This window comes from Pseudarthrobacter sp. GA104 (assembly GCF_009741265.1).
Lineage (GTDB): Bacteria > Actinomycetota > Actinomycetes > Actinomycetales > Micrococcaceae > Arthrobacter.
On record NZ_WOWL01000001.1, the window covers coordinates 1,942,526 to 2,173,211 of the forward strand.

Here is a 230,686-nt window from a genome sequence, read left to right on the forward strand (position 1 = left end):
CCGCGGGACAGTGCACCAAGGTGGACCCCGAGGTTGATGCTGCCGCCGTTGGGCTGCTGGGGTGCGGAGTGATGGCAGGCATCGGCGCCGCCATCAACACCGGCGAGGTAAAGCGGGGCGAGTCCGTAGCGGTGATCGGCTGCGGCGGCGTGGGCATCGCCGCGATCGCCGGCGCCAAGCTGGCCGGCGCTACCACAATCATCGCCGTGGACATTGACGCGAACAAGGTGGACATGGCCAAGTCGCTGGGCGCCACGCACGGCATCGACTCCAGCAAGGAGGACCCCATCGAGGCCATCCGCGCCCTCACGGGAGGCAACGGAGCCGACGTGGTGATTGACGCCGTCGGCCGTCCCGAAACCTACAAGCAGGCGTTCTACGCCCGCGACCTCGCCGGCCGCGTGGTGCTGGTGGGCGTCCCGACGCCGGACATGAAGCTGGAACTGCCGCTGCTGGACGTCTTTGGCCGGGGCGGATCGCTGAAGTCCTCCTGGTACGGCGACTGCCTTCCCTCCCGCGACTTCCCGATGCTCGTCTCCCACTACAAGCAGGGCAACCTGGACCTGGACGCCTTCGTTTCCGAGCGCATCAGCATCGACCAGGTGGAGGAAGCGTTCGAGAAAATGCACGAAGGCAAGGTCCTCCGCTCCGTCGTCGAACTGCCGGTGGCGGGTTCCTGATGGGCGTCCGGATCGAGAACCTGGTCACCTCGGGCACGTTTTCGCTCGACGGCGGCACCTGGGACGTCGACAACAACGTCTGGATCGTGGGCAACGACGAAGAATGCGTGATCATCGATTCCCCGCATGACGCGTCCGCGATCATCAACCAGGTCCGGGGCCGGAAGGTCCTTGCCATCCTGCAGACCCATGCCCACAACGACCACATCGGCGCCGCCCGCGAGGTCGCTGACGCCGTCGACGCCCCGATCTACCTCAACCCCGAGGACCTGGTCCTTTGGGAACAGGTGTACCCGGACACGAAGCCGGACCGGGAACTGAACGACGGCGACCTCTTCCAGGTGGGCGGGGCAACCCTCCGGGCGATCCACACCCCCGGGCACTCCCCCGGCTCCACCTGCTTCTACCTGGAGAGCGAAGGGACCGTCTTCACCGGCGACACGCTGTTCAACGGCGGCCCCGGCGCCACCGGGCGGTCCTACAGCGACTACCCCACCATCCTGGCCTCCATCCGCGAACGGCTGCTCACCCTCCCGCCGGAGACGGTGGTCCGCACCGGACACGGCGACAACACCACCATCGCGGCGGAGCAGGAAACCCTGGCGGGGATCGCGCAGTAGCCGTCGAAATCAACTAAGGTGCCAACAGGCGCGCCGGGAAAGCCTGGCGCGCCTTCATGGCGCCACGAGCACCTGCAGTCAGCAAGCACGAGCACGGCAGCAAGAGCAGGACGAATGCCGGCAAGGAAGTTGGGACAATGAAGTTCGGGAAACAGCCCGCCCCCGTCGCGGACATCAATGAGGACGACCTGGAGGTCCGCAAACCCAAGGTTGAGGCGGCGGGAGTCAAAGCCGTGATGGTGGCGCTGGAGCGCGCCGTGGCCCAGGCCGGGGTCGCGCGTACGGCACACTCCCTGCTGCGGCTGAACCAGCGCGGCGGTTTCGACTGCCCCGGTTGTGCGTGGCCCGAATCGGACAAGAAGCGCAAGGCGGCCGAGTTCTGCGAGAACGGTGCCAAGGCCGTGGCCGAGGAAAACACCCTCCGCACCGTTGGTGCCGAGTTCTGGGCAAAGCACTCCATCGCCGAGCTCTCCACCAAGACCGAATACTGGCTGGGCAACCAGGGCCGGCTGAGTGAGCCAATGGTGATCCGCGCCGGCGAGACCCACTACTCGCCGATCTCCTGGGCCGAGGCATTCGAGCTGATCGGGGAACACGTCCGGGCTTCAACTCCGGACCGCTGCGTCTTCTACACCTCCGGGCGCACCGCGAACGAGACCGCGTTCATGTACCAGCTCTACGCCCGGGCCATCGGCACGAACAACCTGCCGGACTGCTCCAACATGTGCCACGAGTCCTCCGGGTCCGCACTGAACCCGACCATCGGGATCGGCAAGGGCACCGTTTCGTTGGACGACATCCACGATTCCGAGCTGATCTTCGTCGTTGGGCAGAATCCCGGAACCAACCATCCCCGCATGCTGTCCGCGCTGAAGGAATGCAAGGACAAGGGCGGCAAGGTAGTGGCGGTCAATCCGCTGCCCGAGGCCGGCCTGTTCAACTTCAAGGATCCGCAGACCGTCTCCGGCGTGGTGGGCGGCGGCACGCCCCTGGCCGATGAGTACCTGCAGATCAAGGTGGGCGGCGACCTCGCCCTGTTCCAGGCCCTCGGCCACCTCCTCCTGGCAGAGGAAGAACGCAACCCGGGGACCGTCGTCGACCATTCCTTTGTGGAGGCGCAGACGGACGGGTTCGACGCCTACCGCCAGGCCCGCCGGGAGCTGGACTGGGCGGAGACCGAGAAGGCCACCGGCCTGTCCCGCCAACAGATCGAAACCGTGGCCGGGATGCTCATCAAGTCCAAGGCCACCATCTTTTGCTGGGCCCTGGGCGTGACGCAGCAGCCGCACTCGGTGGACACCATCAAGGAAATGGTCAACGTCCTGCTCCTCCAGGGCAACTTCGGCAAGCCCGGCGCCGGCGCCTGCCCCGTCCGCGGGCACTCCAACGTCCAGGGCGACCGGACCATGGGCATCTGGGAGAAACCCAAGGAATGGCTCCTGCAAGCGCTGGATACGGAGTTCGGGATCACGTCTCCGCGGCACCATGGCTATGACGCCGTCGAAGCCATGGAAGCCTTTGAACGCGACGAGGTGGACGTGTTTGTGTCCATGGGCGGCAACTTTTCGCTGGCCTGCTCGGACACCGAAACGCTGGAAGCCGGGATGCAGCGGATTGGCCTCACCGTGCACATCTCCACCAAGCCCAACCGCTCCCACATCGTCCACGGCCGCACCTCGCTGATCCTGCCCACGCTGGGCCGCACGGACAAGGACGACAAGCACCCGAACGGCGCCCAGTTCCTGTCCGTGGAGGACTCCATGTCCGTGGTCCACTCCACCCAGGGCAGGCTCCAGCCTGTCTCAGAGCACCTGCTCTCCGAGCCGGTCATCGTGGCCCGCATGGCCGAAGCAACCTTCGGCCCGGACCATTCGGTGGACTGGAAGGCCATGGCCGAGGACTACGACGTGATCCGCGACCACATTGCCCGCGTCCTGCCCGGCTTCGAGGACTTCAACACCCGCATCCGGACCAAGAACGGGTTCGTGCTGCCCAACCCGCCGCGCGACACCCGATCCTTCAAGACCGACATTGGCCGCGGCCGGTTCACCGTCAGCCCGCTCGAATACCTCACGCCGCCGGACGGGCACCTTGTGCTTCAGACCATCCGCAGCCACGACCAGTACAACACCACCTACTACGGCCTGGACGACCGCTACCGCGGCATCTCGGGCGGCCGCCGCGTCATCCTGGTGCATCCCGAGGACCTGGTGGAACTGGGCTTCAAGGACCGGGACCTGGTGGACGTGGTCAGCACCTTCCGCGGCCACGACCGCAAGGCGGACAAGTTCCGCCTGGTGGCCTACCCCACCGCCAAGGGCTGCGCCGCCGCGTACTTCCCCGAAGCCAACGCCCTGGTCCACAAGGACAACGTTGCCCGCGTCTCCAACACCCCCGGGTTCAAGGCCATGTTCGTCCGCTTCGTCCCGCATGTGGCTGAAGAGGCCGGGCAGGTTTCGTCAGAGGAGCTGGAGCCTGCCGCAGCGGTGTAGTTCCACGGCTGCGTTTACAGGCATTGACGACGACGGCGATATTCGGCACGTGCCGGATGTCGCCGTCGCTTTTCTGTTCCTGCCGCTTTTCTGTCCCTTGGACCGCCGCCTACACGGGGTTGGTGCCGTCAGTCTCTGCCTCGGCATCCAGGTCCTTGCCGTGGCCGCTGGCCGATGCCAGCCCAAGCATCTGCTGCCCGGCGTTGGTTTGCCCCGGCGTGAAACGGCTGTCCGCTTTCTCCGGGTGCGCTGCATCCTGGAGTTCTCCCCCGGCCTCGGGTGCGACATCCTTCCGCAGGTGCCCGTCGGAAGGAACGTTCTTGGAAACCTCCTCATCAGCCATCCCAACAGCCAAACACTGGCATGAAGCCAGGGCATGAAGCCAGGGCAAGAAGGCAGGTTACGGTGAGGGCTCAGGGGCAGGGCAGAGAGCGCTGCAGCGTCACCAGCGGTGCAGATGAGCGCACCACACCCGGGCACGGGTGGGCCCGGGTTGGTCCGGCTTTGAAGATTCAGCCACCATCCGTATCCCTTCAGGCGGGCGGGGCGTGCAGGAGCCGCTCCAGGGCTTCTTCTCCCGGGGAGAGGCCGATGTAGGCAAAGTCCGGCGGCCCGCCGGCCACGGACCCTGCCCCGCCTGAGACGGACTTTACTTGGTGGGGCCACCGTGGTGGTTCCCAGTCCTGGTGTTCGCTTGTGTAGTGGCGGCCGGTGGGTGAGGTCCAGCCGGGTGGTGCGGTTGTGGTGGCGGGGGTGGGTTTCCAGCCGCTGGTGTGGCGGAGTTTGTGGTGTTTCGGGCACGGCTGTCCCAGGTTCGATACACCTGTGGTGCCGCCGTTGTGCCAGGCGAGGAGGTGGTCGGCTTCGTTGTCGAGGGAGTGGTTGCTGCAGCCGGGGAAGGGGCATCTGCCGTCCCGCAGCCTGAGCCAGTTCCGCATGGCCTTGGTGACCCGGTAGCTGGTGCGGCCGATTTCCAGCGGCGCCCCGTCCCGCGGATCGACCAGGACGCGGTGGAACGAATCCGCCCCGGCCGCGACGAGGTCCCGGGCCATGGAGGGCGGGATGGGTCCGTACCCGTCCAGCAACGCCGGCTCGTCCGTCAAGCCCAGCAGGGCGAACACTGGCACGGTGACCAGCACCTCGGCCCGGACTGGCGCTTGGTTTGGACCGGTTCCCTCGCCGCCGTCGCCGGCACCGGCTGCACCGGTAACGCCGGTAGTGTTGCCGCTGTTGAGGAGCCCTGCGGCGAAACTATCCGCCCGGAGTTGGGTGAGGGTGCGGTGCTCGTTCGGTCCCTGCATGGTCCGGGAGAGGGCGGTGAGCTTGTTCCAGAGGGCCGTGGCCTGGTGGGCGGGCAGGTAGGCGGAGAGCCAGGCCATCCCGTCCTGGTCGGGCCGGTATTCGACCCGCCGGTCCGAAACCCCTTGGGCGTGGCGTTGTTCGATGGAGTCGGCGTGGTGGCGTTCGCGCCAGGTGCGCGCCTTGGCCCGGAACCTGTACGCGGGGATCTCCCCGATCGGGGCGGCCGTGGCGGGTTTTGGTGTGTCCGGGTCCAGGAAGTGGGCTTCCAGGGCGGCGGCGCCGGCGGGGTCAAGGGTGGCGGTCTCGTCCACCATGACGGTGGCGTGCTGCCAGGAGATGGTGCCGTTGTGCAGGGCTGCGAGGGTCCGGGGCAGGGAGGTGGTCAGGGCGTGGGAGCGGGCCAGCAGGGCTCCGGCGGCCCGGTCACCGATGGCCATGACACAGCTGATCTCGGCGGCGATAGCCCTTTCAAGCGCCTGCACGGGCGGGTCCGGCGGGGCGGCCGCCCGTGCGGTGGCGGCGTAAGTCCCTGCAGCGCTGACCACCAATCCAGCAATTCTGGCCTGGACCCCGGCGGCCCCGGCAAGGATGTCCAGGCACCCGTCGGCCAGCCCGGCCAGCGGATCAGCAGCGGAAAAAGGTTCAGACCCGCACCCGTCCGCCTCGGCAATGAGCACGGCAAGAGCGGCATTCATGTCCGCAAACGCCTTCGCCACCGCCGCTTTCCCCATACCAAAATCATCGCGGGAGGGTACGACATTTAACCGCGGGCCTCGACCTGAGGACGGGAGCCCGGGGGCAAATGTCGTACCCTCCCGCGAACGGTTAGCCGCGGAGGCGCTCCATGCCCGGGTCGAAGAGCGGTTCGGGGGTGACGGTGGCTGCGATGCGCTTGCCGAAGTACTCAATCTCCACCGAGTCGCCCTCGGATACCGACGCCGGCAGCCAAGCGTAGGCGATCGGCCTGCGGACGGTGTAGCCGTAGGCGGCGCTCGTGACGTAACCAACCGCAGCACCGTCCGCGTACACCGGTTCCTTGCCCAGCACGATGGACGTGCCGTCGTCGACCGTCAGGCAGCGCAGCGCCCGCGTGGCGGGCTGCTCCTTGCGGGCGGCGAGAGCCTCACAACCCACGAAACCGGTCTTGTCCTTGGCCACCGAGAAGCCCAGGCCGGACTCGTACGGGTGGTGCTCGGACGTCATGTCCGTGCCCCACAGCCGGTACCCCTTCTCCAGCCGCATGCTGTTGAAGGCGCCGCGGCCGGCGGCAATGATGCCGTGCTCCCGGCCCGCCTCGAACAGCAGGTCCCAGAGCTTCAGCCCGTACTCGGCGGTGGTGTAGAGCTCCCAGCCGAGTTCGCCCACGTAGGAGAGCCGCATGGCTGTCACCGGGATGCCGCCCACGGAGATTTCCTTGGTGCGGAAGTACTTCAGGCCGTCGTTGGTGAGGTCGTCCGAGCTGACCTTGCCGATCACTTCGCGCGCCAGCGGGCCCCACAGCCCGATGCAGCAGGTGCTGCCGGTGATGTCGGAGACATGCACCCACTGGCTTGGATCGGCAACGGACTGCTTCCGGGCCTCCACCCGGAGGTAGTCGAAGTCCACGTTGCTGTTCACGCCCAGCTGGAAATCCTCCTCCGCCAGCCGCGCGACCGTCACGTCACTGCGGATGCCGCCGTCGTGCTCCAGCAGCAGGCAGTACGTGACTGCGCCCGGCTTCTTCGCGATGTTACCGGTGCTGAGCCGGTGCAGCAGCGCCTGCGCGCCCGGGCCCACCACGGACAGCCGCTTCAGCGGCGTCATGTCGAAAAGTGCGACGGCGGTACGCGTCTTCCACGCCTCAGCCGCCGAGATGGGGGACGAGAACATGGCGGACCAGGAGTCCCGCTCCGGCGCCTGCCACTCGGCCGGCAGCTCCTCGAGCAGGCCGCGGTTGGCCTCGAACCAGTGCGGCCGCTCCCAGCCGGCGGACTCCAGGAAGAACGCTCCCAGTTCCTTCTGGCGGACGTTGAACGGGCTCACGCGCAGGTCCCGCGGAGATTCCCTGGGCTGCAGCGGGTGCATCACGTCGTAGATCTCCACGAAGTTCTGCTGGGATGTCTCGCTGACGTACGCATCGGAGGTCTGGACCTTCTCGAAGCGGGTGAGCTCGCAGCCGTGCAGGTCCGTGCGGGACCGGCCTTCCACCAGCAGCTCCGCCATTGCCTTGGCCACGCCGGCCGAGTGCGTGACCCAGACGGCTTCGGCCACGAAGAAGCCGGAGAGCTCGGGCGCCTCGCCCATGAGCGGTCCGCCGTCCGGGGTGAAGGAGAAGATACCGTTGAAGCCGTCCTGGATCGCTGAGCTGCGCAGCGCCGGCAGCAGGTCCTGGCTGTCCTCCCAGGCGGGCAGGAAGTCTTCCAGGGTGAACTCCAGGCGGGAGGGCATGCGGTGGTCCGACATTTCCTCTGCGGCGACCTTCGGCAGGGCGGACATGTCCACCGGCATGGGGCGGTGGGCGTAGCTGCCGATGCCGATGCGATCGCCCCATTCCCGGTAGTACAGGTCCTTGTCCTGGTAGCGCAGGATGGGCTTGCCGGCGCCCTTGGGAAGCTCGTTGACGCCCTCGAGTTCGGGCAGCGGGGTGCTGATGGCGTACTGGTGGGCCAGCGGCAGCAGCGGGACTTCCAGGCCCACCATCTTGCCGAGTTCACGGCCCCAGAAACCTGCGCAGGACACCACGATGTCCGCCGGGATCAGTCCGTTGCCGGTTTCGACGCCGGTCACCTTGCCGCCCTCCCGGGCGATGCCGGTCACCGTAGTGGAGCCGAGGAAGGTCACGCCACGCTCGCTGGAGCGTTCGATCAGCAACTGCACCGCACGGGCGGCCAGGGCCAGGCCGTCGGTGGGGATGAGCAGGCCGCCCAGGACTTCGCGGCCGCCGGTGAGCTTGCCCGTGTTCAGGAGGGGGTAGATCTTTTCGCATTCGTCGGCGTCGACGATCCTGCTTTCGACGCCCCAGGAGGTCATCACGCCCATCTTGCGCTTGAGGTCGGCCAGGCGCTCGGGGGTGGTTGCCAGTTCCAGGCCGCCCACCTGGTTAAAGCAGGACTGGCCGTCCTTGCTCAGGGCCAGCAGCTTGTTCACCGTGTAGGTGGCGAATTCGGTCATGGTCCGTGACGGGTTGTTCTGGAACACCAGGCCCGGCGCGTGCGACGTGGAGCCGCCGGCAAGTTCCAGCGGGCCCTGTTCCACCACCGTAATGTTGGTCCAGCCGCGGGTGGCGAGTTCGTCGGCAAGGTTGGTTCCGACAATGCCGGCGCCGATGATGACAACGCGTGGTGATGCGCTCATGGGTCTTGTTTCTCCTGTTAGCTTGGCGGGCGTTGGCGTTAGCGGAAGACGACGGTGCGGGTGTTGTTGAGCAGGACCCGGTGCTGGCAGTGCCATTTGACGGCCCGGGCCAGCGCCTGTGTTTCGGCGTCGCGGCCCACGGTCACCAGGGCGTCCGCGTCGAGGCTGTGGTCCACCCGGAACACCTCCTGCTCGATGATGGGTCCCTCATCAAGGTCTGCCGTCACGTAGTGGGCGGTGGCTCCGACGAGCTTCACGCCGCGGTCATAGGCCTGGTGGTACGGCTTGGCGCCCTTGAAGCCGGGCAGGAAGGAGTGGTGGATGTTGATGGCGCGGCCACGGAGGCTTTCGCACAGATCGTTGGAAAGGACCTGCATGTAGCGGGCCAGGACCACCAGGTCCGCGTTGTACTCGGCCACCAGTTCCAGGAGCCGGGCCTCGGCCTCGGGTTTGGTGGCCGACGTCACCGGGACGTGGATGAAGGGCAGTCCGGCGGCTTCCGCCATGGGACGCAGGTCCTCATGGTTGGAAACCACGACGGCGATCTCCGCGCCAAGGCTCCCGGCCTGCCACCGGAAGATGAGGTCGTTAAGGCAGTGGCCGAACTTCGAGACCATCACCAGGAGCCGCTGCGGCCTTCCGTCGTTGATGGTGAAGTCCATGGCGAACTCAGCGGCGATGGGCGCAAAGGCCGAGCTGAGGCCTTCCACGTCCTGGTGGTTGAGCCCGTTCTCCTGGTGGATGTCGGAGCCAAGGGTGAAGGCCGTGCGGAGGTAGAGCTTGCCGCTGACATGGTCGTCGAACTGCTGGTGCTCCACGATGTCGAAGCCGCGGTCCGCCAGGAAGGCCGTGACTGCCCGGACGATGCCGGGCTGCTCCGGGCAGGACAGGGTAAGGACGAACTGGGCCTGGCGCGTGGTGGGGCCCGCCGTGGCTGCGGCGGCTGCGGCGGTGCTGCTGGCAGGGGCGCCGACAGCGGCGGTGCCTGACGGGATGTTCTCGATAACGATGGTCATGGTGTGCTCCTAAAGTGTGGGTGCCGGTTTGATGGCGTCAGCGGGTACACCGTTGGTGGTGCCCGCTTTCGGGGAATCGCTGCTGGCTGCATCACTGCCTGGACTGTCTCCCCGGCAGGTGCCGTCCGGGCAGCGTTCGCCGCATTCATGCTTGGTGACGAGGTCGAACTGGACGCCGCCATGCTGGTCAACGCCCGTACGGATGGCGCGCTCAACTACGGAGTCAGCCAGCCGCCGCCGCAGGGACAGCGGGTCCCGCCGCAGGTCCTTGACCAGGGCGACACAGAGCAGCAGCATGACCAGCACGAACGGCAGGGCGGCCACGATGGTGATGCGTTGCAGGCCGGACAGCGCCTCGGAGGGCTCATCACCGCCGGCCAGCATCATCACGGCGGCGACTGCGCCGGTGAGCAGGCCCCAGAAGATGACGAGCCCGCGCTTCGGGTCGGAGGATCCGTTGGAGCTCAGGGACGCCATGATGATCGACGCCGAGTCGGCACCGGTGATGAAGAAGATGGCCACCAGGACCATGGCGAGGACAATAACGGCTGCGGTCAGCCAGGCAGGCATGGACATGTTCCGGACCAGGTCGAAGAGGGCTCCGTCGAAGTCGATGGACGGTGAACCGCTGGCCATGGACACCAGGCCCGGGGTGCCGGCCTTGTCCGCGTCTTCCTGGACCTTGAAGGCCGTGCCGCCAAAGATCCCGAACCAGATGACGCTCACGATGCTGGGAACCAGCAGGACACCGGTGACGAACTGCCGGATGGTGCGTCCGCGGCTGATCCTGGCGATGAACATGCCCACGAACGGCGTCCAGGAAACCCACCAGGCCCAGTAGAAGATGGTCCAGCCGGACATCCAGGTGCGCAGCGCCTCGTCCCCCACTGCTTCGGTCCGCGAGGACATTTCGGCCAGGTCCCTGGCGTAGTCGCCTACTGCGGCCGGAATGAGGTTGAGGATGAACAGGGTGGGTCCGGCCACGAAGACGATCAGCGCCAGGATCACGGCGAGGACCATGTTGATGTTGGACAGCCACTGGATGCCGCGGCTGATGCCGGACACTGCCGAGGCGACGAAGCAGGCGGTCAGGATGGCAACGATGGCCACCAGTACAGGTGTGCCGATCTCGCCGATCCACCCGTTGGATGTCAGTCCGCTGCCGATCTGGAGTGCGCCGAGGCCCAGGGACGCGGCCGTGCCAAACAGCGTGGCAAAGATCGCCAGGATGTTGATGAACTTGCCCACCGGGCCTTCTACCGTCCTGATGCCGAACAGCGACGTGAACGCTGCCGAGATCAGCTGCCGGCGGCCCAGGCGGTATGTGCCGTAGGCCATGGCGATGCCGACGACGGCATACATCGCCCACGGGTGCAGCGTCCAGTGGAAGATGGAGGTGGCCATGGCCGTCTGGATGGCTGCGGGGGTCCGTCCGTCCACGGTGCCGGGTGGCGGCGCAATGTAGTGGTAGAGCGGTTCGGCAACGCCGTAGAACATCAGGCCGATACCCATGCCGGCAGCGAACATCATGGCGATCCATGAAACGGTGCGGAACTCGGGCTTTTCGCCGTCCTTGCCGAGGGGAATGTTGCCCCACTTGCCCAGGGCCAGCCAGAGGACGAACACAACGAACAACGAGGCCAGGACCATAAAGAGCCAGCCGGTGTACTCCATGACCCAGCCCAGGGCGAGTGTTGAGGTGGCGGCCAGGCTGTCCCGGCCCAGGAAGCCCCAGGCCACAAAGGCCAGGGCGAGGACACCGGTGATGCCGAAGGTGGCCTTGTCGAGGGTGAGCTTACGGTTCCGCCGTTCTGCCACAGCCTGTTCGGCCCTGGTCTGGCGGAGTTCCTGCATGATTTGTTCGGTGTCCTCCGCGTCGTGTGAGTCGTGGGCGGAAGGAGCGTGCTCCGGTGCGGGCACGGGTTTGGGCTCTTCCATCTCGAGAGGGGGTTGGGCATCCGGGCGGATGTCGCTGCTCAAAGCCATGTCAAGTCCTTTGGTTTGAATTCTCGGTTTTGACGCTGTACTCCGGCGTCCCCAAGCCGGGCGGAAGACCGGGGTCTTCCTGGCATTCGGTCATCAAGGTCAGCTTTGCTTCCATCGCGGCAGTTGTTCCGTAAAGATCAACACGTCTCGCGATAAGCAACAGAGTGGCCTGCGTAGCGGCCGCGTGTCAAGGTTTTTCTGAAGTCTTAAGCCCTATTTCAGGGGTTCCGGCCACGCCTTGACAGCGGGCCGGAACAGGGGGTCAGGCATCGATCACCAGGTCCGTCTGCGCGGTGGAGCAGCAGGGCAGGAACTTGCCCGCAGAGATTTCCCGCGCCCGGATCCCGCCCTGGTGGTTCATCTCGATCTCCCCTGAAAGCTTGACGACCTTGCAGGAGCCGCACATGCCTTCCTTGCAGTTCGCGCCGATCCTGACGCCCGCACGCTGGGCCACCTCGAGGATGCGCTCGGTGGGGTCGATCCGCACATTGATGCCGGTACGCATGAAGGACATGGTGAGGCTGCCTGTTCCCACCGTGTCGAAGCTCGAGGCATCAGGGGAACCGGCTTCCGGCTCACCGCCCGGGCTGACGGCGGAGAGGTCGGAGCCGGGCGTGTCCGGGTCCGCGATTTCCAGCGGCAGGCCCGAGGCCTGCAGAGTCCCGTCAGCGTCGTAGCCAGGCTCGTAAAGCCCGAACGCCGCGGGCTGGCTTTCAAAGTAGTCCTCGGCGGAATCGGCGATCTCCTCGGCGATTTCCTCCGCGACGTCGGCTGCAAGTGCTACCTCCGCCTGGTATTCAAGGAGCGTCTGGCGGTCTCCCGAGAAGAACTCCATGTAAATGGAAGTGTCGTCGACGCCGACCTTCTTGAGCAGCTCGGTGGCCGTGTTCAGGTAACCCTCGGGACCACATGCGTACACCTGGCGGCCGTTGGCGTCGGGGGCCACCTCCTCGAGCGTGGCCGCCGTCAGCCTTCCACTGAGCCCTTCCCACCCCTCCGGCACGCTGCGGTCACCCAGGGAGTAGTAGACCTTGACGCGCGAGTCCACGGAGGCGATATAGGCCAATTCCCGGTGGAAGGCAAAGCCTCCAGGATCCGAGCCGTGGTAGAGCACCACAACATCGGCGTGTCCGGGCAGGGAATGGATGGTCCGCACCATGGACATGATGGGCGTGATGCCTGCGCCGGCGGCAAGCAGGAGATACCGTGCACGTCGGTCGGCATCTGGGAGGTGGAATGCTCCCACCGGTCCCAGCATCTCAAGAACGGTGCCGGGTTTGACGTTCTCGTGCACCCAGGGCGAGACCAGTCCCGTGGGGTCGCACTTGACGGTGATGCTGAAGGTCCACGGCTCGGTGGGCGAGCTGGACAGCGAGTAGCTGCGGTCCACCGGCTCCTGGTCCTCGCCATTCACGGGAAATGCGACGTTCACGTACTGGCCGGCACGGAACGCCAAAGGCGCGCCGTCGCATCGGCGGAACACGAAGGTCATCATGGCGCCGGCCTCGGGAACGGTCTCGACGCATTCGGCCATGAACTCCTGCGGATGCCATGGACCCAGTGCACGGGCTGCCCGGGCGGGTGTCTCGGTGTTTCCCATCACCCTGTTCCACGGCATCTCAAGACCGCGAATACGCTGTGGTTCCTGGATTGCCGTTTCAGTGAGGAGTTCAATCACGCCAAGTGCTCCTGCACGCGCTGCACGTACCAGTTGATGAATGCCTCGACCTGGTATTCGCTCTTCATGTAGGGCCCGGGCTCGTAGGCGGGACTGCCGGCGCCCTGCTGGCACAGCTCCACGAACGCCTTGTCCTGCAGGTTCGTCTGCTTCCAGGTGTGGGTGAGCTTCTCCAGGTCGTAGTCGACGCCTTCCACTGCGTCGTCGGCCACCAGCCAGGTGGTGCGTACGAGGCTCTGGTGTTCGTTGATGGGGAAGACAGCGAACGTGATGACGTGGTCGCCGAGGAAATGGAACCAGCTGTTGGGCTGCAGGTGCATCGAGCAGCGGCCAAGGCGGAAGTCGGGCAAGTCACCCAGCAGCTTCTTGGAAAGCCTCCGACCGTCCGCGGAGAACGATTCGCCCTCTCCATCGAGCGATTCCCGTGAGATGCGGATTCCCGCGATGCGCGTGTCAAGCTGCTCGACCACCTCGTAGGGAAGGCCGTAGCGGCGGCAACGCTCCTCAAGGGAGGACTGGGCCTCCTTGTTCCGGTCCCACACTTCCTCAAGATGGGGCGGGATCAGGCCTTCCGTCAGGCCCCAGGTGGGGAAGAGGGAGCAGGCGAGCTCAGGGTGGCCGTCGCAGTGGTAGCACTCACGGTTGTTCTCCATGACGAGCTTCCAGTTGCCCTCTTCAATGATGTTCTGCTGGTAGGCGATTTTTGTCTTCGAGAGATCGTGGGGCGCCAGGTAGGGCTCAAAGATCTTTGAGGTCTCGTCAAAGTCCGCCGGCGGTTCATCCGCAATGCAGACGAAAATGAGTCCGGCGACCTCGCGTCCGTGGGCGCGCTTGAGGCCGAAGCAGCTCTTGTCGAACTTCGTTTCCCCCGGGGCGGAGGCATGGATCAAATTGCCCTCCGGCGAGTAGGTCCAGGAGTGGTAGCCGCAGACCAGGTTTCCGGTTGAACCGGCAGCCTCGGTGAGAACGCGGGCGCCGCGGTGCCGGCATACGTTATGCAGGACGTTCACGGCACCGTCGTCGTTGCGCAGCACAATCAGGGAGTAGGGCCCATAGTCGACCGTGACGTAGTCGCCCGGCTCCGGCAGTTCGGCGGTGCTGGCGGCAAAGATCCAGTGCTGGCCGAAGATGGCCTCCATGTCGATTTTGAAGATCGAGGGATCGGTGTAGAAGGGGGCATCGAGGGAGTATCCAGTGCGCCGGAACTCAAACAACGCGGTAATTTCCGCCAGCTGCTCGGCAGGCAATGATGCAGCGAGTCTTCCGCGTGAATTGAGGGGCACGTTCACTGAAGCAGTCATGGGTTTCCTCCCGGGAGGCATGGGTAGTGGGTGTTGCGGGGTGACCACGGGTGCGCGGGTGCTAACGGCCTGGTCGAAGAACTTGTAATGATGAGATTAGGGACACATCAGCTGCAACAAAAGCGCAAGATTTTGAAGATAACCATGCAGAATAGATGCATGATCGATCCGAGGCTCATCACACTTCGCGTGTTCGCCCGGTGCGGCACAATAGGCGGGACCGCGGAGCTCACGGGCTATTCTCCATCTGCCGTCTCCGCGCAATTGCGGGAACTGCAGCGCGTGCTGGGAATGCAGCTGCTGGCGAAGGACGGCCGGGGCGTGCGGCTTACCGCCACGGGACGCTTTCTCGTGGCGGGCTCGGATCCCCTCATTGCCCAATGGGAGAGCCTGCGCGCCGCAGCCATGGAGGCCGGCGACCAGGTGCAGAGCCACTTTGGCCTCGGCGGATTCTCCTCTGCAGCCGCCCAGTTGCTCGCACCGCTGGCCGCCACGCTGCGCTCAACACACCCCCTGCTGGAGGTGCAGGTCCTTGAGGCTGATCCGGCCCGCTGCTTCGACTTGTTGATTGCGGAACGAATCGACCTTGCAGTTATCGTCGCCATGCAGTCCGACAGTTACGGTGAGGACGATCCGCGCTTCGAGCAGAGAGTCCTGCTCGACGATCCGCTGGACGTGATCATTCCCGGTGACCATCCGCTGGCATCACGCCAAACAGCGACGCTTGAAGAGCTGGCATCGGAACCCTGGATCACGGAGTCCGCCGGTTCCACCTATCATTCCCTCTTCACCGCGGCGTTCACGGCAGTCGGGGTGACACCGCGGATTGCCCATGAAGCCGTTGAATGGGAAACCCACATCGCATTCGTGGGTGCGGGGCTGGGCGTCGGCCTGCTGCCCCGGCTGGCGCCTTTGCATGGTGCCGAAAACGTGGTCCGGCTACGCATCACCGGTCAAACGAAGCCCACGCGCCGCATTGTCGCGGCCGTGCGCAGGGGCAGCATCGCCTCACCCCTGATCCAAGAGTCGCTCGGCATCCTGCAGGTCAACGCCAATCGGATCCTCACCGCCCGGCCCGAAGAGAATCTCTGAGCGCTGCGAAAGCACAGCCGCCGGTTGGCCCCACGGTTCCGCGTTTGTTTCCCGGTTAACCCGCGATCGTCGCCAGGACTGCCCCGGCACTCACTACGCCGCCTGCTTTCGCCCGGATCTCCGTGACGGTGCCGCCGCGGTGGGCGGCGACCTGGGTTTCCATCTTCATGGCTTCAAGGACGACGACGGGGTCCCCCGCCGCCACTTCGGCACCCGGTTCCACGAGCCACTTCACCACGGTCCCCGCCATGTCCGCCCGCAGCTCACCGGGGTCCGCAGCGGGAGCCGCGGCGCCGCCGTCGCGCTCCCCCTCCGAAGAATGCCCGGCCGGCGAAACGCCTGCAGGCAGGCCGGCGCCGGAACGTGCCCAGCCGTCCAGCAGGGCCGCGGGAAGGCCGACGGCGAGGCGCCGGCCGTCGACATCGACGGTGATGGTGCGCCGGGCACCGTCCGGAGCGGTTGTGCTGAACCCGGGATCCGCCGGGATGGATCCCGCGAAGTCCGTTTCGATCCACCGGGTGTGGATGCGGAGCGCGGTTTCCGAGGTGAAGTCCGGCGCCTGGACGACGGCCCGGTGGAACGGCAGCACGGTTGCCACGCCGGTGATTTCCATTTCCGCCAGCGCACGGCGGGCCCGGCGGAGCGCCTGCTGCCTGTCGGCGCCGGTGACGATCAGCTTGGCCAGCAGCGAATCGAACTGCGGCGCAACGATGGATCCGGCCCGGACTCCCGAATCCAGCCGGATGCCTGGACCCGTTGGGCCGCTGAACGTGGCGATGGTTCCGGGCGAGGGCAGGAACCCCCGCCCCACATCCTCGGCGTTGAGCCGGAATTCGAACGAATGCCCGCGGGGTTCGGGATCGGCCGCGAGGCGCAGGGGCTCACCGGCAGCGATCCGCAACTGCTCCTGGACCAGGTCCACCCCGGTGGTCTCCTCGGTGATGGGGTGTTCCACCTGCAGGCGCGTGTTCACCTCGAGGAACGCCACCGTGCCGTCGGCGGCCACCAGGAACTCCACCGTCCCCGCCCCCGTATAGGCGGCTTCGCGGCAGACTGCCTTGGCGGCGGCGTAAATCCGGCGGGTCTGCTGTTCGGTGAGGAAGGGCGCGGGCGCCTCCTCCACCAGCTTCTGGTGCCGGCGCTGGAGGGAGCAGTCGCGCGTTCCCACCACCACCACGTTGCCGTGCCGGTCCGCCAGGACCTGCGCTTCCACGTGCCGGGGCCGGTCCAGGTACCGCTCCACGAAGCACTCGCCGCGGCCGAAGGCCACCACCGCTTCCCGGACCGCCGAGTCGAAGGCTTCCTCGATCTGGTCCATTTCACGGACCACTTTGAGCCCGCGTCCGCCGCCGCCGAAGGCTGCCTTGATGGCGATGGGCAGGCCGTGTTCTTCCGCGAAGGCACGTGCCTCGCCGGCCGAGGCCACCGGCCCGTCGCTGCCGGCCACCAGGGGCGCGCCTGCCCGGACGGCGATTTCGCGGGCCGTGATCTTGTTGCCCAGCAGCCTTATGGCCTCCGGTGCCGGCCCGATCCAGGTCAGGCCGGAGTCCAGCACGGCCTGGGCGAAGTCGGCGTTCTCTGACAGGAACCCGTATCCCGGGTGCACCGCGTCCGCTCCGGACTCCTTGGCGACAGCAAGCAGCTTGGGGATATCCAGGTAGGTTTCCGACGGCGCGTTGCCGCCCAGGCTGTAGGCCTCCGTGGCGGCGCCGACGTGCATGGCGTCCGCGTCGACGTCCGCGTACACGGCGACGGACTCCAGGCCGGCGTCCTCGCAGGCGCGGGCGATGCGGACGGCGATTTCTCCGCGGTTGGCAATCAGGACCTTGCGCATGTGCTGCTCACTTTTTCTGGGAAACGTTGAGGGAAGTGCTGGACGGTTCAAGGGGCAGGCCGTAGCCGGGGGCCCAACGGAACCTGATGCGGCCGCCAATGGGCACCTGGGCGGCGAGGTCCAGCTGGTGGTCCACCACCACGCCAATCACGGGGTAGCCTCCCGTGATGGGGTGGTCCGCCAGGAACAACACGGGCTGCCCTTCCGGCGGGACCTGGATGGCGCCGGCAACGGTCCCCTCGCTGGCCAGTTCCCCGTCCCGGCTCCGTTGGAGCGGCTCACCGTCCAGGCGCATGCCCACCCGGTTGGAGCGCGGCGTGACGCTCCAGTCCTGGGTGCAGAGCGATTCCAGTGCGGCGGCGCCGAACCAGTCATCCCGAGGACCGGGCACGACGTCCAGGACAGTCACCCCGGTGTCCGGGAAGTCCGGCTGCACCTCAGGATTTCCCACCACGTTGGAGGACGTGGCGGCTCCGGCGGCAAGCAGTTGCCCCGGGGCCAGCGGCGCAGGCCCGATCCCGGACATGGTGTCCGTGGACCGGCTGCCGAGCACGGCTTCGGCGTCCACGCCGCCCCGGATGGCAAGGTAGGTGCGGAAGCCCCGTTCCGGGGCGCCAAGGGTCAGGGTTTCGCCGTCCAGCAGGGCGAATGCCGTGGCCATGGGCACCTCGCGCACCCGCTCCGGCAGGCCGGCGTCGTCCGCATCCGCAGCTTCGGGGCCGGCGGGAACGTCCGACGGCGTGGCAACAGTCAGTGCCGCCGGCGCGCCGGTGACAGCCAGCACCTGGTCTCCCACGGCCTGCACGCGCAGGCCGCCGGCAACGGTTTCGACGACGGCGGCAGCTGGCTCGTTGCCCACGATGCGGTTGGCGCGGCGCAGGGAGGAACGGTCCAGCGCACCGGCTGCGGAAACACCGAGGCCGCCGTAGCCGGGCCGGCCAAGGTCCTGGACCAGGCTTTGGAGCCCGGGCGACAGGATCCGCAGTCCGGAACGGCCGGCCTGTTCCCGGGCTGCCGGTGCTTCGGAATTCTGGGCATCAGCCTCCGGGGCGGAAAGTTCCACGAGTTCCCGCACCGCCCGGAACTGCACCCGGTCCCCGGGGGCAGCCAAGGCGGGCTGCTCGCGGACCAGGTCCCACATCCGGGCGGCGGTGCGGCCGATCAGCTGCCAGCCGCCCGGGGACTGCCGGGGGTAGACGGCGGAATAGTTGCCTGCAAGGGCCACGGATCCGGCCGGGACGGCAGTCCGCGGGGAGCTCCGGCGCGGGACTTCCAGCAGCTGGTTCTCCCCCACCATGTATCCAAAGCCCGGGGCAAAGCCGCCGAAGGCCACGGTCCAGACCTGCCCCGTGTGGGCCGCCACCACTCCCTCGGCACCGAGGCCGGTGAGCCTGCCCACGTCAGCGAGGTCCTCGCCGTCGTACACGGCCTCGATGACCACGAGCCTGCCTTCCGGCTGCGCGTGCACCGCCAGGTCCAGCTCCAGCAGCCGGGCCGCCATCCGCCGTGCGGCCCGGGGCGAATCCGCCTTGACCATCACGGTTTCGGCGGCCGCGAGGACCTCCACCTGGCCGGGCAGCGGATGCTCCAGCAGGAGGGCCTGCAGCGCCAGCACGTCGTGGAGCCCGGAGAGTTCGGCGAGCACCGCCGTCGTGCCTACCGGCCGTACGGCCAAAACACGGGCGGCGAGGACGCGCGCAGTGGCGGGGTTGGTGACTGTTTCCATGGCAATCCGCGCCGGTCAGGCGTGGCTCTCCTGGGCGTGGCCGTCGTGGAGCAGGCGGAGGTCGGCCTCGGGCTGCGGGTCGCGGCCCAGGCGCATGCCCACAATGGTGATGATGGCCGTCAGGAGGATGTACCCGGCGATCAGGTGCCAGCCGCCGGATGCTGCGCCGTACAGGGCGGTGAAGATCAGCGGGGCCACGGCGCCGCCGATGACGCCGGCCAGGGTGTAGGCCAGCGAGCTGCCGGCGTACCGGAGGCGGGCCGGGAACTGTTCGGTGATGAAGGCGGCCTGCGGGCCGTACATGAAGGCGTGCAGGGCCAGGCCGATCACCACGCCGATGGTCAGCATTACCACCGATTTGCCCTGGATCATCAGGAAGAACAGCGGAATGTAGGCGGCGGTTGCGGCAGCGGCAACGCCGTACACCCAGCGGCGGTTGAGGCGGTCGGTGAGGGCGCCGGCGGCCGGGATCAGGAAGAGCTGGAAAGCGGATCCGACGAGGATTGCCGCCAGCACGTTGCCCGTGGTCATGCCCAGTTCCTTGGTGGCGTAGACGGCCACGAACACGGTGAACAGAGCGTAGAGGACGTCGGGGCAGAGCCGCGAGAGGGCGGCCGAGACCAGGGCCCGGGGTTCGGTGGTGAAGACTTCCTTGATGGGCGCCTTGGGGCGGTCGCCTTTGGCCTGGATGGCCTTGAAGACCGGGGTTTCCTCCAGCTTGAGGCGGATCACGAGGCCGAAGACCACCAGGATGGCCGAGGCGAGGAAGGCTACGCGCCAGCCCCAGGAGAGGAAGGCCTCGGTGCTGAGCGTGGCCGCCAGGATCGCCAGGGCGCCGTTGGCCATCAGGTTGCCGGCCGGCGGGCCGATCTGCGCAGCCGAGGACCAGAAACCGCGCTTGTTGGGATCGCCGAATTCGCTGGACAGCAGGACCGCACCGCCCCATTCACCGCCGACGCCGATGCCCTGGGCCAGGCGCAGGAGCACCAGGATGGTGGGGGCTGCGACGCCGATGACCGAGTAGTCAGGCAGGGCGCCGATGAGGACGGTGGCGACGCCGATCAGCACCAGGGTGAACACGAGGACGTACTTGCGGCCGATCTTGTCGCCGAGGCGGCCGAAGATCACGCCGCCGATGGGACGGGCCAGGTACCCCACCGCGAAGGCCGAGAAGGAGAGCAGCAGCCCGACGAACTCGTCATTTGAGGGAAAGAAGATCTTGGGGAACACCAGCGCAGAGGCGACGGAGTAGATGGCAAAGTCGTAGTACTCAAGCGAGGTGCCGGTGAGGCTGGCAATGTAGGCCTTGAGCGCGCCGGGCGGCGGCTTCCTTGCCGCGGTCCTTGCTGCCTTGTTGGTGCTGGTCATGTTTTTCCTCCGGGGGTGAGGGGATGGTGCGGGGCCGGTGAGCGGCCGGGAACAGGTTTAGAGGAACGAGCCGATGCTGACACCGGCGTCCCCGAGAGCGGACTTCACTGCAGCGGCCATGGCTACGGCCCCCGGCGAGTCACCGTGCACGCAGATGCTTTCCGCGCGGATCTTCAAGATGGAACCGTCGATGGTCCTGACGGACCCCTCGGTGGCCATCCGTAATACATGCTCCGCCACTTCGGCGGGGTCGGAAAGGACCGCTTCCGGTTCAGACCGGGAGACGAGCGTTCCGTCCGGGTTGTACGCGCGGTCCGCGAACGCTTCGGGAACCGCACGCAGGCCCGCTTCCCCTGCAAGCCGCAGGACTTCGGAACCGGGAAGGCCCATGATCGGCAGGCCCGGGTCAACCGATTTCACGGCGTCGACGACGGCCTGCGCCTGGGCGGTGTGGTGGATGATCGCGTTGTAAAGGCCGCCGTGCGGCTTCACGTAACGGACCTTTGCTCCCTCGGTGGCGGCCAGCGCCTGCAGGGCACCGATCTGGTACACCACGTCATCGGCCAGTTCATTGGGCTGGATGTCGAGGAAGCGGCGGCCGAAACCGGCGAGGTCCCGGTAGCCGACGTGTGCACCGATGGCAACGCCGGCGGCCGTGGCCTCGCGGCAGGTGCGGCGGATCACGCTGGGATCGCCGGCGTGGAAACCGCAGGCCACGTTGGCGCTGGTGACGGAACGGAACATGGCGGCATCGTCGCCAAGCGTCCAGTGTCCGAACGATTCGCCAACGTCGCTGTTCAGGTCGATGCTTGCCACTTGTGATCTCCATCTCATTGAGCGGTCTTTACTAGGATGCCCTAAATCTACGGATTGTTCAACAATCCTTCGATTCCACGATGTGACGATCGTGTAAATTCTGAAGTATGCCCGCTCAAGAGACCACACTCCGCTCCGCAGGCCGCCTCCGGGTGGCCGTCCCCTCCGTGGCGGAACGGGTGGCTGACGAACTCCGCCTGCAGCTGGCGGAGGGGGCCCTGCTCCCCGGGGCACGCCTTACCGAATCCACCATCGCGGAGGACCTGGGCGTCTCACGCAACACGGTGCGGGAGGCCTTCGCGGAACTGGCCAGCGAGCGGCTGGTGGTCCGGCACCCCAACCGGGGCGTTTTTGTGGCCAGCCTCGAGGCAGCGGATGTCCATGACGTCTACACGGTCCGCCGCGCCATCGAAGTCAGCGCCCTGCGCGCGGGCGGGAGTCCGGAAGACGTCGCCGCCGTCCGGGCCGCCGTCGAGGAAGGAAAACGCGCCGCCGCGGCTGGAGACAATGAAGCCCTGGGCACCGCAAACCAGCATTTCCACGGCGCCATTGTTGCCATGGCCAGGAGCCCCCGGCTGAACAGCATCATGAGCCAGGTCCTGGCGGAAATGCGGCTGTTCTTCCACAAAGCCACAGTGGACGCGCAGTTCTACCAGCACTATTTGGCGGACAACGAGGCCATCTGCGCGGCGCTGGAGTCCGGCGAACTGGACCGCGCCGCGGATCTCCTGCTGGCGTACCTGGACCGCTCCGAGGACAACCTCAGCAACGTGCACGGGGACAACCCGGAGTGACTCAAGCCGCCGCAGCGGCGCCCAGTCACCGGCGCCCGGTGTAACCCATCCTGGCGCTGACCTGGAGCCCGCCCTGCTTCAGTGCTTCGATAAGCCCAGGGGCCGTTTCCGGATCAAAGCGAAACGCCGGCCCGGAAATGCTGATGGCCCCGATCACGGCGCCCAGGTGGTTATAGACCGGAACGGCAACGGCAGTCAGCCCGATCTCGAACTCCTCCCGCACCACGCCGTAGCCCTCGCGGGCGACGTCGATCAATTGGGTTTCGAGTTCCTTCCGGTTGGTGATGGTCCGGGGCGTCCGCGCCGGGAGTCCCGTCTCCTTCAGGATGCGGTCCCGGTCTTCCGCCGGCAGCGCGGCCAGCAGCACCTTGCCGCTCGAGGTGGCGTGCAGCGGTGTCAGGTTTCCCACCCAGTCGTAGGTGGCCAGGGTTGACGGGCCCATCGCCTGGTCCACGTTGACGGCATAGTTGGAGCGGAGGACGGCCAGGTTCACCGTCTCCTTGAATTCCTCCGCCAGGGCCTCGAGGACGGGCCGGGCCTCGCGGACCAGGCTGAGCCGCCCCGGAATGGAGCTGGCCAGCCGCAGGATGCCGAAGCCCAGCTGGTACTTTCCCCGCTCGCTGTTCTGGTGGACCATTTCCCGGCTCACCAGCGAACCCAGGAGCCGCGAGACGGTTGACTTGTGGATGCCCATTTCCTCGGCGATGTCGCTCACCCCGGCGTGGCCGTCCCGCGCCAGGATCTCCAGGACGGCGAGGGCACGGTCCACGGACTGGACGCCGCCGTGCTGGCCCGCCTCGGTATCGGCGTCGGGTTCGCGATCGTTGTTGGAAGCCATGACTAATACTCTCAAGTAGCCTGCGCAGCGGGAAATCACCGCACCGGGACTCCCGCATCAGGACACGGTGCACGGGCAGCCAGCGAACTGGAGGTCAGCGCAGGCCGTTGCTGTGCGCGAGCGCCATGGCTTCGGTGCGGGAGGAGGCGCCGATCTTCCGGTAGAGGTTGCGGAGGTGGAACTTCACGGTGTTCTCGCTGATGTGGAGCTTCGCGGCGATGCCCCGGTTCCGCTGGCCCGCCGCCAGGAGCTGCAGGACCTCCAGCTCACGGTCCCCCAGGTTCCAGCCCGCGATGTCGGCCGGCGGGCGGCTGGGCGGGTCGAGCGGAAGGGTGACGGCCACGTCGGCGCCCCAGCCCGGCATGACGTCCACACCCATGCTGCCGTTGAGCGCCTCCACGCGCTGGACGAGGCGTGCCACGGCGGGTGCGGTGGCGGAAAGCTCGCCGGGACCGTCGTCGCGCACATTGACCAGCAGGTTCACGCCGTCGCAATCCCACTGGGTGCGGATCCGGCGCACTCCCTGCTGGTCCACCATGGCCAGCACCAGGCCGCGGACGATCGCCCTGGCGGCGTGCGCCACCTCGCCGGGAAGTGCCCGGCCGTTAACGGGCGGCTCGACGAACTGGACGTCGATGCCGCTGAAGTTCATCAGCGGGCGCAGGTCCTCGCGCAGGCGCTGGAATGCGGAGGCAACGGGCTCCTCCACGAGGTCCGTGGTGCGGTCGCTGAGCGTACGGAGCCCCACCAGGGCCTTGGCCGCGACGTCGGTTGCCGCCGTCCTGGCGGCGGCGTCGGCCAGCGCCGGCGACCTCAGCGCGGCGAGCAGCGTTTCCAGGGTGGTGGAATGCCGGTCCACCAGCTCGGCGGTCACACGCAGGCGCTCGGCCGAGGCCGCGCGGGACTCGATGAGGTACGACGGCGGCGCATCAGCCACCTTCTCGCGGATCCGCTCGGCTGCCATCGTCCAGAGGTAGTGCAGGACCCACTGCGGGTCCGGCCCGGTCCCGGAGGCCTGGCCGGGCTGCGGGTCGGAGAGGACCAGCAGTGCATTGCTGGGCGAGGAAACCGCGAGGACCGGGCGCAGTTCGCCGCCGAACACGGCTTCACCGCGCCAGGCGGCGCCATCCGCCCCGGACCTGTCACCGGTGAGCGGGGTGCGGAGGGCGTCCAGTTCCGCGATGGACACGCGGCTGATGATGGCCTCGGCACCGCCCTTCTTCTGCGGCCGGCCGGTGCAGTCTTCCGTGAAAATCACCAGGGCGCTTGATTCCCAGTAGGGGCTGAGGGCCGCCCGCAGCCGGTGGGCGATGTCCATAAGGGGAGCCGCAGCCAGCGCGGCGGCGGCTTCAAGCAAGGCAGTGTTGTTGGCGCGTTCCACCTGCCCAGTGTACGGGCCGGGCGCAGGATACCCACCCCTTTGGGTAGCCGGGACCGTCCAATCATGGCGTTGGACCCACCCAACGGACGGGCGAGCATTGAAGGATCACAACGTTCAAGGAGGTACGAGCATGGGCACCATCGCCGCAACAGACCCGGCGGCCCCGGCTGATCCAGCCCTGACCGGCACAGCCCGGGCCTTTGACCGCAACCGGGCCCTGGTTCTGGACGAGGTCAGCAGGGTCTCCCAGCACGTGGACGCCGCAGAGATCGCAGCCCTGGTGACCGAGCTTCGGCTGGCCGACAGGATCTTCGTCACCGGCGCCGGACGCAGCGGCCTGGTCATGAAGATGGCGGCGATGCGGCTGATGCACCTCGGGCTGACGGTGCATGTGGTGGGCGAAACCACGGCACCGGCCATCCGTGCCGGGGACCTGCTGGTCGCAGCCTCAGGTTCCGGCACCACCGCCGGCGTGGTGACAGCGGCGGAAACCGCTGTCGCCCAAGGCGCCCGCGTGGCCGCCTACACCACCAGCACTGGTTCCCCGCTCGCGGCCGCTGCCGCCGCCGTCGTCCTCATTCCGGCTGCACAGAAGGCGGACCACGGCTCGGCGGTGACCCGGCAGTACTCCGGGAGCCTCTTTGAGCAGGTGCTTTTTGCCACCACGGAGGCGGTGTTCCAAAGCCTGTGGGACGAGGACGCCGCCGCCCCGGAGGACCTCTGGCAGCGGCACGCGAACCTCGAATAAGCCCCCTCTCCCCCCGCAAGTCCGTTTCACAACCGAAAGAGATAGAACATGAAACTGCAGGTAGCCATGGATGTCCTCACCGTCGAAGCCGCCCTGGACCTGGCCGGCAAAGTCGCCGAGTCCGTGGACATCATCGAGCTCGGCACCCCGCTGATCAAGAACGCCGGGCTCTCGGCCGTGACCGCCGTTAAGACCGCCCACCCGGACAAGATTGTCTTCGCGGACATGAAGACCATGGACGCCGGCGAGCTCGAGGCCGAAATCGCCTTCACCGCGGGCGCGGACCTGGTGTCCGTCCTGGGCAGCGCCGACGACTCCACCATTGCCGGCGCCGTGAAGGCCGCCACGGCCCACAACAAGGGCATCGTGGTGGACCTGATCGGCGTTGCGGACAAGGTGGCCCGCGCCCAGGAAGCCCGCGCCCTGGGCGCCAAGTTCATCGAGTTCCATGCCGGCCTGGACGAGCAGGCCAAGCCGGGCTACAACCTGGACGTGCTGCTGAGCGCAGGAGAAGAGGCCCGCGTGCCGTTCTCGGTGGCCGGCGGCGTGAACCTGTCCACCATCGAAGCCGTGCAGCGCGCCGGGGCCGACGTGGCCGTCGTCGGCGGTTCCATCTACAGCGCCGACGATCCCGCCGTCGCCGCCAAGGAACTGCGGGCCGCGATCAGCTAGCTTCCAGCCGATCACCCACCTCCCGCAACCCGACGGCGGCCCCCACGGACTCGTGGGGGCCGCCGCTTCGCGTGGCCGGCTACTGGAACGAACGGATGGTGATGCCGGAGAAGGTTGCGGGCCCGCCGTCCGTGTAGAAGGAGATCCCGGTGTCGCCGTCGGCGAAATGCACCTGCTGCGAGAGCACCGTGTGGCCGGCGTTCACAAACACCTCAACGCTTTGGGTATCCACGAAGATGCGCAGGTGCACTGACCGCGCGGCCGCGTCGATGGGCGCTGCTGCGCGCGTGTACGGCACCAGCGAGAAGCCGCCCAGGTCCGACGGCGCGCGGTCCACATAGAGCTCGTTGCCGTACTTTCCGATGTTCGTATGGCGGGCGCCGTCAGCGGAGCGGCCCACGGAGATCCCCACGTTCGTTGCGGCCTCCCAGGAAATATCGAGTTCCAGCTCGTAGGCGCGGCCGTTCCAGGGCACCACGTAGTTGCCGTTCACGGTGCGGCCGGGGAACGTGGTGGCGGAGCTGGCGTAATTCGCGAGCGCCCCGATCGGGCTGCTGAGCAGGGAGTACCAACCGCCCGGCTGGCGTTCGAGGCGCAGTTCGCGCACGATCGAGTTCTGGCCGTTGTAGCCGTCGGTTGCATCCGTGGGAACGTCGCGGGCGGCGTACTTCCAGTTGTTCATCCAGCCGATCGCGTACCGCCGGCGCTCCGGTGCCTCAACGGCCGGCCACGTCACCGCGCCGTACCAGTCCCAGCCCCAGTCCAGCCACTGCGGACTGCTGACGTCGTCAGCCAGGAACTGCGTGCCGTCCCACGTGCCGGTCCAGTAGGCGTAGGTCATGGGCAGTCCGATGCTGTAGGCGTCCATGCTGGCGCCCAGCACCCAATGCCGGGTGCCGTCGTCGGCCGTCATCTCGAACAGATCGGGGCACTCGATGCCACCCAGCGCGGGGTTTGGGAAGTCGAAGTTGCGCTTCAGCTGCCAGTCACGCAGGTTCGGGGACGTATAGAAGGCCGCGTACCGGGCCCGGCCGATCACGCAGACCCACTCGTTGCGCACCGCATCCCAGTGGATCTTCGGGTCCCGGAACCATTCGGCGTTGTCGATTTCCGCCTGCGTGGTGGCGGCCCTTCCGTCCGTGTTCACGATGACCGGGTCCGGCAGCGCGGTGAACGTGTAGCCGCCGTCGGTTGACCAGTAGAGATACTGCTCCTGGTACTTGCGGATGCCGTCCGTGGGCTGGGTGGCAAGGGCCACGATGGCGCCGGCACCGAAGCCTGCGGTGTTGGCAGTGTCCACCACCGCGGATCCGGACCACACGGGGAAGTCCGGCTGCAGCGGCAACGCATCGCCGTGATGGGTGAACGCCACGCCATCTGCCGTGGTGGCGTGGTCCCAGCCGCCCTGGCCGTTGTTCTGCGTGGAGTGCAGGTAGTAGAGGTGGTACTCACCGCCCAGGAACACCGGGCGCTGCGGATCGCACAGCCAGCCCGAGGGCGGCGTCATGTGATAAACCGCCCGCAGTGAGCGCTTGGCCCAGGCCGGCGTGGCAGGGATCGTGCCGCCCATGAGCAGGGCGAGTGCTCCTGCTCCGGTGCCTTGCAGGACACGGCGACGGGAAAAGGCAGATGTCATCGTTGACTTCCTCTCAGGGGGCGGCTGCTCCGCCGGGCGCTTGGGGATGGAACCATCGGTGGTTCGCCGATCAGCCCATGGGCTGATTAAGCGCTTTAGCACAACAAGATACCCAGCCGCGCCGTTATGGTCAAGCGTTTCAGCAAGATTGCCGCCGTCACAACCAGGCCGAAAAATCGCACCGGAACTTTTTTTGCTAAAACGCTTGATCGCCGCTCCATTCCACGCTAGCTTCATGGTGATCAAACGCTTTAGCAGAAATGGACATCAACGCCGATGAGCTATCCAGTCTTTTTCCAGCCCGCCGATGCATGGGTTGGAGACCTTATCCCCTTCCAGAAGGACGGGGAGTTCTGGCTCTTCTACCTTTCCGAGGTCCGCGCCGACCCGAAGCCCGGAACGGCCTGGAACCTGGTGACCACCAAGGACCTCACCCAGTTCCAGGACCACGGGGTGGCCCTTCCCCACGGCACCTCGGACGAGCTCGACTTCAACTGCTACACAGGCAGCATCATTGCCGACGACTCAGGCGTCCACCATCTGTTCTACACGGGACAGAACCCGGGCAACCTCGGGACGGACGGCCTGCCCCTGCAGCTGGTCATGCACGCCACCAGCACGGACGGCATGAACACGTGGGTAAAGCACCCCGAGCTTACGTTCGGTGCGCCGGACCGGTTCGAGTCCGCGGACTGGCGGGACCCCTTCGTCTTCCGCGACGAGGCGGCCGGCCTGTGGCGGATGCTCCTGGCGGCCAGGCACTCCGACGGCCCGGAGCGCCGCCGCGGGGTCATCGCGCAGTGCACGTCCACGGATTTGATGACGTGGGAGCACACGGACCCCTTCTGGGATCCCCGCAGGTACATCACGCATGAATGCCCGGACGTCTTCGAATGGAACGGGTGGTGGTACATGGTCTACTCCGAGTTCTCCGAAACGTTCACCACCCGCTACCGGATGGCCAAGAGCCCCACCGGGCCGTGGACAGTCCCGGACCTGGACAGCATCGACGGGCGTGCGTTCTACGCGTCCAAGACGGCGGAGCGGGACGGCCGGCGGTTCTTCTTCGGCTGGATTGCCAGCAAGGAAGGCAATTGCGACGACGGCGCCTGGCAGTGGGCGGGCACCATGTCCGTCCTGGAGGCACGGCAGAACCCCGACGGGACCCTGGCTTTCGGCCTCGCGGACGAGCTTGTGGACAGCTTTTGGGACGGGGTCCCGCTCGAGCTGGACCAGGAGCTGCCTCTGCAGTTGAACGTCCCGGATGGTTACGCCGCCATCGTGAGCAGCAACGATCTGCCCACGCAGTTCTATGCCAAAGCGGTGCTGGACATCCAGCCCGGCATCACGGAATGCGGGATCCTGCTGCGCTCCAGCCCGGACGGCGACCACTCCTACGCCCTCCGCCTCGAACCGAAGCGTGGACGCCTGGTGTTCGACCGATGGCCCCGGACCATCACCGGAGAAGCCCAATGGCACGTTTCCGGCGACGTTCCCTACGCCATCGAACTGGAACGCCCCTGCCACCTCCCGCCCGGCCGCCACACGCTGGAAGTGGTGGTCGACGGCGACCTGTGCGTCGCCGTCGTGGACCGCCAGGTGGCCCTCAGCACCCGCATCTACGACCTCCCCGCCGGCGGAATAGGCGTGTTCGCCGGCGAAGGATCCGTCACCATCACAGATTTCGAAGTACGCAAGCGCACCGACAACTGAATACCCCCGCAACCCCATCCTCCGTTCCAATCAAGGGAGATTGACCAATGAAGAACCTGTTCCGCGCTGCCGCCTGCGCAGCCGTTACCGCCCTGGCGCTGACCGCCTGTGGCGGCGCAAGCTCCACCGATCCGTCCAACGTCAGCCCCACCGGCGAGATCAAGCCGCGCGAGATCTCGTGGCTGCTCTCCCGGCCCGCCGACGGCGCGGTCATCAACATCATGAAAAAGCTGGCCGACGACTACGCCAAGGACCACCCGGGCTTTGAGCTCAACCTGATCACCACCCCGGACCGTCCCTCCTACATCCAGAAACTCGAGACCCTGGCGGCAGCCAACAAGCTGCCCGAACTGTTCGACACCGACGCCACACCCTTCGCCCAGGAGTTGGCCAAGCAGGGCAAGATGGTGGACGCCGAAAAGCTGCTGAAGTCGCTCAACGTCTACGACGACTACCGTCCGGGCGCGCTGGACTACCAGCGCTTCGACGACGGCTCCCTGTACATGATCCCGTTCCAGTTCGAGCTGGAATTCATCTGGTACAACAAGGCACTGCTCCAGAAGGCCGGCGTCGCAGTACCCACGTCGCTCGACGACATCCCGGCCATGTGCACTGCCCTGCGCAGCGCCGGCGTCACCCCCATCGCCATCGACGGGCAGGACCAGTGGCCGCTGGAACGCTACGTCGCCTACCAGCCCTTCCGGGAGGCCGGCCCGGACTTCGTCCAGAAGCTGAAGAAGGGCGAGGCGAAGTTCAGCGATCCCGCCGGCCAGAAGACCGTGAACTGGATGGCGGAACTGGGCAAGGCCAAGTGCTTCCAGGACGGTTTCTCCGCCCAGGGCTACTCCGACGCGCAAAACCAGTTCACCTCCGGACAGGCCGCCATGTACAACATCGGCACGTGGGAACTGCCCAGCCTGGCCACGGAGAAGCTGGATCCTGCCGTCCGCAACGACATCGACTTCTTTACCCTGCCCACCACGGCCAACTCCGTGACGGCGGCCAACGAATTCGTGTCCCCGTCCGGCATCGGCATGGCGGTGAACGCCAAAACCTACGATCCCCTGGTGAGCGACTTCCTGAAGTTCGCCCTGGAAAAGTACCCGGCCGAATATGCCGCCACCGGCGCGCTGTCCCCCACCACCGACGTCGAAACCGTTGTCCCGGCCAACGCCACCCCGCTGTACCGGAAGGCGCTGGACCAGGCCGACAGCCTCGGTTCCAAGCAGGCCATGCCGTGGGATACGCAGCTGGATCCGACCACCAACGGCCGGCTGCAGCAGGAGCTGGTGCTGCTGGTGCAGGGCAACATCACGCCTGAGCAGTTCACCGAAACCATGGACAAGACCATCGCGCAGAACGCCCCCAAGTTCTTCAAGTAGGCACTGCTTCCTCACGAAACAAACGCGGCGGGGGATCCCAGCGCTCCCCCGCCCGCAAGGCCCCGAAAGGCCCCGCCATGCAACCCAACAGGATGCTGCCCAACAGGTCACGGACCTCGGTCCTGGTCTTCCTGCTCCCGCCGCTGCTCCTCTACAGCGCAGCAGTCCTCTTCCCCATCCTCCAGTCCCTGTTCCTCAGTTTCTTCTCCTGGAACGGCATCAGCGACATGGAGTTCGTGGGCCTGGACAACTACGTCCGGATGTTCGCAGCCGACGATATCTTCTGGCGGGCGTTCCTGAACGCCCTCGTCTACCTGGCCATCTGCCTGGTGCTGCAGCTCGGCGGCGCCCTGGCGGTGGCCAGCCTCCTCACGTCGCTCCGCCGCGGACGTGAGCTGGTCAAGACCCTCTACCTGCTGCCGGCCGTGATCTCCACGGTGGCCATCGCCTTCCTCTTCGTGCGGATCTACTCCCTGGAGCCCGTGGGCCTGCTCAACCAGCTGTTCCACTGGGTGGGCCTCGACAGCCTCGAGCGGCCCTGGCTCTCGGACGTCAACACGGTCCTTGCGGCGGTGTCCGCACCGGAGGGCTGGCGTTTCACCGGGCTGTACATGCTCATCATCTACGCGGCCCTGCTCGCGGTGCCCAAGGAGCTTGAGGAGGCCGCCGTCCTGGATGGCGCGTCCCGGTGGACGCTGTTCACCAAGATCCGCTTCCCGTACATCCGCCCGGTGTGGATCACCACCACCATCATGGCCACCACCTACGGGCTGCGCGGCTTCGACATCCCCTACCTGATGACCAACGGCGGCCCGGGGCAGTCCTCGGAACTGCTCACCACCTACATGTACAAGACGGCGTTCACCAGCACGGACTTCGGCTACGCCAGCACCATCTCCGTGTTCATCGTGGTTGAGTGCCTCGTGGCCGTCGGCCTCATCCTGTTCCTGCTGAAGCGGAAGGCAGACTCATGATCACCCAGGCAGCCCCTCCCACCCCGCCCGCCGCCGTCGTGCCCCAACGGCCGCCCGTGAAGCGCCGCCGGCGCAGGCCCGACCTGTTCCGGACGTTGTCCCGCGTGCTGGTCATGCTGATCGTGATCGTGCAGGTCTACCCGCTGGCGTGGCTCTTCCTGACGAGCCTCCGCACGGAACAGGACTTCGCCACCGGTGACCCCTTTGCCCTGCCCGGCTCCCTGACGTGGGAGAACTATGCCCGGGCTTTCGAAACCGGTGACCTGGGCCGGAACATCCTGAACAGCTTCATCGTCACCATGGGCGCGAACATCCTGATTGTCCTGCTGGGCATGATGGCCGCCTACGCCATCCAGGTCCTCGGTTTCCGGCTCAGCAAACTGGTCCGCGGGCTGTTCCTGATCGGCATCATCGTCCCGGTCCAGATCGCCCTGGTCCCCCTGTTCATCGACTATTCGGCCGTGAACCTGCTGGACACCTACCAGTCGATGATCATCCCGCTGGCCGGTTTCTCGCTGCCCATGTCCATCTACCTTTTCTGCTCGTTCTACGAGTACATCCCCAAGGAAACGTACGAGGCAGCGTCCCTGGACGGCGCCGGCCCCTACCGGATCTTCGGGCTGATCACCCTGCCGCTGTCCCTGAACACCGTGGTGACCGTGGTCCTGGTGAACAGCATCTTCATCTGGAACGACTTCATCTTCGCCAACACGTTCGTCCTGTCCGAGGACCTGAAGACCATTCCGCTGGGCCTGCAGAACTACATCGGCGCCATGGGCAAGGTGGACTGGACGGCAACCTTCGCCGCCGTGTGCGTGACCATCACCCCGCTGCTGCTGGTGTTCCTGGTGCTCAACAAGGCCATGATCCAGGGACTCGAAAGCGGGGCGACGAAAGGATGACGGCAACGGCGGATGGATATACTCCTCAAGGAGGGCAGATGAGTTCAATGGAGAATGGTGCGGAGGTGCCGGCACCTGCGGCCCGGGCGCCAAAAACCCCGGAGCGCGCGCACCCTGTCACCCTCCGCGACGTGGCAGAAGCAGCCGGTGTTTCCACGGCCACGGTGTCCCTGGTGGTCAACAAGAAAAAAGCCGCCCGGATCGCCGAGGAAACCCGCCGGCGGGTGCAGGACGCCATCCGGACCCTGGGCTACCGCCCCAACGCGATGGCCAAAACCCTGGTCAGCGGCACCTCCCGGTTCATCGGGCTGGTGGCGGACGGCGTTGCCACCACGCCCTTCGCCGGCCAGATCATCCACGGCGCACAGGACGAGGCGTGGAAGCACGGGTACGCCCTTCTCATCGCCAACACCGAAGGCAACGGCGAGCTTGAGCAGGACGCCATCCAGATGATGCTCGAATACAAAGTCCGCGGCATCCTCTACTCCACCTGGTTCCACCGCCAGACGGAAATTCCGGCGCCGCTCCGGGAAGCCGACTTCGTCCTGGTCAACTGCTTCTCCCAGGAGCCGGGAACCCGGGCCGTGGTGCCCGACGAGGTGCAGGGCGGCCGCTCAGCCACCGACATCCTGCTGGGACACGGGCACCGGAAGATCGCCTTCATCAACGCCACCATCCCCGCCCCCGCCAAGGACGGACGGCTCCAGGGGTACCGGGAAGCACTGGAGAAGGCCGGTGTTCCGTTCGACCCCGAGCTGGTGCTGGAAGCCTATCCGGACCAGGAAGGCGGCTACGGGGCCACCCCCGAACTCCTCAAGCGCGGCGTGACCGCCGTGTACTGCTACAACGACCGGATGGCAATGGGCCTCTACGACGGCCTCCGCGAGCACGGCCTCTCCATCCCCGAGGACATGGCTGTGGTGGGGTTCGACAACCAGGAAGTCATTGCCGCGCACCTGCGTCCCCCGCTTTCCACCGTCTCGCTCCCCCACTATGAACTGGGCGCGGCGGGCGTGCGGATGCTGCTCGGGCTGGACGACGCACCCGGGACCGCGGCGGACGGGGTTGCGAAAATACTCTGTCCCGCCGTGGAACGGACCTCCGTCCGGGCCCAGGCGCACGCCTGAACCTGAGCTGTTACAGCCCCGGAGGCATCCGCCTTTCCTTAGGTTGAGGCCGGGAAAAGGACATGGAGGGCGGCAATCACCGCAGCGGCGTCCTGGGGATTGGCGGGATCGAAGCTGGTGAGTTGCCCGAACCGGGCAAGGCGGTTCAGCACAGTGTTTCGGTGGCAGTACAGCTCCCCGGCAGTTTCCGACACCGATCCGGTGCGGAGGTACGCCTGGACCGTCTCGATCAGCCGGTCACGTTCATGCGTGGAGATCGTAGCGAGAGGGCCCAGCACGGTGTCCGCCAGGACGGTTCCGTATTCTCCCAGCCGAGTCATGGCAACATGCCCCCATGCCTCACGCACGGTCCGCTGGCCCGGGCGTTGCGGCGTCACCACCGGCAACGACTCCAGGGCGACCCGAAGCATCCGGGGCACGTCGGCCAAGGAGCGGGCGGGGGGCGCCACAAAGCAGTCCACCCTGGACAGCCACGGGCGGGCGCCCTCCGGCTCCCTACCCGTCCGGGCAGGAACGTCCTCAAGAATGAGGATCAGTGCACCGTCGCGCTCGTGGAGGAATTGCTCAGCACCGGCACGAAGCACCTCCGCACGGAATGCCTTCTGGGCGTATTCGGCGGCAACGGCAACGATGAAGTTGCTGTCCGGCGCCACGCCGAGCGCGCGGGCAGCCTGTCCCAGCACCTGCGGATCCTTACCGTCCGAATTGAGCAGCCGCGACAGGAGGAACGCGCGCTGCGTCTCTTTTTCCTGCGCCATGCTGGCGAGCTCATCGAGGTAGCCTGCGTGCACCCGGATAGTGTGGAACTCCACCGCTTCCCACACGCGCACTGCATCCTTGGTCAACTCCGGCAAGGACGAGGGCGGAACCTTCTCCAGCATTGCCGTCCAGAGCACCCGGAAGTCCATGCGCACTGCGCGCAGCAGGGATTCCAGGGGCAGGCCCTGCTGCGCGCGGCGGTGTCCCAGTGCGTCGGACATACCCGCGAGCCGGTCGGGTATCGGAAGGCTTCCCACCAGCCGTAGCAGTAGTTCTATCGAGGCGACAGCTGTCTCCTCCAGATCCTGGACAGCCACCGCAGAGGCCGCATAATCCTCAATCTTCTGCACCTCGAGAAGGTACTGGTGCGCGATCCGGTCGATGTCGGCGAGGCAGTCGGACACCAGGTCAGACACCACCGACCGGGGGGCGGCTCCAGCGGACGCCGGAGTCCTGTCCGCGGACGCTGTATTGGGCATATGCCCATTCTAGAACCGGACTGCACTGTGTTCGTCCATTGTTTCCCCACGTGATCCATCCCACCATTGAAGGAGGTGTTCCGTAAGCTCGCGCTCGTATCCGGAAAGGACAGCCGCCGAGGCCCATGCTCGATTTGAAACTTGTCAAAGCCCGCATCTTCACGATGGCTGATGCCCCTTCAACAGCACACGCCATGGGAGTGCTCCACGGGCGGATCATCGGGTTTGACGACGACGTCCTGGACCTCCCGGCTCGGCGGACGCTCGACTGCGGCGGAGCCGTCGTCGTCCCCGGCTTTGGTGATTCGCACAACCATATGGCTTGGTTTGGGCAATCCCTCGCCGAACTCGATCTGTCCGGCTGCCGGACCCTGGAGGAACTGTACGATGCAGTCTCCCGGTTTGCGCGCGGCCTCCCTGAAGGCGCGTGGGTGGTGGGATCGGGTTATGACGACACGGTCCTGGGGGGTCATCCGCACCGGAGCGGCCTGGACCGGTCCGCTCCCGGCCGTGCGGTCTGGCTCAAGCATCGGTCAGGGCACATGTGCGCCGTAAACTCTGAGGTGCTTGGTCGCACGGGCGTTCTGGACGGCTCGGCGATTGTTCCCGAGGGCGGCACGGTGGTGGAGGATTCCGGGGGGCCTACCGGATTGCTTGAGGAACAGGCTCAGAAACTGGTCACTGCACTGGTTGTGCCGTACCCGGTCACGGACCTCGCGGACGCGATTGGCGCAGCAAGCGGGGTTTACGCTTCCGAGGGCCTGACGCACGTTGTGGAGGCCGGCATCGGGTCGGGCTGGATCGGCCGAAGCCCGGTCGAACTCGCTGCCTACGTTGAAGCACGACGCCGGGGCCTGCTGAAAACCCGGGTCCAGATGATGGCCGTCAGCGATGCCCTGCACCCGCTCCAGTCCAATGCCGCGGACGGGATCAGCTTCGGCTTGGACCTCGGCATCACGTCGGGCTTTGGCGACGACCACCTCCGGCTGGGCGCCATGAAAATATTCATCGACGGTTCCCTGATCGGCCGCACTGCAGCAGTAACCGAGCCGTTTTGCGATCATGATCACGGCAACGGCAGCTTCCAGCTATCGCCCGGGGAACTGGCCCGGCGCATTATCGACGCACACTGCTCCGGCTGGAACGTCGCAGCGCACGCGATCGGGGATTCGGCAGTCGACGTCGCGCTGGACGCTTTTGAGGCAGCGCACCGGAAGTTGGCGCGGCCCGACGCGCGGCACCGCATCGAGCACGCCGGCATGGTCCGTCCGGACCAGCTTCCCCGGTTCGCGGCGCTGGGCGTCACACCCGTTCCGCAGCCGCACTTCCTGTATGAGGTGGGCGATACCATGGTGGACGCAGTCGGCGAGGAGCGGACGCCGTGGCTGTACCGCCACAAGTCCTTCCTGGACTCCGGGGTACGCGTTCCCGGCAGCTCGGACCGCCCGGTAGCGGCCGGGGCGCCGCTGCTGGGCATGCAATCCATGGTGACGCGCGCCAGTTCCGGCGGCGCCACGCTGAGCCCACAGGAACGGGTCGACGCCGAGACCGCCCTGCGCGCCTACACGGTCGACACCGCGTGGATGGCAGGCGAGGAAGACCGCCGGGGAACGCTGGAACCGGGAAAGTTCGCCGATCTCGTGTTCCTCTCCGCACACCCCGCAGACGTGCCGCCCCACGAGATCGGCCAGATCAGCGTGCTGGCGACCCTGCTCGACGGCGCCTGCGTTTTCGGGCACGGCTACATCGAGAAACTCCAGAGCACCGCATCGTCCCACCCCATTCCCACATTGAGAGGCACCGAGCATGCAACCCCATGACGCCACCCAGGAAGAAGCAGCCGTACCAGTTGTCAGCGGAGCCGACGCCGGCAAAATCGCCCGCGCGGCCTTCGTCGGCACCGCCCTCGAATGGTACGACTACTTCCTCTTCGGAACCGCTGCAGCCATCGTTTTCAACCGGCTGTTTTTCACATCGCTGGATCCGACGGCTGCAACGTTGGCGGCCTTCGCCACATTCGGTGTCGGTTTCGCTGCCCGTCCGCTCGGCGCCGTTCTCTTCGGCTACATCGGTGACCGTGTAGGGAGGCGTCCGGCCCTGCTGATCACCATCGTCGCGATTGGCGTGGCCACGGGCCTTATCGGCGTGCTGCCTGATTTCGGCACCATCGGCCTGGCAGCCCCCGTCATGCTGGCCATCCTGCGCCTGGTGCAGGGCCTCGCAGTGGGCGGTGAGTGGGGCGGTGCCATGACCATCGCCGTCGAACACGCCCCCATTGAGAAGCGTGGACGGTATGCCGCCCTGGTGCAGGTCGGTTCACCCGTGGGGACGCTGATGTCCTCCGGCGCGTTCGCCCTGGTACTGCTCATGCCCTCCGCGGTCTTCGATTCCTGGGGCTGGCGCCTGCCGTTCCTGGCGGCCTTCCCGCTGCTGCTGATCGCGCTGTACATCCGGCTGAAGGTTGAGGAATCACCGATCTTCCGTGAACTGGTCAAGCTGGAGGAACGCGCCAAGATTCCGGCAGTCGACGTCTTCCGTCAGGCGTGGGGCCGGCTGATCGTTGCCATCGCTGCCGCTTTCCTCGGCGTCGGCGGTTTCTACATCATGACTACCTTCGTCATCAGCTACGGCACCGCCACCCTCGGCCTGGACCGTGGACTCATGGTCAACGCCACCCTCGTCGCCGCCGTCGTGCAGATCGGCGTCATCCTGGTCATCGGCCGTATCAGTGAAAAGGTCGGCCCGGGACGGATGACCTTCATCGGCGGCCTCGTGACCGCCGCCGCAGCGTTCCCGCTCTTCTGGATGATCGACTCCCGCAATCCGTTTGCCGTCGTCCTCGCCGTCACCCTCGGCATCGGGCTGCTTTCCGTGGCCTACTCGGTCACCGGCGCCCTGCTGACCGAACTGTTCCCGCCGCAGCTCCGCTACAGCGGCGTCGCCCTGGGCTACAACTTGGCCGGCGCCCTGAGCGGGTTCCTGCCGCTGATCGCCGTCGCCCTGCTCGGTGTATCCGGTGGAGCCTCATGGACCGCCTCCCTGCTGCTGATCGTCGTGTCGCTCATTACCGCAGCCGGCGGATTCTTCGGAGAGCGCCTCCGCGTCAAGGACAAAGCGATCGTACGGTAAGGAGCCCCATGCTGAACCCGGAAACAGCCCGCCGTATTACCGAGGCCGTGGATGCAGCCTTTGACCGCCAGCTCGATTTCACCGCGGAGCTGATCCGGCATCCCTCCCTGAGGACAGCCGAGGCCGGGGCGCAGGACCTGATGTTCGCTGAGTTTGAGGCCCGCGGACTTGCCGTGGACCGCTGGACGCTCGACGGCGAAGCCCTCGCTTCGCACGTGGGTTATGGTCCCAGCACGGTCGCCTTCGAGGACCTCACCAACGTCGTGGGCACCTACACTCCCCCGGAGGAAAAGGGCCGTTCGCTCATCCTGAACGGGCATGTCGATGTGGTTCCCACCGGGCCTGAGGAAGTGTGGGAACGCAACCCCTGGAATGCCGTGGTGAAGGACGGCTGGATGTATGGCCGCGGGGCCGGTGACATGAAGGCCGGGCTCGCTGCCAACCTGTTCGCCTTCGACGCCATCCGGGCCGCCGGCTTCGCGCCGGCCTCGACCATCCACTTCCAGTCAGTGGTGGAGGAGGAGTGCACGGGCAACGGATCGCTGGCTGCGCTGCAGCGCGGCTACACCGCGGATGCTGTCATCATCCCCGAGCCGGAAGAGAACATGCTGGTCCGGGCAAATGTGGGGGTGATCTGGTTCCGGGTCCGTGTTTCCGGCAGGCCCACCCATGTACGGGAGATGGCGTCGGGCTTCAACGCAATCGACGCCGCCTACACCGTCATGGGTGCGTTGCGGGAGCTCGAAGCCAAGTGGAACGCAGATAAGGGCAGCCACCCGCACTTCGAGGACACAGACCATCCGATCAACGTCAACATCGGCATGATTTCCGGCGGCGACTGGCCTTCAAGCGTGCCGGCCTGGTGTGAGTTCGATGTCCGGGCGGCCCTGTATCCGGGGGTCCCGGCCGTGGATGCGTGGAATGAGATCCTGGAGTGCCTGCAGACGGCCGGGGCGGGTGCGTCGGTGTCGGCCGAACGGACGGGCTTCTTCTCTGAGGGCTACGTCCTGGAGGAGGGATCGGAAGCGGAAGCGGCGCTTGCCACGGCGCACGAGGCTGTCTTCGGTTCGGCGTTGCAGAGCTTCACGACGCCCGGTTACCTGGACGGCCGGGTCTTCGCCCTTTACGCGGGGATCCCGGCGCTGGTGTACGGGCCCGTGTCAGAGGCGATTCACGGGTTCGACGAGCGTGTGAACATCGAGTCGGTCCGCCAGGTGACCAAGACCATCGCCTTGTTCATCGCCGACTGGTGCGGTGTCACCGAGGCAGCATGATCCTTACGGCACGCAGAAGGCGCCCGGCCAATGGCCGGGCGCCTTCTGCGCGTTGCGGTGCCTACCGGGGGTCGAGTTCCCCGAGGCAGAGGCTGCGGACAACGTCGGTGAGCACGTGCAGGCCGCTGATGATGTCCTGGTCCCTGGTGTACTCATGCTCGTTGTGGGAGATGCCCTCAGCTGACGGCACGAAGAGCATCACGGTGGGAACGACGTCCTTCAGGTTGGTGGAGTCGTGTCCGGCCAGCGTCTTGACCCGCGCATAGGCCAACCCGCGGTTTGCCGCGGTCTTTTCGGCCAGCGCCACTCCTTCCGGCTGGTAAGGAGTAACCGGCCAGCAGTGGGATCCGGTCTTGCTGATCTCCACCCGGGCAGCCCGCTCGATCCGGCCGATGCGGTCGTGGAGCATCCGGTCGGCTTCGGCGAGGAGTTCCTCGTCGGCTGACCTCAGGTCAAGGAGCAAGGAAACCAGCGAGGGCACGACGACGGGCGAGTTGGGATAGACGTCAAGCTGGCCCACCGAGGTATGCACTGCCCCGCCTGGAAAGTGGTCTGCGATTTCCCTCGCGGCGACCACGAGCATCGATGCACCCAGGAGGGCGTCGCGCCGGTCAGCGATGACCGTTGAACCGGTGTGCGCCTGCTCGCCGCGGACCTCAAACTGGTACTTGTTGGCCGCCCAGTTGGAGTCGACGACGCCGATAGTGACGCCGTCGCGTTCCATGCTGCGGCCCTGCTGGATATGGATTTCGGCGGCGTAGGCTGCCGTCGGCCCTGTGCCCTCGCCCAGCGATGCGGTTGCTTCCAAGGCCTGGCGAACGGTTGTGCCGCCATGGTCCGCCGTCGCCAGGGCTTCCTCGGGTGTCATCTTTCCCGTGTAGACGGAACTGCCCATCATGGACGGTTTGAAGCGGGCGCCTTCCTCATTGAACCAGTTCACGACGGCCAGGTTGTACCGGGGAGTTGTTCCTGCGGCACGCCATTCGGTAGCGAGGCTGAATGCTGCATGGGCGGCGGCGAGCACGCCGTAGGCACCGTCATACCGTCCCGCCGTCGGCTGCGAATCAAGGTGGGAGCCGACCAGCACGTATGGCGCACCGGGGTTCACCTCCAGCAGGCCGAACTGGTTTCCGATCCGGTCGAAGGATACGTTGAACCCCTTGTCCCGAAGGATGGCGGACAGCCAGGCACGCTGTTCCCCGTCTGCCGGTGAACCCGCCTGCCGCTCCACACCCCCGCCGGGAGTGGCACCAAAAGCGCTGAGTGTGGCGAAGTCCTGGAGGAACACGGCGTCAGCTCCTGTGAACTTCGTGGGATCGGGTTCGGGCACGGCACCGTTGCTCATGACTGCTTGTCCTTAACGCTTGGATTGATGATGTACACAATCGTCTCAGGACGGCATGCTGCAGGCACTGGGACCGGACAACCAATTCGGCCCGCGGCATTGTGAATCTGCACATCAGCCAAGGCAATGATGGCGACAGCGCGGTTTGTGCTACAGCACCTTGCGGATGGTTTCCTCGAAGCTGGTGACGTGGTGCAGGGCCAGCTCGCCTGCCTTGTCGGCGTCGCCGGCGGCCACCGCCTTGAGCAGGTCCACATGCTCGGTGATGTGGCCGGTCACGGAGGGCACTTTGTCCAGCACCACGCACCAGATGCGCGTGGCCAGGTTGTCGTAGCGGATCAGGGTGCTTTCCAGGTGCGGGTTGGCGGCCGCCTTGTAGATCAGCCGGTGGACCATCAGGTCGTAGCGCATGAGTTCGCGCGACTCGCCCTGGCCCGGCGCCAGCCCGGCAATGGCGTCGGCCACCTGCAGCAGTTCACGGCGCATGCTGTCGCTGGCCCTATTGGCCGCGCGGCGCGCGGCCAGCGGCTCCAGGAGTTCCCGGATTTCCGAGACATCCGCCAGTTCCGTGAAGTCCACGTTCGTGGCAAAGGTTCCGCGGCGCGCGTAGGAAATGACCAAGTGGTCCACTTCCAGCCGCTTGATGGCCTCCCGGACGGGAGTGCGGCCGAACCCGAGCTCAGCCGCCAACTGGCCCTCGTTGATGGGCTCGCCCGGCCGGATTTCCAGCATGATCAGCTTGTCCCGCAGCTGCCGGTACGCGGCCTCCGCCTGGGACGGTGCTTCCTCCTCCGTCTGAGGCAGGGCAAGAAGTGCATTCAAGGCGCCACTCCGTTCTTTGCTGCAGTTACGAGGCTACCGACCGGGAGCTTCGTGCCACTTTCGTCCAGCTATTGACTCAGCTGTGATCCCAATCATACCATTGAGATCACACTGATATATCAGTTAGTTAGCAAGTGGTATTTCAAAGGAGCATCCGTGGTTGAGCAGTTGAACGAGCGACTTTCCGTCGTCGATCCCGAGGTCCAGGAGGCCATTGCCAGTGAGCTGGTCCGCCAGCAGTCAACGCTGGAAATGATCGCCTCCGAAAACTTTGCCCCGTCCGCCGTCATGGAGGCCCAGGGCTCAGTCCTGACCAACAAGTACGCGGAGGGCTACCCCGGCAAGCGTTACTACGGCGGCTGCGAGCACGTTGATGTGGTGGAGCAGCTGGCCATCGACCGGGTCAAGGCCCTTTTCGGCGCCGAGTTCGCCAACGTCCAGCCCCACTCCGGCGCGCAGGCCAACGCCGCCGCCATGTTCGCACTGCTGAACCCGGGTGACACCATCATGGGCCTGAGCCTGGCCCACGGCGGCCACCTGACGCACGGCATGAAGATCAACTTCTCCGGCAAGCTCTACAACGTGGTCCCGTACCACGTGAGTGAGTCAGACCTCCGCATCGATATGGCCGAAGTCGAAGCGCTGGCCCTCGAGCACCGGCCCAGGCTGATCGTGGCCGGCTGGTCCGCCTACTCCCGCCAGCTGGACTTCGCCGAGTTCCGCCGCATTGCGGACCTGGTGGGTGCCTACCTCATGGTGGATATGGCCCACTTCGCCGGGCTGGTGGCCGCCGGCCTGCACCCGAACCCGGTGCCGTACGCCGACGTCGTCACCACCACCACCCACAAGACCCTGGGCGGACCGCGCGGCGGCGTCATCCTCGCCAAGGAGCAGCACGCCAAGAAGATCAACAGCGCCGTCTTCCCCGGCCAGCAGGGCGGCCCGCTGGAGCACGTCATCGCCGCCAAGGCCGTGGCCTTCAAGCTCGCCGGGAGCCCCGAATTCAAGGAACGCCAGGAACGCGTCCTGGAGGGCTCCAAGCTCCTGGCCGAACGGCTCCTCCGCGACGACGTTGCCGCGGCCGGAATCTCCGTGGTCAACGGCGGAACCGACGTGCACCTGGTCCTGGTGGACCTCCGCAACTCCGAGCTGGACGGACAGCAGGCCGAGGACGCCCTGCACCGCATCGGCATCACCGTCAACCGCAACGCCGTCCCCTTCGACCCCCGCCCGCCGATGGTCTCCTCGGGACTGCGCATCGGCACGCCGGCCCTCGCCACCCGCGGCTTCGGCGCCAAGGAATTCGCCGAGGTAGCCGACATCATCGCGACGGCGCTCATCGCATCCGCGGCCAGCGGAACCCTGGGCGACAGCACCGCCGTCGAACTCCGCGCCCGCGTCACCGCCCTGGCGGAGAAGTTCCCCCTCTACCCCCACCTCAGCAACGGCACTGAAGTTGCCGCCCTTGAAGCAGACCTGATTGGAGCAGCCCAGTGAGCGCAGACCTCCTCCCCGAGCACCCGGATTTCCTCTGGCGCAACCCGGAGCCCAAGTCCTCCTACGACGCCGTGATTGTGGGCGGCGGCGGGCACGGCCTGGCAACCGCGTACTTCCTGGCCAAGAACCACGGAATGACCAACATCGCCGTCCTGGAAAAGGGCTGGCTGGCCGGCGGCAACATGGCCCGGAACACCACCATCATCCGGTCCAACTACCTCTGGGACGAGAGCGCCGCCATCTACGAGCACGCGCTCAAGCTCTGGGAAGTCCTGCCCGAGGAGCTGGAATACGACTTCCTCTTCAGCCAGCGCGGCGTCATGAACCTGGCCCACACGCTGGGCGACGTCCGTGAAAGCATGCGGCGCGTGGGCGCCAACAAGCTCAACGGCGTGGACGCCGAGTGGCTGGACCCCAAGCAGGTCAAGGAACTCTGCCCCATCCTGAACATCAGCGACAACATCCGCTACCCCGTCATGGGCGCCACCTACCAGCCCCGCGCCGGCATCGCCAAGCACGACCACGTGGCCTGGGCGTTCGCCCGCAAGTGCGACGAGATGGGCGTGGACATCATCCAGAACTGCGAAGTCACCGGCTTCGTCAAGGACGGCAACCGCGTGGTGGGCGTCAAGACCAACCGCGGCACCATCAACACCGAAAAGGTGGGCCTCGCCGCCGCCGGACACAGCTCGGTCCTGGCCGAAATGGCCGGCTTCCGGCTCCCCATCCAGTCCCACCCGCTGCAGGCGCTGGTCTCCGAACTGCACGAACCCGTCCACCCCACCGTGGTCATGTCCAACCACGTGCACGTCTACGTATCCCAGGCCCACAAGGGCGAACTGGTGATGGGCGCCGGCGTGGACTCCTACAACGGCTACGGCCAGCGCGGCTCCTTCCACGTGATCGAGCACCAGATGGCCGCCGCCGTCGAGCTCTTCCCCATCTTCGCCCGGGCCCACGTACTCAGGACCTGGGGCGGAATCGTGGACACCACGCTGGACGCCTCCCCCATCGTGGGCAACACGCCGGTGGAAAACATGTTCGTGAACTGCGGCTGGGGCACCGGCGGCTTCAAGGCCACCCCCGCGGCCGGGCTTACCTTCGCGCACAACATCGCCACGGGCTCCCCGCACAAGCTGAACAAGCCGTTTGCGCTGGAACGCTTCGAAACCGGCGCGCTGATCGACGAACACGGCGCCGCCGCCGTGGCCCACTAGCCGCCAGCGAACACTGCACTTTAGAAAGAAGACGCACATGCTGCTCATCTCCTGCCCCAACTGCGGCTCCCGTGACGAGACCGAGTTCCACTACGGCGGCCAGGCCCACGTGCCGTACCCGGAAAACCCGAACGAACTCAACGACCGCGAATGGGCCGAGTACCTGTTCTACCGGGACAACACCAAGGGCGCCTTCGCCGAGCGCTGGCTGCACAGCACCGGCTGCCGCCAGTGGTTCAACATGCTCCGCGACACCGTCACCTACGAGATCCAGGCGATCTACCCCATGGGCACGCCCCGGCCGGATGCAGCGGGCCAGGTGACCCGTGAGACCGGCACCGCCAGCCTCGCCCCGGACAGCACCACCACCGGAACCGCGGCACCCAGCACCGCTGCAACCAGCATCGCCCCAAGCACAACCTCCGCCAGCACCACCGCCCCGGAAGGAGCAACCAAGTGACTTCCCAGAACGCCCGCCTCGCCGCCGGCGGACGCATCGACCGCACCATCTCATGGCGTTTCACCGTGGACGGCGAGGAATTCACCGGCCACCCCGGCGATACCCTCGCGTCGGCCCTGATCGCCAACGGCCGGATCAGCGCCGGCAACTCCCTCTACGAGGACCGGCCCCGCGGCATCATGTCCGCCGGTGTGGAGGAATCCAACGCGATGGTGAAGATCGCTGCGCGTTTCCCCGGTGACGTGGCCGAATCCATGCTTCCGGCCACTACCGTCACCCTGGTGGACGGCCTGAAGGCGGAACTGCTCAGCGGCCTTGGCAAGCTCGACCCGGCCGAGGACCGCGCCGAGTACGACAAGAAGTACGTCCACACCGACGTCCTGGTGGTGGGCGGCGGTCCCGCCGGCCTGGCCGCGGCCCGTGAAGCGGTCCGCTCCGGCGCCCGCGTGATGCTCCTGGACGACCAGCCCGAGCTGGGCGGGTCACTCCTCTCCGGGTCCACGGCACCTGGGCTGGCCGAGACCATCGAAGGCAAGCCGGCGCTGGAATGGGTGGCGGATGTCGAAGCCGAGCTCGTCTCCGGCGCCGAGTCCACCGTCCTGAACCGCACCACGGCCTTCGGCGCGTATGACGCCAACTACGTCATCGCCGTGCAGAACCGCACCGACCACCTGTCCTCCCCCGCCGCCCCGGGCGTCTCCCGGCAGCGTATTTGGCACATCCGTGCCAACCAGGTTGTGCTGGCCCCCGGCGCCCACGAGCGCCCCCTTGTGTTCGAGAACAACGACCGCCCGGGCATCATGCTCGCATCGGCCGTCCGCAGCTACCTCAACCGCTACGCCGTCGCCGCCGGCCGGCGCGTGGTCATCAGCACCACGAATGACAGCGCCTACGCCCTGGCCGCGGACCTCCGCGCCGCCGGCGTCAAGGTCGCCGCCGTGGTGGACGCCCGTCCGCAGCTCACCCCAGTGGCCGCTGCCGCGGTAGAGGCCGGCACGCGGGTGCTGATCGGCAGCGCCGTGGCCAACACGTCTTCGCAGTCAGCGGACGGCCGCGTGGACGGCGTCACCGTCCGCAGCATTAACGACGACGGCGAGCTCACCTCGGGCGTCGAACAGATCGCCTGCGACCTCCTGGCCGTCTCCGGCGGCTGGAGCCCGCTGGTCCACCTGCACTCCCAGCGGCAGGGCAAGCTGCGCTGGGACGACGAGCTGGCCGCGTTCGTGCCCAGCACCGTGGTCCCCAACCAGCAGACCATCGGCTCGGGCCGCGGCAGCTTCGAGTTGGGCGACTGCCTCGCCGAGGGCGTCGCCGCCGGCGCTTCCGCAGCCATCGCAGCCGGTTTCAGCTCCTCAGTCGAACCCGCCCCACTCGCCGAGCCCAAGGCCTCCGCCCCCACCCGCCAGCTGTGGCTCGTCCCCGGCGAGACCGGAACCCCGGACGACTGGCACCAGCACTACGTCGACTTCCAGCGCGACCAGTCCGTGGCTGACGTGCTGCGTTCCACCGGAGCCGGCATGCGGTCCGTGGAGCACATCAAGCGGTACACCTCCATCAGCACCGCCAACGACCAGGGCAAGACCTCAGGCGTCAACGCGATCGGCGTCATCGCCGCCGCGCTCCGGACCGCCGGCGAAGCATCCCGCGGCATCGGCGACATCGGCACCACCACCTACCGCGCTCCGTTCACCCCGGTGGCATTCGCGGCACTGGCCGGACGCCAGCGCGGCGGGCTGTTCGATCCCGCCCGCAAGACCTCCATCCACCCCTGGCACGTGGCCAAGGGTGCCCTGTTCGAAGATGTAGGGCAGTGGAAGCGGCCCTGGTACTACCCGCAGGACGGGGAGGACATGGACACGGCCGTGCTGCGCGAGTGCGCTGCCGTCCGCGAATCCGTGGGCTTCATGGACGCCACCACCCTGGGCAAGATCGAAATCCGGGGCAAGGACGCCGGCGAGTTCCTCAACCGGATCTACACCAACGCCTTCAAGAAGCTCGCCCCGGGCTCGGCCCGCTACGGCGTGATGTGCATGGCGGACGGCATGATCTTCGACGACGGCGTGACCCTGCGCCTGGACGAGGAGACCTACTTCATGACCACCACCACCGGCGGCGCCGCCAAGGTGCTGGACTGGCTGGAGGAATGGCTGCAGACCGAGTGGCCGGAACTGGACGTGCACTGCACCTCGGTGACCGAACAGTGGAGCACCATTGCCGTCGTCGGACCCAAATCCCGCGCCGTCCTGGCGAAGGTGGCCCCGGAACTGGCCGCCAACGGCGGACTGGAAGCCGAAGCCTTCCCGTTCATGACCTTCCGCGAAACCACCCTGGCCTCCGGCGTCCGCGCCCGGATCTGCCGGATCTCCTTCTCCGGTGAACTTGCCTACGAGATCAACGTGCCGTCCTGGTACGGGCTGAACACCTGGGAAGCCGTGGCCGCCGCCGGGGCCGAGTTCAACATCACCCCCTACGGCACCGAAACCATGCACGTGCTCCGCGCCGAGAAGGGCTACCCGATCGTCGGCCAGGACACGGACGGCACCGTCACCCCGCAGGACGCGGGCATGGAGTGGATCGTCTCCAAGGCCAAGGACTTCATCGGCAAGCGCTCCTACGCCCGGGCCGACGGCCAGCGCGAGGACCGCAAGCACCTGGTCAGCGTGCTGCCCGTGGACGGGACGCTGCGGCTGCCCGAAGGGACCCAGCTCGTTGAAAAGGGCCGTTCCACCAATCCGGCCTACGGACCGGTCCCGATGGAAGGCTTCGTCACCTCCAGCTACCACAGCGCGGCGCTGGGCAGGTCGTTCGGCCTGGCCCTGATCAAGAACGGCCGCAACCGCATCGGCGAAACCCTCGTGGCTGCCGCCGGCGACCAGCTGGTGGACGTCGTCGTCGCCGAAACCGTACTTTTTGACCCCGAAGGGACCCGCAAAGATGGCTGAAACAGCAGCACCCGCAACCTCCTACGAGAAGAACCTCTCACTCCGCGTCAGCCCCGCCGCCCAGCTCCGCGCAGACTTTGAAACCGGCTCCGTCCCGGGCGTGGCGGAGATCAGCGAAGTGTCCTTCCTGACCATGGTGGGCCTCCGGGTCAGCCGTGACAGCGACGCCGGACAGCGCATCGCCTCCGTCACCGGCGGCCTGCCCGCAGCGTGCGGCGGCGTGGCCGGCACGGGTGATACGTCCGTGCTGTGGCTCGGGCCCCAGGAGTTCCTGGTGGTGGCACCGAGGGAAGCCCACGAATCCCTCGGCGGCAGCCTGATCCAGGCGCTCCGCGAAGCGCTCGGGGACGGCGAAGGCCAGGTGGTGGACCTCTCCGCCAACCGCACCACGTTCGAACTCACCGGCCCCCGGGCCCGCGCCGTCCTGGAGAAAGGCTGCTCGCTGGACCTGCACCCGCGCGTGCTGAAGGCCGGAACGGCGCTCTCCACGGAGGTCGGCAACATCCCGGTGGTCCTGTGGAAGACCGGCGACCAGAGCTACCGGATTTTCCCCCGCGCCTCGTTCGCCGATTTCCTGGGCCGCTGGCTCCTGGACGCCATGCGCGAGTACGCATCCCCTGAGGTCCCCTAAATGGCACTCAGCGTCCTGGACCTGTTCACCGTTGGCATCGGGCCGTCGTCGTCACACACGGTCGGCCCGATGCGGGCGGCGAAGCTGTTCGCCGACGGGCTCAAGGGCGACGGGCTCCTGAGCTCCACCCGGCGCGTGCAGGCCGAACTGTTCGGCTCGCTGGGCGCCACGGGGCGGGGCCACGGCTCGGACAAGGCCGTGGTCCTGGGCTTCAAGGGCCTGGACCCCGAAACCGTGGATACGTCGACGGCCGATGACCAGGTGGCTGCGGCCGCCCTCGACGCCGAACTGTGGCTGGGCGGCGACCACCGGGTGGACTTCAACTGGGACGAGGACGTGGTCCTCCACCGGCGGAAGTCCCTCCCGGCCCACCCCAACGGCATGACCTTCCGGGCCCTGGACCACTCCGGGGCTGTCCTCAGCGAACGGAGCTTCTACTCGATTGGCGGCGGCTTCGTGGTGGACGGGGATGCCGACGCCGGCGACCGCGTGGTCGCTGACGCCACGGTCCTCCCCTACCCCTTCAGCACGGCGGACGAGCTCCTGGCGATCTGCAGCCGCGAAGGCATGTCCATCTCGGACGTCATGCTCGCCAACGAACTCGTTTGGCGGACCGAAGCGGAGCTGCGGGAGGAACTGCTGAAGCTCTGGGCCGTCATGCGCGAATGCGTGGACAACGGCTGCGCCGCGGAAGGAATCCTTCCGGGCGGCCTCAACGTCCGCCGCCGCGCGCCGTCGTTGTTCCAGACCCTGACGGCGGACACCGGCGTGACCGATCCGCTGCGGGCCATGGAGTGGGTGAACCTGTTCGCCCTCGCCGTGAACGAGGAGAACGCAGCCGGCGGCCGGATCGTCACCGCGCCCACCAACGGCGCGGCGGGCATCGTCCCGGCGGTGCTGCACTACTACGTGAAGTTCGTCCCCGGCGCCAACGACGACGGCGTGGTCCGCTTCCTGCTGGCGGCGGCCGCCGTCGGAATCCTCTTCAAGATCAACGCCTCCATCTCCGGCGCCGAGGTGGGCTGCCAGGGTGAAGTGGGTTCCGCCTGCTCCATGGCAGCCGCCGGGCTCTGCGAAGTGCTGGGCGGAACGCCGGCGCAGGTGGAGAACGCCGCCGAGGTGGGCATTGAACACAATCTGGGCCTGACGTGCGATCCGGTGGGCGGGCTGGTGCAGATCCCCTGCATCGAGCGCAACGCCATCGCCAGCGTCAAGGCCATCAACGCCGCCCGCCTTGCCCTGCACGGCGACGGCAGCCACAAGGTATCCCTGGACAAAGCCATCAAGACGATGCGCGAGACGGGCGCCGACATGAAAACCAAGTACAAGGAAACCTCCCGAGGAGGACTCGCCGTGAATGTGATCGAGTGCTGAGCCATGACTGCCATTGAGACTGAAACTTCCCGTTCCGCGCCGGTGACCACGGTGGAGCATGTCCTGACGCTGGACTGCCAGGAGTCGCCGGGCATCGTCCACGCTGTGTCCGGCTTCCTGCTGGAGCACGGCTGCGACATCATCGACAACCAGCAGTTCGGCGAGCGTTCCGAGAAGCACTTCTTTATGCGGGTGCATTTCGTGTCCGACGGCGATGCCTCCACCGTGGACACCCTGCGGACCGCGTTCGGTCCCGTTGCGGAGAAGTTTGGGATGCGCTGGCGGCTGGAGCCGCACGGCTCCAAGCGGCGCGTGCTGATCATGGTGTCCAAGTTCGGGCACTGCCTCAACGACCTCCTGTTCCGGGCGCGGATCGGCGAACTGCCGGTGGACGTGGTGGCCGTGGTGTCCAACCATACGGACCACCAGGCTTTGGTGGAGTGGCACGGGATCCCGTTCTTCCACGTGCCCGTCACCGCCGACACCAAGCCTGCGGCAGAGGCGCGACTGCTGGAGCTGGTGGACGAGTTCGATGTGGAACTTGTGGTGCTTGCCCGGTACATGCAGGTGCTCAGTGACAACCTGACCCGCAAACTCGACGGGAAGGCCATCAACATCCACCACTCGTTCCTGCCCAGCTTCAAGGGCGCCAAGCCCTACCACCAGGCCTACGCCCGGGGCGTCAAAACCGTCGGCGCCACGGCGCACTACGTCAACAGCGAGCTGGACGAGGGTCCGATCATCTCCCAGCAGACCGTGGAGGTGGACCACACCTACGGGCCCGAGGACCTGGTTGCGGCCGGCCGCGACACCGAGTGCAAGGCCCTGTCCAACGCGGTCCGCTGGCACTGCGAGGGCCGGGTCATCCTGCAGGGCAACCGCACGGTGGTCCTCCGCTGACCCGCCCTCCCCATCCGATCCTCTCTCACTTAATGCGGGGTTCCGGGCGATCCTCTCTCACTTAACGCGGGTTTTGACGGGACGCTCTCTCACATTGAACTGGTCCCCGGAAGTTGGACTGGCCAAATAGGATCCTAAGCTGCGAGGGCCTGGGCACGGTATTGGACCGGGCTCAGGCCCTTGAGCTTTGTTGAGATTCTTTTGGTGTTGTACCAGTGGATGTATTCCTCGACGGCGGTTGCCAGGGCGTCGGTGTTGAGGAACCGGACGCGGTGGAAGAATTCTGACTTGAGGTGGCCGAAGAAGTTCTCCATGACCGCGTTGTCGTAGCAATTTCCCTTGCGGGACATTGATTGGACCGCGCCGGCGCCCGCGATCAGGGTGCGCCAGGAGGCGTGCCGGTATTGGAAGCCTTGGTCCGAGTGCACCAGCGGTTGCTGACCGGGCTGCAGGCAGGTCAGGGCCTCACGCAGGGAATCGTTGGTGAGCGCAAGGTTCGGGGATGAGCCCAGCGAGTAGGAAATGATCTGCCGGTCGAAGAGGTCCATGACCGGTGAGAGGTAGAGCTTCCGGTCCCCGACGCTGAATTCCGTCACATCAGTTACCCACTTCTGGTTCGGTGCATCAGCGTCGAACTCGCGGTTCAGCACGTTGGGCGCGACCGCGCCCTGTTCGCCTTGGTAGGAGTTGTAGCGCTTCCGGCGCCGGACCTTGCAGACCAGCCCGAGTTCCTGCATCAGCTTCAGCACAGTCTTCTTCGCGACCGTCCACCCTTGTTTGACCAGCTCGCTGTGGATGCGGCGGTGCCCGTACCGGCCATGGTTCGTTTCGAAGATCTCCGTGACCGCGGCTTTGAGTTTCTCTGTCGGGTCCGGCGCCTGCAGCCGGGGCTGGTGATAGAAGAACGTGGACCTGGCCAGCCCGGCGATGTCCAGCAGGACACCAAGCGGATAGTCAGCCTTGAGGGAAACGACGGCTTGAACCTTTACCGTCGTCCCTGTTCCCTCAAGGCCCGCAGTTTTCCCAGGTACGCCACCTCAGCGCGCAGCCGTTCGTTCTCCCGCCGCAACCGCTCAAGCTCGGGCAAATCCGCAGGCGGCGGGGAATCGGGTTTCCGCGGCCGGCCTTTGGGCTTCGGCCGCAACCCGTCCTCGCCTTCGAGCCGGTACGCCCGGACCCACTTTTGCAGCAGCTCACGGGAGGCCAGACCTGCCTCGACTGCCAGATCCGGGCCGGACTCGCCCGCGAGGAAGCGCTCGACCAGGGCACGTTTGAACTCAAACGAGTACGACCTCACCGCCCTGCCCACCAGCACTGCTTGCCCATGAATCCTCCACCGCCCATACAGTGCCCTGACCGGCACACGAGGCGCATCCAGCACCCGGGCCGCCGACCCATACCCGACACCCTTCTCAAACAACGCTACAGCCGCCTCGCGCTGCGCCTCAGACAATGAACTACGTGCATGCATAAAACTGCTCCCCGGAAGTCGGAACTGAATTTCTCAGTCCAACTTCCGGGGAGCAGTTCACATTCGGGGAGCATTGCCGTAGCTATTCCTGGAGCCCCCATACCGGCAGGGGATCGAGGACTACAGTGGATGCATGGCTGCCAGCCGCAATCCGCTCGACGACCTGCGCGAAACCATCGGCCGCCTGGCCGATCAGATCAAGCTGCCCGGTTCTGAGCGCGTCGACGACCTGGTCGGCGATCTCATCACTGCAAGGCCCGGGCCGGCCCGGGCCTTGTCGGAAGTGCAGGCCGAGCTCGACGCGCTGGTCGGACTGGAGACAGTGAAGGAACAGGTGCGGGCGCTCGTCGCACTGCTCCAGGTCCAGGCCCGCCGTAAGGCGCACGGCCTGCCGGAGGTGGCCACGTCACAGCATCTTGTGTTCCTCGGAAACCCGGGCACGGGCAAGACCACCGTGGCACGGCTCCTGGCCGAGATGTACCGCGCGGTCGGTCTGCTGCAGAAAGGCCATCTGGTCGAGGTGGACCGTTCGGGGCTGGTGGGGCAGTACGTCGGCACGACCGCCATCAAGACGGACCGGGTGATCCGGCGTGCGCTGGACGGCGTCCTGTTCATCGACGAGGCCTACGCCCTGGCCCCGGAGGACGGCCGGATGGACTTCGGCCCCGAGGCGATCGAGGTCCTGCTGAAGCGGATGGAGGACCACCGCCACCGCCTGGTCGTGATCGTGGCCGGGTACCCGCGGCTGATGGAGTCCTTCCTGCTTTCGAACCCCGGACTGCGCTCCCGGTTCGCCCGCGAAATCACGTTCCCCGATTACTCCGTCGACGCCCTCCAGACGATCTTCCACCGGATGCTGGCCCAGCACGAGTACAGGCTGGAGCCGGGTGCGGACCAGATGCTGCGCCGCATCTTCACCGGGCTCCACGCGGGCGAGGACTCCGGCAACGCACGGTTCGCCCGCACGCTGTTCGAGCAGGCGCTCAACCGTCAGGCGCTGCGGCTGTCGCGCGACGAGGAACAAAGTCTCGACGCGCTCGATCGTGAGGCCGTCATGACGCTCACCGCGGACGACATCGTCGAGGCCGCACTGGCCTTGGGCGAGGAGCCGGAACCGGAACCGACGCCGGTACCGGAGCAGCCACGCTGGTGGCGCTGGCTGGTCTGATCCCATCTGCGGCGGCAGTGCGGCTGTCAGGCGAACCCGGATGCCTGGGGGTGGTCAAGCCAACTGTTCCGAAGGGCCCGTTTGATCCGCTGTACTGCGCGCTGAAATTCGTCCGCAAGATCATCCTTATCGAAGACCAGGACGGTCCAGCCGGCGGATTCGAAGGCCTTATCCCGTCTCCTGTCACTGAGGATCTGCGCCTCCCCGAGGTGATGTCCGCCGTCGTACTGGATCGCAAGGCGGCGATGACGGTAGCCGAGATCGGCCGACGGCGACCGCGTGTCTCCGGCGCGCAACGGCACCTGGAGTCCGGGCTCCGGCAGCCCGGCGTCAGCGATGGCCAAGCGAAGCAGCGATTCGGGCGCGGAGTCGGCACCCACCCGCATCAGATCCAACGCTTCACGGGCGCGGACGATGCCCTGCAGATTAGGGTGGCGGCCCACCAGCATCCGAAGGCCCGCAATGGTGTCATAGGGCTCCGTCCTCCCCTCGAAATCCACCCGCGGGATGCGGACCAGCTGGTCACCCATGCTGACCAGGTCATGGAGCGGCAGCACGCGTGCCAAGTCGAGCCAGGTGCGGGACCGCGTGCTCAGGCGGATGCCGTCGACAAGTTCGATCTCATCTTCGCGTGCCAGCACGGTATGGCCGAACACGCCCTTCCGGCGAACTGATGGCAGCGAACGCGGCTTGCTGAGGTGCAACTCCGTGGAATCGGCAAGCCACGGAGGCAATACCAGACATCGAAGCCGGGCCGCGGTCACATGGGAGATCCAGGCTCCCGGCGACGCGGCGGACAACACCCTGGCCGCGCCCTCCAAATCAAAGTCCCAGGCCGCAGGACGGTACAGGCCGCGGCCCACGTTGACCACATCCTTGCGGCGAAGCCTGCTTAGCGGGACGCCGGAAGCCATGGCTGAGCTGAAGGTGAAGGGAGCTGTTGCCAACGGCAGGGGCAGAACTTGCTTTCGCATGCTGGCATTGTGCCCCTATACGGCAGCACGCTGCAGAAGTTATCCACAGGGCTGCCGTCGGGGTGCTGGAGGTGAAAGAGGGATGCCCGAAAACCCGCATCAAGTGAGAGAGGATCGCCGGAAAACCGACATTAAGTGGGAGAGCGTCCTACTTGGGCTGGAGGGCGGCGAGGCGGGTGGCCAGGTGCAGGGCAGCGAGGCGGCCGGTGCCGCGGGGATCCCCGCCGCACAGGGAGAAGATGCGCTGCATTCGCTGGTGCATGGACTGCCGTTCAAGATGAAGGTCCCGCGCGGCCTGCGCAGTGTTGCAGCCGGAATCCAGCCAGACCCGCAGCGTCTCCACCAGCTGTGAGTGCCGCTGGGCGTCGTGCTCAAGAACGGCGCCCAGTTGCTGGCCGATGAAATCCCGCCGAACGGGCTCATCCATTGACTGGACCGCCAGGCGCTCCACGGCGAACGCCTGGGCGTCAAACACCCGCCGGGGAGAGATCGCTCCTGACCTCCCGCGCCCGACGTCGGCAGCAAGTTCCAGCGTGAGCCTCGCCTCGGACAGGGACCACGGGGCGGCCGCTATCCCCGACGCGGCGGGGCCGACGGCACTGACAGTCCCCTCGGGCACGTCCAGCGACTGCAGGCCGTCCACGATCTTCTGGCGTTCCACATGAGGATTGGCGGAACGGAGGACAGCCAAGGCGAGAAGCTCCGCGTTGTCCGCGTAGCTGGCGCTGTACTGCCCGCCCGGGTCCAAAAGGTGCTCCACGCTTCTCCGAAGCTCCTTGGAGGCTGGAGAACGGACAACCACTGCCACCACCCGCGCAGACACTGGAATTCCGGCGGCCGGACCCAGCTCCTGGAGCCGCCAGTTCTGCTTGCCGGAATCTATCGCCCGGATCAGGGCCGCGCCCGCCAGCTCCTTCAGCCCGGGAGGCATCCGCTGCAAAAGGGCCAGGGAAAGAATATCCACGGACCGGTTCCCGGCGATCCTCGCCAGGTTCACATCCGCGTCCTCGCGGACATGCAGGGTCAGCCGGGCAGATGGGATCCCACGCACCGGAACCTCGACGTGGACGGTTCTTTGGTGGTCCCGGGCTTCGTCCGCCGAAGCGACGTGCGCAGGTGCATCGGTGCCCCCTGCAGGTTCGGCGCTGGCCAAGGTGATCCCGGCTGTGGAAATCAACTCCACTTCCGCGCCCGTTGCAGCAGCAAGGACGCCCAGAATCCTGTCCAGGCTACTCCCGTGGGCGAGCTCCACCGCCATGGCGTGGCTGGCCTGGTCGGCCTGCTGCAACTGGGCGGCCGACTGGCTGACGAGCTGGGAGTTGATGGCCTCCATGACCGCCACGAAAGGGACCACGCGGCGCAGCTCGATCAACGGAAGGCCGGCTTCCTCGGCTGCGGAAACCATCGAGGAGGGGATGGAAGGCAGGACGCTTCCCGTCTCGACGGCGAGCGCCGCCACCCCGCGCCCGGCAAGGTCCCGAATGTAGCCCGTCCGGCGCTCATCGGAGGCCGCGGCTAGGGCTTGGCCGCCCGTAAGCAGCAGTTCACCGCCTCCGAGCAGCGAAGCGATGTCCAGGACTTCGCTTGAGTGGACCCAGCGGAGCTGCGTGCGGGGAACAGCGCCGGCCGCAGCCCGGACCACCGGTTCGGCAGCAGTGAGGGTGGGATGTTTCAACACATCCTCCAAGCGGACCGGCATGACACTCCGTCGCGTTTAATCGGAAACCTAAAGACACATTGTAGATGGTGCGTGTGGCGCCCGACACATAATCTTGGAGAACTCCCATCCCCTCAACGAAGAGGCTTCGATGCAACAACAACCCACAACGCCAGGAATCGAGCAGTCCGTCCACGCGGAAGACGTCGAAGCCTGGCTCCAGCCAATCCCCGAGTCCCAGCGCACACGCAAAGTTTCAGGCCAGTTCTGGATCTGGGCGGGTGCCAACCTCGCACCGATCAACTGGGTATTGGGTGCCCTCGGAATCCACCTGGGGCTGGGTTTCGCGGACACCGTGACCGTCCTGGTGCTGGGCAACCTGATCGGCATGCTGCTCTTCGGTTGCTTCGTCCTCCTCGGCCAGAAGACCGGAGCCACCGGCATGGTCCTGGCCCGCGCGGCGTTCGGCCGGCGGGGCAACTACCTCCCGGCAGCCATCCAGGCACTCCTGGTCATCGGCTGGTGCGCGGTGAACACCTGGATCATCCTGGACCTGGTCATGGCGCTCTTCGGAACGCTCGGCTGGGTGGATCCCACAGCCCATAACTACGGCTGGAAGATCGGCGTGGCCACAGCCATCATGGCCGCCCAGGTAGCCATTGCCTGGTTCGGCTACAAGGCAATTGCCGCCTTCGAAAAGTGGACAGTACCGCCCACCATCATCATCCTGGCGGTCATGTCCGCCGTGGCCTGGTTCGGCATGAAGATCGACTGGGGCTACGCCGGCCCCGCAGGCAACATCCTGGAAGGTTCCGAGCGGATCGCCGCCATGAGCGCCGTCATGACCGCCATCGGCATCGGCTGGGGGATCACCTGGTTCACCTACGCCGCGGATTACTCCCGCTTCGTGAGCACCGAAGTGCCCAAAAAGAAGGTCTACCTCGCATCAGTCCTGGGCCAGTTCATTCCCGTCGTCTGGCTGGGCATCCTGGGTGCGAGCCTGGCCACCAACAGCGGCGAAATCGATCCCGGAAAGCTGATCGTCCAGAACTTCGGGGTCCTCGCCCTGCCGGTGCTGCTGATGGTGCTGCACGGCCCCATCGCCACGAACATCCTGAACATCTACACCTTCTCGGTGGCCACCCAGGCGCTGGACATCACTATCAGCCGCCGCAAGCTCAACCTGTTCGTCGGCGTCTTCTCACTCGCCGCCGTCGTCTTCTTCATCTTCCAGGAGGACTTCGCCGCAGTCCTCGACGCGTGGCTCATCGGCCTGGTGGCCTGGGTGGCTGCCTGGGGCGGCGTGATGCTGGTGCACTACTTCTGGATCGACAAGCGCTGGCCCGGCAACCCCGAAAGACTGTTCGACGGCGTCGGCACCAGGCGGCTCCCCGGCGTCAACTGGGCGGGAGTGACGTCCCTCCTGGTAGGCATCTTCGCCACCTGGCTGTTCATGTACGGGCTCGTTCCCGCGATGCAGGGCCCCATGGCCGTGGCCCTGGGCGGCTGGGACCTCTCCTGGCTGGCCGGCGGCCTTGCAAGCGCCGCCAGCTACGCCATCCTGGGCCCGAAGGTGCACCGCAGGTTCATTGAGCAGGCTCCGTCCACAACTGCCGCCCACCATCTGCCCACCGAACTGACAGGCGCCGCGGCCCAGCCCGGCACGCCCGCAGCCCTCTGAAACGCAGGATCCCACCATGACTGAAGCATTCCCCGACTCCGCCCACCCGATCACCTGGCCCGAGGGCAAGCGTGCCGCAGCATCCTTCACGTTCGATGTCGACGCAGAATCCTGCACCATCTCCCACGATCCCAAGAGCACAAGCCGCATGTCCCTGATGACCCACCAGTCGTACGGACCCAAGGTTGCCGTCCCGCGGCTGCTGCAGATCCTCCAGCGGCAGGACATCCGCGCCACGTTCTTCGTCCCCGGCTTCACGGCCGAGTGCTATCCGGATACCGTCCGGCGGATCGTGGACGCGGGACATGAGGTGGCCCACCATGGCTACCTGCACGAGCCCATGAAGGGCATCAGCGCCGAGGCGGAGGCGCGGTACATCGACCGCGGGCTCGAGGCGCTGGCCAAGGCCGCCGGAGTGGAGCCGGCAGGCTACCGGGCGCCGTGGTGGGAACTGAACTGGCACTCCGCCGGCCTCCTGGCGGACCGCGGGTTCCTCTACGATTCAAGCCTGCTCGACGGCGACGCCCCCTACCGCTTCAGCGTCGCCCCGGGTGACAGCAGGGATATCGTGGAGATTCCCGTCGACTGGGCGCTGGACGACTGGGAGCAGTACGCCTTCTACCCGGGCGTGACAGGCAGCGGCGTCATTGAGAGCCCCGCGAAGGTCCTGGAGATGTGGACGCTGGAGGCCGAGGCCCACCACGCGCAGGGCAGCTGCTTTGTCCTCACCAACCATCCCTTCATCTCCGGCCGGCCCTCCAAGGCGGCAGCCCTGGAACGGCTGATCGAACGGGTCAAGGGCCTGGACGGCATGTGGGTGGCCACCATGGAGGAGATCGCCGAGCACACCCGCCGGACAGTCCGGGAGGTCCACACCCACGCCCGGATCGAGGTGCCGGGCTTCCCCGACACCGGCGCCAGGTTCACGCCGTCGGCCGTCCGCGAGTCGTGGCCGGTGGCTGCCGCCGGCTGAAGCCGCACAGAGCCGGACCGCTATGAGGAGTGGCCGCCGCCCGCCAGGGGCAGCGGCCATTCCTCCTGTGCAGGACGGCACTTAAAGGGCGCTGACGTGGGACGACTAAGTGATGGTTGACTCTCCTCCCCGCCAGGCCGAAGCTTTGGGAATGACAAACGAACCCGAAGTGCGGGCCCTCATGGCTGTTGTCGACCGGCTGGCGGAGCGCTTCCCCGAGGAACCGCGCTCCGTCATCGAAAACGTGGTCGCCGAAGAACACCGCGTCCTCGATGACGGCCCTATCCGGGATTACGTGCCGGTCCTCGTGGAACGGGCTGCGAGGCTCCGGCTGACCCAGCATTAGCGGACCTCGCCCCATCGGCACTCCACTCGAGTCGGGAGCAGGTTGAACCGCCCCCGCGGCCGGGAGTCCGTTTCTAGGCCGTCTGCCGGTGATGATCCGTTGACCGCATGCGGACCGCCACCACGACGCCGGACGCCCCTGTGACAGCGCCGACGACCGCGACTGCCGCGGGGATCCCGTAGGTGTCGGCGAGGACGCCGGCAAGGAGGGCTCCGACGGCGAAGCCGCCGTCGCGCCACAAACGGTAGATTCCCACTGAGCGAGCACGCCATTCCGGGTGTGCGACGTCGCTGACGGCGGCGAGCAGGGTCGGGTACACCATGGCCGTTCCGGCCCCGAGGAGAACGACGGCGGCAAGCCAGATCCCGAAGTCCCGGCCGACGGCGATCATCGCCAAGGCGACAGCCTGCAGGAGCATACCGCCGACAATCAGCCATTTGCGGCCGTATTTGTCCGACAGTGCCCCGGTGACGAGCTGGCCTGCGCCCCAGACCGCAGGGTAGACGGCGGCAAGGATGCCGATCTTCTCGATCGTGAGTCCCGCGGCGGCGAACAGGACGGGGAAGAGTCCCCAGGCGAGGCCGTCGTTGAGGTTGTTGACCAAGCCGGCCTGGCTGACCGAAGACAGGGATCTGTCCCGGAAGCTGGTCAGGGTGAAGATTTCCCGGTTGCTCAGCCTCCCGTGGGCGCCGGCATGGGCGGAAACGTGGTTCGCGGCCTCCAGCCGGGCGTGGTCCCGGGTTTCCTTCACAGCAAAGACCGAGAGGCCCAGGCCCAGGGCAATGTAGGCGGCGCCGAGCAGGAATGGACCCGGCCTCAGCCCGTAAGCGGCGGCGATGTACCCGGTGGCCAGTGCGGTGGCGGCCACGCCGAGATAGCCCGCCGCTTCGTTCAAGCCCATGGCAAAGCCGCGCCGGGACGGTCCGACGAGGTCCATTTTCATCACGACGGCGGTGGACCAGGTCAGGCCCTGGCTGACGCCCAGGATCACGTTGGCCGCGACGATCCACGCCCAAGAGGTTCCGAATATGAGCATCAGCGGCACCGGCAGCGCGACAAGCCAGCCGGCGACCAGGACCGGTTTGCGGCCGTAGCGGTCCGAGAGGGTGCCGGCGAAGTAGTTGGTGCCGGCCTTGGCCACGCCGAACGCCAGGATGTAGGTGAGCGCGGAGGTATAGAGGTCCAGATGGAAGACCTGCCCTGCCAGCAGCGGAAGCACCGTGCGCTCCTGGCCGAGGGTGCCGCCAACAAGGGCGTTGACGGCGACCAGGAGCATGAACTGGGCCAGGTTCTGCCGCAGGCCCAGCGTGGTCACGTCCCGGATGCCCATGGCGCACGGTCCTTCCGTGCCGGTGGTGAACCGGCAATAGGCTGGCATTCCAAGAAAACGTGGAATAGTATTTGTTCCAGTATTACATGGATCTCTGGAGGACTAAAGTGGGCGACAAGGCAAGGAAATCTGAACTCTTCGAGGAGTTCGCCCGGGTAGGCAAGGCTCTGGCCAACGGCAAGCGGCTGGAACTGCTGGACCTGCTCAGCCAGGGGGAACGGAGCGTGGAAACCCTGGCCGCCGCCGCCGGGCTGGGGTTAAGCACGGCCTCGGCGCACCTCCAAACCCTTCGACAGGCCGGGTTGGTAACCACCCGGCGGGACGGCAACCGAATCCACTACGACCTCGCCGGCCCCGACATCCTGCGGCTCTACAGCCTGCTTCGATCCGTTGCGCAGGAGCACGTGGCCGGCGTCGAACCCAAACGCGTCGCTTATCTGGAACTTGGAGATCGCCGGGGAGATGAGGAGGAAATGAGCCGCGAAGAGCTCCTCGCCCGCGCCCGGGCTGGAACCGCAACGGTCCTCGACGTGCGCCCGAACGAGGAATACAACGCCGCCCATATCCCCGGGGCCATCTCCATCCCGCTGGAGGAGCTCAGCGACCGGCTGTCCGAACTGCCCGGGGACCAAGAGGTCGTGGCCTATTGTCGGGGCGCCTACTGCGTCCTTGCCTACGAAGCCGTGGCCCTGCTGCACGCAGCCGGCCGCCGTGCCCGGCGCCTGCACGAAGGAATGCTTGAATGGCGCATCGGCGGCCTGCCGGTCGAGGCAGGATCGGCCGCCTAGAAAACCGCGCGCGCAGGCGCCTCCCTCGTGACCAAGGACCCTGTTCGCTGGACGCTCCACAGGCAATGGTGAAAGCAAGCAGCAGTCACAACTACAGAAAGGGAGGTCCGGGCATGATGTACGGATGGTACGGCGACGGGGGAATCGGCGGCTGGGTGGCCATGGCGCTAATGATGCTGCTGTTCTGGGGAGGCGTGGTGACGGTGGTCATCCTCCTGATCCGCGGCGGGCAGCCCGGCGCCTGGCGATCCTACGGGCCCCCGCACGACGATCCTGAGCGGATCCTCAACGAACGCTTCGCACGGGGGGAGATTGACGCCACCGAGTTCAATGAACGCCGCGCCGTGCTGAGACGGAAACCGTGAAAACCCGGTCCCTCAGGGGGCAGGTCCTGCTCGGTATCCTCGCGGCCCTTGTCCTGACGGCCGCATCCATGACGGCCATAGTGTTCATGAACGGCGGGGTGGCACCGGGCGGTTACGGATTCCCTGGAACCTCCCGGTGCACTCCGCCCAGCCTCCCGGGCGCGGTCATCCATGTCACGGCATCCGATATGGGAGGCCCCATGATGGGCGGCCGCGGGATGATGCGGCGCAGCATGCAGCTGACCGCCGACCGGTCCACCGTGACGCGCGGCGAGGTGTCCTTCCTGGTCACCAACGCCGGCAATATCCCTCATGAAATGATGATCATCCCGCTGGCGGACACCCAGGTCGCCGGAACCCGCCCGGTCGGCCGGGACGGGAAAATCGACGAGGCCGGCAGCTTGGCCGAGGCCGCCGCCACCTGCGCCGAAGGCGAGGGCAACGGAATCCTCCCGTCCGCTGCCGGATGGATCACCCTTGACCTGAAGCCCGGAAGATATGAACTGTTCTGCAATCTGCCAGGCCACTACTGGGCCGGGATGTACACCCAGCTGACCGTCACCTAAACCGGCAAACGGTCCCGCAGATGGCCGCACGTAACGGCGGCTGCGGGCGGTGACCGGAGCCGGCGGCACCCGGATCGGCGGCTATCGCGTGACCTGTAACCGCGTAAAGGAGGGCCTGTGAGCAGCGCCGAAGTCGATCACCTCGTCGTCGCCGCGACCAGCCTGGAACAGGGCGTGGCCTGGTGCGAGGCCACGCTCGGCATCACGCCCGGGCCGGGTGGCAAGCACCTGCTGATGGGCACGCACAACCGGGTGTTCAGCATCGCGTCGGCTGCGTTCCCGGGCGCGTACTTCGAGATCATCGCGATCGATCCGGAAGCTTCGCCGCCAGCGCGCCGGCGCTGGTTCGGCCTCGACGATCCGGCACTGCAGCAGCGCATCAGCGATGCACCGCGCCTGGTGCACCTGGTGGCGCGCACCCGCATGCTCGGCCTGCACCGAGAAGGTCTCGTCAATGTCGGGATCGACCCGGGGCAGCCGCTGGCCATGTCTCGCGAGACGCTGCAGGGGAGGCTGGCCTGGCGGATCCTGGTGCGCGACGACGGCGCATTGCAGCTCGGCGGCGCGTTGCCGACTCTGATCCAGTGGGACGGCACGCATCCCACCGCGCGCATGGCGACCAGCGGCGTCGCGCTGCGCGAGCTGCAGCTGGGCGGCCTGCCGCCGCCGGTGCGCCAGCTGCTGGCGCTGCCTGGCGTGGCATATGCCGCGGCCCCGGCGCTGCGCGCCGTGCTGTCCACGCCGCTGGGCGACGTGACCCTGGACACGGGCTGACCACACCCCGTTACCACCGCAGCCGGGCTGCGGCGGGTCCTCAGCGAGCTCCACTCATCAGGGCTGCGTAGGCAATCCTGCCGGGCCCCGGAAGACGTCCCGCGTCGTTTCTTGACGCCGCGCTACGTCCTGTTGAGCGTTCGCGACCTTCCGTGAACGCCCGCTACGGGAATGATTGTGGCGCTGCCGGGTGCTCCGTAATCTCGTCTCAGCATCCGCCCCAGCAAAGGAATTCCCAGTGTCAGACCCATCGAACAAGAGCCCCCGGAGCCAGCCAGGCTCCACCCGCATCGTGGCCGGACAGTCCGCCGCTCCCAAGCGTTCCCTCGGCCAGAAGATCGGGATCGGCGCTGCGCTCCTCGCCCTGGTGGGCGGAGGTGCGGCCGTCGCCGCGGCGGTGAACAGCGGCGGCCCTCCCGCTGCCGTGCAGGAAACCGCCCCCTCCGGCAACCCCGCTGCCGAACTGAAGCTTGGCTACTTCGGCAACGTCACCCACGCCCCCGCCCTGGTGGGCGTCAGCCAGGGCTACATTGCCGGCGAACTGGGCGACACCAAGCTCAGCACCCAGGTGTTCAACGCCGGGCCGGCAGCCATCGAGGCCCTGAACGCCGGCGCCATCGACGCCACCTACATCGGCCCCAACCCCGCCATCAACTCGTACGTCAAGAGCGGCGGCGAGTCGATCAACATCATCGCCGGCGCTGCCGCCGGCGGCGCCCAGCTGGTGGTCAAGCCGGAGATCAACTCCGCGGCGGACCTCAAAGGCAAGACCCTCGCCTCCCCGCAGCTCGGCGGCACCCAGGACGTTGCCCTCCGCGCGTGGCTGGCCTCTCAGGGCTACAAGACGAACGTGGACGGCAGCGGCGACGTCGCCATCAACCCCACCGAGAACGCCCAGACCCTGAAACTGTTCCAGGACGGAAAGCTCGACGGCGCGTGGCTGCCTGAGCCCTGGGCCTCCCGCCTGGTGCTGACCGCCGGCGCGAAGGTCCTGGTGGACGAGAAGGACCTCTGGGACGGCTCGCTGTCCGGCAAGCCGGGCGAGTTCCCCACCACCATCCTGATCGTGAACCAGAAGTTTGCCGCAGACCACCCGGACACCGTGAAGGCTCTCCTGAAGGGCCATGTGAAGTCGGTCGAGTGGCTGAACGGGGCAGCCGACGGCGAGAAGGCCAGTGTCATCAACGCCGCACTCAGGGAAGCCGCCGGCGCCGAGCTGAAGGCCGACGTGATCGACCGGTCGCTGAAGAACATCGTGTTCACCGTGGATCCGCTGGCCGGAACCTACCAAAAGCTCCTGGCTGACGGGGTGACCGCCGGAACCACCAAGCAGGCGGACATCAACGGTATCTTCGACCTGCGGGCGCTCAACAGCGTGTCCGGCGAGAAGACCTCGGCCGCGGGGCTCGGCAAGGACTAGGTCCCCAGCCAACACGCTCGCTCACTTAATGCGCCATCCTGGCCAGCGCTCTCTCACTTTCCTTTAGAAAGTGAGAGAGCACTGGCCGTTTAAGCGCATTAAGTGAGAGAGCGTCGCAGTCTGCAGGTATCAGTTAGGGATACTTGATCGGAGCAACCGATGATCCGGCCTAATCCTCCGCAGGCACCCCGTTCAGCTCAGCCCGGGTCGGCGGGTTTGCGCCGGGCCGGGACACCGTGACAGCGGCGGCCTTCGCTGCATGGGCCAGGAGTTCCTCCAGCCCCTCCGCCGGGAGTTCGCGCAGGTCCTTCCGGTTCTGGGCTCCGTCCAGGCCGCGGTCCACCAGGCCGGACAGGAGCGCGGCCATGAAGGAATCGCCCGCGCCCACGGTATCCGCCACCACAACCTTGGGAGCCGGCACCTGCGCCTCGCCCGCCCGGCACACCCCCCAGGGCCCTTCGGCGCCGCGCGTAACCACCACCATCGCCGGCCCCTCCTCCCCGCCAAGGGCCAGCCACTTGCGCGCCGATTCCAGCACATCCTGCCCTGGGTAGAGCCAGGCCAGGTCCTCATCCGAGGCCTTCACCACGTCGGCGAGGGACACGAACTTTTCCGCGTGGCGGCGGGCATAGTCAACATCGCTGATGATGCTGGGCCGGCAGTTGGGGTCGTAGCTGATGGTGGCGTGCGGGTGGGCGAATTCGACGGCGGCGAGCACCTCGGTGGCGCCCGGCGCCAGCATTGTTGCTATGGATCCCGTGTGCAGCAGGGTGGTTCCCTGCAGCATGAACGCGAGCCGGTCGGCGATGCCGGGGAGCTGCCAGGTGAGGTCGAACGTGTAGGTGGCGGCGCCGTCGTCGTCAATCAGTGCGGTGGCCACGCTGGTGGGCAGGTCATCCGGGCCCATGGGAAGCATCACGGAGCTGGCGCGCAGGTGCGCCGCGACGGAGTCACCGTAGGCGTCCCGGCCGTACCGCCCGATGAACTGCACCGGGTGGTCGAGGCGGGCCAGGCCCACTGCGACATTCAGGGGGCTGCCGCCTACGTGGGCTTCGATTCCGGAGGCGCGCTGGACAACGTCAACGAGGCCTTCGCCAATAACTGTGAGCATGCTCATACTCTGCCAGAGGAGAGGCCGGCCGGCACGTTGCTAAGCCCGATGACGCTCAGCCCAGTGCAGCAACTCCCCCACCAGCTCCCGGCACTTCGCGTACGCCTCCGTTGATGGATCGATCAGCGCGAAGTGGTCCCCCGGCACCATGACCAGCCGCGCGGGAGCCGGCCCGGACCTGGCCGCCTCCACATAGGACGCTGACATGCCCAGCGGCACGTCGGCGTCGTCCGTTGCATGCACGGCATAGACGGGGACGCTCAGCGGCAACGCGGCCATCGGGTCCGCGTACCTGTGCCGGCCGGGGAAGTCCGACGACGGCCCGCCCAGCAGGTTGGCCACGGCACCATCGCTGAGGTTCAGTTCCTCCGCTGCCGCGAGGTTGAGCACGCCGGACTGGCTGACCACGCCGGCGAGGCGGACGCCGTCGGGGCTGGCGCCGGCCTCGCGGTGCTCGGCCTCCAGCCCCAGGCGGCCCAGGCGGTCCCGGCCCGCCGCCCACACTGCGAGATGCCCGCCGGCGGAATGGCCCAGCGCCACCACCTTGCCCAAATCCAGGGCGTGGGGCCCTGCGAGCTCCCGGAGCTTGTCGATGCCTGCAAGGATGTCCGAGAAGGTTTGCGGCCAGCCCCCGCCGTTGCCCGCCCGGCGATACTCGAGGTTCCACGCGGCGAACCCGTGCCCGGCAAGGTCCGCGGCCAGGGGCTCCCCCAGTTCGGCACCGTACTTCGACCGCCAGTAGCCGCCGTGGATCACCACCACCACGCCGCGGTGGGCCGCCCCTTTTGGCATTTCGGGAAGGAACAGTTCGCCCCACTGGCTGGGGTCCTCGCCGTAGTGGTACCTATGCCGCTTTGCCATCTGCCGAGCGTACCGCGCAGTGCATTGCCGGGCCTCAACACAGGCCATTGCCGGACGGGCAGCACAGTGCCACTCTGGGTGGAACTTACCTCCGTTCCACCGACCGAAAGGACCGGAAAAATGCCGCTCTATCTGTCAAGGTTCAGCTACACGCCGGAGACCTGGGGCCGGTTGATCAACAACCCGGAAGACCGGCGGAAAGCTGCCCAGGCGTACATCGAATCGGTGGGCGGAAAGCTCCATGGATTCTGGTACGCCTTCGGCAGCCACGATGGCTACAACCTTTGGGAGGCGCCGGACAACGTGTCCATGGCGGCGGTGGCCCTGGCCATCAGCGGGGGCGGCGCCCTGAGTTCATTCGAAACCACGGTACTGATGAGCGTCGAGGAGACCATCGAAGCCCTGCAGAAGGCGGCCGAGATCAAATACCAGCCTCCGGGCGCCTGAGGACCCCACCGGGCACGCCTCCCCTTCATCGAGTGCTCCGTACCGGCCCTTTTGGCGCGTGAAAACGGCAGGTACGGAGCAGTCGATGGAATCGCAAGCCGGCGCCGGGCAACGCGGTGAAGGAGCGACGGCGGTGCGCGGATCACGGCCGGGCCTCCGCCGTAAGCTGGAACCATGCCGAGTCATTGGGACAGCCTGGATGCGAGCCTCCGCGAATCCGTGGAGCAGAACGTGGAGATCTATGAGCGGGTCCGCCCTGCCCTGAAGCTGGTCACCCGGGATGTCCTGCTGACGCTTCGGGACATGCTCAAGGACTCCGAGGTCACGCCGCTGTTCGTCACGGGCCGCACCAAGACCGTGGAATCGTTCAAGGAGAAGATCTCCCGGATCGAGCAACCCCTGGAGCCGGGCGCGCCCCCTGTCCTCAAGTTCCCTGACCCGTTCCGGACCCTGAATGACATGGTGGGCATCCGGGTGATCACCAAGCTGCCCGCAGAGAATGCCCTGGTGGCCAACATCATCAAGCACCAGCGGCAGCTCTTCGATTGCCGCGGGGACCGGGAAAAGGACATCGGCTCCATCGAATCGGGCACCTACGGGTACTCCAGCCGGCACCTGATCCTGCGCACCATCCAGAACGAGGCCGTCAAGGAGTACCAGTCGGTCTTCAACCCGGATGCCGTGCCCAACGGCAGCTACTTCTTCGAATGCCAGATCCGCACCATTTTCGCCCACGCGTGGAGCGAGATCGAGCATGATATCCGTTTCAAGGCCGAGGACCCGCGGGCCTGGACACCCCACTTCGACCGGCAGTTCACGGCCACGGCCGCCATGCTGGAAACAGTGGAGACCGCCTTCGCCGACCTGCACGAGCGCTACGAGGAAGTCCGCGGTTTCTGGGATGCCGACGGCGAAGGGGCGGCACCGCTGACGCCCAACCGCATCCGCGACGTGTGGCGCACGCTGCTTCCCCACGTTGACCGCAAAGTGGACGATGACTGGGGCTGGGCCGCGGAACTCCTGGCAGCCCATGGCCTGAACCAGACCATGCAGCTGGCCGGGCTGCTGAGCGCCAACCGGATCACCGAGGTCCGCAAGGCACTGGACCACCGCTACTCCCCCGGTCCCGACCGGCTGCTCGACGACCTGCTGCTATGGCAGTACGGCACCAGGCACATTGACCTCACGGCAGAGGCGGCCGAGGCCGTCCCGCACCCCCGGCGCGACAGCCTGATGCGGCGCCTGAGGCAGATCGAGCGCTACCGGCTCACCAAGAAGTAGGGCTCGGCGCTCACTGGGACCCCCGCGCAGGGGTTTGCGCAGCTCAGGCGGCGGGCGGCGCCGTGGAATCGCGGACAATCAGATGGGTGGCCAGCTCAACGCGGTGCGAATCCAGGACTTCCCCCCGCGCCTGGCGCAGGACAGACCGCAGCGCTGCCCGCCCCATCTCCTCCAGCGGCTGGGCTACGGAGCTCAATGAAGGCACGGACTCCTCGCCCTGGTTTGTACCGTCAAAGCCGATAAGGCTTAGGTCTTCGGGAACCCGGATGCCGTGCCGGCCCGCTTCACCGAGGATGCCCAGGGCGATGGTGTCGCTGCCGGCGAAGATCGCGGTCGGAAGCTTGTCCAGTTCGAGCAGCGCCTTCAGGCCTTTGACGCCGCTTTCCCGGCGGAACCTGCCGCCGGAATAGATGTACTGCGGGTCCACCGGCACCCCGTGCGCCATGAGTGCGGCCATGTAGCCGTGCAGCCGAGCCTGGTTGCATTCGGCCTTCTCTATGCCGCCGATGTACGCGATGCGGCGGTGCCCCAGCTCCAGCAGGTGCTCCGTGGCTGCCTTGCCGCCGGCCCAGTTGGTGGCACCGATGCTGACCACGTCAGCGGAGGGCGGGTTCAGCGGGTCAATCACGACGACGGGAATCCGGCGGCGCCGGAAAGGGTGCAGTTGCGTCTCGCTGAAGGCTGAGGTCACCACGATCATTCCGGCCCTGCCCTCGTCCACCATGCGCTGTGCGCGGCGCTCGGGGCTGCGCCGGCCCTGGCTCGCGGGACCGGTGACGCTGACGAGAATCTCGACGTCGGCATCGGCCGCGGATTGCAGCACGCCGTTGAGCACCTGGATGGTGTACGCGGAATCGAGGACATCGATGACCACCTCAACCACCGTGCCGGTTTCCCCGGCGGCACGTCGCTGCAGCGGGGACTGATACCCGGCCTGCTCCAGGACGGCCAGCACGCGGGCCCGGGTTTCCGGCGACACATCCTCGCGGCCGTTGACAACCTTGGACACCGTCGGCGCAGAAACACCGGCCTGCCGGGCCACGGTGGCGAGCGTTGGCCTCGCCCGCTCAGCGATCTTCGATGCCATGGGTTTGCAGCCTTTCGAAAAGTTTCGGAGAATACATTCTCTGGAATCCGGCCAGCCACGTCAAGGAACCCTCAAAGTGGCCCGCAAAAGAACTTTCATGCGCCTCTTGACTCCCATGGTGTTGAGCTTTAGTTTAGAGCGTGACCTAAATCACCTGCTCGAAATATTTCGAAAGTGTGTGCCGCTCACAACCCCACAACCTTTGCAACGAAGCATTTTCAGATGGAGAAGCAATGAAGCAATCCCAGACCTCCCGCCGCTCTTTCCTCGCCCTTGCTGCCCTCACTCCCTTCGCCGCCATGACCGCCACGGCGTGCGGGACGTCAGGACCGGGGACCTCCAGCAGCGGCGGAGGCGGTGCCAGCATGTGGTACCTGTCCGGTGAACCGAACCAGACCACCATGCAGAAGGCCGTGGACACCTTCAGTTCGGCAAACCCTGACGACAAGATCGCCGTAACCTACTTCCAGAACGACGCTTACAAAACCAAAATCAAAACCGCCATCGGCGCCGGCCAGGCCCCCACCATCATCTACGGCTGGGGCGGCGGCACCCTGAAGACGTATGCCGAGGCCAACCAGGTAGAGGACCTAACCAGCTGGCTCAATGACAATCCGGATCTGCAGAAGAAGTTCTTCCCCGCCTCATTCGGCGCAGCCACCGTCAACGGGAAGATCTACGCCCTGCCCAACCAGTACGTCGCCCCGATCGTCCTGTTCTATAACAAGGAACTGTTCGAGAAGGCCGGCGTCCAGCCGCCGAAGACCTGGGACGACGTCATGTCTCTGGTCAAAACCTTCAACGACATGGGCGTGGCTCCCTTCTCACTCGGTGGACAGTCGCGCTGGACCTCCATGATGTGGCTTGAATACCTGCTTGACCGCATCGGGGGCGACGAAGTCTTCACCGCCATCTTCGAAGGCAAGCCCAATGCCTGGATGGATCCCGCCGTCATCGAAACCGGCACCAAGATCCAGGAGCTCGTCTCCGCGGACGGGTTCATCAAGGGCTTCTCCTCCATCGCGGCAGACTCCAATGCGGACCAGGCCCTGCTGTTCACGGGCAAGGCCGCCATGATGCTGCATGGTTCATGGACCTACGGAGCCATGAAGAAGAATGGGCAGAACTTCGTCCAGGACGGGAAACTGGGCTTCGTCCAGTTCCCGACCGTTGCCGGCGGCAAGGGCGACCCAAAGAACGGCGTGGGAAACCCCGCCGCGTACATGTCGATCTCCTCCAAAGCCACAGACAAGGAAAAGGAGACGGCGAAGAAGTTCTTCAAGGACGGGATCCTGACCGAGACGGTCATCGACACCTACATCAATTCCGGTTCCGTCCCCATCGTCAACGGGATCGAAAGCAAACTCAACACATCCCCGGACAAGGACTTCCTGAACTTTGTCTACGATCTGGCCAAGAACGCTCCCAACTTCCAGCAGTCCTGGGACCAGGCGCTCAGCCCCACCGCCGCCGAAACGCTGCTGAACAACATCGACCAGCTGTTCCTGAAGTCGATCACCCCTCAGCAGTTCGCTGAGAACATGAATGGCACCCTCGGGAAATGAGTAACGCCGTCTCCACCGCCCGCAGGACTGAGGCCGCCGCCAGAACCGGCGCTGGGCAAAGCGGACAGCGCAATGCGGCCCTCGCGTGGCTGACAGTTCCTGCTCTGTTCTTCTTCCTGGTTTTCGCCGTCGTGCCGCTGGCCGGTGTACTCATCCTCAGCTTCGCCAGTTGGGACGGCATCGGTGCCATCGGATCAGCAGGGCTGGGTAACTGGTTCTCGGTGCTTGCGGATCCCGGGCTGTACAACGCCCTGGGGCTGACCTTCCTGATCATGATCGCGTCCTGGCTGGTCCAGACTCCCATCAGCCTCCTTCTGGGAGTCTTCACCGCCGGAAGCCAGCGCTACCGGGCGGCCCTTGCGGTGCTGTATTTTCTGCCGCTGCTGCTCTCCTCGGCAGCAGTCGCGATCGCCTTCAAAGCCCTGCTGGACCCGAACTTCGGCCTGGCCACGGGCCTCGGCCTGCCGTTCCTGGCCCAGGACTGGCTGGGAGTCCCGCATCTGGCCCTGGGCCTGGTCATCTTCGTGATCGCCTGGCAGTTCGTCCCCTTCCATACGCTCATTTACCAGGGCGGGGTGCGGCAGATTCCCAAGTCACTCTACGAAGCAGCGGAGATCGACGGGGCGGGAACCATCAAGCAGTTCTTCCACATCACCCTTCCCCAGCTGAAGTACACCATCATCACTTCCTCCACCCTGATGGTGGTGGGGTCCCTGACGTACTTCGACCTGATCTTCGTCCTCACCGGCGGCGGCCCGGGCAACTCCACGCGGATCCTGGCCCTGGACATGTACCTGCGGGGCTTCCGGGCCAACCTCATGGGCCCGGCCAGCGTCATTGCCGTCATTCTCGTACTCATCGGCCTTGCACTCGCCCTGTTCCTCCAGCGCCTTGGAGGCAAGGACAAGCAGGGCAGCCAATTGGAAGGTATGTAGGGTGAGCATCGTCCTGAAAAGCAGCACTGAGGAAGTTCCCGCCGGCTCCCGGACCAACTCCACCGCGCCAAAGCCGGGGCTGGGATCCCGGATGAGAAGGCTGAACCTCCCGGCAGGCCTCGGCGGCTGGCTCTGGCTGGCCATCATCATCATTCCGGTCTACTACGTGGTCATCACCAGCCTGAAGACCCAGGAAGGGTACTTCGGCCAGAATCCGCTGGCGCTTCCCACCGCCCCGACGCTGGAAAACTACCAGCTGGTCCTCGAGGCGGATTTCGCGAAGTACTTCATGAACAGCACCATCGTCACGCTGGGTGCTGTCATTCCGACGGTACTGGTCTCCTTTATGGCCGCGTTCGCGATTGTCCGGGGCAAGGGCCGGTTCCTCAAGCTGGTCAACGGTGTGTTCCTGATGGGACTGGCGATCCCGCTGCAGGCAACGATCATCCCCATCTACCTGATGATCATCCGGCTGAACCTTTACGACAGCCTGCTGGCGCTCATGCTTCCCTCCATTGCCTTTGCCATCCCGCTGACCGTACTGATCCTGTCCAACTTCATCCGCGACGTCCCGAACGAACTGTTCGAGTCGATGCGGCTTGATGGCTGCAGTGAATGGCAGACCATGTGGCGGCTTGCCCTGCCGCTGACCCGCCCCGCGATCGTGACCGTCGCCATCTACAACGGCCTGCACGTCTGGAATGGATTCCTGCTTCCGCTGGTCCTCACCCAGAGCCCGGGACTGCGCGTCCTTCCCCTGGCGTTGTGGACCTTCCAGGGCGAATACAGCGTCAACATCCCGGCTGTGCTTGCCTCGGTGGTGCTCAGCACCTTGCCAATCCTGGTGCTTTACGTGGTGGGCCGCCGGCAGCTGCTCAGCGGCCTGACCGCCGGCTTCAGCAAATAGAAAGGACTTCCGATGACACAACCCAAGCCCCTTCGCGTCGGCATGGTGGGGTACGCCTTCATGGGTGCAGCCCACTCCCACGCCTGGCGCACCGCTCCCCGGTTTTTCGACCTGCCGCTGCAGCCCCGGCTCACCGCCGTCGCCGGCCGGAACGCCGACGGCGTGCGGGCCGCAGCGGACAAGCTTGGCTGGGAATCGGCCGAGACGGACTGGCGCCGCCTGATCGAACGCGACGACATCGACCTGATCGACATCTGCACCCCCGGCGACACGCACGCCGAGATCGCCATCGCCGCCCTTGAGGCCGGCAAGCACGTGCTGTGCGAGAAGCCGCTGGCCAACTCCGTGGAGGAGGCCGAGCGGATGACCCTCGCCGCGGAGACCGCCGCCAAGCAGGGAGTCATGTCCATGTGCGGCTTCAGCTACCGCCGCACACCTGCCCTGGCGCTGGCCAAACGGTTCGTGGAGCAGGGCAGGCTGGGCGAGATCCGCCACGTCCGGGCCCAGTACCTGCAGGACTGGCTCTCCGACGCCAATGCCCCCATGACCTGGCGGCTGGACAAGAGCAAGTCCGGATCAGGATCCCTCGGCGACATCGGGGCGCACAGCATCGATGCGGCCCAGTGGGTCACCGGACAGGACATCACCGGCGTTTCGGCGCTGCTCGAAACGTTTGTTCCCGAGCGCCCGCTGGCCGGCGACCTCGTGGGCCTGGGCGGCCACGGCGACCTCAGCGGCGACGCGCCCCGCGGGAAGGTCACCGTGGATGATGCGGCCATCTTCAGCGCAAAGTTCGACGGCGGCGCCTCCGCAGGCGCGATCGGCGTCTTTGAAGCCACGCGGTACGCGCTGGGCCGGAAGAACGCCATGCGCTTGGAACTGAACGGCACCAAAGGCTCCCTCGCCTTCGATTTCGAGGACATGAATGTCCTGTCCTTCTACGACGCGGCCGAGTCCCCGGACGCCGGCTTCCGGAAAATCTTCGTCACCGAACCCGAGCACCCGTACGTCGGCAACTGGTGGCCCACCGGCCACGGCCTGGGCTACGAGCACGGCTTCACCCACCAGGTGGTGGACCTCGTCACAGCCATCGGCGAGGGCCGCCAGCCCGAACCGTCCTTTGCCGATGCCCTGCAGGTCCAGCGGGTCCTGGCCGCCGTGGAGTCCAGCGCCGCCAATTCCAGCCAGTGGCAAAAAGTCTGAGCATCGCCGCAAGCGACAGTACAACCAAGGAATCCTGATGACACGACCAATCACGCTGTTTACCGGCCAGTGGGCCGACCTGCCCTTCGAGGAGGTGGCCCGGCTGGCCGGCGAGTGGGGCTTCGACGGGCTGGAGATCGCCTGCTGGGGCGACCATCTGGACCCCCGCCGGGCGGCTGAGGACGACAACTACCTCCAGGGCCGGCTGGACATCCTCGAGAAGAACAACCTGCAGGTCTTCGCCATCGCCAACCACCTCACCGGCCAGGCCGTGTGCGACGACCCCATCGACGAGCGCCACCAGGGCATCCTGTCCGCTGGGATCTGGGGCGACGGCGACCCCGAAGGTGTCCGGCGCCGGGCCGCGGAATCCATGAAGGACACCGCGCGGGCCGCCGCGCGCCTGGGCGTCAAGACCGTGACGGGCTTTACCGGCTCGTCCATCTGGAAGGCGGTGGCCATGTTCCCGCCAGCGTCCGAGGCAATGATCGACGCCGGCTACCAGGACTTCGCGGACCGCTGGAACCCCATCCTGGATGTCTTCGACGAGGTGGGCGTCCGATTCGCCCTGGAGGTCCACCCGTCCGAGATCGCCTACGACTACTGGACCGCCAAGCGCACCCTGGAGGCGATCGGGCACCGCAAGGGCTTCGGCCTGAACTTCGACCCGTCCCACTTCATCTGGCAGGACCTGGATCCGGTGATGTTCCTGCAGGACTTCGCGGACCACATCCTCCATGTGCACGTCAAGGAATCGGTCCGCCAGCTCGATGGCCGCAACGGGCGCCTGGGCTCCCACCTGGCATGGGCGGACCCCCGCCGGGGCTGGGACTTCGTCACCGCAGGGCACGGGGACGTCCAGTGGAACCGGATCTTCCGTACCCTGAACGCCATCGGCTATGACGGCCCCACCAGCATCGAGTGGGAGGACGCCGGCATGGACCGGCTCGTCGGCGCACCGCAGGCGCTGGCCATGGTCAAGGAACTCGCCCGCATCGCCCCGCCGGCAGCCGCTTTCGACGCCGCCTTCGCCAGCCGCTGACCCATTTTTCGCCGGCCCTCCGGGGCCGGAAGCCAAACAAAAGGAAAACCCGACATGACAGATCGCAAGAACGCCCTGGTGGTCCGCGGCGGCTGGGACGGCCACCAGCCGTACGAGGCCACCGAGCTCTTCATCCCCTACCTCAAGGACAACGGCTACGACGTCCTCGTGGAGGAATCCCCCAAGGTGTACGCCGATGCCGAGTACATGGCAGGGGTGGATCTGATCATGCAGTGCATGACCATGACCACCATCGAAAAGGACGAGTTCGCCGGGCTGCGGACCGCCGTCGAAAACGGCACGGGCCTGGCCGGCTGGCACGGCGGCATCGCCGATTCCTACCGCAACAACTCGGACTACCTGCACCTGATCGGCGGGCAGTTCGCCTGCCATCCCGGCAAACACCCGGACGAGTGCGTCGGCGAGCAGTCGGACAACTACGTCCCCTACACGGTCAACATGCTCCCGGCCGCCGCGGAACACCCGATCACCAAGGGCATCTCCGACTTCGACCTGGTCACCGAGCAGTACTGGGTGCTCTCCGACGACTACATCGACGTCCTGGCCACCACCACCCAGAAGGTCCGGGAGTGGGACCCCTGGAACCGCGAAGTCACCTCCCCCGCCATCTGGACCCGCCAGTGGGGCAAAGGCCGCATCTTCGTTGCCACCCCCGGCCACCGGGTCGAAATCCTCCAGGACGCCAACGTCCGCACCATCATCGAAAGGGGCCTGCTGTGGGCAAGCCGTTGAAAGTCGGAATCATTGGCTGCGGAGCCATCATCGCGCAGTACCTCACCAACTTCCGCAAACTCGGCCAGATCGACCTGGTGGCCGTGGCGGACCTGGATCCCGCACGCGCCCAGGCCGTGGCGGAGCAGTACGAGGGTGTCCGCGCCATCTCCGTGGACGAGCTCCTCGCTGCGGACGACGTCGAACTGGTCCTGAACCTGACCATCCCCGCCGCGCACGCGGAGGTGGCGCTGAAGGCCATCGCGGCCGGAAAGAGCGTCTACGGCGAGAAGCCCCTCGCCGCCACCACTGCGGAGGCGCGCCAGGTGCTGGACGCGGCGCGCGAGGCGGGCGTCGCCGTCGGCTGTGCTCCTGACACCGTACTGGGCACCGGCATCCAGACCGCCCGCAAGGCGATCGACGACGGCCTGATCGGTGCGCCGATATCCGCCTCCGCCACGATGGTGACCCCGGGCCATGAGCGCTGGCACCCCAACCCGGACTTCTACTACCAGCCCGGCGGCGGCCCGCTGCTGGACATGGGCCCCTACTACGTCACCGCCCTGGTCACCCTGCTGGGTCCCGTGGTCTCGGTCATCGGCGCGGCGAGCCATACGCGCAACGAACGCATCATCGGTTCGGGACCGCGCCAGGGCGAAAAGGTCCCCGTTAACATCGATTCCCATGTCACCGGTGTCCTGGTGCACGCCTCCGGCGCGCTGTCCACGCTCTTCATGAGTTTTGACGCCGTCAAGTCCAAGTCCCCGAACATCGAGATCCACGGGGAGCGCGGATCGCTGGTGGTGCCGGACCCGAACCACTTCGACGGCGACGTCCAGCTGTTTTCCCTCGGGGCAGAGGACTGGGAGACCCTTCCCGTGTCCGCCGGCTACGTCGATTCCGGCAGAGGCTTCGGCATTGCCGACCTCGCCTCCACCCCTGAAGGCTCCGAGCCACGCGCGGGCGGGGCCATGGCCTACCACGCCCTGGACGTCATGGAATCCGTGCTCGAGTCAGCGCACAGCGGCACGGCAGTGCGCATCAACAGCACCGTTGAGCGGCCGGCAAGCGTGGAACTGGCCGTCCTGGCCACTGACGTGGACTCATTCCAGCCCCAGGAAGCTGCTTCCTAGGCCTTTCCGTTGTTCATCGGGCGGCGAGTGTCGTGCGGTCAGCGAAGGGGGCGGTGCCCGTCGTCGTCGCCGTGGACGGAGCCGGTAAGAACCTCAACAACAGCGAGCTGGCCGGTGGTGTCCGGGACGCCGGGGAATTGGACCTGCGGAGCGTCTTCGGGCGTCACCGGCGGCCGGTCCGCCTGCCGCATGCGCAGAAGCGCAATGGCGGATATGAGGAACCAGGCCACGTTCGTGACCACGGATGGCCATGCTTCGTGGACGGATCCGTTGATGATGAAGGCCACGGCACCCAGGAGATTTGCCGTCTGGAAACCCCTGCCGGCCTTCATCCAGCCCATGGAAACGGCAAGGTAGGCACTGAGGATGGCAACCGCACCGGCCCAGCCGGCAATTTCCCACAGCAGTTCCATGGAGACCTCTCAAGGGCGGTGCCCGGCAGGCAGAGGCCGGGCAAGGTTGTTGACGGGGTTTTCGGGGTGTCTTTTGCCGGAGGCCACTGCTGGCTGGATCAGGCTTTGCCGGACAAACCGTTTACTCGAGCCCGCAAGCGGGCGAGGACCTCATTTGTTGGTCGGCGGGATAATCATACTCTGCGGAGGGGCGTCCTTTTATCGCCCGCAGCCCGGTTTCCGCGCTCTGGACAACTCCCCCGCCGCGTAGCACCATCTGAAAGGTGACCACCAGCCCCCTCTCCGATGCCCGCCTGCGCGAACTCAGGGACCTCCGCCGCGTCAAGGACCGGATCGACCGGGAGTATGCGCAGCCGCTGGACGTCGAATCCCTGGCCCGCGGGGTCCACATGTCGGCCGGGCACCTGAGCCGCAGGTTCAAGCTCGCCTACCAGGAAAGCCCCTACAGCTACCTGATGACCCGGCGCATTGAACGGGCCATGGCGCTCCTTCGCCGTGGCGACGTTTCCGTCACGGAGGCGTGCTTCGCCGTCGGCTGTTCCTCGCTGGGGACGTTCAGCACGCGCTTCACGGAACTCGTGGGAATGCCGCCCAGCGTATACAAACAGGAGGCGGCGATGTCGACGGCGGGCATCCCCGCGTGCGTGGCGAAACAGGTCACCAAACCGGTCAGGAATCGAGAAGCGTCCGCGCCGGAGCCGCAACTAGCATGGCTGCCATGAACAACATCAGCATTTCCTCTAGCTTCCTTCCGCACACCGATCCGGACGCCTCGCTGGCGTTCTACCGCGATGCCCTGGGCTTCGAGGTCCGCAACGACGTTGGCCGCGGCACCATGCGCTGGATCACCGTGGGACCCGCCGGCCAGCCGGACGTGTCCATCGTCCTGCACCCGCCGGCCGTGGACCCCGGCATCACCGATGACGAGCGCCGGACCATCGCGGAGATGATGGCCAAGGGCACCTACGCCACCGTCATCCTGTCAGCACCTAACGTGGACGAAGCCTTCGCAAAAGTGGAGGCGACCGGGGCGGACGTGGTCCAGGAGCCGGTGGACCAGCCGTACGGAATCCGCGACTGCGCGTTCCGCGACCCGGCCGGCAACACCGTCCGCATCAACCAGCAGCAGTAAGCCGCAGCGAGCCCAGGGAGACGCATGAGCACCGACACCGGGACCCACACCCAAGCCCATACCGAAAGAAATGGCGTGCACATCGCGGACACCCACGGCCTCATCCGCGTGCAGGGCGCGCGGGAAAACAACCTCAAGGACATCAGCGTCGAGCTGCCCAAGCGCCGGCTGACCGTGTTCACCGGTGTCTCCGGTTCCGGCAAGAGCTCGCTGGTGTTCGCCACCATCGCCGCAGAGTCGCAGCGCCTGATCAACGAAACCTACAGCGCGTTCGTCCAGGGCTTCATGCCTTCGCTGGCCCGGCCCGAGGTGGACTTCCTGGAAGGGCTCACGACGGCGATCATCGTGGACCAGGAGCGGATGGGCGCCAACCCGCGCTCCACCGTTGGGACGGCCACGGACGCCCATGCAATGCTCCGCATCCTTTTCAGCCGGCTCGGCTCCCCGTACGTCGGCCCGCCCACCGCCTATTCCTTCAACGTGCCCACGCGCAAGGCCAGCGGCGTGATGTCCACGGAGAAGGGCGGGCGGGTGGAAAAGGCCGTGGTCCAGCAGGCCGTCTACCTCGGCGGCATGTGCCCGCGGTGCGAGGGGATGGGCAACGTCAGCGACATTGACCGGACAGCGCTCTACGACGACGAAAAGTCCCTGAGCGAGGGCGCCCTGCTTGTTCCGGGCTACTCCATGGACGGCTGGTACGGGCGCCTGTTCGAGGGCATGGCGCTCCCCATGGACAAACCGATTTCCAAGTTCACCAAGAAGCAGCTGGACACGATGCTCTACGCGGAGCCCACCAAGATCAAGGTGGAGGGCGTCAACCTGACCTTCGAGGGGATCATCCCCAAGATCCAGAAGTCCATGCTGTCCAAGGACCCGGAGGCGATGCAGCCGCACGTGCGCCGGTTCGTGGAACGCGCGGTGACCTTCCAGACCTGCCCGGAGTGCCACGGGACCCGGCTGACCCGGCAGGCCCTGTCCTCAAAGATCAACGGCAAGAACATTGCCGAGCTGTGCCAGATGCAGATCAGCGACCTGGCCGGGTGGATCCGGGACCTGAAGGACCCCTCCGTGGCTCCCCTGCTCAAGGGCCTCCAGCACCTGCTCGACTCCTTTTCCGACATCGGCCTGGGCTACCTCAGCCTGGACCGGCCCGCCGGCACCCTCTCCGGCGGTGAGGCCCAGCGCACCAAGATGATCCGGCACCTGGGCTCCTCGCTCACGGACGTCACGTACGTCTTCGATGAGCCCTCCATCGGCCTCCATCCCCACGACATCGAGCGCATGAACCAGCTGCTGCTCCAGCTGCGGGACAAGGGCAACACCGTCCTGGTGGTGGAGCACAAGCCGGAAATGATCACCATCGCGGACCACGTCGTCGACCTCGGTCCCGGCGCCGGCACCCAAGGCGGCGAGGTCTGTTACGAGGGCAGCGTGGAGGGCCTGCGGTCCAGCGACACCATTACCGGCCGGCACCTCGGGGACCGCGCGTCCTTGAAGGACGCCGTCCGGAAGGCTTCGGGGGCGCTGGAGGTCCGCGGCGCGTCCACGCACAACCTGCAGGCGGTCGACGTCGACATCCCCCTGGGCGTCCTGACGGTAGTTACCGGTGTGGCCGGCTCGGGCAAGAGTTCGCTGATCCACGGCTCGGTCGCCAAGCGCGAGGGGGTGGTGGTGATCGACCAGGGCGCCATCCGCGGCTCCCGGCGCAGCAACCCGGCCACCTACACCGGCATGCTGGAGCCCATCCGCAAGGCGTTCGCGAAGGCCAACGGGGTGAAGCCTGCCCTGTTCAGCTCCAATTCCGAGGGCGCGTGCCCCACCTGCAACGGCGCCGGCGTCATCTTCACCGAGCTGGGGGTCATGGCCACGGTCGAGTCGCCGTGCGAGGACTGCGAAGGCCGCCGGTTCCAGGCTTCCGTCCTTGAATACACCCTCGGCGGCCGGAACATTGCCGACGTGCTGGCCATGTCCGTGACGGAGGCTGCCGCCTTCTTCGCGGAGGGCGAGGCCAAAACGCCGGCGGCCCGGACCATCCTGGACCGGCTCGACGACGTGGGGCTGGGCTACCTCAGCCTCGGCCAGCCGCTCACCACCCTTTCCGGCGGCGAGCGCCAGCGGCTCAAGCTCGCCACCCAGATGGCGGAGAAAGGCGACGTCTACGTGCTGGACGAGCCCACCACCGGCCTGCACCTCGCCGACGTCGAGAACCTGCTGGGCCTGCTGGACCGGCTGGTTGACTCCGGCAAGTCCGTGATTGTCATCGAGCACCACCAGGCGGTGATGGCGCACGCCGACTGGCTCATCGACCTGGGTCCGGGAGCAGGGCACGACGGCGGCCGGATCGTTTTCGAGGGCACGCCGGCTGGGCTGGTGGCCGACGCCTCGACGCTCACCGGCAAGCATTTGGCCGCTTACGTTGGTTCGCAGGTGGCATGACGGAGACCTACCGGTACGACGTCCAGATCCTGCACCTGCTGGTGTCACCGGGGCACGCCTACTTCGGACGGGCCCGGGACGGCGCCGCGGAGGTGCCGACGTTCGACGCCCAGGCCGCCGAAGTGGTGGCGGGCAAGGGCATCGCGGGTGACCGGTTCTTCGGAAAGGCCGCCCACATGGACGCCGCGGTGACGCTGTTCGCCGTCGAGGCCCTGGAAGCCATGGCCGCGGAACTTGGAGCCGGACCGTTTGATCCCCTGGCCACCCGCCGGAACGTGATCCTCCGCGGAGCGCACCTCGCTCCGCTGCTGGGGCAGGACTTCACCCTGGAGTCCGGCAGTTCCCGGGTTGGGCTCCACGGCGGGCGTCCCGCACACCCCTGCGCCTGGATGAACGAGGTGCTGGCGCCGGGAGGCCATGCCGCCATGCGAGGCAGGGGCGGGATCCGTTGCCGCGCCCTGTCGAGTGGCACCCTGTACCGGGGCCCGGCGGTCCTGGTCAGCCCCGTTCCGCTGGACCCCGGGCAGGCTGGCGTGCCGAGCCTGCTGCGGCCCGGCCGGCTGCCGTAGCTGGACTTCCGACGGCGTCACACACGGCACGCTTTTGGCCCACCACGGCCTCGGGGCCGCGGAAACCCGCGCCGCCGCCCCCGCCCGTTCCCCAAAAGCGTGTTTTGCGTGACGCCGTGACAGGTGGCCAGCGCAGCACATCTGATTGCACAACGGGTCCTGGCAGGGCACCCCTTGCCCGCAGCAACCGTCATAGCCTTGGAACATGCCCGCATTCCACGGACGCGGGAACATCGCCGTCGGAACAATGAACAACTGCTGGAGGGATAGTGCCGCGCATATTCATCACCGGTTCCGCTGACGGGCTGGGGCGGCACACGGCCGGGGCGCTGCTGGACGAGGGCCACGACGTCGTCGTCCATGTACGCAGCGCCGCCCGCCTTGGCGCAGTCCAGGACCTCCTGGACCGCGGCGCCGCCGCCGTTGTTGGCGACTTGGCCGACCTGGGGCAGTCGCGGGACGCCGCCGAACAAGTCAACCGGATGGGGCCGTTGGACGCCGTCATCCATAACGCGGGAGTGCTGCACGGCCCGGACGTCTTCAACGTCAATGTCGTGGCCCCCTACCTCCTCACCGGAGTCATCCACCGCCCGCGCCGGCTGATATATGTCAGCAGCGGCATGCACCGCGCCGGCCGCGCCGAGCTCGGGAAACTCGACGGGGGCGCCCGGACGGTGACCTACTCGGACAGCAAGCTTTACCTCACGGCCCTGGCGGCCGCCGTCGCCCGTTTATGGCCGGACGTCCTCAGCAACGCCGTGGACCCCGGCTGGGTGCCCACCCGGATGGGCGGCGCCGGCGCCCCGGACGATCTCCGGCTCGGTCACTTGACGCAGGAGTGGCTGGCCACCAGCGAGGATCCGGCGGCGCTCACGAGTGGCGGCTACTGGTTCCACCAGCACCGGCAAGACCCGCACCCGGCCGTCCACGACGAGGCGTTCCAGAACAAACTCCTGGACCACCTGGCCCGGATCACCGGCGAGCGCCTGGCCTGACCCAAAGCCCGCCGGGGATCACATCACCGCAGTGGCGTTCGCGGGTGATCCGGTTCCGCCGGTGATGTTCAGCGGCTTGACGGTGATGAAGGCGTCCCACTGGCCGGCAACCCGCATGTGCCGGGTCAGCGGACCCAGCCGCCACAGTTCCCCCAGCGGCAAGCCCAGCTTGGCCAGCAGCTGCTGGTGCATCATGCCGTGGTCGTTCGGTGCTGAATCGAGGTAAGGGCTGGCGGGCAGTGCGGGCAGGCATTCGAGGGCAAAATTGTCCGCCGCCAGGAGCGCGAGCCGGCGGTCCCATGCCCACGCAACGAACTCCTCGGACTGGGCCACGCCCGTTGCCCGCCTGCTGTCCCGCATGCGCTGCTTCTCCTCCGGCTGCAGGCCAAGGAACCATTCGCACCAGCCCGTATGCAGCATGAGGATGTCGCCCTGCCGGAGGCTCGCGGACTGGGCGGCCATCGCCCCCTCGATCAGGTCAAGGCCCAGGGGTTCCCCGGCGGCGTGGTCAATCGGAGCACCCTGCCCGGCGCGGTACCCGGCCAGGTCCACCAGCACTCCCCTCCCCACAATGGGACTGTCCGCCCATTCCTGGATGCCGAGGTCCGGCGTGCCCTCGCTGATGCGGTCATCGGGCGTGCCGTTGTAGAAACCGGCGTCGTCCGCCCGGCGGTGGCGCAGCCCGTCGATCTGGCTGGATCCCTGCAGGTAGTACCCGTCAAGATAATCGTCGCGGTGGGCCGGGTGCGAGGAGTAGATGGTGTGCCGGGGGGCGCTGCGCTTAAGGGACATGCCCGGGTCGAAGGCATCCGCCGGATAGTCCAGGCCAAAGGCAGTTCCGGTCCGGATGCAGTCCCGCGCGTCCCGCACCGTTTGGGGAGTAATGAACGACGGCGTCCCCCGGGTTGGGTCCGGAAACAGGCCCCAGGAGGTCCCGGCCAATGCGCCCTCCCGGCGGAGGAGTTCAGCGAACGTCGGGTGCCGTCCGTCTTCGGCAGCAGGACTCACCGTGCCCCCGCTTCCTGGGGCTGATCCTGGTCCTGGCGGCGTTTGTAACTGAGCAGGAACCCGGCGACGGCACAGATGGAGGCGGCGATGCAGATGGGCGCCTTGATGGTGCCGTTGAGCAGTGTCAGCCACTCGCCTTTGCCGGCCGCCAGGGCGATGGCCTGCCCGGCCACGAACACGACGCCGCCGGCCAGCAGCACTGCCAGGGTCAGGACGAAGAGGACTTCGATGGCCCTTCGGATCGGTTGCATGTGTCTTTTTCCTTTAGATGGGCAGGATGCCGAGGATGATCAGGACGCCGATGCCCAGCAGCGGCAGGGCGTAGTGGGTCAGCAGCCGGAGGAATGTGGTGATCGGGTCCACGTCCGCTATGCCGCACGCCACGTACAGCGGGGCCCCTCCCGGCGGGACCGCCGCCTCGCAGGAGGAGAAGACAAGGACGGCCACGGCCGCCGTGGTGGCCGGGACACCTGCTGCCACCAAGGCGGCCACACCGACGGTTCCGACGGCCGCCATGGTCGCCGTCGCCGAAAGGGGCGCAGCCACGGCGATGACGATCAAGCCGATCAGGATGGCCAGGATCCACAGCGGCAGGTTCATCCCGTTGAGCAGTTCGGTCATCTGCTTGGGCAGGCCGGTGGCGGCGAGGGCGTTGGCACCGGCGAAGGCGAACACCACGGTGACGCCCACGATGCCGAAGCGCGGCGCGGACTCCTCCAGCAGCGCCCACCAGGCCCGGCCATCGGCGGGCAGCTTCTTCCGGCCCAGCAGGACGCCGGTGATGATGAGGACCACGGGGATCCAGACAATCACGCTGACCGATCTGGTGACGTCTCCGCCGGTCCAGTCCGACAGTCCCTTGGCGATGGCGCCGGAGGTGATGACCAGCGGGATGGCCACCACCACGAACAGCAGCAGGGTGGACCAGCCGCGGCCGAACGCTGCCCGGACAGGCAACCGGTGCGCGGCGTCAAGCGGTGCCATGCCGCTCTTGCGGACCAGGAGCCAGGTGACAATCAGCCGGTGCACGAAGCACCACAGGCCGCCGAACAGCAGCGGAAGGACCAGCGCATTGATGTCCAGCAGGGGCCCCACCGTGGCGGAACCCACCAGGACGAACATCGAGGCACTGAACGGAAACGTGATGCCCATTCCAGCGTTCCCCGCCACAAGCGTGGCCGCCGAGGGCTTGTCCAGCCGGGACTTTTCCATCCACGGGATGGTCACCGATCCCACCGTTGCGGCGATGGCGGCCTGGTTGTGGACCACGCTGCCCAGTCCCGCTGATGCCACGGTGGAAACCCAGGCCGGCCCGCCTTTGACGCCGCCGATCAGGGAGTTCAGCAGGTCGATCAGCCGGTCCAGCACGCCGGTCCTGTCCAGCAGGTAGCCCATGAACACGAACGCCATGGTGGCGTAGACGATCTCGTCCGTGATGGCCGAGTACAGCGCCGCCAAGCCGATTTGCGCCGCAGCCGCCCCGGTGAACGGAAGCACGGCCAGGAACCCGAGGATCATGGCTTCCCCGACGCTGCGCTTGAGCACGGTGGTCCACAGCAGGATGACGGCAAGGTAGGCGCCGAGTGCCCAAATGCCGATCATGCTGCTGCTCCTGACGGCGGTACGCCGGTTAGGTGGTGAGTCACGTAATACCCGTTCCTGATTCTGCCCGACTCCGGGCTCAGCGCAAGGCCGGCGCTGATTCCTGGGCGATGCGGCCAAGGGCGGCAGCGGACGCGGTGGTCATCTCGGCGGGCACTCCAAGGTCGCCGAGGTAGCCGGCGGTGTCCCGCATCTCCTTCGAGCGGCGGACGGCGTGCTTGGCAGTCCCGGTGAGGAACCGGTCAATCACTGCCTGCCCGTCACCGGCCAACTGGTTCGCAATCTGCGCGCGGATCCATTCTTCGAGCCCGGCCGCCCGGCCCGCGGTGACTGCCTCGACCACCACGGAGGCCAGGCCCTTCATCAGGACGCTCCGTAGGAGTTTGTGCGCCATGGCCGCCCCGGGTTCCCCGTCAGCAATTTCGACGTCGACGCCAAGGGGGCTGAGCAGCCGGGCCACCGCCTGGGCACCCTTTCCGCTGACCATCAGGGGCGTCCTTTCGCCCAGTGCGGAAACCGGTCCCAGGATGGCGACGTCGGCGAAGGCGGCTTTGCTTGGCAGCTGTCCGAGTTCCTGCATGACTCCGGGGGAGGATGAGGTGAAGTCCGCGTAGCAGCTGCCTGTTTCGAGGACCGGAAGGCACTCCCCGGCGACGCTGCGCGCCGCGGCGGCACCCGTCATCACCAGGACAATGTCTGCTCCGATGCAGGCTTCGGCGGCAGTCGCCGCGCGGGTGACGCCGGCGGGGGCGGTGGGCGCAACGGGATCAAAGCCCGTGACCTTGTGGCCGGCGGCGTGGAGTGCCGCGGCGTAGGTGGCGCCGGCTTCGCCGAGGCCAATAACGGTTACCGCTGTCATGGTTTCTCTGTCTTTCTTGCGTTAGTGGCGGGCAGCGACGATGGTTTGGCGGCGGCTGGTTTCATCGGCGAAGACTGCTTCGGCGGCTTCGGCGACGGCGGCTGCCTGCTCCCGGGGAATCACCACGACGCCGTCTGAGTCGCCGACGATGACGTCGCCCGGCAGGACGGGGACGCCGCCGAAAGCGAGCGGCGTCCCCAGGCGGTAGGGGCCGTTCTTGTAGGGGCCGGCGGGGGAAGTAGCCCGGGCGAAGACGGGCATGCCGATCTCACCCAGCGCCTCGGCGTCGCGCGCTGCTCCGTCAAGCGCGAAACCCGCGATGCCAAGGTTGATGGCACGTTCACCAATGAGTTCACCGAGCAGTGCGCGGGAGGAGTCGCCGCCGCCGGCCACCACAATGACATCGCCGGGCCGGGCCAGCTCCAGCGCCTTGTGGATGCCTTGGTTGTCCCCCGGCCGGGTCCACACCGTGAAGGCAGGCCCGGCCAGGTTGGCACCTGGCCAGATCGCCTGGATGGCGGAGTCGGCGACGCCAAGCCGGTCCATGGCGTCGCCGATGTTGGCGGCCGGCAGTTTGGCGAGGCGTTCCACAACGTCCCTGGCGGGGCGGGGGAAATCGGCGTCGATGATGTCGCTTGCTGGTGTTGTCATGATGGCTTCCGTCCGGTGGTTGCTGGAGGGTCAGTCGGTTTTCTGGACCAGCGGGAGGACCTTCTTGAAGTCCTCTTCCTGCCCGGCCCAGAACTGCTTGTAGTCGTTGCCGGAGAGGTAGCTGGTCTGCAGGCCGAGGTCGTTCATCTTCTGCACGACGGACGGATCTTCGATGGCCTTCTGGATGGCAGCCTCAAGCTTCGTTGCTACGGCTTCAGGCAGTCCGGCGGGGGCGGAGTAGCCACGGGCGGTCCCCGCTTCAACTTCGTAGCCAGCTTCCTTGAACGTGGGAACGTCCGGCAGTGAAGGGGACCTCTCGGACGTCATGACACCCAGGACGCGGGCCTTGCCCTGCTTGGTCAGGTCCGTCACGTCGCTGACGTTCGCCACCAGGATGTCAACGTGCTTGCCCAGGAATGCCGTGGTTGCCTGTGATGCGCCTTCAGAGAAGTGGACGGGTGCGAACTCCGCACCGGTCACCTGCTGGATCTGCGCCATGGCGAAGTGCTCGCCGGTCTGCAGGCCGGTGGTGCTCGCGGTCATGGACTTCGGGTTTGCCTTGGCTGCATCCAGGAGCTCCGTGAGCGTCTGGTACGGGCTGTCCGGCTGGACCGCAATGACGGCGGGGTCGATGACCTGGCGGCCCAGCGGCTGGAAGCTGTCGCGGGTGTACTTGGCGCCGCGGGCTGGATCCAGGGGTGATACGACGACGGACGGGGAACCGGTGGCGCCGATGGTGTAGCCGTCCGGCGCCGCGCTGGTCAGCTGGGTGTAACCGATCTGGCCGCCGGCGCCGGGCTTGTTGATGACCTCCACGTTGGTGCCGAGTTCCTTTTCCAGGATGGGCTGGATGAGCCGGGCGGCCGTGTCCACGGCACCGCCCGACGAGAAGGCGACCACGAGGTCGATCGTCTTGCCCTTCTTCGGGAAGTCGCCGGCGGAGGCGTTGGTGGCTCCGGCGTTGGCGCCACAGCCGGTGAGTGCAATCAGGGATGCTGCCGCGATGGCGACGGCGATGCGGGAACGGGTTTTCATGGTTCTTCTCCTTTGAAGGGGTGTTGGGGGCAGTACCGGAAGGGGTTTAGGTTTCGGGGTCTTCATTGAGCGCTTTCGGCTTGCGGAGCTTGAGCATTGGGCTGAAGACGATCAGCAATCCCAGGCCGATCAGGACTGCTGAGATGGGGCGGCTGGTGAAGATACTGAAGTCGCCCTGCGAAATTTCGAGGGATTCGCGCAAGGAGCGTTCCATCAGCGGGCCGAGGACCAGGGTCAGCACCATGGGTGCCAGCGGGATGTCCAGGTGCCGGAGGGCGAGGCCCAGGAGCCCGAAGCCGATCATCACGAAGACATCGAAGACGCTGAAGTTGATGGTGTAGGCGCCGATCACCATGAAGAGCAGGATCAGCGCGGTCAGGATCGACGACGGGACACGGAGGATGGAGGTCCAGAGGCCCACCAGCGGAACGTTGAGGACCAGGAGGAGGAGGTTTCCGATGAAGAGGCTGGCGATGATGGCCCAGGCGATTTCGGAATGTTCGGTGAACAGGGTGGGGCCTGGGGTGAGGCCCTGCTGGAGGAAGGCGCCCATCAGGACAGCGATGGTGGGCGACGCCGGAATGCCGAGGGTGAACAGCGGGATCAGGGCGGCGTTGGCATGGGAGTTGTTGGCCGTTTCAGGGCCGGCAACACCTTCGATGGCGCCCTTGCCCAGTTCGCTGCGGTGGCGGGAGAACTTCTTCTCGGCGCCGTAGGCCAGCAGGGACGAAACGGAGCCGGTCATGCCCGGGATGAGTCCCAGGCCGAAGCCGATCCCGGTGCCGCGGGCCATGGCCGGTGCGCTCCGGCGCCATTCCTTGCCGGTGGGAAGCAACGAGCGGAAGTTCGGGGCGTGCACCGTGGGCGTTGCCGTGCCCTTGCGATAGGACAGGAGTTCGGAGAGACCGAAGACGCCCACAATCACGGCAACGAAGCTGACGCCGTCGAGCAAACGGTCCATGCCGAAGGTGAACCGGGGGGCACCGGCGACGGGGTCGATGCCCACCATGGCGATCAGCAGGCCGAGGGCACCTGAGATCACCGCCTTGACCATCGATTTGCCGGCGAGCGCAACAAGCAGGGATATGCCCACCACCATCAGCGCGAAGAATTCCGGCGGCCCCACGAGCAGGCCCAGTTCCCCGAGCGGCTTGGCCGCCGCCACCAGGCCGATGGTGGCCACAGTTCCACCCACAAACGATCCGACGGCGGCGATGGTCAGGGCGGCTCCGGCCTTGCCGATCTTGGTCATTGCGTAGCCGTCAATGGTGGTGATGGCGGAGGCGGCTTCGCCGGGAGTATTCAGCAGCACGCTGGTGATGGTTCCCCCGTAGGCGGTGCCGTAGAAGATGGCACAGAGCATGATGATGGCACCGGTGGCATCCAGGTTCAGGGTGAGCGGGATGAGAAGTGCAACGCCGGCGACGGGACCGATCCCGGGCAGGACCCCGATGATGGTGCCCAGGAGGCAGCCCAGGAAGGCAAAGAGCAGGTTCTGCCAGGTCATGGCGGCGGCAAAGCCGCCCATAAGTTCGTTGAAGATATCCACGACTAGAGTCCGATCGTGTTCAGCAGGGGGAAGGCCGAGACGGGCAATGACACGTTCAAGCCGTAGTTGAAGGCGTAGAACGCGCCCACGCTGCCAGCGAGCGCTGTGACCAGGGAGGAGACCCAGCCCCGGCGGCCGCGCAGCTTCAGGTGGTACAGGAGGAAGAAGAACATGCTGAGCTGGAAGCCGATCAGGTCCATGACGGCCGCTAGGATCGCTAGGCTCAGGACGACGGCGGCCACCAGTCCGCGGTCAACGCCTTCCGCCGTTTCGCTGGGACTGCGGAGTTCCTGGAGCAGCCACAAGACGGCCATGGCGGCGAGGACCGCGCCCATCGCGAAGGGGAACAGGCCAGGGCCTGGTCCCAGGGAAGTCCAGAGGCCGAGGCCGAGCGAGCTGACCAGGACGTAGACGCCGACGGCGGCGAAAGCGCCGATCCCCACGAGCACGGAGGGGGCCACCCGGCCAGTGCTCGTTGGTTTGGTCATCACTGACTCCGTTGTCATTGGTTCCTTCTTACTGTGCGTCGTTTTCACGCTGCGTCATTGCATTCCACAGAATGAAACTATATTGCGTACAGAGAAATAGTGACAGCAGACACACGCGCTGTCAAGCGCAAGGAACTTACATAGAATGAAAGGATGGCTACGACGACACCCACGCCCGCGGGCAGCCCGGCAGACGAGGGCCCCAAGGCCTCGAACATGCGTTCCCTCTCCCGCGCCATGGAGGTCTTCGCGGAACTGCAGCGCGCCGAGCGCCCCCAGCGGCTTAGCGACCTGGCCAGGAACTGCGGCATGAGCCTGCCCACCACGCTCCGGATCCTGCGGGTGCTGCAGGATTTCGGCATGGTGAGCCAGACAGACAAGTCCTACCGGATCGGGCCGGCCGTGCTACCGGCAGCAAAGAGCTTCCTTGAGAACGATCCCTTGGCGGTTGCCGGACGTCCGGTCCTGCAACAGCTGGCAACGCAGACCGGCATGTCCGTTTCTCTCCATACCCGGCTCGGGAACGAGCGGATCCTGGTGGCGCGGGTTCAAGGCAAGGCGCCCATGCAGTACGACCTTCCCTTGGGTAAACGCCTGCCACTGACCCGCGGCGCGGCAGGGAAAATCCTGATTGCAGACGCTTCTGACGCAGAGCTCGAACAGGTCGTGGCGGCCGCGATCGCCGCCGGCCATGAGGAGCCGGGATTCACGGTTGAGGAACTGCGGTCGCGGCTGCCCGGGCCAGGCCTGGACTACGCGTATTCCGCGAACGAGCGCGTCGTGGGCGTGCTCTCCGTCGGGGTTGCCTTGACCAACAGGGCAGGCCGCGCCAACGAGGCCATGGCGCTGAACTGCCCGGCAGAGGCGACGACCGAAGAGAAAATCAAGGCCAATGTCCCGGAGCTGCGACGCGCCGCCCGCAGGCTGTCGGAACTGCTCGAGGGCTCCGTCTATTAGGAGGCTTGCAACCGGCCCCAGGGCCTGAAGGGGGCGAAACTGCAGGCGAACCTCGGTGGGACGTTTGGTGAACATCCGGCAAAATCCGCCAATTGCGCCGCACGGGGCGTTGATACTGGAGTACATGCCTTTTGTTACCCGCCAGTACGGACAATCGCCCACTCGACGCCAGGTCCTCCGCGCAGGCGGCCTTACCGCGGCCGTCGCCGGAGTGGCGCCCCTCGTCTCGAGCCCTGCCCAGGCGGCTGATCCGCTGTTCGCGCATGGGGTTGCCTCCGGCGATCCGCACCCGGACAGCGTGGTGCTCTGGACCCGGGTGACCCCCAGCCCGGAAGCCACACCCGGCTCGGGACTCGGCCCCGCCGCAACAGTGAACTGGGAAGTGGCGGCCGACCCCGCCTTCACCAGGATCGTCTCGAAGGGCTCGGTGAAGACCGGGCCGGAGCGTGACCACACCGTGAAGGTGGTCGCCGATCGCCTGCAGCCGGGCACCCCCTACTGGTACCGCTTCACAGTGGGCCGCGGGATGTCCGCCACAGGCCGGACCAAGACGGCACCGGCGGCCGGGGCCCAGGTGGAGCAGCTCCGCTTCGGCGTCGTCTCCTGCGCGAACTACCAGGCCGGCTACTTCAGCTCCTACCGCCACCTCGCCCAGCGCGGGGACCTCGACGCCGTGCTCCACCTCGGCGATTACCTCTACGAGTACGCACCCGGGGAATACCAGGCGAGGGACGTCGTCGTACGCCCGCACGATCCCGCCGTCGAAATGACCACCCTCTCGCATTACCGGCGCCGGCACGCCCAGTACAAAACAGACGCCGACCTGCAGGCCCTGCATTCGGCTGCACCCTCCATCGTCACCTGGGACGACCATGAAGCGGCCAACGATGCCTGGAGCGGAGGAGCGGAAAACCACACCGAGGGCGCAGAGGGGCCCTGGGCCGAACGCCGCGCGGCTGCCAACCAGGCCTACGCGGAGTGGATGCCCGTGCGCTACCAGCCCGGAGGTCCGCTGTACCGCCGCCTTGATTTCGGGGCCTTGGCCAGCCTGTCCATGCTGGACCTTCGCTCCTACCGCAGCAAGCAGGCCGCCAACGGGCTCGACCCCGCGGTGGACAGCCCGGACCGGACCATCACGGGAGCTGCGCAGATGGACTGGCTGCTGGGCAACCTTACGTCCGGCGGACCGCAGTGGAAGCTGGTGGGCAACCCGGTGATGATAGCCCCCGTCCGGGTTCCCTCGACGCTCAGCCTGGCCGAACTGGCGGGGGTCCAGAAGCTCATGGGCGGCACCACCGTCGACGGCGTCCCCTACAACGTGGACCAGTGGGACGGTTACGAGGCGGACCGGAGCCGGGTGGTCCGGCACCTGCGGGACCAGGCAATCAAGGACACCGTTTTCCTCACCGGCGATATCCACTCCGGGTGGGCCTGCGACCTCCCCGCCGATCCCCTGACCTACCCCACCACCGGCGATTCGGTGGCGGCGGAACTGGTCTGCACGTCGGTGACCAGCGACAACCTCGACGACATACTGAACGCTCCACCGCGGACCTCCTCCCTGGCGGTGGAGGCGGCCATCAGGACGGCCAACCCCCACGTGAAGTACCTCGACTTCGACTCGCACGGCTACTCCGTCCTGGATGTCACTCCTGCGGGAGTCCGGATGGACTGGTACGTCCTTGCCGACCGGACTGCGCAGGCCTCGGCGGCCACGCTGTCCACCTCCTTCAGGGTCGGTGCCGGCACCGGCAAAGTCGTCGCGGCAACCGGCGGCGCGCTGTGAACCCGGACCGCCGCCAGTTCCTGCGCCTCGCCGGCGCCGGAAGTGCCGCCGTCGTCCTTTCAGCGGCGCCCGGCACGTCGTGGGCCGGCCCGGCGACGAATCCCGGCACCGCCCGGACGCGCACCTATGTCCTTGTGGTGGACGGCTGCCGGCCGGACGAGATCACCCCTGAGCTGACCCCGCGGCTCGCCGCGCTGCGGACGCAGGGCACCAACTTCCCTGCCGCCAGGTCGCTGCCGGTGATGGAGACGATCCCGAACCACGTCATGATGATGACCGGCGTCCGGCCGGACAGGTCCGGAGTCCCCGCCAACTCGGTTTACGATCCCGCCGAGGGGGCAGCCAGGGACATGGACCGCGAAACCGACCTCCGCTTTCCCACGCTGCTTGAACGCCTGCGCGACTCCGGCTTCACCACCGCCTCCGTCCTGAGCAAGAAGTACCTCTACGGAATCTTCGGCACGCGGGCAAGCTACCGCTGGGAGCCTTATCCCCTGCTGCCCGTGACAGGACACGCGCCGGACGCCGCGACCATGGACGCCCTGCTGGCCATCGTTAGCGGCCCCGACCCGGACTTCACGTTCACCAACCTCGGCGACGTTGACCGGATGGGGCACTCGGACCTGACCGGGACCACGCTGCAGGCCGCACGCACGGCTGCCCTCGCGGACACCGACCTGCAGGTGGGCCGGCTGGTGGACCACCTGGTTGATACGGGCAAGTGGGAGTCCAGCGTCCTGGTGGTGCTTGCGGACCACTCCATGGACTGGTCACTGCCCACCAATGTGGTTTCGGTGGACCTGATCCTCCAGGCCCGGCCGGACCTCCGGTCCTCCATCACCGTGGCCCAGAACGGCGGTGCGGACCTGCTGTACTGGACCGGCCCCTCGGAGCAGAAGGCGGCCGGCCTCCAGGCCGTGCGTTCCCTGGTCGAATCACACCCCGGCGTGCTGTCGGTGCAGGCACCTGCCGAGCTGCGGCTGGGGGCGGAGGCCGGCGACCTGGTGGCCTTCTGCCGTGCCGGCTGGCGGTTCTCGGACCCCTACATCGTCTCGAATCCCATACCCGGCAACCACGGGCATCCCGCCACCGAACCCATCCCGTTCTTCATCTCCGGCGGCAGCCCCCGGGTGCTCCGCGGCCGGACGTCCTCTGATCCTGCGCGGACGGTGGACGTGGCCCCGACCGTCGGTGCCCTTTACGGGCTCAAGGCGCCTTCGGGCGGCTACGACGGCGTTGCCAGGACGACGGCGTTCAGCGGCTGAGGAGGCGTGAGGACCGCAGCCGGACCGGAGGAAGGGGTCGCAGCGGCCGAGGTGCCGGGATCATACTGGTGGCATGAGCGATCGCGCCGATTTCCTGGACTGGGTGAGGACCGAGCTGCACGCTGCGGAACTCGCCATTCATAACGGTAATGCCGCCCCGCGCAGGGCACTCTGGTCCCGCAACGAACCCGTGAGCGTCCTTGGTGCATGGCGCAATGCCTTCGGACAGCAGGAACTGGACGACTTGTTCACGGGCCTTGCCAGGCAGTTCTCCAACTGCACTTCGTACAGATTCGAGTTGCAGGCCTACGACATCGTGGGCGACATGGCATATACGGCGGGCCTGGAACACACTTCAGCCTCAGTCGACGGCGAACCGCGCAGCTACGTGCTCCGGGCAACCCAGATTTACCGCCGCGAGGACGGTGCATGGAAGGTCGCCCACCGGCACGGCGACACAGTAACCGGCTGAGGTCCCGCGGCCATTCCGCGGCCATTGCATTCGATGTCGCATGGGGGGAATCTAAAGTTATCCGCGGCCTTGAGCATTGGAGGGATCCTCATGCCTGAACGTCACATCACGGTGCAACGTAGTATTCCCGCGTCCACGGGTTCCCTGTGGGCCCTGTTTGCAGACTTCCCCAATCTCGCGAGTCACTGGAACGGCGTCAGGGCCACCAGACCCCTTGGCAGCAAGACCAGCGGCGTGGGTGCTCGGCGCCGCGTCGACCTGAAGCCGATGGGCAGCATGGATGAAACCGTCACCGTTTGGGAGGAGGGTCGCAGGGTGGATACACGGAATCAACCCAGCGCGTTGGTGCCGTTCAAGCAGGCCGAATCCACGCTTACGCTGGAGCCCGATGGCGGCGGGACGTTGGCCACCTTCGACTACCGGTATGTACCCCGCGGTGGCCCCGTTGGCCGGTTCACCGGGCCGTTGATCGACAAGATGCTGACTGCGACCTTTACCGACATGCTGGCCACCGCGGAGAAGGCTGCCCTCGCGAGGGGCAGCGGGCGCTGAACCTCGCCTGAAGCTGAGTACGCCTGGCCGCCTTCAACCACAGCTTGCAGACGGGAAAGCAGTGCCACCTCCGCCTGCATGGTTTTGGTGCCGCGCCGCTGGAAAGTTCGATGCTCTTGGCCCGGGCACCTAACGGCTGCCGGCCGGGGCCAGCGGCCGGGCCGGGCGGGCGGTGGTGGCCTCGGGCGTTTCGGGCCGGGGCAGCCGGAGCCTTTTGAGCAGCAGGGCGTTGACGGCGACCAGGAAGCTGGAACCTGACATCGACAGGGCCGCGATCTCGGGGCTGAGGACGATCCCGGCGAACGCGAACACCCCTGCCGCGATGGGCAGGGCTATTGCGTTGTATCCGACAGCCCAGCCCAGGTTTTGGCGCATCTTCCGCAGGGTTCCTTTGCCGATGCGTAGGGCGATGGGCACGTCCAGCGGGTCCGAGCGCATCAGCACGACGTCGGCCGTTTCGATGGCCACGTCGGTGCCGGCACCGATGGCGATGCCAAGGTCAGCCTGGGCCAGGGCTGGGGCGTCGTTGACGCCGTCGCCGACCATGGCGACTTTCTTGCCCTCCTGTTGCAGTTCGGCGATCTTCGCTGATTTGTCACCTGGGAGCACTTCCGCGATGACGGTGTCGATGCCGAGCTGGCCGGCGATCCTTTGGGCGGTGGCTTCGTTATCGCCCGTGAGCATAACGACTTCGATCCCGGCCTCGTGCAGGGCAGCTATCGCCGCCGGCGCGGTTTCCCGGGCGGCGTCCGCCAGGGCCACCACGGCCGCGGCACGGCCGTCGACGGCGACGAGCACGGCGGTCCGTCCGGTTCCTGCCAGCTCGCTGCGCACCGCAGCCAACGGCCCCAGTTCGATGTTCTCGTCTGCCATGAGCTTGCGGTTGCCCACCAGGACCTTGCGTCCCCCTACGGTTGCGCCGGCCCCGTGGCCGGGAACGTTCAGGAAGTCGCTGGCGTCCAGGGCGGCGGCGCCGTGTTCCTCGGCGTGCCGAACCACTGCCGCGGCGAGGGGATGTTCGGATTCCTTTTCCACGGCGGCGACCAGGGCCAGCAGTTCTCCTTGGTCAATGCCCTCAACGACGACGTCGGTGACTTCCGGTTCGCCCTTGGTGAGAGTTCCGGTCTTGTCCATCACGACAGTATCGATCCGTGCGGAAACCTCCAGGGCGGTGGCGTTCTTGAACAATACGCCGCGTTTGGCCCCGAGCCCGGTTCCGACCATGATGGCTGTCGGTGTGGCCAGGCCCAGGGCGTCCGGGCAGGTGATGACGACGACGGTGATGGCGAACAGCAGCGCGGCCTGGACCCCCGCGCCGAGGGCGAGCCAGGCCGCGAACGTCACGGTTCCGCCGACCAGGGCGACCAGGACCAGCCAGAACGCGGCCCGGTCGGCCAGCCGCTGGCCGGGGGCCTTGGAGTTCTGGGCTTCCTGGACGAGGGCGACGATCTGGGCCAGGGCGGTATCGGCCCCGACCTTGGTGGCCCGGACCCGCAGGGTGCCGCTGGTGTTGATGGACGCGCCAATCACCTCGGAGCCGGTGGTCTTGGCGACCGGGAGGCTCTCCCCGGTGACCATGGACTCATCAACCTCCGATTGGCCCTCTTCGACCTGCCCGTCGACGGGGATTTTGGATCCTGGCCGGATCAGCAGCAAGTCCCCCACCAGGACTTCGGAGGTGGGGATCTCCACTGTCCCGCCCTCGCGGATGACGACCGCGACCGGAGGTGCGAGTTCGAGCAGGGTCCGGATGGCCTCATTCGCCCCGCCGCGGGCGCGCATTTCAAACCAATGGCCCAGCAGCACGAAGGCGGCCAGGACGGTGGCGGCTTCGTAGAACACTTCCCCGCCGCCGGTGAGTGTAACCCACACGCTGTAGAGCCAGCCCGTGCCGACGGCAATCGCGACCAGGACCATCATGTCCAGGGTGCGGGCCTTCAGTGCCCGGTAGGCGCCGTCGAAGAAGATCCAGGCGGAGTAAAAGATGACGGGCAGGGACAGGATCAGGGCCATGACGTCATCGCGGAGCCCGAACGGTGTCGGGGCGGTGAAGCCGAGCATGTCCCGGCCCATCGGGGACCAGAGCGTCACACCGATGGACAGGACGGCGGCCACCAGGAACCGGTTGCGCATGTCCCTGACCATGTCATCCATCGACATCCCGGCGTGGTGTCCGCCGTGGCCCATCATCTCCTGCGGGGTTCCGTGCATCGCCCCGTGGCCGGCGGGGCCGTGGCCTGCATGTTCGCCGGCCGCCGGATGGGCATGCCCGGCACCCCGGGTCCTGGCCGGGGCGTGCAGGGGCTCGTCCATGGGGTAGCACACGTGATCCGGGACCGATTCGCCCCGGCAGTGGTATCCGCAGTCCCGGACCCATCCGGAGATCTGCTTCACGGACGTCAGTGACGGGTCGAACTTCACGGTGGCGGTCTGGGCGACGGGGTTCGCATCGACGGCGGTGACTCCGGGCCGCTGCAGCAGCACGCGTTCAATGACCGCTTTGGAGGTCGCCCAGTGCAGGCCCCGCACCTCCACGACGGTGCTCTTCAAAGGAGCGTCTACTGCTCCGTCGGCGGTGGCCTTCCTGTCAGCAGTCATCGCGGGTCCTTTCGCAGGGTTGTCCGGGAAGGCAGCGGGCGTTTCACCCGTTGCCGGACCTTCACCGCGTGGGAGCAATGCACCACTGCCCTACCGTTCACTATCGTCCTTGGCGCCGGGAAGCGTCAGAGTCTTTGGTCCCCGGCGTCCGGGGCTGTTCGGCGGGCGGCACATTCATCGCGTCCCGGATCACCGGGCGAGCTGGCGCAGGTGGCAGTGCTGGATCAATTCCACGGCTTCGTCGATGTCGTCGGTGCACCGCAGCAGGCGGATGTCCTGGGCTGCAATGAATCCCTGGCTTTGGAGCTGCTCCCGGATCCAGTCGGTCAGTCCGGTCCAGTGCCTGGTCCCGATCAGGACGACGGGAAACTCGTGGATTTTGCCGGTCTGGACGAGGGTGAGGGCTTCAAAGAGTTCATCAAGTGTGCCGAACCCGCCGGGAAGGACAACAAAGGCCGAGGCGTAGCGGACGAACATGAGTTTTCGGGCGAAGAAGTACCGGAAAGTCATGGACACATCGACATAAGGGTTCAACGCCTGTTCCCTCGGAAGTTCGATACCCAGTCCGACCGAGGTGCCGCCGGCTTCCGTGGCGCCGCGGTTGGCAGCTTCCATCAGTCCCGGCCCGCCCCCGGTAATCACGGCGAACCCGGCCTTTGCGCACCGGGCGCCCAGGGTCCGGGCCACCGCGTAGCGGGGATCCTGGGGGCCGGGGCGTGCTGATCCGAAGACGGCGACTGCTTTGCCGAGCCGGTGTGAGAGGAGGCTGAATCCGGCGTCGATTTCGGTGCTGATCCGTTCCATCCGGGCCGGGTCATCGGCCGGGTCGGCGAGGACTGCGAGCAGTTCTTCATCGGTCATTTTCATGCCGGTGCCGCTTCCGGGTGCATGCTGCAGTAGCGGTTGTGTTCCCCGGCTTCTTCGGCGGTGAGCCGGCCGTCTTCAATGGTGAGGACACGTTTGGCCGCGGTCCGCAGCCGCTGGTCGTGGCTGACGATGATGACGGCCCGATTTTCCCGGCAGGCCGTCCCGCACAGGAGCAGGGTCACGTCCTGGCCTGTTTTCGCGTCCAGGTTGGCGGTGGGTTCGTCGGCGAGGATCAGCCGCGGGTCGTTCGCCAGGGACCGTGCGATGGCCACGCGTTGCTTCTCGCCGCCGGAGAGGTCCCGGGGCAGGTTCGGCAGCCGGTGTCCGAGCTGGAGTTGTTCCAGCGCGGCCCGGGCTTTTGTCCGCGCCGCTTTCCTGGCTGCTCCCGCCGTGATCAGTGGCAGCATGACGTTTTCCTCGGCAGTCAGGGCCGAGAGCAGGTTAAAGGTCTGGAAGACGAAACCGAATTCGCGCAGCCGCAGCCGGGACAGTTGAGCAGGTGAAAGGTTGGAGGTGTCCTGCCCGGCAATGAGGATCCGGCCGCCGGAAGGGGACATGAGCGTGCCGATCATGGACAGCAGGGTTGTTTTCCCGGATCCGGAGGGGCCCATGACGAGCACGATGTCCCCGGGGCCAACGCTCAGGGACACGTGCTCCACCGCGGTCACGGCGGTGTGCCCGGACCCGAAGGTCTTGGACACGTCCTGGACGTCGACAATTCTCATGCCCGGAACACCTCCGCCGGGTCGATCCGTGACAGCCGGCGCACCGGCAGCAGTGAAGCCACAACGGCCATCACCAGTGTGACCGCGAGGATCCAGGCGGCGTCCAGCCAGCGGATTTCCGTGATGAACTCCGGGACATAGAGTCCCGCGGCCCCGCTGACGGCCAAGGCAAGGCCTGCCCCGACGAGGTACCCGAGCACGGCGGCCGTGATGGCCTGTTCGATCACAACGGTGTAGAGCTGGCGGTTGCTTACCCCGATCGCTTTAAGGACACCGTATTCGCGCGCTTTTTCGATGGTTGAGGTGAAGATGGTCAGGCCGATCACGGTCATGCCCACGGCAATCCCGATTAAGAGCAGCACCAGGATGATGGGCAGGAAGGTGTCCCGGACGATGTTTGTGTTGTTCTCCACGAACCTGTCCTTGGTGATCGCGTCCACCGCGGGGTCCGCTTCGATCCGGGATGCGACCGCGCCGGCGTCGGTGCCGTCCTTGACGGTGACAAGGAAGAAGTTGGTGGCTCCGGGGAGCTGCAGGATCCTTTCGGCGTCTTCCTTGGTGGTGAACGCGAAGGAGAAGCTGAGGATGTATCCGCCCTCGGAGTAGCCGGCGACCTTCAGCGTCCTGCCTGCGACGGGGATGGTGTCCCCGATCCTGATGTCCTGGCTGCGCCCTACCACCCGGTCGATGATGATTTCGCCCTTATCGGGCACGGCTTTGCCCTCGACCACCCGGGCGGGTGCGCCGACATTATTCTCCGTGTCATCGGCAATGACGTAGAGGTTGATGTCCTTGCCGTTATGCGCGAACGCCACCCGGCGGCCGCTGAAGGGCTTGGCGCTGGCGACACCGTCAACCCCGCTCAGAAAATCCCTGACGGTCAGGGGCAGCACGGAGGGGGTGTGGAACATGTCCGTCGCGCCCGTCTGGGTGATCCAGTAATCGGCAGGGACGGTGCGGATGTACTCACCGATCTTGTTGCTCCAGCCCTGATACAGGCCCTGGATGCTCATGATCAGCAGCACGCTGAACGCGACCCCGCCCACGCTGATCAGCAGCCGGGTTTTCTCCTGGACGAGGTTCTTTACCGCCAGGAACAGCATGATGCCACCCTTCAGGCCGTCGTCGCCCGCATGGCTGTCACGGGCCTTCCTGCAACTTCTGCCCGGTCCCGGCACGGCCCCGACCGGACCGGGGGACGAAGCCGGGGACCTCCCGGCGGTACGCGGCATAGGCTTCGCCGAACTCGGCCTCCATCATCCGCTCCTCCTTCCGGGCCAGGCGAAGGTACACGATGACCAGGACCGGGAACATCAGCAGTGTCAGCAGCGTGGGCCACTGCAGCAGGAACCCGGCCATGATCGTCAAAAACCCCATGTACTGCGGATGCCGCACCTTTGCGTAGGGGCCCGACGTGGCCAGCCGGTGCTCGCGCTGCGCGGCGAACAGGACCTGCCAGGACAGGTAAAGCAACATGAAACCGGCTGCGATCAGCACATTGCTGAGGAGGTGCAGCGGGCTCAGGTGTGGGTCCCCCTGCCAGCCCGTGAGGTCCTGCCACAAATGACCCGTGTTATGGCTCAGCAGGTCCAGGCCCGGGACCCGGTTCCCCAGCCAGCCCGACAGCAGATAGATGGTCAGGGGAAAACCGTACATCTCGGTAAAGAGCGCCACGATGAAAGCAGAGAAACCGCCCAGGGCGCGCCAGTCCAGCTTCGTCCTGGGCCGGACAAAACTGAACGCGAAAATGATGAACACTGCCGAATTGAGGATAACCAGCCACCACAGGTCATACCCGTAGTCAGTGGGCATGCCCGGCACCCCCTCCGGAGTGCGGCCGGCCCGCACCACGGCCAGCGCCACCGTGACCGGCATGGCCGTGGCCGCCATGCATGAAGAGATGCATCGACATCATCAGCACCACCCACAGGTACGGCAACGCGTCCAGGACATGCAGCCAGTGGTTCGTGACCAGGTACACCGCGGTGGCCGCGATAAGGACCGTCAGCAGCCCCTGCGCCCAAGGCCCCGACGGCCTGGGTATGGGGAGCTGCGGCTCCGGGCTAGTGCTCATACCGGAAAGTATTGGCCGCACCACGGCACGGGGAAAGGGTCAAACGGCCCGAGGAAAACAGATGTTTCCCGGATACCCCACGAGCTGGCGCGCTCACACGAACCCGGACGTTCAGTGGCCGCCGGTATGCCCTCCGGAGTGATCCACGGTGGGCACCGGTCCGGGGGTTATGTCCGTCCCGGTGCCGCTGATCGCGGGACCTATGACAAACGCGGACAGGGAAAACATGGCGGCGAAAACCAGCAGTCCCAGCACCGGTGCGATCCAGCTGCCAAACCGCCGGTAAAGCCGGACCAGCAGGGGAACCGATGCCAGAAGCCCCAGCGCGCCGAAAAGTGCCGTGCCGCCGGACCCTGCCACCAGGGCAGTCCCGGCGAGCAGGCCGATGTGGTGCAGAACGTGCGGCAACAGGCCCATGATCAGGCCGACGGCGCCGACCACAGTGTGCCATAGCGCCTGGATCCTGCCCCGGATGCCCGGTCCGGCAGGAACCGCTCCGCCCCGCGCCCCCGCTCCCCGGTGCATGTGGTGGGAGGAATGGTCAGCGGTCACGGCTATCCTGCTCACCCCGGGCATCCCGGGAGCTGTGCCCGGACGGTGCAGAACCGTCCAAGCCCGCCGCGATCCTGAACACTTCACCGCCTATGACTTATGCCCTTCAGGAGGTGCCTGCCATTGTTGCCCCCAGTGTGATGCCGCCTAAAGTCCACCGCAAGGGCCGAAATCCCTACCCGCCCCGGCCGGCTGACCGGGGTGAAACGGAACCCGCCGCAGGCTCGTTGTACCGGACAGCGTCCCGCCATTGGGCCGATAGTCTTGAACATAAACGTTGTCCGCGAAGGAGGACCCATGACCGAGCCGGCCTGCGCCCCTGCGGTTGCCACGCTTCGCCGCGCAGGACTCCCCGCGGCCGTTCCGGCCCCGATGACCGGATCCTCGGCATGCGTGTTCTGACCACCGGCAGGTCCTCGGCCGCGTTCACCGCCGCTGCCCTCCTGCTTACCCTCTCCGCCTGCGTCCCAGGCGCTACACCCGGTAGTCCGGGCGCCGGCCCTGCCCCGGCAACCGCCACCTCCGGGCTGCCCAGCTCCCATGTCCACGGCCTGACCGTAAACCGCAAAACGGACCAGGTGCTGCTTGCCACCCATGAAGGCCTGTTTGACGTCACCAAACTACCGGGCACCAAAATTGGCGCCACCAACGATCTGATGGGCTTTACCGGCGCGGCTGACCAAGGTGTCTTCTACGCATCCGGACATCCCGGCCCCGGCTCCGATCTGCCCAACCCCATGGGCCTGATCAGGTCCGTCGATGGCGGCAAGACATGGGAACAGCTCTCCCGCCAGGGCGAATCTGATTTTCACGCCCTCGCCGCCACCGCGTCCGGCATCGTCGCCTACGACGGGACGCTTCAAACCAGCCCGGACGGAAAAACCTGGACCCCGGCAAGGGCGGGCTTCGTTCCGGCCGTCCTGGCAGGCACCCCGGAGAGCGACACCGTTCTGGCCACCACCCGCGAAGGGCTCCAGCGCTCCACCGACGGCGGGAAAACCTGGGAACTAAACGCCACAGCCCCCATTGTCCAGTTCGTCGCCTTCGCCGGCGCCACGGAGGTCATCGGCGTCGAACCCGGCGGGACCGTGCATTACTCCGCCGACGCCGGAAGAACCTGGACCCGCACCGGCCAAATCGAGGGTCAGGTCCAGGCAATGACAGCTGTAACCGGCGCTGAAGGCAAGCCACGGATCTGGGCCGCGACCGCCGAAAGGCTCGTCGTTTCCACCGACGGCGGAGCCAGCTTCCGGGCCGCCGATTCCTCCTGAGCCGCCAGGCTCTGCCGCTTCGTTGCCTTGAGGATGGCCAGCCGGCGCTGATGACCACGACTGCGCTACGGGGTTTGGGGTGAGGGTAAACGGCCGGGAACGGCTGCTCTGAGCAGGGGGCGTGGCCTGGCGCCGAATAAGGGGAAGCCCCATCAGCCAGGCTGAAGGGGCTTCGACTGTTTTGATTCCGTTATGACGAACATCATCTCCCGAACTTGCGGGAATCCCGGCGCTTCCTGCCTCGTCACCGGCAGACCACCATGGATCAGATCCACGGCGTGTTCCAAGGTTCCCCTGGTTGTTCGTTCCCGTCCTTCTTTCGAAGAACGTATAACTAGTTTCTCGCCTACTTTCCGGTACCGCAAGGGCAATTCCAGTGGATTCCGGGCGTTCCCGACGACACCTGCGCATCGCTCGAACGCAGGGATTCTGCTTGCAAGCGCCGCGCAAGTCCTTAAGCGCAGAACCTGCAGGTACCTTCGCGATCTCGCTAAGAGAAGGCCCGGACATTCTCATGTCCTGAACGACCCGGCGTCATCTGATGGTTACCTGCAGGCGATTTAAGTCTACGCCCGGACTGCGCCCTACAACAGGGCACGGTCCGCATCGCATCCCGCGGGAACTGCATCTTTGTGCCGGCTGGAAAGGGCATGTCCATTGGGACCAGTGAAGGGAAGCTCCGGGGAGGTCACGCCTTGGAGTGGACCACCAGAACAGGACATTGTGCGTGATTGACGACCTGCGTCGAAACCGAGCCCAGGTGCAACCCGGGAAAACCGCCATGACCCCGGGAACCGACGACGATAAGGTCCGCGTCCTTGGCGGCGTCGAGTATTGCCGAAGCGGGTGAGTTGGTATTGACGAGGTGTCCTGCGGCGGTCACGCCTCCGTCTGCAGCGGTCTTCAGCGCCTCACCCTGAAGCGTCCGCGCGGCTTGCTCTGGAGACTCTTCGGCGGCAATTTCGCCTGCCGCCGTTTCCAGGACAGCCGGATACCACGCCAACGGAGCCTTGTTCCAGGCTGTGACGAGGCGGAGCTGGCCGTGGCGCTGGCGGGCCTCATCCATGGCCCAGTCCAGTGCTGCCCGGGAATGCCCGGAACCGTCAAAACCAACAATAATCAAGAACGAACCGGTGCTGGTCACTTGTCTTTCCTTTCGATCGCCTCGCCGGGCCCTACCGCAATCAGGGTTACGCTTCTGTCTCGAGGCATCGCTTAGAAGCCTGTCGGTTCGGTTTCGAGCTCAGGTTCGCCGGGCAGGTGTTCATGGTGGAGCGGCCGCAGCGCTGTTGTTTGCGGGAACCACAGCAATGCGTCGTAGCGGTGGCCCATGGTCGTGGGGACGTAGTTGCCTTTTTCGCGGTCGGGGTTGTAGACAACCCCGATGGCGCGGTGGCCGCGCCAGGAGGAGAGCCAGTGGCCCGCCCGGTCCGGTCCGAACACGAGAGTGGACGGGCTTTCGAGTGCCGCGTGGAGGAGGTCTTCGTGGCTTCCGGGTACGGCTGCCGGGACGTTCATGACCTCTTCCGGGAGACCCCAGGCCGGCGCGGCAGTGACGGATCCCCCATAGGACGCGAAGCCGACGAGGACTACTGATCCGTGATGGCGCAGGCGCATGAGTTGGCCGATGTTGACCATGCCGTCCAGCGCCATATCCGTTGCCCTGGCGTCGCCTATATGCGTGTTGTGCGCCCAGACCAGTCCCTTGGAGCCGGGGCCGTGGTGGCGTGCCAGCCGGTCTATGGTGTCGCTCATGTGGTGGTCCCGGATGTTCCAGGATTGCCGGTCACCGCGGATCATGGTCCGGTAGTAGCGTTCGGCGTTTGCCGCCACGATGGCGTTCTGCACTGCGTCAAAAGCTGCAGCATCGTCCTCCACCCGGCCGAAGGTCTGCCGGTGCACCTCGGCCAGAAGCATCACCACGTCCGCCTCGCAGGATCGTGGTACCAGGCGGGTGTCCGAGGCATACCGCTGGGGGTCTTCCCGGAACGGTACAAAGCACTGCCAGGCCTTCATTGCTGCCGGCATGGCCTCGGGTGCGTTGGCGTTGAGCCAGCCGAAGATTTCCCTCAGGGAATCCCACAGGGAATAGACATCCAGTCCGTAGAAGCCGGTGCGCTGTTCTTCCGGTCGGGCCAGATTCCATTCGCGCAGCCAGGTGAGGAACTCTGCCACTTCCTGGTTGGCCCACATCCAGGTGGGCCACCGCTCGAAGCCGGCCAATAGTTGCCGGGCATCGAGGTTCTGGTCGGTTTGGCCGCGGACCCAGCGGTTGATGCGCCAACAGTCCGGCCAGTCGCCCTCCACCCCAATCCAGCTGAATTGGTGTTCCTCGATGAGACGACGGCTGAGGGCTGCCCGCCACTGGTAATACTCCTGCGTGCCGTGTGAAGCCTCGCCCAGGCAGACGAAGCGTGCCCGGGCACATAAATCCACCAGGCCGTCCAGGTGTCGGGAAGCCGTTTGCAGCGGCCGGGCCAGGGCCCGGATCTCGTCCAGTTCCGGCCCGTGGGGATGGTGCCGGTCCCCGGTCCCGCGGTTCACAACATCATCCCTCGCACGTCATTGGACTGTTTCCCTGGCAAGCCGGCTGCTTCCCGGGTGCATCGGGATCCGCAGGACAGACGGGCGGATCAGCTGCCGGGCGGATCAGCGCGCTTTCGCTTGGCCGGTACCGCGGCCAAGCAAGATCCCCACGGCGAGCATGACGACTCCCAGAACGACGTGGAGCCAGTTATCTGCCGTGTTCACTGGGATGAAGTTGGCAGACGACGCCTGGTCAATCAGCAGCCCGTAGAGCCAGATCACCAGATAGAGGGCGCCCGCACCGATGAGGTAGTACTTCGACTGGAGTGCGGACCTGCCCATGAGCAGGCCGGCGGCTCCGAAGAGCAGGTGAACAATGTTGTGCAGGATGGACACCTGGAAAATGCCGAGGAGCATCGCGCCGGACTCAGTGCCGGCAAAGGTCATTTCCGCATAGTTCGTGGTGACCCCGGGGATGAAACCGAGGACGCCCACCAGAGCGAAAACTGCTCCAGCGCCCAGGGCTGTGATTTCGAGGGGCGTGCGGTGGTGGCGTGCGCCGATTCCCGGATGTGCTGATGATGCCGACATGGCTTTCTTCCTTGTTTGAAGGGGTGGAATCTTTGGTGCTCGAGTGCGGCCGCCAGCGGGGAGTGGTGCAGCGCCACGCTGGTTATGCTTCCAGCTTCAAGCTACGGTTGCCTGGCTTTCAGAGGCTTAAGTCCTTAGGTCAGTGAAGGTTAGGGATGAAGTGCGAAATCCGCTATTTTCCGGGCTCCGGGCATGAACGCAGACCGTGTGCGAAGGCTCCCGGGAGGAGGGTCTTTTGTCCCTATCTGGACCACATCCGCAGGTGTTAACTGGATTGACACCGGCCCCTCACGCGGCCCTTTGCCTGCATGGAATCTGGAGAACCCGTCATGTCTGATCTGCTCAAATGGTCCCCTTTTGCATCGACCCGGTGGACCTCCCCCTTCAACACCGTATTGCGATCCCCGGCCGAGCTGCTGGACTCCGTAGAGCGCATGTTCGACTCGGCAACAGGCCCCGCCCCCATCCGGGTCGAAGAGTTCGTCGACGGTAAAACGCTTGTGGTGCGTGCTGAGATGCCCGGCGTCGATCCGGACAAAGACGTCGAAGTGACCATGGACGACGGGTTCCTGCGGATTCGCGCCGAGCGCCAGGAAAAAGAAGAGCACAAGGACAAAGGACGCTACCGGTCGGAGTTCCGCTACGGGTCATTCAGCCGGAACATCCCGCTCCCTGAAGGGGTTAAGGAAGAAGACATCAAGGCCACCTACGTCAACGGGGTCCTGGAAGTCCGTGCCCCGCTGCCCGAGCAGGGCCTGCCCGCGGCGCCGAAGAAGCTCCCCATCACCCGCGGGTAACCTGGCAGCGCCCCACAACCACACCGGCACCACCGTTGTGCCCCGCAAAATCACCGCCGAGCTTTGCGGGGTCGTCGGCCAGCCGCTTCCCAGGATTCCCACGGCTGACACCAGGAAGCCTCTGAGCTGAGTGAGGTGTCCGAAGGAGCTGCTATGAGAGAACAGCATCCCCCGACGCTGCGGTTTCTCGGCGCAGCCGACACAGTGACAGGTTCCAGATACCTGATCCGGTCGCAAGGCCACCGGGTCCTTGTAGAGTGCGGCCTGTTCCAGGGCTATAAACACCTTCGCGACCGTAACCGCGTACCTTTCCAGGTCAGTCCCGCGAACATCGATGCCGTTGTCCTCACCCATGCCCATCTGGATCACAGCGGATACATCCCTGCACTGGTGCGCGACGGATTCCACGGCCCCGTCTATGCCACACCGGGCACGGCCGAACTGTGCAAGCTGCTGCTTCCCGACAGCGGATACCTCCAGGAAGAGGAAGCCCGCTACGCAGACCACAGGGCATCATCAACCCATCACCCTCCCGTGCCCCTCTACACAGCCCAGGACGCCGTCCGATCGCTCGACAGTTTCAAAACCCGGGACTTCGACTCTCCGTTCCCCCTGCCCGGGGGCATTGAAGCAACGTTCCTTCCTGCCGGCCACATCCTCGGCGCGGCCCAGGTGCACCTCCAACTTGCCGGCCGGACTATCCACTTCACCGGAGACCTGGGGCGGGCCGATGACCCCCTGATGTACGCGCCGAGAGCGCTGGGGCGCGTCAATGTACTGGTCACCGAATCCACCTACGGCAACCGGACACACCCGCAGGGCAACCCGGAAACTGAACTCGGCGACATCATCACCCGGGTGGCCAAGCGAAACGGCGTCATCATGATTGCCGCGTTCGCCGTCGGCCGGGCCGAAACGGTCCTGCTGCACCTGTCGCGGCTCCTCGCCAAACATGCGATCCCCTCCATCCCCGTCTACCTCAACAGCCCAATGGCAATCGACGCATCCGGCATGTATCAGCGCCATCGCGAAGAACACAGGCTCAAGCAGGACGAATTCGAAGCCATGTACAAAGTGGCCACCCCCGTCCGCAGCCCCGACGAGTCAAAACTGCTCAACCTGCGCGGCGGACCCATGATCATCATCTCCGCCAGCGGCATGCTCACCGGCGGCAGGATCCTGCACCACCTCACGGCCTACGGGCCGGACCGGCGCAACGCCATTATCCTCAGCGGATACCAGGCCGGTGGAACACGGGGCGCATCACTCGCCGCAGGCGAAAAATGCCTACGGATCTACGGACAGGACGTCAGGATCGAAGCAGAAGTCATCCAGATGGAAGGACTGTCCGCCCACGCCGACTCCAGCGAACTGATCCAATGGATGAGGACCGCCCATCAGGCCCCGTCGATGACCTACGTCACGCATGGAGAGCCGGACGCCTCCGACGCCCTCCGGGCCCGCATCAAACGCCAACTGGGATGGAAAGCCCGCATTCCCGAGCACCTGGAAGCCATCTCACTCGAAAACCCGCGCTGAAGAAAACGCGGTCAAGGGGCTGCCGGGACCTGGCCCCGTCATGCCACCTTCTCCTGCCGATTGGCACGGGGTTCCACTCCTTCAAAGTAGCCGCCCTTGAAGAAGAGGAGCGGCTCGGCGCCCTCCCGCGCCCCCAGTGCGCGGACAGCACCCACCACAATGGTGTGGTCGCCGCCGTCGTACTCCTCATGCAGTTCGCAGTCCACCCAGGCGAGCGCCTGGTCCAGTACGGGATTGCCCAGGGGTGACGCAGAGTAGTTGACGCCGGCGTATTTGTCGGTGCCGGAGCGGGCGAACCGGGCTGCCAGGTGCTGGTGTTCCGCGGGCAGGATGTTCACGGTGAACCGGCCCGCGTCGCGCAGCCGCGGCCAGGTGCTGGAGCTTCGTGCAGGGCTGAAGGTGACCAGGGCGGGGTCCAGGGAGAGCGACGAAAACGACTGGCAGGTGAAGCCAACGGGGCCGTTGTCCGTGGCGGCGGTGATGACGGTCAGTCCGGAGGCGAAATGGCCCAGGACGTGGCGCAGGCGCTGCGGCGTGAGGTCAAAGTGTTCCGTCATTGTTCTTTCTTTCCTTTCGAGGCCGGTGGTTCAAACCAACCACCCGTAAGCGTGCTGTTCAATCGGGGGTGAAACGCACTGACTCCCTGGGCAATACGGGGTCACGGCCCGAAGCGTGGAGTAATGAAAGGGGGGGTCAAAGGCTTGGCACCGAAGCCGGCGGCGTAGCGGGTCCGAACCATCTGGCCAGCGCCTCCCTGAGGCCGGCGTCGCTTCCGCCACCCACCCAGGCCACATGCCCGTCCGGCCGGACGAGGACTGCGGCAGGCGCCGGGACCTCCCCGAGCGCGGGCAGCTCCCATGCCCCGCCGTATTCGGCGTCCACCAGCTTCACCCGTGGCGGCCGCGGAAGATTGTCGAAGGCGCCCGGCACCCCGAAGTTCAGGAGCACGGGCCGGGCGTCATGCAGCAGCGAATAGACCGTGCGGGGTCCTTCCCGGGCGGCGAGCTCGACGTCGGGCATCCGCCGCCCGAGCAGCGGGTGTCCCTTGCCGACGTCGTAGTGAACGTCCAGGCCGGACTGCATTGCCGCGAAATGCCGGCGCGGTTCCTCCATCCCCAGGAGTTCGGCAACAACTTCCCCTGCCGCCTCGATCCGCGGGTCCGGGCGGCGCAGTGCACTCTGCGCCATGGTGTTGCGCAGCACGCGGGCAGCCACCGGGTGGCGCTCGGCATGGTAGGTATCCAGGAGCCCGTCCGGGGCTGTTCCATGGACCACCTGCCCCAGCTTCCAGCCCAGGTTCACCGCGTCCTGCACCCCGATGTTCAGGCCCTGTCCGCCGTCCGGGGCATGCACGTGCGCCGCGTCGCCCGCGAGGAGGATCCGCCCCGAACGGTAGGCAGCGGCCTGGCGCGTCATGTCCGTGAACCGGGAAATCCAGGTGGGGCTGTGGGCCCCGTAGTCCGTGCCGCAGGCGGCAATCAGGGCCGCGCTGAGATCAGCCAGCGTGGGTTCCGTTGCGGGACCCACGTGTTCCTCGGCCACCATCACCCCCACCGGCCCGCTGTCCGGGTAAACCACCTTGCCGTCCACGATCTTGTACTCCCGCCGGCCAAAGGAGTGGATGCCAAAAGCGTTCCGGTGCACGCCGAACTCCGGCTGGCCTGTCATCTCCACCTCGGCAATCAGCGCACTGGTGGTGGGCTCCCAGCCGGGGAACCCGATGCCCGCAGCCTTACGGACGAGGCTCCTGCCGCCGTCGCACCCCACCACGTAGTCCCCCCGCAGCTTCCTGCCGTCCTTGAGGTGGAGGCCGACGCCGGTGCCATCCTGCGCCAGGCCGGTCACCTCGCATCCGCGGTAGAACGTTACGGCCAGCTCCGCCACCCAGCCGGCCAGGATGCGTTCGATGTGGTTCTGCCACAGGCCCAGCCCGTAGGGATGGCGGGTGGGAAAGTCGCTGATGTCCAGGCGGGTGCCGGCGAAGCCCGCCACCTGGGCCACCTGGCCCTCGGCGAGGAACCTCCCCGCGATGCCTCGCTGGTCCAGGACTTCAAGGGTCCGCGCATGAAGCCCGCCCGCCCGCGCTCCGGCGAGGTCCTGGTTGGGGCGCCGCTCCACAACGGCCACATCAACCTCCGCCAGCGCCAACTCCCCTGCCAGCATCAGCCCCGTCGGGCCGCCGCCCACAATCACTACCGCATGCCCTGTCATTCCGCTTGCTCCAGTTCTCCTGGTTTCCGGCCCTGCGATTATCCGGCCGCGCCCGGGCCTTGCCGCAAGCCCCACCTGCGGGGATACAGTGGAAATGGAAGGTGTGCACAGGCCTCCGCGCGGGCCGGCCGCCCGTTGCGTCCAAATCGGTCCCGGGAGCACCCGTTCAGGGGACCCATATGGGTCTAGTGTTGGGCGGGTCGGCATTTGCCGCGAATAGCCCTCAGGGAGGGTGCATGAACTCCAGACAGTCCAGCTCCGAGCAATTTATGCAGTACTTGGAAAGCGTTGGGGGCTCGGAGGCGGACGTCGCCGGAGCGTCGTACGTGGTCAGCGACGGGGACACCGTGGAGAACGTGGTTTCAGCGCTGCGGATGGAACAACAGCAGCATGGCAGCACCGCCAAGGACCCGTCCGTCCTCCATGCCTTGGCGCAGGTGATGGTCAGCAGGCGCGATGAGCGGGATCCAGGCCACCATGCCGGAGCCTCCCAGCCCGGGGAGTACCAGCTGGACATCCATCTCAGCGCTGGAAACAACACCCGCGAAAGCATCCCGGAAACGGACATCGAAGCCGCCAAGGCCTGGGCACGCAAACGGATCGAAGCCCAAGGCGCCGAGTTTGGGGCCATCTACTTTCCGGCGGGCGGAAGCGGCGCATCAGGCACGGGAGCCTTGGTGTCCAGTTACGACCGTTCCGTGGGCTGGTACCGCTAGCCGGATTCCCCGCGCTGATGTCCGCCAGCAGCCAAGAGGGCATCCAGCTGGGCGGACTGGTGTGCCTGGAAGGCCTTGTCGGCGCTCACGTTCGTGCTGGCCAGCAGCGGTATGTCCAGGCTGGCGTTGCAGCCCCGGCAGCGGATCTCGTCCGTCCACACCCAGCTGTAAGCCGCATGCAATTCCCGCACCCTCTGCATCGCTGAGGTGATTGCTTCCGTCTTGGCCGCAAAGTGCGCTGCGTCCTCATTGCTGAGGCTTGTACCAATCTCGATGTCGATGCTCATCGTGCCTCTTCTCCGTTGTCCCGGATGGTGCTGTCGACAGTAACGGGCGATGCGCCGGGACGGAACGATTGGAAGGTCACGGTTGGCTAACCTTCTGATGCACGGCCGCGCATCAGGAACCGAAGAGAGCAGGAAGGGCCCGGAAACGGCTCCGCAGCACCGGGCACAGCTAAAGCGCCGGTAACGCGGACCGGCCGCCCGGCTACCAGGCCTGGTGTTCGCGGGTGAGGCCGAAGGGGACTGCCTCGCTGAGGGCAACAGTGAACTTGTCGACGCCGAGGCGTGTGACCAGGATGCCGTGGCGCTTGCCGGCGAGTGCCTGGGCCTTGGCGGCCGTCACGGCGGCGTCGAGCTCAGCGTCCATGCTGTGGCGGTCGGCGACGGTCAGGGTGAGGGGGAAGTTCATGGGTCTAGCCTTTGTAGGTCGAGGGACGGGGGGTGAACAGGCACCTGCGCTCCCCAAGGCTGCAGACGAAGCGGGCATCGGTGTGCCCCGCCCAATGTTTCCCGAACGTTAAACTGCCAGCAACTTTAGATAAAAGCCGCAGGTCAGAGAGGGATATGGCTTTCCGTGGACTTGCAACAGTCATCGGGCTCCAAGCGGTTGAATTAGAGTTGGACAGGAGTGGGCGCTGTTTTCGGACGGTTCCCATGCCCCTGAACAACCGCCAGGCGGCAGAACCAAGCAACCAGCGCAGCACCATACGCGTGCCACAAACTGACAAGGATCCCGCCATTTCCACGGACGCTTTCTTCGGCAGACTCACCCGGATCCGCAATGTCATCCTTCCCGCACCCGCCCGGGCGCGGCTGAACACCGGGCGCGGACTGCTGGGCGGATTCATCGTTGTGCACATGGTCTTCCTGGTCTTCGCCGCCTCGGTGTCCCTGCGCGGCGAAGCCTTCAGCGACACCTTCATCTACCGCGACTGGGCCATGGCAGGCTTCAACGACGCCAACCTGACCGGCGGCCCCAGCCCCTGGGTCTACCCCATCCTGGCGCTGATCCCCATGGCCGTCGCGGGCGTCGCCGGCCCCGGACCGTTCTTTTTCCTGTGGGTGCTGATGACCACGCTGCTCAACGGCTGGGCCCTGCTGAAGCTCACCAACCGCGGCCGCGACCGCAACGCGATCCCCGCCGCCTGGTGGTGGCTGGTCTTCACGTTGCTGATGGGCTGGCTCGGCTTCGCCCGCGTGGACGGGCTCACCGCCCCGCTGGTCCTGGTCGCCCTCGCTTACGGCGTGGGCCGGCCGTTCATCGCCTCCGTCCTGCTGGCCATCGGCACCTGGGTGAAGGTCTGGCCGGCAGCGGTCATGCTGGCCCTGTTCGCGGTCGTGCGGAACCGCATCCTGGTGGTCCTGGCAGGAATCACGACGACGGCGGGGGTCGTCGCGCTGGCCGCTGCGGTGGGCAGCGTCCCCAAGCTTTTGAACTTCCTCACCCAGCAGGGTGACCGCGGCATGCAGCTGGAGGCCACCTTCACCACGCCCTGGCTCTGGCTGTCCGTCCTGAACGTGGGCGGTTCCCGGATGTACATGAACACGGACATCAACTCCATGCAGGTGGACGGCCCCGGCACGGCGCTGATGTCAGTGCTGATGCAGCCCCTCCTGGTCCTGGCGGCACTGCTGGTGGCGGCCCTGACGTTCTGGGCGCTCCATAACGGAAAAGTCAGCGGCGGCGTGGACCGCACTGAACTGCTCCTGGCCGGCGCCCTTACGCTGGCCACCGCGTTCGTTGTCTTCAACAAGGTGGGCTCCCCGCAGTTCATGGTGTGGCTCGCCCCCGCCGTCGCCGTCGGTTTGGCCCACAGCTGGCGGGAATGGCGCGTCCCTGCCACCATGCTGATCTTTATCGCCGTGGCCACGTACTTCATCTACCCGCTCTTCTACGACGCCCTGAGCCACAACAACCCCTGGATGGCGCTGGTGCTGACCATCCGCAACGTCCTCCTCGTGGTCCTGTTCCTGTGGAGCGTCCGCCGCCTCTACCTGCTGGGTAAGAAGACGCCCGCAGCGGCTCCCGCGCTGAAGGAGTCCTGACATTTCCGCGAAGTTCTTTGACCGGCTGGTGACCGTCCGCACCAAAGTCCTCCCCGCCAAGGTGGTGGACTGGTTCGCCCGCCCGTCCTCCGTGTGGTGGGGCTTCGCCGTCGTCCATCTCTATTTCCTGGGCTGGATGGCGTCCTTCTTCCTGCACGGCGATACGTTCAGCGACACCGAGCAGTACCGCCAGTGGGCCGTGGACGGCTACAACCCGCAGGACCTGGACGGGAAGATCAGCCCCTGGGTCTACCCGGTACTGGCGCAGCTCCCCATCTTCCTCGCCAACATCGCGGGACCGGACCTGTACCTCCTCGTCTGGTTCCTGATCATCACAGCCCTCAACGCCGTCGGGCTTGCCTTCCTCACCCGCGGACCGCGGAAGGCGGGCGGCATTGCGCCCGCCTGGTGGTGGCTGTTCTTCACCGTCTTCATGGGCTACCTCAGCTTCGCGCGGGTGGAAGGCATCACCGCGCCGATCGTGCTGATCGCGCTGCTGTACGCGGCGCAGCGTCCTGTGGTGGCCGGCATCCTGCTCAGCGTCGCCACCTGGATCAAGGTATGGCCCGCGGCTGTGCTGGTACCCATCGTGATAGCCAGCCGGAAGCGGGTCCAGGTGGTCCTCTCAGGCGTCGCCGTGACCGCCGTCGTTGCGCTGGGAACGTGGATGTCCGGCGGCCTCCGGCACATCATGGACTTCCTCCTGAACCAGGGCGAGCGCGGCATGCAGCTTGAAGCCACCTTCTCCACCCCGTGGGTGTGGCTGAGCGTCTTCAACATCGCCGGTTCCAGGATGGCGGACAACACCGCCATCAACTCCACGGAGGTCTACGGCCCGGGCGCGGGGACTGCGGCTTTCCTGATGCAGCCGCTGCTGATCCTGGCCGCGGTGGTGGCCGCCGTCCTGCTGGTGCGGGCCCTGAACCGCGGCGCCGAACGGGAGGAGCTGTTCCTTGAGGGTTCCCTCATGATGGTCACGGCGTTCATCGTGTTCAACAAGGTGGGTTCGCCGCAGTTCATCATCTGGCTGGCGCCGGTGATCATCGCCGGGCTTACCCACGACTGGAACAGGTGGAAGGTCCCGGCAGCTCTGCTCATGGGCATCGCCATGACCACGTTCGTGATCTATCCCCTGTTCTATACGCCGCTGATCCACGCCCACCCGGTGATGGCGGCGATCCTCACCACGCGCAATGTGCTCCTGGTGGTGCTGCTGTGGTGGTCGGTGAAGCGGACTGCCGAGCTGGGGCGGAAATCCCCTGCCGCGGTGCCTGCCGGCGCCTAGTTGCCGGCCTGGCTCCCCGGCAGCAGGTAGCGCGCAAACCATTCCCTGGCGAGGGTTGCGGCCTGGGTGAGCGTTCCGGGTTCTTCGAACAGGTGGGTTGCCCCCGGCACCACTTCCAGCCGGACCGGCGCCCGCATCCGGTCCATTGCCTGGCGGTTCAGGGCCAGGACCTGGGTGTCGGCGCCCCCTACCACCAGCAGGGTGGGTGCGCGCACCGCCGCCAGCCGCGGCCCGGCGAGGTCCGGGCGGCCGCCGCGGGAAACGACGGCGTCCACTTCCGTGTCAGGATCGGCTGCCGCCCACAAGGCGGCACCCGCGCCGGTGCTGGCGCCGAAGTAGCCCACCTTGCATCCCGCTGTGTCACTCCTGCCGTTCAGCCAGCGGGTTGCCGCGGCCAGCCGCTCCGCCAGCAGGGCGATGTCGAAGACATTCCCGCGGTCCATCTCCTCGGCCGGGGTGAGCAGGTCCAGCAGCAGTGTGCCCAGGCCCGCCCCCTGCAGGACTGAGGCAACGTAGCGGTTGCGGGGGCTGTGCCGGCTGCTCCCGCTGCCGTGGGCGAACACCACCACTGCATTGCAGGGTTCCGGGAGGTGCAGATCGCCGTGGAGCGCCACCCCGTCCACCGCGATCTCCACATCCTGGTCGGTGCCCGCAGCCCCAGCCCCGGCGAGGCGTTCCCGCAGCGCGGCGGCATCGAGCAGCTGCACCACCTCTTCGTCGGTGGTGGGCGAGAAGTCGCGGTAGTAGTACCCCACGGCCTGGAAGTTCCGGGCGCTGATCAGGGAATAGACCTGGTCCGGCTCGGACAGTGTTCCCATCGCGTCCGCCGGGGCCACAGGAACTGCCAGGATCACCTTTGCGGCGCCCAGGTGGCGTGCAACCTGGCAGGCAACACGCGCCGTCGACCCCGTTGCGATGCCGTCGTCCACAACGATGGCAGTGCGCCCGGCAAGGTCCTTCCGGGGCCTCCCCTGGCGGTAGCGCTCCAGCCTGGACTCCAGCCGCACGCGCTCGCGCCGCTCAACGGCCTCAAGGTCATCCTCCGTGACTCCGGCGAGCGAGATGACGCGCTGGTTGAGGACCCGCGCGCCGCCTTCACCTATGGCTCCCATGGCTACTTCAGGCTGGAACGGAAGGCCGAGTTTCCGCACCACGATGACGTCCAGCGGCGCATTCAGGGCCTTCGCAACTTCGGCCGCCACCGGAACCCCTCCGCGGGGCAGCCCCAGGACCAGCACATCTTCCGCCCGGAACCGTTCCAACATGAGCCCCAGTTTCCGGCCGGCGTCAACCCTGTCCAGGAATTCATACATCAGGCCACCCCTTCGCATGGAGCCCAGTTATCTGTTCCGGGAAAACCCTCCCCCGCAGGCCCGCTACTCTTCCTCAAACAGGACCTCCGCTGCGGCCGACCATGACAGCCTCAGGACAAAGTGGCCGTCTGCGGTGTTCCGGGCAATGACCGCCCCTGCCGTCCCTGCCAGTTTCACGCCGAACTCCACTTCGATGTGTTCAGGCCCGATTTCCCGCATGGCGTCCACGGCAGCGGCGGCAGCGGGGCGGACGGCAGCGAGCGCGTCCTCCAGCCGGCGGCCGGCGTCCAGGATCCCCTGCTCGTTCCGGCCGGGATGGTCCACACCGTAGCTGTTGTCATCCACCTCGACCAGGATTGTCCCGGACCCCACTTCATAGCGGACTACTTCAGTCATGGCGGGTGCCTCCAATCACGGGCGGGGAAGGACAGTTGCCGGGTCCCGGTGCGCTTCCAGTAGACACCTGCCCGGAGCGCAGCTGACAGTGCCGAAAGGCCCGGCCGGGCGGCGCCGGTCCGGGTGCCGGCCCTCTTTCCCGGGGGACTTTCTACCCTTGCCCGCATGGGCTGCGGGGCGTCGGATAGGAACATGACGGCAGGAACCGAACGGCCCATGCGCTGGCAGCGAATCCCCAAGGACGTTCAAGGCTTCCCTGTCCGGCCCAACCTGCAGGACTATGAAACCGCCTGCCGCCAGTTCTCCTGGGACGATGCCCGCCGGGCTCTTTCCGGACTCCGGGGCGGCGGCCTGAACATAGCCCATGAAGCAGTGGACCGCCATGCCGCCGGGCCGCGGGCCCACCACGAGGCCTTGCGGTTCGTGCGCGCCGACGGATCCGCTCATTCCCTGACCTATCTGGAGCTTGCCGGCCAGACCAACCGTTTTGCCGCTGTGCTGCGGCAGCTGGGCATCGGCCGCGGGGAGCGGATCTTCTCGCTCACCGGCCGCAGCCCCGAGCTGTACGTTGCGGTGCTGGGCGCCCTCAAGAACGGAAGCGTCTTCTGCCCGTTGTTTTCCGCCTTCGGGCCGGAGCCCGTGAGGCAGCGCCTGCACCTGGGGCACGGGCGGGCGCTGGTCACCACCAGGGCTCTCTACCGCAAGAAAGTGGCCCAGATCCGGGATAGCCTCCCGGATCTCAAGCACGTCTTCCTCATTGACGCGGACGGCGCTCCGGAACCGGGGACCCTCGACCTCGCGGGGCTCCTGGCGGCCGCCCCGGCAGACAGCATCATGGCGCCCACCTCCGGCGAGGACATGGCGCTGCTGCACTTCACCAGCGGCACCACGGGCACCCCGAAAGGCGCCATCCATGTCCACGAGGCCGTCACCGCCCACTATGCGACGGGCCGGTTCGCGCTGGACCTGCACCCCTGCGACACCTACTGGTGCACAGCGGACCCCGGATGGGTCACGGGCACCTCCTACGGTGTCATCGCCCCGCTGGTGCACGGCGTCACCACAGTGGTGGACGAGGAGGAGATGGACGCGGACCGGTGGTACCGGATCCTCGCTGAGCAGCGCGTTACCGTCTGGTACACCGCGCCGACCGCCCTGCGCATGCTGATGAAAGCCGGCGCGGAGAGGGCCGCCGGGCACGATCTTTCGGCGCTGCGGTTCGTGGCCAGCGTGGGCGAGCCGCTCAACCCGGAAGTGGTGGTCTGGGGCCAGGAAGCGTTCGGCCTGCCCGTCCACGACAACTGGTGGCAGACGGAGACCGGCGGAATCATGATCGCCAACTTCGCGGCCACGGAAATCCGGCCCGGTTCCATGGGCCGGCCGCTGCCGGGAGTGGAGGCGGCGCTCGTCGCGCGGGACGGGGACGGCAAGCCGGTGGTCCGTGACGGCGACCCCGTGCTGGTCACGGAACCGGACACCATGGGGGAACTGGCGCTGCGCGCCGGCTGGCCATCAATGTTCAGGGGCTACCTCAATGAGGAGGAGCGCTACCGCAGGTGCTTCGCCGGAGGCTGGTACCTCACCGGAGACGTCGCAAAACGCGATGCGGACGGGTACTACTGGTTCGTGGGCCGCGGCGACGACGTCATCAAGTCCTCCGGCCACCTCATCGGCCCCTTCGAGGTGGAGAGCTCGCTGATGGAGCACCCGGCCGTGGCCCAGGCGGGGGTCATCGGCGTCCCGGACCCGGTGGCCGGCGAGGTGGTCAAGGCGTTTGTCGAGCTCAGGACCGGATGGGAGCCCTCCGAAGAGCTGCGCCTGGACATCATCGGTTTCGCGCGCAAGCGGCTCGGCGCCGCAGTTGCACCGCGCATGGTGGACTTCACCGCGGCGCTGCCGAAAACCCGCAGCGGAAAGATCCTTCGGAGGCTCCTGAAGGCCCGCGAACTGGGGCTCCCCGAGGGGGACACATCCACCGTCGAAACCACCACGGAGGCACCATGACCGGCACACCGGAAAGGATCGGCGCGGACCGGGCCGGCACCGCGAGGCATCTCCTGCACCAGATGCTCCGGGTGCGCCGGCTGGAGGAAAAGTGCATCGAACTCTACAGCGAGGCGAAAATCCGGGGCTTCCTGCACGTCTACATCGGCGAGGAAGCCGTGGCTGCGGGCGTCCTGGACAACCTGGACGCAGGAGACGCCGTGGTGGCAACCTACCGGGAACACGGCCATGCACTGCTGCGGGGCGTGCCCGCCGGGGCCATCCTCGCCGAAATGTATGGCAACGTCCAGGGCTGCTGCCGCGGGCGGGGCGGCTCCATGCACCTGTTCGACGCCGCCACCCGCTTCTACGGCGGCAACGCGATCGTGGCGGGCGGGCTGCCCCTCGCCGTCGGCCTAGCGCTGGCGGACAAGATGGCCGGCCGCGCGCGCGTGACGGCCTGCTTCTTCGGCGAAGGGGCCGTGGCCGAGGGAGAATTCCACGAAAGCCTGAACCTGGCGGCACTGTGGCAGTTGCCCGTGCTCTTCTGCTGCGAGAACAACCTGTATGCGATGGGCACGGCACTGCGCCGCTCCGAGTCGCAGACGGACATTGCGCTGAAGGCTGCCGGCTACGAGCTCGCGGCCTGGGCAGTGGACGGGATGGACGTCCTCGCCGTCCATGAAGCCGCCCGCCGCGCCGTGGATGCCGTGCGGTCGGGCGCGGGTCCGCACTTCCTGGAGCTGCGGACCTACCGCTTCCGTGCCCACTCCATGTTTGATCCGGAGCGCTACCGGGAGAAGGCAGAGGTGGCGCACTGGATCGAGCGGGACCCCATCACCCTCCTGCGCAACGCCCTGGAGGCTGCGGGCCAGCTGAGCGAAGACCAGTTGGCAGGCATCCAGGGTGACGCCGACGCGGAAGTGGCGGCCGCCGTCGAGTTCGCCGAAGCCGGGACTCCGGAGCCGCTGGAGGACCTGGCCCGGTTTGTCTACAGCGAGCGGGGACCGGAATGAAAACCACCTACCGGGAAGCCATCAGGGCCGGGATCCGGGATGCCATGAACCGTGACCCCCGGGTGTTCCTCATGGGCGAGGACGTGGGCGCGTACGGCGGCTGCTTCGCCGTCAGCCTGGGACTGTTCGAGGAGTTCGGGCCGCAACGGATCCGCGACACTCCCCTGTCCGAATCCGGCTTCGTCGGTGCGGGCATCGGCGCGGCGCTGGGCGGCATGCGGCCCATCGTGGAGATCATGACCGTCAACTTCAGCCTGCTGGCCCTGGACCAGATCGTGAACAACGCGGCCACGCTCCTGCACATGTCCGGCGGGCAGTTCAACGTCCCGCTGGTGATCAGGATGACCACCGGCGCGGGACGCCAGCTGGGCGCCCAGCACTCGCACAGCCTGGAGGGCTGGTACGCCCACATTCCGGGCCTGCGCATTCTCGCTCCGGCCACCCTGGAGGATGCACGCGGCATGCTCTGGACCGCGCTGGAGGACCCGGACCCGGTGCTGATTTTCGAGCACGGGACGCTCTACAACATGCCGGGCGAGCTTGATGACGGCGCCGGGCCGGTGAACATCACCGCCGCCGCCGTCCGGCGGCCGGGGACGGACGTCTCGCTCATCACCTACGGCGGCACGCTGCCGGCAGTGCTCGACGCCGCCGGGCAGCTGGCAGCGGAAGGCATCGGTGCCGAGGTACTGGACCTGCGCGTCCTGCGCCCGCTCGATGATGCGGCAATCCTGGCCACGGTGGGCAAGACGCACCGGGCCGTGGTGGTGGATGAAGGGTGGCGCAGCGGCAGCATCTCGGCCGAGATCAGCGCGCGGATCACGGAGGCGGCCTTCTACGACCTCGACGCCCCGGTGGGACGGGTCTGCAGCGCCGAGGTCCCGCTGCCCTACGCCAAGCACCTGGAGCTTGCCGCGCTTCCCTCGGCTGAACGGATCGTGGCGGCGGCGCGGGAGGTGACGGGCGGGCGTGGGTGATTTCCGCATGCCGTCCCTGGGGGCGGATATGGACCACGGCAAGATGGTGGAGTGGCTCGTCAAGCCGGGCGACTACGTCCACCGCGGTGACGTGGTGGCCGTAGTGGACACCGAGAAGACGGTCATGGACATCGAGACCTTCGAAGAGGGGGTTGTGGCCGAACTGCTGGTGGACGTCGGCACCACGGTTCCCATCGGCACCCCGCTCGCGCGGATCACTGCAACGCCCGATGACGGGACGGGAGCCATGCCGCCGGCGGAAACCCACGGGCCCCTCTCGCCCCCGGTGCGGCACCTCGCCCACCAGCTGGGAGTTGATCCGGGCTCCATCCGCGGCACGGGCAGGCACGGGGCGGTGACGCGTTCCGACGTGGAACGCGCTGCAGCGCTGGTGCCGGTGCCGGTGCCGGCAGCTCCGGAGCCCGCGGCGCCTCACGTGGAGGACGACGGCGGCAACCGTGGGCGGGTGCGCTCGTCACCTCTCGCCCGGCGCCTGGCGGCCGAGCACGGAGTTGACCTTGCGGCCGTGGCCGGGACCGGGCCCGGCGGTGCGGTCACGGAAGGCGACGTCCTCCACGCGGCCGCTGCCGCCCCCGCACCGGTGCCACCAGGGGGTGCGGCGCCGGGAGGTCCGGCATCACCGGAGCTGACTGTGCCTGAAGTCCCGGCAACAGCAGAAGAGCCTGCGGCCAGGCCCGCGGAGGACCGGCAGCGCGAGGCAAGCCTGCGCAGGGCGGTCGGGGCGCTGATGTCCCGCTCCAAGAAGACGATTCCGCACTACTACCTCAGCACCACGCTGGACATGGGTGCCGCTGTGGCCTGGATGCAGTCGGTTAACCTCCAGCGCCCCGTTTCCTCCCGGCTGGTTCCCTCTGCACTCCTGCTGAAGGCCGCCGCCCTTGCTGCCAGGGACGTGCCCGAGGTCAACGGCCTGTATGTGGATGACGAGTTCCGGCCCAGCCAGGCAGTGCATCTCGGCGTCGCCGTTGCCCTTCGGAAGGGCGGCATCGTGGCCCCGGCAATCCACGACGCCGACCAGCTCCCGGTGGACACCCTCATGGAGCAGCTGAGGGACCTCGTGTCCCGTGCCCGGGCAGGCAGGCTGCAGCGGGCAGAAATGGCCGATCCCACCATCACCGTGACCAACCTGGGCGACCTGGGCGTGGAGAGCGTGTTCGGGGTGATCTATCCGCCGCAGGTGGCCATGGTGGGCCTGGGCCGGCTGATGGAACAACCGTGGGCGCACGAGGGAATGCTCGGCGTCCGTCCCGTGGTGACGGCCACCCTCTCCGCCGACCACAGGGTGAGTGACGGCCTGCGCGGCGCACGTTATCTGGCGCGGCTGGACGAACTGCTGCAAAAACCGGAGGAACTATGAACGAACAGGACGCCCGCGCGGCAGTGCACCAGGCGATCGGGCAGGTGGCGCCGGACGTGGAGCCGGCGGACCTTACGGACGGTGCACGGCTGCGGCAGGACCTTGAACTCGATTCACTCGACTTCCTGCGGCTTGTGGAGACCATATATTCCGCAACAGGCATAAATATTCCGGAAGGCGACTACCCCCGGGTGGCGACGGTGGGCGGCCTGATCGCGTACATCGCCGGTCACGCCTGACGCCGGGCAGCCCCGCGTCTCGCCTCAATTACGGCCACAGCCCAGCGCCACCCGCGTTTTACCAGGTCAAGCGGCCTGGCCTCGATGAGCAGCCGCCGTGTATGCAGGTCGAGGAATAGAAGGTAGAACGTGAAGGCAAGGGCTGTGACGAACGCCAGCGAGGAGGCGTCGATGGGCAGTGCCACGAAGGACCACACGGAGAGCTGGTCCTGCGCCCCGAACACCACAAAGAACGTCACGCCCACGTACAACGACCTGATCTGCCAGTCGTCCCGGATACCGGTAACGGCCAGGAAAGGCAGGAACCAGAGGATGTACCAGGGCTGGATGATGGGCGAGAGCATCACGACGGCGGTAAACGCCAGCGCCATCCGGCGCACCACCCGCGAGTAGTCACCGCGGAACATCAGGACCAGGACCAGCGCGATCGCCGCCCATTTCATTCCCGTCCGCAGGAGGGTGGCGAACGTGCCGCCGGGGAGCCCCAGCACGTTGCCCAGGAACTCCACCTGCTGGCCCAGGAAGCCCGATGGCGAGTAGCCGGTATAGCCCGGCGTGGGGTCCATGATGGCCCACACCCATCCCATCCCCAGGTTGTACGGGATGCCGCTGAGGGCCAGCACGCCGAAGCTGATGCCCGCCGTCGCGCCCCACATCAGGAACTTGCGGGGCCAGGAAGCCGACGGGCCCGCCCACATCAGGCCAACAAAGGGAAGCAGGAGGACGGTGATCGGCTTGATTCCGATCGACGCGGTCACCAGCAGCACTCCGAGCAGGTACCGGCGCGTGGCCGCGAGGTAGACGCCTGCGACGGCGAGGCCCACCATGAGGGCGTCGTTGTGCGCGCTGGCGATGAAGCTGATCAGGAACAGCGGGTTGGCCACGGAGATCCAGAGTGCACGCGCCCCGTTGATGCCGTGCAGCTCCGCCAGCCTGGGCACATAGATGACGCAAAGCAGGACCCCGACGCCGGCGAGGAGGCGGAACAGGAGGACAGACACATCCGGCTGCGCGCCGGTCAGCCCCACCACCCCGCGCGCCAGCCAGAGGAAGTACGGACCGTAGGGGGTCCTGGCTTCCGCCCAGGCAGGATCGGCGCCGAGCGAGAACCAGTTGCTGAGCGTGGAAATCCCCACCTGGTAAGGGTTCTGGCCCTCCATGACCAGCCGGCCCTGGCCGGTGTAGGCGTAGACGTCGCGGGAAAATACGGGGACACAGAAAAGCAGCGGCAGGGACCAGGCAGAGATGGCGAGGACGACGGACCGCAGCGACGATTTGCCCCAATCCGCCAGGCGCTGGCCCAGCCGGAGCCAGGACCGCATCAGCACCATGGCGCCCACCGTCAGGAGCACGGTGGATACAGTCACTCCCCAGCCCTCGGTGCGGAGGGCGATTACCACCGGCTGGCGGATCATGGGTGAGCCGTTGGCGATCCACCCGGTCCCGATGGAACCGATAAACATCATCAGGGCCCCGACAAAGCCCTCGATGGTGGCCAGGTAGGCGCGGCCGGTGGCCGGGCCGGAGGCTTTAGCCGACGCTGCCGGCTGCGTCTCCGAAGTCCCGAGGTGTGACCCGCCTGCCGTCATGTTTGTCTGGTCCCTCACTTGGTTACGGCGCTGGTTGGACCAGCAATAAGGCCGCCCTGCAACGCCGCTATTTTATCAGCCGGGTTTCCCGCGCCCCTTCCGAGGCTAGAGCATACGGTCGCTGCGGGCGGTCCGGTTCCGGCCGAGCGACTTTGCCCGGTAAAGGGCGGCGTCCGCTGAGGCGATGAGGCGTTCCACATCCGTTGTGGCACCGTCATACGTGGAAATACCGTAACTGACAGTCGGCATGTCCATCCCGTCCACGGTTGCAGCCGCCGCCAGGCGCCGGCTGATCGACTTAGCGATGATTTCCGCCCGTTCCGCGCTGGCACCCGGGATAAGGATCACAAATTCCTCCCCGCCGTAGCGTCCCACCAGGTCGGTGGACCGCACCGTGGCGGCGCAGGCGTCCGCGAACGTCTGCAGGGCCACGTCCCCGGCGGCGTGGCCGTAGGTGTCGTTGACCGCCTTGAAGTGGTCCAGGTCCGCCAGGACCAGGGCGCCGGTGCCTTTGGCGATGGACAGGTCGGCCAACTGTTCGGCCGCCAGGTTCAGGAAGGCCTTGCGGTTGAGGAGGCCGGTGAGGTCATCGCGGGAGGCCACCATGCGCAGCGCCCTGGTCTGCTGTTCATTGCTGAGGGCCGCCATGCTGAAGGAAACCACCACCAGGAGGACCATGGTCACCAGTGTGGTCACCGCGGAACCAAAAACAGTGACGAAGATGGGGCCGTCCTGCCCCTCCAGCATGAACGCCGCCCAGCGCAGTACATAGAACACGGAGAGTCCGCCTGCCGCCGCCGCCATGGGGATCCGCACGCGCGAGTATCCCGGTTCCAGCCGCCAGAGCTCGCGCGACGCCAGGCCTATGGTGAGGCTCATGGCTGCCAGGAACACGGGGCCGCCGGACCAGGTGTTGGTGGCCGGGTTGTCCAGGACCGAGGCAACCAGGGTCACCAGGGGGATGGCGGCGAACGCCCACGTTGGCGGCGGCACGGTCCGCAGCGACCGGGCGCCCGCCCAGACAGCCACTCCGCCGAGCACCAGGAGCACGTTGCCCAAGGGGTTGCCCCAGACCTGGTGTGCTGTTCCATCCAGGAGGAAACAGCCGGATCCTGACAGGAAAAACAGCAGCGCCAGGCACCACCAGCCGCTGTAGGGCGAGCGCGTGGTCCGGTAGGCGGAGAAGTAGAAGAGGAGCACCAGCACCAGCGCCATCAGGCCAAAGGCGATCCGGAGGGTTGTGGTATCCAGAGCCATGTTTCCGAAGTCCCCCCACTGCCGATACCGCGCCGACCCCAAGTATCGCACCGGTCCGGGAGGTTGTCAGGATGGGATTACGGCTGGCGCAGGGCCTAGTGTTGTCAGGACAGCCAGCAGGACTATTCCGGAAGGCAATCCCCATGCTCCTTCTCTTTGGTTTCAAGACCGTGCTCAAGGCCTTGCCCGGGAAACCGGCCACCTGCCAGTACTGCCGGGCGTTCGCCCACCACCGCCTTGAGGAGCGGGCCACCAAGTTCACGCTCTTCTTCATTCCGGTGTTCACCACGTCGCGTTCCTACCAGATCACGTGCACCAATTGCGGGCACGTCTCGAGCATTTCCGCGCGGCAGAAGCGGGCGTTGGAACTGCAGCGCTAACCAACCCAAACCGCCCATGGAACAAAAGCGGAAAACCATGGACGTTCGTGCCGCCCGTGGCTAGAGTGGGACCCGACTGTGAGCCTCGGCTCCAGGAGTTGGCGGGAAATACCGGGACGTGTCCGTCCTGATGTGGCAAAAGGAGGTGTCTGTGATGACTGTTCAAGCCCTGCGTCCTGCGCGCCCCGCACTTTTCATCCGGACCCTTCCCCTTTTCCGCACCGGCCCCGCCTGACCTCCCGCGGGGCGCCGAACACCAAAGGCCGCAGGCCGGTGCGCGGGGGCCCTCCCGTGAGGTATCACAGTGAACACATCGTCAGGCAGCGGCCTGGAAAGCACCAACCACCCAAGCGACGGTCCGCTCCCCTATGGCTATACCCCCGCCGTCGCCCAGCACTTCGAGGACCATCCGATGCCGGCGGCCACCGGGCGCGGGCGGGTGGTCCGCGTGGACAGGAACCTGCTGCTGGTGGCTGCGGGCTCGGACCTGCTGCACCTGCCCTATCCGCTGAGCGGAAAACCGGCAGTAACCGGAGACTGGGTGTGGATAGGCCCCAACCGGGCCGGCGAGCGCCAGATCCTCAGCGTCCTGCCGCGCCGTTCGGAACTGAGCCGCAAGCGCGCGTTCGAAGCCTCCTCCGAGGCACAGGTCCTGGCCGCCAACATGGACACCGTCGGCGTGGTGGTCCCGGTCGACCGGCCCCTGACTCACAACCGGTTGGAACGCACCCTTGTGGCCGCGTGGGACTCGGGGGCTACTCCCCTGGTGATCATCACCAAGGCGGACCTCGCGGACGTGGCGGACGACGTCGTCGGGAAAGTCATCCTGCAGGCTGCAGGCGTGGATGTGGTCACCACCTCCGCGGAAACCGGCGACGGCATCGATCATCTGCTGGCGCACATCCCGGCGGGCGGAACCATCGTGCTCCTGGGGCCATCGGGTGCCGGAAAGTCCACGCTCATCAATGCGCTGGTGGGCCGCGACATCCAGGACACCGGCGAGGTGCGCTCCGGCGACTTCAGGGGGAGGCACACCACCACCTCCCGGGAACTGGTGCCGCTTGCGAGCGGGACGGTGCTGATGGACACGCCTGGCGTGCGGGGCTTCGGCCTGTTCGACGCCGAGGACGGCATCGGCGAGATGTTCGGCGATGTGGAGGCGCTGGCGGCCGGGTGCAGGTTTTCGGACTGTTCCCACCAGGGCGAACCCGGCTGCGCTGTTCAGGAGGCTCTTGCCACAGGCGTGCTGGAGGAGCGCCGCTGGCACAACTACCTGAAGCTGCAGCGGGAGCTTGCCGCCCTGGCCCGCCGGAGCGACGCCGCGGCGCAGCGTGCCTACCAGCGGGAGTGGCACCAGAAAGTGGTGGCGGCAGGGAAGTCCCAGCGCTGGGCCGAACGCGAGACGGCGGAGAGGAAGGAACGGCCGGGCCGGAAGCGGCGGTGACGGCCGGTGGCTCCGCGGCCCGGGTTTCCGGGGCCGCGGAGCCACCTGATAGTTGTAGTTCCCTTTCTTACTTGGTGGCCGCCATGGTGGTCAGCCACCCTCCGGTGCCGATTTCCGTGACGGCAGCAATCCGCACCTGATACTCCGTTTTTCCGAGAAGTCCCGTGATCTTTGCATCCGTCGCCGTATTGACCCCGTCACCAAAGGTCCGCCAGTTCACTCCGTCGGTAGAGGTCTCAATGACGTAGTCGGTGACCGGGAACCCGCCATCGAAGGCAGGCGCGGTCCAGGACACCAGCAAGGATTTGCCTTGCACCTTTATCACGGCACCGCGGGGTGCGGAGGGTGCCGGGATGGTGGTGGCTGCCACCGGCTGGGAGAACTCGCCGGGCCCTGCTGCCGAGACTGACTGCACCCTGATCTGGTATTCAGTTCCGGGGTTCAGTCCCGGGACCCGGGCTCCCGGCGTGGACGTTACGGAGTCATACACCGGGAGCCACTCCGTGTCACCGGTGGCGCGGTACTGCAGCCGGTAGTCACTGATCGGGGCCGTGCCGGTTACCAGCGGGGCCGCCCAGGCGACATCAATGGCGGAACCGCTGACCGGAGTCAGCTTCACTTCGCTGGGGCTGCCGGGAAGTCCTGAAGGCTCAGGCTCCGGATCAGACCCGCCGCCAAGGGTAAGCCCTGCGAAGGGTGCCTTGACCACCGAGGTGGCCAGGTCGATGGTTGACGGCGATGTGCCCAAGACGTTCCACAGCTCAACCTTCATGGCGCCATCCACCAAAGCTCCAAGCTCGCCCTCGACGGAGGAGAAGCCACGCTCCGCGGTATACCGTTCGTATCCCGTCACCGGGTCGGTGGGGAAATAGTTGTACGTTTCAATCCTGTCGAAGGTGCCGTCTCCGGTCAGGTCATACGAGACCCTGATGCGGGTTCCGTTCCCGACGCCGGCAGTGTCCACGCCGATGTCGAACGCGGTCCTGCTGCCTGCAAAAGTGCCATTCAGGTTATCGGCCGTCAGGGTAAGACCTGTTGCCGGATCACCGACTGCGTCGGGTCCGCTGCGGGGGGCGAGCGTTGCCACCGGCGCGGTGCCGGGCTGGGACAGGAACGATCCGTCGGCACCGAGGTAGAACGTGGTGGTGGTCGGTGCGGGCGGGTCCGTGGGATCCCCGGGTAGTTCCGTGCCGCTCGGCGCGCCGCCGCCGCTCCAGGTTTGCGCACCGGATGTGGTCGTCTTGCCGGCGGCGACGCCAAGCACCGTGCCGTCGGAGAAGGTGACCGTCAGGGGTTCCTGCGTAATGTTGCTCGCCACGTAGGTCCTGGCCCCGTCCTTGGTGAACACAGCCGCCATCGGATCATCGGCTCGGACGCTGCTGTCCAGGGTTCCCAAGGATGCAAGATTGGCGATCCAATGATAGGTGTGGGCCCGGCTCTCGCCTTCCTCCTCCGGGTATTCACGGTCGTTGTCCAGCGCGGCAAGTGCTGCCGGCGCATCCCCGAGGGCCAGGTAGGACCACAGGATGTCCTGCCATACGGTGGGATTGCCGTTGTTCACGTCCACCATTTCGGCGTAGTTGGACACAACGTCATCCGGACGCAGGCCCAGGTAAAGGTGCCCGCCGGTGATCGGCAGGGTATTGATGCCCTGGATCATCTCGGCTTCGGCACTGAACCACGTGGAGTACGTGCCGCCGTCGCCCCAGATCATGCCGGCCGTGCTGTGGCCAAAGGAGTCGGGCATGGCGCCGGATTCGTCGAACCAGTACTGCTGGATAGCGGCGGTCTGGGTTGCGTAGAGGTAGATGCCCGCGTCGCGGGTGGCAGTATCTCCGGTTGCCGTTCCCCATTGGATGAGGCCGTTGGCGAAGTTTTGTCCCTCGGAGCTCGATTCCTGGTTGTTACCGGCGCCGAACGCGCCGTGACCCGACGCCCAGTCGTGGCCGGCGTAGATATCGAAGTCGCGCAGATACGGGTAGCGGGTGTCGGCGCGGTCGAAGTTGTTGGCATCGGCAATCAGTTCATCCACCATGCCCCCGTAGGCAGCGTCTGCCGCCCACTCCGGTTCAAACCGTGCCAGGGTGGCCGCTGCCACCACGAAGTAGCCGTAGTGGAAATGGTGGTCGTTGAGTTCCTTGTCGGAACCGTACGATGCCGGGAACCCGACGAGGGTGCCCCAGTTCGAGTTATAGGCGAAGACCTGTTCGGTCTCGCCGGGCGAGGCGGTGAACCAGTTGGTGAGCGTTTCCTTCATCTGGGCAAGGGCGGTGTCGCGCACAGCCGTACGGTCGAGCTGGTCGGCGATCTCCACGATGCGGGCGGCGCGGCCGAGGGCCTTGCCGGTCCAGTAGGTGTCGTCCTTGTCGATGCTCATGGGGTCGGCGGCGACCTGGTCGAGCAGGGCGTCCAGGCGGGCGTTCGCTTCACCGGCCCCTGTCGCTACGGCCGGGACCTCAGGCAGCACGCCGGTGAAAGGGGTGTTTGTGGTGAAGGAGGTGGCACCGATCAGCGTGGTCATAGCGCCGCGCGGGGACACGTAGGTGCGGTCCAGCTCGGCACCGGCGGAGGGTCCGTCGCCGGTCACGCCGCCGAGGTAAGCGCTCTGGTGCGGGTAGAGCGAGAGCACGGTGCCGGAGTTGGTTCCCTCCCGCACCTCTGTCTCGGCCGAGTAGGTGGTCTCAACCACGCTGCCGGCCTCGTTGTAGACGAAATCGGCCCGTGTTCCAGTGACTTTGGCATAGGCGTACGGCGTGTAGTCGTCAGCGACGGCCGTGCGCGCCGCGTCGGTGTCGGATTGGCCCGTCGGCAGTGCGGCCACGGAGAGATACCCCTTGCCGTTGAGCGTGCTGCTCAGTTTCGTTCCGGAGACGGTCCAGGCAGCGCCGGTGGGTGCGAACGCGACGTAGTCCCCGCCGCCGGAGCTGAACCCGATGCGCTCACCGTCGTTGAGCCAGACGCGCAGGTCGGCTCCGGCGGTGATGACGGCGTCCCCGCCGGCGATGTCGTACCAGCTGAAGGGCAGGCCGTGCCCGATGGTGGCGGTCATTGACCGGGTGCCGTCACTCCAGGAGGGGGTGACGGTCCAGTCGGTCCAGTCGGCGACCTCGACTACGGGGGCGGTCAGCCCGGCGACGCCGACCATCACGTCCTGCGCGTAGGCGTAGTGGAATTCACCGATGCCGCCGGCTGTCCCGCTCATGGTCGGAGTCGTGGTGTTCGAGAGCCCGAGGCCGGCGGCCTGGGGAAGGTAGGAAAGCGGGTGCGCGTGCAGCGGCTCGCTGCCCACGCAGTTGTACTTCTTGAACAGGAGCGAGGACCACCAGTCATTGGTGGGAACCGCTCCGGCCGGGGCGGCATCAGTTACGTAGGCCCGGGCATCGGTCGCAAGTGGCGCGCAGCCCTCGGGTGCAGGCCCGATGGCATCCGTGGTGTAGCTTCCGGTGCCGACAGGAAGGGTTTCCGCGTTCGCCGTCCCTGCCGGAATGAGGCCGCCCAGGACAACCGCGGCCACGCCCAGTGCGGCAAGCCGTGGCGCTGCGGCCCTATCCCTGCTCCGGCTCTTCCGGGGTTCCCGGACCTTATGGTGGATCGTCATGATACTCATCCTGTCTGTTCGTGTCGCCTCGTTGCTCCACGGGCAAGCGGCCCCAACATCTAAACCACTGAGGATGGGTGGGAGCGCTCTCACACAGAGTAGGCAGTAGTGACAGAAACCACAAGGGCCACTTTGGTGCGGTGAAAGCCGGCGCGGCGACGTCCGGGTCAGCGGGCGGTGCTGCCCCGGACCACCAGTTCGGCCGGGTAGATGACCGGTTCCAGCTGCTCTTCCGGGTTTTCGATCGCGCGGATCAGGAGCTGTCCGGCTGTCACGGCCATATCCACCATCGGCTGCGTCACAGTGGTCAGGCCCATGCCATTGGCCGCCAGGAGGGAATGGTTGTCGAACCCCACAACAGCAACGTCCTCCGGAACCCTCCGGCCCCCGCCCCGCACAGTTTCAATGACACCCAGGGCCATCAGGTCCGAGGCGGCGAAAACGCCGTCGAGCTCCGGCGCCTCGGAGAACAGGTTCCTTGCCGCTTCGGCGCCGCCCGCCGTCGTGAAGTCCCCATGGATGACGGGGCCGGGCTGCAGCCCGGCCTCCCGGACACCCTGCATCCATCCGTCCAGGCGGTCGACTGCCGCTGTCATGTCGGCGGGTCCTGCCACGGTTCCAAGCCGGGTGCACCCGGTGGCGGCCAGGTGGCGGGCGGCAAGCCGGCCGCCCTCGAAGTTGTCCAGGTCCACATAAGGGACGCCGAAGCCCGCGGCCCAGGGCCTGCCGATGAAGACAGTGGGCAGGCCGGTTGTGCCAAGGGTCTCCGCCCAGTCGTCCGCCTTGTGGAACGAGACCACGATCGCGCCGTCCACGTGCCCGCCCCGCAGGTACCGCATGGTCCGGGCGGAGTCATCCCCAGCCCGGGACATCAGCAGCACCAGCTGCATGTCGGTGCCCCGGAGTGCCTCGTTGACGCCGGTGATGACGGCGGCGAAGAAGGGGTCCATCATCACCCGTGCGTCCGGCTCCGGGATGACCAGCGCAATGGATCCGGTGCGCCTGGTCACCAGGCTCCGGGCCGCACGGTTCGGCGTGTAGCCGAGCGCCACGATCGCAGCGTCGACGGCGGCCTGGGCCTCCGGACTGACCTTCAGCCCGCCGTTGATCGCCCTGGACGCGGTGGAGCGGGACACTCCGGCGGCCGTGGCGAGGTCCTCGAGCGTCGGGCTGGGCCGCCCGGCGTGCAGGAGGCCGGGCCGGCGGGACTTTTCGTTCATTACACAGACAATACGACACCTGGCTCCGTAGACGGCACGGGGCTGCTGCCGGCCGGAATGGCATTGGATGCGGCCACCGCCGAGTACCACCAGGCACTGGCTTTCGGGATGCGCTCCTGGGTTGCATAATCAACCCGGACCAGGCCAAAGCGCTGGTGGTAGCCGAAGGACCACTCGAAGTTGTCCAGCAGGGACCACGCCAGGTATCCGCGGACGTCCACGCCGTCAGCTATGGCATCATGCACCGCCTGGAGGTGTGCCGCGAAGAACCCCAGCCGGTCCTGGTCGTCCACGAAGCCCGCCTCGTCCGGGACATCGTCGTACGCTGCACCGTTTTCGGTGATGTAGATGGGGATCCCGGCAGGACCCGTGTACTCAGCCTGCAGCCGGTTGAGCAGGCGCCGCAGCCCCTCCGGCTGGACCTCCCAGCCCATTCCCGTCACCGGCAGGCCGCGGGATACCGATCGGGCGCCGTCGGCTGCCACGAACGGGGAGGACACCGGGCGGGCTGCCTGCCCCGGAGCCGCCGTCGTCTCCTGCCCCGCCAGTTCCCCGGGGTCCGCCGGATCCTTCGTGAGGGATTCCCCGTGGTAGTAGTTGACGCCCAGCAGGTCCAGCGGCGTGGATATGATCTCCAGGTCCCCGTCCTGCACCAGGTCAGCCATTCCAAGGTGCGCCACGTCTGCCAGCAGGTCAGCCGGGTACTCGCCCCTGAACAGCGGATCCAGGAAGATCCTGTTGAACTGGCCGTCGATCCGCCTGGCTGCGTCCCGGTCACCCTCGCTGCCGGGATCCCGCGGATCCGGGACCGTCAGGTTCAGGGTGATGCCCACAGAGGCGTCCGGATCCTCGCGGCGCAGCGCACGGGCTGCCAGGCCGTGGCCGAGCAGCAGGTGGTGGGCGGCGGCAAGTCCGGCCTGCGGGTCCTGCCTTCCCGGCGCGTGGATACCGGCGGCGTAGCCGAGGAACGCCGAGCACCACGGCTCGTTGAGGGTGGTCCAGATCCGGACCCTGTCCCCCAGGACGCCGTGCATGAGCGCCGCGTACTCGGCGAAACGGTAGGCCGTGTCCCGGTTGGCCCAGCCGCCCTTGTCTTCAAGTGCCTGCGGCAGGTCCCAGTGGTAGAGGGTCAGCCACGGCGTGATTCCGGCAGCAAGCAGTTCATCCACCAGGCGGGAGTAGAAGGCGATGCCTTCGGGATTGGGCGTGACGCCGTCGGGCATGCAGCGGGCCCAGGACGTGGAGAAGCGGTAGGCCTTCATGTGCAGCCGGCCCATGAGCGCCACGTCCTGCTTGTAGCGCCGGTAGTGGTCGCAGGCCACGTCGCCGTTGTGGCCGTCCGCCACGGCGCCGGGAACCCGGGCGAACACGTCCCAGATGGAGTCCTGCCGGCCCCCGGTGTGTGCTGCGCCTTCGATCTGGTAGGCAGCGGTTGCCGCGCCCCAGAGAAAGCCCTCCGGAAACGGAAGTTGGGTGGAACTCATCCTTTGACTGCTCCTTGCATAATTCCGGATACGAGTTGGCGGCCTGCCGCGATAAACAGGAGCAGGAGCGGGACGGTGGCCAGGACGGCTCCGGCCAGGACCACGGAGTAGTCCACGAAGTGGGCGGCCTGCAACAGCTGCAGCGCCACCGGAAGGGTGGGGTTCGACGGGTCAAGGACAATGAACGGCCAGAAGAAGTTCGTCCAGGTGGCCACGAAAGTGAACAGGGCGAGCATGGCGGCCGCCGGCCGCGCGGCCGGGAATCCGATGTACCAGAAGGCCTGGATCATGGAAGCCCCGTCCATCCGCACGGCCTCGATGAGTTCATCCGGGAGGGCGTCACGCAGGTATTGGGTCATCCAAAACACGCCGAAGGCGGTAACAACGCCCGGAATGATCACAGCCCAAAGCGAGCCGGTCCACCCCAGCCTGGACATCACGATAAACAGCGGGACGACGCCGAGCTGGGTGGGAACCGCCATGGTGGCGATGACGAACACCAGCAGCCCCTTGCTGCCGCGGAAGCGGAGCTTGGCGAAGGCGAATCCGGCAAGGGTGGAGAATACGACGACGGAAGCCGCGGTCACGCACGAGACGATGAGGCTGTTGCCCATCGCCTTCCAGAACGGGATGCTGTCAAAGACTTTGGCGGCGTTGGCCAGGAAGTTCCCGCCCGGCAGCAGCGGGATGCCGCGGCTCAGGACGGTGTTGTCATGGCTGCCCACCAGGAAGGACCAATACAACGGAAAGAGTGACGCCAGCAGGACGGCACCCAGGAAGCCGTAGGTGAGGAAGCCTGGCCTGCGGGCACCGCCGTGGCCAGCCCCGGGACCCCTGGCACCTGGCCGGCGCCGCGCTGCTGCCCGGGCGGCCCCCTTCCCGGCAGTCTGTTCAATCATGGGGATGGAGCTCACTTACGGCCTCCCTGGCTTGCGATGCGCGTGGTAATGAGGAAGTTGAGCAGGGCAATCAGCACGATGATCAGGAAGAGCAGCCAGGCAACGGCAGAGGCCCTGCCGAAGTTGCGCTGGCCCCAGCCGAGTTCCCAGATGTACATGGTCAGCGTCTGCCACTGCCGGTCCGCTCCGCCCAGGCCGGACTGGTCAAAGACCCGCGGCTCGTCGAAGATCTGCAGGCCGCCGATGGTGGAGGTGATCACCACGAAGATCACCGTGGGCCGCAGCATGGGGACGGTCACGGAGAAGAACTGCCGCAGCCTGCCGGCCCCGTCGATGGTTGCCGCTTCAAACACATCCCGCGGGATGGCCTGCATGGCTGCGAGGAAGATCAGCGCGTTGTAGCCGGTCCAGCGGAAGTTCACCATGGTGGCGATTGCCAGATGGCTTGCCAGCGGGTCGGAATGCCACCGGACCGGGTCCAGCCCTGCCCCCGCCAACATCCCGTTGATCAGCCCGAACTGGTCCGCGAAGAGGTTGTTGAAGATCAGGCCCACCGCCACCGGTGCAACGACGAAGGGCACCAGGACCCCCATCCGCCAGAATGTCCTTGCCCTCAGGTTCGCGTCCAGCACCGCTGCTATCACCAGGGCGATGACAACCTGGGGGACTGAAGACAGGATGAAGATGCTGAAGGTGTTGCCCACGGCGTTCCAGAAGTAGGGCTGGGCCACAACGAAGGCATAGTTTTCCAGGCCCGTGAACTTCCCCTGTCCGCCGATCAGGTTCCAGTTGTGCAGGGAAACCCACGCTGTGTAGACGAGCGGGAAGAGCCCGGTGACGGCGAACAGGATAAAGAACGGCGAGATGTAGAGGTAGGGGGATAACTTGACGTCCCACCTGGAGACCTGTTGCGAGAAGGCCAGGCGCCGGACGCCCTTCGTATCTTCCGGGGGAACCTGCGCCCCTCCGCTCCGTGGCCGGACCCGGTCGGTGACAGCCATGCTTAGAGGGACTTCACTGCGGTGACGAACTTCTCCCAGGAGGAGGCGGCGTCGTCCGACTTGTCAACGTCCACGCGGGTAAGGGCCTGCTGCATGGCATCGTTGATGGCGAAGTACTTGGTTCCCTTGAACGGGGTCACGTCAACAGCCTTGGCGCGTTCGGCGAAGATCTGGCCGGTGGGCGCGCCGTTGAAGAACGCGTTCGTCTGGCCCAGCAGATCGCTGCTTTCAAGCGCCTCCTTCTGGCTGGGGAAGGTGCCCTTGGCGGTGAAGGCCTTGATCTGCTGCTCAGGGGCGGTCAGCCAGCCTGCCAGCTTCTTGGCCTCGGCCTGGTGTTCGCCCTGGGTGGGAACCGTCAGGTAGGAACCACCCCAGTTTCCCCCGCCGCCGGGGAAGACGTTGGCAACATCCCAGCCGGTGACCCCGGCCGCGTTGCCCTCGATGACCCCCAGCATCCAGCCCGGGCAGAGGGTTGTTGCGAAGGCGCCCGTCTGGAAGCCGGAGGCCCAGTCGTCGCTCCACTGGCTAAGGTGGGCGGACAGCCCGTCCCTGGTGGAGGCCTCCAGGACCTGGTTGTAGGTGTCCTTGACCTTCGGGTTCTCCGTGGCGATGACGGTGCCGTCCTCTTCCTCATAGACCTTCTCGAGCTGGTTGCTCATGCCCTGGTAGATCGCCCCCGCCGAGTCGAACCATGCGGAATCCGGGCTTGCGGCCTTGAAGGCCTTGCCGGCCTCGAAGTAGCTGTCCCAGGTGGTCCCCAGCATCTTGGCAACTTCCCCGCGTTCGGTGGGCATGCCGGCCTTCTTGAGCAGCTCGGCGTTGTAGCAGACTGCTTCAGGGCCGGAGTCGGTCCCGTAGCCAAGCAGCTTGCCGTCGGCGGTCGTGGCGGCCTCGGCCTTCCAGTCCAGCCAGCGGCCTTCCACAGCGGGGTCCTTCAGGTCTGCAAAGCGGTCCGGGTACTGCAGCAGTTCCGGAAGCCAGTCCACCTCAACGGCCTCGATATCGGACAGGCCGGAGCCGGCGGCCAGGCGCGTGGTGAGGTTGTCCCGTGCCTCGTTGGTGGTTGCCGCCTTCTTGTGCTCAATGGTCACGTTCGGGTTCAGCGCTTCGTACTCTTCAAAGAGTTTTTCGTACCCGAATTCGTTGAAGGTACCCACCGTGAGCGTGACGGGATCGGAGCCGGTGGCGCCGTCGACGCCGCCTGATTCAGGAGCGGACGAGCCGCAGGCCGTCAGCGACAGGGCCAGGCAGGCGGCCGCAGCCGACAACACAGAGAACTTGGTTGGGTTTTTCACAGGAAAGACTCCTTCGTCAGAAAAAATGCCCTGTCGACCCACATGACGGTCGGAGGCGGAGAGGTGGTGCGGTGGAACTGCCCCGCGGCAGTGGCCGAGCGTGGGAGCGCTCTCACCACATGGTGTCCCACCTCACAACCCCTTGTCAAGAGGCGGTAGGAGCGCTTCCACGCGACCCTTGCCGGTACTCCCCCGCGGTGTTACGCTTCCCCGACGAGAGCGCTCCCACGGCTGCAGCTTTTCCTGTCGCCCACGCTCGACGATTCCCGCCAACGAACAGGACAAGCAATGCCGCTAGCCCACGTCCCCCATCCTCCGCGCGCCGGCAGACCCCAGAACCCGCAGCAGGGGCGCACCCAGGCCCGGCGCCGGCACGTCGCCGGCACTGTCGCCGGCGCCGTCGCCCTCCTCGCCGGCCTGGTCGCCAGCGGAGGAAGCATGGCCGCTGCTGCGCCGGCCGCTCCCGCCGTTTCAAAGGCATCGGCTTCAAAGTCATTAGCGCAACAGGCTCCCGCACCGGCTGCTCCCCCTGCCCTTCCCCAGGTTGCAGAGCCTGACTTCGGACCCAACGTCCGGATCTTCGACCCCGGCATGCCGGTGGCCGAAATCCAGGCCACGGTTGATTCCATCGCCGCTGAACAGGTGGACGATGAGATGGGTTCCAAACGCTACTCACTGCTGTTCAAGCCGGGAACCTACGGCAGTGCCGAAGAGCCGCTCATCGTCCAGGTGGGCTACTCCACCGAGGTGGCGGGGCTGGGCGCTTCCCCCACGGATGTCACCATCAACGGGCACGTGGACGTCTACAACCGGTGCCTCGCCGCGGACAACTGCATCGCCCTGAACAACTTCTGGCGGTCCCTGTCCAACCTCACCATCAATGTCACCGGCCTCGAAGGCTGCCGCAGCTCCGCCAATTTCTGGGCGGCCTCGCAGGCGTCCCCCATGCGGCGGATCAACATCACCGGCGGCAACCTCTCCCTCATGGACTACTGCACCGCCGGACCGCAATACGCCAGCGGCGGCTTCATCGCCGATTCCAAGACGGGCGATGTCATCAACGGCTCACAGCAGCAGTACTTCGTGCGTGACAGCAGCATCGGCAACTGGTCCAACGGCGTCTGGAACCAGGTCTTCTCCGGAGTGGACGGGGCACCGGCGCAGTCCTTCCCGAACCCGCCGTACACCACTTTGGCGAGCACGCCTATCAGCCGCGAAAAGCCTTATCTCACGCTGGATGCCGCCGGCCAGTACAGCGTGTTCGTTCCCGCCGTCCGCACGGACTCCGCCGGGACCACGTGGGAAAACGGCCCGACGGCGGGGCGCAGCATCCCGCTGTCAGATTTCTATGTGGCCCGCCCCTCGGATTCGGTCAAGACCATCAATTCCCAGCTGGCACGCGGCAAGAACCTCCTGCTCACCCCGGGGGTCTACGGCATTGATGAGAGCATCGAGGTCAAGAGGGCCAACACCATCGTCCTGGGGCTGGGGATCGCCACCCTCACCGCCATCAACGGCGCCGTCCCGCTGACCGTCGCGGATGTGCCCGGCGTGGACATTGCCGCCGTCACGATTGATGCCGGCGAGGTGAATTCACCGGCACTCATGCGGATCGGGAAGGCCACGCAGGGCGGCGGCGGCGCCGCCAACCCGGCTGTCCGCACGGACCCCGGCAACCCCACCGTGCTCCATGACGTGTTCTTCCGCATCGGCGGACCTCACGTGGGCAAAGCCTCGGTCAGCCTGGAGGTCAACAGCGACAACGTTCTCCTGGACCACATCTGGGCCTGGCGCGCCGACCACGGCAACGGGGTGGGCTGGACCACCAACACCGGCAGGAACGGCGTGATCATCAACGGTAACAACGTCACCGCCACCGGCCTGTTTGTCGAGCACTACCAGGAGTACAACGTCATCTGGAACGGCGAAAACGGCAGGACCGTCTTCTTCCAGAACGAGCTGCCCTATGACGCGCCGAACCAGGCCGCCTGGCAGCACGACGGGGTCCTCGGCTGGGCGGGCTACAAAGTCGCCGATTCGGTCAAGACCCACGAACTCTGGGGCGGCGGCAGTTACGTCTACAACAACGTGGACCCCACCATCCACGCCACCCGCGGCTTCGAGGTACCTGTGACACCGGGCGTGACACTGCACAGCCTGCTGACCGTCAACCTGGGTGCCGGCACCCTGGACCACGTCATCAACGACACCGGCGCACCCGTGTCGACGGACGCCGTCGGGGTACCCAGCTACGTCCCCAGTTTCCCCTAGGCGGGATGCGCGCGGACGGGCGTTTCCCACCCCCGTCCGCGCCGGCTGCCAGGGGCGGCCGCATGACCGTAAGGGGACTTGTCCCCGGTCTGCGTGGGCCGGGTGGGAATCTGTTCCGGAAGAAACATTTGACTTGGATGGCCGGACCCTTTACGCGCGCGTATTCAGATGTAAGCGCTTACATGTGTCCCGCGAACTGGCTTTGGGGTGCATGGAAACATACTTGCGCCTGGTTCCCGCCTCTCCCTACGGTGGGTGCGGCCGGGAGCCCACAAAGTCTCCTGGCCTTTGAACCGGCGGTCCTACGCCGGTTCGCCTCCGAACAACGGCGTCCCTGATGACGCCTGCGGAATCGGGGCCGCCGGAGTATCGGGAAATGAGGGCAGATGCCCGTCTTCCACGAACAGTTACAACTCCGCGAGAAGAGCAATAATGCACAAGCACCCCCAAACCCCCCGGATGCCGCGGTGGCGGTCCGCCGCCGCGGCACTGGCTACAGCCGTGGCTGCCTCGACCTTCCTTGCCGTGCCGTCGGCGCAGGCCAACGAGCCTGCCGATCCGCCGGCCGCAGAGCAGATGCCGGCGCCGACCCCCGGTTTCCCGCTCCCCACGGAACACACCCAGGAAGCCTTCGACCCGGCGTCGGACTTCACCTCCAAGTGGACCCGCGCCGATGCCAGCCAGATCATGGCGCAGAGCGACACCACGGTGGCTCCCGGACAGAACTCCATGAGCCCCGACGTCACCATGCCGGAAATCCCCGAGGATTTCCCCACCATGAATGAGGACGTCTGGGTCTGGGACACCTGGTCCCTGACGGACGAGAATGCCAACCAGATCAGCTACAAGGGCTACGACGTCATCTTCTCGCTCGTCGCTGACCGCCACGCCGGCTACAACTTCGACCAGCGCCACTGGAACGCCCGCATCGGCTTCTTCTTCCGCAAGACCAATGCGGACCCGGCCAAGGACAAGTGGAACTACGGCGGGCACCTCTTCGTCGACGGATCTTCCATCGGCAACACCGAGTGGTCCGGCTCCACCCGCCTGATGCAGGGCAACCATGTGAACGTGTTCTACACGGCCACCACTTTCCACGACGTGGCTGAGCGGAATGCCGGCGGCGGCGGCATCGCCCCGGACGCGGCAATTGCCAAGGCCCTCGGCAACATCCATGCCAACGAGGAACGCGTCTGGTTCGACGGCTTCGAGCACACCAAGCTGCTCGAGCCGGACGGCACGATGTACCAGACCAAGGAGCAGAATCCGGGCTTTGCATTCCGCGACCCGTTCACCTTCGCCGACCCGGCGCACCCCGGCAAGACCTTCATGGTCTTCGAAGGCAATACGGCCGGCAACCGCGGCGAGTACCAGTGCACCGAGGAAGACCTCGGCTACCGTGAGGGCGATGCCAACGCAGAATCCCTCGACGAAGTGAACAGCAGCGGCGCCTTCTACCAGACCGGCAATGTGGGCCTCGCCGTGGCTGACAACAAGGACCTGACCAAGTGGTCCTTCCTGCCTCCGATCCTCTCCGCGAACTGCGTCAACGACCAGACTGAACGTCCCCAGATCTTCATCCAGAACGAGGACGGCAAGAACAAGTACTACCTGTACACGATCAGTCACCAGTTCACGTACGCGGCCGGCATGCGCGGCCCCGACGGCGTCTACGGCTTCGTGGGCGACGGCGTGCGCTCCGACTACCAGCCCGTCAACAACTCCGGCCTGGCACTCGGTTCGCCCACCGACCTGAACCTGCCGGCCAACAACCCGAGCGGCACTATCTCGGGCCAGCAGAACGGCCGGCAGTTCCAGGCCTACTCGCACTACGTGCAGCCCAATGGACTCGTGCAGTCGTTCATCGACAACGTCAACGGCGTCCGCGGCGGCTCCCTGTCCCCGACCGTGAAGATCAACTTCAAGAACGGCGTCACGCAGGTTGACCGCAGCTTCGGCGAGAACGGCCTTGGCCCGTTCGGCTACCTGCCCACCAACGTCCGTGTCGGCGGCGAGGGACACTACAAGTAACCAGCACCTCGACGACACATCCTGCTTGCAGGCGGCGCACCGGCAGTTCCCTGCCTGTGCGGTAGCCGGCACCAGTGCGGAGCGGGGCGCCATCCCAGGCGTCCCGCTCCGTTGCCGTGGCGCACCGGCGCCGGACAAGCAGCCCCAACTGAAATGGTCACCATGTCGGAAAAACCTGATCTCCGTACTCCCGCCAGCCGGCGCACCGCCTGGGCAATAGCGGCAGCCCTCGCAATCCTGGCCGCCATTGTCTCCACCGTTGTCCGGATCGAGGGGTCGAGCGCCAAAGTGCGGGCAGAAGAGGCCCTTCGGAGTGTTGCGACAGCCCAGTCCGCATCCAAGGATGCGGCGGGCGTTTATGCCTCCTATTGGCTGACTGGCGGTGACCACAGCCTCTCTGCCGCCCATCCGGTCCAGGCGGAAGGGGTAGCGGACCTCAGGAGCATCAGTTGCGACGACGGCTGGGTAGCAGCAGCCCGGGTTGACGGCGAAATCTACGTGCGATCAAACCTCGAGGAAGGCGCTGTTGCGGCAGGAGCCGGGGAAATCCGCCGGCCCGGCTGCGTCACTGATGAGGCCCTCCGGCGAATGCTTTCCGACGTTGGCCTGCAGGAACAGCCAGCGGAGCCCGGGTCAATCGCCGACCGGCCGCAGGACTCATCGAAGTACCGCCCGAACTACCACATCACTCCCGAACGCAACTGGATGAATGATCCGCAGCGGCCCTTTTTCCTCAATGGGCTCTGGCATTACTACTACCTGTACAACTCCGACTATCCGGAGGGAAACGGAACCGAGTGGTACCACCTCACCAGTGAAGACCTGCTGACCTGGAAGGACGAAGGGGTGGCCATTGAGAAGTACAAAAACGGGCTGGGGGACATTGAAACCGGCAGCGCGCTGGTGGACTACGAAAACACTGCCGGATTTGGGCACGGCGCCGTCATCTCAGTACTGACGCAGCAGGACCAGGGCGTCCAGCGCCAGTCCCTGTTCTACTCAACCGACGGCGGATACACCTTCAACGCGTACGAGGGCAATCCCGTGATGGACAACCCCGGAGCGGAGCACTGGCGGGACCCGAAAATTGTCTGGGACGGGGAACGCAGCCAGTGGCTCATGGTCCTTGCCGAGGGACACAAGATCGGCATGTATACCTCCTCCAACCTCAAGGATTGGCGCTACGTTTCAGGTTTCGAGCGGACCGGCCTGGGGACACTGGAATGTCCCGACCTGTTCCAGCTGGATCTGGACGGGGATCCTGCCAAGAGAACCTGGGTGCTCGCGGCAAGCGCCAATGGAACAGAAGAGGGAAGAACCACCGGCGTCGCCTATTGGACCGGAAGCTGGGACGGAACCCGCTTCACGCCCCGGGACGAGGACCATCAGTGGCTGGACGCCGGATCCGACTTCTACGCAGCCGTGACCTGGGACGACCCCCGGCTCACCGAAGGCCAGAAAATGCAGTCCCGGCAGGCAATCGGGTGGATGAACAACTGGGACTATGCCCGGAAGCTCCCAACCGCGGACTGGCACGGCGGCATGGACACCCTCATCCGGGACATCCGCCTCAAAACCGTCCAGGACCGCCCGACCCTTGTCTCTGCTCCTGCGAAAACCTTGGGCCGGCTCGGGGGCCAGACGTTGGATCTCCAAGGGTCCACACCCGACGGCATCAAGAAGCTTCCGTCCTCCCAGGGAGGGGCGTACCGGCTGGACGTGACGCTTGAGCGGCCCGGACCCCATGACGGATCCGAGGCACGGATTTCCATGGAAAGCGGCGGCTCGGCGTTTGCAGCCATCGGTTACAACTTCCAGGACGGCACCGTGTTCCTGGACCGGCAGCAGCCCGCCGACAGAGACCTGGGCCCGCTCTTCACCCAGCGGCGGGCTGCAACAGCCCCGGCGAAGGACGGCCTTGTGAAGCTGGCTGTCTTCGTTGACTACTCTTCCGTCGAAGTGTTCGTCAACGACGGCGAGCAAACACTGACGTCGCTCGTCTTCCCGCGCTCGGAACAGCACGCCATCAAAACGGTCACGGACAAGGGGCCGCTCCCGCTTAAATCACTGGACTACACGCCCCTGTCACCGGCCCGCCAATTGCCGCTGCACAAGCTCCCCTGACGCTACCCACGCCTGCCGCAACAAGTTAGGGTTCCAGCATGGACATCATCCTGGTACCCGGTTTCTGGTTGGATGCCTCTTCGTGGCAGGAGGTGGTCCCGGCACTGGAGGCCGCGGGACACCGGCCGCATCCACTCACGCTGCCCGGCCTTGAATCCCTTGACGCGGACCGGTCAGGCATCAGCCTCCAGGACCACATCGACTTTGTGGTTGCCGCCATTGACGCCCTCGAGGGCAAGGTGGTCCTGGTGGGCCACTCCGGGGGCGGCGCCGTCATCCACGGCGCGCTGGACGCGCGCCCGGACCGGGTGGAACGAGCCATTTACGTGGACAGCGGTCCTCTGGGTGAAGGCGACGTGATCAACAACGAACTGCCGGCCGATGGCGACGACATTCCGCTGCCGCCGTGGGAAGGCTTCGACGATGCCGACCTCATTGACCTCGACGACGGACTGCGGGAAGCATTCCGCGCACGTGCCATCCCGCAACCCAAGGGAGTGGCCTACGGCAGGCAGCACCTGCACGATACCCGCCGCTATGACGTCCCGGCCACCGTGATTGCGTGCGAATTCCCCTCCTCGCTGCTCTGCGAATGGATCGACGCCGGCCACCCCTTTGTCGCCGAACTGGCGCGGGTCCGCGACGTGGAGTTCGTGGACCTTCCCACGGGGCACTGGCCCCAGTTCACCAAGCCGGCGGAACTGGCACGGGTGATCCTCGCAGCAGTTGACCGGAAGGGCGACGACACGAGCCAGTAACGGCTGCACCTTGCTTAGCCCATCATTCAGGAGTTTCTTCCCAACCCCTTGCGCGGCAGCAGCACCGTCTCCATAATAAATGAATGCCATTCATTTATTCATCAGCTTTTCCGCCTGCCGTCCCAGCATTGACGCTCGACGCAGCACCCGCCCGCATGCCCGCCGAATGGGAAACCCACCAGGGCACCTGGATGGCCTTCCCGCCGCCCAACCACACCTTCGGCCCATCCGGGAGCCCCACCCTTGACCGCGCCCGTGGGGCCTGGGCGCGCGTTGCGCGCACCATCAGCCGCTATGAACCGGTGACCGTGCTGGCTGACCCCCGTGACACGACGGCCGCCAGGGAGTGGCTCGGGGAGGGCATCACCGTCCTTGGGGTTCCGCTCGATGACGCCTGGCTGCGTGACAGCGGGCCAACCTTCACCCGCCGTCCGGACGGTACCGTGGCCGCCGTCGACTGGGTGTTCAACGGCTGGGGCGCCCAGCAGTGGGCCCAATGGGGCAACGACCGGAACGTGGGCCGGGTGCTGGCGGCGCACGCAGGAGTGCCGGTCAATCCGAGTTCCCTGGTCAACGAGGGCGGCGGCTTCCACGTGGACGGCGAGGGAACGGTCCTTCTCACCGAAACGGTGCAGCTGGATCCCCAGCGAAACCCGGGCGCCACCAAGGAATCGGTGGAAGCCGCGATCCACGAGGCCTTGGGAACCACCAAGGCCATCTGGCTGCCCCGCGGACTCACCCGTGATTACGGTGAATTCGGCACCCGCGGGCACGTGGACATCGTAGCTGCCTTCGCCGGCCCGGGCACTGTCCTGCTGCACCGCCAGGACAATCCCGCCCACCCCGACCATGAGGTCTACCAGGAACTCCATTCCACCCTGGCCGGGCAGACCGACGCCCAGGGCAGGCCACTGCGCATCATCGATGTGCCCGCCCCTGCCGCCCTTGAAGACGATGAGGGGTTCGTGGACTGGTCCTACATCAACCATTACGTGGCCAACAACGCAGTAATCCTCTGCAGCTTCGATGACCCGAACGACGCCGTTGCCGCAGGAATACTCGGACGCGCCTATCCGGGCCGCACCATAGAACTGGTGGACGCGCGGGACATCTTCGCCTTTGGCGGCGGCATCCATTGCATCACCCAGCAGCAGCCGGTGCCGGCCGGGCGGCAGGAGGCGGCAGCGTGAGCCCGTTCACCGTGGTGGAAGCAGGTATCAGGCAACTCCGGGAAGCACTGGAAGCGGGGCGGGTCTCAAGCGAGGAGCTGGTCCGCGAGTACCTGCAGCGGATCGAGGCCTACGACAGGTCCGGCATCCGCCTGAACTCGGTGGTGGTACTGAACCCCGAGGCCATTGCGGAGGCGAGGGCCTCCGACGAACGGCGGGCGCGGAACTCCACCCTGGGCCCACTGGACGGCATCCCCTACACCGCCAAGGACAGTTACCAGGTGGCGGGACTGACGGTAGCGGCCGGTTCACCGGCCTTCAAGGACCTTGTGGCCCGGCGCGATGCCTTCACCATCGAGCGGCTCCGGTCCGGCGGGGCGGTCCTGATCGGCCTCACCAACATGCCGCCCATGGCCAACGGCGGCATGCAGCGCGGCGTGTACGGCCGGGCGGAAAGCCCCTACAACGCGGAATACCTGACCGCGGCGTTTGCCTCCGGATCCTCGAACGGCTCCGGAACCGCCACGGCTGCCAGCTTCGCAGCCTTCGGCCTCGCGGAGGAGACCTGGTCTTCCGGCCGGGCGCCGGCGTCGAACAATGCACTCTGCGCCTATACCCCCTCGCGCGGCGTGATCTCGGTCCGCGGCAACTGGCCGCTGGTTCCCACCATGGACGTGGTGGTTCCGCATACCCGCACCATGGATGACCTCCTGGAGGTGCTGGACGTGGTGGTGGCCGACGACGCCGAAACCCGCGGCGACTTCTGGCGGATGCAGCCATGGGTTGACGTGCCAAAGGCGTCCGAGGTGCGCCCCGCCTCCTATCTGGAGCTGGCCGTCACGGACCCCGCAGCTGCGGCGAACGTGCTGGCCGGCAAGCGCCTGGGGGTCCCGCGGATGTACATCAACGCCGATGCGGAGGCCGGCACGGCTCCCGCCCCGGGGATTGGCGGGCCCACCGGGCAGCGCATCCGGACCAGGGCTTCCATCATGGATCTGTGGGATGCTGCCCGCCGCGCGCTGGAGGCGGCCGGGGCGGAAGTAGTGGAGGTGGATTTCCCGGTGGTCTCCAACTATGAGGAAGACCGGCCAGGCGCACCCACCATTGCCACGAGGGGCCTGGTATCCCCCGAATACCTCCGCAGGGAGATCGTGGACCTCTCGGCCTGGGCCTGGCACGACTTCCTGGACGCCAACGGGGACCCGAACCTCTCCCGACTGTCCGACGTCGACGGCGCCAGCATCTTCCCTGCCCCGGACGGTTCGCTGCCGGACCGGTACCACGGGTTTGAGGACGACATCAGCGACTACCCCGCGTGGATACGGGACAACGGGGTGCCTGTCCTGTCCGGGATTCCCCATCTGGCCGAAGGGCTGCGCGGCCTGGAGAAAACTCGCCGGATTGACCTGGAAGAATGGATGGACGGCCTGGTCCTTGATGCGGTGGTGTTCCCGGCCGCCGCGGATGTCGGGCCTGCCGACGCCGACCGCAACGAGCACTCGGCAGAGCAGGCCTGGCGCAACGGCGTCTGGGTGTCCAACGGCAACCTGGTCCCCCGGCATCTGGGCATCCCCACGGTAACGGTCCCGATGGGACTGGCTGCGGACATCGCCATGCCGGTGGGACTGACCTTTGCAGGCAGGGCCTACAGTGACACCTGCCTGCTGGAGCTTGCAGCCGCTTTCGAAGCCACCGGCCGCCGTCGGGTCCCGCCGCCGCGCACCAGCTCCGCCGCCCGGCAGGAGGGGAACGGACGCGCCTTGACAGCCTGATTGTTAGCGCTGACAGTTGAGGGAGCCATTTCCACCACCGACCGGAAAGCCGACTCAATGAAGAACTGGGCAGGGAACCTCGAGTACGCCTCATCGGAGGTCCGGCAGCCGTCGTCAGTGGAAGAACTGGCAGACATCGTGGCCGGGGCCCGCCGGGTCAAAGCCCTGGGGTCCCGCCACTCGTTCAACCGGGTGGGCGACACCGACGGCGTCCACGTGCTCCTGGACGGCCTGCCCCGGGAGATCGAACTGGACCCGGAGCGCCGGACCGTCCGTGTCAGCGGCGGGGTCAGCTACGGAACGCTGTGCCGCTCGCTGGAACAGTCCGGGGTGGCCATCCACAACCTGGCGTCCCTTCCGCATATCTCCGTGGCGGGTGCGGTCCAGACTGGAACGCACGGATCGGGGGTGGACAACCAGTCCCTGGCCGGTGCCGTCGAAGCGATCCACCTCGTGCGGCCCTCCGGTGAACAGGCGTCCCTCTCCCGCGCGGACGGCGACGAATTCCTGGGCAGCGTGGTGGGTCTCGGCGCCCTGGGCATCATCACCGGCCTGGAACTCAGCGTCCAGCCGAGCTTCCGCATGCGCCAGCGCGTCCTGGAGAACCTGCCATGGGACCGCGCGCTGGCCAACTTTCCGGAAATCGTGTCCAGCGCCTACAGCGTCAGCCTCTTCACGGACTACGCCGGCGGTTCCATCAGCCAGGTGTGGCTCAAGGCACTGGATTCGGAGCCGCCGCTGGGTGAGCTGTTCGGTGCCACAGCCGCCCGCACCCCCAGGCACCCGCTGCCGGACATGTCCGCCGAGAATTGCACGCTCCAGATGGACGAGCCGGGCCAGTGGCTGGACCGCCTGCCCCATTTCCGCCATGAGTTCACACCCAGCAAGGGTGAGGAACTGCAAAGCGAATTCATCCTGCCCCTGGAGCACGCCCCGGCCGCCATCGAGGCGGTGCGGGGGCTCGCGCCCAAGCTCGCGCCGCTGCTGTTTGTCTCCGAGATCCGCACCGGTGCTGCCGATGAATTTTGGCTCAGCCCCTTCTACCGGCAGCAGAGCGTGGCCCTCCACTTCACGTGGAAGCCGCTGCAGCCTGAGGTGGAGGCGGTCCTGCCGGAACTTGAGGAAGTACTTCGGCCCTTCGGAACCCGACCGCACTGGGGCAAACTGTTCTCCCCGGCCGGCCATGACTGGGAGTCGCTCTACCCGCGTTTCGCCGACTTCCGCTCGCTGGCATCGGCCCACGATCCTGACGGGAAGTTCCGGAACGCGCTGCTGGACAGCATCCTCGGCGTTCCGGCGGCGAGCAGGCGCTAATCAGCAGGAATTGAGCAGGGGTCCTGCCGGGATGCCCTGTTCCGGCACGGGTTTGCCTCGGACCGATAGGCTGGGCTGATGAAACGCCGCCTTGCCGCCCTGTCCGCCGCTCCCCTTTTCCTGCTCCTCGCCGGCTGTGGTGCCGTTGAGGAGGCTGCCGGCAATGCCGCCAGCGACGCCGCCTCCAAGGTAGCCGCCGCAGGCGCTGCCGAAGTGAAACGGCAGGTCTGCGCGGTGGTGCAGGACGGCCTGGTCAGCGTGGAGGACAAGCAGGCGCTGGCCGGCCTGGTCTCCGCCGCACGTACAGCCGGAGTCCCCGCAGAGATCACGACGCCGTTAGGCCAGATCGCCGCGGCCGGAGACGAAGTGCCGGGCGAATCCGTCCAGGCACTCAAGGACGCCTGCGCGGCTTAGCTACGCTGCCTGGCCGCACACGTGGCAGCCCGCCCGGCGTCGGACAAGCGCCTCAGGGGCGGGGCTGGTCCACGCCGCGGAGGCCGCTGCCGCGGCCGCCTTGGGGGCGCCTCACCGTGCGGTGTTCAGTGGCGGCAAAGGGGACTACGCCGCCATGCTCCCGGTCCGCAGGCAAGGCACTCACAAACTTTGCCAGTTCCTCGCTGAGGACCTTCCAGCCAATACCTGGATCATCCGGATATGCGTTGATTTCCGCCCGGCGCGCAGCTTCCAGGGCCGCGGCGCCGGATTCCGTTAATTCAACTTTGAACTGCCTGCGGTCGGTGGACTGGCGGGTCCTGGTGATATGCCCGGCGCCCTCCAGCCGGATTAATACGCGTCCCAAGGTCTGGCTCTGGACGCGGATGGCCTCCGCGAGCTGCTCCTGGTTAAGGGGCCCGGCGGCCAAGTTTTCCAAAGCTATGACGGCAGCCCGTGTCAGGCCCAAGTGCGCCAAGGCATCGTCCTGCCGCCTTTGCACCAGCCGGGCTGCCAACGTAATCAGGCGATAGCTGGTCCGGGCATCTGGATCAAGGTTGCTGGTCATCGGGCCGTGGCCTTCCTGTGGGTGGCGAAGTGCAGGGTGTGATCACCTCTTCTTGCGTCGCTACATTCTCTACAATAAGCATGCTTAGCATCCGATTCGCAAGTAGGCTTACTATCACTGCGGCCAAAGACGCTGCCCGGCAGCCATATATTCGGCAGCCCTTGCGCTTCAAAAGGGAAGTGTGCTTAGTATCTAATTAGTAACCATGCTTACTACTAGCCAGCACTGCTGGTTCTTGATCGCCAGCTGACCCTTCATGAAAGAGAGCCCGATGACAGAGAACCAATGGCCCCAGACATCCAGCCCTGCTACCACCGATACTTTCGGTGCACCGGACACAGGCGCTGAAGAACGCTACGGCACCTCCCCCGCCGCAGGTTCCGCCGGAGGCTCCAAGAGCCAGGCGGCAAAGGAAGAAGCTTCGCAGGTTGCCGGCCAGGCCGCCTCCGCAGCCCAGGGCGTTGCCCAGACCGCCAAGGAGGAAGCCGCGCATGTGGCCTCCGAGGCGAAGACCAGTGCGCAGGATCTTTTGCACCAGGCGAAGTCGGGCCTGACAAGCCAGGCGGGAACCCAGCAGCAGAAGGCAGCGGAAGGCATCCGCTCCATTTCCAGCCAGCTGCAGAGCATGGCCGCTGCACCGGACCAGCAGGGCGTGGCCAGCGACCTGATCCGCCAGGCTGCCAGCACCACCGAAACGGTAGCCTCCTGGCTTGAGACCAAGCAGCCGGGAGACCTTCTCGGCGAAGTCCAGAGGTTCGCCCGCAACCGCCCCGGCACGTTCCTGCTGGTCGCAGCCGGCGCAGGCGTCCTGGCCGGACGGCTCACCCGTGGCCTCACGGCGGGAGCACCCGAGGCACAGGCGGCAGTCCAGGGCGTTTCCCCGCAGCGGTCGGTTCAGCCCCAGCCGGTTGCGCCCCTTCACCCGGAGACTGTCTATGCCGCCGGCACTGACGACCTCTTTGACGAGCCGGCAGTAGGCACGAGGGCTCCGGTGTCCACCTCAACCCTCCCCGGGGGGACTGCAGTAGACAGCCCCCTGCGGTACGAGGATGACCCCTACCGCGATGAGGACGGCAGCTACAGCGCTGCCGACGGCACTTACCGTTCGACGGAAGGACGCCAGCTGTGAGTAGTTCTATTCCGGAGATGCCGCCGAGTGAGGCGCACCTGAAGGCTGATAACGCCTCGCTGGGTGAGCTGCTCGGGGACGTGACCCGCGACCTGTCCACGCTGATGCGCCAGGAAGTGGAACTCGCCAAGGCCGAACTCAAACAATCCGCGACCAAGGCCGGCAAGGGCTCGGGCATGCTCGCCGGCGCAGGCGTGGCCGGGCACTTCGTGCTCGTCTTCCTGTCCCTGGCCCTGATGTTCGCCCTCGGCGCCCTGATGCCCCTGGGCTGGGCCGCCCTGATCGTCGCCGTGGTCTGGGGCATCACCGCCGCGGTCCTGGCCTCGATCGGGCGCAAGGAACTCAAACAGATCAAGGGCCTGCCCCAGACCGGCGAGACCCTGTCCGAAATTCCCCCAACCCTAAAACCAGGTGAGGTAAACCGATGAGCGATAACCCGGACGCAATCCGTTCAGACATAGAAGCCACCCGCGCCCGCCTGGGCACCAACGTTGACGCGGTCGCCGACAAAGTCACCCCGTCCAACATCGTCCACCGCCAAACCGACAAAGTAAAAGACGCGGTCACCGGCGTGAAGGAGAAAATCATGGGCACAGCAGACTCAGCCACCAACACCGTCAACGACCGGATGCACTCCGGCGCCGGGCACACCAGCAACGCGATGCACTCCACCGGGGACACCCTGCACGGGGCCAGGGACAACGTGGCCTCCACGCTGTCCGACGCCGGCACCGCGATCTCCAACGCCCCGGACCAGGTCAAAGCCAAAACCCAGGGCAACCCCCTGGCCGCGGGCCTGATCGCGTTCGGCGCCGGGATGCTCATCTCCTCCCTGATCCCCGCCAGCGACAAGGAACGCGAGGCAGCCCAGCAGCTCAAGACCGCCGCCGAGCCCCTCGCCACCCAGGTCACCGACGCCGCCAAGGACATGGCCCAGGACCTCAAGGAACCCGCCCAGCAAGCCATGGAAAACGTCAAAGCCACCGCCGCCGACGCCGCCCAAAACGTCAAAACCGAAGGCCAACACGCCGCCACCGACGTCAAAGACCGCGCCACAGACGCCACAGACCACGTCAAAAACACCTAGGCCAAACACCTAGGACGTGACAGCAGGGAAGGCCGGCTCCGCACGGAGCCGGCCTTCCCTGCGTTTGTGCAGTACAGGCTAGCGCTTGCCCTTTTTCCGGGAGCCCTTGCCCCGGCCCTTGTCCGGGTTCGGGGCGTACCGCTGGGCAACCTTGGGCGCCTTCTTGGCTCCGGTTCCGCGCCGGTCCGGCTTGGGATCCTTCTTTACCTTCGTTGGCTGCGCCGAAGGCTGGCGGGAACTCTGCGCCGTCCGGCCGCGTACGATCCCGATGAATTCCTCGATCACTTCGTCCGTGGAATCCGCGGGCCACACCAAGGCGATTTCCGTGCCTGGGGCGCCTGTCAGCCGCCGCGCCACGGTGTCCTTGACGTTGAAATGCCGGGCAACGGACATCGGCAGGATCACCAGGCCGGCCCCTGAGGCCACCACCTGAAGGGCAGCTTCGGGCCCGCCCATTTCCGCCACGTCCAGGAAGGTTTCTTCGCCAAGGTCCGCGAGGGCCACCTCTTCAAAGACCGAAATTTCGTGGCCCTTGGGCGCCACCACCACCGGCTGCTCCTCATAGAGCGGAATGACGTTCAGGCCCTCGCGCTCCACGGGAAGCCGGACAAAGCTGAGCTCGGCGGAACCGTTGCGCAGCACTTCAACCTGCGCGCCGTCGTCGGACATAAAAGACTCCAGCGGGACATCCAGAACGCGCTCTTCCCAGCGGCGGATCCACTTCCCGGGCGTCACGCCGGCCACGTAGGCGAACCGGAGCACGCGGGGTGCCTCCTGCTCCGGAGATTCAGCGGGGGCAGGGCTGTGGGGGATGTTGTCGGAGGGCACGTCTTCACAGTACCGTCCGCCCGGATACCCTTGAAGCATGACCTCTGCAAACTCCCAGTCCATGAAGCCGGCCACCGTTGCCAAGAAACTTGGCATCTATCTGCCCGCAACACCGCAGGAGTTCCAGGATTCAACCATCACGCGTGCCGAGTTCGCCGAGCTCCAGGCCAACCCGCCGGAGTGGCTCGCCGAGCTGCGACGCAACGGCCCGCATCCGCGCCCGGTGGTGGCGCAGAAGCTGAACGTTTCCATCAGCGGGCTGGCCCGTGGCGGCGTCGAGGAAGCGCTGACGACGGCGGAAATCACCGCGCTGCTCCAGGCTCCCCCGCAGTGGCTGGTCACCGAGCGCGCCACGCACGCCGCCGTCCGGGCCGAGGCCCAGCGCGTCAAGGAAGAAGCTTCCAAGAAGGAAGCCAAGAAGGCCCGCGCCAAGGCCGAATAACCGCCCAAAACCTAGGCTTGTCAGGGCAGGCCTGCCTCACGGCTACCCCGCCAGGAGGCGTCAGTCCTGGTGCAGCTGGACGAAGTTCCCGCAGCCGTCGTCGAACACGGCGCTGATCCCGGAAGGATCTTCCGTGGGGCCGCTCTTGAAGCTGACCCCGGCCGCGAGCAGGCGCTCGTACTCAGCCTGCACATCCGGGACGCCGAACACTATGGCGGGGAGCCCGGCGTCATGCACTGCATTCATGTACGTGGCGCCGATGGGGTTGTCGCTGGGCTCCAGCAGCAGCCCGACAGATCCGCTGCCGGCGCCCGGGTCCTTGATGATGTAAAGGTTGTACTCCGGCATGGCCATCAGGGTCTCAAAGCCCAGGGTCCCTGTGTAGAAGGCGTGGGCGGCGGCCGGGTCCTTGACGTGGATGCTGCACATTTTGATTCTCATGGTCCCACGGTACGGTGCCTTGCCCCGGGCAGAAAGGGACTTCCGGGCGTGCCCTGAACCCGGGGTTCCGGCCATTGACCGGGCGGCCGGAAAACGTTGCAATGGAAGAACCACCCGGGCTTGTTTGTCCGGGCCTTCAATGCCGGAGGTGCAAGATGTCAGACATGGCGGAAGCCGCAGTGCAGGGCGTGCTGCAGGGGACAGGTGCGGTGGTTTTGTGCGGCCTGGTGCTGGTGGCCAGCGTGGCGGCCACGGTCTTTGTCATCCGGCGCCGTTCCCTCCTCGCGCGGGAGGACAATGCTGAACGGTCGGACCAGCTCTTCTGGGATCTGTTCCTGGGCGCATGCGTGGCTGTTCCCGCCTTGCTGATCCCGGCGTTCATATCCCCTTGGGCAGGACTGTTCCTTGGCGGTGCTGGTGTGGCTGCCGGAGTGGCTGCGTACCGGAGCAGCCCGCGGTACTTCGCGTGGCGCAGCGGCCGCCGGGAATCCCTGCAGCAGGTGGCCGCGCACCAGGAAGCGCAGGCGCGCCACGACGAACTGATCGCGCGGTGGCGCCGGTACGAGCTGGATCCGGCCTGCCTGATCGATTACCCGGCACTGACCGATGTCCGGACACCGGAAACCTCCGCCCTCATCAAGGCAATGCGGCAGGCTGAGGCGCTGCGCATGGCCCCCCAACAGGGGTATCCCGACGCCGTCACCAGCCTCGGTGCCACCCTCGCCGCCGCCGAGAGGGCAGCAGGCATCCCCGCCGAGCAGGCTTAGGGCCGGACGTTACCCGTTGTGTCGCTTCCATGGAACGGAGCGCGCAGCGGCGATAGCATCCGAAGATGGATCCTCAGGAATTGCCAACCCGTGACCAGTTCGGCCGGCTGCTGGAAGACCGCGGGGTCTGGCGGCAGGCCACGACGCTTGCGGCCGCCGGCGAACTGACCGCCCGGTGGCTGGAAGGGGCAAGCCAGTACCAGCCGGGCACGTTCGCGCCCGGCTTCGACGATGAAACCCGGCCGCTTGCTGCTGCCCTCGCCGAGCTGAACCGAAACGGGATTTTCACGAAGGAGTCCCAGCCCGGCATCAGGACCGAATCGGCTGCGCAGCGGCAGTACGTAACAGGATTCTGCTCCGCCGCCGCGGCCACTGCGCTGCTGGCCCTGTCCACCCGCACGGAACTGGTGACGGTGGCCCATGCTCCCGGTGAGGCCAGCAGCGCAGCAATACCTGTGACCCTGGCCGGGACAGAAGTGACCACGGTCCTCGGGTCAAGCGAAAATCCGGTGGAGGAGGAGCAGGTCCAGGACTGGGCGGACGAAACCAACGATGCCCTGGCCCTGCTGCTGTCCGACTCCTGGTACGTGGAGGTCTTCGATCCCGCCTGGGGACGGAATGATCTCCTGCTGCCGGAGGTTCTCGCAGCGCTGCAAAGGGTGGAGCTGGACTAAAGCTCCACCGTGCCGCTCTCGCCGACACTCATCCGGCTGTTGGTGACCTTGGACTTGGCCCACTGGAGCACCGTGGCGCCCGTTCCGCCAGGGCTGGTCCAGTATTCGGCTGAGTCGGAGTCGATCCGGAGCAGGCACACCTCGGGGGTGTCCGGTCCGTCGGGGAACCACGCTTCGACAGCCTGGTTCCACATTTCACGGATCTTTGCCCGGTCCGTCACCACCTCCGCGGTCCCCGCGACGGAAACCCACTCGGTGTTCTTGCCAAAGGAAACGTTAACGCGCGGGTCAGCCCGGACATGCGCAACCTGTGAGGTGCCGAGGCCCGTGAAGAACCACATGTCGCCGTCGTCCTTAACATCCTGGACGGCGAGCGGCCGGCTGACGAGTGCGCCTTCCTCGTTGATGGTAGTCAACATCCCGATGTGGGAGTGGTTGATGATGTCCGTAACCTTGCTGATGCTCCCGGTGTCGGTCATGTCTCACCTCATTCGTCTGCGTGCGGGGACGCTCCCCACCGCCAGCCTATTGGTAAGCATGCTTACATTCCAGCCGGGCCGGTCCCGCTTTAGGCCGGAACGGGCAACTTCGCTGCTTCGCGGATGCTGGCAGCGGTGCGGAGCCCCATCCGGATTGCGCCGTCCACGTGCTGGTAGCCTTCCGCGGCGAGGTCGGAGGAGGACCAGTAGATGGGTCCGACCGGCACGTGCTGGTCCTTGCCGTAGCGGTGAAGCCCGCCGAGGTCGTAGCTGGAGGCATAGGCGCCGCGGGTCCATTCCTCCGAGCCCCAGTCGGACTCGTAGTAGACCTCGGGCTCAAGCGCTTCAGCGCCGAGGAAGCCGGCGATCGACTCCAGGATGGCACGCTGGCGTTCGTCGGCACCCAACTCGAAGACGGCGTCGGCCTTTTCATCGGAGACGAAGCCCACCAGGGTGCCCCTGGTATCGCCGAAGTTGGTGTTGTCGTAAACCTCCTGGACTAGGGACCCGGCGCCGAAGCAGGTGCCGGAGAGGCCGGAGTTCCGCCAGAACGGGCGGCTGTAGACGGCATGGACCTTGATGACCAGGCCCAGGGACTGGTGCTGGTGCATCTGGTGCTGGCGGCGCGGCAGCGGCGGGTTGAAGGAGACCCGCGAGTAGAGGTTGGGCGGCACCGCCATGATCACGAACCGGGCGTTGACGGTGGCACGGTCCGATTCGACGGTGACGCGGTGGCCGCCGTCGGCGTCCGGCTCCCAGTTGATGGTACGCACCGGAGAGTTAAGGACGACGTCGTCCCCCAGCTCCTGCGCCAGCAGCAGCGAGACCTGCTGCATGCCGCCCACAACACGCCGGTCCAGGATGAAGTCCTCGTCCGTGAGGTGGGTGAAGGACCCCGCGGAGGCGGCCATCAGCACAGCCTGCAGGGCGGAGAAGGCGTGGGCCGGCTTGGTGAGCATGCCGCCGGCGATGAAGAGGCCGATGTTGCTGCAGGCCTCTTCATTCGCGGAGTGCCGGCGCAGCCAGTGGTGGAAGGAGACGGTGTCCAGTTCCCGGGCCTTGGGGTGGGCCCAGGGCTCGGTGGGGCCGATCTCGGCGGCGAGGCCATCCAGCAGGCCGATGAGCTTGTTCATTTCGACTTCGGTGTCCGGGTCCACGGGGAAGGTGTCGCCGGCGTAGCGGACCGGGATGCCATCCTTGCCGATGTACATGGAATCGCCCTCCCGGTAGCGCGGGTAGGTCCGGAGGCCGAGTTCCTGGAGGAGGTCCAGGAGCACGGTTTGGTCCGGGGAAACCCACTGGCCGCCGATTTCGAGCATGGCCCCGTCCACGGTGTCGGTCCAGGTGCGGCCGCCTACGCGGTCGCGGGCCTCCAGCACGGCGACGCTGAGGCCGGCCTTCTTCAGTTCGCGGGCTGCGGTGAGTCCCGAGGGCCCGGCTCCGACGACCACGACGTCGCGGTTCAGGTTCAGCATGATGTCCTCTCTTGGGTTCCTTTGCCGGGAACCAGTAAATGAATGACGTTCATTTATGAGAACTATAGCTGTTTGGCTCCGGGACCGGAAGTGCCGGATGGAATAATGCTGGAGACCACCGACGAAAGGCCAGTGATGCCGGCAGGACCAGCTGTACAGGGACGCTCCGTGGGGAATTCCGGGACCCCCGCTGGAAATGCGGGGGCCAGGAGGCGGGCGGGACGGCCGTCCGCCGCACTGCTGGACAAGGCGGGGATCACGGCGGCGGCGCTGGAACTCATCAACCGCAAGGGCTACGACGGCCTCACCATGGCGGGCCTGGCCAAGGAACTGGACGTGGCGCCGTCGGCCCTTTACAACCATGTGGCCTCGAAAAGGGACGTCCTGCTCCTGGTGGAGGACCATTTGACCTCACTGGTGGATGTGTCCGATTTTGGCTCGGCTCCCTGGGAAGAGGCGGTACGAAGCTGGGCGTGGAGCTACCGGAATGTCTTCGCCCGGCATACGCCGCTCATTCCGGTCATTGCCGTGCTTCCGGTGACGGACGCGCCGCAGACGCTGGCGATGTACGAGACCGTGAGCAAGGGATTTCTCGACGCCGGATTCCCGCAGGATCGGGTGGTGTCCTCGATCGTGGCACTGGAGTCCTTTATTTTCGGCTCCGCATACGACGTCACGGCACCGGCGGATATTTTCGATTCGGGCACGATGGCCGGCTCGACGCCTCATTTCACCGCCGCCGTGCGGAGTGCGGCGAATAACGACCGGTCCCCCGCGGATGCGGCTTTCAGTCTGGGGCTCGAGGCGCTGATTTCGGGGCTGGGTGCGCTGCGGGGGTAGGAGCTGCGGTGACGCTGAGCAGTCAGCTAGGAAAGACTCCGGCCGCATCCGCTCGATGTAGAGCTCCAGTCCGATCTTGTCTTGGTGCGCCAGTGGCCGCACCGCACTCTCGAACAGATGGAGACCGGCGGTCCAGTCATCCCAAAGCCCGTCGCTCATGACGAGGTCCGTTCTCGATCTCAGCGCCCGGACGGCAGCGGCTATCAAGACCGCTGTAACTACCTCGTCCTAAGGCCGGTTCCAAGTCTTACTAGACCCAGTCATCCTTGGATATCCGAGCTTCCTGGCGCTCCGCAGATGGAATGTTTCGAATGCTTTGCCGGCAGCCTTGAGGCCGTTCAACCGGATAGCCTAATGCTCAGGGATGATGGAAAGTCCTTGGCCGTTCGGGCCGCAGATGGTTACGGCCTGATGCTGCCACGATCATGCGCGCATCAGCGATTACCTCGGCAGTCGCCCTCAGGCCAGGAAAGTAGTAGCGGGTATAGCCCATGGCGCTCCCTGTTCACGTCATACTGCACAAACGGCCTGGCGAATGCTCCACCCCAAGCGAGGCGTCGGCCATCTCACTTCGGGATGGCTCCAATAGGGTTCTCGGAACACCTTCCATTTTGAATGCCGATAACCTACGTTATGTAAAGCTACGCAGGGGAGCGGGATCGCCGTGTGCTCGAAACCAGACTCTTGGCAGGCACTTCACCCGACACAGCCCAATCATTGCGAGGCCTAGCCTTTGAGATCTGTCTGCCCGCCTTATGGTGTGAATGTGCTGGGCAGCGACTTGGATTCATAATGCCCGACTCCCTGATAACTGATGACGATTGAGGACTAAATGAGCTTGCGGGAAAAATGGGCCGATCAGGAGCGGGAACGCCAGGCGGCCAATGAGGAACGCGTCCGGGTGCGCGAAGCAGAACGGGCTAAAGAAGCGTACAAAAACAGCCCTGTGGGCCTCGCAGAGACGGCATACCAAAATGGAGACCAGTTCTTTCAGGTCGAGATGGAAGTAAGTTCTCTGGCTGGCTCACACTCTTCGTTCGGGTCCTCCGAAAACCGCCTGGTCCAGGCTGCTTCGACTGCTGTAACCCTGGGGCAGATCGAAGCCCTTGGCTGGCATCTTGAGCACGCCGGTTATGTCTTCGTGGAAACCGGGTCGACTTCTACCAACCGTGTGCTGGCAACTGGGCAGGGCGTAGTCACCAAGGGTCATGTCGCAGGAATCTATCTGTTCAGGCGTGCCGGGCAAAAGAAGATCTGAGTCAGCTGAAGGGCAAGAGAGGTGCTTCGACCCATGAGGCCAGCCCGGCCGGAGTGTCTACAAGGGGTCAACCGCTCCCCCTACTCAAATTTGGTCAGGCCGATAGCCACGTTATGTAAACTAGAGGGCTGCGTATGGCATGTGATGCATCATCTGCGCGTGTGTTCCCCGCCGCGGCCGAAACTCGCCTACTCACAGGTAGCGCCCTCGGTAGCAGAGCTGACTCTTGACGCTCCTCCCGGATGTTTGGACAATTCCACGCAACTAAGAGTTGGAGGCGGTCATGGTTGGTCAGCGTATCGGTTACGTCCGGGTCAGCACCCTTGATCAGAACGAGAAACGCCAACTCGAGGGGCAGGTTCTCGACCGAGTCTTCACGGACAAAGCTTCCGGCAGGGACACTGCGCGGCCGCAGCTGACAGAACTGCTTCGGTTCGCCCGCGACGGGGACACAGTCGTGGTGCACAGCATGGACCGGCTTGCCCGCAACCTGGATGACCTTCGTGCCCTCGTTCAAGGGCTTACGAAACGAGGGGTACGTGTCGAGTTCATCAAGGAGCACCTCGTCTTCACTGGTGAGGACTCCCCCATGGCTAACCTCATGCTCTCGGTCATGGGAGCCTTCGCCGAATTCGAACGCTCCCTCATTCGAGAGCGTCAGCGGGAAGGCATCGCCTTGGCCCAGCAACGCGGCGTGTACAAGGGAAGAAAGAAGACGCTGACACCGGAACGGGCAGCCGAGCTGGTCCAACGCGCGGGCAGCGGAATCCCGAAAGTTGTCCTCGCCCGTGACTACGGAATCAGCAGGGAAACGGTCTATCAATATCTCCGCCACGCCAACGGAATGCATCCGAAGCAGCTTCCTCCCACGCAGCTCATTTAGAGGGCCTACCATCGCGTCCATCCACTCACTGCAAGAATGGCAAGGACTCAGGACACCTTTGTTCTGAGCGTAAAAACTAGTCGAGAAAATAGGCGTGAACCTTCTCGTCGGAGTCCAAAATTTCGTCTGCAGGCACATCCAGCCGTCGTGCGAGTTCGGCTGATCCAATGAGTGCGACCTGCACGTCAGGCGAGAAGGCTCGTTCGAGTAAGCCGAGATAGTCGGACATGCCTCGATCCAATTTCTCTATGAGCTCCTGGTACTCGCCGGCGAGCTGATCGTCGAGCACGCGCTGCTCGCTGAGATAGCGTTCGATCAGCTCGGCCTCTCGCTTCGAGAGGGATGATGCGGCCGCCTTGTACATTATTGTGCCGACCGTGTTGCCGATAACGGCGCCGAGTACTGGAACTGGGATGAGCGCCTGGCCGACAAAAGACGACAGTGCGCTCACCGCGGCTTCCAAGGCGACGAGCTCGGAGTTCTCGATGAACTCGAGCTGGTCGATCTCGCCACAGCGGAGCTTATTCGCTTGGTCTGCGATACCGAAGGCGACGGTGACAATTGAGCTTGCGACGGCCGCTGATGTGGCAGTGAAGTTCGTCAGCGTGTAGATGCTGAGGCCGCGTACTCCGCCTTTGACGAAGCTGAAGCCGGTCTCTCCTGCGATGTCGATCCAGTCCTGCTCGCTGAACTCTTTGAGCCTCTTGCCTTCGCGACGCTTGGCGGCCACGGCCAGCACGAAAGCTGTACCGCCCTCAACCGCGGCGGCTGCGAGTGTGGCTTTTGCTCCTTCTTGCAGGTTTGGCAGGCTCTCCTGATAGGCGTTGTCACGAAGTGCCTGGTCGGTAGAACGGAGGGAGGTTTCCTCGGCCGCCATGGTCGACTCGTAAGCGCCCCTCTGTACCTCGTGGTACTTGAGCGTCGATGGTTCGAGTGTTTCAATACCGATCGATCCGTCTTGGAAGAACGCATCGATTCGTTGCCAGTCCTTAAAGGAGGGTCCGTCTCCGCTGCGCGACAGGAGCTTTCCGGCTTCCTCGGGCGGCGTGGAGTACATCTCCTTAATCACCTCGAAGTAATCAGCGGGTATCTGGTACTTCCCGCCGTTCTGGACGAAGTCGGGATACTTCTGGAGGTGTTCGATAATTGCTCCTAGGGAGAAGCGGCCACCTGCTGCGACGAACTTTTGCTGGATCTCCACCCCGCTGCGGATTAGGTCCACGGGCCCGTTATCGTTCACCCATTGGTAGACCTGCGCTTGGCCCAGGATCTGTTGCCGGGCATTGGAGATACCCACCTCCGCGATCTCCGCGATGAAGCCGTGCATTCCGTGCTGTCCGCCGCGATTGGCGGTGACCACCTCAAGGTCAATCTTCCGAATAGCTTCATCGATGCTGGTGAGTGCGTTCAGCAGGTTCTCGTCCTGCTGCCTGAAAGAGCTCAGCAGGTCGTCAATGCGGAGTTGGTTGAGGTAGTTCACCCATGAAGCGACTGCCTGCTTCTGATTGCTCCTGACCAACTTCGGCAGGTCATCCATCAGTCACATCCCGCTCGATGCGTCTGCTCAGCAGTGCTGCACACGACTTCGTATTGTTCACGAGGACGCCGAGTTCCTGCTGCTGGGAATCGGAGAGGGAACGGAAGTCGGCACCAAAGTACGGCAGTGCCTGGCCGTAGCACTTCACCAGCTCTACGCGAAGCGTGGTGGTCTTCTGGAGGAGGTCGTCGATCTTTGCATCATCGCTTTTGACCGACGCGGTGTTGCGCTTTACAGCAGCAAGCGCCTCCTCCTTTGCCGCGAGGTTGTCGAACTTTTTCTTTGCGAACAACGCGATTGAGGCGAGGAGGGTGGCTCCTGCAACCGTCCATCCGACGGGGCCGGCCAGCGCCAGTATTGCGCCGCCTGCCGCGGTGCCTCCACCTCCGGCAGCCAATGCGCCGCCCCCAAGCCATGCAAGAGCGGCGTTGCTCGCAGCGGCTCCGGAGAGAGCTGAGATTGCGGTACCAGTTGAGGCAGTGCCGAAAGTGGTGGCGACCCACATCGCGGCCGTTGGCGCCACGCTCGCGACTGCAGCTCCCGCGGCAAACCCAGCGCCGGCGCCGGCAGCAGACCGTTGCGCAGCTTCCAGGTCCTTCCGGGCGAACTCCTCCGCATCCAAAAACTCGGCCTTGTAGTCGCCGATCTCGCCGAAGGAGGTCTCGAACGACTTCGGGGTGTTGGCGATGCTGTTCACCAACAGCTCGACAAACTCGATCAGGTCCGCCGACCGTTCGCGCTGGCGCAGGAGCGAAAGCCCCTTGTCGCTCATCCCAGCGAAGGCTGCGTTGTAATCCGCTATCGCCTCCTCGTAGGCGTCCGGCGCCTTCACGGCCATTTTATCGACTGTCTCTTTGGCGGCTTCCTTGACGCTTTCAACCTGCTCGATGAGCTGCGCCGACGCACTCCGAAAGACCTTGCCAATGCCTTCTACGGCCTTACTCACGTCGACTTGTTCAGCCATCGTCTTCCCCTCAACTGGATTGCGGTTCGCTTCCGAGAAAAGATTATCGATTTGCCGCTGACAAATCGGGCGTTCACGTGCGCTGTTGTTTATGCCTTCCTGGATGTACTGTCGCGTGAACTCATGGCAAGGGACTCGACCAGATCCATAATTTCCTGTTGCACAAGCACGGGAATATCCATACCCTCGATGTTTCGTCCTCGAAGCCATGCCAAGCACTCTTCGGTAGTCCAGCTATCGGCAGTGACGTACCCGGCTATGGCTACCGTTGCCGTCCGGGACAACCCCAGGGACATCATTACTACTTCACTTGCGCGCGAAACACCGAGTTCCAGCAACATGGTTATGTCGGGGCCGTCGGCGATATCATGAACTCCTCGTTCTGCTGCGTAGACCTTGAGGATGTCGTTGTAGCACGACAGATACTTAGGCGCTTGAAACCGTGCCACAGTTTCAATATCGGCCATGACGTCCCGAATTGCCTTGGCTATGGGCACGTTCCGTCCCGATCGTTGTTCGATAAGTCTTGCGAGCGGAAATCCATGCATCCAATTCACCACTAAATTCGCGAGCTGCCACTTGCGTTTGTCTTCTCCGTTTGCTGGTGGCAGGCCAAAGGCCGTTGTCATCATTTGTCCAAGAATCACAAAAGCCGCCTGATAACGCGGCTTTGCGTCGCCTTCTTCCGGCAAGGCCAGGACTAGGTCGTGAGGGTCTTTTGCGTCGTTGCGGAACTTGGTCAGCAGACGTTGCATGGATACTGGGGAGATACCGGCGTGACGAGCAATCAGCTCCTGTGGGAACTCTGCGTCGTTGACGACCTGCTCAACGGCCTGACGTAGCTCGGCCCTATCGGCATGCGAGGGAAGTTGACTCAGGAGTCCCTCAATGTCGGCTCCTGCTGCATGCTTGGCCGCTAAGTACGAAAAGAGGTTCTCGGAAGGTGAGTTCGACGATTTCAGTGCAAAATCATTGCGCACATAGTCGAGAATTGGCTCAGGTCGGAGTACACCCTGCTGCGTAGCAAGACTGAGCTGGGAACGACGACGCGTCGTTGGGAGATTTGGCCATAGATCAGGGTCGTCAGTATCGATGCACACAATGTTCCCTTGAAACTCTTTCCCCCAGCGCCCCGCTCTTCCTGCCAGGTTCCAGAAGTCGGCCTCGGACATGGGATTCCCTCTGCCCTTCTGGGGATTCCTGACGAATATCGTCCTGCAAGGTAAGTTCACGCCCTCAAGAAGAGTGGATGTACAGACCAGGAACTTGATCTTTCCTAAGCCAAACAGCCGTTCTATCTCCGCTCTAATAGCCAGTGGCATGTTGCCGTAGTGAAAGGCGACTCCCTTTTCCAGAACGTCTGCGAGGCTATACCGCGGATGAACAGCAGTTCTGACGAGCTCTTGTAGGTTTCGGATGTCTTCGTCCGCATCCACGGATACTGACAAATCAGCTATATTTTGGGCAACCTTCTCGGCCTCATCGGCGCCGTTGACGTAAACAATGTTTCCTCCCTCCTCGCCGCCCAGAGCCTGCGCGACATAGGCAAGCCTCATTGGAACCCTGGTGGCCCGCTGTAGGAGTTCGAACTTTCCGATGGGGATTATTTCTCCGTCGTGGACTAGAGAAACTCTTCGCTTGGCTGGGGAACGATGCACTCCCTCGACTCTGAGCAGGTTTTGGTTCACGGTTATGGCTTCAGACACGATGGCGTGGGAATCCACCCCGGCGGGCCGACTCGAAAGCAACAATTCAGGGTTGGAGCTTAGCGGACTGGCGAAGATGACCTGGGCCCGGGGATTGTCATTCGTGGTCCGGTCAATGACCTGCTGGAGCAAGATACCTCTTTCGGCCCCACCAAGCCCTTGCGCCTCGTCAACGAAGAGAAAATCAATCTCAAATGGGTGTTGAGATTCTTGGATGAGGTGCAGGCGTTCTTGCGTCAGAACAAGGACTCGATTGTGAATCTTGTTGAGGTCGGGGTCCCAAGGCATGACAATGACTCCAGTGCCAGCGGGGACCTCGTTACGGAAGTCTGCGGACACTTTCCTCTACTAGAGCCCTAGTGGGTGCAAGATACACAGCAGTGATTCGCTCCCGTTGACGGATCTGCTCCAGGAACCATTCCCGAACAATCCTGGACTTTCCAGCGGAGGTGGGTGCTGAAACACTTAGCCACTCATTCGCTTTTGCTCCCGCCCATAGCTGTTCTTGAAAAGTATTCACCTCTAGGTTTTCACCTGTTGATAGTGGAATGGAGAGGCGCAGCTTGGTACGGATAATTTCCAGCCGTAGCAGTGGTGGAAGCTTCGTCCAGACCTCCGGGTCGACCATGTTCCTTGATTCGGCGAGCTGAACAGCCCGATGATTTCCCACCCGCTCCAGCAGTGCTGCAGCTGCGTGCTTGTGGCCGGCCTCAGTCTCTACGTCCTCTGACAAGCAGCCTGAAGCGATGCGCAGTACTGCATTCTGTGCTCGCTCCGTACTCGTCGAAGCGAGTATGCTGGCGCCGAATAGCGTGAAGTTCCAGTCAATTTGATCAGGTTCCGCGTCCATCGTGATGACTGGAAACTCTTTACTCAGTGAGTGAAGCCTGATCGATTTCAGCGCAGTGGTGAACTTTCCGGAGTCGAAAACTCGGGCTGAAGCGTCGCTCATGAGACTCCCAACTTCGCTCGTACGGCTTTCCGCAAGGCATCGACATCAGGTACGGGAATGCAAAAAACATCAATCCCGACTTGCACCAAGTTATGCTGGGTCAGGCGGCGCCCGACGGCCGCCCTCCATCTTTGGACCGCATTGCTCAGCTGCTTGGATTGCGCCGCTTCAAGGGAATCTAGATTCGGGTAGTCCCCGTGGTCGAAGCCGACCAGGCACGCACCATTCCATCTGACCTTTAGGCGGCGCGGACTGCTCTCGTCGAAGTACTCAAGAAGGTGACTCGCGAGATCGGCGTGCTGAACATTGAGGTTGTCCCTAACGAGCAGTAGATCCCGTTTGCGAGTCTCCGCTCCGTCCGCGGCGAGGAAGGGAGCGATGCTATCAAAGCAATCAGTGAAGGCATCAGAACTAGACTTGTATAGTTTTGACTCACCCCAGTACACGTCAAGAATGCCATCTTCACCAAGAGACGCGTGAACGCCGTCGGAACCATGGACATGCACGTTACTGCTGGTCTTCAGCGACATTTTGGCGAGCAATTGCGGAAGACCCAGTAACCGCTCCATGAGGAGGAAGAGTAGTAGTTCTCCCCCCTCCCCCGTCCCGTCTGCGTCCACGAATAGCTCCCGGGCCTGTTGCTCAAGTCTAGAGAAGTGGCTTGTGGATCGGGTGCGTTGGAGGTACTCAACAGCCTCTTCCACCCGTGCCCGTGGAATGCAGAAGTCCATTGCCGCCCTAGCCATCGCTGAAGCCAAGAGGTCAACAGCGGGTGCTCCGCCCGCATCTACAGCTAAGAAGTGTGTGCGTACTACGGTTCGAGTTCCGTCGAGTGTGGTTGGTATTTCATACTCTTTCAGCAGGTGCAAAAACTCGTTTGGGTCGCCCCTTACTAGTCCTGCTAAGAGGTCGGAAAAGGACCCCTCAACGGGTGCGGAACTCATCGTGGCTTTCCCCCAAAAAATGACCTTGAGGCCAACACTGAAGGCAGTATCGGCCGTGAGTGACAGACTTCTTTACATTCTGGAGCCACTCATAAAAAGACGCCCATTGTGACACGGCGCGCACCGAGATCAAGGTTGCGGCGGGTCGTTCGCTCGGCTCAGTGACAGTCCCTTCTTCTGTTACTAGATGCGGCCACTGTCACTGTTGAGAAGGTCCAGACAGGAGTAGGACCTGAGGAGAGCTCGAGTAGCTGGATAGCAGCCTCCGGTTGCCGAGAGAGTCGTTCGGTTATCAATCCGTGGACGGCACCGTCGATCTAACTGACGCGGTCGTGGTTAGGAACCGCGGTGTCCCGACTCGGCAGCTTGACAGAATCTTTATTATCGGCCCTTTGGGGTAGGTGGGGGAGAACCCTAAAGGGGCCCTTTTCCAGGCACCATCGGTAGTGTCTCTCCCAGCATTCGTACTCGGAGCAGCTTGGCCAGGGCCAGGTTCACGGCGGTGAGGTCCAGGACGGCCGGGTCGAAACGCTCATCGGAGCCGTCGCGTCGGCCGCCCATGCGGCGTGTACGGGGTGGCGAGGATGCGAAGGGTTGGCCAAGGCACCCACGATCTCTTCATAGCCGGGAAGTCCTCCTGGGTCTTCGAGCCTGCCGCGCCGGAGGACTGTCGTCGCCCGCAGGGCCGCGGGAAACCAGCGCGAGCCGGTGCAGCCGGCTGTCGCCGAAGTCGTGTTCTTAGAGCGCTCCGCTGGAGCCCAGCGCGAGCAGCTGTTCCAGGAAGCAATCCTCATCAGGCCGGAACACCCGACGGGACGGTTCAGCGCCAGGAACGCCCGGAATAGCAACCGAGGCGCGTCCGCAGGGACGGCCCGCCAGGAATGCGACAGCTAGTACTGAGGTGCGCCCAGGCGTCCCAGCCTTGCGTTGCGGGTGGCAACACTTAGGGCAAACCTGACGAGGTAGTCATTGAGCTGTATGGATGCCCGCTGGGCGGCTTCTGCGTCTCGAGCCAGGATTGCGCGCAGCAGCTGCAGGTGCATCCCCTTCCCTGCCCGCACTTCTTCAACGGCATCAACAACATGGGCCAGCCAGAACCGTCTGGACAGACCCTGCAGCGGGGTCATGGCATCACCCAGGTACTCGTTATGGGCTGCTTCACAAAGCATGCGGTGTGTCGCCCGGACGGCCCGGACGTAATCCTCGAGGTCGTGGATGTCTGCCAGCTCCTCGGCGAGTGCCTCAATGCCGGCGAGTTGGGCAGTGGTCGCCCTTTCACAGGCCAACGCCACCGCAAGAGCCTCCATGGCCCTGCGGACCTCGAGCCGCCGGAGTTGTTCATCCACCGAATTCGCCGGGATCTCGATCCCCCGACCCGGCCTGATGCGGACCAAGTGGTCCCGATCCAGACGCTGGAGAGCCTCACGCAGGGGCGTCCGCCCAAGCCCGACCTCCTCCACCAATCCCGCTTCCGTATGAAAGGTGCCCGGCTCCAGCCGTCCGGTTTCGATCATTTCGGCAAGCAATAAATACGCGTCGTCAGCCTTCGTCATCCCACTCCCCTTCCATTCCAGACTACACAATAGACGGCCGCATACTCTTGATATATTCCGCATATATGCTCTACGCTGAGGGTGTAGCAGTGATCCCCACCACATGGAGAATGTCGTGAAGTACAACCCGGCCACCGAGCCCAGCCCCTTGCCTTACTCCCCTTTCAAGAGCTGCACTGTCCCCCGTCCCATCGGCTGGCTCTCCAGCGTGAGCACGACCGGCGTGGAGAACATCGCGCCCTACAGCCAGTGGCAGAACTTGACCTTCGACCCGCCGATGGTGATGTTTTCAGCCAACCAATACCCGGACGGGCGCCGGAAAGACACAGTCATCAACGCTGAGAACACCGGCTGGTTCGTCTGGAACATGGCGACCTACCCGCTGCGTGAAGCTGTGAACAAGTCCGCCATGGCCCTCGGTCCGGAGGAAAGTGAATTCGAACATCTGGGACTCACGCGCACCTACGCAGAGAACTTCCCGGTCCCGATGGTCCAGGAGAGCCCGGTTAAGTTCGAATGCAAGTACCACTCCACCCACCGCATCCCCGGAGCCTCCGCGGTCGGAACCGTCGATATCATCTTCGCCACTGTCGAAACGGTGCACATCGACGATGAAGTCATCACGGTTGACGGCAGGCTGGACATCAAAAAAATTGAGCCCATCGCCCGTCTGGGATACTTCGATTACACCGTGGTGCGCGAGACCTTTGAGATGCGCGTACCCGGAGCGGACCAGGACGCCCAAATGGGTCTGGAAGGACGGGCAGCATGACCAACCACAGCAGCTCCACCCGGGCGGCCGCGGAACCGCTGCCTGACACCACCGCAGCGGATAAGAGCAAAAGGTTCAGGGACCTCATCGCCGTCAACTTCGGCAACACCCTGGAATGGTACGACTGGACGATCTATTCGATCTTCGCCCCCTACTTCGCCGTCCAGTTCTTCCAGCCCGACAACCCCACCTCCGCGCTGCTGTCGACACTTGCCGTGTTCGCCGTCGGCTTCGTGACCCGGCCCCTGGGCGGGTTCCTCTTCGGCGCGTATGCCGACCGCGCCGGCCGCCGCAAGAGCCTGACCGTCGCCATGATGCTCACAGCCTTCGGCAGCATCGCCATCGCCATCGCACCAACCTACGGCTCCGTTGGGGTCCTGGCGTCCGTGCTCCTGCTCGTCGCCCGTCTTCTGCAAGGCCTGGCCCACGGCGGCGAAATGGGCACCTCCGTGACCTACCTGGTCGAACGCGCCCCCCAGGGGCGACGGGCACTTTTCGGCAGCACGTCCTGGGTCAGCGTCGTCCTCGGAACCATACTCGCCACCATCACCGGCCTGATCCTGAACTCCAGCCTCCCCTCGGACGACATGAAAACCTGGGGCTGGCGGATCGCCTTCGCCATTGGCGGCGTGCTCGGTCTTTACGCCCTTTACCTCCGCCGGCGGCTGACCGAGACCGACGCATTCGAGAAAGCCTCGCACTCCGACGGAAACCAGCCCGATGCCGAGTCACTCCTGCCCGGCCAATCAGGTTCGGCCGGGCAGGCAAAGCGCGGCCTGCTTCACTACTGGCGCTCAATCCTCATCGTCTTCGGCCTGTCAGCAGGCGGCTCAGTCATGTTCTACACCTGGCTGATCTACATGCCCACCTACGCACAAGTCCACTACAAACAGGATGCTTCCAGCGCACTGGTCGCCAGCCTCATCGCCCAGGTATTCTTCCTCGGGGCCGTCCTGGGCGCAGGGTGGCTCGGAGACCGCATCGGACGCAAACCCCTGGTCATCGCCTTCGGCGCAGCGTTCGTCCTGCTGACCATTCCGATCTACAACCTCGTCGACGGGACCTTCGGAACCCTGCTCCTGGCCATGCTGGCATCGCTGACAGCCATGGCCCTGCTCTTCGGAGTCAACGGCGCAGTCTGGGCAGAAGTATTCCCCACCAAAGTCCGCGCCGCCGGAGTCGCGGGCCCCCTCTCCTTCGCCACAGCCATATTCGGCGGAACCGCACCCTACGTAAACACAGCCCTCGGCCAGGCAGGCCACCAGGACTGGTTCCTCTTCTACCTCGTAGGAGTAGCCGCCATCACCCTGATCACCGGCCTACTCATGCGCGAAACCAAAAACAACAGCCTCGTCCGCGGGGCCTGACACAGTCCTCAAACCGGCCTTACCAGAAAGCGCTGGGGACGTGCAGACGTCCCCAGCGCTCTCCACAACTCTCCGCCTGTGAAGACACCAAACTCGGGCGCGGCGGAGTTTGCAGGTCCAACGCCTCCTCGAGGTCCACCTTCTCGATCTCCAATTTCGGACGCTTCCGCAGAGGCAAATCAATCTCCCTAAACGCTGCGACCGTCATCACTCTTGGTTCCGCTACCACCAACAAGTCAAACAATCAGGTGAACCACAATGAAGCAGCGAACTGATCCCCTGCCTGAGCGCATGTGTGCCTCTTCCCGTGGCAGCCGTTGGCAGGAGGCACCTCCCATGACACAGGACCTTGTACCAACCAGCTATGACGGTGCCCTGTTCCCCGACATGGAGGAATAACTTCCCGCACCGGGTGGACGGCCATTTGGGTTGGCACTCCCGCACTTTCCCTGAGTCCCTGACATCACACCCGGTGAAGGCGGTTCAGTCCCCCGCGTCCAAAAACAAAAGTCACAAGTCAGTTCACTTTATTTCCTTAAGGAGCCATCATGGCACCCGCCGATTTCACCACCGGTGCCCGCCCGGTCAAAGCTGCCCGCGGCACCGTGCTCACCGCCAAGTCCTGGCAGACGGAGGCCCCGCTGCGCATGCTGATGAACAACCTGGACCCCGAAGTGGCCGAACGCCCCGATGACCTGGTGGTCTACGGCGGCACGGGCCGGGCCGTCCGGTCCTGGGCAGCGTTCGACGCCATCACCCGCACCCTGGAAACCATGGAAAAGGACGAGACCCTCCTGGTCCAGTCCGGCAAGCCCGTGGGCGTGTTCCGCACCAACGAGTGGGCCCCGCGCGTCCTGCTGGCCAACTCCAACCTGGTGGGGGACTGGGCCACTTGGCCCGAGTTCCGCCGGCTCGAGGCCGAGGGCCTGATGATGTACGGGCAGATGACGGCGGGATCGTGGATCTACATCGGCACCCAGGGCATCCTGCAGGGCACGTTCGAGACCTTCGCCGCGATCGCCCGCAAGCTCACCGGGGACGTGAACGGCACCCTCGCCGGGACCCTGACCCTGACCGGCGGCTGCGGCGGCATGGGCGGCGCACAGCCGCTGGCCGTCACTCTCAATGAGGGCGCGTGCCTGATCGTCGACGTCGACGAGACCCGCCTGCGCCGCCGCGCCGGCAAGCGCTACCTCGACGAGGTGGAAACCGACCTCGACGCCGCCATCGCCAAGGTCCTGGCGGCCAAGGAAGAGCGCCGCGGCTGGTCCGTGGGCTACGTCGGCAACGCCGCCGAAGTGTTCCCCGAAATCCTGCGCCGGCACAACGCCGGCGAGCTCACCGTCGACATCGTCACCGACCAGACCTCCGCGCACGACCCGCTGTCCTACCTGCCCGAGGACATCACCATTGAGAATGTCAATCTGAATTGAGCCCAGGTTGGCGGTAAATCGCAATCCCATCTGGACCCACGTCATAGCGGGCCGGATCGCAGCGAGGAGTGGTTCGAACGCTGCCGTCGGGGCTTTGGGCGATGGCGGGCAGCGGTTCCGACAATAGACATTGTGTCGGTCAGTGGTGCACCTTGATCCGGCGCCAGGAGTCTGGCGAATCAAGGGCTGATTTCGGAGGAACGGCGAATGGCGTATCCGGATGGTTTCTCCGGCCCTGGCGCCATCCGGTCCCCTTGTTGACAAAACTGTAGAGCACTTTACAGGGCGCCCTGTTGGGCACCATTGAGTTGCGGCATGAAGCAGCGCAGCAGCGCGGCCGGACCGCAACTATCAGCAGCTTGTTTCCGGGGATTCTTTCGGCAGGTCTTGCCGTGTCTCGGACTCTTCGCGCCGGGCGTTCGACGCTCCTTGGCTTGTCATACCGAACGTATAAGGGCAGGGCCGGCGCCGACATTTGCTGCTGGTTCGGGAAATCATTTACTCCAATCGCTTGCCTAAGCATTCCAGATGGGCTGATGATCATCCTGTGCTCACTGGGGGGCGCGAAGCGGCTCACTGGGGAGCACAAATGTTGGGGGCGCAGCATGGCTGCAGCACGGTCTTTTCTGTCCGGTCTCGTTCTCTCCGCCGTGGTTCTGACCGGGCTCGCTGTCCCGGCGGGCGGGTCATCTCGATCGACTATGGCAGCGACGGGCGGATGGCATCCATCACGGACGCCACCGGGACTACCACCGAGCTGGGATACACCAACGGCAAGCTCACCCTCGTCCGTGACGGCATGGGAACGCGGAACGAATTCGCCTACGACGCCAACGGCAAAGCCGCCAAGATCATTTACGCATCTGCAGCAGCTGGTCTAACCGGCACCGCTACCTGGGATTGGACAGGCACCTCGGCCAAAGCCGCCGGCGCTTGGCGGACAGCTCTCAAACCCGCCGGCACACCCCTGATTGCCCGCCGCAGCTCCAGCACCGCAGCCACCGACACCGCAACGACCACGGTCTCCATCCCGGCCCCGACCGGCAGGACGGCCGGCGATGTGCTGATCGCGTCCTTTACCGCTGACAGGAACCCCACGGCTGCGGTCCCGGCCGGGTGGACCGCGATCGTCGACGCCCTGGGCATCAACAGCTCCAGCACCACCGGCGCCCGCGTCTTCGCCTACTACCGGATAGTCGGTTCCACCGACCCCGCGAACTACACCTGGACGTTGAGTACGGCGGTTAAGTGGGCCGGCGGGATCAGCGCCTACACCGGGGTGAATACCACCACGCCGTTGGACAGCACCGTCGCGACCGCCGTGGATGCCACCTATGCGGCGACCAGCATCACCGTCGCCAGCATCACCACCGCCACCGACGCGGCCCTGCTGATCGGTGGCCTCGGATTCGACAGCTCCAACCCCGCCACCAACCCGCCCACGGGCTGGACCGAGCGGTTCGAAACGACCGGCGGCCAGGTCGCCGAACAGGCCGACCGGATCCAGGACCCGGCCCTGTCCACCACCCACACCCTGACCGCCGTCGATGCGACCACCTCCACCCTGGCCGACACCGCCGGCCGGGTCACGACATACAAGTTCAACGCATCCCGCCAGATCACCACCATCACCGACCCGCTCGGCAACGTAACCACCGACACGTACGACGCCCACGACAACCGGCTCAGCCGACTCGATGACCTGGGCAACCTTTCCACCGCGACCTACAACCCGAACAACACACTCAGCACCATCACCTCCGCGGCCGGGGCGAGTGGCGGGACCGGCAAACAGGTCACCTACACCTACCCCACCCCCACCGCGGGTGAGGACTGGCTGGAGTTCCAGCCCATCTCCTCCACCGACAGCGAAGGCCAAGTCACCAACTACACCTACGACAGCGTGCTTGGCCTGCCCTACCAGACCATCACCCCAGGAGGGGCGTCCGGGGCAGGGACGAAGGTCAACCACTACCAGGGCGACGCCGCGGGCACCACCTGCGGGGGCGGCCGCGGCCAGCTCTGCAAAACCATCGACGGGAAAGGCAACACCACCACCATCACCTACGACGCCGCCCGTAACCCCGCCACCATCACCCCGCCCGCCCCGCTCGGTGCCACCACAAGGACGTTCGATGCCGCCGGCCGGGTCGCAACCAAAACGGACGGGAAGAACCAGACCGCCGCCTACTCCTACGACGGCAACGACCGGCTCACCCAGACCCGCTTCGGCGTATCGTGCGTCCCGGCGACCTGCGTGACCTACAGCTACGACGCCAACGGCAACCTGAAGACCCGTGTCGACGGTTCCGGGACCACGAGCTACGCCTATGACGTCCAGAACCGGCCCACCGCCAAAACCACCGGCGGGGTGACCACGTCCCTGGCCTACGACCAGGAATCCAACGTCACCAGCTTCACCGACACCACCGGCACCGTGGGCTACCGCTACGACAACGCCAACCGTCTCACCGCCCTGGCCGAGCCCGGCGGCTCCTGCCCCGCGACCCCGACCTTCCCCAACAGCACCAAATGCACCGGCTTCACCTATGACGACAACAACCGCCGCACGGTCACCTCCTACCCCAATGGCGTGAAAAACTCCACCGTCTACGACAACGCCGGCAGGGTCACGTCCATCACGGCGACCAACACCAGCAACGCGGTGCTGGCCAAACGCGCCTACACCTACACCACCTGGGGAACCGCCCCCGTCCGCGACGGCACCCTGCGGAAAACCATGACCACCGAAACCGGAGCCGTCACCACCTACGCCTACGACGCGGTGAAGCGGCTGACCTCAGCCGTCACCGGCGCAGTCACCGAATCCTGGACCTATGACCTCAACGGCAACCGTCTCACCGCCGCCAAAACCGGGACCGGCACCATCTATTCCGCCTACAACGCCGCGGACCAGCTCTGCTGGTACGGCAGCAGCGCCGGGAACTGCTCGACCCCGCCGTCCGGGGCCACCAATTACTCCTGGGACGCCAACGGCAACTTCACCGGCGGAGGCTCCGCCTCGAACCTGACGTACAACGAATTCGACCAATTCACCTCCGGAACCAACGGCACCACCACTACGAACTACACCTACGCCGGAACCCGCAACGACGAGCGCCTGACCGCCGGGTCAGCCTCGTTCCTTAATGGCTCTCTTGGCATCACGCAGCTGACCAGGACTGGCGGGACAACCTCGTTTATCCGCGATCCCGGGGGTAACCTCATCAGTATGCGCGACGCTTCCGGGGCCAGCTTCTACTACACCACCGACGCGCTCGGCTCCGTCATCCTGCTCACCGACAGCGCCCAAGCCAAAGCCGCCACCTACAGCTACGATTCCTGGGGAGACGACGCCGGAACCACCGGAACCAAAGCAGCCACCAACCCCTGGACCTATGCCGGCGGCTACAACGACACCACCAGCAACCGCATCAAATTCGGCGCCCGCTACTACCACCCCGCCCGCGGCCGCTTCACCCAACCCGACCCCTCGGGACAAGAAGCCAACCGCTACGCCTACGTCAACTGCAACCCCATCAATGCAACAGACCCAAGTGGACTCGATAGCTTCACAGACGACGGCGGTTGGGGTTGCGTAGCCTCCTGGACAGGGACCGTATTCGCTACGGGAGCGCTTATCGCTGCTCCGTTTACCGGAGGTTCGACGCTTCTGCTCTTCGCTGCCGTTTCATACGGCGTCTCCGTCTGGGGAACATCGCTATCGTGCTATTGAAAGGAAGCTAAATGAAGGGCTGGACTCTAGCGTTTTCTCTTCTAGGAGTCATTAGCATCATCACTTTCGCCGTAACTGATATCACGCCTGTTCGGGTCTTGAATGTGGTTCTTCTCGTAATCTGTATCGCCGCGGTCGTATGGCTGCAGCGGACGAAAAAAAACACGTGAGGGACTCACGGCGCAACGCACTTCATCGGAGCAATCTGCATCTACATAGCCGTGTCAATCGTTATTCTGATGGTGCAGCATCGGAGAAGAAAGCAGAACGCAGAATAGTTAGATGATGCGCTGCCGGACGGTTCACAGTCCTTCATGACCAGGTTCTTCGATATCTCTGAGAGCACTGCGGTTGTAGAAAAAGTCCGACGATATGCCTTCCACACAGCTCCTGGCATGGCATATCCTTTCGACATTCAGGTGCAACCGGAGACAACTCACAACTTCACAGGAACCAGCACAGTCACCTCGGTAGCTACTGCCACTTATGGCGCCGGAGCGTACAGTCAGATTGATTTTGGATCAGCCAATATCGACGCGCCCTCCTCAGACCCGAACGGACACGTCTACATGGATCGAAAAGGTTGCGTCGTCATCGACTACAAACTGCCCTCCGGTTGGACAACGGGCTGCTGATGGTGATGCCAACGAAACTTCAGGTATTGGAAACAATTGGCATCGGATTAATGCTACTTGCGCTTTATCTCGCGGCGATTTTTGTAGTGATGCTCCTTTCGTTGGCAACCGGATCAGAACCAATTTCAACGCTGCCCATAACGGCTATAGGGGCACTGGTAGCAGCAGCTGTTTCATTGGCTCTCCGTGGATATACCAAGCGGCTTCGGAACAGTTCGTGACAGACTCATAAATCCCGAGCTATTTGAAGAGGGTGGCGTTGCCACTACTCAAGGTAAAGTGCTGAGCAATTCAGCAGAGGCGCTCGGCTGGCACTTCCCAGCCGAGCGTCTCTGTGTACGGATAGGCACTGGAGTCAGAGCCATCAAGACTTCGACACATGTCTCACCCCGTTTGTGCTTTGAGATCACTTTTTGGCTTGATCGTATTAAACGGGACCCACCTCTAGCTGGCGGTTTGATGGTTTCTTGTGTGGGCGAGGCGGTAGGAGTCGGTGCCGGTCTCGATGATGGTGCCTTTAAAAGTGAGGCGGTCCACGATGGCGGCGCAGAGGCGGGGGTCGGTGAAGGTTTTGGTCCAGCCGGAGAATGATTCGTTGGTTGCGATGGCCACGGATGCTTTTTCTTCTCGTTCGGTGAGGACTTGGAAGAGGAGCTCGGCGCCGCGTTTGTCCAGTTCCATATAGCCAAGCTCGTCGATGCAGAGTAAATCCACGCGCCCGTAGCGGGCGATGGTTTTGGCGAGCATTTTCTCGTCTTCTGCTTCGACGAGTTCGTTCACGAGCCGGGTGGCCAGGATGTATCTGACGCGGAAGCCTTTCTCAGCGGCCGCCGTGCCGAGTCCGATGAGCAGATGTGATTTCCCGGTCCCGGAATCGCCGATCAGACACAGGGGCTGGCCTTTGCGGATCCAGTCCCCGGTGGCCAGGGTATTGATCGTTGCCTGGTTGATGTTCGGGTTCGCGTCGTAGTCGAAGTCCCCAAGCCATTTGTCCCGGGGGAAGTTCGCTGATTTCACCCTGCGGAGGGAGGAGCGCCGGTCCCGGTCATCACACTCGGCCAACAGGATCTCGGCCAGGAACCCTTGGTAAGAGAGTTGCTCTTTTCCGGCGACGGTCAGGGCTTCGTCCAGGACTGCGCGGATCGTGGGCAGACGCAGCCGGCGGCAGGCCTGATCCACGGCCGCGACCGCGGCCTGTTCGGTCAGGCCGCGACGGCGCCGGAGGGTCTGGGAAACAACAACGGGCGCGGTGGGACTCATGAAACCTGCTCCTTAGACGGCGGGGTGGAGGATGACTGGGCACGGAATTTGAGTAAGTCGTCGTAGCCGGCCACCGAGGGCAGCGGGCGTTTGTCCGGCGGGAGACCTGCAATCACCGCTGCAGGGTCCGCCAGGCGGCGCTGGGTGAGACTGACAACGCGGTGCTCGAGAACATTCTCATTTGCGCCGGGATGGCAATCGGGCCGGACCCACCCTGTGTTGCTTTCGGATGCTACACGCCTGGCTTCCACCGCGACGACGTCTGCGCTCACGGCACCGATACGAAGCGCCGCGTTGATCCCTTCGATGACGTCACCCGCGTCCATGCTCCGGTGGAGCAGTAGAACATCGATAAGTTCTCGGGTGGCCTCAGCATCACCATCGGTTTTCCTGGCCGCAGCCCAGAAAGCGTCATGGGCGGGGGTGAATGCCCCGGATTCGCGGGCCTGCGCCAGGGCCGTGGACCCGGGCAAGGCGCCCGGCTTTATCCTGAGTGCTTCAAGATAGTGGTCCAGCTGCACGCACTGCCCGCCGCGGGCCACGGTCCGTGGATGTTTGGCGATCAGGGTTCCGCCATCGAAGATCCTTACCTCGGTCGCGCGCAGGGACACTCTGACTTTTCGGTTGATGAACCGCACCGGAACGGAATACTTCGCCGAGCGGACCGTCACCAGGGATGATCGGTCCACCCGTGGTGTCAGGATCAGGCCCGGGTCGAAGTCCTCGACCGGCAACGGTGCCAGCAATGGGTGCTCAACAGCGAAGTCCTGCCCGACCGTTCGGAGCCGCTGGGAAATCCGGCGGCGGTCCTCAGCCTCGTCCCAGACCCGGATCCGGTCGTTGAGCTCCACTAAGCTATCCACGGCCGGGACGGGGGTCAGGAAGTTCCGGCGAAACCGTCCCACTTCTCCTTCGACCCCGCCCTTCTCATGGGCCCCTTCGATGCCCGGGATGCAAAAAATGAGTCGAACCCATAGTGGGATTTGAACAGCACCCATCGCTCGTTCTCCACGCGCTGCCGGCCGCCACCGTAGATGACCTTCGTGACCGCGGACGTGAGGTTGTCGTACCGGATGTGCTTCGTGGGGACCCCGCCCAAAGCATTGAACGCTTCGATATGGCCTTCCAGGAATGCCTCCTGTGCGCATGTAGGGTACACGCGGTGGACAGCCTTGCCCGAGTGGGAAAGCCGATAAGCGAACATGTAACAACGTGTGCGGACGCCGGCGACGTCCACCCACACATCACCGAAATCGACCTCAGCCTCCGCGCCAGGGGCATGTTCCTGAGGCACGAAGACTTCCACCGGGGCCCGGCCGGCCTCGATGGCAATCTGGGCCCTGCGGGCCTTCACATACTGGCGTACCGTCGAATACGAAATCACCGCCTGATGCTCATCGACCAGACGGTCAAAGATCCTTTGAGCGGTATGGCGCTGCTTCCTTGGAGCATCAAGATCAGCCGTAAGCATCTGATCGATCACAGCCCTGATCCTGTCCAGTTTCGGTGCCGTGCGGACGGGAATTCTGCGGGCCGGCGGCTCAGCAGCTGCGAGGGCTTGCCGGACAGTCCTTCGGGAAACATGATGCTCCCTGGCAAGCGTGCGGATCGACCATCCCTTGACGCGTGCGTCTCGCCGGATCCTTGCAAAAAGCTCCACCCTCAACCCCATCACTGCCTTCCACCATTGGAAAAACAACCCTGATGAAATCAACGGTGGGGTGGGCTCAGTTCAAACTGCGATTCCTCGACCGGCGAGCCGCAAGTGGGCTCAATTCAAACTGCAGAAGTGGTCTCCATTCAAGCTGCCATAATCACACCATTGAGGAATGGCACCGCGAAGCCGAAGCTGACCCGGAAGGCTTCACCAAGAAAGCCCAGGCCTCGATGGCCAAGCACGTCCAGGCCATGGTCGAGTTCCAGGACGCCGGCGCCGAGGTCTTCGACTACGGCAACTCCATCCGCGACGAAGCCCGCAAGGGCGGGTACACCCGCGCCTTCGAATTCCCCGGCTTCGTCCCGGCCTACATCCGCCCGCTGTTCTGCGAGGGCCTCGGCCCGTTCCGCTGGGTTGCCCTGTCCGGCGACCCCGAAGACATCCGCGTCACGGACGAAGCCATCAAGGAACTGTTCCCGGAGAACAAGCACCTGCACCGCTGGATCGACGCCGCCCAGGAACGCGTCGAGTTCGAAGGCCTGCCGGCCCGCATCTGCTGGCTCGGCTACGGCGACCGCGCCAAGGCCGGCCTGCTCTTCAACCAGCTCGTGAAGGACGGCAAGGTCAAGGCCCCCATCGTCATCGGCCGCGACCACCTCGACTCCGGCTCCGTCGCCTCGCCGTACCGCGAAACCGAGTCCATGGCCGACGGTTCCGACGCGATCGCTGACTGGCCGCTGCTCAACGCCCTGCTCAACACCGCTTCCGGCGCCACCTGGGTCTCAATCCACCACGGCGGAGGGGTAGGCATCGGCCGCTCCATCCACGCCGGCCAGGTCTCCGTCGCCGACGGCACCGACCTCGCCGCGCAGAAGCTCGAACGCCTCCTCACCAACGACCCCGGCATGGGCGTCATCCGCCACGCCGACGCCGGGTACGACCGCGCCCTCAAAGTCGCCAATGAACGCGGCGTCCGCATCCCCATGAATGAAAGCAGGTAAGGGATGAAGGACCGGGATTTTCCGGGCTCGCCTTACGAAGCCTTGTTTGCATCATCGGGAACAGATGAGAAAGCAACCCCGAGCAATCCGGGAAGGCGGACAGGATGGTACCGAGCGCCCGCCAAGGAGCAACAATTGAACGGTCGGAGTCAGACCATGATGCGGTATCGAGGCCAGGGTGAAGAAACGCATTCTTTACGAGCAGAACCCGAAGTGAACTTTACTGAAGCCCCGGAGCGAGGACCGGGGAGCACTGCCCGATGGAGGGATGGCGGGCTCATGTCGGCCGGACAGCTGCCTGGCAAGGCATCGCGAAGGGCAGCGTCATGCAGACGGACAACAGCACATGTGTGAGTTGATGCTGGTCGCAAGCGAATCCAGGCACCCTCGGCCCAAGGACGGCCATTCTTTCCCAGGAGATTCCATTGGCAGCTTCTAGCCCACCAGTCATTCAGCGCGCTGGACGAAACCCGCAGCTTCCCCCGGGGGATAAACCCTGGCAAGCCCCCCCCCCGCATCGACAATCCCGAGACCGGATTCCGTCCTTCCGGCCGCCCCGCCTTATTGTGACGACGGCTGCCATTACTGCGAGGGACCGGAGACCGACTAGCCCCCAGTAGAAGCGCCCGACAACGGTGTGCTTAGCCTCTCAACAGAAAGAACCGCCATGAAATCCTACCGATGCGATGACTGGGGCCGCTTTGTGGGCGCTGAAGTCGAGATCCGCAGGCGCGGCCGGTTAGTGCGGGCCGGAGTCGTTGATGCCGTCGCCGCCGACGTCGCAATGCTGTGGCTGGCGGCGGACGGCGCAGAAAGCCGAAGGATCTTCGAAGCAGCAGAAGGATTCGAAGTGTGGGCTGATTCCCACGACCTGCCGGACAGGCGCCGTCCCGCGGCGATCAGCCAACAGGCGACAATGCCGGCGCCTGAGGCTGCGAGGACCAAATGTCCAAGCAGATGATGACGAGCAACAGCACAAGCCACTGCCGCCGGGTTGCCACGACATGACTTACACCTACAGGAGCAAAGCAGGTTCCGAGCAACGGGCGGTGCGCGACAGGCAGAAACTCCACCAAGGACTCATCATCCAGGGCCAAGGCCTAGTAGCCCGCATCTCCAGCAGACTTAACAGTTTGCGAGGCGAGCTGGACTCTGGAATTGCACAAGCGATTTGGGACGATGTGCCGGTGCACGTAGTCGCTTGCGCAGCAGGTGTAACCCCCGCCAAAGCAAGATCCCTCGCGTTGGCCTGGGAAGAACTCCCCCACTCCCGCGTCACGGCCAAAGCCCACGTTCAAAGCCTCAGCGCCGTTAGCCAGCAGGCCAACAAACTCGAGGCCGCACGAGGGGAATTACAAAAGCAACAGGAACAGCTCATCGTCAGAGCGCTTGAAACGGGACTGCTCGACCCAGCACAGCTGGCGGCGGCTTCAGGCCTCACCCTCGAACAGATCAGCATCCTGGCCCGCGCAACACGCCACAACAAGCCTCTCTCGCGACCCGCCCCGGGTCCTGAAAATTTGGCGCATGCGGTCCTCACACAGAACCTCATGGAAAACCTAGGAGACGAGAAGAACCAGTGACAACGACCTCAGCTTCTCCCGAGGCACCGCAACACAGCCCTTCCGCGTTGGATTCGACCGCGTCAGCAGATCCCCGTGCCAAAGCGGTGAGGGCCGGTGCAGGTGAGCTTCCCGCTTCTCAGCTGACCAAATCCGCAGGACACGTCATCGTCGATTCGCTCGTTGCCCATGGCGTCACGCGCGCTTACGTCGTTCCCGGTGAGCTTCCTCGACGTCCTCGACGGGCTCCACGATTCCCCCATAGACACAGTCGTGTGCAGGCATGAGGGCGGTGCCCCGGCATCACCAAACGCTACGCGGAGCTCTCCCCCACACCCAGGGTCGCCGAAAGCCCAGTCCATTTCGAATGCAAATACCTCTCCACGCACCGAATGACGGGAAACTCGAACGTCGGTACGATCGACATCGTCTTCGCCCAAGTCGAACGGATCCACATCAACGTCGAGGTCCTCACCCTCGACGGCCGACTCGACATCCAGAAAATCCAGCCCCTGGCCCGGATGGGGTACCACGACTACACGGAGACCTTCGAGATGAAGATCCCCCAGGCGTCCGACGACGAAGCTTACGGCCTCGCAAGCCAGCCCGCCTGACACCCCCCAAATCCCCCGTAGCCTCTGCTCGCCCCCCCTGGGCAGGGGCTACGGGCCACCGGGCCAGGCTGAGGAAACTTCAGGGCGGGCAGGAAACGAAATAGAAGCAAATGCGACCGTATATGCCGGTCGACCCAACAGAGGAGGACGTGTGTCCCACAATTCGCCTTTATCGTTAGCCAGTGCTGCCGTTCCGATGATGGGCGGCGACCATTTACCGAGCCAGCCGCTTCCTCTCTCCCTTGAAGTCATCACTATTGAGGAGCCCTGGAGCAGGGACGAAAAGCTCAACCGTGCCGTGAACGCACTCATACCCGCTGCTTTGGAACGCAATCAGGGAATCCTTGTCATCCAACGCAATCACGGCAAGTACACCGTCCGCGTCGATCAAGAAGTGCCATGTGGCGTGACCCACGAATCCATCCAACCCGGCAAAGCTGAACCGCTGAACAAGATACGCACACGCCTTTCTGAATGAGCTACACCTCAACCTGACGTCCTTCCTTATGCTCACGCATGTCAGCTTTACGGAAGGCTCCTTATCGGCAGTCGAAAATAGTCGGGGTAGGCCCGAAGTGGACGTCCTTGGCCTGTCGATGATGGATGTGTCAGCCGACGGTGCGACAGCTGGCCAGTATTCTCGCTTTCATGGTTAGTAGGCCATGGGGACTATCTGGCCAAACGTTCCGTCTTCGTCGAGTCTTACGCCGTTGTATTTGAACGTGCGGAGCACTATGCGGCGGTCCTCGATCGTAAGGCCGTCAACGGACTGGAGGAGCTGCCGTTCAACCTGGAGCAGGTCCATCGGGTTGTTTAGCCAGACGACCATGTGGATGTTGTTGGCCCCGGTGACAGATGACATCAGGCGCAGGGCCGGTACCCGGTCGTGGAGCCCTTCACCCAGAGTCGGGACCCGGTCCGGCTGTATTGAGCCCCATAGGATGGCGCTGTAGCTGCGTCCTGATCCTCGTCGGGTGACGTCGCAGCGCACGGTGATGTATTTTCCGCCGACCAGGCGGGCCACGCGCCGTGCGGCTGCGACTGGGGATATGCCGGCGACTGCGGCGAGTTCGCGAAGACTGGCGCGGCCATCAACACCCAGTGCACGCATCAGCGCCTGGTTGGTGGTATCCATCCTTAATGCGGCTCCTTCGCCGGCATTAAATGCTTGCTTATGCAGTTGGGACAGGCTGCGCAGCTTCGCTGCCGGCAGTGCGTGGAAGTGCCACCGGCCGGCGTCGAGGATCTGGCTGGTGACGGAACGCACTGAGTAGTGCAGCACCCCGTCAAGGTTGCCGATGGTAGTGAGCAGGAAAGTGGAGAGGCTGTGCTCTGCCGCAGCGACCGTCAGCAAAAGATGTGCCGGGCCGGCGATGAACTGGATGGACATGAGCCGCTGATCCGGAATGAGTTTCTCGACCACGTCCAGAACGCGGTTGTTCTGGCAGGTCAGTTCGACGAACGCCACGTCCATTACGCGCAGAAGTTCCGGACCGGGTGTGATCGAGACACGGGCGAGCCCAGCATCGGTCAACCGCGCCCATCGTCGCGAAAGCGTAGTGGGGTGAACGCCCAGGACCTCGGCCAGGTCCTCCCATGGGGCACGCGGTGCCACCTGGAGGGCGTTGACCAACTCGATGTCCCGTTCCGCCAAGGGAGAACTATCCTGCACTATTTCTTCCATGGGACTATTTTCCTGCATTTTGGGACGCATTTTTTCATAGACCGTAGAGTTTTTCTTCGTCCATATGACCCACGCCACATCGGAGAACCAATGGCACCCCCATCTTCATTCAAGAAAGTCAGAAAAGCCGCGCTGACTGCCAGTTTCGGCTCACGGGCCGTCGGCGAGCACCAGAGGTTAGCGGCAGTGATGGACCGGGCCGGCAAGGTAGCCCTTTGCTTCCCGCCCGCCGGGGCAGCATCGTGATTACTATGCAGACTCCCACCGAGCCGCGCCGCAAACTAGGGGCCCGGATTATCGACGGTGTAGAACGCGCTGGAAACAAGCTGCCTGAGCCTTTCGCCTTGTTCCTCTACTTGCTGCTGGGAGTCGGCATCGTCTCAACGGTAGCGTCATGGTTCGGCGTAGCCACAGAGGTTCCCGGCAGCGGCAAGTTGACCCCTGTCAAGGGACTGTTCACCGGTGAGGGCATCGCCTGGCTGATGACCACAGCGGTCGATAACTTTATCTCCTTTCCCCCTCTCGGTGTCGTGGTCACCCTGCTGCTTGCCGTCGGCGTAGCCGAACGCACGGGCCTGCTGCTCACGCTCGTGAAGTCGACTCTGGGCCGGGCACCGCGTTGGGCCCTGCCGTACGTGATCGCGCTCGTGGCGTTGTGCGCACACATCATGTCTGACGCCTCGATCCTGGTAATTCCGCCGATCGCGGCGCTGGTGTTCAAGGCTGCAGGACGCAACCCGGTGGCCGGACTGCTGGGATCCTACGCGATCGGCATCGCAGCATTCAGCTGCACGCCTTTCGTCACTTCGACCGACGCCTTACTGGCTGGTATCTCGAACGCGGCGGCCGTACCAGTCGCCGGGATGGTCCTTCCCGTGACGGCGGTGTCCAACCTGGCTCTGAACGTGGTGCTATCGGTCGTTCTGACCGTGGCCGGCGGCCTTGTCATTGACAAGATCCTTGAGCCGCGTTTGAACCGGATGGGCGTCGGTACCGGCAAGGCGGCCGAGCACGAAAGTGATGCCGCGGCATCCGCAGCAGTCACCGCACAGGAACGCAGCGCCCTGCGCTGGGCCGGGCTGGCGCTGGTGCTCGTAGTCGCCGGCGTGCTGGCACTGACCCTGCCCGAAGGCTCCCCGCTGCGCAACGAGCAAGGCGGCTTCCTGCCGAAATCCCCTCTGCTGAGTTCAGTCATCTTCCTTGTGTTCACCGTCCTGATCGTTCCCTCAATCGTGTATGGGGCCCGGTTGCGCAAGATCACCGGCGTCCAATCCGTGGTTGAGATGATGGGTCAGTCCGTCAAAGACGCCGTTTCCTTCATCGTTGTGGCCTTCGTCATGGCTCAGTTCCTGGCCCTGTTTACCTGGAGCGGTCTGGCTTCCTGGGTCGCGGTCAACGGGGCCCGCACTCTGCAGGACGTCAACTTCACCGGCTTCGGTGCCGTGATCGCATTTATTGTGGTCGTCTCGTTGCTGAACCTGCTCATCGCGTCCGGTTCCTCGCTGTGGACCCTCATCGCCGCTGTATTCATTCCGATGTTCGCCCTGATCGGCTACGAAGCCGGATTTATCCAAGCCGCCTTCCGCGTCGGCGACTCCGCCACCCAGGCCCTCACGCCACTAAACCCCTACCTCGTCATCATCCTCGCCTTCCTCCGAAAATATGAGCCCGACGCCGGCATCGGTTCGATCATCGCCCGGATGCTCCCCTTCACCATCGTGTTCTGGATCCTCTGGGTACTCGTGCTCAGCGCATTCTTCTTCACCGGCACCGGAACGGGGCCGGGCATGGGGGTCCTGGTCCGCTGATCCTCAGAAACGAACGGGCACGGCCCGGCATGTTGCAACTTCATGCTGGGACAGAAAACTCCGCCCCTGACGCCAAGAACACCAACCCCCTAACTATGCGACGTAAGGCAGTACTGTGATGCACGAAGCACGGCTTCCCTTGACCCCCTCTCCCACCGGCGCCGTCCTGAGGCTCACGGGAGCCCGACTCATCGACGGCACCGGCGCAGCACCTGTCGATGACGCAGAAGTCATTATTGACGGTGATCGCATCCTCTATGCCGGCCCACCGGTTGACACCGATGACCATGCTGAAGCAACGACCGTGGACCTCAAAGGAAAAACGCTCCTGCCGGGGTTCATCGATACTCACGTGCACCTGTCGCTATCGTTGGAAACACCCCCGGCACAGCGCGCCGCACGGTTCGAGTCCGAAAACGTCCTGGCCGCCGCAGGGATCATCCACGACACCCTTATGGCCGGCATCACCACGGCCAGGGACCTCGGCGGTCTCGACGCCGGCTACCGCAGAGCGATAGAGGGCGGTGCCATCCTCGGCCCGCGACTTCATTTGGCTGTTGCTGCGCTCTCCCCCACCGGGGGACACGCCGACACGTGCATGCCCAACGGTGCAAGGAGCATGTCACTCGCGGCCTTGATGACTGTAGATTCGGACGACGAAATGCGCCATGCCGTTCGGACACTGATTCGCTCCGAGGCTGATGTCATCAAGATCTGCACCACAGGCGGCGTATCAAGCCCTTCGGACACGCCCCACGATCTTGGCGTTCCTGAACACCAAGTCCGGCTAATAAAGAACGAGACAGCCCGCCGCAGCGGCCAGCCTGTCGCGGCACATGCCCAGGGCGCCGCCGGCATTCTCGAAGCTCTGCGTGGAGGGGTGACGAGCATCGAACACGGATATGAGATCGATGATGAAGGTATCGCGCTCATGCACGAGCAGGAAGCTTTCCTTGTCCCGACCCTAAGCTCCGCACTGCGCGTCCCCGACCCCGCGAACGTCCCGGCGTACCTGTACGAGAAAAAGGTGCTGTGGTCCCGCATCGCCCGCGAACATCTCGGCAAGGCTCTCAAAGCGGGTGTGAAGGTTGCCATGGGCACAGACGCTGGCGTTTGTCCCCACGGTGAGAACTTGAAAGAGCTCGCGTACATGGTCGAACTGGGCCTGTCCCCCATGGAAGCCATCGTCGCAGCCACCAAGAACGCGGCTGAACTGATGAGATTGGACGACCACCTTGGCACCCTGCAGGCCGGCAAACTCGCCGACCTGGTCATAACGGATATCGATCCCCTGACGGACATCGCCCTGATGTCGGACCCGTCCAACATTGGAGCCATCATCCAAGGCGGACGATGCGTAAAGGACCTCAAAGGCTGGCTCCCACTGGCCGCGGCCTCTACGTGCAACGCCTCCTGAAACCAAGGGAACCACATCAAAGGACTGGACAGGCTCTCATGAAAGTTTTCACAGACCGCCGCCATGGCTCGACGACCACCGCAGCGACCGGACACCTTGCGCCCAGCAGTGGCTGGTGGCGACCAGACGACTGTCCGATGCCCTTCCGCTACATTCAGCGTGGGGAAATCATGCCAGCCCTCGACGGCTCGCAGACGATCTGGACGTTATTTTATGAACTTGACCCTTCTCAGAAGGTCCTCCGGAGAAGGCGCCCTCAGAACTGAGGCCCGGCTCGTTCACTTCACCGGCTGATCTCTGTAACTCGTCCAAGAACAAGAAGGCTATGAAACGCAGAACGCTTGTGCGCAACAAGAACTACAGTCGACGCGTCGGATCTCCGGAGCCAACCCGGCAGGCCGAGACCAAGATGCAGCAGTCAACGGAAGGTAGAGGGCATCCCGACCAGGGGAACCCGGATCGGCGATCGAGCGAACTGTTCATAACACTGCAGGCGTCAAACCCGACTTCTTAAAAGGCTGGCTCAACCGCTAACCGCACCATCGACGGACTACTGAGAATGCCCGGTGCCGCTCCCCCATCAGAACGGGACGGATAGTGCTGACGCTGTCTGCACTACGTTGCTCGAGTACTGCCCTCCCCGCACTGCCCCCGGGACCATAAGATGGGCCGCGCTAGTTGACGAAAGGGGTGAAGAGCAGCATCCGGCCGATCACGGAGCCAATGCCAGCGTCTGATTCGTACTTGCGCAGGTAGCCGAGCAACCTCACTTTCGCGGGGCGCCGATATCGACTGATACGACTTCTTGCGGGCTCATCGAGGGCGGTCAGCATGCTGGACCTCCTTGCACCACTTCCTTGGCATAGGCCCACGCCGAGTTTACTCACCCAGAAGCCGGAACCGTTTTCGGCGAGCCGCGCTTAGCCGGCAGTGGTGCCGACAATCACTTCGCCGGTTGCGGTGGAGTCCTCGTTCAGCATCCATCCTGTGCGCTTGTGGGTACGGACCCCGACATCGGACTCGATGACCTGTACTCCTGGCGCCGCCTTCTGGAGCCCGGTTTCCACGTCGACAATGGCGCCAGGGGTCCGCAGCCAAAGATAGAACGTCAGGTTGGCATCTCCCGTGGTAGCGGCGCACAGCCGCAGAGTCCGGTGGGACTGCAGATAGCTGACCGCAGCCTCCAGCTGCGAGGGCGGAACGCGCACATACCACTGACATCCGATGGGGTAGCCCGAGTAATCCTGGGCGAGTTCGCAGCGCAATGCCACCAGGCCCGTTTCCAGGGCCTGGCGCAGGTGCCGGGCCACGGTCGTCGGATGGGTACCGGTTGCAGCTGCGATCTCGGTTGCCGAGGCCCGTCCGTTCCCGGCCAGCACAGTCATCAGCTGGGGCAGTGTCGGAGGCGTGGCTCCGGGAGGACGCACCACGCCAGAATGTAAGGCAGCAATGCGGCGCTGCTGCTCGGGGGACAGGACATCCAGGCGCCAGTTGTTTCCGGCCGAGTAAAGCCTGGTCGCCAGGGTCACTTGGCTGCGCAGAATGTCCGGATTGGTGCGCACCAGGGGCAGCACGTCCCTGGTCACCTGCTCCCAGCTGCGCGCCAGGACGGTCAATCGCAGGTCCCAGGCCCGGGCCGCTTCCTCGATGGTTCCGATCTCAGGGACCGCGCATACGCGTTCCAGTACCTTCTTCCGGTGCCCGGGGCGGCATTGGAGGCCGACGAAGGTGACGCACCCCTGGCCTTCGGCGGTTCCGATATGGCAGGTGACCCAGGCCTGGCCGTTCGAGCGCAGTCGCTCCCATCGCGCGGCCAGGGTTGGGGGATGCCGGCCCAGCACGGATCCGAGCTGGGCCCAGGTGGCGCGTGGAGAGAGCTGGAGTGCGTGAATCAGTTCGAGGTCCTCGGCGGGTAGCTCCATACAGGATCCTTCGGTTTAGTGGCACAGTCATGCAATTTTCTCACTTTATTGTCATCAAGTGAGCGGGGGCACGTCACACTCAAGGGATCTGTTTTCCAGTGAAAGGGACTGCTTTGGCTTTACCCGCATCGTCCGCCGACCTGACCGTCGCCCTGCGTGAAGACGCCGCGGCCTTGGCCGGCGATATCGCCGACCTGCGCCATCGCCTGCACCGTGAGCCGGAGATCGGTCTGGATCTTCCGCGCACCCAGGAGAAGGTCCTCACCGCCCTCGACGGTCTGGGCTATGAGATCTCCACGGGCACGGACACCACCTCCGTGACGGCGATACTGCGAGGAACTGCGGGAACACCTGACAGCGGAATGCAGCGCCCGGTAGTGCTGCTGCGCGGCGACATGGACGCCCTGCCGGTACAGGAGAAGACGGGCCTTGAGTACGCATCCGAGATCCCCGGGGCCATGCACGGGTGCGGCCACGACCTGCACACGGCGATGCTCGTCGGTGCGGCGACCCTGCTCGCGACCCGGCGGGACCAGCTGGGGGGCGACGTTGTCCTGATGTTTCAGCCCGGCGAAGAGGGCTTCGATGGAGCCGGTGTCATGATCCGCGAAGGCGTCCTCGATGCCGCCGGGACCCGCCCGGATGCCGCCTACGCGCTGCACGTCATGAGCGCCCTCAGTGACAGCGGGGCCTTCCTCTCCCGACCGGGCGCCGTGATGAGCTCTTCGGACGGGCTGGTCGTGACCGTCCACGGGGCAGGTGGACACGGCTCTGCGCCCTTCGCCGCCAAGGACCCTGTGACGGTGGCCGCAGAAATGGTCATGGCGCTGCAGTCCATGGTCACCCGGCAGTTCGATGTGTTCGACCCGGTCGTGATTTCCGTCGGCATGCTGCAGGCGGGCACCAAGCGCAACGTCATCCCCGACACGGCCCGCTTCGAAGCGACCATCCGTTCCTTCTCCGCGGAGGCCAAGGCGCGGCTGAAGACCTCGATTCCGCGGCTGCTGGGCGCCATCGCCCAAGGCCACGGACTGGAGGTCACGGTCGACTACATCGAAGAGTATCCGCTGACCCTCAACGACGGCGCCGAGTCCGAGTTCGCGCGGCACGCCGTCGACGAACTGTTCGGCCCGGAGCGCTACCGGGAGCTGGCCAATCCGCTGGCCGGATCGGAGGACTTTTCCCGTGTCCTGGCCGAGGTGCCGGGGGCGTTCCTGTTCCTCTCCGCCGTGCCGGAAGGCACCAACTCCACCGAGGCCGCTTACAACCACTCGCCGTTCGCCGTCTTCGACGACGCAGTGCTGGCCGACGGCAGCGCGCTATACGCACGTCTGGCGCTCGAACGCCTCGCGGCCGCCTGATCAAACTTTCCCTTTCCCTATCCCCCTCTTTCCAGGAGACTTCGATGTCCTTCCCCCGCCCCCACACCGCCAAGCAGGCCGACGCGTCCGCCCCAGAGATCCGGCCGCCCCGCTCCAAAGTCATCAAGACGCTGATTGGAACCGGTGCCGGCAACGCCGTCGAATGGTACGACTGGGCCATCTATGCCACCTTCGCTTCCTTCATCGCTTCCCAGCTGTTCAGCAAACAGGACCCCTCCAGCGCTTTCCTCGCAACGCTCGCGATCTTCGCGGTCGGCTTCGTGGCCCGCCCGCTCGGCGGATTCATCTTCGGCTGGATCGGCGACAAGGTCGGCCGGAAGGCATCGCTGACGCTCTGCGTCGGCCTGGCCTCGGTCGGCTCGCTGGTGATCGGCCTGACCCCCACGTACGACTCGATCGGCGCCGGCGCGTCCCTCATGCTGCTCATCGCACGGCTCATCCAGGGCCTCGCGCACGGCGGCGAGCTGCCGAGCGCCCAGACCTACCTGTCGGAAATGGCGCCGCCCTCCCGGCGCGGCTACTGGGCATCGCTGATCTACGCTTCGGGAACGGTCGGCATCCTGTTCGGCACCCTGCTGGGCGCAGTCCTCTCCAGCGCCATCCCGGAATCCGCCATGTCCGCCTACGGCTGGCGCATCCCCTTCCTCCTCGGCGCGGTCTTCGGGCTGGTCGCCCTGGTCATGCGCTCCCGCATGGAAGAGTCCGAACTCTTCAAATCCGAAGCGGCCGCCCATGACGCCGTCGTCCCCGGCCACCCCGCCCCGGCTCGTGGTGGCCTGTTCGCCGATCTGGCCCGACACTGGCGCCAGGCCTTACAGGTCATCGGCCTCACCGTCGGGCTGACCGTCGCCTACTACGTCTGGGGCGTCTCCACCCCCGCCTACGCCATAAACGTGCTCAAGATTGACGCGGCGGAGGCCCTCTGGGCCGGCGTGGCCGCCAACCTGGTGTTCATCATGGCCCTGCCGCTCTGGGGCCGGCTCTCGGATCGGATCGGCCGCAAACCGGTCCTGCTCATCAGCGGCATCGGCAGTGCCCTGATCTTCTTCCCCGCCACCTGGCACGTCCGGGACTCGCCCGTGCAGCTGGGTCTGGCCATGTCTGCCATGCTGGTCTTCATCGCCGGATCCGCCTCGATCATGCCAGCGGTGTACGCGGAGCTCTTCCCCACCGCCGTCCGCACCATCGGCGTGGCCATCCCGTACGCCCTCTGCGTCGCGGCCTTCGGCGGCACGGCAGCCTACCTGCAGGCCGGATTCGGCGTCTGGTTTGGCGACGCCGGCCCGGCCGCTTTCGCACTGTACACGATCGCCCTGCTGCTCGTCGGCGCCGCGACGGTGCTCTCGCTGCGCGAAGGCCGCGGCGTCGACCTCAGCAACCGGTAGCCCGCACCAGATGACCGCGAACTGCCGGAAGTGGCGCCATTCTGCTTCGTATGTGATTCCGTAAGGCACCTGTGCTGTAAGTCCGGACGGCCAAGGTTCCAGGTCCTGTCTTCCTGACGAGGATGCCGCAGCGTATCTCCTGACGTGCTACCTGCTGTTCCTATAGTTAGTCGAAGGGTGAGGACGAGAACGACCGCTGTCCGCCTCAGCGAAGTTAGAGATATGGAAGACGTTCTTTGGTTTCCTGACGGGAGCGGCTGCGCCAGACTTCCCGGAAGACAGCAAGACATTGGTATAAGCCACCAGGTGTGTCTAGCCCGAACACGCTGTTATCTACACAGTTCCCAACTAATCCAATAGGGCGGCTCAAAGCAGGTGTACGAATAGACTCCTGGCGCAGGGAGTGCATGCAGCTTTCACAACGTGATCTCCAGTGTGCGGATGGAGTACACCCAAAGCTGACACACGGTTCCTTGCCTGGTCCTCCGAGCAACCGGAATTGATCTACGTTTGACCGAGAAGTCCGGTCCGCCCGTCCACAGCCGGGGACAATTCTCCTAGGTTATCCACCGCTACTGCTGTCAGGGAGCTACCCCAATGGCTCCCAATTCCAGCCGTGGATAACCTGAATTGACCCCAGCCATGGACGGACTAAAGTCGCAACCAGTTCCGGCCGCGTGATCAGCAAGCACGGGTTCGCCCAGCTGCGGCAAGTTGACGGAATATCCACTATCGGCTCTTTAGGCCCGGATCCAGAAGGGGCTATATTGAGCCCTGTCTCATGGAGAATCTGGGCGCTGACCGGCCTTTCATTGCCTGCAGCGAAGAGAGCTCGCCCCGGCAGCAGCATCACTTCACGAGACGGCTGCGGTCGCGCTAAGCTGCACGTTCCATGCATGTAATAGGTGATTCCAGACCTACCTGCCACCCTTCCTGCGGAGCCTAGACGTTCGAGGGGCTTGAAAACAAGATTCTAAGCATGCTTATTATGTTTGTAGCCGAATGCGAACGGCTGCCAACCAGAGGAGGAAACACCATGGGATTGGGCGACAAGATTGAAAACGCTGCCGAGAAGGCCGGCGGTAAGGGCAAGGAAGCGGCTGGCGCCGCTACGGGCGATGAGAGCCTGCGGACCGAGGGTCAGGCCGACCAGGCTAAAGGCGATTTGAAGCAGGCCGGCGAGAAGGTCAAGGACGCTTTTAAGAAGGACTGACCCAGACCACACCAAAGGGCGTGCTCAGCGAACGGGGCGCGCCCTTTGCTGTGCCCCGGGGGATTCCGAAGTGGGAGCCGGAAACGTGCCGCTTGTGGCTGATGAACACCAATCTGGCACCAAGCTATTTGACGAAATCTCCATTGTCGGCATTTAGATTGGGGTGGGAGCCCGTAGACTGCACCGACTCGATCGTCCTACTGGCGAATGCAGCAGGCCCCGGTACCGTTTACCGGTTGAGGCTTATCTTAACGCCATCAACGTTGCTGAGTAAGTGTCGCGTACCGACGTCGCTTCGTCTTACCCAGATGATGTCAGCTTCCTCGGTCATGGTCTCGATCCGAGCTTGGTACACGAACCCGGACCTGTCGGTGACATTCACCGGGTCGCCAATCTGGAGGTATGTCCATTTTTGTCGCCCAGTTCGGGGATCCTGGCTGATGTTCTGTTTCAAAGGTCTATTCCTTCCCGGAGAGCGTTCTTGGGTCCTCGCAGTGGCAACAGCGAGGCGGGATTCTTCCTTCCCGTGAAAATGGCCGTGCACCGAACCCACGAATGCTGTCACCGTCGGGAATTCTGTGACACCGACCACGGTCGTTGAGTCAGCTGAGGGAAGGTAGGAACAGCGTCGAGCCTGGCGGGTGCAGCGGCGAAGTCAACTCGTTTTCCACGGTGCGACATACACGCATCAGAATCAACCGCCGGCGGCGGTGGGTTGGAACTGGCGGTGGTTATGGAGGAGATGCAGGGTCTTGAATTTGCTTGTTGCGCAAATGTTGCCTCCCGGTGCCAACACAACCCGGGTCACGGCACCTAGGCCGTGACCAGGGTTGTGGGCTGTGCGACTAAAACATCGTGGGCAGCACGAGCGTAGTGACGGTGAGGATTGGCGCGATGATGATCATGGAGAAGCCCCAGCGCATGTAGATCTTTGTCATGCGCGGCCGCTCCTCCTCGGGGGCGCTGGCGACTGCAGTTGCACCTGCAGTGGAGAAGGGGGTGGTGTCTACGAGGCTGGCTGAAAGGGCGAGTGCAACGATCAGTCCGTACCCGACGAAGTTGCCGGTGGCCATGAGTGGAAGCGAGAGCGGAATGAGGGCTCCGAGGATGCCGGTCGTGGATGCAAAGGCTGAGATGAATGCCCCCACCAGGCAGATGACGAAGGCTGCCAGCAACGGCTGGTTGACCGACGCCGCTGCATGTCCGAGCAGTTCCATGGCGCCGACCCGCTCGAGAACTCCAACGTAGGTGACGATGCCGCCGACGAGCAGAATAGTGGACCAGTCGATGCCCCGGAGTGCCGGCTTGGTCCGCGAGGGAAAGAGGATCGAAACGAGGACGGCCAGGCCAAGGGCGAGGACTCCGACGTCGGTTGGGAGGTTCAGGGCCGACAGAACGACCACCAAAGTCACCAGGCAGGCCAATGATATTAGGGACACCTTCTGGAAGATGTTGAGCTTGGGCGTTGTTGTCGGTATGAGTGAATCGGTTGCTGTCACGGTGGTGCGTTCGAGGGTAGACGCGCGGGTTCCGCTCACTGCGCCGGATTCACTTCCCGGCGTTGGTGAAGGCGCGGGGATGCCGTGTCCGGCAGAAGCGAGCTCATCGTCGGTCCCGGTGTCCTTCAGGAGCTTTCGGCCACCAAAGACCAGGAATGCAAAGGCCATGAGCACGGTGTTGAAGGCGATGCCGGCGGCGAAGAGCATGAGGGGGTTTGGCTCGATGCCGCTCTCGGCGGCGATGCGGTTCGTGATCAGACCGTACAGGCTTGTAGGCGCGAAGCCTCCGGCGGTTCCGCCCAAGGTAACAGCCAAGCCCATAAGTACGGGGTCAATCTTGTGTCTGGCAACGAAAATCATGGCAACCGGCGTCAGGGCAACACAGGTCAGCGGCGAGCCCATCGATGCCAGAAGTACGGCCAAAGCAAAGAAGACTAAGGGAATCAGGGCGACTTTGCCCCTAATGAGCCTGAGGGCCCGGTGGATGATCCAATCGACGACACCGGCTTCACGGGCGATGGCGAAGAGGTAGGTAACTCCGACCAGCAGCACGAGAATGCCCACGGGGAAACCGCTCATGGTTTCCTTGAAGGTCTCGCCGGCGAGGAAGAAGCCCACGCCAAATGCCGCAGTCAGGCTTAGTAGTCCGAGATGGATTGGTTTCCATGTCCCGATGATGAAGATGAGCGCCAGGATGGCCAAGGCGGCGATTTGGATAGCCACGTGATGGTCCTTTCGGTGAATAAGTACGGTTGAGAAGGATGTCCCAGTAGCGATGGCCTTCGGTCCGGAACGGCCGAACTACGGTTTTTATCCTTGCGGCATGGGAGCAGTCCTCACTGAGGCCCTCCATGGGCGGAATGTTTTTGCACATGATGCCTAGATCGCGCCTTGTTCAGCCGGCGCCTTGGCTCCCGTGCGGGCTGGGCAATCCGCACCCGGAGTGTGGGATTGGAGGCTTCCGCATCCACCCTGTAGTCGTGCGACGCAATTGACCCAGGGGCAGGGCGTTTAACCAGGCACGTGTTGTTCAAAACCTTCGATAAGCGGCGCATGAACGTTTTTGAGTTCGAACTTTTCGCTTCCCCTGAAGCTTCCATCAGCAAGCCGAAAGAGCCAGGGGTCTCGGGGCGACGATGCCGTCGAGTGTTTCGAAATGCATGCATGTGACTGCTCTCGAATGTTGTGAGGGAAGTCATACAAGCTTGGGGTACAAATAGTCCATGTGTCAAGCGGTACACAAAACGAATAGTACGCAATGCGTATCAATAGGAGGTGGTCGCTAGCCGACGCCCATGGCAGTTCCGACGCTCGCCGAGCCGCATCGCCCCGGACTGCTGTTCGGGAAGATGTGAGAATATCCCCGGTTGTAGGACCTGGGCGATCAGCGGTGCGCCACTACCAACCCTGTTTTGGAGTACAGCCGTCGTCTTCCCTCGTGGCCACGATGCGTTGACGTGAAGGTCGTTCTGATGTCTCGGCCTCAAACGCAATACCTGGTCCGCCTCTGCTACTCGTGGGCGAGTCGGGAGGCGATCATGTCCGGGTGAAGTCCCCGGCGCCCTTATCGACGTTGAAAAATGGTTTCAGCTTCACTGGGTCCGGAAGGCTGCCGCCTCGGTACCCCGCTCCCCCGGGTCACAGTAGGTGCTTATTTACTGTGAGTCTCGCCAATCCTCGCCTGATCATGTTGTTTGGAAAACCTGATCACGTGCTGGTGAATAAGCGGCTGCCCTGCTGAAATTGCAGGCGAAACTATCCCCAGAGCCGCTTCCAAGGGAATTTCCTCCCCTGCGTCAGGAAGGGAAGGAGGCCGGATCTATCGAGGTAATCGATAAGGCTCTTGGTGCGACGGGCAGGTACGCAGGAGCGGCTGGACGGCGTGCGCCTCGTTGCACATCAGAGGCTGCTGAAGCGGGATCAAGGTCCTGGAGCTCCTGACATGCGCTGCAAGGAATCCGGGTGACTGGGGAGGGGCTGTCGAGGCCGACAGGCCAGGAGTCCCCTTGGCGCCTGGCACTGTTTCACAAGGGGGGAAGAATTCAGCGACGAACCCTCCTGAACGCAACACTCACGTCTAACTAGGGATTGGCTCCGGAAAGAGGGCCGCGGGGTTCCCCGGTGTTCGAACGGAGTTTCAGTACCGGCAGCTCACGCCCGCTGATGGTCAGTCAGCGTCCATTCCTGCACCACTGAAGCGGCAACGGCACTATACGTCATCTGGTGAAGTTGCCGTCACCGTTTGGAGTAATTCCCGCAGCTGGTCCAGCTGTTCTTCGGACAGGCGCGAGAAGAAATTCTGCGTCACGCGCTCTGAGATTTGTTCCGCCTCAGCCAGAACCTGATAGCCCTTCTTGGTGAGGAATAGCGCGTAGGCGCGGCGGTCATTTGGGTTTGGCCGTCGTTCGGCCAGGCCAAGTTCCGTGACGTAGTCAAGGAGGCTAACTACAGAACTCGAGTCAGACCAGAGTCCTTCCACGAGGTCTCGCTGTGACGCGCCCTCCCGCAAGGACACGTAGCGGAGGACGGACACATGGCGCGGTTTGAGCTGAAGATCCTCCAACGCCTCTGCGAACATTTTCGTGCACTGCCGGCCGAGTCTACTGAGGAGGTAGAGGGGGTCATTCCAAGACGCTTGAGTCCAAGCCGTGATGCTTTTCGGTGCAGGGGAACCGTTCTTAAGGGGCATGCTGAACATTATTTCATATCGAGTAGTACGTATAGCGTACTATTTCTTCTAGGTACTACTTGACTTACGTACTCATGGACGCTCAAACTGTTAAAACAAGAGACTTCCCCAAGCGGGAGGAACACTGAAGGCCGAGCGCGAAAACGTGCCGTTGCGATTAGTTGCCCGCCTTCGATTCCGATCTCGCGTCCCACACGGGCGCATCGATGATTTTCCGGATCACCAGGAGAAAAGACCATGACTGTAAAAGGACGCGTCGCGCTCGTTACGGGTGCAGCACAAGGGCTCGGGTATACCATCGCCGCCAACCTAGCTCGCGCCGGGGCCATCGTCGTTATCGCAGACCTTCAGGACGACGAAGTCGAGAAGGCCGCCGCAAGAATCGCTGCGGAAGCCAGTGCTGAGGTCTTCGCCGTCTCTGGGGACGTGAGCTCCGCTGAGGACTCGCGCCGCTGGGTCGATACGGCAGTTGAGCGCTATGGCCGTTTGGACATCCTTGTCAACAACGCGGGTATTGCGCGGGACAAAACCATCCGGAAGATGACCGAAGAACAATGGGACGCCGTCATCAGGGTCAACCTTAAGGGCCCCTTCCTCTGCTCGCAGGCCGCTTTGACGCCCATGCTGGAACAACGGCATGGACGCATCATCAGCATTGGTTCTCGCGCTTGGCTGGGCGGCTTCGGCCAGGCCAACTACGCCGCCTCGAAAGGGGGGCTGATCAGTTTCACTCGTACCCTGGCGCTCGAGGGTGCGCGCCATGGTGTCACCGCCAACTGCGTAGTGCCTGCGCTGATGAAGACACCACTGTTTGAGAACGACCTAAGCAAAGAGCGCCAGGAGGAATTGGCTGCCACCGTTCCCATGGGTCGCGTCGGTGAGCCCGAGGAAATCGCTTGGGCCGTGCAGAGCCTCGCCGCTGATGAAGCCGGGTACATCACCGGCCAGCACCTTAACGTTTGCGGTGGTCGTAGCCTGTGACCCCCTCCACCACTCAAGGAAGAAGTGACAAGTGGAACATGAACCGGTAATCGCCGGCGTTGGTGTCACCGCGCAGGGCAAACTCCCCGGCGAAACGAATCTCACCGTCGCTATTGACGCCTTCAAACGCGCGCTGGACGACTGTGGCTTGCAACGCGACGACATCGACGGACTACTCACCGAACCGGGCACAACCGAATTCGGATATGCCTTGGATTACTTGCGCTTGGGCGAGGCGTTAGGCATAAACCCTGCCTCTACCGGGACCATGATGCAGGGTGGGGCCTCAGCAGGAAACCTCATCCAACTTGCCGCCATGGCGGTACAAACCGGCGCCGCGACCGCAGTTGCGTGCGTCTTCGGCGACGTGCCGCGCACCGGGGAGTCCGTTCGCATTAGCGACCAGGCCCACGGCAGTGAAGAGGACTCTTGGGACGCATGGGGAGCCACCGGCGCCATCGCTTGGAGCGCATTGTCAGCAAGCCGCCACATGTCGCTCTATGGCACCACTGAGAGACAACTCGCGCAAGTGGCGGTCGCAGCCCGGGCACATGCTGCCCGGAACCCCGACGCAGTTATGCGGGAGCCGATCTCAGTGGAAGATCACCTCTCCTCCCGTTGGATCGCCGAACCTCTCCGCCTGCTGGACTGCTGCCTCATCACGGACGGCGGCGCCTGCGTCATCGTTACCTCGGCCGAGCGCGCGAAAGACCTGCGTCAGCGGCCCGTGAAGATCGCAGGCATGGGGCAGGCCTTCACTGCACAAAAACTGGGTCACCCAGACTGGTGGTACGGGCCCCACCAACGAACGGCGGTCCAACGCGCGTACAAGACGGCGGGAATCGGCCCTGAGGATGTCCAGGTCGCACAACTTTACGACAACTTCACCATCAGCACGGTCATGTGGGCGGAGCACGCAGGGTTCTGCGCGGTGGGTGAAGGCGGGTCTTTCGTCGATGTTGACAGAATCGGACCGGGTGGATCCCTTCCGATCAACACTCACGGCGGACACCTTTCGGCAGCCCACCCGGAAGGGTGGCTCACTGTCATCGAGGGCGTACATCAGGTCCGCGGCACCGCTGGCGAGCGACAGGTTCCCAAGGCGGATGTATGTCTGGTCACCGGCCGCGGCATGCTCCTTAACTGCGCCAGCGCCCTGGTCCTTACAAAGTAGGAAGGAAAAGGAGAATGTCAGATTCTACGTTTGCCTGGCCCTCACCGACCGTAACCCCCCTTAACGCCCCTTTCTGGAAGGCAGCGGGCCAAGGCCGCCTAGTGCTGCAGCGCTGCCGCTCATGCGACCATCTGCGCTATCCCATCGCCCCGGTCTGCCCGTCCTGCCTTTCGACCCAGACCCAATGGAGCGAAGTATCCGGAAACGGAGAAATATTCGCGCGAACCGTCTATAGGAAAGCGTTCGGAAAGCAGCTGCAGGATGCGGTCCCATACGCGGTCGCCATCGTCCAACTCGACGAGGGCCCACGAATGATCAGCAACATTGCATGCACCGATCTTGAACGCGTCATCGTAGGCGGTCGGGTGAAAGTCTACTTCGATGATGCCGGAGCCGATCTGGGCGTACCGCGGTTTCGACTACTGGAGGAAAAATGAGCGTGCTCGATAACATCCGGGTGCTCGACATATCGCAGGGTGCCGCAGGTCCTACTGCCGCGACAATCCTTGGCGACCACGGGGCCAAGATCACAAAGATAGAGCCCCAGAACGGCGAATGGGGCCGGACCCTCGGTCCCCCATTTTGGCATGATGGCACCGCTGTGGCCGCCGTCCCGATGAACCGGAACAAGCGCAGCCTCGCCCTTGACCTCCGGCGGCCCGACGCCCAGGCTCTTGTCCGGGACATGATAGGCAAAAGTGATGTTTTGGTAGAGAGCTTCCGGCCCGGGGTGATGGCCCGGTTCGGGCTGGACTACGAGGCCGCCCGCCAGATCAATCCACAGCTTATCTACTGTTCCATCACGGCCTTCGGGCCCAGCGGGCCACGTCGGGATGAGCCCGGGGTCGACGGTATCGCGCAGGCGATCGGAGGACTCATGAGCATCACCGGGGTTGAGAACGGCGAACGCGTCAAAGTCGGAGTACCGGTGGCTGACATGTCGGCCGCCCTGCAGGCGGTTCAGGGGATACTGCTGGCCCTGCTGGCTCGTGGAGATATCGGCCGCGGCCAGCATGTGGAAGTATCGCTTTTCGATTCCCTGCTGGCGCTGCAGATGATCCCGCTTTCTATGTACATGCACACAGGGACTGTCCCCACTCCGAAGGGCAGCGGGGCGGCTTACAGCACGCCGAACGAAACTTACAGAACCAGCGACGGCGCGATCATGGTTGCGGCGTATACCCCCGAGCGGTGGCCGAAGTTCTGCAGGACCATCGGCCGGCCCGAACTCGTGGATGATCCAAGGTTCGCCACCAACTCCGAGAGGTTGGCGCACCGATCCGAACTCCGCGAGAACATTGAACGAGCAACCATCAGCGACACCACTTCCTCCTGGCTCGCGAAGCTGCAAGCCAGCGACCTGATGTGCGCTCCTGTCGTCGAATACGACCAACTGGTCATGGACCCCCAAATTCAGGCCAATGACATGATCATTCCCCTGCAGCACCCCAAGGGCGTCGTGAAAACAGTCGGCATTCCTATCAAGCTCTCGGAAACCCCCGGCGCGGTCCAGGGACCGGCGCCGTTGGTAGGCGAAAACTCCCGAGAGATCCTCCGTGAGAACGGCCATTCCGATGTGGAAATCGACTCTCTGATCCGCAACGGCGCTGTTATCGACACTGCTGAGACCCTTTCCACTACCTGAATTCATCAAGTAAGCAATGAGGAGACCAATGACAACCATCGACACCGCCGAAATCACCGGCCTGCGGGTGGAGCGCGAAAACCACATCGCACTCCTGATCCTGGACCGCCCCGACGCCGGCAACTCCCTGAACCCGCCAATGGTCCAGGCCCTGACTCAGGCATGGCAGGACTTTGCTTCCGATGATGATGTTTGGGTGGTCGTCATCACGGGTGCGGGGGATAGGTTCTTTTGCACGGGCAGTGACCTCAAGCAGACCCCGCCGCCCAGCGAGTCCTTTGCCTCCAGCGTTTTGAACGGGCGCACCATTCGCCTTACCCCGCCGATCGGATTCACGAAGCCTGTCATCGCGGCTATCAACGGCATGGCTGTAGGCGGGGGCCTGGAGATCGCACTTGCCTGCGACCTGCGGATCGCTTCCGACACGGCCCAGTTTGGACTCAGTGAAGTTAAGGTCGGCAGCCTGGCTGGCCAGGGCGGAACCCAGCGACTACCGCGCGCCATCCCGCAAGCCATTGCCATGAAAATGCTGCTGACCGGCGACCGGATAGACGCAGCAGAGGCGTTGCGCGTGGGTCTTGTCAGTGACGTCTACGAGGCATCCGCTCTGCGCGAGGAAGCCCTCAACCTGGCGCGCAGGATTTGCAGTGCAGCTCCACTGTCCGTGCGCGCCGCCAAGATGGCTGCCGTCAGAGGGGCGGGACTGCCTCTCGAAGCGGCCCTGGAACTTGAAAACCAGCTGTGGGGTTCCCTTCGCGACTCCGAGGATCGCCTCGAGGGTCGCAACGCTTTCGCCGCGAAGCGCGCACCACTGTGGAAGGCGCGCTGAGTCCCACCGCGAATGCTGGCCGGGCGGCCGACCAATAGAACAACGATGCGAAAAGGAACCAAACCCATGATCGATCCAACGCAAGGCCCCGAAAGGACAGCCAGACCTACGGCCAGCCCCGGCGTCCACCCTGCAGCGATCTATCGGGGCGGAACCAGCAAAGGCGTCCTCTTTCGGGCCGAGGATGTCCCTCCCCTGCCTGATGACGCTCTGGAGGATTGGGTCCGTGCCGTCATGGGCTCCTCTGACCCCCGCCAGATCGATGGACTCGGGGGCGCTGACCTTCTCACAAGCAAATTCGGTATTGTCGGCCCCTCAAAGGACCCCACCTACGACGTCGACTTCACCTTCTTCCAGGTCGGTTTCAGGGAAGCCACCATCGCCCGTGACAGCGCCTGTGGAAATCTTTCGTCCGCAGCGGCCCTCTTCAGCATCGACGAGGGTATCGTCCGCCGCGGTGGGGACGGGCGCACCTTTGTGCGTATCCGGGACGTTAACACCGAAGCCCTGATCCTCGCCGAGGTAGATGACAGGCAAACCCCAGGTCTGAATGGTGAAACCGGCACTGCAGTCTGGCTGGACTTCGCTTCTACCGCTGGCAGCACCACCGGAAGCCTGTTGCCCACCGGCAACGCATGCGACACGATCGATGTTGATGGGTTAGGACAGATCGAAGTCACAATTGTGGATTTGGCCAACCTCGTGGCCTACGTCCGAGCACAGGACGTAGGAGTCGGTGCCCATATGACGCCCGACGCCATCGAATCAGACCCCGTTCTGATGAACACCCTCGAAAAGGTCAGGGGCACGGTAGCAGCCCACCTCGGCATGTGCCCCGACTGGCGGGGTGCGGCCAGCCAGGCGCCAGGAGTTCCGTTCCTCGCACTCATCTCCAACCCCTCGGATGCCCCCGGAAACGAAGCGACCTCTTTGCAGGCTGTGGGATTCGCCATGCGCTCCATACACCGCGCCTACTGGGTCACCGGAGGGGTCTGCACAGCGGTTGCAGCACAAATCAAGGGATCCATTCCCAACAGTGCTGCCCGCATCGACGCCGAACGGCCATTTCGGCTCCGCCATCCTGCCGGCTTCCTTGAAGTGCAGGCCACAGTTACACAGGGCAGCGATGAACATGGTGCGGTGCACCTGACCGTAAACCAGGCCCGGTTGTTCCGCACCGCACGGCGGATCATGACGGGCCATGTTGCCGTCCCAGGCTACTAAGACATTCAGTTGGGCGGACTGGCCATCGACCTAGTAGTCCTATTACCAGGTCTTCGGCACCAGGAAATAGAGTCACCCTGCCTGCTCGTCGTCGGCGAATAGCATCCCTGATAGTCCATGCATTTATGATGCCTAGCTACGCCGGCATCCGCGCCTCCTTCCTCCGCCCGGCCGGACGCTCCGGCAACCCCGCCTGGCAGATCCTCGAAGAACAGGACATGCGGCGACCAGGAGAACAGGATCGTCCACGTCGCCGCCCAAATCGCCTCCGAAGGCAGCAACGGGTGGTCGGCACCGGCCACACCGTACCCGTGCAGGTCACACCGGTCACAGCGGTGTGGGGGTTGGGCCCGTGTCCCCCGCCCTCACCTCCGCCCAAAACTTCAGGGAGTGTCCTTCTGAGTTACACAACCAGGTTCGGCGACCCGGACCCATCCGCCTCGGAGTTCGAACACCTGCCCGACCTCGCCCGAAAATTCGGCCAGCAACTTCCGCCTCCCGTCCGACGTGTTCACCTCGGTGTGGGCACCAACCGGCTGCACGCTATCCAATGGGGAGTCGGCGACCCCGAACTGCTTTACCTGCACGGCGCTGGGCTCCACGCCCACGCCTGGGACGCCGTCCAGCTTCACCTCCGTCGGCCCGGGCTCGCTCTCGACCTGCCCGGACACGGCAGATCCCCATGGCGGGAAGACGCTGACTACACACCCCGTACAATGGCGCATGCCATCTCATCTGCCCTAGACGTCACCTCAAACCTCGTCGTTGTCGGCCACTCGCTCGGGGGCCTCACAGCCATCGCCCTGAGCGCCCTCCGCAGGGAATTGGCGAAGGCTCTGGTGATCATCGACACCGCGCCCGAAAGAGACCCTCAACGACTGCGGAACAATCCAGCACGGGCTCTCCTCGCAGGACCGGGCAGCTATACCGATTACGAGGAACTCCTGGAGCACGCAATCAGGAGTGGAATGGGGAAGGACCGGGAAACTCTCCTTCCCGGGCTTCAACGGAACACCCGCCAGCGCCCAGACGGAAGAATTGAATTCAAGCACCACCTCGCCTCCATCTCCCCGGAACGTCGCCTGCAGTTCGATCCACGAGATTTATGGCCAGACCTTGAGTCGCTCGAGATGCCCGTACTTCTCGTCTACGGAGACACAGGAACGCTGGCCGAGAAGGATATCCACCGACTCTCCTCCAGGGTGAGGCGCTTCTCCTCGCTTCGCCTGCCCGCCGGACACAACGTACACCGGGACCAGCCCGCGGCTCTGGCGCGCGCTATCGCCGCCTTCACCGACAATCCCGACTAGCAACGTAGACGTGATGGTCCGGGTCCCAACGCTGACAGTTGGGGCATAGTTTGTGAAGTGTGTTCCGCCCAAGCCACCATCAAGGGGGCATGGGAAACAGAATACCTAGCCTGAAAGGGTACCTATCCGAGACCGGAGAATGGGGCCCTCATGGATGGCTGACTACACCAAGACGTTTACTGCGGCCGCCATGCACGCAGAGCCGGCATGGCTGGACCCCAAGGGCGGGGTTGAGAGGACGATCTCCTTCGCCGCTGAAGCGGCAAGCAAAGGCGCGGAAGCCGGCTCGTCCGATGCCCGCGCTCGACTGGTTTCGGGAGACGAACCGCGATGTCGTACAGGAGACCCCTGACGAGGGCGGTAGCGCTGAGATGTCCGCCTGGGTACGACCGGAGAAATGCCAACGGGCCGCTTCGCCTCGCCAGATCAGGAGGGCTTTTGTACTCGCCCAAGGCTGCTGTCTATGCCACGCTGACAATAACCAGATTCTTGAGGCGAAAAACGCGTACGACCCTGTAGGGCACTACTCGCGGCCGGACGATTCCAGCTCCCTCTCAACCCGAACCTGGGTCCCCACGGTTGAACAACCGACATTGGCCAGCCAAGCAGCTGCAGTCGAGCCTCTAGGCTGACCAAAGAACAAACCGGTGTCCATGTGCGTGCAGTGGACACCGGTGCCCGACGTGGCGCCGCTTACCACGCAGGCAGCGTCGGCAAGGGCCCGTCAGCCTCGACATTGGCAGTCGCCCCGCGTGCCAGCCACTCGAGCAACCCCTCACGGTCGGAGGAGACGTGCAGCGAGCCGTCGCCGATCACCCACTCGTCACGCTCCTCTGTCACCAGCGTCATGCCCGGAGCCCCTTTGGCACGCATCGTGCGCACGGCGGCTTCGATGGCGTTGAGCACTGAGTCGGGATCTGCTTCCTCGATGGTCCAGGCCGTGTCAAGGTCATGATGGTGAACGATAACCTCGGCGACTCTCAGCGCCACGATTGACGTCGCAGGGATTTGCTTGCCGTGCAGGTGGACCTCCTCGGCCGCAAGATCCCCTGTCAGGCGTTGGGCCTGGTCGGCGAAGTACTCGGCCGACTCACGCACACTGCCAAGAAGCTCCTGACGTGGCAACGCGGCAAGCGCGGAAATCTCCTCGGCCCGTGCCTCCGGGGAGGCGTAAAGCTGTTGTTCCTGGCCGGTGACTGACCAGTCGATGAGCTTGACCAGGGCCCGGCCGTTCCAAGCAATGTGGGCTATGACATCGGCCCGCGTCCATCCCTCACACAGGGAGGCGGCCGTCATTTCATCGTCGGACAGGGACTCAGCGGTGGCCATGAACATGTCGGTTTCTCGGGCGAGGCGGGAAAGGTCAGAGTGAAGCCTTGCAGGATTGATCATCTATTCACCTTAACCGTGGGGGAACGCCGGCGATCGGCGACTTAGCCCCCTGATTCATACTGAAACGGTACCGATTTAGACTTGTTGGGACGCCCTGAACGTCCCTCCCCTAAAAAGAAGGCGCCCCGCCATGGTACGACTGGCATGCGGGGACGGGGCAAACCCGGTGGCTGACGGTGTCGTCTGTCGTGAACTCGGCAATCGCCCAGTCCCCGTTGAACCAGGCAATTCGTGCTGGCCCCGGATAAGTATTGGAACAGTCTTAGTTCAGCCGATTCGGGTTATCATGTGAACTAATCGCGGGTGGCAGGACAGCCTATCCGACGGAGGGATGGCCGGGGTCGTGGAAATCCGCCAGTTGAACTACTTCATTGCTGTAGCTGAAGAACGTCACTTTGGGCGTGCGGCGAAACGGCTTCACATGGCCCAGCCGCCACTGTCCCAGCAAATCCGTCAGCTGGAGGAGCAGTTGGGTGTCCGCCTCTTGAACCGGACAACCCGCAGGGTAGAGCTCACCGCAGCAGGCCAGGAATTGCTTGACCGGGGGCGGCAGATCGTCAACGCTGTCGGGATTCTGAAGGCCGACGTCTTCCAGGTGGGGCAGGGCGCCGCGGGCGTGCTTCGCGTAGGTTTCTCGGGATCGGCAACATACGGCGTTATGCCCCCCATCGTACGGAGGGCCAAGCAGGCCTTGCCGGGGCTTTCGCTGCATATGCAGGGTGAAATGCTTACCCCGGCCATGGAGAACGGGCTGCGGGAGGGCACATTGGATGCGGCGCTTTTGCGCCCGCCGATTGCTGCCCCGGGCATTGACTTCAGGGTGGTGTCCCGTGAGCCGCTCATCGCCGCAGTGCCGGCGTTCAGTGCACTGCCGGCTGGCCGGCCGGTGGCCATGCACGAGCTGCAGGATCAGGACTTTATCGCTTACCCGCCCGATTCGGTATTGCACCGGACGACCGTCAGCGTCTGCCGCCAGGCGGGTTTCCAGCCACGTATCACCCAAGTGCTCAGTGAGACGTCCATGATGCTCTCCTATGTTGCCGCCGGTGGTGGAGTCGCGCTCATGCCGGCCAGCATCCGCGCCCTGCAACTCGAGGGCGACGTGTACTGCGATATCGAAAAAGCTCCCGAGATGGAGTTGGCAGTCGCGTGGCGGAGTGAGGACCGATCAGCGCTCCTCCAAAGCTTCCTGGATATCGTGGTTGCAGCCACAACGTCCCTTCCGCGGCCCCTTTCCACCGGTCTGGCCCCCAGCAGCCAATAGCGATCGGAACGAGGGAGAACGCTTATCGTTGCCCTCTCACTGGCCGAAGACACCCCAATGTTCATTCACCGGTCAGTCCGGAACCCGGAACCTTGCAGCCAGTTCGCTTCTTGACCGGATTCCCAACTTCCCGTAGATCCGGGTCAAGTGGTACTGCACGGTCTTCTCAGCAATGAACAGGCTACGGGCTGCCTCCTTGTTGGTCGTTCCGGTCGCAACGAGTTCGGCCACTGCCTGCTCCTGCGCAGTGAGCTGGGTATGCGGCCGTGCGACGGCAGCGAGGACAGCGTCAGAAGGATCGGGCAGATTGCCGGCATCAAGACCTGTTGCCTTCAGCTCGCGGTCACACCGGTCCACATACGTCACAGCGCCCAAAGAATCGTAGAGATCCCTTGCAACCCGCAGCACTGACGACGCCAAACGCCTCTTCCCGGCGCGCCGCATACTCTGCCCGTAGGCGAAACTTACCCGGGCACGAAGATATGGGCGGTTCAACCCGCGCAGGTGGGCCAGGGACGTCTCGAAATGTTCCCTAGCGCTCTCAGGTTCACCCTGGGCCGCCAGGAGGCGCCCACGGGCCCATGCCATGCGGGCCAAATCTGACGGGACCGCCCGTTCCCTTCGCACGTGCTCGAAGTCAGTCAGGAACGAATCGGCCTCATCCAATTGGTCAGTCATGACCAGGGCATTCACGTACGTGTCCTGCCAAGGCCAGAAGGAAACCCGGTTTTCCGTCCACGGGTCCAGTTCCGTCAAGGGCTGCAACACCGATAACGCGCTCTCGTAATCCGCCCGTGCTTCATGAAAACGGGCCCGGGCCAGGCTGGCCGGTACCTGCATGGCTCGGTAAGTTCCCGGCTGCACTGACGCCTGGGAAACGTAGTACCGGGCTCTGTCCCAATCGCCCCGCATTGACCAAAGTTCGGCTGCTGTCCAGTACAGGAGCGGGCGGATCAGGGGCATCCTTGAGGCTTCGAGGCGAACTGAGCCACGGGCAACGGTCGCGGCAGCGGCGTCCCAGTTGCCGAGTACGAGGTGGGTCCGGGCCAACCATGCCTCCGCCCACAAGGAGATCCGCAAGGAGCCACCCCGGAATTCCGTCGGTGCGGCGGCCTCGAAATGGACCTGCGCGGTTTCAACGTCGTCCATGCGCAGGGCTAGCCAGCCAGCGCCTATCTGCACGCGCTGCTTCTGGGCGTTTTCGGAGGCGTGCTCGAAAGCCTTTCGATAGGATTCCTCCGCCTCGGAAAGCCGCCCCTGGGCATAGAGGCCCAGCCCGTAGATGGCCTCTGATTCGATGTAAGCCGGAGTACCAGGTTCCGTCAGGGACATGGCGCGTTCAGCCCAACGGGTTATGAGCGGGCCATCCCAGGAGGCAACGCCGTGCAAAACCAGGCGTTGGGCCACTTGGGCCGCGGCCGCCGGGTCCCGTTCAGGATTGCTGGTTCTCCACGCCATTTCCAGCTGTTTCTGTGCGCTATGATTCTGCCCTGACGCCGTGGAGAGGTAGCCAAGCACCGAGGAACGGAGCGCGGAGGGCGCCATGGAGTCTACGGCAGCGGCCCACATTTGGGCCCGGGCCATGTTCCCGGAACCTACGAGGGCGTCGACTGCTCTAAGGAGCCGATCATTAGCCGTGCGGACGTCCCCAGAGAGACGTGACGCGGAAAACAGCGCTGTCGAGACGTTATGCCACGCCCCGACCAGAGCCTGTCGGCGGGCGTATGCTTCCAGTTCAGCAGCGAGATCCTCGTCAGCACCTGGCGTCGCGGACACCCAGTGGCCCAAACGGTCGCCCTCAACCTGTACGATCTGCGCGGCCCTGCGATGGAGTTCGATACGCCGGCTCGGGATTATCTGCTCATAAACGGACTCGGTCGTGCCCGTCTCAAAGAACATCACCACCGATCGGGCCTGTTCAACCGACAAGCCCAGCAGTCCGGCTCTATGGCCCTCATCCAGGGCATTTATTACGTCTGTGACTCCGCTGACGTGGGCTATCTCTGCTATTCCTGCGCTTTCCCTCAGCACTGACGCGGCTTCCGCGACAGCTACCAGCTCAGCGGAAGCACCATTGAGAAGGCTTCGCACTTGGGCCCGGACACGGGAGCTCGGCGGCAGGGACGAAAACCACGACTGCCAAATTTCAGGGGGCAGCTCATCGAGGAGCTCTACAACAGGCAGCGGCAATCCGCCCGTATGCTGGATGATGCCGTGGGCCGCTGTGGCGCTCAAATCTATGCCAAACCGGTGCTGGGCGAGATTCTGGACCTCCTGGGGCGACAGTGGCCCCAGCGGGAGACAGGAAACCTGATGCCCTGTAAGGAACGCCAGGACCCCTGCCGGGACAAACTGGGAATGCGTAAGGTCCAGAGAGACAACGAACAGGATTCGTTTGTCGCGCAGCCGCCGCATGGCGAACACGAGGACGTGCAGGGTGTCCGAGTCAAGGTTCTGGATGTCATCGACGGCGACGACCACGGTGCCGTGTGCCTGAAGTCCTTCCAGATGGGCCATGAAGGTTGATGCATGCTTGGCTACCTGACCGGGACTGAGAGCATCCGGGGAATCAGACGGTGGGGCCGCCGCTGGCGCGTCGTTGGCAGCGGCGCGCAGCGGCGGGGTGGACATGAGTTGGGAGTAACCAGCTAACGGGAACTGCGCCTCCCACTCGTCTCCGGTTGCCGACAGCACGCGTACGCCGCGGGCGGCGGAGCGGCAGTACTCCAGGAAGCGGTCGAGAACAACGGTTTTTCCGGAGCCCTGCAGACCACTGAGCACGACGGTTTGTACAGTGCCCTTACGCACCGCGCGCAGTGTCTCCAACAGCTCTTGGTATACATCCCGCCGGCCGAGGAGTGTCAGATCATCCTCCGCGTTACCTTGCTGGGAGCCGGGGATCATGCTGGCTAGCTTACTTGAGTGCACCATGATCCCACTCGGCCCTTGGGGTCACGCCCGGCTCAACCGAGGTCTCCGCCTGCCACTGGGAGGATGCTTCCCGTTACATAGGAGGCTTCGTCGGATGCCATGAAGACAATCGGTGCAGCCTGTTCATCCAGCGTGCCGTACCGCTTCATGAAGGAGGATTCCACGGTTTGGTCCACGATGGTCTTGTACCAGGCCTGCTCTGTGGCGGAGTCAGCGTCGGGGCCCCGCTTCACCTTCCGCGGCGGAGCTTCAGTTCCTCCGGGGGCTGTCGCGACCACGCGCACGCCCCGGCCGGCGACCTCCATCGCCAGGGCCTGGGTCACAGCATTGATGCCTCCCTTGGCCGCGGCATACGGGACACGGTGCAGCCCGCGGGTAGCGACCGAGGAGACGTTGACGATAGTGCCCGAGCCCTGTTCCAGCATGGAGGGCAGCACCGCCCGGCAGGCCCAAAGAGTGGGAAAGAGCGAGCGGCGGACTTCCTTCTCGATCTTTTCCTCGTCGTATTCCTCGTACGGGCGGGCCCAAATGGTGCCCCCAACGTTATTGACCAGCACATCAACCCTGCCATAGGCGCCCAGCGCCGCCTCGACAGCCTGCTGGGCGCCCGCGAACGATTCCAGATCGGCAGTCACGGACATGGCCGAGCCGCCGGATCCGGAAGTTTGTGCAGCACCGTCGATTTCCCGGGCCACCTCATGGACAAGTTCGGCCCGATCCACCAGAACGACGGTCCCGCCCTCTGCAGCAATCCGTTGGGCAACCTTTTGTCCAATGCCCTGGGCTGAGCCCGTCACAATGGCCACTTTGCCGCTGTACCGCCCTGGAGTAACGAACTGTCCGGCGTATGGCGCTACCATCAGCGGGCCGCTGTCTTGGCATCGATCGCTGCGGCCATGGTTTCCTTGGCCGCCTGTCCATGGCCTGTAATGAGTTCGCGGACCCGCGACTTTTCCTCACGCTCAAAGGCGTCCACGATGTCAAGGTGGTCCTGCGTGACCCGCTCGAAGATCGGGGTTCCGGCTTCGAAAGTCGCAGCCATCTGGGCGTGCACGTCGAGCCTCCGGTAGGACTCAAGCAGCGTCGGGTTGTCACAGACCATGAAGAGGTATTCGTGGAACTCTTCATTCGTCCGGGCGAACTCCTCGGGCTCCTGAACCGTCCCGGCCTTCACGGAGCGGGTGGTGGCCTCGGCAAGGCGCCGGAACTGGCGTAACTGCTCCTCACTGAGACGGCCCAGCAGCAGTTCGCTTACGGCGAGCTCAAGGCCCATACGGGCATCGAGCTGCGCGAAGCTGTCTTCCTTGCGGAAATCCAGCCGACCGGTCTGAAGCGACGAGACCGCCTCTGACCGGCTCATGGTATCGCCTTCGGCCTCAATCTTTTCGGCCGGAGCGGGGGCGCCGGTCTCGGCGTCGTCCCCCCTGGTCTCCTTCGGGGCAAAGCGCTCGAAATAGAAGTTGGCAGGATGAATGTTTTCGCTGTCCAGCCACTTGGAGACCGCGTTCACCATAGGAGGCGGGCCGCAAAGGTACACATCGACGTCACCGTCGTTGAGGTGTGAGGGCTGGATGATTTGGGTGACATAGCCGGTGTGCGGGGCGGAGGTGCCCGGTTCGGAGGCGATGTAGTCCCAGGTGAAGTTCGGCAGTTTGGCTTCGTAGGCGCGTAGCCAGTCGAGCCCTACGATGTCGGATTCCCTGGTAACACCATAGATCAGGTGAACCGGGGTGGCGGGAGGGTTCTGGGAGAGCTTTTCCAGGATTGCCAGCAGCGGGGCGAGACCGGTTCCTCCTGCAAGCAGCAGCAGGGGACGCTTGGGTTCGCGAAGGAAGAATGAGCCGTAGGGGCCGGTGAAGGCAATGGAGTCACCAACGGCTGCCCGGTCACGGAGGTACTCCGACATCGCGCCCTGCCGTGTTATGCGCACCATGAAGGATGCTTTCTCAACGTCAGGGCCGTTGCTGAAGGAGTACGAGCGCTCGGCGTCGGTGCCCGGAACTTTGATGTTGACATACTGGCCCGGCAGGAACGCCAGGGCCTCCCGGTTCTGCACCTCCAGGGAGAAGGAGATCGTCGACTCCGAGTGTTTGTCGAGTTCGACGAGGGTGGAGGTGAACGTGGCCGCGGACGTCTTTGCTGACTCCGAGGTAGCCGGGATCTGGAGGGCGAGATCCGACTCCGGGACCGCCTGGCAGGTGAGCAGGTAGCCCTTCTCGAGTTCTTCTTCGGTCATCGCGTCGTCGATGAAGTCCCCGGGGTCGAAGGATCCCGAGTCGCAGAAAGCCTTACAGGTGCCGCAGGCACCGTCACGGCAGTCCGACGGGATGTTGATGCGCGCTTTATACGCTGCGTCCATGACGGTCTCGTAATCGCCGACCTTGATGACCTTGGTGACGCCGTCCTCGAAGCTGAGGGCTACCTGATGGCCCATGATTTCCTCCTGGCTGGGAATCGCGTCTTCACGACCCCGAAAGTTGGTGCTGTTTTCTCGTATGAGGTGATGTCCGGCAGCACGCTTTAGACCGTGACCTCTGCCGCGTAACGGCCGACGGCGCGGACCGTCAGATCATGTAGACATCCACCACGTGGTGGATGTAGTCGTTCTTCAGTACGACCTTCTTCTTGAGGATCACCGGTTCGGCGCCGGAGAGATCGATGGTGTAGAAGCTCGTGCCGAAGTACGTATCCGTGGTGTTGTAGCGGAAGTACAGGGTGAACCAGTTGAAGCGGACCTTCACCTGGTCGCCATCGTGTTCCATAATTTCGATATCGGCGATGTTGTGCCCGGTCCGCGGTTCCGGCAGCGATGTGGCCGACGAGCGGTCGGTCTTGATGCGGAAAACGCGGTCTTCAATGCCGCCGCGGTTGTCGTAGTAGATGAGTGAAATTTCGTTCTGCGGATCCTCGGTGAGGCGGTCGTCGACGTCCCAGGCCGGCATCCAGAACTCGGAGTCCGGGTGGTAGCACTGCAGCCACTCATCGAACTGGCGGTCGTCCAACAGGCGGGCCTCCTTATAAAGGAAGGCACGCACGGTTTCGAGGATGGCGATTTGCTTGGCTGTCTTGAATGAGGTCGCGGGTGTAGTCAGGCTAGTCATGGGTTTGCAACTCTCTCTGGTTCCGGTGGTCTGATCAGGCGGTGACGGGCACGGATTCCAGCGTCGAGCGCTCGTCCTCGGTCAGGGCCTTGTCCATGACTTCCTTCCAGTACCCATGCTGGATCGGGTACAGGCCTTCGTCCTCTGTCCGTACACCGGAGGCGATGACCCGGGTCATGCCCAACGCCTGTGCCTGCTCGTCCGGCCCCTGGATTTCGTGGGTGGAACCGCGGGTCATGTCATTCCACGGTGCAGCCGTAGCCCAGTAGGTCTTGTTGCAGGAACGGAACTCTTCGAGGTCATCAGGAGTGGCCATGCCGGTGGCGTTAAAGAAGTCCTCGTACTGGCGGATGCGCTTGGACCGGTTTTCCTGCGATTCACCTTTAGGGGCGATGCAGTAGATCGTAACTTCGGTCTGGTCGGCGGAGATCGGACGGAAGTGCCGGATCTGCGACGAGAACTGGTCCATGATGTACACATTCGGGTACAGGCACAGGTTCCTCGAGATGTTGATCATAAAGTTCGCCATTTCCTCGCCATACTTCTCGACGAGTTCGTCGCGGCGGTCCCACAGCGGGCGGTCTTCGGGGTTGGTCCATTCCTGCCACAGCAGCAGGTGGCCGTGGTCGTAGGAATAGAACCCGCCTTTGACCTTGCCCCATTTTCCGGCGTCCATGGCTTTGGTCTTGTTGGCTGAGTCGCCGGCGCTGCGGCGTGCCGTTGTTGCTGCGTAGTTCCAGTGAACAGCGGTGACGTGGTAGCCGTCTGCCCCGTTTTCCGCCTGGACCTTCCAGTTACCGTCGTACGTGTAGGTCGAGGATCCGCGCAGGACCTCGAGCCCTTCGGGCGACTGGTCCACGATGGAGTCAATCACCTTGGTGGCGTCTCCCAGGTGATCTTCGAGCGGGAGGACATCGGCATTGAGCGAGCCGAACAGGAATCCGCGGTAGGAGTCGAAGCGGGCCACCTTGGTGAGGTCGTGGGAGCCTTCCTTGTTGAAGTTTTCCGGGTAGCCGGCATTGCGGGAATCCTTGACCTTCAGCAGCTCACCGGAATTCTTGAAGGTCCAGCCATGGAACGGGCACGTGAACGTAGTGCGGTTGTCAGTTTTGCGGCGGCACAGCATCGCGCCCCGGTGGGAGCAGGCATTGACGATGCAGTTGATCTTCTCGTCCTTGTCCCGGGTGATCACAACGGGCGTGCGCCCGATGTAGGTGGTGAAGTAGTCGCCCACGTTGGGAATCTGGGACTCGTGCGCCAGGTAAACCCAGTTGCCCTCGAAGATGTGCTTCATCTCGAGTTCGAAAATTTCTTGATCGGTGAAGATTTCGCGCTTTGCCCGGATGATTCCGTTTACACGATCATCGATCACGGCGTCTGCAAGGACCTCACGGACCCGACTCAGGTTCTCGGTCATGACGTACTCCTTCTTCGGAGAAAATGGGGCTGGCGGGCGGCGTCTCGTAGGTCACGGCTCCTGCCGAAAGAAAAATGTATGCCGTGTAATTCTGCTTGACGGTGACAGCACCCACATCAGGCAAATCCCTAGGTTCCACCAAGGGTGCCTTTGATTACCTAAAGCGACATAATGGTCGGCTAATCAATATTTGTTTCGTCCTTATCATCGGCCTAGCCTGAGATGGACATCACGTGAAGCCGAGGGCCTCCGAGCTCTCGCTGCGCCGGGCGCTTCACCACAAGATGGGAGCCTTTCCCGTCCCCGTTACAAGGATCAGTGGAGATCACCATGACTGAAATTCAGACCGACACCCGCCAGGAAGACGAGGGAACGGCCGTGGAGGCCGGCGCAAAGGCCACCGAGCGCTTCGCGGCCTCGGGCAAGACTGCCAGTGTGGCCGTGCCGAAGGAGCGCGTGAGCCTGCTCGCCGGGGCCCTGATCAAGGCTGCCAATGACATCGTCGTCGAACACCAGGTCACGTACGAGGAGTACAACGCGCTCAAGGCGTGGCTGATCAAGGTCGGAAACGACGGGGAATGGCCCCTGTTCCTCGACGTGTGGCTCGAACACACCGTTGAGGATGTCAACTCCCAGGACCGCCCCGGCACGAGGGGAACCATCGAAGGCCCCTACTATGTGCCCGATTCTCCCCTACTCGAATCGCCGGCCACGGTGGAAATGCGGGATGATGAGGAGGGCACCCCGCTGCGCTTCAGCGGCCGCTTCACTGACACCGACGGCAATCCCATCCAGGGCGCACAGATTGAGATTTGGCATGCCGACGCGGCCGGTTTCTACTCGCAGTACGCCCCCGGTCTTCCGGAGTGGCTCTTCCGCGCAACGGTGAAGGCGAATGACGACGGGCAATTCACCATCCACACCATGCGTCCGGCTCCGTACCAGATCCCTACAGATGGCGCCTGTGGACAGCTCATCGAAGCAGCGGGATGGCACGCCTGGAGGCCCGCCCACATCCACATCAAGGTTTCCGCGCCCGGATTCCAGCCGGTGACCCAGCAGCTCTACTTCCCCGGAGACCCGCATAATGCCGATGACATCGCTTCTGCAGTAAAGCCCGAGCTGATGCTCGACCCCAAACCGCGAACCGATGGCGCGGCCGGCGAGGAAGCTGTATACGACTACGTTCTCGCCCGGGTCGGAGAATCCAAGTAGACAACTAACGCGCCTGACCGTGCCAGCGGCAGGCCGTCCAGATGGGCGCCCCGGAGCGGAAGGCTCCGGGGCGTTTCTCCAGGCGGCGACATGCCGGCCAGCTCCCGCTGTCCGTGGTCGGCCCGTTTGTTGTTGATATCGCTCGGCCCAGTGCAGCAGCTTCACCTCGTCCGTATGACCCGTCCTGAAAGGAACCGCGCCGTTGAGAATCGAACGGATTGAAGTGATTCCCTACTCCATTCCCTATACCCACCCCTTGAAATTCGCCAGCGGTGAGGTGACGAATGCTGATCATGTTCTGGTGCGCCTGTACACGGACGACGGTGTCGTTGGAGTGGCAGACGCACCTCCCCGTCCTTACACCTATGGCGAGACCCAGGTGTCGATCGGGACGATCATTGAAGAAACTTTCGCCCCGCAGCTGGTCGGCCTTGAGATCACGGGCCGGGAGCAGATTCATGCGGTGCTGCGCCGGACCATCCACAACCAGGTGGCGAAAGGTGCAGTCGACATTGCGGTATGGGACGCGATCGGCAAGACACTTGGCACTCCGGTCCACAAGCTGCTGGGAGGATACACGGACCGGATGAGGGTCAGCCACATGCTCGGCTTCCGGCCCGCCCAGGAGCTTCTGGAGGAGGCGCTTCGCTTCGGTGAGGAATACGGCATCACCACATTCAAGCTGAAAGTGGGCCGCCGGCCGCCGTCACTGGACATCGAGGCATGCCGCGTACTGCGCGAGGGCCTCGGTGAGGACGTGGAGATCTACCTTGACGCCAACCGGGGTTGGACCGCCAACGAGGCCCTAGAGGTACTGCGGCGCACCGAGGGCTTGGGACTGACCATGCTCGAGGAACCGTGCGATGCCAAGGAAGCAATGAGCCGCCGGCGTCTGGTCGACAAGTCGCCAATCCCGGTGGTGGGTGACGAATCCGTCCCCACGGCAGGGGACGCGTCCCGTGAGCTTCTTTCAGGCGGTTGCAATGCCATTTGCATCAAGACCGCGCGATCGGGTTTCACTGAGGCCACTGAAATTCTGGGGCTGTGCACCGGGCTCGGGGTCGACGTGACCATGGGCAACCAGATCGATACGCAGGTTGGCTCGCTGGCGACCATCACGTTTGGTGCCGCCCACGAAGCCACCAGCCGCCGGGCAGGGGAACTGTCGAACTTCCTGGACATGTCCGATGATCTGCTGGCCGATCCGCTCCGGATCATCAGCGGGACGATTGCCGTGCGCGATCTGCCGGGCGTCGGCGCTGACATCGACGAAGACAAGCTCGCGAAGTACCGGCTGTCCTAGCCCCGATAAGCAGGAGAACGAAATAGTGTTGTTTTTGGCACGCATGGACGTGCAGTTCCCACCGCATCTTTCCGCCGCGGATATCACCCGCATGCAGGGGCTGGAGAAGGAATACTCCCAGCAGCTGCAACTGGAGGGCCGCCTCGCCTCGATCTGGCGCGTTGTCGGCGAATACGCGAATTACTCGGTGTTCGACGTCGCAACGAACGACGAACTGCACGGTGTCCTCAGTGGCTTCCCGATGTATCCGTACATGAAGATCAAGGTCACACCGTTGGCCAAGCACCCGAACTCCATCCGCTGACGGTCCTCTCCTCATCGATTCAGGAGCAACCATGCATCACTCCTCGAAGGCCGCCCGACCCACAGGCAACAAAGCTGCACCGGACCCGGAACCGGGACCCCAACCGCTCTTCGAGAGACCCGGGGCCCGCCCGGCAGGCTTCCGCGACTTCCTGCGGGACGTCGGCCCGCATTATGCCTCCAACGGGGCAGTCGGACTTGCCTTCTCCGCTTCCGGACCGATTGCGGTCACCCTTACCGTGGGGTCGGTGGGCGGACTGACTCAGGGGCAGCTGGCGTCGTGGGTCTTCGCTATCTTCCTCTCTGCGGGTGCGGCGACGGTGCTCATGTCCATGATCTACCGCCAACCTCTGGGTTTCGCCTGGTCCATTCCGGGCACTGTTCTGCTGGGGCCTTCGTTGCAGCATCTGTCCTTCGCGGAAGTGGTCGGAACGTTCTTCTCAGCCGGGGTGCTGATCCTCGCTCTCGGAGCCACGGGGGTAGTGCGACGGTTAATGGCTGCCATCCCCCTGCCGATCGTGATGGCCATGGTCGCGGCCGTGTTCCTCCGGTTCGGTACGGATATCGTTACCTCGACCCGCGACGACCCCACAGTGGCGGTACCCATGGTGGTTGCGTTCCTCGTGCTCACCGCTGTCCCGGTATTGGGCAAGTATCTCCCTCCCGTACTCGGCACCTTGGCGGTGGGCGTCGTCTCCGTCGCACTCAGCGGCCGGTTCATCGTTGAGGCCGAAGGGCCAGTTTTCGCGTCGCCCGTGTTCACCGCCCCCGCCTTCACCTGGGCAGCCCAACTGGAACTGGTCATTCCTCTGGCTCTCACTGTTTTGGTCGTGCAGAACGGACAGGGCGCGGCTGTGCTCAAAGCCGCAGGCCACAACCCTCCAATCAATCTCTTCGCGATCAGCTCCGGGGCATTTTCCCTGCTCAATGCCTCCTTCGGCGCCGTCTCCGCATGTGTCACCGGTCCCACCAACGCCCTCTTGACCGCCTCCGGGGAGAAAAATCGCCAGTACACCGCCGCGGTGATCTACGGTTTGCTGTCTCTCGTCTGTGCTCTGGTGGCTCCCATGCTGACCCGGCTGATGCTCGCCACCCCGCAGGCATTCATTCTGGCCCTGGGCGGGATCGCCATGCTCCGGGCCCTTCAGCAGGCGTTCGTCGGTGCCTTCGCGACGAAGTTCACGCTCGGTGCCCTCGTCACTTTCGTGGTGACAGTCTCCGGCCTGAATCTTTTCAACATCCACGCCGCGTTCTGGGGCGTCGTCATCGGTTACGCCGTCTCCCGCATGCTCGAGCGACAGGACCATGCAACGACCTGACATCTCGGCCGGCGGGAATGGCTGTCATACGCTCAAACTTATATAGGCGCTGGCTGAGTCGGGTCGGCCGGGACTTCCAGCATCTCCTCGCATCCGGGCAGCCGTCCAGTGGGCCAGGACTTCCGGAAGTTCGTCGTCGAACGGCAGTGGCCCTCGCAGCAGCGTACAAATCCGGACCTACAAGGCCCAACAAAAGGAATGCTTGACAGAGCCTTCCCGTAGACCTATGTTTGTTGCAACCGATCTCAGCAATCGATCTCACTGCTCAATGAATGCAACCGATCTCAAAGGAGAGACTCGATGATTCAGTCGCTCATTCCTGGACCTTCGGTAGCCCCGCGTTTAGCAGGCGTCGTTTTGGATACGGCATGCTCCCGCATTAGCAATCCAGTCCACAGGAGAAATTCATGATCAAAAAGCGATGGGGCCTGGCTCTCGTCTCAGCCGTCGTAGCCAGCCTTGCTCTCAGCGGCTGCTCCCCTTCAACTTCGGAACCGGAGGGGCCGGTGACACTCAGTTACTGGGACTTCCTTGATCCCAGCCAGGACAACCCGAGGTCGAAGGCGTTGAAGGAAAACATCGCAAACTTCGAGGCGGCCAACCCTGACATCAAGATCAATCTCTCGGTAGTTTCGCTGGGCGACATGTTGAACAGGCTGCCGCAGTCAGCAGCGGCTGGCCAGGCGCCAGATGTGTTCAAAATGTTTACCCCGGTCGTCCCCCAAATGGCCGCCGCCGGCGTCTATTCGCCGCTGCCCGATGCTGCGTCCAGTGTCAATGACTGGCTTCGCCCTACCGACACCCTCGCCGGTCCTGACGGCAAGCCGGTGGCGGTGCCTTATGAATACCGCACCTGTGCGCTGTACTACAACCAGAAAATTCTTTCTCAGATCGGCGCGACCACTCCCACCACCTACCAGGAAGTGGTTGACGTTGCGCAGAAAGCTGCCGCAGCTGGATTCACCGGGTTTGGAACCGGGTTCTCGGACACTGACAACTCTGCCATTATCAGCACTTTTTTTAATTGCTTCATGTCGCAGGTTGATCAGGACATTTGGACTAAAGACGGAGAGGCGGATTTCGCAACCCAGAAGGGCGAGGAGTTCGGCAACTTCCTCGCCAAGCTCCGGGATGCGAAAGCGCTGGGCAGCAATGTCGTTTCTGACACGTACGGTACCGTAGCGGACGGCATGGCCAGCGGCACTGTCGCGATGTCGGTCCTGGGCACCGAACGAATCGTCTCGTTCGCAAAGCAGAATCCGGACGTCAAGTGGACCTCCCTGCCGAAGGCAACTACTGGCGACACCACCGGCACCACCATTGGATGGACTTTGGGAATAGGTGCCGGCAGCAAGAATACAGAGGCGGCCTGGAAGTTCATCGAGTACATGACCGGTCCTGAGGCTGGCGCGAAGATGGCCACCGGCGGTGAGGTTCCCACGCGTGCGGAAACTTACAAGCAGCCGTTCTTCTCCACGCCCGAAGCGAAGACGGTGAACGACATCGCCGCCTACGTCAAGAGCAACAGCGAACCTCGCACATATTCCGATAACTGGACCTCGCTGGCCACCGGGCTGTCCCAGGCCGGGCAGAGGCTAACGCTCAACGGTCTGTCGGGCAGCGAGTTTATCCGTTCCGCCCAGGATGCGGCTAACAAGAAATAGCCCCGAACATCCGGAGGGAGCCTGAGTATCAGGCTCCCTCCGGAAGGGAGAGATAATGTCAACAAACAGTCGCACCCGCACTTCATCTCAGACGGCTAATCCACCTGCAGGAGTCCAGGCGTTCCGCCGTGCTCGTAAGGACCGCATGGTCTGGTTGTACGTCGTCCCCGTCACTGCCGTGTTTCTCTTTGTTTTTGTTGGACCGCTCATTTACACGGCATGGACCGCGCTCCACGAGACTTCGTATTACCAGATCGGCAAGTTCTCTGGTCTGAACTCCTTTGCCGAGTTGTTCGCGGACTCGGAGCTGCCCGCCCGCATCTGGACAACGCTGGTATTCTCGCTCGGGGCACTGGTCATCGCATTGCCCGCGGGACTTTTGTCTGCGATTGTGTTGAATAACCTGCACCGATTCAAGCGCTCTGTCCGTAGCCTCTTCCTCTTGCCATGGCTTCTGTCCCAGGCAACAGCAGGAACGATCTGGCTCTGGTTTTTGAATCCCAACTACGGTCCGGCTTCGGCTATCACCAAATCCCTCGGGTTCGGTCCTACTGATGTCTTCTCGTCCCCAAACAGTGCGCTCGTCGCCGTGACACTGATGACGGCTTGGTGGTCCTACCCGCAAGCAATGCTTCTTTTTCTCGGCGCCCTTCAGACCATCCCTGGAGAATTGTACGAAAGCCTCAAGGTGGACGGCGGTGGCATTCGGCACGCGTTTCTCAACGTCACATTGCCTCACCTGCGCAACACGATCGTCTCCGTAGTGATCGTTCTACTCATGCTCTATGTACAGATGGTCACCATCATCCTGGTGACCACACGAGGCGGTCCCATCGGTTCGACCGAGACGCTGTCAATGCGGGTATACAACCAGATGTTCGACAAGTTCGATCTTTCCGGGGCGTCAGCAACCGCAATCCTCCTTTTTGCCGTAAACATTGTCCTCACCCTTGTCGCGATTCGCTTCCGACGGAAGGAAAGCCTGTGAGCACCACAACCTCGCGTCGCCAAGGCCGGTCCGGCGCGGTCCTTCGGGCGGTTCCGGCCTGGGCATACGTCATCCTCTCAGCCGCAGTCGTTCTACCGCCTGTTGCCTGGATCGTCTCCACCTCGCTGAAAACCGCATCGGATACCATCGAGTTCCCGCCACGGTGGATCCCTGACCCGCTTTCATTCGAGGGCTATGTTGGCCTGCTGACCTCAACGAACAGCCGGTTCTTCATCAACTCCCTCATCTACGCTGTGGGCTCCATCGTCCTCGCGTTGGCGATTTCCATTCCTGCGGCATACGTTGCCACCAGGTACCGAAGCCGGCGCATGGAAACCCTGATGACCGGCATACTGGTGCTTTCGATGGTTCCCGCGATCGTGGTCTTCATCGCCCTGTACTCCATGTTCGTCAAGACCGCCTTGATCAACACCTACCCGCTGCTGATCGTCGTCTACACGGCCATCATCTGTGGACAGACCATCCTGTTCCTGCGCAACTTCATCGAGAACATTCCTGTTGAGATTGAGGAAGCGGCCGCCATCGATGGCTGCTCGCGGCTGCAGATCGTATGGCGCATCATTCTGCCGCTCATCCGCCCCGGCATCGCTGCTGTAGCAATCTTCATCTTCGTATTCGTTTGGAACGACTTTCTTGTAGGAACCGTACTGGCTACCACAGAAGACATGAAGACCGTCCAGAACGGCATCGTGCGTTACATAACCACTGGCTTCGGTAGCTTTTGGGGACTCTTTGCTGCATTCATCGTCGTTGCCTTCATCCCCGTTCTCTCAATCTTCCTGGCGTTCCAGCGCTGGTTTGTAGCCGGGATGACGTCCGGCGGTGTAAAGGGATAATTCTTCCCCGAGCCCAAACAGAAAGCACGCCACATGACCGCCTCCAAGCGGTCATGTGGCGTGCCGGTTTAAACCAGCTCTCCGGATCTGCAATCTCTAAACCCTGACAGGCCCTCAGCCCGTGTCACAAGTCATTTCTACCGGATGCGGATAACTCAGGAGTTGTCGCTTGACTGCCAGTCCGGCGGCTGAATTAGCTCCACACGGTTTCCGTCTGGATCGAGCAGGTAGATCAGGAGGCCTCCTGAAACCGGGCCCGACGTGGGTGCGACCGGTTCGGACAAAGCCCTGTAGCCGAGCGCTGTCATTCTGGCGTAAACCTGGCGCAGGTCAATATCGGTGAAGGCAAGATGGGCAGTCCCCGGCTGCGCCTCTGAAGGATTCACGGCCGGTGGCGGATCCTCAACCTGGACCAGCTCCAAGTTGAAGGTCCCGTCACCCGTTGAGAGCATTAGAGCTCTAACCTTGACGTTGGGACGGCCGTAAAGTTCGCCGACGTATGGCCCCGACGTCCACGCTTTCACGCGGGTAAGGCCAAGCCCTTCCACATAGAACCGCGCGCTGCGCTCCATGTCCGTAACGTGCAGGGCAGTGTGATGATGTCGAATTGCAGTTTTCATTTCTCCCGCCTCAACATTCCCGAAGGCTTGAAGGGGATCAAAAGAACAGACATGAGATCTTCTCCTCGTAGTTTTGGACTTGAAATCCGCGGGTGGTTCAGACACAGCTTTGCGGGGTCCGTGCTGGTTTGCCTGGCATAGGGCACGCGTGGTTCCACTCGGCAAAAGGTGCGCCACGGGGCCCTACGATGATTGCGAGGCCCGGTACAGGGTTTAAGTTCCTATTCCCAGGTGCGCTCCGCCGGCCACATCCAGAGACACTCCTGTGATGTAGCGGTTGTCGGGGTCTGTCAGGAACAGGATGGCGCGGGCGACTTCGTCGGGTTCGGCGAACCGGCGCATGGGCAGTTGCGCTGCCCTCTTCGCCCGGTTGGCAGCCGCATCCGGGCCTGAATCTTTGGCAAACTGCGCCCACATAGGTGTGTTCACTGGCCCCGGGGCGATGGCGTTGACGGAGATGCCTTGAGGTCCAAGCAGTTCTGCGAAGGACCACATGATGTGCAGGACTGCGAGTTTGCTCGCGTTGTAGGGCAGGTAGTTCAGGCGTGCTTCCTTGGCCGCAACTGAGGATAAGACCACGATTGAACCGGCCGTGCCGGTCCCGAGCATTGACTTTGCTGTCTCTCGTACCATCGAGAACGTTGCAGAGGCATTGATCCTCAGAATGGAATCAAATTCTTCTGTGGTTGTCTCCATGATGTCAGGGGTGGTGCCGAGCACTCCTGCTGCATGGACCAGGACATCGACGCGGCCGTATTGCGCCGCGATGTCCTGCACAACCGTTGCGCACTGTTGTTCGGAGGTGATGTCGAGGGGGTAGAAGGCGTCCAAGGTTTGGTCGTCTTTAGCGGAACGGTCAGCGCCGATGACAGTGGCGCCGGCAGCCGTAAAGGCGCTGACAGCAGCATCGCCTATTCCTCCGCTTGATCCGGTTACTAGAACCACCTGGTCTTTGAGGCTCATCGGTTCTCTCCGCTCTGGACGCCGCGCGGTTCTCCCGCGGTGGGAACGTGGGTTGCTGGTTTCATGGCTGATTCCTTCGTTAAGGCTGTTTCAATCGACGGTGGCTTGTTGTTCAGGTTTGCGGTGATGCTACGGGGAGCGTGGTTTCGGCGCTGGGTGTTGCCGCTGCCAGAACTGCATCGGCGATTTGCGTGGCGCGGAGTGCCTGGGCGAACGTGACTGGAGGGGTTCCACCGGCGCAGAACTTCAGCGCTGCCTCTGCTTGGCGCAGGAAGAGGTCGGAGGGCTCGAAGGTCTTTTCGTAATGGCCGCCGTCACGCTCCCACACACGAAGGGAATCGTTGGTCCATGACATCCGGCCTTCACTTGCCAGGACATCGATGGTGAGGCTCCAGTCGCCCTGATTGAGACCTTGAGGTTCCTGCCAAGGAGACCAGTAGCTCTGCAGGGTGAAAACGACGCCCTCAGGAAACTCGAGGGTGGACACGACGTGCTCCGGTACCGGCGACCCATACAGGCTGCTGCTGGCGCTGGTGGCAAGTACTTTCGGGTCGCCGTCAAACCATGATGAAACCAATTCGATGGCGTGAATGCCATTCACGACAGCGACGCCGCCCTCTTTCGGATCAGCCCGCCATGAATTGACGTTCTGTTTGTGGGCGACCGAACGGACAGAAACGGCGATCACGTTCTTGCCCCTGATCCATTGAGTGACCTGTGCGGCGGCGGGATGCTGGTGGAGCGTATACCCGACCATAAGTCTCTCGTTCACCCCGGAAGCGGCGGCCAGGACGGCAGCACCTTCGGCATCTGCGGCCACCGGCTTTTCAGTCAACACCCGGAATCCCCGGTTCAGCAGATCTGCGCATATGTCCGGTTGCACCGTGGTGGGCAAAGCCACTACAACCAGGTCCAAATGTTCGGGGTTGAGTTCCGCCGTAGTGGGCATCAATTGTGCGCCGAACTTCTGCGCGAGGGCGACGCCACGCTCGTCCTTCTCCACCAGGACGGCGACTTTGGCACCTGCCGCGGCAAATGCCCGCGCGTGCCGTGATCCGGCCCAGCCGGCAGCTCCTACGACAGCGACGCGAGGAGCAGGTCCCGCCGCGGTCAGCATGTAGTGCCGCCAAAGGTCGGGCCAGGGAGGAACCAGTTGATCATCACATTTCTCCTTAGGGATCGGTTGCAATTAAAGGTCGGTTGCAGGAATGGCCTGTGAGGGGTCTATTTCGGTTCGTGTTTACGGGCCTGGTGATCTCCGCTTTCGGCGAAGAACATTTTGGCTGTGTGATCCGGCGCAGTCGGGCTCTGCCGCAGTTTCTTTAGTGCCTGGCTGTACCACTGGGAAGGCATCCTCGAGAAAACGTGGCTTGTTGACCATCATGGCTCCCGCCAAAAGCACCAGGAGCCAGGCTCCGAGCATGCCGAACGAGGGCAGCCAGCCGTCCCCCGGATGATGCAGCAGACCAAAAAGGAACGGGCCAACGCTTGCCAGGGTGTAGCCGACTCCTTGGGCGAACCCGGAGAGGACCCCCGAACCGGATTGTGTTCGCGTTCGCTTATTGATCATCGTGAACGCGAAGGAGTACACGCCTTGGCCAAGTCCGGCAATGGCGACCCAGACCACTGCAGAGGACAGTGGAGCAAAGATCATGCCCCCGTAGCCGATGGCGAATGCGACGACAAACAGGATTGCGACGGGTAGCGGGCGAGGTGTTCTCACCACTACCAGGGGCACAACCAAGGCGACTGGCAGAGCGAGGATTGAATAGAGCGCCAGCATGGACCCCGCGGTTTCCTGATCCATTCCTCTGTCGATAAGAACAGCGGGAAGCCAAGTGAGCGCAGCGAAAGTATTGCTTGAGCAACCGGCGAAGACTAGTGCGACACCCCAGCCAATCGATGATCTCCAGGGTTTGATCGCACTAGTAGGGGCAGTCGGCTCATCGTTGGCAGGTGATGTCCTGGAGCGGGTCACAGTCCGCTTGCCAGCGAGAACCATCAGCCAAGGTATCGCAGCGACTGCGCTGAAGACCGCCCAGATGCCGATGGAGAACCGCCAGCCATAAAGATGTGCCAAGGGTATGGCCGCTTGGGCCGCCACAGCCGTGCTGACGCCCAGGAGCGTTACGTGGAGTGCTGCGAGGACCCCGATTTTGTCGGGGAAGTACTTCACCAGCAAAGGCGGAATCACGACATTGACCAGCCCGATCCCGAGCATGGCGACCCAGGTGAACACCAAAAATGCCGGGATGTTCCATCCCAGTGCGCGGCCGACCTGACCAAGTGTGGTCAGCAGGATCGAAACCAGGAGCAGGGGTTCCAGGTGGATTCGCCGGAGGAGCGGCAGAGCCAGGAAACCCATTACTGCGAAGCCCGCGGTCGGAAGCATTCCAAGGATCCCTGTCGTTACCGGATCGAGGGGAAGATCCCCCCTGATCGGGTCAAGGAGTGGGGACACCGCCGAAACGGCTTCTCTGGCGCTGAACGCGACTAGCAGGATGCCGGCAAGCGCGGTGATCCGGCCGCGTAACGGTTGTCCCCCCGCTCCCCCGGCTTGTGGTTTGCCCTGACGGAGGCGAAGTAGAGCTATGTCTGCACCTCCTTATTTTCGGCAGGATTGTTCGAGCCACGTTCCACGTGCTCAACGGTTGCGAGTGCCGTGGAGAAGGGCGGGCCCGGTTGGTTGTTAGCTTCCGTTTACTGCATGGCTGGCCCATTCCCGGCCGGCTTGCTCTGCTGTGGGCAAACCGGACGCAGCGAGAATCCGGTCGAGCAAGCGTTGAGTGTGGACTGCTTCCCGGCCTGAAGTCAGTGGCTGCGTCCTGTCAGCAACCCGGTCTAGGAAATGATGAACGGCGGCCGAAAACCCCAGAGTGTCTGTCGCAGTAGCCCAGCCATAGGCCTCGGCGCTGAGTTCCCGTGATGTGGTGACGCCCTTGACCGTGGTCGAGACCGTTTCAGGTGCCCTGACTTCGACGGTCTTTCCGTCGCCGTAGGCGTCGAGTTTTTCGTTCCATGCTCCTGCTGTACGGGCTGCCATCAGCACGCCCGTATTCCCGGTGCTGAAGCGGATGGTTGCTGCAACACCGTCTTCTTCCCAAGGGTCGTCACCGGCGGCGTGGGCGGCGACGTCTACTGGTTCGCCGCCGCAGTACCAGCGGAGGAGATCGACCATGTGAATGGCGTTCTCGAATGTCGCACGGTATTCCGATCCCGGGCGGTTTTTCTGGGCGACGCAGAAGGTGGCGCCTTTGGCGCCGAAGACTTCCCGACCGGCGGTATAGACGGGCGCGTAGCGGCGGTTGAAGTCCACCATCAGGATCCGGCCCCGCTCGTCGGCGAGATCTGCCAGGCGTTCTGCTTCATCGGTTGCCGGGGCCAGGGGTTTTTCGCAGAAGACGTCGACGTCACGGTTCAGGCACAGCTGGACGGCGTGGGCGTGCTCGGAGCGGGGTGTGAGGACGAAGACTGCATCGAGCTCCTGTGCATCCAGCATGTCCTCCACCGTTTTGTAGGCGGTGTTGAACCCCCAGCGCCGGACCAGGCTGCTTGGATCCTCACGCCGGGACACCAGGGCTGCCAGCTCAACGTCATCGCGTTGGACGAGCGTGGGTAATTGGGCGATAGTGGCGATGTTGCCTGCACCGACAACTCCGACGCGGAGACGGGTGGTGTTCATCAGGCGTTCCTCACTTCAGCCAGGCCAGAGAGCATTGAGCGCAGGACGGCGGCGGATTCCCGGAATCCGGTTTCGGGTGCAGGGAGGTCTTGCGGGTGCCAGCGGTACTCGAGCTCGATGCTCAGCACGTCGTCGTAGCCGTGCGTCAGCAACCCGGCGAGGATTTGGGGCCAGGGAACGACGCCGCTTCCGACGACGCGGGACCGGACAGCCCGCTCGGACGCGTTGACCCGAGCCGTTTCCGTGGCGCGGAAGGCCGCGTTGGGATCCGTGAAGACGAGGTCCTTCACGTGGACGTGGCCGATCAGGTCGCCTTGGACAGCGAGGGCTTGTTCATACTTTTCATCGTGCGTGAATGTCAGGTTCGCCTGGTCGTAAAGAACGCGGACGGCAGGGTGGTCTATTTCCCGGACGAGGGCAGCGGTATCCGCTGCGGTCTGGGTCATGGTGCCGAAGTGGTTTTCCACGCAAAGGCGAACCCCGGCCTGTTCTGCAACAGGCGCGAGAGTTTCCAGTGCTTCACGCAGTTTTGCCCAATGCGCTGGGTGGTCGTTGTCCCCGTGATGCCAGGATCCGGCGTAGACGCGGACCCGGTCAGCACCGAGCAGGTGTGCGGTCTCTATGGCGCCGCGGAATTCATCGACTGCTGCGCGCCATTCGAGGCTATCCAGTGAGTTGATGGCGGTGGTGTAAGGCGTCAGACCCACAATGGGTATGCCTGCGCTTTCGGCTGCTCTCAGTGCCTCCATCGCGGCGCTACGGTCACCTAACGGCAATCCTGATTTGTAGTCATTCTGGTAGATGACCTCGGCGGCGTCGAGCCCAGCGGCTCGGAAGAGATCAAGTGCTTGGGGAACCGTGTGGTCCGGGGTGCCTAGGGTATGGCCGGCTAGCCGCATTGTTTATGTCCTTTCTGAAGTGTTTGGAGCTGCTGTCCAGTCCGCAGGACCGACCAGCCGGGGCGGGGCTGCGACGCGGGACCGATCCACGATTTCCATCAGCAATCCCCACGGGGTGACGAAGTAGGTCCAGCGGTTGCCGGCTACGCGCGGGCTGTCGCCAGCGACTTCCTTGCGCTCACCAAGCACGCGTACCCCAGGTGTTTCCTGCAGCACCGCGATCGCTTCATCCACGTCGTCCACGACGAAGCACAGGTGGTGCCCGCCGGCGTCGCAGTGCCTCGGCGGCGTCTCACGCCGCTCAGCGCTGCTCCACTCGAAAAGCTCGATGTTCAGGTTCGGTGGCAGGCGCAGCATCGCAAGTGTGAGCTTGGCATCCGCCGGGACTTCAAAATTTGTGGGCATGAATTCTTCGTCGGGCCCGCGTTCGGAGCGGTACAGCTCTTCAGCTCCGAGGACTTCGACGAAGAACCGGATCCCGTCCTCAAGATTGGGCACCGTCAGGCCGACGTGGTCCGTGTGCTGGAGTCCCGGCAGCCGCCGCAGTGTTCCTCTTGGGGCGCCGTTAGTCTGCGCGGTCATTTGCGCGGTCCCGAGGTGGAGCCGCGAACCAGGAGCTGAGGTTCGAGGACGATATGGTCCACGGAGCCGTCCGCGTTCTGCTTTTCAGCCAGTTCAATGGCGATATGTCCCATGTCGGCGATGGGCTGGCGAACCGTGGTCAGAGGAGGGTTGAACCGGGCGCCGAGAGCGAGACCGTCGAACCCGATGACCGACACGTCCTCGGGTACGCGTACGCCGCGTTGGCCGAGGGCGGAGATTACTGCAAAGGCCACCATGTCGTTTGCGGCGATGATGGCGGTCGGCGGATTGTCCATTTCGAGGAAATGTTCGGCGCCGCGCGTGCCCGCATCCAGATCCGACCCGCTGTCCAGCACGACAGGTGCGCTGCCGCTCTCGGCGGACAGCTCCAGGTACGCGTCCATCCGGTCCTGGGCGGTGTGCGTTCCGGCGATGCCGGAAACGTAGCCGATCGAAGTGTGCCCGAGGCCGTGCAGGTGCTCCAATGCGAGCATGATTCCGCGGCGGCTGTCGACGGTGACGGTTGGGACCGCATCGTCACCTTCCACCCGGTCTATCACCACCACCTTGTGGCCGAAGTCGAAGCGTTTCAGGGCCTCCGTATCGACCTTTGTGGAGGGCGCGACAATTCCGAAGGGGGCATACATGGCCTGCATGGCGGTGAAGTAGCCGTCGGTTTTGGCCGGGTCCCCGTTGGTGACGCAAAGCAGCAGCTGGTAGCCGCGCTCATCCGCCGCCTGCGTCATCGTCTTGGCAAGTTCGGCAAAGAACGGGTTAGTAATGTCAGGAACGATCAGCGGGATGAACGTGCTGCTCTTAGTCCGAAGCGCCTGGGCGAGCGGACTCATCGTGTAGCCGAGTCCCTCGGCGACCCGGAGGATGTGCTCGCGTGTTTCACTCTTCACAGCCTCTGGGCGTGAGAACGCCCGGGAAACCGTAGAGCGGTGGACACCGGCAGCTTTTGCAACGACGTCGATACTCAAGTCAGGCATGTTCTTTTCCTCCGTGCTGGTCGTCATAGGCCTGCCAAATGGGGCGCATGACATTTTCGAGCTGGGCCAGCGTAGTCAGGCCCCGGAAACCATCTTCCAGCGTCCGGGCGACGCTCCGCACGAACGGATCGTAGAGAGGGTCGCTGTCCACATTGATCTTGTCGACCTCCGTGGTGCCGTCCAGTGCCGTGAAAGTGGCTGTGCCGTCCGAATCAACGGAGGCGAATCCTGCCTCACCGACCGAGGTAAAGCTGCAGTAGCGCTTCAGTGGAGAGCCAGGGAATGCGTAGCCGACCTCCACAATGGCTTCGCGTCCTTCCGGTGTCGTGATGATGAGGCTTGCATGATCCTCAACGGACTGGTGGTGAAGAACCGATGAGAGCCGGGAGTCCACATGTGCTGCCGACTCATCGCAGCCCCGGAGGAACAGATCGACAAAATGCGGTGCAAGGTTGGCAAGGCAGCCGCCGCCCGCCTTGACCGGGTCCAGCATCCAGGCATTGCCGTTTTCGAGATACCGGGATGGTGGACCAGCGACAAATGAGGTTCGCTGGTAAGTGGGCCGGCCCGCCTTGGCAAGCCATTTTTCGGTGGGTCCGCCGCGCTGGACCAGGGGTACAGTTACAGGCACGCCAGCTGCCTCGGCGGCCTGACGCACGGCAGAGAGCTCATTGAGGGAAGTGCCCAATGGCTTTTCGACGACGAACGGAATGCCGCGCTCGATCAGGGCAAGACACTTTTCGGCCATACCGTCATGGGGACCAAAGACATAGGCGAGTCCGACGTTGGGGAGATCGACCAGCTTCTGCCAGTCAGCTTCAAGCGGTGCGCCCCAGACTTTGGCCAGCTGCCGCACCTGCACGAGGGAAACATCATCGTCACCGACTCCGATAACGTCGTGCTCTTCGGCAATCGCCTGCGCGCAGAGCGGAACATGCCAATGCGAAGCACCCAGAATAATCGTGCGTACGTTGGTCAACCGCAATACCCCCTTGTATGAGATCGGTTGCTGAGATCGGTTGCAATAACAGTATGGATGGTGGGAGAGTTTGTCAATGGAACTAACACCCATAGGGGCCGGGCTGGTCAAAAAGTTAGGGCAAACCCGGTCAGAGAGAGGTCAGCATGTATAAGAAACTTCGCACCCTGCAAACCATCGACGAGTCCGGGGCAGTCCTCATTGTGCGACTGGAGAACGCCGAGGTTGCCGAGCGTGTTGCCGAAGCTGCCATCGCCGGAGGTTTCCGCGCCCTCGAAATTACGCTTTCCATTCCCGGCGCCGTGGATGTGATCCGTCATCTCGCCGCCAAGCATGGACCCAGCGGCGTGGCGATCGGTGCCGGAACAGTACTGGACGAGCACGCGGCGTACGAGTGCATCCGGGCCGGTGCCCAGTTCCTGGTCAGCCCTCAGTTGAACCCCGCGATGATCCGGACAGCGAACCGGTACCAGGTGCCCACCGTCAGCGGGGCCTACACGCCAACCGAGCTCGTTGAGTCCGCCGAAGCCGGCGCTGACATTCTCAAGCTCTTCCCCACCGAAGCCGGCGGCATCCCGTATGCAAAGTCCGTACTGGCGCCGCTGGCACACCTGCCGATTATGCCGGCAGGCGGCGTCACCCTTGAAAACGTCGGCGACTGGTTCGCGGCGGGCGTGGCCGGCGTCGGCGTAGGCAGCTACGTGACCAAGGCATGGCAACCCGACGGCGACTTCTCCCGTGTCACGGAGGCAGCCCGGGCGTTCCTCACCGCAGTAGCAAAGGCCCGCCTTTAATGTCCCCTCAAGTCTTCATTGTTATCGGCCCTGCCGGATCGGGAAAGACCACCATCGCCCAGCAGACAGCACAACAGCATGAGGCTGCCTACCTGGACAAGGACCGGGTCAGTGGCCGCTTCGTCGAGTTCGCGCTAACCGCTACCGGGCACGATCCCACCGATCGCGAGTCCAACGACTACTATCGCGACCATTTGCTGCCCCTCGAGTACGAAACTCTCATGGATGTCGCGGGGATAAACCTGCGCCTCGGCCGATCCGTGGTCCTTGATGCTCCCTTCGGAGCCTATTTCCGACAACCAGACTATTTGACCCGTGCGGCGAAAGACTTCCAATGGCCGTCCCCCGCGATCACCGTGATACGTGTCCGGGTACCTCAAGACATCCTGCGTACGCGCCTCATCCGGCGCGGACTGGAACGGGACCAGTGGAAACTTGCCCACTGGGATGACTACTGGTCCGTCTACGGCAGCCTGGAGTGCTCCTGGTCCGGAGTGCACTTCCAAGACTTCAACAATGAGGCACCCCTTCCGGCCGAATAAGACGAACCGGGTCTCGGTCAGGCGGCACCGGTTTGCGCACGATGGCCAACCGGGGGTACGGAGAAGCCATAGCCCTGACCCGTGTATCTGCTCCGAAGCAACGGCCTTTCCTCGAAGTTCGCGTCAGGACCTCACAAGACATTGACAAGGATCACATGAGGTCCGTATCGTTACTTGCAACCGATCTCAGCAACCGATCTCACTGAACAAATGTGGAGGGGCTGGATTGCTTTCCTTCCCGCTTGAAGGCAGCAGCGCATAGGCGTTTGCGGCTCGGCTTTTGGCTTTGGCCGGCGGTTGGCCCGTTGAACCGGGTGGCAGCCGGGAGAGAACCGCATACGGTTTCAGGTGGCCGGGAATATTCCAATACCCTCCTCAGTACACGTAAAAATATGGAGAGTTCAATGAAGACCTCACAAGCAGTCCACGGCAGCTCGGGCCCTACCGATCTCAAGGCCCCCGGTCGTGGCTACCGCAACGTCGTGGCGGGCACGATTGGCCACTTTGTCGAGTGGTATGACTGGTACATTTACGGGCTCCTGGCCGCGGTGTTCTCATCCCAGATATTTCCGGGCGATGACCCCTTTGCCTCCCTTGTCGCAGCTCTGCTCACCTACGCGGTGGGGTTTGTTGTCCGGCCGCTCAGCGGCATCATCATCTCCCCACTGGCCGACCGTTTCGGCCGAAGGCTCATCCTGACACTGTCCGTCTCCGGGATGGCGCTCGGCTCGCTCATCATCGGCCTCACACCTTCCTTTGCGGCCATCGGCTATGCAGCGCCTGTTCTCTTCCTTGTTGCACGCATCATCCAGGGCATCTCGGCCGGCAGTGAGGGTCAGAGTGCCATCGCGTTCATGGTCGAACACGCTCCCGCGAACCGGAGGGGCCTGTTCGGTTCGTTCACC

The 230,686-nt window shown here is 64.8% G+C and carries 202 protein-coding genes and 4 pseudogenes (2 of these 206 cut by a window edge); 114 read left to right on the top strand and 92 right to left on the bottom strand.

The genetic code is table 11. The features are described from left to right. The 3 genes from GK109_RS08860 to GK109_RS08870 all read left to right on the top strand — a co-directional run. On the top strand, positions 1-680 hold the 3' portion of the coding sequence (locus tag GK109_RS08860; RefSeq protein WP_157239844.1) for an S-(hydroxymethyl)mycothiol dehydrogenase. Its footprint begins 421 nt before the window's first position; 680 of the gene's 1,101 nt are visible here — the last part of the coding sequence; its start codon lies off the left edge, out of view; it ends in the stop codon at positions 678-680. Beyond that, positions 680-1,300: an MBL fold metallo-hydrolase gene (locus GK109_RS08865; RefSeq protein WP_157239846.1), complete on the top strand. Its 621-nt coding sequence runs from the start codon at positions 680-682 to the stop codon at positions 1,298-1,300. Before GK109_RS08860 ends, GK109_RS08865 begins: the two co-directional genes overlap by 1 nt. Before the next feature lie 137 nt (positions 1,301-1,437). Then, complete coding sequence (locus GK109_RS08870) at positions 1,438-3,792, top strand: FdhF/YdeP family oxidoreductase (RefSeq protein ID WP_157239848.1); 2,355 nt, start codon at positions 1,438-1,440, stop codon at positions 3,790-3,792. Between the two features lie 109 nt (positions 3,793-3,901). On the opposite strand, the gene GK109_RS08875 is transcribed toward GK109_RS08870, so the two are convergent. The 7 genes from GK109_RS08875 to GK109_RS08905 form a co-directional block, all read right to left on the bottom strand. Beyond that, entirely contained in the window at positions 3,902-4,135 is a 234-nt protein-coding gene (locus GK109_RS08875) for a hypothetical protein (protein ID WP_157239850.1), read from the bottom strand. 190 nt (positions 4,136-4,325) lie between these two features. Next, positions 4,326-5,825 (bottom strand): HNH endonuclease signature motif containing protein, encoded by a 1,500-nt coding sequence (locus tag GK109_RS08880; protein WP_157239852.1) that lies wholly within the window; start codon positions 5,823-5,825, stop codon positions 4,326-4,328. Positions 5,826-5,919: 94 nt separating this feature from the next. Then, on the bottom strand, positions 5,920-8,427 hold the full coding sequence (locus GK109_RS08885; RefSeq protein ID WP_157239854.1) for an FAD-dependent oxidoreductase: 2,508 nt from the start codon (positions 8,425-8,427) through the stop codon (positions 5,920-5,922). A gap of 38 nt (positions 8,428-8,465) precedes the next feature. After that, entirely contained in the window at positions 8,466-9,443 is a 978-nt protein-coding gene (purU, locus tag GK109_RS08890) for a formyltetrahydrofolate deformylase (RefSeq protein ID WP_157239856.1), read from the bottom strand. A gap of 9 nt (positions 9,444-9,452) precedes the next feature. After that, positions 9,453-11,429, bottom strand: coding sequence for a BCCT family transporter (locus tag GK109_RS08895; protein WP_157239858.1), 1,977 nt, complete (start codon positions 11,427-11,429; stop codon positions 9,453-9,455). Between the two features lie 262 nt (positions 11,430-11,691). Next, a complete protein-coding gene (locus GK109_RS08900; RefSeq protein ID WP_370460484.1) occupies positions 11,692-13,107 on the bottom strand; it encodes a ferredoxin reductase in 1,416 nt (471 codons plus the stop codon). Continuing rightward, positions 13,104-14,408, bottom strand: a complete 1,305-nt coding sequence (locus GK109_RS08905) for an SRPBCC family protein (protein ID WP_157239860.1) — start codon at positions 14,406-14,408, stop codon at positions 13,104-13,106. The genes GK109_RS08900 and GK109_RS08905 overlap by 4 nt, the downstream gene beginning before the upstream one ends. Before the next feature lie 159 nt (positions 14,409-14,567). Here GK109_RS08905 and GK109_RS08910 point away from each other — a divergent pair, with 159 nt between their 5' ends. Continuing rightward, positions 14,568-15,500, top strand: a complete 933-nt coding sequence (locus tag GK109_RS08910; protein WP_157239862.1) for a LysR family transcriptional regulator — start codon at positions 14,568-14,570, stop codon at positions 15,498-15,500. Between the two features lie 55 nt (positions 15,501-15,555). Here GK109_RS08910 and GK109_RS08915 read toward each other — a convergent pair whose 3' ends face one another. The 4 genes from GK109_RS08915 to GK109_RS08930 are packed head-to-tail and all read right to left on the bottom strand — an operon-like array spanning position 15,556 to position 21,244. Then, the gene (locus GK109_RS08915; protein ID WP_157239864.1) at positions 15,556-17,334 is read right to left on the bottom strand and encodes a biotin carboxylase N-terminal domain-containing protein; all 1,779 of its coding nucleotides are present in this window, start codon (positions 17,332-17,334) and stop codon (positions 15,556-15,558) included. A 7-nt stretch (positions 17,335-17,341) separates the two neighbouring features. Beyond that, entirely contained in the window at positions 17,342-19,060 is a 1,719-nt protein-coding gene (locus tag GK109_RS08920; RefSeq protein ID WP_157239866.1) for a 5-oxoprolinase/urea amidolyase family protein, read from the bottom strand. Between the two features lie 15 nt (positions 19,061-19,075). Beyond that, the gene (locus GK109_RS08925) at positions 19,076-20,428 is read right to left on the bottom strand and encodes an MFS transporter (protein ID WP_157239868.1); all 1,353 of its coding nucleotides are present in this window, start codon (positions 20,426-20,428) and stop codon (positions 19,076-19,078) included. A 57-nt stretch (positions 20,429-20,485) separates the two neighbouring features. Next, the gene (locus GK109_RS08930) at positions 20,486-21,244 is read right to left on the bottom strand and encodes a 5-oxoprolinase subunit PxpA (RefSeq protein ID WP_321215007.1); all 759 of its coding nucleotides are present in this window, start codon (positions 21,242-21,244) and stop codon (positions 20,486-20,488) included. Between the two features lie 107 nt (positions 21,245-21,351). Between GK109_RS08930 and GK109_RS08935 the strand changes: the two genes are divergently transcribed. Beyond that, the gene (locus GK109_RS08935) at positions 21,352-22,038 is read left to right on the top strand and encodes a GntR family transcriptional regulator (protein ID WP_104996383.1); all 687 of its coding nucleotides are present in this window, start codon (positions 21,352-21,354) and stop codon (positions 22,036-22,038) included. Positions 22,039-22,063: 25 nt separating this feature from the next. Here the strand turns inward: GK109_RS08935 and GK109_RS08940 are convergent, their stop codons facing one another. Continuing rightward, positions 22,064-22,876: an IclR family transcriptional regulator gene (locus GK109_RS08940; RefSeq protein WP_157239871.1), complete on the bottom strand. Its 813-nt coding sequence runs from the start codon at positions 22,874-22,876 to the stop codon at positions 22,064-22,066. A 94-nt stretch (positions 22,877-22,970) separates the two neighbouring features. Continuing rightward, positions 22,971-24,194 carry a response regulator transcription factor family protein gene (locus GK109_RS08945; RefSeq protein WP_157242787.1) on the bottom strand — a complete coding sequence of 408 codons (1,224 nt, stop codon included), beginning with the start codon at positions 24,192-24,194 and terminating at the stop codon, positions 22,971-22,973. Positions 24,195-24,387: 193 nt separating this feature from the next. Between GK109_RS08945 and hxlB the strand changes: the two genes are divergently transcribed. Further along, complete coding sequence (gene hxlB / locus GK109_RS08950) at positions 24,388-25,005, top strand: 6-phospho-3-hexuloisomerase (RefSeq protein WP_157239873.1); 618 nt, start codon at positions 24,388-24,390, stop codon at positions 25,003-25,005. 48 nt (positions 25,006-25,053) lie between these two features. Then, positions 25,054-25,677, top strand: coding sequence for a 3-hexulose-6-phosphate synthase (gene hxlA / locus GK109_RS08955; RefSeq protein WP_157239875.1), 624 nt, complete (start codon positions 25,054-25,056; stop codon positions 25,675-25,677). A gap of 79 nt (positions 25,678-25,756) precedes the next feature. On the opposite strand, the gene GK109_RS08960 is transcribed toward hxlA, so the two are convergent. Next, entirely contained in the window at positions 25,757-27,313 is a 1,557-nt protein-coding gene (locus GK109_RS08960; protein WP_157239877.1) for a glycoside hydrolase family 32 protein, read from the bottom strand. A gap of 276 nt (positions 27,314-27,589) precedes the next feature. Between GK109_RS08960 and GK109_RS08965 the strand changes: the two genes are divergently transcribed. From GK109_RS08965 to GK109_RS08985, 5 genes are all read left to right on the top strand, one after another. Continuing rightward, positions 27,590-29,026: a family 43 glycosylhydrolase gene (locus GK109_RS08965; RefSeq protein WP_157239879.1), complete on the top strand. Its 1,437-nt coding sequence runs from the start codon at positions 27,590-27,592 to the stop codon at positions 29,024-29,026. A 47-nt stretch (positions 29,027-29,073) separates the two neighbouring features. Further along, entirely contained in the window at positions 29,074-30,408 is a 1,335-nt protein-coding gene (locus GK109_RS08970; RefSeq protein WP_157239881.1) for an ABC transporter substrate-binding protein, read from the top strand. A 92-nt stretch (positions 30,409-30,500) separates the two neighbouring features. Further along, complete coding sequence (locus GK109_RS08975) at positions 30,501-31,382, top strand: carbohydrate ABC transporter permease (protein ID WP_157242788.1); 882 nt, start codon at positions 30,501-30,503, stop codon at positions 31,380-31,382. Continuing rightward, positions 31,379-32,284, top strand: a complete 906-nt coding sequence (locus tag GK109_RS08980; RefSeq protein WP_157239883.1) for a carbohydrate ABC transporter permease — start codon at positions 31,379-31,381, stop codon at positions 32,282-32,284. The genes GK109_RS08975 and GK109_RS08980 overlap by 4 nt, the downstream gene beginning before the upstream one ends. A 38-nt stretch (positions 32,285-32,322) precedes the next feature. Beyond that, entirely contained in the window at positions 32,323-33,411 is a 1,089-nt protein-coding gene (locus tag GK109_RS08985; RefSeq protein WP_157239884.1) for a LacI family DNA-binding transcriptional regulator, read from the top strand. 38 nt (positions 33,412-33,449) lie between these two features. On the opposite strand, the gene GK109_RS08990 is transcribed toward GK109_RS08985, so the two are convergent. Then, positions 33,450-34,649 carry a CdaR family transcriptional regulator gene (locus tag GK109_RS08990; RefSeq protein ID WP_157239886.1) on the bottom strand — a complete coding sequence of 400 codons (1,200 nt, stop codon included), beginning with the start codon at positions 34,647-34,649 and terminating at the stop codon, positions 33,450-33,452. Between the two features lie 125 nt (positions 34,650-34,774). Here GK109_RS08990 and GK109_RS08995 point away from each other — a divergent pair, with 125 nt between their 5' ends. The 3 genes from GK109_RS08995 to GK109_RS09005 are packed head-to-tail and all read left to right on the top strand — an operon-like array spanning position 34,775 to position 39,052. Then, positions 34,775-36,469 carry an amidohydrolase gene (locus tag GK109_RS08995; RefSeq protein WP_157239888.1) on the top strand — a complete coding sequence of 565 codons (1,695 nt, stop codon included), beginning with the start codon at positions 34,775-34,777 and terminating at the stop codon, positions 36,467-36,469. Next, entirely contained in the window at positions 36,456-37,778 is a 1,323-nt protein-coding gene (locus GK109_RS09000) for an MFS transporter (RefSeq protein ID WP_157239890.1), read from the top strand. Before GK109_RS08995 ends, GK109_RS09000 begins: the two co-directional genes overlap by 14 nt. Before the next feature lie 8 nt (positions 37,779-37,786). Continuing rightward, complete coding sequence (locus GK109_RS09005; protein ID WP_157239891.1) at positions 37,787-39,052, top strand: ArgE/DapE family deacylase; 1,266 nt, start codon at positions 37,787-37,789, stop codon at positions 39,050-39,052. Positions 39,053-39,113: 61 nt separating this feature from the next. Here GK109_RS09005 and GK109_RS09010 read toward each other — a convergent pair whose 3' ends face one another. Both GK109_RS09010 and GK109_RS09015 read right to left on the bottom strand, forming a co-directional pair. Continuing rightward, positions 39,114-40,397, bottom strand: a complete 1,284-nt coding sequence (locus tag GK109_RS09010; RefSeq protein WP_157239893.1) for a M20 family metallo-hydrolase — start codon at positions 40,395-40,397, stop codon at positions 39,114-39,116. Positions 40,398-40,547: 150 nt separating this feature from the next. Next, complete coding sequence (locus tag GK109_RS09015) at positions 40,548-41,219, bottom strand: GntR family transcriptional regulator (RefSeq protein ID WP_157239895.1); 672 nt, start codon at positions 41,217-41,219, stop codon at positions 40,548-40,550. Positions 41,220-41,375: 156 nt separating this feature from the next. On the opposite strand from GK109_RS09015, the gene glyA reads away from it, so the two are divergent. From glyA to purU (GK109_RS09050), 7 genes are read left to right on the top strand one after another with little or no spacing between them, the layout of a single operon-like run. Then, positions 41,376-42,716, top strand: a complete 1,341-nt coding sequence (glyA, locus tag GK109_RS09020; protein ID WP_370460485.1) for a serine hydroxymethyltransferase — start codon at positions 41,376-41,378, stop codon at positions 42,714-42,716. Beyond that, on the top strand, positions 42,713-43,933 hold the full coding sequence (locus GK109_RS09025) for a sarcosine oxidase subunit beta family protein (RefSeq protein WP_321214995.1): 1,221 nt from the start codon (positions 42,713-42,715) through the stop codon (positions 43,931-43,933). Before glyA ends, GK109_RS09025 begins: the two co-directional genes overlap by 4 nt. A gap of 37 nt (positions 43,934-43,970) precedes the next feature. Continuing rightward, the gene (locus GK109_RS09030) at positions 43,971-44,393 is read left to right on the top strand and encodes a sarcosine oxidase subunit delta (protein WP_157239897.1); all 423 of its coding nucleotides are present in this window, start codon (positions 43,971-43,973) and stop codon (positions 44,391-44,393) included. Then, positions 44,390-47,335, top strand: coding sequence for a sarcosine oxidase subunit alpha family protein (locus GK109_RS09035; RefSeq protein WP_370460486.1), 2,946 nt, complete (start codon positions 44,390-44,392; stop codon positions 47,333-47,335). Before GK109_RS09030 ends, GK109_RS09035 begins: the two co-directional genes overlap by 4 nt. After that, the gene (locus GK109_RS09040) at positions 47,328-47,966 is read left to right on the top strand and encodes a sarcosine oxidase subunit gamma (RefSeq protein WP_157239899.1); all 639 of its coding nucleotides are present in this window, start codon (positions 47,328-47,330) and stop codon (positions 47,964-47,966) included. The genes GK109_RS09035 and GK109_RS09040 overlap by 8 nt, the downstream gene beginning before the upstream one ends. Beyond that, positions 47,967-49,340, top strand: coding sequence for an L-serine ammonia-lyase (locus tag GK109_RS09045; protein WP_157239901.1), 1,374 nt, complete (start codon positions 47,967-47,969; stop codon positions 49,338-49,340). Between the two features lie 3 nt (positions 49,341-49,343). Further along, entirely contained in the window at positions 49,344-50,240 is an 897-nt protein-coding gene (gene purU, locus GK109_RS09050) for a formyltetrahydrofolate deformylase (protein ID WP_157239903.1), read from the top strand. 134 nt (positions 50,241-50,374) lie between these two features. Here the strand turns inward: purU (GK109_RS09050) and GK109_RS09055 are convergent, their stop codons facing one another. Both GK109_RS09055 and GK109_RS22355 read right to left on the bottom strand, forming a co-directional pair. Next, entirely contained in the window at positions 50,375-51,178 is an 804-nt protein-coding gene (locus GK109_RS09055; protein WP_370460774.1) for an IS3 family transposase, read from the bottom strand. Positions 51,179-51,225: 47 nt separating this feature from the next. Beyond that, positions 51,226-51,549, bottom strand: a complete 324-nt coding sequence (locus tag GK109_RS22355; protein WP_370460487.1) for a helix-turn-helix domain-containing protein — start codon at positions 51,547-51,549, stop codon at positions 51,226-51,228. A 295-nt stretch (positions 51,550-51,844) separates the two neighbouring features. Between GK109_RS22355 and GK109_RS09060 the strand changes: the two genes are divergently transcribed. Continuing rightward, the gene (locus GK109_RS09060) at positions 51,845-52,879 is read left to right on the top strand and encodes an AAA family ATPase (protein ID WP_157239905.1); all 1,035 of its coding nucleotides are present in this window, start codon (positions 51,845-51,847) and stop codon (positions 52,877-52,879) included. 26 nt (positions 52,880-52,905) lie between these two features. On the opposite strand, the gene GK109_RS09065 is transcribed toward GK109_RS09060, so the two are convergent. Further along, positions 52,906-53,853 carry a DUF559 domain-containing protein gene (locus GK109_RS09065; protein ID WP_157239907.1) on the bottom strand — a complete coding sequence of 316 codons (948 nt, stop codon included), beginning with the start codon at positions 53,851-53,853 and terminating at the stop codon, positions 52,906-52,908. A gap of 148 nt (positions 53,854-54,001) precedes the next feature. Then, positions 54,002-55,552 (bottom strand): PucR family transcriptional regulator, encoded by a 1,551-nt coding sequence (locus GK109_RS09070; protein WP_157239909.1) that lies wholly within the window; start codon positions 55,550-55,552, stop codon positions 54,002-54,004. A gap of 109 nt (positions 55,553-55,661) precedes the next feature. Here GK109_RS09070 and GK109_RS09075 point away from each other — a divergent pair, with 109 nt between their 5' ends. The 3 genes from GK109_RS09075 to GK109_RS09085 all read left to right on the top strand — a co-directional run bounded on the left by GK109_RS09075 (position 55,662) and on the right by GK109_RS09085 (position 58,510). Then, entirely contained in the window at positions 55,662-57,191 is a 1,530-nt protein-coding gene (locus tag GK109_RS09075) for a cytosine permease (RefSeq protein ID WP_157239910.1), read from the top strand. 16 nt (positions 57,192-57,207) lie between these two features. Continuing rightward, on the top strand, positions 57,208-58,164 hold the full coding sequence (locus tag GK109_RS09080) for a polysaccharide deacetylase (RefSeq protein WP_157239912.1): 957 nt from the start codon (positions 57,208-57,210) through the stop codon (positions 58,162-58,164). A gap of 151 nt (positions 58,165-58,315) precedes the next feature. Further along, entirely contained in the window at positions 58,316-58,510 is a 195-nt protein-coding gene (locus GK109_RS09085) for a three-helix bundle dimerization domain-containing protein (protein ID WP_157239914.1), read from the top strand. A 73-nt stretch (positions 58,511-58,583) separates the two neighbouring features. On the opposite strand, the gene GK109_RS09090 is transcribed toward GK109_RS09085, so the two are convergent. Continuing rightward, entirely contained in the window at positions 58,584-59,840 is a 1,257-nt protein-coding gene (locus GK109_RS09090) for an MFS transporter (protein ID WP_231754831.1), read from the bottom strand. Between the two features lie 107 nt (positions 59,841-59,947). Here GK109_RS09090 and GK109_RS09095 point away from each other — a divergent pair, with 107 nt between their 5' ends. The 5 genes from GK109_RS09095 (at position 59,948) to GK109_RS09115 (ending at position 63,753) form a co-directional block, all read left to right on the top strand. After that, entirely contained in the window at positions 59,948-60,628 is a 681-nt protein-coding gene (locus GK109_RS09095; RefSeq protein ID WP_323057913.1) for a metalloregulator ArsR/SmtB family transcription factor, read from the top strand. A gap of 113 nt (positions 60,629-60,741) precedes the next feature. Beyond that, the gene (locus tag GK109_RS09100; protein WP_157239918.1) at positions 60,742-60,993 is read left to right on the top strand and encodes an SHOCT domain-containing protein; all 252 of its coding nucleotides are present in this window, start codon (positions 60,742-60,744) and stop codon (positions 60,991-60,993) included. Beyond that, on the top strand, positions 60,990-61,559 hold the full coding sequence (locus tag GK109_RS09105) for a sulfocyanin-like copper-binding protein (protein WP_370460488.1): 570 nt from the start codon (positions 60,990-60,992) through the stop codon (positions 61,557-61,559). Before GK109_RS09100 ends, GK109_RS09105 begins: the two co-directional genes overlap by 4 nt. 117 nt (positions 61,560-61,676) lie before the next feature. Further along, a complete protein-coding gene (locus GK109_RS09110) occupies positions 61,677-62,333 on the top strand; it encodes a VOC family protein (protein ID WP_370460489.1) in 657 nt (218 codons plus the stop codon). Positions 62,334-62,571: 238 nt separating this feature from the next. Further along, positions 62,572-63,753, top strand: coding sequence for an ABC transporter substrate-binding protein (locus GK109_RS09115; protein WP_370460490.1), 1,182 nt, complete (start codon positions 62,572-62,574; stop codon positions 63,751-63,753). 169 nt (positions 63,754-63,922) lie between these two features. On the opposite strand, the gene GK109_RS09120 is transcribed toward GK109_RS09115, so the two are convergent. Together GK109_RS09120 and GK109_RS09125 are read right to left on the bottom strand one after the other, a co-directional pair. Beyond that, positions 63,923-64,864: a carbohydrate kinase gene (locus GK109_RS09120; RefSeq protein WP_157239921.1), complete on the bottom strand. Its 942-nt coding sequence runs from the start codon at positions 64,862-64,864 to the stop codon at positions 63,923-63,925. Between the two features lie 39 nt (positions 64,865-64,903). Then, the gene (locus tag GK109_RS09125; protein ID WP_157239923.1) at positions 64,904-65,725 is read right to left on the bottom strand and encodes an alpha/beta hydrolase; all 822 of its coding nucleotides are present in this window, start codon (positions 65,723-65,725) and stop codon (positions 64,904-64,906) included. A 120-nt stretch (positions 65,726-65,845) separates the two neighbouring features. Between GK109_RS09125 and GK109_RS09135 the strand changes: the two genes are divergently transcribed. Both GK109_RS09135 and GK109_RS09140 read left to right on the top strand, forming a co-directional pair. After that, entirely contained in the window at positions 65,846-66,172 is a 327-nt protein-coding gene (locus tag GK109_RS09135; RefSeq protein ID WP_157239925.1) for a GYD domain-containing protein, read from the top strand. Between the two features lie 174 nt (positions 66,173-66,346). Next, positions 66,347-67,453, top strand: coding sequence for a GTP pyrophosphokinase family protein (locus tag GK109_RS09140; RefSeq protein WP_157239927.1), 1,107 nt, complete (start codon positions 66,347-66,349; stop codon positions 67,451-67,453). A 43-nt stretch (positions 67,454-67,496) separates the two neighbouring features. Here the strand turns inward: GK109_RS09140 and GK109_RS09145 are convergent, their stop codons facing one another. Then, entirely contained in the window at positions 67,497-68,540 is a 1,044-nt protein-coding gene (locus GK109_RS09145; protein ID WP_157239929.1) for a LacI family DNA-binding transcriptional regulator, read from the bottom strand. Positions 68,541-68,773: 233 nt separating this feature from the next. Between GK109_RS09145 and GK109_RS09150 the strand changes: the two genes are divergently transcribed. Genes GK109_RS09150 through GK109_RS09180 form a run of 7 tightly spaced genes read left to right on the top strand, consistent with a single transcriptional unit; the run spans position 68,774 to position 76,057 of the window. Beyond that, on the top strand, positions 68,774-70,105 hold the full coding sequence (locus GK109_RS09150; protein ID WP_157239931.1) for an extracellular solute-binding protein: 1,332 nt from the start codon (positions 68,774-68,776) through the stop codon (positions 70,103-70,105). Further along, a complete protein-coding gene (locus GK109_RS09155) occupies positions 70,102-71,040 on the top strand; it encodes a carbohydrate ABC transporter permease (protein ID WP_157239933.1) in 939 nt (312 codons plus the stop codon). The genes GK109_RS09150 and GK109_RS09155 overlap by 4 nt, the downstream gene beginning before the upstream one ends. 1 nt (position 71,041) lies before the next feature. After that, positions 71,042-71,947 (top strand): carbohydrate ABC transporter permease, encoded by a 906-nt coding sequence (locus GK109_RS09160; RefSeq protein WP_370460491.1) that lies wholly within the window; start codon positions 71,042-71,044, stop codon positions 71,945-71,947. A 12-nt stretch (positions 71,948-71,959) separates the two neighbouring features. After that, positions 71,960-73,150, top strand: a complete 1,191-nt coding sequence (locus tag GK109_RS09165; protein WP_157239934.1) for a Gfo/Idh/MocA family protein — start codon at positions 71,960-71,962, stop codon at positions 73,148-73,150. A 37-nt stretch (positions 73,151-73,187) separates the two neighbouring features. Next, positions 73,188-74,192, top strand: coding sequence for a sugar phosphate isomerase/epimerase (locus tag GK109_RS09170; protein ID WP_157239936.1), 1,005 nt, complete (start codon positions 73,188-73,190; stop codon positions 74,190-74,192). Positions 74,193-74,246: 54 nt separating this feature from the next. After that, positions 74,247-74,945: a ThuA domain-containing protein gene (locus GK109_RS09175; protein ID WP_157239938.1), complete on the top strand. Its 699-nt coding sequence runs from the start codon at positions 74,247-74,249 to the stop codon at positions 74,943-74,945. Next, the gene (locus tag GK109_RS09180; RefSeq protein WP_370460492.1) at positions 74,930-76,057 is read left to right on the top strand and encodes a Gfo/Idh/MocA family protein; all 1,128 of its coding nucleotides are present in this window, start codon (positions 74,930-74,932) and stop codon (positions 76,055-76,057) included. The genes GK109_RS09175 and GK109_RS09180 overlap by 16 nt, the downstream gene beginning before the upstream one ends. A 38-nt stretch (positions 76,058-76,095) precedes the next feature. Here the strand turns inward: GK109_RS09180 and GK109_RS09185 are convergent, their stop codons facing one another. Further along, complete coding sequence (locus GK109_RS09185; protein WP_157239939.1) at positions 76,096-76,470, bottom strand: YgjV family protein; 375 nt, start codon at positions 76,468-76,470, stop codon at positions 76,096-76,098. Between the two features lie 263 nt (positions 76,471-76,733). Between GK109_RS09185 and GK109_RS09190 the strand changes: the two genes are divergently transcribed. The 5 genes from GK109_RS09190 to GK109_RS09210 all read left to right on the top strand — a co-directional run bounded on the left by GK109_RS09190 (position 76,734) and on the right by GK109_RS09210 (position 81,602). Next, positions 76,734-77,192, top strand: a complete 459-nt coding sequence (locus tag GK109_RS09190; RefSeq protein ID WP_323057924.1) for a helix-turn-helix transcriptional regulator — start codon at positions 76,734-76,736, stop codon at positions 77,190-77,192. Further along, complete coding sequence (locus tag GK109_RS09195) at positions 77,180-77,602, top strand: VOC family protein (protein WP_157239941.1); 423 nt, start codon at positions 77,180-77,182, stop codon at positions 77,600-77,602. Before GK109_RS09190 ends, GK109_RS09195 begins: the two co-directional genes overlap by 13 nt. 24 nt (positions 77,603-77,626) lie before the next feature. After that, positions 77,627-80,038 carry an excinuclease ABC subunit UvrA gene (locus tag GK109_RS09200; RefSeq protein WP_157239942.1) on the top strand — a complete coding sequence of 804 codons (2,412 nt, stop codon included), beginning with the start codon at positions 77,627-77,629 and terminating at the stop codon, positions 80,036-80,038. Next, a complete protein-coding gene (locus tag GK109_RS09205; protein ID WP_157239944.1) occupies positions 80,035-80,607 on the top strand; it encodes an MOSC domain-containing protein in 573 nt (190 codons plus the stop codon). Before GK109_RS09200 ends, GK109_RS09205 begins: the two co-directional genes overlap by 4 nt. A gap of 269 nt (positions 80,608-80,876) precedes the next feature. Then, complete coding sequence (locus tag GK109_RS09210) at positions 80,877-81,602, top strand: SDR family NAD(P)-dependent oxidoreductase (protein ID WP_370460495.1); 726 nt, start codon at positions 80,877-80,879, stop codon at positions 81,600-81,602. An 18-nt stretch (positions 81,603-81,620) separates the two neighbouring features. Here the strand turns inward: GK109_RS09210 and GK109_RS09215 are convergent, their stop codons facing one another. From GK109_RS09215 to GK109_RS09250, 8 genes are all read right to left on the bottom strand, one after another. Then, positions 81,621-82,610 (bottom strand): cyclase family protein, encoded by a 990-nt coding sequence (locus GK109_RS09215; protein ID WP_370460496.1) that lies wholly within the window; start codon positions 82,608-82,610, stop codon positions 81,621-81,623. Then, positions 82,607-82,861 carry a hypothetical protein gene (locus GK109_RS09220; protein WP_157239946.1) on the bottom strand — a complete coding sequence of 85 codons (255 nt, stop codon included), beginning with the start codon at positions 82,859-82,861 and terminating at the stop codon, positions 82,607-82,609. Before GK109_RS09220 ends, GK109_RS09215 begins: the two co-directional genes overlap by 4 nt. 13 nt (positions 82,862-82,874) lie before the next feature. Next, the gene (locus GK109_RS09225) at positions 82,875-84,212 is read right to left on the bottom strand and encodes a TRAP transporter large permease subunit (protein WP_157239948.1); all 1,338 of its coding nucleotides are present in this window, start codon (positions 84,210-84,212) and stop codon (positions 82,875-82,877) included. A gap of 79 nt (positions 84,213-84,291) precedes the next feature. After that, positions 84,292-85,071: an NAD(P)-dependent oxidoreductase gene (locus GK109_RS09230; RefSeq protein ID WP_157239949.1), complete on the bottom strand. Its 780-nt coding sequence runs from the start codon at positions 85,069-85,071 to the stop codon at positions 84,292-84,294. Between the two features lie 21 nt (positions 85,072-85,092). Beyond that, a complete protein-coding gene (locus tag GK109_RS09235) occupies positions 85,093-85,722 on the bottom strand; it encodes a methyltransferase (protein ID WP_157239951.1) in 630 nt (209 codons plus the stop codon). Between the two features lie 30 nt (positions 85,723-85,752). Further along, positions 85,753-86,757 carry a tripartite tricarboxylate transporter substrate binding protein gene (locus tag GK109_RS09240; protein WP_157239953.1) on the bottom strand — a complete coding sequence of 335 codons (1,005 nt, stop codon included), beginning with the start codon at positions 86,755-86,757 and terminating at the stop codon, positions 85,753-85,755. A 46-nt stretch (positions 86,758-86,803) separates the two neighbouring features. Further along, positions 86,804-88,306, bottom strand: coding sequence for a tripartite tricarboxylate transporter permease (locus tag GK109_RS09245; RefSeq protein ID WP_323057934.1), 1,503 nt, complete (start codon positions 88,304-88,306; stop codon positions 86,804-86,806). Positions 88,307-88,308: 2 nt separating this feature from the next. Next, a complete protein-coding gene (locus GK109_RS09250; RefSeq protein ID WP_157239955.1) occupies positions 88,309-88,812 on the bottom strand; it encodes a tripartite tricarboxylate transporter TctB family protein in 504 nt (167 codons plus the stop codon). A 135-nt stretch (positions 88,813-88,947) separates the two neighbouring features. Here GK109_RS09250 and GK109_RS09255 point away from each other — a divergent pair, with 135 nt between their 5' ends. The 5 genes from GK109_RS09255 (at position 88,948) to GK109_RS09275 (ending at position 93,826) form a co-directional block, all read left to right on the top strand. Continuing rightward, a complete protein-coding gene (locus tag GK109_RS09255) occupies positions 88,948-89,751 on the top strand; it encodes an IclR family transcriptional regulator (RefSeq protein WP_157239956.1) in 804 nt (267 codons plus the stop codon). 124 nt (positions 89,752-89,875) lie between these two features. Further along, complete coding sequence (locus GK109_RS09260) at positions 89,876-91,537, top strand: alkaline phosphatase (protein WP_157239958.1); 1,662 nt, start codon at positions 89,876-89,878, stop codon at positions 91,535-91,537. Continuing rightward, a complete protein-coding gene (locus GK109_RS09265) occupies positions 91,534-92,802 on the top strand; it encodes an alkaline phosphatase family protein (RefSeq protein WP_323057937.1) in 1,269 nt (422 codons plus the stop codon). The genes GK109_RS09260 and GK109_RS09265 overlap by 4 nt, the downstream gene beginning before the upstream one ends. 73 nt (positions 92,803-92,875) lie before the next feature. After that, positions 92,876-93,274: a nuclear transport factor 2 family protein gene (locus GK109_RS09270; protein ID WP_157239960.1), complete on the top strand. Its 399-nt coding sequence runs from the start codon at positions 92,876-92,878 to the stop codon at positions 93,272-93,274. Between the two features lie 90 nt (positions 93,275-93,364). Beyond that, positions 93,365-93,826: an SRPBCC family protein gene (locus tag GK109_RS09275; protein WP_157239962.1), complete on the top strand. Its 462-nt coding sequence runs from the start codon at positions 93,365-93,367 to the stop codon at positions 93,824-93,826. Positions 93,827-93,955: 129 nt separating this feature from the next. On the opposite strand, the gene GK109_RS09280 is transcribed toward GK109_RS09275, so the two are convergent. The 7 genes from GK109_RS09280 to GK109_RS09310 all read right to left on the bottom strand — a co-directional run bounded on the left by GK109_RS09280 (position 93,956) and on the right by GK109_RS09310 (position 100,642). Next, on the bottom strand, positions 93,956-96,424 hold the full coding sequence (locus tag GK109_RS09280; RefSeq protein WP_197432432.1) for a cation-translocating P-type ATPase: 2,469 nt from the start codon (positions 96,422-96,424) through the stop codon (positions 93,956-93,958). Between the two features lie 189 nt (positions 96,425-96,613). Further along, positions 96,614-97,291 (bottom strand): TIGR00730 family Rossman fold protein, encoded by a 678-nt coding sequence (locus tag GK109_RS09285; RefSeq protein ID WP_157239964.1) that lies wholly within the window; start codon positions 97,289-97,291, stop codon positions 96,614-96,616. After that, positions 97,288-98,016, bottom strand: a complete 729-nt coding sequence (locus GK109_RS09290; RefSeq protein WP_157239966.1) for an ABC transporter ATP-binding protein — start codon at positions 98,014-98,016, stop codon at positions 97,288-97,290. The genes GK109_RS09285 and GK109_RS09290 overlap by 4 nt, the downstream gene beginning before the upstream one ends. Continuing rightward, on the bottom strand, positions 98,013-99,119 hold the full coding sequence (locus GK109_RS09295; protein WP_197432433.1) for an ABC transporter permease: 1,107 nt from the start codon (positions 99,117-99,119) through the stop codon (positions 98,013-98,015). The genes GK109_RS09290 and GK109_RS09295 overlap by 4 nt, the downstream gene beginning before the upstream one ends. 37 nt (positions 99,120-99,156) lie before the next feature. Continuing rightward, complete coding sequence (locus GK109_RS09300; RefSeq protein ID WP_157239969.1) at positions 99,157-99,828, bottom strand: isoprenylcysteine carboxylmethyltransferase family protein; 672 nt, start codon at positions 99,826-99,828, stop codon at positions 99,157-99,159. Next, the gene (locus tag GK109_RS09305; RefSeq protein ID WP_157239971.1) at positions 99,818-100,090 is read right to left on the bottom strand and encodes a DUF2933 domain-containing protein; all 273 of its coding nucleotides are present in this window, start codon (positions 100,088-100,090) and stop codon (positions 99,818-99,820) included. The genes GK109_RS09300 and GK109_RS09305 overlap by 11 nt, the downstream gene beginning before the upstream one ends. 111 nt (positions 100,091-100,201) lie before the next feature. Continuing rightward, positions 100,202-100,642, bottom strand: a complete 441-nt coding sequence (locus GK109_RS09310) for a hypothetical protein (protein ID WP_370460497.1) — start codon at positions 100,640-100,642, stop codon at positions 100,202-100,204. Positions 100,643-101,031: 389 nt separating this feature from the next. Between GK109_RS09310 and GK109_RS09315 the strand changes: the two genes are divergently transcribed. Continuing rightward, positions 101,032-101,913: a F510_1955 family glycosylhydrolase gene (locus GK109_RS09315; RefSeq protein ID WP_157239974.1), complete on the top strand. Its 882-nt coding sequence runs from the start codon at positions 101,032-101,034 to the stop codon at positions 101,911-101,913. Positions 101,914-102,601: 688 nt separating this feature from the next. Here GK109_RS09315 and GK109_RS09320 read toward each other — a convergent pair. From GK109_RS09320 to GK109_RS09330, 3 genes are all read right to left on the bottom strand, one after another. Beyond that, the gene (locus GK109_RS09320) at positions 102,602-103,057 is read right to left on the bottom strand and encodes a universal stress protein (protein ID WP_323057945.1); all 456 of its coding nucleotides are present in this window, start codon (positions 103,055-103,057) and stop codon (positions 102,602-102,604) included. 71 nt (positions 103,058-103,128) lie between these two features. Beyond that, on the bottom strand, positions 103,129-104,457 hold the full coding sequence (locus tag GK109_RS09325; RefSeq protein ID WP_370460498.1) for an erythromycin esterase family protein: 1,329 nt from the start codon (positions 104,455-104,457) through the stop codon (positions 103,129-103,131). A gap of 105 nt (positions 104,458-104,562) precedes the next feature. Then, positions 104,563-105,030, bottom strand: coding sequence for a DUF4383 domain-containing protein (locus GK109_RS09330; protein WP_157239976.1), 468 nt, complete (start codon positions 105,028-105,030; stop codon positions 104,563-104,565). 329 nt (positions 105,031-105,359) lie between these two features. Here GK109_RS09330 and GK109_RS09335 point away from each other — a divergent pair, with 329 nt between their 5' ends. After that, positions 105,360-105,827 (top strand): Hsp20/alpha crystallin family protein, encoded by a 468-nt coding sequence (locus GK109_RS09335; protein ID WP_157239978.1) that lies wholly within the window; start codon positions 105,360-105,362, stop codon positions 105,825-105,827. A 153-nt stretch (positions 105,828-105,980) separates the two neighbouring features. Continuing rightward, the gene (locus tag GK109_RS09340; protein WP_157239980.1) at positions 105,981-107,366 is read left to right on the top strand and encodes an MBL fold metallo-hydrolase RNA specificity domain-containing protein; all 1,386 of its coding nucleotides are present in this window, start codon (positions 105,981-105,983) and stop codon (positions 107,364-107,366) included. A 38-nt stretch (positions 107,367-107,404) separates the two neighbouring features. Here the strand turns inward: GK109_RS09340 and GK109_RS09345 are convergent, their stop codons facing one another. Beyond that, on the bottom strand, positions 107,405-107,923 hold the full coding sequence (locus GK109_RS09345) for a flavin reductase family protein (protein ID WP_157239982.1): 519 nt from the start codon (positions 107,921-107,923) through the stop codon (positions 107,405-107,407). Between the two features lie 136 nt (positions 107,924-108,059). Next, entirely contained in the window at positions 108,060-109,577 is a 1,518-nt protein-coding gene (locus GK109_RS09350) for an FAD-dependent monooxygenase (RefSeq protein ID WP_157239984.1), read from the bottom strand. Positions 109,578-109,813: 236 nt separating this feature from the next. On the opposite strand from GK109_RS09350, the gene GK109_RS09355 reads away from it, so the two are divergent. Next, a complete protein-coding gene (locus tag GK109_RS09355) occupies positions 109,814-110,293 on the top strand; it encodes a hypothetical protein (protein ID WP_157239986.1) in 480 nt (159 codons plus the stop codon). On the opposite strand, the gene GK109_RS09360 is transcribed toward GK109_RS09355, so the two are convergent. Both GK109_RS09360 and GK109_RS09365 read right to left on the bottom strand, forming a co-directional pair. After that, positions 110,290-110,580 (bottom strand): hypothetical protein, encoded by a 291-nt coding sequence (locus GK109_RS09360; RefSeq protein WP_157239988.1) that lies wholly within the window; start codon positions 110,578-110,580, stop codon positions 110,290-110,292. The two genes, GK109_RS09355 and GK109_RS09360, sit on opposite strands and share 4 nt — an antisense overlap. A gap of 202 nt (positions 110,581-110,782) precedes the next feature. Beyond that, complete coding sequence (locus GK109_RS09365) at positions 110,783-110,986, bottom strand: hypothetical protein (protein WP_157239990.1); 204 nt, start codon at positions 110,984-110,986, stop codon at positions 110,783-110,785. A 329-nt stretch (positions 110,987-111,315) separates the two neighbouring features. Here GK109_RS09365 and GK109_RS09370 point away from each other — a divergent pair, with 329 nt between their 5' ends. Together GK109_RS09370 and GK109_RS09375 are read left to right on the top strand one after the other, a co-directional pair. Continuing rightward, entirely contained in the window at positions 111,316-112,623 is a 1,308-nt protein-coding gene (locus GK109_RS09370; protein ID WP_370460775.1) for a glycosyltransferase family 87 protein, read from the top strand. 28 nt (positions 112,624-112,651) lie between these two features. Continuing rightward, positions 112,652-113,908 (top strand): glycosyltransferase 87 family protein, encoded by a 1,257-nt coding sequence (locus tag GK109_RS09375; RefSeq protein WP_321214953.1) that lies wholly within the window; start codon positions 112,652-112,654, stop codon positions 113,906-113,908. Here GK109_RS09375 and GK109_RS09380 read toward each other — a convergent pair. Continuing rightward, positions 113,905-115,221 (bottom strand): phosphoribosyltransferase, encoded by a 1,317-nt coding sequence (locus GK109_RS09380; protein ID WP_157239993.1) that lies wholly within the window; start codon positions 115,219-115,221, stop codon positions 113,905-113,907. The two genes, GK109_RS09375 and GK109_RS09380, sit on opposite strands and share 4 nt — an antisense overlap. Before the next feature lie 63 nt (positions 115,222-115,284). Beyond that, on the bottom strand, positions 115,285-115,617 hold the full coding sequence (locus GK109_RS09385) for a CU044_2847 family protein (protein WP_157239994.1): 333 nt from the start codon (positions 115,615-115,617) through the stop codon (positions 115,285-115,287). Between the two features lie 192 nt (positions 115,618-115,809). Between GK109_RS09385 and acsA the strand changes: the two genes are divergently transcribed. Genes acsA through GK109_RS09410 form a run of 5 tightly spaced genes read left to right on the top strand, consistent with a single transcriptional unit; the run spans position 115,810 to position 121,210 of the window. Then, on the top strand, positions 115,810-117,621 hold the full coding sequence (gene acsA / locus GK109_RS09390; RefSeq protein WP_157239996.1) for an acetate--CoA ligase: 1,812 nt from the start codon (positions 115,810-115,812) through the stop codon (positions 117,619-117,621). Next, a complete protein-coding gene (gene pdhA, locus GK109_RS09395) occupies positions 117,618-118,616 on the top strand; it encodes a pyruvate dehydrogenase (acetyl-transferring) E1 component subunit alpha (protein ID WP_157239998.1) in 999 nt (332 codons plus the stop codon). Before acsA ends, pdhA begins: the two co-directional genes overlap by 4 nt. Continuing rightward, a complete protein-coding gene (locus GK109_RS09400) occupies positions 118,613-119,593 on the top strand; it encodes an alpha-ketoacid dehydrogenase subunit beta (RefSeq protein WP_157240000.1) in 981 nt (326 codons plus the stop codon). The genes pdhA and GK109_RS09400 overlap by 4 nt, the downstream gene beginning before the upstream one ends. Next, on the top strand, positions 119,586-120,971 hold the full coding sequence (locus GK109_RS09405) for a 2-oxo acid dehydrogenase subunit E2 (protein WP_370460499.1): 1,386 nt from the start codon (positions 119,586-119,588) through the stop codon (positions 120,969-120,971). Before GK109_RS09400 ends, GK109_RS09405 begins: the two co-directional genes overlap by 8 nt. Further along, positions 120,968-121,210, top strand: a complete 243-nt coding sequence (locus GK109_RS09410; RefSeq protein WP_157240001.1) for an acyl carrier protein — start codon at positions 120,968-120,970, stop codon at positions 121,208-121,210. Before GK109_RS09405 ends, GK109_RS09410 begins: the two co-directional genes overlap by 4 nt. Here GK109_RS09410 and mptB read toward each other — a convergent pair. Together mptB and GK109_RS09420 are read right to left on the bottom strand one after the other, a co-directional pair. Further along, positions 121,201-122,799, bottom strand: coding sequence for a polyprenol phosphomannose-dependent alpha 1,6 mannosyltransferase MptB (mptB, locus tag GK109_RS09415; RefSeq protein WP_157242805.1), 1,599 nt, complete (start codon positions 122,797-122,799; stop codon positions 121,201-121,203). The genes GK109_RS09410 and mptB overlap by 10 nt on opposite strands. A 105-nt stretch (positions 122,800-122,904) precedes the next feature. Then, the gene (locus GK109_RS09420; protein WP_157240003.1) at positions 122,905-124,056 is read right to left on the bottom strand and encodes a diguanylate cyclase; all 1,152 of its coding nucleotides are present in this window, start codon (positions 124,054-124,056) and stop codon (positions 122,905-122,907) included. Between the two features lie 143 nt (positions 124,057-124,199). Here GK109_RS09420 and GK109_RS09425 point away from each other — a divergent pair, with 143 nt between their 5' ends. Further along, positions 124,200-124,436 carry a zinc-ribbon domain-containing protein gene (locus GK109_RS09425; protein ID WP_157240005.1) on the top strand — a complete coding sequence of 79 codons (237 nt, stop codon included), beginning with the start codon at positions 124,200-124,202 and terminating at the stop codon, positions 124,434-124,436. A 304-nt stretch (positions 124,437-124,740) separates the two neighbouring features. Then, entirely contained in the window at positions 124,741-125,880 is a 1,140-nt protein-coding gene (gene rsgA / locus GK109_RS09430) for a ribosome small subunit-dependent GTPase A (RefSeq protein ID WP_370460500.1), read from the top strand. Positions 125,881-125,947: 67 nt separating this feature from the next. On the opposite strand, the gene GK109_RS09435 is transcribed toward rsgA, so the two are convergent. The 6 genes from GK109_RS09435 to GK109_RS09460 all read right to left on the bottom strand — a co-directional run bounded on the left by GK109_RS09435 (position 125,948) and on the right by GK109_RS09460 (position 135,377). Beyond that, positions 125,948-129,478, bottom strand: a complete 3,531-nt coding sequence (locus GK109_RS09435; protein ID WP_231754832.1) for a glycosyl hydrolase — start codon at positions 129,476-129,478, stop codon at positions 125,948-125,950. 167 nt (positions 129,479-129,645) lie between these two features. Continuing rightward, the gene (locus GK109_RS09440) at positions 129,646-130,698 is read right to left on the bottom strand and encodes a LacI family DNA-binding transcriptional regulator (RefSeq protein ID WP_157240009.1); all 1,053 of its coding nucleotides are present in this window, start codon (positions 130,696-130,698) and stop codon (positions 129,646-129,648) included. Next, positions 130,698-132,182, bottom strand: coding sequence for a glycoside hydrolase family 1 protein (locus GK109_RS09445; protein ID WP_157240010.1), 1,485 nt, complete (start codon positions 132,180-132,182; stop codon positions 130,698-130,700). Before GK109_RS09445 ends, GK109_RS09440 begins: the two co-directional genes overlap by 1 nt. After that, positions 132,179-133,096, bottom strand: a complete 918-nt coding sequence (locus tag GK109_RS09450; protein WP_321214941.1) for a carbohydrate ABC transporter permease — start codon at positions 133,094-133,096, stop codon at positions 132,179-132,181. The genes GK109_RS09445 and GK109_RS09450 overlap by 4 nt, the downstream gene beginning before the upstream one ends. Then, positions 133,093-134,082 (bottom strand): carbohydrate ABC transporter permease, encoded by a 990-nt coding sequence (locus tag GK109_RS09455; protein WP_157240012.1) that lies wholly within the window; start codon positions 134,080-134,082, stop codon positions 133,093-133,095. Before GK109_RS09455 ends, GK109_RS09450 begins: the two co-directional genes overlap by 4 nt. Positions 134,083-134,084: 2 nt before the next feature. Beyond that, a complete protein-coding gene (locus GK109_RS09460; protein ID WP_370460501.1) occupies positions 134,085-135,377 on the bottom strand; it encodes an ABC transporter substrate-binding protein in 1,293 nt (430 codons plus the stop codon). 288 nt (positions 135,378-135,665) lie between these two features. On the opposite strand from GK109_RS09460, the gene GK109_RS09465 reads away from it, so the two are divergent. The 8 genes from GK109_RS09465 to GK109_RS09500 all read left to right on the top strand — a co-directional run bounded on the left by GK109_RS09465 (position 135,666) and on the right by GK109_RS09500 (position 147,230). Beyond that, positions 135,666-137,648: an adenylyl cyclase gene (locus tag GK109_RS09465; RefSeq protein WP_157240014.1), complete on the top strand. Its 1,983-nt coding sequence runs from the start codon at positions 135,666-135,668 to the stop codon at positions 137,646-137,648. Positions 137,649-138,080: 432 nt separating this feature from the next. Next, a complete protein-coding gene (locus GK109_RS09470; RefSeq protein WP_157240016.1) occupies positions 138,081-139,679 on the top strand; it encodes a glycoside hydrolase family 68 protein in 1,599 nt (532 codons plus the stop codon). 162 nt (positions 139,680-139,841) lie between these two features. Further along, positions 139,842-141,803 carry a glycoside hydrolase family 32 protein gene (locus tag GK109_RS09475; protein WP_157240018.1) on the top strand — a complete coding sequence of 654 codons (1,962 nt, stop codon included), beginning with the start codon at positions 139,842-139,844 and terminating at the stop codon, positions 141,801-141,803. 38 nt (positions 141,804-141,841) lie between these two features. Beyond that, on the top strand, positions 141,842-142,561 hold the full coding sequence (locus GK109_RS09480; RefSeq protein ID WP_157240020.1) for an alpha/beta fold hydrolase: 720 nt from the start codon (positions 141,842-141,844) through the stop codon (positions 142,559-142,561). Between the two features lie 83 nt (positions 142,562-142,644). Further along, entirely contained in the window at positions 142,645-143,751 is a 1,107-nt protein-coding gene (locus GK109_RS09485; RefSeq protein WP_157240022.1) for an agmatine deiminase family protein, read from the top strand. Further along, a complete protein-coding gene (locus tag GK109_RS09490; protein ID WP_370460502.1) occupies positions 143,748-145,502 on the top strand; it encodes an amidase in 1,755 nt (584 codons plus the stop codon). Before GK109_RS09485 ends, GK109_RS09490 begins: the two co-directional genes overlap by 4 nt. Positions 145,503-145,559: 57 nt before the next feature. After that, positions 145,560-146,816, top strand: a complete 1,257-nt coding sequence (locus tag GK109_RS09495; protein ID WP_157240025.1) for a D-arabinono-1,4-lactone oxidase — start codon at positions 145,560-145,562, stop codon at positions 146,814-146,816. A gap of 78 nt (positions 146,817-146,894) precedes the next feature. Beyond that, positions 146,895-147,230, top strand: a complete 336-nt coding sequence (locus tag GK109_RS09500) for a hypothetical protein (protein ID WP_157240027.1) — start codon at positions 146,895-146,897, stop codon at positions 147,228-147,230. A 52-nt stretch (positions 147,231-147,282) separates the two neighbouring features. Here GK109_RS09500 and GK109_RS09505 read toward each other — a convergent pair whose 3' ends face one another. Then, complete coding sequence (locus GK109_RS09505) at positions 147,283-147,816, bottom strand: MarR family winged helix-turn-helix transcriptional regulator (protein ID WP_157240029.1); 534 nt, start codon at positions 147,814-147,816, stop codon at positions 147,283-147,285. A gap of 271 nt (positions 147,817-148,087) precedes the next feature. On the opposite strand from GK109_RS09505, the gene GK109_RS09510 reads away from it, so the two are divergent. From GK109_RS09510 to GK109_RS09520, 3 genes are read left to right on the top strand one after another with little or no spacing between them, the layout of a single operon-like run. Beyond that, complete coding sequence (locus GK109_RS09510; protein ID WP_157240030.1) at positions 148,088-148,945, top strand: hypothetical protein; 858 nt, start codon at positions 148,088-148,090, stop codon at positions 148,943-148,945. Positions 148,946-148,962: 17 nt separating this feature from the next. Then, positions 148,963-149,373: a phage holin family protein gene (locus tag GK109_RS09515; protein ID WP_157242809.1), complete on the top strand. Its 411-nt coding sequence runs from the start codon at positions 148,963-148,965 to the stop codon at positions 149,371-149,373. Further along, entirely contained in the window at positions 149,370-150,032 is a 663-nt protein-coding gene (locus GK109_RS09520; RefSeq protein ID WP_157240032.1) for a DUF3618 domain-containing protein, read from the top strand. Before GK109_RS09515 ends, GK109_RS09520 begins: the two co-directional genes overlap by 4 nt. A gap of 78 nt (positions 150,033-150,110) precedes the next feature. Here the strand turns inward: GK109_RS09520 and GK109_RS09525 are convergent, their stop codons facing one another. Then, positions 150,111-150,935, bottom strand: a complete 825-nt coding sequence (locus GK109_RS09525) for a LysR family transcriptional regulator substrate-binding protein (protein WP_323058109.1) — start codon at positions 150,933-150,935, stop codon at positions 150,111-150,113. Between GK109_RS09525 and GK109_RS09530 the strand changes: the two genes are divergently transcribed. Continuing rightward, a complete protein-coding gene (locus tag GK109_RS09530) occupies positions 150,898-151,302 on the top strand; it encodes a DUF5997 family protein (RefSeq protein WP_157240034.1) in 405 nt (134 codons plus the stop codon). The genes GK109_RS09525 and GK109_RS09530 overlap by 38 nt on opposite strands. 60 nt (positions 151,303-151,362) lie before the next feature. Here the strand turns inward: GK109_RS09530 and GK109_RS09535 are convergent, their stop codons facing one another. Continuing rightward, positions 151,363-151,743: a VOC family protein gene (locus tag GK109_RS09535; protein WP_157240036.1), complete on the bottom strand. Its 381-nt coding sequence runs from the start codon at positions 151,741-151,743 to the stop codon at positions 151,363-151,365. A 164-nt stretch (positions 151,744-151,907) separates the two neighbouring features. On the opposite strand from GK109_RS09535, the gene GK109_RS09540 reads away from it, so the two are divergent. Beyond that, a complete protein-coding gene (locus GK109_RS09540; RefSeq protein ID WP_231754833.1) occupies positions 151,908-152,510 on the top strand; it encodes a hypothetical protein in 603 nt (200 codons plus the stop codon). 65 nt (positions 152,511-152,575) lie between these two features. Next, a complete protein-coding gene (locus tag GK109_RS09545; RefSeq protein WP_157240040.1) occupies positions 152,576-153,184 on the top strand; it encodes a hypothetical protein in 609 nt (202 codons plus the stop codon). On the opposite strand, the gene GK109_RS09550 is transcribed toward GK109_RS09545, so the two are convergent. Both GK109_RS09550 and GK109_RS09555 read right to left on the bottom strand, forming a co-directional pair. Continuing rightward, the gene (locus GK109_RS09550) at positions 153,181-153,663 is read right to left on the bottom strand and encodes a pyridoxamine 5'-phosphate oxidase family protein (protein WP_157240041.1); all 483 of its coding nucleotides are present in this window, start codon (positions 153,661-153,663) and stop codon (positions 153,181-153,183) included. The two genes, GK109_RS09545 and GK109_RS09550, sit on opposite strands and share 4 nt — an antisense overlap. A gap of 89 nt (positions 153,664-153,752) precedes the next feature. Further along, positions 153,753-155,138 (bottom strand): NAD(P)/FAD-dependent oxidoreductase, encoded by a 1,386-nt coding sequence (locus tag GK109_RS09555; protein WP_157240043.1) that lies wholly within the window; start codon positions 155,136-155,138, stop codon positions 153,753-153,755. A gap of 135 nt (positions 155,139-155,273) precedes the next feature. On the opposite strand from GK109_RS09555, the gene GK109_RS09560 reads away from it, so the two are divergent. The 3 genes from GK109_RS09560 to GK109_RS09570 all read left to right on the top strand — a co-directional run bounded on the left by GK109_RS09560 (position 155,274) and on the right by GK109_RS09570 (position 158,119). After that, positions 155,274-155,978: a TetR/AcrR family transcriptional regulator gene (locus tag GK109_RS09560; RefSeq protein WP_370460776.1), complete on the top strand. Its 705-nt coding sequence runs from the start codon at positions 155,274-155,276 to the stop codon at positions 155,976-155,978. A gap of 832 nt (positions 155,979-156,810) precedes the next feature. After that, positions 156,811-157,236: a hypothetical protein gene (locus tag GK109_RS09565; protein ID WP_157240047.1), complete on the top strand. Its 426-nt coding sequence runs from the start codon at positions 156,811-156,813 to the stop codon at positions 157,234-157,236. A gap of 283 nt (positions 157,237-157,519) precedes the next feature. Further along, the gene (locus tag GK109_RS09570) at positions 157,520-158,119 is read left to right on the top strand and encodes a recombinase family protein (RefSeq protein ID WP_157240048.1); all 600 of its coding nucleotides are present in this window, start codon (positions 157,520-157,522) and stop codon (positions 158,117-158,119) included. Positions 158,120-158,195: 76 nt separating this feature from the next. Here the strand turns inward: GK109_RS09570 and GK109_RS09575 are convergent, their stop codons facing one another. From GK109_RS09575 to GK109_RS09605, 7 genes are all read right to left on the bottom strand, one after another. After that, on the bottom strand, positions 158,196-159,656 hold the full coding sequence (locus tag GK109_RS09575) for a hypothetical protein (protein ID WP_157240050.1): 1,461 nt from the start codon (positions 159,654-159,656) through the stop codon (positions 158,196-158,198). Next, positions 159,649-160,620: a hypothetical protein gene (locus GK109_RS09580; RefSeq protein ID WP_157240051.1), complete on the bottom strand. Its 972-nt coding sequence runs from the start codon at positions 160,618-160,620 to the stop codon at positions 159,649-159,651. The genes GK109_RS09575 and GK109_RS09580 overlap by 8 nt, the downstream gene beginning before the upstream one ends. 89 nt (positions 160,621-160,709) lie before the next feature. Continuing rightward, on the bottom strand, positions 160,710-162,614 hold the full coding sequence (locus tag GK109_RS09585) for a helicase-related protein (RefSeq protein WP_157240052.1): 1,905 nt from the start codon (positions 162,612-162,614) through the stop codon (positions 160,710-160,712). Between the two features lie 31 nt (positions 162,615-162,645). Beyond that, positions 162,646-163,278: a DEAD/DEAH box helicase gene (locus GK109_RS09590; protein ID WP_157240053.1), complete on the bottom strand. Its 633-nt coding sequence runs from the start codon at positions 163,276-163,278 to the stop codon at positions 162,646-162,648. Beyond that, on the bottom strand, positions 163,275-164,222 hold the full coding sequence (locus GK109_RS09595) for a DUF1837 domain-containing protein (protein ID WP_157240054.1): 948 nt from the start codon (positions 164,220-164,222) through the stop codon (positions 163,275-163,277). The genes GK109_RS09590 and GK109_RS09595 overlap by 4 nt, the downstream gene beginning before the upstream one ends. A gap of 414 nt (positions 164,223-164,636) precedes the next feature. After that, positions 164,637-164,783 (bottom strand): hypothetical protein, encoded by a 147-nt coding sequence (locus GK109_RS09600; RefSeq protein WP_157240055.1) that lies wholly within the window; start codon positions 164,781-164,783, stop codon positions 164,637-164,639. A gap of 329 nt (positions 164,784-165,112) precedes the next feature. Continuing rightward, positions 165,113-165,775 carry a GntR family transcriptional regulator gene (locus tag GK109_RS09605; RefSeq protein WP_157240056.1) on the bottom strand — a complete coding sequence of 221 codons (663 nt, stop codon included), beginning with the start codon at positions 165,773-165,775 and terminating at the stop codon, positions 165,113-165,115. A 115-nt stretch (positions 165,776-165,890) separates the two neighbouring features. On the opposite strand from GK109_RS09605, the gene GK109_RS09610 reads away from it, so the two are divergent. From GK109_RS09610 to GK109_RS09625, 4 genes and pseudogenes are all read left to right on the top strand, one after another. Next, on the top strand, positions 165,891-166,547 hold the full coding sequence (locus tag GK109_RS09610) for a flavin reductase family protein (protein ID WP_370460503.1): 657 nt from the start codon (positions 165,891-165,893) through the stop codon (positions 166,545-166,547). Beyond that, positions 166,544-167,914: an MFS transporter gene (locus tag GK109_RS09615; protein ID WP_157240059.1), complete on the top strand. Its 1,371-nt coding sequence runs from the start codon at positions 166,544-166,546 to the stop codon at positions 167,912-167,914. Before GK109_RS09610 ends, GK109_RS09615 begins: the two co-directional genes overlap by 4 nt. Positions 167,915-168,462: 548 nt before the next feature. Next, positions 168,463-169,326: pseudogene (locus GK109_RS09620) on the top strand (urocanate hydratase); the annotation flags it as partial. 739 nt (positions 169,327-170,065) lie between these two features. Next, positions 170,066-173,083, top strand: coding sequence for an RHS repeat-associated core domain-containing protein (locus GK109_RS09625; protein WP_231754834.1), 3,018 nt, complete (start codon positions 170,066-170,068; stop codon positions 173,081-173,083). Between the two features lie 1,079 nt (positions 173,084-174,162). Here GK109_RS09625 and istB read toward each other — a convergent pair. Continuing rightward, entirely contained in the window at positions 174,163-174,978 is an 816-nt protein-coding gene (istB, locus tag GK109_RS09630) for an IS21-like element helper ATPase IstB (RefSeq protein WP_157240061.1), read from the bottom strand. Further along, positions 174,975-176,650, bottom strand: a pseudogene (gene istA, locus GK109_RS09635) (IS21 family transposase). Before istA ends, istB begins: the two are co-directional and overlap by 4 nt. 146 nt (positions 176,651-176,796) lie before the next feature. Between istA and hutU the strand changes: the two are divergent. From hutU to GK109_RS09665, 6 genes and pseudogenes are all read left to right on the top strand, one after another. Continuing rightward, a pseudogene (gene hutU, locus GK109_RS09640) lies at positions 176,797-177,636 on the top strand (urocanate hydratase); the annotation flags it as partial. Positions 177,637-178,303: 667 nt separating this feature from the next. After that, on the top strand, positions 178,304-178,597 hold the full coding sequence (locus GK109_RS09645) for a hypothetical protein (protein WP_157240063.1): 294 nt from the start codon (positions 178,304-178,306) through the stop codon (positions 178,595-178,597). 43 nt (positions 178,598-178,640) lie between these two features. Next, a complete protein-coding gene (locus GK109_RS09650; RefSeq protein ID WP_157240065.1) occupies positions 178,641-179,219 on the top strand; it encodes a hypothetical protein in 579 nt (192 codons plus the stop codon). Positions 179,220-179,305: 86 nt separating this feature from the next. Beyond that, positions 179,306-179,540, top strand: a pseudogene (locus tag GK109_RS22065) (thiamine pyrophosphate-binding protein); the annotation flags it as partial. Between the two features lie 50 nt (positions 179,541-179,590). Further along, positions 179,591-179,812 (top strand): hypothetical protein, encoded by a 222-nt coding sequence (locus GK109_RS09660; RefSeq protein WP_197432435.1) that lies wholly within the window; start codon positions 179,591-179,593, stop codon positions 179,810-179,812. 151 nt (positions 179,813-179,963) lie between these two features. Further along, positions 179,964-180,290, top strand: a complete 327-nt coding sequence (locus GK109_RS09665) for a hypothetical protein (RefSeq protein ID WP_157240067.1) — start codon at positions 179,964-179,966, stop codon at positions 180,288-180,290. A 174-nt stretch (positions 180,291-180,464) separates the two neighbouring features. Here the strand turns inward: GK109_RS09665 and GK109_RS09670 are convergent, their stop codons facing one another. After that, positions 180,465-181,496 (bottom strand): Lrp/AsnC family transcriptional regulator, encoded by a 1,032-nt coding sequence (locus GK109_RS09670; protein WP_197432436.1) that lies wholly within the window; start codon positions 181,494-181,496, stop codon positions 180,465-180,467. Between the two features lie 251 nt (positions 181,497-181,747). Between GK109_RS09670 and GK109_RS09675 the strand changes: the two genes are divergently transcribed. Continuing rightward, positions 181,748-183,304 (top strand): AbgT family transporter, encoded by a 1,557-nt coding sequence (locus tag GK109_RS09675; protein ID WP_157240071.1) that lies wholly within the window; start codon positions 181,748-181,750, stop codon positions 183,302-183,304. Positions 183,305-183,422: 118 nt separating this feature from the next. After that, positions 183,423-184,721, top strand: coding sequence for an amidohydrolase family protein (locus tag GK109_RS09680; RefSeq protein ID WP_157242812.1), 1,299 nt, complete (start codon positions 183,423-183,425; stop codon positions 184,719-184,721). A gap of 674 nt (positions 184,722-185,395) precedes the next feature. Here the strand turns inward: GK109_RS09680 and GK109_RS09685 are convergent. Together GK109_RS09685 and GK109_RS09690 are read right to left on the bottom strand one after the other, a co-directional pair. Beyond that, positions 185,396-185,554 carry a hypothetical protein gene (locus tag GK109_RS09685; RefSeq protein WP_157240072.1) on the bottom strand — a complete coding sequence of 53 codons (159 nt, stop codon included), beginning with the start codon at positions 185,552-185,554 and terminating at the stop codon, positions 185,396-185,398. 87 nt (positions 185,555-185,641) lie between these two features. Next, entirely contained in the window at positions 185,642-186,643 is a 1,002-nt protein-coding gene (locus GK109_RS09690; RefSeq protein WP_157240074.1) for an Lrp/AsnC family transcriptional regulator, read from the bottom strand. Between the two features lie 113 nt (positions 186,644-186,756). On the opposite strand from GK109_RS09690, the gene GK109_RS09695 reads away from it, so the two are divergent. The 3 genes from GK109_RS09695 (at position 186,757) to GK109_RS09705 (ending at position 190,623) form a co-directional block, all read left to right on the top strand. Next, the gene (locus GK109_RS09695; protein ID WP_370460504.1) at positions 186,757-188,004 is read left to right on the top strand and encodes a M20 family metallopeptidase; all 1,248 of its coding nucleotides are present in this window, start codon (positions 186,757-186,759) and stop codon (positions 188,002-188,004) included. 44 nt (positions 188,005-188,048) lie between these two features. After that, positions 188,049-189,410 (top strand): MFS transporter, encoded by a 1,362-nt coding sequence (locus GK109_RS09700; protein WP_197432437.1) that lies wholly within the window; start codon positions 188,049-188,051, stop codon positions 189,408-189,410. A gap of 1,036 nt (positions 189,411-190,446) precedes the next feature. After that, complete coding sequence (locus tag GK109_RS09705) at positions 190,447-190,623, top strand: CsbD family protein (protein WP_137320645.1); 177 nt, start codon at positions 190,447-190,449, stop codon at positions 190,621-190,623. Positions 190,624-191,468: 845 nt separating this feature from the next. Here GK109_RS09705 and GK109_RS22360 read toward each other — a convergent pair. Both GK109_RS22360 and GK109_RS09715 read right to left on the bottom strand, forming a co-directional pair. Further along, complete coding sequence (locus GK109_RS22360) at positions 191,469-192,845, bottom strand: SLC13 family permease (RefSeq protein WP_157240076.1); 1,377 nt, start codon at positions 192,843-192,845, stop codon at positions 191,469-191,471. A gap of 1,486 nt (positions 192,846-194,331) precedes the next feature. Then, complete coding sequence (locus tag GK109_RS09715; protein ID WP_197432438.1) at positions 194,332-194,811, bottom strand: MarR family winged helix-turn-helix transcriptional regulator; 480 nt, start codon at positions 194,809-194,811, stop codon at positions 194,332-194,334. A gap of 237 nt (positions 194,812-195,048) precedes the next feature. Between GK109_RS09715 and GK109_RS09720 the strand changes: the two genes are divergently transcribed. The 8 genes from GK109_RS09720 to GK109_RS09755 all read left to right on the top strand — a co-directional run bounded on the left by GK109_RS09720 (position 195,049) and on the right by GK109_RS09755 (position 202,326). Then, positions 195,049-195,792: a glucose 1-dehydrogenase gene (locus tag GK109_RS09720; RefSeq protein WP_157240079.1), complete on the top strand. Its 744-nt coding sequence runs from the start codon at positions 195,049-195,051 to the stop codon at positions 195,790-195,792. 31 nt (positions 195,793-195,823) lie between these two features. Continuing rightward, positions 195,824-196,966, top strand: a complete 1,143-nt coding sequence (locus tag GK109_RS09725) for a thiolase family protein (protein ID WP_197432439.1) — start codon at positions 195,824-195,826, stop codon at positions 196,964-196,966. Positions 196,967-196,980: 14 nt separating this feature from the next. Continuing rightward, positions 196,981-197,403 carry a Zn-ribbon domain-containing OB-fold protein gene (locus tag GK109_RS09730; protein ID WP_157240081.1) on the top strand — a complete coding sequence of 141 codons (423 nt, stop codon included), beginning with the start codon at positions 196,981-196,983 and terminating at the stop codon, positions 197,401-197,403. Continuing rightward, on the top strand, positions 197,400-198,611 hold the full coding sequence (locus GK109_RS09735; protein ID WP_157240083.1) for a CaiB/BaiF CoA-transferase family protein: 1,212 nt from the start codon (positions 197,400-197,402) through the stop codon (positions 198,609-198,611). Before GK109_RS09730 ends, GK109_RS09735 begins: the two co-directional genes overlap by 4 nt. A 28-nt stretch (positions 198,612-198,639) precedes the next feature. After that, the gene (locus GK109_RS09740; RefSeq protein WP_157240085.1) at positions 198,640-199,440 is read left to right on the top strand and encodes an enoyl-CoA hydratase/isomerase family protein; all 801 of its coding nucleotides are present in this window, start codon (positions 198,640-198,642) and stop codon (positions 199,438-199,440) included. Between the two features lie 66 nt (positions 199,441-199,506). After that, positions 199,507-200,664, top strand: coding sequence for a PrpF domain-containing protein (locus GK109_RS09745; RefSeq protein ID WP_197432440.1), 1,158 nt, complete (start codon positions 199,507-199,509; stop codon positions 200,662-200,664). A 218-nt stretch (positions 200,665-200,882) separates the two neighbouring features. Further along, a complete protein-coding gene (locus GK109_RS09750) occupies positions 200,883-201,974 on the top strand; it encodes an alpha/beta fold hydrolase (RefSeq protein ID WP_231755023.1) in 1,092 nt (363 codons plus the stop codon). Positions 201,975-202,128: 154 nt separating this feature from the next. Further along, entirely contained in the window at positions 202,129-202,326 is a 198-nt protein-coding gene (locus GK109_RS09755) for a hypothetical protein (RefSeq protein WP_157240088.1), read from the top strand. A 341-nt stretch (positions 202,327-202,667) separates the two neighbouring features. On the opposite strand, the gene GK109_RS09760 is transcribed toward GK109_RS09755, so the two are convergent. After that, a complete protein-coding gene (locus GK109_RS09760; RefSeq protein WP_157240089.1) occupies positions 202,668-203,366 on the bottom strand; it encodes a maleylpyruvate isomerase family mycothiol-dependent enzyme in 699 nt (232 codons plus the stop codon). A gap of 343 nt (positions 203,367-203,709) precedes the next feature. Between GK109_RS09760 and GK109_RS09765 the strand changes: the two genes are divergently transcribed. Beyond that, positions 203,710-204,630, top strand: coding sequence for a LysR substrate-binding domain-containing protein (locus GK109_RS09765; protein WP_370460505.1), 921 nt, complete (start codon positions 203,710-203,712; stop codon positions 204,628-204,630). Between the two features lie 72 nt (positions 204,631-204,702). Here the strand turns inward: GK109_RS09765 and GK109_RS09770 are convergent, their stop codons facing one another. From GK109_RS09770 to benA, 5 genes are all read right to left on the bottom strand, one after another. Further along, a complete protein-coding gene (locus tag GK109_RS09770; protein ID WP_231754835.1) occupies positions 204,703-207,456 on the bottom strand; it encodes a LuxR family transcriptional regulator in 2,754 nt (917 codons plus the stop codon). Between the two features lie 137 nt (positions 207,457-207,593). After that, a complete protein-coding gene (locus GK109_RS09775; protein ID WP_157240092.1) occupies positions 207,594-208,421 on the bottom strand; it encodes a 1,6-dihydroxycyclohexa-2,4-diene-1-carboxylate dehydrogenase in 828 nt (275 codons plus the stop codon). Next, positions 208,421-209,995 (bottom strand): benzoate 1,2-dioxygenase electron transfer component BenC, encoded by a 1,575-nt coding sequence (gene benC, locus GK109_RS09780; protein WP_157240093.1) that lies wholly within the window; start codon positions 209,993-209,995, stop codon positions 208,421-208,423. The genes GK109_RS09775 and benC overlap by 1 nt, the downstream gene beginning before the upstream one ends. Positions 209,996-210,125: 130 nt before the next feature. Then, complete coding sequence (gene benB, locus GK109_RS09785) at positions 210,126-210,662, bottom strand: benzoate 1,2-dioxygenase small subunit (RefSeq protein ID WP_157240095.1); 537 nt, start codon at positions 210,660-210,662, stop codon at positions 210,126-210,128. 34 nt (positions 210,663-210,696) lie between these two features. Further along, on the bottom strand, positions 210,697-212,079 hold the full coding sequence (gene benA / locus GK109_RS09790; protein WP_157240097.1) for a benzoate 1,2-dioxygenase large subunit: 1,383 nt from the start codon (positions 212,077-212,079) through the stop codon (positions 210,697-210,699). 330 nt (positions 212,080-212,409) lie between these two features. Here benA and catA point away from each other — a divergent pair, with 330 nt between their 5' ends. The 7 genes from catA to GK109_RS22070 all read left to right on the top strand — a co-directional run bounded on the left by catA (position 212,410) and on the right by GK109_RS22070 (position 219,728). After that, the gene (catA, locus tag GK109_RS09795; RefSeq protein ID WP_157240099.1) at positions 212,410-213,294 is read left to right on the top strand and encodes a catechol 1,2-dioxygenase; all 885 of its coding nucleotides are present in this window, start codon (positions 212,410-212,412) and stop codon (positions 213,292-213,294) included. A 202-nt stretch (positions 213,295-213,496) separates the two neighbouring features. Next, positions 213,497-214,597, top strand: a complete 1,101-nt coding sequence (locus tag GK109_RS09800; protein WP_157240101.1) for an enolase C-terminal domain-like protein — start codon at positions 213,497-213,499, stop codon at positions 214,595-214,597. Positions 214,598-214,622: 25 nt separating this feature from the next. Beyond that, positions 214,623-214,901 carry a muconolactone Delta-isomerase gene (gene catC, locus GK109_RS09805; protein ID WP_370460506.1) on the top strand — a complete coding sequence of 93 codons (279 nt, stop codon included), beginning with the start codon at positions 214,623-214,625 and terminating at the stop codon, positions 214,899-214,901. A 31-nt stretch (positions 214,902-214,932) separates the two neighbouring features. Further along, entirely contained in the window at positions 214,933-216,219 is a 1,287-nt protein-coding gene (locus GK109_RS09810) for a benzoate/H(+) symporter BenE family transporter (RefSeq protein ID WP_157240103.1), read from the top strand. A 407-nt stretch (positions 216,220-216,626) separates the two neighbouring features. After that, positions 216,627-217,883, top strand: coding sequence for an ABC transporter substrate-binding protein (locus GK109_RS09815; protein WP_157240105.1), 1,257 nt, complete (start codon positions 216,627-216,629; stop codon positions 217,881-217,883). Between the two features lie 55 nt (positions 217,884-217,938). Then, positions 217,939-218,871 (top strand): carbohydrate ABC transporter permease, encoded by a 933-nt coding sequence (locus GK109_RS09820; protein WP_231754836.1) that lies wholly within the window; start codon positions 217,939-217,941, stop codon positions 218,869-218,871. Further along, on the top strand, positions 218,868-219,728 hold the full coding sequence (locus tag GK109_RS22070) for a carbohydrate ABC transporter permease (protein WP_157240107.1): 861 nt from the start codon (positions 218,868-218,870) through the stop codon (positions 219,726-219,728). Before GK109_RS09820 ends, GK109_RS22070 begins: the two co-directional genes overlap by 4 nt. 155 nt (positions 219,729-219,883) lie before the next feature. On the opposite strand, the gene GK109_RS09830 is transcribed toward GK109_RS22070, so the two are convergent. From GK109_RS09830 to GK109_RS09870, 9 genes are all read right to left on the bottom strand, one after another. Further along, positions 219,884-220,348 (bottom strand): VOC family protein, encoded by a 465-nt coding sequence (locus tag GK109_RS09830; protein WP_157240109.1) that lies wholly within the window; start codon positions 220,346-220,348, stop codon positions 219,884-219,886. Positions 220,349-220,561: 213 nt separating this feature from the next. Next, positions 220,562-221,311, bottom strand: coding sequence for an SDR family NAD(P)-dependent oxidoreductase (locus GK109_RS09835; protein WP_157240111.1), 750 nt, complete (start codon positions 221,309-221,311; stop codon positions 220,562-220,564). A gap of 112 nt (positions 221,312-221,423) precedes the next feature. Continuing rightward, positions 221,424-222,428, bottom strand: a complete 1,005-nt coding sequence (locus tag GK109_RS09840; RefSeq protein ID WP_231754837.1) for a Gfo/Idh/MocA family protein — start codon at positions 222,426-222,428, stop codon at positions 221,424-221,426. Between the two features lie 123 nt (positions 222,429-222,551). Then, on the bottom strand, positions 222,552-223,904 hold the full coding sequence (locus GK109_RS09845) for a CynX/NimT family MFS transporter (RefSeq protein ID WP_370460777.1): 1,353 nt from the start codon (positions 223,902-223,904) through the stop codon (positions 222,552-222,554). A 96-nt stretch (positions 223,905-224,000) separates the two neighbouring features. Further along, on the bottom strand, positions 224,001-224,993 hold the full coding sequence (locus tag GK109_RS09850) for a Gfo/Idh/MocA family protein (RefSeq protein WP_157240115.1): 993 nt from the start codon (positions 224,991-224,993) through the stop codon (positions 224,001-224,003). Continuing rightward, positions 224,993-225,892: a sugar phosphate isomerase/epimerase gene (locus GK109_RS09855; RefSeq protein WP_157240117.1), complete on the bottom strand. Its 900-nt coding sequence runs from the start codon at positions 225,890-225,892 to the stop codon at positions 224,993-224,995. Before GK109_RS09855 ends, GK109_RS09850 begins: the two co-directional genes overlap by 1 nt. 3 nt (positions 225,893-225,895) lie before the next feature. Further along, positions 225,896-226,474 carry a VOC family protein gene (locus GK109_RS09860; protein WP_157240119.1) on the bottom strand — a complete coding sequence of 193 codons (579 nt, stop codon included), beginning with the start codon at positions 226,472-226,474 and terminating at the stop codon, positions 225,896-225,898. After that, a complete protein-coding gene (locus GK109_RS09865; RefSeq protein ID WP_157242818.1) occupies positions 226,471-227,466 on the bottom strand; it encodes a LacI family DNA-binding transcriptional regulator in 996 nt (331 codons plus the stop codon). The genes GK109_RS09860 and GK109_RS09865 overlap by 4 nt, the downstream gene beginning before the upstream one ends. Next, positions 227,459-228,445 (bottom strand): Gfo/Idh/MocA family protein, encoded by a 987-nt coding sequence (locus GK109_RS09870; RefSeq protein ID WP_157240121.1) that lies wholly within the window; start codon positions 228,443-228,445, stop codon positions 227,459-227,461. The genes GK109_RS09865 and GK109_RS09870 overlap by 8 nt, the downstream gene beginning before the upstream one ends. A gap of 146 nt (positions 228,446-228,591) precedes the next feature. Here GK109_RS09870 and GK109_RS09875 point away from each other — a divergent pair, with 146 nt between their 5' ends. From GK109_RS09875 to GK109_RS09885, 3 genes are all read left to right on the top strand, one after another. Next, on the top strand, positions 228,592-229,239 hold the full coding sequence (locus tag GK109_RS09875) for a bifunctional 4-hydroxy-2-oxoglutarate aldolase/2-dehydro-3-deoxy-phosphogluconate aldolase (protein ID WP_157240123.1): 648 nt from the start codon (positions 228,592-228,594) through the stop codon (positions 229,237-229,239). Further along, positions 229,239-229,781 carry an AAA family ATPase gene (locus GK109_RS09880; RefSeq protein ID WP_157240125.1) on the top strand — a complete coding sequence of 181 codons (543 nt, stop codon included), beginning with the start codon at positions 229,239-229,241 and terminating at the stop codon, positions 229,779-229,781. Before GK109_RS09875 ends, GK109_RS09880 begins: the two co-directional genes overlap by 1 nt. 404 nt (positions 229,782-230,185) lie before the next feature. Further along, on the top strand, positions 230,186-230,686 hold the beginning of the coding sequence (locus tag GK109_RS09885) for an MFS transporter (RefSeq protein WP_157240127.1). Its footprint extends 909 nt past the window's final position; only the first 501 of its 1,410 coding nucleotides appear in the window; it begins with the start codon at positions 230,186-230,188; the stop codon falls past the right edge of the window.

Excerpts from the sequence above, each read along its gene's own strand:
- GK109_RS09040 (WP_157239899.1), top strand. The coding sequence starts at position 47,328 with ATGGCTGAAACAGCAGCACCCGCAACCTCCTACGAGAAGAACCTCTCA.
- GK109_RS09300 (WP_157239969.1), bottom strand. The coding sequence starts at position 99,828 with ATGCCCACTGACTACGGGTATGACCTGTGGTGGCTGGTTATCCTCAAT.
- GK109_RS09220 (WP_157239946.1), bottom strand. The coding sequence starts at position 82,861 with ATGCAACCGATCCGAAGGGCCATCGAAGTCCTCTTCGTCCTGACCCTG.
- GK109_RS09120 (WP_157239921.1), bottom strand. The coding sequence starts at position 64,864 with ATGCTCACAGTTATTGGCGAAGGCCTCGTTGACGTTGTCCAGCGCGCC.
- GK109_RS09560 (WP_370460776.1), top strand. The coding sequence starts at position 155,274 with ATGCCGGCAGGACCAGCTGTACAGGGACGCTCCGTGGGGAATTCCGGG.
- GK109_RS09820 (WP_231754836.1), top strand. The coding sequence starts at position 217,939 with ATGTCAACAAACAGTCGCACCCGCACTTCATCTCAGACGGCTAATCCA.
- GK109_RS09480 (WP_157240020.1), top strand. The coding sequence starts at position 141,842 with ATGGACATCATCCTGGTACCCGGTTTCTGGTTGGATGCCTCTTCGTGG.
- GK109_RS08870 (WP_157239848.1), top strand. The coding sequence starts at position 1,438 with ATGAAGTTCGGGAAACAGCCCGCCCCCGTCGCGGACATCAATGAGGAC.
- GK109_RS09675 (WP_157240071.1), top strand. The coding sequence starts at position 181,748 with ATGCAGACTCCCACCGAGCCGCGCCGCAAACTAGGGGCCCGGATTATC.
- GK109_RS09625 (WP_231754834.1), top strand. The coding sequence starts at position 170,066 with ATGGCATCCATCACGGACGCCACCGGGACTACCACCGAGCTGGGATAC.
- GK109_RS09205 (WP_157239944.1), top strand. The coding sequence starts at position 80,035 with ATGACGGAGACCTACCGGTACGACGTCCAGATCCTGCACCTGCTGGTG.
- GK109_RS09865 (WP_157242818.1), bottom strand. The coding sequence starts at position 227,466 with ATGCCTGACTTGAGTATCGACGTCGTTGCAAAAGCTGCCGGTGTCCAC.
- GK109_RS09135 (WP_157239925.1), top strand. The coding sequence starts at position 65,846 with ATGCCGCTCTATCTGTCAAGGTTCAGCTACACGCCGGAGACCTGGGGC.
- GK109_RS09680 (WP_157242812.1), top strand. The coding sequence starts at position 183,423 with ATGCACGAAGCACGGCTTCCCTTGACCCCCTCTCCCACCGGCGCCGTC.
- GK109_RS08920 (WP_157239866.1), bottom strand. The coding sequence starts at position 19,060 with ATGGAAACAGTCACCAACCCCGCCACTGCGCGCGTCCTCGCCGCCCGT.
- purU (WP_157239856.1), bottom strand. The coding sequence starts at position 9,443 with ATGACCATCGTTATCGAGAACATCCCGTCAGGCACCGCCGCTGTCGGC.
- GK109_RS09760 (WP_157240089.1), bottom strand. The coding sequence starts at position 203,366 with ATGATCAATCCTGCAAGGCTTCACTCTGACCTTTCCCGCCTCGCCCGA.
- GK109_RS09880 (WP_157240125.1), top strand. The coding sequence starts at position 229,239 with ATGTCCCCTCAAGTCTTCATTGTTATCGGCCCTGCCGGATCGGGAAAG.
- GK109_RS08960 (WP_157239877.1), bottom strand. The coding sequence starts at position 27,313 with ATGACATCTGCCTTTTCCCGTCGCCGTGTCCTGCAAGGCACCGGAGCA.
- GK109_RS09470 (WP_157240016.1), top strand. The coding sequence starts at position 138,081 with ATGCACAAGCACCCCCAAACCCCCCGGATGCCGCGGTGGCGGTCCGCC.
- GK109_RS09530 (WP_157240034.1), top strand. The coding sequence starts at position 150,898 with ATGACCTCTGCAAACTCCCAGTCCATGAAGCCGGCCACCGTTGCCAAG.
- GK109_RS09545 (WP_157240040.1), top strand. The coding sequence starts at position 152,576 with ATGGATCCTCAGGAATTGCCAACCCGTGACCAGTTCGGCCGGCTGCTG.
- GK109_RS09425 (WP_157240005.1), top strand. The coding sequence starts at position 124,200 with ATGCTCCTTCTCTTTGGTTTCAAGACCGTGCTCAAGGCCTTGCCCGGG.
- GK109_RS09585 (WP_157240052.1), bottom strand. The coding sequence starts at position 162,614 with ATGCCTTGGGACCCCGACCTCAACAAGATTCACAATCGAGTCCTTGTT.
- GK109_RS09615 (WP_157240059.1), top strand. The coding sequence starts at position 166,544 with ATGACCAACCACAGCAGCTCCACCCGGGCGGCCGCGGAACCGCTGCCT.
- GK109_RS09505 (WP_157240029.1), bottom strand. The coding sequence starts at position 147,816 with ATGACCAGCAACCTTGATCCAGATGCCCGGACCAGCTATCGCCTGATT.
- GK109_RS09275 (WP_157239962.1), top strand. The coding sequence starts at position 93,365 with ATGCCTGAACGTCACATCACGGTGCAACGTAGTATTCCCGCGTCCACG.
- GK109_RS08990 (WP_157239886.1), bottom strand. The coding sequence starts at position 34,649 with ATGCCCAATACAGCGTCCGCGGACAGGACTCCGGCGTCCGCTGGAGCC.
- GK109_RS09340 (WP_157239980.1), top strand. The coding sequence starts at position 105,981 with ATGAGAGAACAGCATCCCCCGACGCTGCGGTTTCTCGGCGCAGCCGAC.
- GK109_RS08910 (WP_157239862.1), top strand. The coding sequence starts at position 14,568 with ATGATCGATCCGAGGCTCATCACACTTCGCGTGTTCGCCCGGTGCGGC.
- GK109_RS09830 (WP_157240109.1), bottom strand. The coding sequence starts at position 220,348 with ATGAAAACTGCAATTCGACATCATCACACTGCCCTGCACGTTACGGAC.
- GK109_RS09170 (WP_157239936.1), top strand. The coding sequence starts at position 73,188 with ATGACACGACCAATCACGCTGTTTACCGGCCAGTGGGCCGACCTGCCC.
- GK109_RS09570 (WP_157240048.1), top strand. The coding sequence starts at position 157,520 with ATGGTTGGTCAGCGTATCGGTTACGTCCGGGTCAGCACCCTTGATCAG.
- hxlB (WP_157239873.1), top strand. The coding sequence starts at position 24,388 with ATGGGCACCATCGCCGCAACAGACCCGGCGGCCCCGGCTGATCCAGCC.
- GK109_RS09485 (WP_157240022.1), top strand. The coding sequence starts at position 142,645 with ATGCCATTCATTTATTCATCAGCTTTTCCGCCTGCCGTCCCAGCATTG.
- GK109_RS09150 (WP_157239931.1), top strand. The coding sequence starts at position 68,774 with ATGAAGCAATCCCAGACCTCCCGCCGCTCTTTCCTCGCCCTTGCTGCC.
- GK109_RS09440 (WP_157240009.1), bottom strand. The coding sequence starts at position 130,698 with ATGAACGAAAAGTCCCGCCGGCCCGGCCTCCTGCACGCCGGGCGGCCC.
- GK109_RS08895 (WP_157239858.1), bottom strand. The coding sequence starts at position 11,429 with ATGGCTTTGAGCAGCGACATCCGCCCGGATGCCCAACCCCCTCTCGAG.
- GK109_RS09730 (WP_157240081.1), top strand. The coding sequence starts at position 196,981 with ATGTCAGATTCTACGTTTGCCTGGCCCTCACCGACCGTAACCCCCCTT.
- GK109_RS09255 (WP_157239956.1), top strand. The coding sequence starts at position 88,948 with ATGGCTACGACGACACCCACGCCCGCGGGCAGCCCGGCAGACGAGGGC.
- GK109_RS09195 (WP_157239941.1), top strand. The coding sequence starts at position 77,180 with ATGGCTGCCATGAACAACATCAGCATTTCCTCTAGCTTCCTTCCGCAC.
- GK109_RS09335 (WP_157239978.1), top strand. The coding sequence starts at position 105,360 with ATGTCTGATCTGCTCAAATGGTCCCCTTTTGCATCGACCCGGTGGACC.
- GK109_RS09080 (WP_157239912.1), top strand. The coding sequence starts at position 57,208 with ATGACTGAAGCATTCCCCGACTCCGCCCACCCGATCACCTGGCCCGAG.
- GK109_RS09580 (WP_157240051.1), bottom strand. The coding sequence starts at position 160,620 with ATGGCTGAACAAGTCGACGTGAGTAAGGCCGTAGAAGGCATTGGCAAG.
- GK109_RS09840 (WP_231754837.1), bottom strand. The coding sequence starts at position 222,428 with ATGCTGACCGCGGCGGGACCTGCTCCTCGCGTCGCTGTCGTAGGAGCT.
- GK109_RS08925 (WP_157239868.1), bottom strand. The coding sequence starts at position 20,428 with ATGACCAGCACCAACAAGGCAGCAAGGACCGCGGCAAGGAAGCCGCCG.
- GK109_RS09670 (WP_197432436.1), bottom strand. The coding sequence starts at position 181,496 with ATGGAAGAAATAGTGCAGGATAGTTCTCCCTTGGCGGAACGGGACATC.
- GK109_RS09535 (WP_157240036.1), bottom strand. The coding sequence starts at position 151,743 with ATGAGAATCAAAATGTGCAGCATCCACGTCAAGGACCCGGCCGCCGCC.
- GK109_RS09175 (WP_157239938.1), top strand. The coding sequence starts at position 74,247 with ATGACAGATCGCAAGAACGCCCTGGTGGTCCGCGGCGGCTGGGACGGC.
- GK109_RS09595 (WP_157240054.1), bottom strand. The coding sequence starts at position 164,222 with ATGAGTTCCGCACCCGTTGAGGGGTCCTTTTCCGACCTCTTAGCAGGA.
- GK109_RS08980 (WP_157239883.1), top strand. The coding sequence starts at position 31,379 with ATGATCACCCAGGCAGCCCCTCCCACCCCGCCCGCCGCCGTCGTGCCC.
- GK109_RS09720 (WP_157240079.1), top strand. The coding sequence starts at position 195,049 with ATGACTGTAAAAGGACGCGTCGCGCTCGTTACGGGTGCAGCACAAGGG.
- istB (WP_157240061.1), bottom strand. The coding sequence starts at position 174,978 with ATGAGTCCCACCGCGCCCGTTGTTGTTTCCCAGACCCTCCGGCGCCGT.
- GK109_RS08995 (WP_157239888.1), top strand. The coding sequence starts at position 34,775 with ATGCTCGATTTGAAACTTGTCAAAGCCCGCATCTTCACGATGGCTGAT.
- GK109_RS09380 (WP_157239993.1), bottom strand. The coding sequence starts at position 115,221 with ATGTATGAATTCCTGGACAGGGTTGACGCCGGCCGGAAACTGGGGCTC.
- GK109_RS09500 (WP_157240027.1), top strand. The coding sequence starts at position 146,895 with ATGAAACGCCGCCTTGCCGCCCTGTCCGCCGCTCCCCTTTTCCTGCTC.
- GK109_RS09100 (WP_157239918.1), top strand. The coding sequence starts at position 60,742 with ATGATGTACGGATGGTACGGCGACGGGGGAATCGGCGGCTGGGTGGCC.
- GK109_RS08970 (WP_157239881.1), top strand. The coding sequence starts at position 29,074 with ATGAAGAACCTGTTCCGCGCTGCCGCCTGCGCAGCCGTTACCGCCCTG.
- GK109_RS09750 (WP_231755023.1), top strand. The coding sequence starts at position 200,883 with ATGCGGCGACCAGGAGAACAGGATCGTCCACGTCGCCGCCCAAATCGC.
- GK109_RS09085 (WP_157239914.1), top strand. The coding sequence starts at position 58,316 with ATGACAAACGAACCCGAAGTGCGGGCCCTCATGGCTGTTGTCGACCGG.
- pdhA (WP_157239998.1), top strand. The coding sequence starts at position 117,618 with ATGACCGGCACACCGGAAAGGATCGGCGCGGACCGGGCCGGCACCGCG.
- GK109_RS09260 (WP_157239958.1), top strand. The coding sequence starts at position 89,876 with ATGCCTTTTGTTACCCGCCAGTACGGACAATCGCCCACTCGACGCCAG.
- GK109_RS09070 (WP_157239909.1), bottom strand. The coding sequence starts at position 55,552 with ATGCCGGTCCGCTTGGAGGATGTGTTGAAACATCCCACCCTCACTGCT.
- GK109_RS09565 (WP_157240047.1), top strand. The coding sequence starts at position 156,811 with ATGAGCTTGCGGGAAAAATGGGCCGATCAGGAGCGGGAACGCCAGGCG.
- GK109_RS08865 (WP_157239846.1), top strand. The coding sequence starts at position 680 with ATGGGCGTCCGGATCGAGAACCTGGTCACCTCGGGCACGTTTTCGCTC.
- GK109_RS09455 (WP_157240012.1), bottom strand. The coding sequence starts at position 134,082 with ATGGCTGTCACCGACCGGGTCCGGCCACGGAGCGGAGGGGCGCAGGTT.
- GK109_RS09860 (WP_157240119.1), bottom strand. The coding sequence starts at position 226,474 with ATGACCGCGCAGACTAACGGCGCCCCAAGAGGAACACTGCGGCGGCTG.
- GK109_RS09510 (WP_157240030.1), top strand. The coding sequence starts at position 148,088 with ATGACAGAGAACCAATGGCCCCAGACATCCAGCCCTGCTACCACCGAT.
- GK109_RS08945 (WP_157242787.1), bottom strand. The coding sequence starts at position 24,194 with ATGGACATCGCCCACCGGCTGCGGGCGGCCCTCAGCCCCTACTGGGAA.
- GK109_RS09060 (WP_157239905.1), top strand. The coding sequence starts at position 51,845 with ATGGCTGCCAGCCGCAATCCGCTCGACGACCTGCGCGAAACCATCGGC.
- GK109_RS09355 (WP_157239986.1), top strand. The coding sequence starts at position 109,814 with ATGAACTCCAGACAGTCCAGCTCCGAGCAATTTATGCAGTACTTGGAA.
- benA (WP_157240097.1), bottom strand. The coding sequence starts at position 212,079 with ATGACCGAGAACCTGAGTCGGGTCCGTGAGGTCCTTGCAGACGCCGTG.
- GK109_RS09705 (WP_137320645.1), top strand. The coding sequence starts at position 190,447 with ATGGGATTGGGCGACAAGATTGAAAACGCTGCCGAGAAGGCCGGCGGT.
- GK109_RS09045 (WP_157239901.1), top strand. The coding sequence starts at position 47,967 with ATGGCACTCAGCGTCCTGGACCTGTTCACCGTTGGCATCGGGCCGTCG.
- GK109_RS09855 (WP_157240117.1), bottom strand. The coding sequence starts at position 225,892 with ATGCGGCTAGCCGGCCATACCCTAGGCACCCCGGACCACACGGTTCCC.
- GK109_RS08885 (WP_157239854.1), bottom strand. The coding sequence starts at position 8,427 with ATGAGCGCATCACCACGCGTTGTCATCATCGGCGCCGGCATTGTCGGA.
- GK109_RS08965 (WP_157239879.1), top strand. The coding sequence starts at position 27,590 with ATGAGCTATCCAGTCTTTTTCCAGCCCGCCGATGCATGGGTTGGAGAC.
- GK109_RS09360 (WP_157239988.1), bottom strand. The coding sequence starts at position 110,580 with ATGAGCATCGACATCGAGATTGGTACAAGCCTCAGCAATGAGGACGCA.
- GK109_RS09230 (WP_157239949.1), bottom strand. The coding sequence starts at position 85,071 with ATGACAGCGGTAACCGTTATTGGCCTCGGCGAAGCCGGCGCCACCTAC.
- GK109_RS09700 (WP_197432437.1), top strand. The coding sequence starts at position 188,049 with ATGTCCTTCCCCCGCCCCCACACCGCCAAGCAGGCCGACGCGTCCGCC.
- GK109_RS09315 (WP_157239974.1), top strand. The coding sequence starts at position 101,032 with ATGCGTGTTCTGACCACCGGCAGGTCCTCGGCCGCGTTCACCGCCGCT.
- GK109_RS09735 (WP_157240083.1), top strand. The coding sequence starts at position 197,400 with ATGAGCGTGCTCGATAACATCCGGGTGCTCGACATATCGCAGGGTGCC.
- GK109_RS09240 (WP_157239953.1), bottom strand. The coding sequence starts at position 86,757 with ATGAAAACCCGTTCCCGCATCGCCGTCGCCATCGCGGCAGCATCCCTG.
- GK109_RS09145 (WP_157239929.1), bottom strand. The coding sequence starts at position 68,540 with ATGGCATCGAAGATCGCTGAGCGGGCGAGGCCAACGCTCGCCACCGTG.
- GK109_RS08985 (WP_157239884.1), top strand. The coding sequence starts at position 32,323 with ATGAGTTCAATGGAGAATGGTGCGGAGGTGCCGGCACCTGCGGCCCGG.
- GK109_RS09590 (WP_157240053.1), bottom strand. The coding sequence starts at position 163,278 with ATGAGCGACGCTTCAGCCCGAGTTTTCGACTCCGGAAAGTTCACCACT.
- GK109_RS09290 (WP_157239966.1), bottom strand. The coding sequence starts at position 98,016 with ATGAGAATTGTCGACGTCCAGGACGTGTCCAAGACCTTCGGGTCCGGG.
- GK109_RS09385 (WP_157239994.1), bottom strand. The coding sequence starts at position 115,617 with ATGACTGAAGTAGTCCGCTATGAAGTGGGGTCCGGGACAATCCTGGTC.
- GK109_RS09685 (WP_157240072.1), bottom strand. The coding sequence starts at position 185,554 with ATGCTGACCGCCCTCGATGAGCCCGCAAGAAGTCGTATCAGTCGATAT.
- GK109_RS08915 (WP_157239864.1), bottom strand. The coding sequence starts at position 17,334 with ATGCGCAAGGTCCTGATTGCCAACCGCGGAGAAATCGCCGTCCGCATC.
- GK109_RS09165 (WP_157239934.1), top strand. The coding sequence starts at position 71,960 with ATGACACAACCCAAGCCCCTTCGCGTCGGCATGGTGGGGTACGCCTTC.
- purU (WP_157239903.1), top strand. The coding sequence starts at position 49,344 with ATGACTGCCATTGAGACTGAAACTTCCCGTTCCGCGCCGGTGACCACG.
- GK109_RS09225 (WP_157239948.1), bottom strand. The coding sequence starts at position 84,212 with ATGATCGGCATTTGGGCACTCGGCGCCTACCTTGCCGTCATCCTGCTG.
- GK109_RS09420 (WP_157240003.1), bottom strand. The coding sequence starts at position 124,056 with ATGGCTCTGGATACCACAACCCTCCGGATCGCCTTTGGCCTGATGGCG.
- GK109_RS08975 (WP_157242788.1), top strand. The coding sequence starts at position 30,501 with ATGCTGCCCAACAGGTCACGGACCTCGGTCCTGGTCTTCCTGCTCCCG.
- GK109_RS08875 (WP_157239850.1), bottom strand. The coding sequence starts at position 4,135 with ATGGCTGATGAGGAGGTTTCCAAGAACGTTCCTTCCGACGGGCACCTG.
- GK109_RS09305 (WP_157239971.1), bottom strand. The coding sequence starts at position 100,090 with ATGAGCACTAGCCCGGAGCCGCAGCTCCCCATACCCAGGCCGTCGGGG.
- GK109_RS09075 (WP_157239910.1), top strand. The coding sequence starts at position 55,662 with ATGCAACAACAACCCACAACGCCAGGAATCGAGCAGTCCGTCCACGCG.
- GK109_RS09850 (WP_157240115.1), bottom strand. The coding sequence starts at position 224,993 with ATGAACACCACCCGTCTCCGCGTCGGAGTTGTCGGTGCAGGCAACATC.
- benC (WP_157240093.1), bottom strand. The coding sequence starts at position 209,995 with ATGGGCCATCAGGTAGCCCTCAGCTTCGAGGACGGCGTCACCAAGGTC.
- GK109_RS09815 (WP_157240105.1), top strand. The coding sequence starts at position 216,627 with ATGATCAAAAAGCGATGGGGCCTGGCTCTCGTCTCAGCCGTCGTAGCC.
- GK109_RS09295 (WP_197432433.1), bottom strand. The coding sequence starts at position 99,119 with ATGCTGTTCCTGGCGGTAAAGAACCTCGTCCAGGAGAAAACCCGGCTG.
- GK109_RS09600 (WP_157240055.1), bottom strand. The coding sequence starts at position 164,783 with ATGGGCGGCCGACGCGACGGCTCCGATGAGCGTTTCGACCCGGCCGTC.
- GK109_RS09875 (WP_157240123.1), top strand. The coding sequence starts at position 228,592 with ATGTATAAGAAACTTCGCACCCTGCAAACCATCGACGAGTCCGGGGCA.
- GK109_RS09475 (WP_157240018.1), top strand. The coding sequence starts at position 139,842 with ATGTCGGAAAAACCTGATCTCCGTACTCCCGCCAGCCGGCGCACCGCC.
- GK109_RS08935 (WP_104996383.1), top strand. The coding sequence starts at position 21,352 with ATGCCCGCTCAAGAGACCACACTCCGCTCCGCAGGCCGCCTCCGGGTG.
- GK109_RS09755 (WP_157240088.1), top strand. The coding sequence starts at position 202,129 with ATGGCTGACTACACCAAGACGTTTACTGCGGCCGCCATGCACGCAGAG.
- GK109_RS09465 (WP_157240014.1), top strand. The coding sequence starts at position 135,666 with ATGCCGCTAGCCCACGTCCCCCATCCTCCGCGCGCCGGCAGACCCCAG.
- GK109_RS09550 (WP_157240041.1), bottom strand. The coding sequence starts at position 153,663 with ATGACCGACACCGGGAGCATCAGCAAGGTTACGGACATCATCAACCAC.
- GK109_RS09235 (WP_157239951.1), bottom strand. The coding sequence starts at position 85,722 with ATGACAACACCAGCAAGCGACATCATCGACGCCGATTTCCCCCGCCCC.
- GK109_RS09270 (WP_157239960.1), top strand. The coding sequence starts at position 92,876 with ATGAGCGATCGCGCCGATTTCCTGGACTGGGTGAGGACCGAGCTGCAC.
- GK109_RS09605 (WP_157240056.1), bottom strand. The coding sequence starts at position 165,775 with ATGACGAAGGCTGACGACGCGTATTTATTGCTTGCCGAAATGATCGAA.
- GK109_RS09810 (WP_157240103.1), top strand. The coding sequence starts at position 214,933 with ATGCATCACTCCTCGAAGGCCGCCCGACCCACAGGCAACAAAGCTGCA.
- GK109_RS09745 (WP_197432440.1), top strand. The coding sequence starts at position 199,507 with ATGATCGATCCAACGCAAGGCCCCGAAAGGACAGCCAGACCTACGGCC.
- GK109_RS09740 (WP_157240085.1), top strand. The coding sequence starts at position 198,640 with ATGACAACCATCGACACCGCCGAAATCACCGGCCTGCGGGTGGAGCGC.
- GK109_RS09350 (WP_157239984.1), bottom strand. The coding sequence starts at position 109,577 with ATGACAGGGCATGCGGTAGTGATTGTGGGCGGCGGCCCGACGGGGCTG.
- GK109_RS09520 (WP_157240032.1), top strand. The coding sequence starts at position 149,370 with ATGAGCGATAACCCGGACGCAATCCGTTCAGACATAGAAGCCACCCGC.
- GK109_RS09365 (WP_157239990.1), bottom strand. The coding sequence starts at position 110,986 with ATGAACTTCCCCCTCACCCTGACCGTCGCCGACCGCCACAGCATGGAC.
- GK109_RS09715 (WP_197432438.1), bottom strand. The coding sequence starts at position 194,811 with ATGCCCCTTAAGAACGGTTCCCCTGCACCGAAAAGCATCACGGCTTGG.
- benB (WP_157240095.1), bottom strand. The coding sequence starts at position 210,662 with ATGACTAGCCTGACTACACCCGCGACCTCATTCAAGACAGCCAAGCAA.
- GK109_RS09010 (WP_157239893.1), bottom strand. The coding sequence starts at position 40,397 with ATGAGCAACGGTGCCGTGCCCGAACCCGATCCCACGAAGTTCACAGGA.
- GK109_RS09495 (WP_157240025.1), top strand. The coding sequence starts at position 145,560 with ATGAAGAACTGGGCAGGGAACCTCGAGTACGCCTCATCGGAGGTCCGG.
- GK109_RS09650 (WP_157240065.1), top strand. The coding sequence starts at position 178,641 with ATGACTTACACCTACAGGAGCAAAGCAGGTTCCGAGCAACGGGCGGTG.
- GK109_RS09645 (WP_157240063.1), top strand. The coding sequence starts at position 178,304 with ATGAAATCCTACCGATGCGATGACTGGGGCCGCTTTGTGGGCGCTGAA.
- GK109_RS09125 (WP_157239923.1), bottom strand. The coding sequence starts at position 65,725 with ATGGCAAAGCGGCATAGGTACCACTACGGCGAGGACCCCAGCCAGTGG.
- GK109_RS08905 (WP_157239860.1), bottom strand. The coding sequence starts at position 14,408 with ATGACTGCTTCAGTGAACGTGCCCCTCAATTCACGCGGAAGACTCGCT.
- GK109_RS09030 (WP_157239897.1), top strand. The coding sequence starts at position 43,971 with ATGCTGCTCATCTCCTGCCCCAACTGCGGCTCCCGTGACGAGACCGAG.
- GK109_RS09660 (WP_197432435.1), top strand. The coding sequence starts at position 179,591 with ATGACGGGAAACTCGAACGTCGGTACGATCGACATCGTCTTCGCCCAA.
- GK109_RS09065 (WP_157239907.1), bottom strand. The coding sequence starts at position 53,853 with ATGCGAAAGCAAGTTCTGCCCCTGCCGTTGGCAACAGCTCCCTTCACC.
- GK109_RS09185 (WP_157239939.1), bottom strand. The coding sequence starts at position 76,470 with ATGGAACTGCTGTGGGAAATTGCCGGCTGGGCCGGTGCGGTTGCCATC.
- GK109_RS09540 (WP_231754833.1), top strand. The coding sequence starts at position 151,908 with ATGGCGGAAGCCGCAGTGCAGGGCGTGCTGCAGGGGACAGGTGCGGTG.
- GK109_RS09280 (WP_197432432.1), bottom strand. The coding sequence starts at position 96,424 with ATGACTGCTGACAGGAAGGCCACCGCCGACGGAGCAGTAGACGCTCCT.
- GK109_RS09140 (WP_157239927.1), top strand. The coding sequence starts at position 66,347 with ATGCCGAGTCATTGGGACAGCCTGGATGCGAGCCTCCGCGAATCCGTG.
- GK109_RS09515 (WP_157242809.1), top strand. The coding sequence starts at position 148,963 with ATGCCGCCGAGTGAGGCGCACCTGAAGGCTGATAACGCCTCGCTGGGT.
- GK109_RS09000 (WP_157239890.1), top strand. The coding sequence starts at position 36,456 with ATGCAACCCCATGACGCCACCCAGGAAGAAGCAGCCGTACCAGTTGTC.
- GK109_RS09285 (WP_157239964.1), bottom strand. The coding sequence starts at position 97,291 with ATGAAAATGACCGATGAAGAACTGCTCGCAGTCCTCGCCGACCCGGCC.
- acsA (WP_157239996.1), top strand. The coding sequence starts at position 115,810 with ATGACGGCAGGAACCGAACGGCCCATGCGCTGGCAGCGAATCCCCAAG.
- GK109_RS09555 (WP_157240043.1), bottom strand. The coding sequence starts at position 155,138 with ATGCTGAACCTGAACCGCGACGTCGTGGTCGTCGGAGCCGGGCCCTCG.
- GK109_RS09400 (WP_157240000.1), top strand. The coding sequence starts at position 118,613 with ATGAAAACCACCTACCGGGAAGCCATCAGGGCCGGGATCCGGGATGCC.
- GK109_RS08940 (WP_157239871.1), bottom strand. The coding sequence starts at position 22,876 with ATGGCTTCCAACAACGATCGCGAACCCGACGCCGATACCGAGGCGGGC.
- GK109_RS09410 (WP_157240001.1), top strand. The coding sequence starts at position 120,968 with ATGAACGAACAGGACGCCCGCGCGGCAGTGCACCAGGCGATCGGGCAG.
- GK109_RS09200 (WP_157239942.1), top strand. The coding sequence starts at position 77,627 with ATGAGCACCGACACCGGGACCCACACCCAAGCCCATACCGAAAGAAAT.
- GK109_RS09445 (WP_157240010.1), bottom strand. The coding sequence starts at position 132,182 with ATGAGTTCCACCCAACTTCCGTTTCCGGAGGGCTTTCTCTGGGGCGCG.
- GK109_RS09090 (WP_231754831.1), bottom strand. The coding sequence starts at position 59,840 with ATGGGCATCCGGGACGTGACCACGCTGGGCCTGCGGCAGAACCTGGCC.
- catA (WP_157240099.1), top strand. The coding sequence starts at position 212,410 with ATGACTGAAATTCAGACCGACACCCGCCAGGAAGACGAGGGAACGGCC.
- GK109_RS08880 (WP_157239852.1), bottom strand. The coding sequence starts at position 5,825 with ATGGGGAAAGCGGCGGTGGCGAAGGCGTTTGCGGACATGAATGCCGCT.
- GK109_RS09250 (WP_157239955.1), bottom strand. The coding sequence starts at position 88,812 with ATGACAACGGAGTCAGTGATGACCAAACCAACGAGCACTGGCCGGGTG.
- hxlA (WP_157239875.1), top strand. The coding sequence starts at position 25,054 with ATGAAACTGCAGGTAGCCATGGATGTCCTCACCGTCGAAGCCGCCCTG.
- mptB (WP_157242805.1), bottom strand. The coding sequence starts at position 122,799 with ATGACGGCAGGCGGGTCACACCTCGGGACTTCGGAGACGCAGCCGGCA.
- GK109_RS09575 (WP_157240050.1), bottom strand. The coding sequence starts at position 159,656 with ATGGATGACCTGCCGAAGTTGGTCAGGAGCAATCAGAAGCAGGCAGTC.
- GK109_RS09155 (WP_157239933.1), top strand. The coding sequence starts at position 70,102 with ATGAGTAACGCCGTCTCCACCGCCCGCAGGACTGAGGCCGCCGCCAGA.
- GK109_RS09775 (WP_157240092.1), bottom strand. The coding sequence starts at position 208,421 with ATGGTAGCGCCATACGCCGGACAGTTCGTTACTCCAGGGCGGTACAGC.
- GK109_RS09690 (WP_157240074.1), bottom strand. The coding sequence starts at position 186,643 with ATGGAGCTACCCGCCGAGGACCTCGAACTGATTCACGCACTCCAGCTC.
- GK109_RS09330 (WP_157239976.1), bottom strand. The coding sequence starts at position 105,030 with ATGTCGGCATCATCAGCACATCCGGGAATCGGCGCACGCCACCACCGC.
- GK109_RS09345 (WP_157239982.1), bottom strand. The coding sequence starts at position 107,923 with ATGACGGAACACTTTGACCTCACGCCGCAGCGCCTGCGCCACGTCCTG.
- GK109_RS09435 (WP_231754832.1), bottom strand. The coding sequence starts at position 129,478 with ATGACGATCCACCATAAGGTCCGGGAACCCCGGAAGAGCCGGAGCAGG.
- GK109_RS09005 (WP_157239891.1), top strand. The coding sequence starts at position 37,787 with ATGCTGAACCCGGAAACAGCCCGCCGTATTACCGAGGCCGTGGATGCA.
- GK109_RS09835 (WP_157240111.1), bottom strand. The coding sequence starts at position 221,311 with ATGAGCCTCAAAGACCAGGTGGTTCTAGTAACCGGATCAAGCGGAGGA.